160 protein-coding genes and 4 tRNA genes (1 of these 164 only partly in view) are annotated in these 195,024 nt (G+C 45.6%); 86 read left to right on the forward strand and 78 right to left on the reverse strand.

The genetic code is table 11. The features are described 5' to 3' along the window. Positions 1–34 carry the start of a hypothetical protein gene (locus ACYVE4_RS15880; RefSeq protein WP_461041143.1) on the reverse strand. The gene continues 806 nt to the left of window position 1, outside the view, so only the first 34 of its 840 coding nucleotides appear in the window; it begins with the start codon at positions 32–34; its stop codon lies beyond the left edge, outside the window. A gap of 499 nt (positions 35–533) precedes the next feature. Between ACYVE4_RS15880 and ACYVE4_RS15885 the strand changes: the two genes are divergently transcribed. Together ACYVE4_RS15885 and ACYVE4_RS15890 are read left to right on the forward strand one after the other, a co-directional pair. Further along, positions 534–2,459, forward strand: a complete 1,926-nt coding sequence (locus tag ACYVE4_RS15885; protein ID WP_461041144.1) for a sialate O-acetylesterase — start codon at positions 534–536, stop codon at positions 2,457–2,459. Between the two features lie 12 nt (positions 2,460–2,471). Further along, positions 2,472–4,022, forward strand: a complete 1,551-nt coding sequence (locus tag ACYVE4_RS15890) for a glucuronyl esterase domain-containing protein (protein WP_461041145.1) — start codon at positions 2,472–2,474, stop codon at positions 4,020–4,022. A gap of 192 nt (positions 4,023–4,214) precedes the next feature. Here the strand turns inward: ACYVE4_RS15890 and ACYVE4_RS15895 are convergent, their stop codons facing one another. Next, a complete protein-coding gene (locus ACYVE4_RS15895) occupies positions 4,215–5,231 on the reverse strand; it encodes a LacI family DNA-binding transcriptional regulator (RefSeq protein WP_461041146.1) in 1,017 nt (338 codons plus the stop codon). A gap of 235 nt (positions 5,232–5,466) precedes the next feature. On the opposite strand from ACYVE4_RS15895, the gene ACYVE4_RS15900 reads away from it, so the two are divergent. Next, positions 5,467–5,673, forward strand: coding sequence for a hypothetical protein (locus ACYVE4_RS15900; RefSeq protein ID WP_461041147.1), 207 nt, complete (start codon positions 5,467–5,469; stop codon positions 5,671–5,673). A gap of 213 nt (positions 5,674–5,886) precedes the next feature. Next, positions 5,887–7,545: a carboxylesterase/lipase family protein gene (locus tag ACYVE4_RS15905; protein ID WP_461041148.1), complete on the forward strand. Its 1,659-nt coding sequence runs from the start codon at positions 5,887–5,889 to the stop codon at positions 7,543–7,545. A gap of 128 nt (positions 7,546–7,673) precedes the next feature. Here ACYVE4_RS15905 and ACYVE4_RS15910 read toward each other — a convergent pair whose 3' ends face one another. The 3 genes from ACYVE4_RS15910 to ACYVE4_RS15920 form a co-directional block, all read right to left on the reverse strand. Continuing rightward, positions 7,674–8,513 (reverse strand): SDR family oxidoreductase, encoded by an 840-nt coding sequence (locus ACYVE4_RS15910; protein WP_461041149.1) that lies wholly within the window; start codon positions 8,511–8,513, stop codon positions 7,674–7,676. A 100-nt stretch (positions 8,514–8,613) separates the two neighbouring features. Next, positions 8,614–9,513 carry a helix-turn-helix domain-containing protein gene (locus ACYVE4_RS15915; protein ID WP_461041150.1) on the reverse strand — a complete coding sequence of 300 codons (900 nt, stop codon included), beginning with the start codon at positions 9,511–9,513 and terminating at the stop codon, positions 8,614–8,616. 28 nt (positions 9,514–9,541) lie between these two features. Further along, positions 9,542–10,096 (reverse strand): dihydrofolate reductase family protein, encoded by a 555-nt coding sequence (locus ACYVE4_RS15920; protein ID WP_461041151.1) that lies wholly within the window; start codon positions 10,094–10,096, stop codon positions 9,542–9,544. A 177-nt stretch (positions 10,097–10,273) separates the two neighbouring features. On the opposite strand from ACYVE4_RS15920, the gene ACYVE4_RS15925 reads away from it, so the two are divergent. Then, complete coding sequence (locus ACYVE4_RS15925) at positions 10,274–11,164, forward strand: cyanophycinase (protein ID WP_461041152.1); 891 nt, start codon at positions 10,274–10,276, stop codon at positions 11,162–11,164. Between the two features lie 170 nt (positions 11,165–11,334). On the opposite strand, the gene purQ is transcribed toward ACYVE4_RS15925, so the two are convergent. From purQ to ACYVE4_RS15955, 6 genes are all read right to left on the reverse strand, one after another. Continuing rightward, positions 11,335–12,021, reverse strand: coding sequence for a phosphoribosylformylglycinamidine synthase subunit PurQ (gene purQ, locus ACYVE4_RS15930; protein ID WP_461041153.1), 687 nt, complete (start codon positions 12,019–12,021; stop codon positions 11,335–11,337). A 109-nt stretch (positions 12,022–12,130) separates the two neighbouring features. Next, positions 12,131–13,072: a bifunctional metallophosphatase/5'-nucleotidase gene (locus ACYVE4_RS15935; protein ID WP_461041154.1), complete on the reverse strand. Its 942-nt coding sequence runs from the start codon at positions 13,070–13,072 to the stop codon at positions 12,131–12,133. Next, positions 13,050–13,790 (reverse strand): 5'-nucleotidase C-terminal domain-containing protein, encoded by a 741-nt coding sequence (locus tag ACYVE4_RS15940; protein ID WP_461041155.1) that lies wholly within the window; start codon positions 13,788–13,790, stop codon positions 13,050–13,052. The genes ACYVE4_RS15935 and ACYVE4_RS15940 overlap by 23 nt, the downstream gene beginning before the upstream one ends. Positions 13,791–13,870: 80 nt before the next feature. Next, positions 13,871–15,016, reverse strand: coding sequence for a hypothetical protein (locus ACYVE4_RS15945; RefSeq protein WP_461041156.1), 1,146 nt, complete (start codon positions 15,014–15,016; stop codon positions 13,871–13,873). A 342-nt stretch (positions 15,017–15,358) separates the two neighbouring features. Next, positions 15,359–16,669, reverse strand: coding sequence for an adenosylhomocysteinase (ahcY, locus tag ACYVE4_RS15950; RefSeq protein WP_461041157.1), 1,311 nt, complete (start codon positions 16,667–16,669; stop codon positions 15,359–15,361). A 130-nt stretch (positions 16,670–16,799) separates the two neighbouring features. Beyond that, a complete protein-coding gene (locus ACYVE4_RS15955; RefSeq protein WP_461041158.1) occupies positions 16,800–17,264 on the reverse strand; it encodes a RidA family protein in 465 nt (154 codons plus the stop codon). A 46-nt stretch (positions 17,265–17,310) separates the two neighbouring features. On the opposite strand from ACYVE4_RS15955, the gene ACYVE4_RS15960 reads away from it, so the two are divergent. Then, the gene (locus ACYVE4_RS15960) at positions 17,311–17,775 is read left to right on the forward strand and encodes a GNAT family N-acetyltransferase (RefSeq protein ID WP_461041159.1); all 465 of its coding nucleotides are present in this window, start codon (positions 17,311–17,313) and stop codon (positions 17,773–17,775) included. A gap of 9 nt (positions 17,776–17,784) precedes the next feature. On the opposite strand, the gene ACYVE4_RS15965 is transcribed toward ACYVE4_RS15960, so the two are convergent. The 6 genes from ACYVE4_RS15965 to ACYVE4_RS15990 all read right to left on the reverse strand — a co-directional run bounded on the left by ACYVE4_RS15965 (position 17,785) and on the right by ACYVE4_RS15990 (position 29,060). After that, the gene (locus ACYVE4_RS15965; RefSeq protein ID WP_461041160.1) at positions 17,785–19,647 is read right to left on the reverse strand and encodes an outer membrane protein assembly factor BamB family protein; all 1,863 of its coding nucleotides are present in this window, start codon (positions 19,645–19,647) and stop codon (positions 17,785–17,787) included. A 70-nt stretch (positions 19,648–19,717) separates the two neighbouring features. Next, a complete protein-coding gene (locus ACYVE4_RS15970) occupies positions 19,718–21,382 on the reverse strand; it encodes a beta-N-acetylhexosaminidase (RefSeq protein ID WP_461041161.1) in 1,665 nt (554 codons plus the stop codon). Between the two features lie 231 nt (positions 21,383–21,613). Then, entirely contained in the window at positions 21,614–22,249 is a 636-nt protein-coding gene (locus ACYVE4_RS15975; protein WP_461041162.1) for a GDSL-type esterase/lipase family protein, read from the reverse strand. 174 nt (positions 22,250–22,423) lie between these two features. Next, positions 22,424–24,919, reverse strand: a complete 2,496-nt coding sequence (locus ACYVE4_RS15980; protein ID WP_461041163.1) for a zinc-dependent metalloprotease — start codon at positions 24,917–24,919, stop codon at positions 22,424–22,426. Between the two features lie 150 nt (positions 24,920–25,069). Then, positions 25,070–28,363 (reverse strand): S41 family peptidase, encoded by a 3,294-nt coding sequence (locus tag ACYVE4_RS15985; RefSeq protein ID WP_461041164.1) that lies wholly within the window; start codon positions 28,361–28,363, stop codon positions 25,070–25,072. Between the two features lie 223 nt (positions 28,364–28,586). Further along, on the reverse strand, positions 28,587–29,060 hold the full coding sequence (locus ACYVE4_RS15990; RefSeq protein ID WP_461041165.1) for a DUF4293 domain-containing protein: 474 nt from the start codon (positions 29,058–29,060) through the stop codon (positions 28,587–28,589). 114 nt (positions 29,061–29,174) lie between these two features. Here ACYVE4_RS15990 and mnmC2 point away from each other — a divergent pair, with 114 nt between their 5' ends. The 17 genes from mnmC2 (at position 29,175) to rpoC (ending at position 47,134) form a co-directional block, all read left to right on the forward strand. Beyond that, entirely contained in the window at positions 29,175–29,849 is a 675-nt protein-coding gene (gene mnmC2, locus ACYVE4_RS15995) for a tRNA (5-methylaminomethyl-2-thiouridine)(34)-methyltransferase MnmC2 (protein WP_461041166.1), read from the forward strand. A 68-nt stretch (positions 29,850–29,917) separates the two neighbouring features. Continuing rightward, positions 29,918–30,529 (forward strand): thioredoxin family protein, encoded by a 612-nt coding sequence (locus ACYVE4_RS16000; RefSeq protein WP_461041167.1) that lies wholly within the window; start codon positions 29,918–29,920, stop codon positions 30,527–30,529. 125 nt (positions 30,530–30,654) lie between these two features. Continuing rightward, the gene (locus tag ACYVE4_RS16005) at positions 30,655–32,679 is read left to right on the forward strand and encodes a M13 family metallopeptidase (protein ID WP_461041168.1); all 2,025 of its coding nucleotides are present in this window, start codon (positions 30,655–30,657) and stop codon (positions 32,677–32,679) included. A gap of 106 nt (positions 32,680–32,785) precedes the next feature. Further along, positions 32,786–33,337 carry a hypothetical protein gene (locus ACYVE4_RS16010; protein WP_461041169.1) on the forward strand — a complete coding sequence of 184 codons (552 nt, stop codon included), beginning with the start codon at positions 32,786–32,788 and terminating at the stop codon, positions 33,335–33,337. A 118-nt stretch (positions 33,338–33,455) separates the two neighbouring features. Then, positions 33,456–33,538, forward strand: a tRNA-Tyr gene (locus ACYVE4_RS16015). A gap of 94 nt (positions 33,539–33,632) precedes the next feature. Continuing rightward, positions 33,633–33,705 (forward strand) — tRNA-Gly (locus ACYVE4_RS16020). A gap of 74 nt (positions 33,706–33,779) precedes the next feature. Beyond that, positions 33,780–33,851, forward strand: a tRNA-Thr gene (locus ACYVE4_RS16025). 148 nt (positions 33,852–33,999) lie between these two features. Further along, positions 34,000–35,187 carry an elongation factor Tu gene (tuf, locus tag ACYVE4_RS16030; RefSeq protein WP_461041170.1) on the forward strand — a complete coding sequence of 396 codons (1,188 nt, stop codon included), beginning with the start codon at positions 34,000–34,002 and terminating at the stop codon, positions 35,185–35,187. 136 nt (positions 35,188–35,323) lie between these two features. After that, positions 35,324–35,397: transfer RNA gene (locus ACYVE4_RS16035), tRNA-Trp, on the forward strand. A gap of 13 nt (positions 35,398–35,410) precedes the next feature. Further along, complete coding sequence (secE, locus tag ACYVE4_RS16040; RefSeq protein ID WP_461041172.1) at positions 35,411–35,602, forward strand: preprotein translocase subunit SecE; 192 nt, start codon at positions 35,411–35,413, stop codon at positions 35,600–35,602. A gap of 15 nt (positions 35,603–35,617) precedes the next feature. Then, the gene (gene nusG / locus ACYVE4_RS16045) at positions 35,618–36,181 is read left to right on the forward strand and encodes a transcription termination/antitermination protein NusG (RefSeq protein WP_461041173.1); all 564 of its coding nucleotides are present in this window, start codon (positions 35,618–35,620) and stop codon (positions 36,179–36,181) included. Between the two features lie 169 nt (positions 36,182–36,350). Further along, positions 36,351–36,794 carry a 50S ribosomal protein L11 gene (rplK, locus tag ACYVE4_RS16050; protein WP_461041174.1) on the forward strand — a complete coding sequence of 148 codons (444 nt, stop codon included), beginning with the start codon at positions 36,351–36,353 and terminating at the stop codon, positions 36,792–36,794. Between the two features lie 26 nt (positions 36,795–36,820). Further along, positions 36,821–37,519, forward strand: a complete 699-nt coding sequence (gene rplA, locus ACYVE4_RS16055) for a 50S ribosomal protein L1 (protein WP_461041175.1) — start codon at positions 36,821–36,823, stop codon at positions 37,517–37,519. Between the two features lie 3 nt (positions 37,520–37,522). Continuing rightward, positions 37,523–38,056, forward strand: coding sequence for a 50S ribosomal protein L10 (gene rplJ / locus ACYVE4_RS16060; protein WP_461041176.1), 534 nt, complete (start codon positions 37,523–37,525; stop codon positions 38,054–38,056). A 57-nt stretch (positions 38,057–38,113) separates the two neighbouring features. Continuing rightward, on the forward strand, positions 38,114–38,500 hold the full coding sequence (gene rplL / locus ACYVE4_RS16065) for a 50S ribosomal protein L7/L12 (RefSeq protein WP_461041177.1): 387 nt from the start codon (positions 38,114–38,116) through the stop codon (positions 38,498–38,500). A 326-nt stretch (positions 38,501–38,826) separates the two neighbouring features. Next, on the forward strand, positions 38,827–42,696 hold the full coding sequence (rpoB, locus tag ACYVE4_RS16070; protein ID WP_461041179.1) for a DNA-directed RNA polymerase subunit beta: 3,870 nt from the start codon (positions 38,827–38,829) through the stop codon (positions 42,694–42,696). A gap of 88 nt (positions 42,697–42,784) precedes the next feature. Beyond that, complete coding sequence (gene rpoC, locus ACYVE4_RS16075) at positions 42,785–47,134, forward strand: DNA-directed RNA polymerase subunit beta' (protein ID WP_461041180.1); 4,350 nt, start codon at positions 42,785–42,787, stop codon at positions 47,132–47,134. Positions 47,135–47,210: 76 nt separating this feature from the next. On the opposite strand, the gene ACYVE4_RS16080 is transcribed toward rpoC, so the two are convergent. The 3 genes from ACYVE4_RS16080 to ACYVE4_RS16090 form a co-directional block, all read right to left on the reverse strand. Continuing rightward, the gene (locus ACYVE4_RS16080; protein ID WP_461041181.1) at positions 47,211–50,069 is read right to left on the reverse strand and encodes a carboxypeptidase-like regulatory domain-containing protein; all 2,859 of its coding nucleotides are present in this window, start codon (positions 50,067–50,069) and stop codon (positions 47,211–47,213) included. A 384-nt stretch (positions 50,070–50,453) separates the two neighbouring features. After that, the gene (locus tag ACYVE4_RS16085) at positions 50,454–53,021 is read right to left on the reverse strand and encodes a TonB-dependent receptor (RefSeq protein WP_461041182.1); all 2,568 of its coding nucleotides are present in this window, start codon (positions 53,019–53,021) and stop codon (positions 50,454–50,456) included. A gap of 337 nt (positions 53,022–53,358) precedes the next feature. Continuing rightward, positions 53,359–54,039, reverse strand: coding sequence for a hypothetical protein (locus ACYVE4_RS16090; protein ID WP_461041183.1), 681 nt, complete (start codon positions 54,037–54,039; stop codon positions 53,359–53,361). 309 nt (positions 54,040–54,348) lie between these two features. On the opposite strand from ACYVE4_RS16090, the gene ACYVE4_RS16095 reads away from it, so the two are divergent. Then, a complete protein-coding gene (locus ACYVE4_RS16095) occupies positions 54,349–56,322 on the forward strand; it encodes a sensor histidine kinase (RefSeq protein WP_461041184.1) in 1,974 nt (657 codons plus the stop codon). A 13-nt stretch (positions 56,323–56,335) separates the two neighbouring features. Here the strand turns inward: ACYVE4_RS16095 and ACYVE4_RS16100 are convergent, their stop codons facing one another. The 4 genes from ACYVE4_RS16100 to ACYVE4_RS16115 form a co-directional block, all read right to left on the reverse strand. Continuing rightward, the gene (locus ACYVE4_RS16100; protein ID WP_461041186.1) at positions 56,336–57,427 is read right to left on the reverse strand and encodes a hypothetical protein; all 1,092 of its coding nucleotides are present in this window, start codon (positions 57,425–57,427) and stop codon (positions 56,336–56,338) included. Positions 57,428–57,429: 2 nt separating this feature from the next. Then, complete coding sequence (locus ACYVE4_RS16105; RefSeq protein ID WP_461041187.1) at positions 57,430–58,152, reverse strand: hypothetical protein; 723 nt, start codon at positions 58,150–58,152, stop codon at positions 57,430–57,432. Continuing rightward, positions 58,124–58,681, reverse strand: a complete 558-nt coding sequence (locus tag ACYVE4_RS16110; RefSeq protein WP_461041188.1) for an RNA polymerase sigma factor — start codon at positions 58,679–58,681, stop codon at positions 58,124–58,126. Before ACYVE4_RS16110 ends, ACYVE4_RS16105 begins: the two co-directional genes overlap by 29 nt. 116 nt (positions 58,682–58,797) lie before the next feature. Next, positions 58,798–59,202, reverse strand: coding sequence for a winged helix-turn-helix transcriptional regulator (locus tag ACYVE4_RS16115; RefSeq protein WP_461041189.1), 405 nt, complete (start codon positions 59,200–59,202; stop codon positions 58,798–58,800). A gap of 150 nt (positions 59,203–59,352) precedes the next feature. Here ACYVE4_RS16115 and ACYVE4_RS16120 point away from each other — a divergent pair, with 150 nt between their 5' ends. The 4 genes from ACYVE4_RS16120 (at position 59,353) to ACYVE4_RS16135 (ending at position 64,224) form a co-directional block, all read left to right on the forward strand. After that, positions 59,353–60,210 carry an SDR family oxidoreductase gene (locus ACYVE4_RS16120; RefSeq protein ID WP_461041190.1) on the forward strand — a complete coding sequence of 286 codons (858 nt, stop codon included), beginning with the start codon at positions 59,353–59,355 and terminating at the stop codon, positions 60,208–60,210. Between the two features lie 232 nt (positions 60,211–60,442). Beyond that, positions 60,443–62,659, forward strand: coding sequence for a penicillin acylase family protein (locus ACYVE4_RS16125; RefSeq protein ID WP_461041191.1), 2,217 nt, complete (start codon positions 60,443–60,445; stop codon positions 62,657–62,659). 48 nt (positions 62,660–62,707) lie between these two features. After that, positions 62,708–63,631, forward strand: a complete 924-nt coding sequence (locus ACYVE4_RS16130) for an SMP-30/gluconolactonase/LRE family protein (protein WP_461041192.1) — start codon at positions 62,708–62,710, stop codon at positions 63,629–63,631. Between the two features lie 32 nt (positions 63,632–63,663). After that, the gene (locus ACYVE4_RS16135) at positions 63,664–64,224 is read left to right on the forward strand and encodes a DUF3841 domain-containing protein (protein ID WP_461041193.1); all 561 of its coding nucleotides are present in this window, start codon (positions 63,664–63,666) and stop codon (positions 64,222–64,224) included. A 65-nt stretch (positions 64,225–64,289) separates the two neighbouring features. Here ACYVE4_RS16135 and ACYVE4_RS16140 read toward each other — a convergent pair whose 3' ends face one another. The 9 genes from ACYVE4_RS16140 to ACYVE4_RS16180 all read right to left on the reverse strand — a co-directional run bounded on the left by ACYVE4_RS16140 (position 64,290) and on the right by ACYVE4_RS16180 (position 76,862). Further along, entirely contained in the window at positions 64,290–65,051 is a 762-nt protein-coding gene (locus tag ACYVE4_RS16140; protein WP_461041194.1) for an SDR family NAD(P)-dependent oxidoreductase, read from the reverse strand. Between the two features lie 97 nt (positions 65,052–65,148). Continuing rightward, positions 65,149–66,057 carry a helix-turn-helix domain-containing protein gene (locus ACYVE4_RS16145; protein ID WP_461041195.1) on the reverse strand — a complete coding sequence of 303 codons (909 nt, stop codon included), beginning with the start codon at positions 66,055–66,057 and terminating at the stop codon, positions 65,149–65,151. A 112-nt stretch (positions 66,058–66,169) separates the two neighbouring features. Further along, a complete protein-coding gene (locus tag ACYVE4_RS16150; protein WP_461041196.1) occupies positions 66,170–68,827 on the reverse strand; it encodes an ABC transporter permease in 2,658 nt (885 codons plus the stop codon). A gap of 204 nt (positions 68,828–69,031) precedes the next feature. Continuing rightward, positions 69,032–69,985, reverse strand: coding sequence for a bestrophin family protein (locus tag ACYVE4_RS16155; protein WP_461041197.1), 954 nt, complete (start codon positions 69,983–69,985; stop codon positions 69,032–69,034). Positions 69,986–70,108: 123 nt separating this feature from the next. Further along, positions 70,109–70,435 carry a hypothetical protein gene (locus ACYVE4_RS16160; protein ID WP_461041198.1) on the reverse strand — a complete coding sequence of 109 codons (327 nt, stop codon included), beginning with the start codon at positions 70,433–70,435 and terminating at the stop codon, positions 70,109–70,111. A 167-nt stretch (positions 70,436–70,602) separates the two neighbouring features. Continuing rightward, positions 70,603–71,355: a GLPGLI family protein gene (locus tag ACYVE4_RS16165; RefSeq protein ID WP_461041199.1), complete on the reverse strand. Its 753-nt coding sequence runs from the start codon at positions 71,353–71,355 to the stop codon at positions 70,603–70,605. 54 nt (positions 71,356–71,409) lie between these two features. Next, positions 71,410–74,265: a TonB-dependent receptor domain-containing protein gene (locus ACYVE4_RS16170; protein ID WP_461041200.1), complete on the reverse strand. Its 2,856-nt coding sequence runs from the start codon at positions 74,263–74,265 to the stop codon at positions 71,410–71,412. A 257-nt stretch (positions 74,266–74,522) separates the two neighbouring features. Continuing rightward, positions 74,523–75,845, reverse strand: a complete 1,323-nt coding sequence (gene pabB / locus ACYVE4_RS16175) for an aminodeoxychorismate synthase component I (RefSeq protein WP_461041201.1) — start codon at positions 75,843–75,845, stop codon at positions 74,523–74,525. A 3-nt stretch (positions 75,846–75,848) separates the two neighbouring features. Further along, the gene (locus ACYVE4_RS16180) at positions 75,849–76,862 is read right to left on the reverse strand and encodes an NYN domain-containing protein (protein WP_461041202.1); all 1,014 of its coding nucleotides are present in this window, start codon (positions 76,860–76,862) and stop codon (positions 75,849–75,851) included. A 349-nt stretch (positions 76,863–77,211) separates the two neighbouring features. On the opposite strand from ACYVE4_RS16180, the gene hisB reads away from it, so the two are divergent. Then, positions 77,212–78,360, forward strand: coding sequence for a bifunctional histidinol-phosphatase/imidazoleglycerol-phosphate dehydratase HisB (hisB, locus tag ACYVE4_RS16185; RefSeq protein ID WP_461041203.1), 1,149 nt, complete (start codon positions 77,212–77,214; stop codon positions 78,358–78,360). Between the two features lie 260 nt (positions 78,361–78,620). Then, the gene (locus ACYVE4_RS16190) at positions 78,621–79,199 is read left to right on the forward strand and encodes a 1-acyl-sn-glycerol-3-phosphate acyltransferase (protein WP_461041204.1); all 579 of its coding nucleotides are present in this window, start codon (positions 78,621–78,623) and stop codon (positions 79,197–79,199) included. 134 nt (positions 79,200–79,333) lie between these two features. Here ACYVE4_RS16190 and nspC read toward each other — a convergent pair whose 3' ends face one another. The 5 genes from nspC to ACYVE4_RS16215 all read right to left on the reverse strand — a co-directional run bounded on the left by nspC (position 79,334) and on the right by ACYVE4_RS16215 (position 84,034). Further along, the gene (gene nspC, locus ACYVE4_RS16195; protein ID WP_461041205.1) at positions 79,334–80,485 is read right to left on the reverse strand and encodes a carboxynorspermidine decarboxylase; all 1,152 of its coding nucleotides are present in this window, start codon (positions 80,483–80,485) and stop codon (positions 79,334–79,336) included. 17 nt (positions 80,486–80,502) lie between these two features. After that, entirely contained in the window at positions 80,503–80,949 is a 447-nt protein-coding gene (locus ACYVE4_RS16200) for an energy transducer TonB (RefSeq protein ID WP_461041206.1), read from the reverse strand. 12 nt (positions 80,950–80,961) lie between these two features. After that, the gene (locus tag ACYVE4_RS16205; protein WP_461041207.1) at positions 80,962–81,792 is read right to left on the reverse strand and encodes an energy transducer TonB; all 831 of its coding nucleotides are present in this window, start codon (positions 81,790–81,792) and stop codon (positions 80,962–80,964) included. A 160-nt stretch (positions 81,793–81,952) separates the two neighbouring features. After that, the gene (locus ACYVE4_RS16210; protein WP_461041208.1) at positions 81,953–82,732 is read right to left on the reverse strand and encodes a hypothetical protein; all 780 of its coding nucleotides are present in this window, start codon (positions 82,730–82,732) and stop codon (positions 81,953–81,955) included. A gap of 87 nt (positions 82,733–82,819) precedes the next feature. After that, positions 82,820–84,034, reverse strand: a complete 1,215-nt coding sequence (locus ACYVE4_RS16215) for a saccharopine dehydrogenase family protein (RefSeq protein ID WP_461041209.1) — start codon at positions 84,032–84,034, stop codon at positions 82,820–82,822. 225 nt (positions 84,035–84,259) lie between these two features. Here ACYVE4_RS16215 and ACYVE4_RS16220 point away from each other — a divergent pair, with 225 nt between their 5' ends. Both ACYVE4_RS16220 and ACYVE4_RS16225 read left to right on the forward strand, forming a co-directional pair. Continuing rightward, positions 84,260–84,700 carry a WapI family immunity protein gene (locus tag ACYVE4_RS16220; RefSeq protein ID WP_461041210.1) on the forward strand — a complete coding sequence of 147 codons (441 nt, stop codon included), beginning with the start codon at positions 84,260–84,262 and terminating at the stop codon, positions 84,698–84,700. Positions 84,701–85,003: 303 nt separating this feature from the next. Next, positions 85,004–85,624, forward strand: coding sequence for a TetR/AcrR family transcriptional regulator (locus ACYVE4_RS16225; protein WP_461041310.1), 621 nt, complete (start codon positions 85,004–85,006; stop codon positions 85,622–85,624). A gap of 118 nt (positions 85,625–85,742) precedes the next feature. Here ACYVE4_RS16225 and ACYVE4_RS16230 read toward each other — a convergent pair whose 3' ends face one another. Next, positions 85,743–87,038 (reverse strand): aminopeptidase P family protein, encoded by a 1,296-nt coding sequence (locus ACYVE4_RS16230; RefSeq protein ID WP_461041211.1) that lies wholly within the window; start codon positions 87,036–87,038, stop codon positions 85,743–85,745. 137 nt (positions 87,039–87,175) lie between these two features. On the opposite strand from ACYVE4_RS16230, the gene ACYVE4_RS16235 reads away from it, so the two are divergent. The 5 genes from ACYVE4_RS16235 to ACYVE4_RS16255 all read left to right on the forward strand — a co-directional run bounded on the left by ACYVE4_RS16235 (position 87,176) and on the right by ACYVE4_RS16255 (position 92,086). Then, a complete protein-coding gene (locus tag ACYVE4_RS16235) occupies positions 87,176–88,723 on the forward strand; it encodes a S8 family serine peptidase (protein WP_461041212.1) in 1,548 nt (515 codons plus the stop codon). Positions 88,724–88,823: 100 nt separating this feature from the next. Then, a complete protein-coding gene (locus ACYVE4_RS16240; protein ID WP_461041213.1) occupies positions 88,824–89,615 on the forward strand; it encodes a hypothetical protein in 792 nt (263 codons plus the stop codon). A gap of 91 nt (positions 89,616–89,706) precedes the next feature. Next, positions 89,707–90,378, forward strand: a complete 672-nt coding sequence (locus ACYVE4_RS16245) for a response regulator transcription factor (protein WP_461041214.1) — start codon at positions 89,707–89,709, stop codon at positions 90,376–90,378. Next, a complete protein-coding gene (locus ACYVE4_RS16250) occupies positions 90,375–91,694 on the forward strand; it encodes a sensor histidine kinase (protein WP_461041215.1) in 1,320 nt (439 codons plus the stop codon). The genes ACYVE4_RS16245 and ACYVE4_RS16250 overlap by 4 nt, the downstream gene beginning before the upstream one ends. A gap of 20 nt (positions 91,695–91,714) precedes the next feature. Next, positions 91,715–92,086: a DMT family protein gene (locus ACYVE4_RS16255; RefSeq protein WP_461041216.1), complete on the forward strand. Its 372-nt coding sequence runs from the start codon at positions 91,715–91,717 to the stop codon at positions 92,084–92,086. A 2-nt stretch (positions 92,087–92,088) separates the two neighbouring features. On the opposite strand, the gene rfaD is transcribed toward ACYVE4_RS16255, so the two are convergent. After that, positions 92,089–93,054 carry an ADP-glyceromanno-heptose 6-epimerase gene (rfaD, locus tag ACYVE4_RS16260; protein WP_461041217.1) on the reverse strand — a complete coding sequence of 322 codons (966 nt, stop codon included), beginning with the start codon at positions 93,052–93,054 and terminating at the stop codon, positions 92,089–92,091. Between the two features lie 268 nt (positions 93,055–93,322). Between rfaD and ACYVE4_RS16265 the strand changes: the two genes are divergently transcribed. Together ACYVE4_RS16265 and lpxB are read left to right on the forward strand one after the other, a co-directional pair. Beyond that, positions 93,323–93,739: a 6-pyruvoyl trahydropterin synthase family protein gene (locus ACYVE4_RS16265; protein ID WP_461041218.1), complete on the forward strand. Its 417-nt coding sequence runs from the start codon at positions 93,323–93,325 to the stop codon at positions 93,737–93,739. A gap of 86 nt (positions 93,740–93,825) precedes the next feature. After that, positions 93,826–94,941, forward strand: coding sequence for a lipid-A-disaccharide synthase (gene lpxB, locus ACYVE4_RS16270; protein ID WP_461041220.1), 1,116 nt, complete (start codon positions 93,826–93,828; stop codon positions 94,939–94,941). 2 nt (positions 94,942–94,943) lie between these two features. Here the strand turns inward: lpxB and ACYVE4_RS16275 are convergent, their stop codons facing one another. From ACYVE4_RS16275 to ACYVE4_RS16310, 8 genes are all read right to left on the reverse strand, one after another. Continuing rightward, the gene (locus ACYVE4_RS16275; RefSeq protein WP_461041221.1) at positions 94,944–95,861 is read right to left on the reverse strand and encodes an SMP-30/gluconolactonase/LRE family protein; all 918 of its coding nucleotides are present in this window, start codon (positions 95,859–95,861) and stop codon (positions 94,944–94,946) included. 86 nt (positions 95,862–95,947) lie between these two features. Beyond that, positions 95,948–96,781, reverse strand: coding sequence for a ThuA domain-containing protein (locus tag ACYVE4_RS16280; RefSeq protein WP_461041222.1), 834 nt, complete (start codon positions 96,779–96,781; stop codon positions 95,948–95,950). A gap of 306 nt (positions 96,782–97,087) precedes the next feature. After that, on the reverse strand, positions 97,088–98,248 hold the full coding sequence (locus ACYVE4_RS16285) for a Gfo/Idh/MocA family protein (RefSeq protein ID WP_461041223.1): 1,161 nt from the start codon (positions 98,246–98,248) through the stop codon (positions 97,088–97,090). 119 nt (positions 98,249–98,367) lie between these two features. Beyond that, positions 98,368–99,747 (reverse strand): putative oxidoreductase C-terminal domain-containing protein, encoded by a 1,380-nt coding sequence (locus ACYVE4_RS16290; RefSeq protein WP_461041225.1) that lies wholly within the window; start codon positions 99,745–99,747, stop codon positions 98,368–98,370. A 118-nt stretch (positions 99,748–99,865) separates the two neighbouring features. Continuing rightward, positions 99,866–101,284, reverse strand: coding sequence for a Gfo/Idh/MocA family protein (locus ACYVE4_RS16295; RefSeq protein WP_461041226.1), 1,419 nt, complete (start codon positions 101,282–101,284; stop codon positions 99,866–99,868). Positions 101,285–101,411: 127 nt separating this feature from the next. After that, entirely contained in the window at positions 101,412–102,524 is a 1,113-nt protein-coding gene (locus tag ACYVE4_RS16300) for a DUF2911 domain-containing protein (protein WP_461041228.1), read from the reverse strand. A gap of 108 nt (positions 102,525–102,632) precedes the next feature. Further along, the gene (locus ACYVE4_RS16305) at positions 102,633–103,094 is read right to left on the reverse strand and encodes a putative toxin-antitoxin system toxin component, PIN family (protein ID WP_461041229.1); all 462 of its coding nucleotides are present in this window, start codon (positions 103,092–103,094) and stop codon (positions 102,633–102,635) included. A gap of 99 nt (positions 103,095–103,193) precedes the next feature. Next, positions 103,194–103,433: a hypothetical protein gene (locus ACYVE4_RS16310; protein WP_461041230.1), complete on the reverse strand. Its 240-nt coding sequence runs from the start codon at positions 103,431–103,433 to the stop codon at positions 103,194–103,196. Positions 103,434–103,634: 201 nt separating this feature from the next. Here ACYVE4_RS16310 and ileS point away from each other — a divergent pair, with 201 nt between their 5' ends. Next, on the forward strand, positions 103,635–107,021 hold the full coding sequence (gene ileS / locus ACYVE4_RS16315; RefSeq protein ID WP_461041231.1) for an isoleucine--tRNA ligase: 3,387 nt from the start codon (positions 103,635–103,637) through the stop codon (positions 107,019–107,021). 117 nt (positions 107,022–107,138) lie between these two features. On the opposite strand, the gene ACYVE4_RS16320 is transcribed toward ileS, so the two are convergent. Then, positions 107,139–107,849: a GNAT family N-acetyltransferase gene (locus ACYVE4_RS16320; RefSeq protein ID WP_461041232.1), complete on the reverse strand. Its 711-nt coding sequence runs from the start codon at positions 107,847–107,849 to the stop codon at positions 107,139–107,141. Positions 107,850–108,225: 376 nt separating this feature from the next. Here ACYVE4_RS16320 and ACYVE4_RS16325 point away from each other — a divergent pair, with 376 nt between their 5' ends. The 3 genes from ACYVE4_RS16325 to ACYVE4_RS16335 all read left to right on the forward strand — a co-directional run bounded on the left by ACYVE4_RS16325 (position 108,226) and on the right by ACYVE4_RS16335 (position 112,382). Further along, a complete protein-coding gene (locus ACYVE4_RS16325; RefSeq protein WP_461041233.1) occupies positions 108,226–109,557 on the forward strand; it encodes an MFS transporter in 1,332 nt (443 codons plus the stop codon). A 41-nt stretch (positions 109,558–109,598) separates the two neighbouring features. Continuing rightward, positions 109,599–110,405: an ion transporter gene (locus tag ACYVE4_RS16330; RefSeq protein ID WP_461041234.1), complete on the forward strand. Its 807-nt coding sequence runs from the start codon at positions 109,599–109,601 to the stop codon at positions 110,403–110,405. An 81-nt stretch (positions 110,406–110,486) separates the two neighbouring features. After that, positions 110,487–112,382 (forward strand): DNA polymerase III subunit gamma/tau, encoded by a 1,896-nt coding sequence (locus ACYVE4_RS16335; protein ID WP_461041235.1) that lies wholly within the window; start codon positions 110,487–110,489, stop codon positions 112,380–112,382. 93 nt (positions 112,383–112,475) lie between these two features. On the opposite strand, the gene ACYVE4_RS16340 is transcribed toward ACYVE4_RS16335, so the two are convergent. Both ACYVE4_RS16340 and ACYVE4_RS16345 read right to left on the reverse strand, forming a co-directional pair. Beyond that, positions 112,476–113,468, reverse strand: coding sequence for a phosphotriesterase family protein (locus tag ACYVE4_RS16340; protein ID WP_461041236.1), 993 nt, complete (start codon positions 113,466–113,468; stop codon positions 112,476–112,478). Between the two features lie 94 nt (positions 113,469–113,562). Beyond that, positions 113,563–114,678 carry a tetratricopeptide repeat protein gene (locus ACYVE4_RS16345; protein WP_461041237.1) on the reverse strand — a complete coding sequence of 372 codons (1,116 nt, stop codon included), beginning with the start codon at positions 114,676–114,678 and terminating at the stop codon, positions 113,563–113,565. Positions 114,679–114,779: 101 nt separating this feature from the next. Here ACYVE4_RS16345 and ACYVE4_RS16350 point away from each other — a divergent pair, with 101 nt between their 5' ends. The 8 genes from ACYVE4_RS16350 to ACYVE4_RS16385 all read left to right on the forward strand — a co-directional run bounded on the left by ACYVE4_RS16350 (position 114,780) and on the right by ACYVE4_RS16385 (position 122,739). Further along, positions 114,780–116,015 (forward strand): M16 family metallopeptidase, encoded by a 1,236-nt coding sequence (locus ACYVE4_RS16350; protein ID WP_461041238.1) that lies wholly within the window; start codon positions 114,780–114,782, stop codon positions 116,013–116,015. Then, a complete protein-coding gene (gene ispF / locus ACYVE4_RS16355; RefSeq protein WP_461041239.1) occupies positions 116,012–116,491 on the forward strand; it encodes a 2-C-methyl-D-erythritol 2,4-cyclodiphosphate synthase in 480 nt (159 codons plus the stop codon). Before ACYVE4_RS16350 ends, ispF begins: the two co-directional genes overlap by 4 nt. A 64-nt stretch (positions 116,492–116,555) precedes the next feature. Continuing rightward, positions 116,556–117,689 (forward strand): amidohydrolase family protein, encoded by a 1,134-nt coding sequence (locus ACYVE4_RS16360; RefSeq protein ID WP_461041240.1) that lies wholly within the window; start codon positions 116,556–116,558, stop codon positions 117,687–117,689. Between the two features lie 66 nt (positions 117,690–117,755). Beyond that, the gene (locus ACYVE4_RS16365; RefSeq protein WP_461041241.1) at positions 117,756–118,856 is read left to right on the forward strand and encodes a mandelate racemase/muconate lactonizing enzyme family protein; all 1,101 of its coding nucleotides are present in this window, start codon (positions 117,756–117,758) and stop codon (positions 118,854–118,856) included. 5 nt (positions 118,857–118,861) lie between these two features. After that, positions 118,862–119,422 carry a GNAT family N-acetyltransferase gene (locus ACYVE4_RS16370; RefSeq protein WP_461041242.1) on the forward strand — a complete coding sequence of 187 codons (561 nt, stop codon included), beginning with the start codon at positions 118,862–118,864 and terminating at the stop codon, positions 119,420–119,422. Between the two features lie 21 nt (positions 119,423–119,443). Further along, positions 119,444–120,730, forward strand: coding sequence for a serine hydrolase domain-containing protein (locus tag ACYVE4_RS16375; RefSeq protein WP_461041243.1), 1,287 nt, complete (start codon positions 119,444–119,446; stop codon positions 120,728–120,730). Positions 120,731–120,864: 134 nt separating this feature from the next. Further along, on the forward strand, positions 120,865–121,911 hold the full coding sequence (locus tag ACYVE4_RS16380; RefSeq protein ID WP_461041244.1) for an aminopeptidase: 1,047 nt from the start codon (positions 120,865–120,867) through the stop codon (positions 121,909–121,911). Between the two features lie 36 nt (positions 121,912–121,947). Further along, complete coding sequence (locus ACYVE4_RS16385) at positions 121,948–122,739, forward strand: DUF3108 domain-containing protein (protein ID WP_461041245.1); 792 nt, start codon at positions 121,948–121,950, stop codon at positions 122,737–122,739. On the opposite strand, the gene ACYVE4_RS16390 is transcribed toward ACYVE4_RS16385, so the two are convergent. After that, complete coding sequence (locus tag ACYVE4_RS16390) at positions 122,713–123,765, reverse strand: GNAT family N-acetyltransferase (protein WP_461041246.1); 1,053 nt, start codon at positions 123,763–123,765, stop codon at positions 122,713–122,715. The genes ACYVE4_RS16385 and ACYVE4_RS16390 overlap by 27 nt on opposite strands. A 199-nt stretch (positions 123,766–123,964) precedes the next feature. On the opposite strand from ACYVE4_RS16390, the gene ACYVE4_RS16395 reads away from it, so the two are divergent. Continuing rightward, positions 123,965–125,095 carry a hypothetical protein gene (locus ACYVE4_RS16395; protein ID WP_461041247.1) on the forward strand — a complete coding sequence of 377 codons (1,131 nt, stop codon included), beginning with the start codon at positions 123,965–123,967 and terminating at the stop codon, positions 125,093–125,095. 6 nt (positions 125,096–125,101) lie between these two features. Here the strand turns inward: ACYVE4_RS16395 and ACYVE4_RS16400 are convergent, their stop codons facing one another. The 3 genes from ACYVE4_RS16400 to ACYVE4_RS16410 form a co-directional block, all read right to left on the reverse strand. Continuing rightward, the gene (locus ACYVE4_RS16400) at positions 125,102–125,731 is read right to left on the reverse strand and encodes an outer membrane beta-barrel protein (protein ID WP_461041248.1); all 630 of its coding nucleotides are present in this window, start codon (positions 125,729–125,731) and stop codon (positions 125,102–125,104) included. Between the two features lie 151 nt (positions 125,732–125,882). Further along, positions 125,883–127,349, reverse strand: coding sequence for a sulfatase family protein (locus tag ACYVE4_RS16405; protein WP_461041249.1), 1,467 nt, complete (start codon positions 127,347–127,349; stop codon positions 125,883–125,885). A 181-nt stretch (positions 127,350–127,530) separates the two neighbouring features. Next, a complete protein-coding gene (locus ACYVE4_RS16410) occupies positions 127,531–129,381 on the reverse strand; it encodes an outer membrane protein assembly factor BamB family protein (protein WP_461041250.1) in 1,851 nt (616 codons plus the stop codon). A 193-nt stretch (positions 129,382–129,574) separates the two neighbouring features. Between ACYVE4_RS16410 and ACYVE4_RS16415 the strand changes: the two genes are divergently transcribed. The 5 genes from ACYVE4_RS16415 (at position 129,575) to argH (ending at position 134,011) form a co-directional block, all read left to right on the forward strand. After that, positions 129,575–130,018: a DMT family transporter gene (locus ACYVE4_RS16415; RefSeq protein WP_461041251.1), complete on the forward strand. Its 444-nt coding sequence runs from the start codon at positions 129,575–129,577 to the stop codon at positions 130,016–130,018. Positions 130,019–130,062: 44 nt separating this feature from the next. Further along, positions 130,063–130,686, forward strand: a complete 624-nt coding sequence (locus ACYVE4_RS16420; protein WP_461041252.1) for a hypothetical protein — start codon at positions 130,063–130,065, stop codon at positions 130,684–130,686. Between the two features lie 86 nt (positions 130,687–130,772). Next, complete coding sequence (locus ACYVE4_RS16425) at positions 130,773–132,047, forward strand: MFS transporter (protein WP_461041253.1); 1,275 nt, start codon at positions 130,773–130,775, stop codon at positions 132,045–132,047. Then, positions 132,040–132,546, forward strand: coding sequence for a hypothetical protein (locus ACYVE4_RS16430; protein WP_461041254.1), 507 nt, complete (start codon positions 132,040–132,042; stop codon positions 132,544–132,546). The genes ACYVE4_RS16425 and ACYVE4_RS16430 overlap by 8 nt, the downstream gene beginning before the upstream one ends. Positions 132,547–132,676: 130 nt before the next feature. Further along, positions 132,677–134,011 (forward strand): argininosuccinate lyase, encoded by a 1,335-nt coding sequence (gene argH, locus ACYVE4_RS16435; RefSeq protein WP_461041311.1) that lies wholly within the window; start codon positions 132,677–132,679, stop codon positions 134,009–134,011. 62 nt (positions 134,012–134,073) lie between these two features. On the opposite strand, the gene ACYVE4_RS16440 is transcribed toward argH, so the two are convergent. Beyond that, positions 134,074–134,940: an SMP-30/gluconolactonase/LRE family protein gene (locus ACYVE4_RS16440; RefSeq protein ID WP_461041255.1), complete on the reverse strand. Its 867-nt coding sequence runs from the start codon at positions 134,938–134,940 to the stop codon at positions 134,074–134,076. Positions 134,941–135,136: 196 nt separating this feature from the next. Between ACYVE4_RS16440 and ACYVE4_RS16445 the strand changes: the two genes are divergently transcribed. Beyond that, positions 135,137–135,346 (forward strand): hypothetical protein, encoded by a 210-nt coding sequence (locus ACYVE4_RS16445; RefSeq protein ID WP_461041256.1) that lies wholly within the window; start codon positions 135,137–135,139, stop codon positions 135,344–135,346. A gap of 56 nt (positions 135,347–135,402) precedes the next feature. On the opposite strand, the gene ACYVE4_RS16450 is transcribed toward ACYVE4_RS16445, so the two are convergent. After that, complete coding sequence (locus tag ACYVE4_RS16450; RefSeq protein WP_461041257.1) at positions 135,403–136,653, reverse strand: MFS transporter; 1,251 nt, start codon at positions 136,651–136,653, stop codon at positions 135,403–135,405. A 68-nt stretch (positions 136,654–136,721) separates the two neighbouring features. Between ACYVE4_RS16450 and ACYVE4_RS16455 the strand changes: the two genes are divergently transcribed. Further along, the gene (locus ACYVE4_RS16455; RefSeq protein WP_461041258.1) at positions 136,722–137,375 is read left to right on the forward strand and encodes a phosphoribosylanthranilate isomerase; all 654 of its coding nucleotides are present in this window, start codon (positions 136,722–136,724) and stop codon (positions 137,373–137,375) included. A gap of 149 nt (positions 137,376–137,524) precedes the next feature. Here the strand turns inward: ACYVE4_RS16455 and ACYVE4_RS16460 are convergent, their stop codons facing one another. Then, on the reverse strand, positions 137,525–137,947 hold the full coding sequence (locus ACYVE4_RS16460; RefSeq protein ID WP_461041259.1) for an Hsp20/alpha crystallin family protein: 423 nt from the start codon (positions 137,945–137,947) through the stop codon (positions 137,525–137,527). 343 nt (positions 137,948–138,290) lie between these two features. Between ACYVE4_RS16460 and ACYVE4_RS16465 the strand changes: the two genes are divergently transcribed. Further along, positions 138,291–139,634, forward strand: coding sequence for a tetratricopeptide repeat protein (locus ACYVE4_RS16465; protein ID WP_461041260.1), 1,344 nt, complete (start codon positions 138,291–138,293; stop codon positions 139,632–139,634). A gap of 89 nt (positions 139,635–139,723) precedes the next feature. On the opposite strand, the gene ACYVE4_RS16470 is transcribed toward ACYVE4_RS16465, so the two are convergent. After that, the gene (locus tag ACYVE4_RS16470; RefSeq protein WP_461041261.1) at positions 139,724–140,197 is read right to left on the reverse strand and encodes a hypothetical protein; all 474 of its coding nucleotides are present in this window, start codon (positions 140,195–140,197) and stop codon (positions 139,724–139,726) included. A gap of 106 nt (positions 140,198–140,303) precedes the next feature. Next, positions 140,304–141,074 (reverse strand): AMP nucleosidase, encoded by a 771-nt coding sequence (locus ACYVE4_RS16475; protein ID WP_461041262.1) that lies wholly within the window; start codon positions 141,072–141,074, stop codon positions 140,304–140,306. 101 nt (positions 141,075–141,175) lie between these two features. Between ACYVE4_RS16475 and ACYVE4_RS16480 the strand changes: the two genes are divergently transcribed. Beyond that, positions 141,176–141,619: a type I restriction enzyme HsdR N-terminal domain-containing protein gene (locus ACYVE4_RS16480; protein ID WP_461041263.1), complete on the forward strand. Its 444-nt coding sequence runs from the start codon at positions 141,176–141,178 to the stop codon at positions 141,617–141,619. Between the two features lie 91 nt (positions 141,620–141,710). Here ACYVE4_RS16480 and ACYVE4_RS16485 read toward each other — a convergent pair whose 3' ends face one another. The 4 genes from ACYVE4_RS16485 to ACYVE4_RS16500 all read right to left on the reverse strand — a co-directional run bounded on the left by ACYVE4_RS16485 (position 141,711) and on the right by ACYVE4_RS16500 (position 145,522). Next, positions 141,711–142,277, reverse strand: a complete 567-nt coding sequence (locus ACYVE4_RS16485) for a YceI family protein (protein ID WP_461041264.1) — start codon at positions 142,275–142,277, stop codon at positions 141,711–141,713. Positions 142,278–142,315: 38 nt separating this feature from the next. Further along, the gene (locus tag ACYVE4_RS16490; protein WP_461041265.1) at positions 142,316–142,771 is read right to left on the reverse strand and encodes a MarR family winged helix-turn-helix transcriptional regulator; all 456 of its coding nucleotides are present in this window, start codon (positions 142,769–142,771) and stop codon (positions 142,316–142,318) included. Between the two features lie 57 nt (positions 142,772–142,828). Then, positions 142,829–144,862, reverse strand: a complete 2,034-nt coding sequence (locus ACYVE4_RS16495; RefSeq protein WP_461041267.1) for a hypothetical protein — start codon at positions 144,860–144,862, stop codon at positions 142,829–142,831. A 141-nt stretch (positions 144,863–145,003) separates the two neighbouring features. Further along, positions 145,004–145,522, reverse strand: a complete 519-nt coding sequence (locus ACYVE4_RS16500) for a GNAT family N-acetyltransferase (protein ID WP_461041268.1) — start codon at positions 145,520–145,522, stop codon at positions 145,004–145,006. Positions 145,523–145,586: 64 nt separating this feature from the next. Between ACYVE4_RS16500 and ACYVE4_RS16505 the strand changes: the two genes are divergently transcribed. The 5 genes from ACYVE4_RS16505 (at position 145,587) to ACYVE4_RS16525 (ending at position 151,072) form a co-directional block, all read left to right on the forward strand. Next, positions 145,587–146,174 (forward strand): Maf family protein, encoded by a 588-nt coding sequence (locus ACYVE4_RS16505; protein WP_461041269.1) that lies wholly within the window; start codon positions 145,587–145,589, stop codon positions 146,172–146,174. Positions 146,175–146,202: 28 nt separating this feature from the next. Continuing rightward, positions 146,203–147,756, forward strand: coding sequence for an alpha-amylase family glycosyl hydrolase (locus ACYVE4_RS16510; RefSeq protein WP_461041270.1), 1,554 nt, complete (start codon positions 146,203–146,205; stop codon positions 147,754–147,756). A 219-nt stretch (positions 147,757–147,975) separates the two neighbouring features. Beyond that, positions 147,976–148,548: a hypothetical protein gene (locus tag ACYVE4_RS16515; protein WP_461041271.1), complete on the forward strand. Its 573-nt coding sequence runs from the start codon at positions 147,976–147,978 to the stop codon at positions 148,546–148,548. A gap of 136 nt (positions 148,549–148,684) precedes the next feature. Then, entirely contained in the window at positions 148,685–149,617 is a 933-nt protein-coding gene (locus ACYVE4_RS16520) for a M20/M25/M40 family metallo-hydrolase (RefSeq protein ID WP_461041272.1), read from the forward strand. Between the two features lie 30 nt (positions 149,618–149,647). Further along, entirely contained in the window at positions 149,648–151,072 is a 1,425-nt protein-coding gene (locus ACYVE4_RS16525) for an arylsulfatase (protein ID WP_461041273.1), read from the forward strand. A gap of 72 nt (positions 151,073–151,144) precedes the next feature. On the opposite strand, the gene ACYVE4_RS16530 is transcribed toward ACYVE4_RS16525, so the two are convergent. Continuing rightward, positions 151,145–152,083 carry a dienelactone hydrolase family protein gene (locus ACYVE4_RS16530; protein ID WP_461041274.1) on the reverse strand — a complete coding sequence of 313 codons (939 nt, stop codon included), beginning with the start codon at positions 152,081–152,083 and terminating at the stop codon, positions 151,145–151,147. Positions 152,084–152,333: 250 nt separating this feature from the next. Between ACYVE4_RS16530 and ACYVE4_RS16535 the strand changes: the two genes are divergently transcribed. The 4 genes from ACYVE4_RS16535 to ACYVE4_RS16550 all read left to right on the forward strand — a co-directional run bounded on the left by ACYVE4_RS16535 (position 152,334) and on the right by ACYVE4_RS16550 (position 157,180). Beyond that, positions 152,334–153,881, forward strand: coding sequence for a sensor histidine kinase (locus ACYVE4_RS16535; RefSeq protein WP_461041275.1), 1,548 nt, complete (start codon positions 152,334–152,336; stop codon positions 153,879–153,881). Positions 153,882–153,969: 88 nt separating this feature from the next. After that, a complete protein-coding gene (locus ACYVE4_RS16540; protein ID WP_461041276.1) occupies positions 153,970–155,424 on the forward strand; it encodes a serine hydrolase domain-containing protein in 1,455 nt (484 codons plus the stop codon). Then, the gene (locus ACYVE4_RS16545; RefSeq protein WP_461041277.1) at positions 155,421–156,113 is read left to right on the forward strand and encodes a LytR/AlgR family response regulator transcription factor; all 693 of its coding nucleotides are present in this window, start codon (positions 155,421–155,423) and stop codon (positions 156,111–156,113) included. The genes ACYVE4_RS16540 and ACYVE4_RS16545 overlap by 4 nt, the downstream gene beginning before the upstream one ends. 143 nt (positions 156,114–156,256) lie before the next feature. Beyond that, the gene (locus ACYVE4_RS16550; protein ID WP_461041278.1) at positions 156,257–157,180 is read left to right on the forward strand and encodes an aspartate carbamoyltransferase catalytic subunit; all 924 of its coding nucleotides are present in this window, start codon (positions 156,257–156,259) and stop codon (positions 157,178–157,180) included. A gap of 115 nt (positions 157,181–157,295) precedes the next feature. Here ACYVE4_RS16550 and ACYVE4_RS16555 read toward each other — a convergent pair whose 3' ends face one another. Further along, complete coding sequence (locus ACYVE4_RS16555; RefSeq protein WP_461041279.1) at positions 157,296–157,841, reverse strand: hypothetical protein; 546 nt, start codon at positions 157,839–157,841, stop codon at positions 157,296–157,298. Positions 157,842–158,040: 199 nt separating this feature from the next. On the opposite strand from ACYVE4_RS16555, the gene recQ reads away from it, so the two are divergent. The 4 genes from recQ (at position 158,041) to ACYVE4_RS16575 (ending at position 164,190) form a co-directional block, all read left to right on the forward strand. Further along, entirely contained in the window at positions 158,041–160,173 is a 2,133-nt protein-coding gene (gene recQ / locus ACYVE4_RS16560) for a DNA helicase RecQ (RefSeq protein ID WP_461041280.1), read from the forward strand. Between the two features lie 183 nt (positions 160,174–160,356). Further along, positions 160,357–161,448, forward strand: coding sequence for a lytic transglycosylase domain-containing protein (locus ACYVE4_RS16565; protein WP_461041312.1), 1,092 nt, complete (start codon positions 160,357–160,359; stop codon positions 161,446–161,448). Positions 161,449–161,638: 190 nt separating this feature from the next. Beyond that, positions 161,639–162,874: a lytic transglycosylase domain-containing protein gene (locus ACYVE4_RS16570; RefSeq protein ID WP_461041282.1), complete on the forward strand. Its 1,236-nt coding sequence runs from the start codon at positions 161,639–161,641 to the stop codon at positions 162,872–162,874. Positions 162,875–162,963: 89 nt separating this feature from the next. After that, entirely contained in the window at positions 162,964–164,190 is a 1,227-nt protein-coding gene (locus ACYVE4_RS16575) for a lytic transglycosylase domain-containing protein (protein WP_461041283.1), read from the forward strand. A 10-nt stretch (positions 164,191–164,200) separates the two neighbouring features. On the opposite strand, the gene ACYVE4_RS16580 is transcribed toward ACYVE4_RS16575, so the two are convergent. Then, complete coding sequence (locus tag ACYVE4_RS16580; protein WP_461041284.1) at positions 164,201–165,202, reverse strand: DUF4249 domain-containing protein; 1,002 nt, start codon at positions 165,200–165,202, stop codon at positions 164,201–164,203. 29 nt (positions 165,203–165,231) lie between these two features. Continuing rightward, positions 165,232–167,583: a TonB-dependent receptor gene (locus tag ACYVE4_RS16585; RefSeq protein WP_461041285.1), complete on the reverse strand. Its 2,352-nt coding sequence runs from the start codon at positions 167,581–167,583 to the stop codon at positions 165,232–165,234. Positions 167,584–168,041: 458 nt separating this feature from the next. On the opposite strand from ACYVE4_RS16585, the gene ACYVE4_RS16590 reads away from it, so the two are divergent. Together ACYVE4_RS16590 and ACYVE4_RS16595 are read left to right on the forward strand one after the other, a co-directional pair. Then, positions 168,042–168,386 carry a hypothetical protein gene (locus ACYVE4_RS16590; protein ID WP_461041286.1) on the forward strand — a complete coding sequence of 115 codons (345 nt, stop codon included), beginning with the start codon at positions 168,042–168,044 and terminating at the stop codon, positions 168,384–168,386. A gap of 81 nt (positions 168,387–168,467) precedes the next feature. Beyond that, positions 168,468–170,795, forward strand: a complete 2,328-nt coding sequence (locus ACYVE4_RS16595; RefSeq protein WP_461041287.1) for a metallophosphoesterase — start codon at positions 168,468–168,470, stop codon at positions 170,793–170,795. A 65-nt stretch (positions 170,796–170,860) separates the two neighbouring features. Here ACYVE4_RS16595 and ACYVE4_RS16600 read toward each other — a convergent pair whose 3' ends face one another. From ACYVE4_RS16600 to argS, 3 genes are all read right to left on the reverse strand, one after another. After that, positions 170,861–171,754, reverse strand: coding sequence for a 1,4-dihydroxy-2-naphthoate polyprenyltransferase (locus ACYVE4_RS16600; RefSeq protein WP_461041288.1), 894 nt, complete (start codon positions 171,752–171,754; stop codon positions 170,861–170,863). A 127-nt stretch (positions 171,755–171,881) separates the two neighbouring features. Then, positions 171,882–172,502 carry a glutathione peroxidase gene (locus ACYVE4_RS16605; protein WP_461041289.1) on the reverse strand — a complete coding sequence of 207 codons (621 nt, stop codon included), beginning with the start codon at positions 172,500–172,502 and terminating at the stop codon, positions 171,882–171,884. Between the two features lie 64 nt (positions 172,503–172,566). Then, on the reverse strand, positions 172,567–174,351 hold the full coding sequence (argS, locus tag ACYVE4_RS16610; protein WP_461041313.1) for an arginine--tRNA ligase: 1,785 nt from the start codon (positions 174,349–174,351) through the stop codon (positions 172,567–172,569). Positions 174,352–174,545: 194 nt separating this feature from the next. Between argS and ACYVE4_RS16615 the strand changes: the two genes are divergently transcribed. The 4 genes from ACYVE4_RS16615 (at position 174,546) to ACYVE4_RS16630 (ending at position 178,990) form a co-directional block, all read left to right on the forward strand. Beyond that, positions 174,546–175,058 (forward strand): hypothetical protein, encoded by a 513-nt coding sequence (locus ACYVE4_RS16615; protein WP_461041290.1) that lies wholly within the window; start codon positions 174,546–174,548, stop codon positions 175,056–175,058. A gap of 45 nt (positions 175,059–175,103) precedes the next feature. Continuing rightward, positions 175,104–176,996 (forward strand): CocE/NonD family hydrolase, encoded by a 1,893-nt coding sequence (locus tag ACYVE4_RS16620; protein ID WP_461041291.1) that lies wholly within the window; start codon positions 175,104–175,106, stop codon positions 176,994–176,996. Positions 176,997–177,090: 94 nt separating this feature from the next. Continuing rightward, positions 177,091–178,194 (forward strand): vWA domain-containing protein, encoded by a 1,104-nt coding sequence (locus ACYVE4_RS16625; protein ID WP_461041292.1) that lies wholly within the window; start codon positions 177,091–177,093, stop codon positions 178,192–178,194. A gap of 112 nt (positions 178,195–178,306) precedes the next feature. Next, positions 178,307–178,990, forward strand: a complete 684-nt coding sequence (locus ACYVE4_RS16630; protein ID WP_461041293.1) for a uracil-DNA glycosylase family protein — start codon at positions 178,307–178,309, stop codon at positions 178,988–178,990. A 45-nt stretch (positions 178,991–179,035) separates the two neighbouring features. Here ACYVE4_RS16630 and ACYVE4_RS16635 read toward each other — a convergent pair whose 3' ends face one another. Beyond that, positions 179,036–179,506, reverse strand: a complete 471-nt coding sequence (locus ACYVE4_RS16635; protein ID WP_461041294.1) for a lipocalin family protein — start codon at positions 179,504–179,506, stop codon at positions 179,036–179,038. Positions 179,507–179,768: 262 nt separating this feature from the next. Here ACYVE4_RS16635 and ACYVE4_RS16640 point away from each other — a divergent pair, with 262 nt between their 5' ends. Beyond that, positions 179,769–180,089, forward strand: a complete 321-nt coding sequence (locus ACYVE4_RS16640; RefSeq protein ID WP_461041295.1) for a heavy metal-binding domain-containing protein — start codon at positions 179,769–179,771, stop codon at positions 180,087–180,089. A gap of 9 nt (positions 180,090–180,098) precedes the next feature. On the opposite strand, the gene ACYVE4_RS16645 is transcribed toward ACYVE4_RS16640, so the two are convergent. Next, complete coding sequence (locus ACYVE4_RS16645) at positions 180,099–181,076, reverse strand: gluconolaconase (protein WP_461041296.1); 978 nt, start codon at positions 181,074–181,076, stop codon at positions 180,099–180,101. A gap of 233 nt (positions 181,077–181,309) precedes the next feature. Further along, entirely contained in the window at positions 181,310–182,839 is a 1,530-nt protein-coding gene (locus ACYVE4_RS16650) for a P-loop NTPase family protein (protein WP_461041314.1), read from the reverse strand. 180 nt (positions 182,840–183,019) lie between these two features. On the opposite strand from ACYVE4_RS16650, the gene ACYVE4_RS16655 reads away from it, so the two are divergent. Further along, the gene (locus ACYVE4_RS16655; protein WP_461041297.1) at positions 183,020–184,819 is read left to right on the forward strand and encodes an IPT/TIG domain-containing protein; all 1,800 of its coding nucleotides are present in this window, start codon (positions 183,020–183,022) and stop codon (positions 184,817–184,819) included. Between the two features lie 43 nt (positions 184,820–184,862). On the opposite strand, the gene ACYVE4_RS16660 is transcribed toward ACYVE4_RS16655, so the two are convergent. After that, positions 184,863–185,804 (reverse strand): 2-hydroxyacid dehydrogenase, encoded by a 942-nt coding sequence (locus tag ACYVE4_RS16660; protein WP_461041298.1) that lies wholly within the window; start codon positions 185,802–185,804, stop codon positions 184,863–184,865. Between the two features lie 117 nt (positions 185,805–185,921). On the opposite strand from ACYVE4_RS16660, the gene pdxA reads away from it, so the two are divergent. The 3 genes from pdxA to ACYVE4_RS16675 all read left to right on the forward strand — a co-directional run bounded on the left by pdxA (position 185,922) and on the right by ACYVE4_RS16675 (position 189,067). Beyond that, positions 185,922–187,430: a 4-hydroxythreonine-4-phosphate dehydrogenase PdxA gene (pdxA, locus tag ACYVE4_RS16665; RefSeq protein WP_461041299.1), complete on the forward strand. Its 1,509-nt coding sequence runs from the start codon at positions 185,922–185,924 to the stop codon at positions 187,428–187,430. A 111-nt stretch (positions 187,431–187,541) separates the two neighbouring features. Continuing rightward, positions 187,542–188,429, forward strand: a complete 888-nt coding sequence (locus ACYVE4_RS16670; protein WP_461041300.1) for a YicC/YloC family endoribonuclease — start codon at positions 187,542–187,544, stop codon at positions 188,427–188,429. Between the two features lie 2 nt (positions 188,430–188,431). Further along, positions 188,432–189,067: a DNA-3-methyladenine glycosylase gene (locus ACYVE4_RS16675; protein ID WP_461041301.1), complete on the forward strand. Its 636-nt coding sequence runs from the start codon at positions 188,432–188,434 to the stop codon at positions 189,065–189,067. Positions 189,068–189,103: 36 nt separating this feature from the next. On the opposite strand, the gene ACYVE4_RS16680 is transcribed toward ACYVE4_RS16675, so the two are convergent. Together ACYVE4_RS16680 and ggt are read right to left on the reverse strand one after the other, a co-directional pair. Beyond that, positions 189,104–189,589 (reverse strand): GNAT family N-acetyltransferase, encoded by a 486-nt coding sequence (locus ACYVE4_RS16680; protein ID WP_461041302.1) that lies wholly within the window; start codon positions 189,587–189,589, stop codon positions 189,104–189,106. 106 nt (positions 189,590–189,695) lie between these two features. After that, positions 189,696–191,501 (reverse strand): gamma-glutamyltransferase, encoded by a 1,806-nt coding sequence (ggt, locus tag ACYVE4_RS16685; RefSeq protein ID WP_461041303.1) that lies wholly within the window; start codon positions 191,499–191,501, stop codon positions 189,696–189,698. A 194-nt stretch (positions 191,502–191,695) separates the two neighbouring features. Here ggt and ACYVE4_RS16690 point away from each other — a divergent pair, with 194 nt between their 5' ends. Next, positions 191,696–192,937: an ABC transporter permease gene (locus ACYVE4_RS16690; protein WP_461041304.1), complete on the forward strand. Its 1,242-nt coding sequence runs from the start codon at positions 191,696–191,698 to the stop codon at positions 192,935–192,937. A gap of 62 nt (positions 192,938–192,999) precedes the next feature. On the opposite strand, the gene ACYVE4_RS16695 is transcribed toward ACYVE4_RS16690, so the two are convergent. Beyond that, positions 193,000–194,673 (reverse strand): NFACT RNA binding domain-containing protein, encoded by a 1,674-nt coding sequence (locus ACYVE4_RS16695; protein ID WP_461041305.1) that lies wholly within the window; start codon positions 194,671–194,673, stop codon positions 193,000–193,002. Positions 194,674–195,024: the final 351 nt, after the last annotated feature.

The raw sequence follows: 195,024 nt of genomic DNA on the forward strand, positions 1-195,024 counted from the left end.
AGAAAATACATTTATAAAGTAAGTCCTGATTCATACGAGATTACGTCTATTCGTCCTGGCATCTGCAAGTCAGGATAAAAATAGACCATTCAATGTCAAAGGAATTGGCTGATTGACAAGCGGAGGAAAGCAACCAAAAATCGGTGGCAATAGCTTGGTATGTGGTAGTGCTGGCGAACCCAAGTCAATTTGGATCAGGGGTATGGTTTTACTCTGAAATCAACCACAATCTGTTGATTTCAGAGTAAAAACCTCAAAAGGATTCAATCATTATAACCGCCAACTCGGGCACTGAACCTGCCAAGGTTGCTTCGAGCCGAATTCCAAGAGCGTATACACAAACCAGAAGTGGCATAACGACCCGTAGGTTTAGCTGTAGGCTGATAACTCTGTCAATCCCAGACAGTAAAAAACATATTCTCTATACTTTTCAGACCTGGATCAACTTTCAAAGATGAACCCTTTGGGTTTATTTTTTTGCGCCCTTTTGCAACCGATTGCATAGATCACAGCCCCTTTGTAATGCATTAATAATGAGAATTATAGCTTTCACTTTTCTGCTGTGTATGCTGAGTGTATTTGCTCAGGCACAACTCCGTTTACCCAAATTAATCAGCGATGGCATGGTCTTGCAGCGCGATGCTCCCTTAACGATCTGGGGTTGGGCTAAAGCGGGCGAGAAAATTACGGTTCGCTTTAATCGGAAAAGTTATAAAGCAGTAACCGGATCATCTGGCGAATGGAAAGTGAAGTTGTCGCCAACTCCTGCGGGAGGGCCTTATACGATGGAGATTGCAGGCAATACTCAATTGACTGTAAAGGACATTCTGATGGGCGATGTCTGGTTTTGCAGCGGACAGAGTAATATGGTCCATCAGTTGAATATCCACGATGTGACGTACGCCAACGAAATTGAAAAGGCTAATTATCCGCAAATACGGCAGTTCTGGATTCCCACTCTTACAAATCTTCAAAAACCCCAGCCTGACATCCCCAATGGCCAATGGAAAGCCGCTGTTGGTGCCGATGTCCGGCCATTTTCGGCAGTAGCCTATTTCTTTGCCAGGAAAATTCATGAGAAATATAAAATACCCGTTGGTATCATCAACGCCAGCGTAGGGGGTACACCAATTGAAGCCTGGACAAGTGAAGACGGTCTGGCCGATTTTTCAGATCTAAAAGTGACTATCGAAAAGAACAAAGACACGACCTACATCAATAGCCTCACCCGACGACCACCTGCTTCAGCACCACCTGCCGATTTAGGCATGACAGGATCGACAAAGTGGTATGATGTTTCGTATACGCCCAAAGGCTGGCGACCGATCAACATTCCTGGCTATTGGGAAGATCAGGGAATAAAAGATCTCAATGGTGTAGTATGGTACCGAAAAGAAATTAACGTACCGGCTTCTATGTCAGGCAAACCGGCTCGTGTTTTTCTGGGTAGAATTGTGGATGCAGATGAATTGTATATCAACGGCAAATCGGTTGGAAGAACAACCTATATGTATCCGCAACGTCGGTATAACGTGTCGGCGGACGTGCTGAAAGCAGGAAAGAATATCTTTGTCGTACGGGTCACGAACAATTCGGGTAAAGGTGGTTTCGTACCCGACAAGCCCTATTGCCTTTTTGCTGGTGCCGATACCGTTGACCTAAAAGGGACCTGGCAGTATAAGGTAGGCACAGTATACAAGCCAGTGCCAGCCGGAACAGGAAGCAGTGGAATCAATATTCAGTATCAGCCTACGGCGTTGTACAATGCGATGGTTGCTCCCGCCATCCAGTGTGCTATCAAAGGATTTTGTTGGTATCAGGGAGAGGCTAACGCTGGTCGCCCACAGGAATACACCAAGTTACAACGGGCTTTGATCGAAGATTGGCGACGCCGTTGGCAACAAGAGCAGCTTCCCTTTCTGTATGTACAGCTTCCGGGCTTTATGGATTATAACTACTTGCCTTCGGAAAGCAATTGGGCACTCATGCGGGAAGCGCAACTCAACGCTTTATCGGTGCCGAACACAGCCATGGCCGTAGCCATTGACCTGGGTGAATGGAACGATATTCACCCCGATAATAAAAAAGACGTTGGCGAACGATTGGCTCTCGCAGCTCTCAAATTAGCTTACCATGAAAATCTGGATCATTCTGGCCCTTTGTATCAATCGTCGGCCATTGATGGAAACAAGATTGTGATCAGTTTTTCAAATGTCGGTAGTGGATTGATTACAAACGATGGAGAAGAGGTGAGTGAGTTTGCCATTGCGGGTAATGATAAAAAATTCGTATGGGCCAAGGTGAAAATAGAGGGTAATAAAGTCGTAGTGTGGAGTGATGAAGTACCGTCACCCAAATACGTACGCTATGCCTGGGCTGATAATCCCGTCAATCCTAATCTGTATAATAAAGAAGGATTACCCGCATCTCCGTTTCGAACCGATAACGAATCGTTATAAACCTTTACTTCTATGCAAACAGGTATAATTGTGGGACTGTTGCTTGGTCTCTCTTACTGGTCGAGCGCTCAACAGGCCGTCATAGACAGCAGCAAATACCCTCCGCTCAAAACAATAACGGCCATTCAGGATCAGGCCAATATGATGCAACAGGTAGGGATTAAGAGATTACGGCCCGGCCCAAGTGGGAACGAAGCTGATCCAAATCATGCCAATTATGATGAAGCGACGGCTGATCCCTGCCCACAATTGCCAGATGCACTCACATCTAAAAACGGGAAAAAAGTAACGACTGCCGATCAATGGTGGAAAGTGCGACGGCCCGAACTTATTGACGATTTCGAACGAGAGATGTACGGTCGGATACCGGCCAATGTTCCTAAAGTTACCTGGACAACGAAAGTCACGGATAACGAAGTGGTGGGCCGTATTCCGGTACTGGCCCGGCACATGATTGGCCGGGTTGACAATAGCGACTATCCGCTGATTAGTGTGAATATCAATATGGTATTGGTATTGCCACAGAACGTAAAAGGGCCGGTTCCAGTCATGATTATGTTCGGTTTCCTGCCACCTGCGCTGCCTGCTCCTGCTCAGCCATCGCTGGCCGATATGGAAAAAATCAATACGGCTTTCAAGGAAATGATGATCAAGAATAACCCAGAGCTGAAAGCAATTTTCGACAAGTATCCGGCCTACTCACCCATCACTCGATTACCCGGACCGAATTTCTTTGCGCCAGCGCCCAACGGTGATTCCCCACCAACGGAACAATTGTTGGCGGCTGGCTGGGGATACTGTTCACTGGAAACCAGCAGTATACAGGCCGATAATGGTGCGGGTTTAACCCGAGGAATTATTGGTTTAGTGAACAAAGGTCAGCCGCGCAAACCCGACGATTGGGGAGCGTTACGTGCCTGGGGTTGGGGGGCTTCACGAGTGCTGGATTATTTAGAAACTGATCCGCTGGTTAACGCCAAACAGGTTGGGATTGAAGGTGTTTCCCGCTACGGCAAAGCAGCACTGGTAGCAATGGCCTTCGATCAACGATTTGCGGTGGGGCTCATTGGCTCATCGGGCAAAGGAGGTGTTACACTCCACCGCCGGGTTTTCGGAGAAGCTGTCGAAAGTCTGGCCAGCAGCGGAGAGTATCACTGGCTGGCAGGGAATTACTTAAAATATGCAGCTGCCGAGTCGACTATGGGCAATAAAACGGGTTGTGATCTTCCAATTGATTCACACGAATTGGTAGCCCTTTGTGCACCGAGGCCCGTTTTTATCAGCTATGGGATTCCGGAAAAAGGGGATGCCAAATGGCTAGATCAAACCGGCAGTTACAAAGCTACCGTAGCGGCTGGTGCTGTTTATCGGTTATTGGGAGCACGAGATTTAGGGATCAGCAACGATTATGTGAAAGAAGTAATGCCGCCTGTACTAACGGGTTTGATGGATGGCGATCTTGCCTGGCGGCAACACAACGGCGGTCATACGGACGCTCCTAATTTTCAGTATTTTATACCTTGGGCAAACAAAGAACTGAACTACGAAAAAGCGCCTAAATAAACGTCCAACATTAACAGAATCGATCCGTAAGAAACCTACCGTTGATCAACGGTAGGTTTCTTATTTAAATCATATAGGTCGCGAAATGGTCAATTGCGAAATTCACTATTTCGTTTCCAAATGGATGATCGAGTCTGTCTAAAAACTGAGTCATTTATGGCTGGATCAAGAGCGTTAAATTGCCCATGCCCGTCATCTGACAGACGACGAACGGATAACAAGTTCCGAACGAAGTATGATCTGGTTAGTAGCCTGCATATCCTGCCGTCCATTCAAATGATTGATTAAACTCTGTGTAGCAATCTCACCCATTTTTTCGCCCGCATAATGTATCGATGTGAGCGTTGGCTCAATAACCTGAGCCACAGGGTCGTCGTTAAAGCCTACCACGGCAATGTCGTCCGGAATCGAAATTCCTGCCTGTTTGAGAGCCGTCATGCAGCCAACGGCACAAAAGTCGTTAGCAACAAAAATACCATCTGGCCGGTCGGGCATTGCCAGGATTGCTTGCGCCGTTTGATACCCCGCTTCAAAACTTAAATCCGACTCAACAATCAGATTATCATCAGGAAGAATCCCATTTTCCAGCAAAGCCCGACGATAACCCGCTAGCCTGTCTGCGTAAACATTCCGACGCATAATTCCGGTAATGTGCGCAATTCGTCTGCATCCTTGTTCAATCAGGTGTTTAGTGGCCTCATAACCTGCCCACGCGTTATCGATCACGATGCTTACGCAGTGTGGATGCTGAATAACCCGATCAAAAAATAATACTGGAATCCCCTTACGAACAAATGCCTCAAAATGGTCAATCGACTGCGTATCATAGGCTACCGACACCAATAAACCATCTACCCGACTGTTAAAAAGGGTTTTTGCATTCGCAATCTCTTTTTGCTCAGACTCAAGGGATTGAGTAATAATCAGTGTATATGAAGAGTCATTGGCCACCTTCTCCATGCCCGACAACACCTTCGACATAAAGTTGCTATTGAGCCGGGGCACAATAACCCCCAGAATAGATGTTTTCTGACGGCGCAGGTTACTGGCAAACGTATTCGACCGATACCCCAATTGTCGGGCAGTGGCATTGATCAGTTCTTTGGTATCATTTCGAATGGCTGGATGGTCGTTTAAGGCACGGCTGACCGTTGCTGGTGAGCACTTTAATCGTTTGGCAATGTCATAGATAGTAACCTCTTTCTCCATAGACTGAGCTACTTACACCCATTTTGGGCAAAACAGAAAATACTTTTTGAAGTAAAATTTAATCAAATTATAATATTTTTCTGCAATCGGTTGCAATTCTGTATTTTCCCGTAAATATTTGTACAATAATAACATAAGATGTCTCTTGGCTATAACAAGCCATATCCATCAATAACAAGTTAATATTTGTATCATAGGTTTATAGCATACAGCCTCCTGCTATTTTGCGGGAGGAATGTATAAAACCTATTTCTGGGGCGCCAATCATCATTTCATCGTACAGGTAGGCTCAAAATGGTCTTTATTTTGCCACGATGTACAACTCTCGGGGAAAACTCATCTTCGAAACGGGAAACTAACCGAACTAACCTATAATCCAGATGGTCTTATTCAACTAATCGACGCTGATAAAGAGCGATTGAGTAAATTATATTCTTCCTGAGATCATCTACCCCCCAGATTTTATCAGTCAATAGTTAACTGATTATCAATAACAAATCTACTAGTCTCGAATAGTAAAAACGCCCTGTCCTGTCGCTTTTAAACAAGCTCAATTTTGAGTTACGGGTTCCTTTTGCCAATTGATACATATAAAAATGCTCCTACACAGTCGTGTGGTGCATTTACTTTTCATTAACCTTAACAAAAACGTTACATGAAACCGTCAAGACGTAATTTTCTCCAATCGCTAGGTGTTGGCGTGGCTAGTTTGGGAGTAGCAGAACAAACCGCCGTTGCCGGTTCACGTCCACCAAAGACCACGAAGCCTACCAGTGATGAACAGGTTCTATTTGTGGGCGATAATATCGCCATTGCGAGTACTCAGTACGGAAAAGTCAGGGGGTTTATTCTTCGCGGCATTCATCAGTTTTTGGGTATACCCTATGGAGCCGATACGTCTGGAAAAAATCGATTCATGCCCCCACAGAAACCAACGCCCTGGACTGATATTCGTCCAGCTCTGTGGTGGGGAAATTCCGCTCCCCAAATCATGGAAAAGCGGTATGCCAATATCTATGCTTCCTTTGTCGACCATTGGAATTACGACGATGTCTCCGAAGACTGTCTGAAAATAAATGTGTGGACGCCCGCCCTGGACAGCCAGAAACGTCCTGTCGTTGTGTGGTTACACGGGGGCGGATTCGTCAATGGCAATGGAATCGAGCAGGACGGCTACCATGGCGAAAATCTTTCCCGATTTGGTAATCTGGTTTTCTGTTCACTTAATCATCGACTTGGTGCTTTAGGCTACAGTAATCTAAAAGCTGCCGGTGGACATGCCGCGTCGGGTAACGTGGGGAATCTGGATATGGTAGCCGCTCTCGAATGGGTAAAAAATAACATTGCCAATTTTGGTGGCGATCCTAACAACGTGACCATCATCGGACAATCGGGTGGAGGAGCCAAAGTAACTACTCTAATGAATATGCCTTCTGCAAAAGGACTATTTCATAAGGCAGTTGCGTTGAGCGGTAGTTCTCTGTCAGGAGTGAATAAAGAGTATGCCGAAAAGTTAGGGTTAAAAATTATGGAAGAAGCTGGTTTGAAGTCTGGTGAAATTGACAAACTCCAGCAAATTCCATGGCGGCAATACATCGATATAGCCAATAAAGCCGTCGAAAAAATGGCTGACGAAGCGAAGCAAATGGGTATACAGCGAGGGGGCTACTCTCCCGTCGGTGATGGAACGTACATGAACGAAGGAGCTTTCTTCACAGATCCAAACCACTTCTCGGCTACTATTCCTCTGATACTTTGCACAACCTTCCATGAGCAAAACCCTGATCGGACGGATTCGTCTCTGGAAAGCATTACGCTAGACGGAGTGAAAGAAAAAATCAAACCGCGTTTTGGCGATAAATCCGGTCAGATTGTGGACGCCTACGCGAAGAATTTCCCAAAGGCTCGCCCAATTGAGCTTTGGGCGCTGATCGTTTCCAACCGAAAAAATGCGGTGGCAACCGCCGATGCAAAGACAACCGGACAAAAAGGGCCAGTTTATGTAGCCTGGTTTGGCTGGCAACCTCCCCTTTTTGACGGTCGGATGCGAGCTTTCCACTGCGACGATATTTGTTTCTGGTTTTACAATACCGATTTGATGTTGACGCATACGGGCGGAGGTAAGCGCCCCAAAGCATTATCGGAAAAGATGGCGGGTTCGTTTGTCAACTTTGTCAAAACCGGCAATCCAAACGGAGGAGGCTTACCCAACTGGAAACCCTACAGCGTTCAGAATGGCGAAACCATGATTCTGGATGATACCTGTACATTGGTAAATGATCCAGACCGGGAAGCCAGAAAATCGTTAGCGTAATTACTAGCTTTTATCCTAAACAAACCGCTACGTAGCTGGAATTTGCGAATAATTCACAGCTACATAACGGTTTGTTTAGGATAAAAGCCGGTGTCTGTGTCCTCACAGACACCGGTAACTCATTTGATTTAAAACGCCGTCGACGTTGCTAATTCCTGGTTGGCAATCAAGTCTTTTTGGATAATATCCAATTTTACGTTTGCCATATCGTACGCATCCTGGCCTAAAAACAAATGGACGGGCGGAGTAGATTGTTCGGCTACAGCAATGAGTACAGCTGCCGCTTTTTCGGGATCACCTGGCTGATTGTCTCTAATCTGGTTGACGTGCATTTCTTCCACAGCGCGTGCTTCCGTATAATCGGCAATTGGGTGTTGCGGCAGATTGAGTGAGCCTTGGGATAGGAAATTCGTACGGAAATAACCTGGATAAACAACCGTTGCCGTAATGCCAAAGGATTTCGCTTCTGCTGCCAGTGCCTCCGTAAAACCAGCTACGGCAAACTTGGTCGCGCAGTAGATTCCCCAGCCCGGAAAGTTGCCAATAAAACCGCCGATCGATGAGATATTAAAAATAGCGCCTGATTTCTTTTCCCGTAAATGGGGCATCACCTGACGGATAACGTTCAGTGAGCCAAATACATTAACGTCAAAATTTCGACGAGATTCTTCATCGCTCAATTCCTCAAGTGTACCCAATTGTCCGTAGCCCGCATTATTAACGACTACGTCTATTGTCCCGAATGTCTGGATTGTTTTGGCAATGGCCTCCGCAACGCTTTGCTCATTCACCAGATCCATTTGCAGCGGTAAGAAACCTGCTGTTTTTTCACCTACTTCCTGACTTAACTCACTGATAGTTCTAGACGTAGCGGCTACTTTATATCCTTCCTGTACTAATTTTCTGACGAGAGTTAGCCCTAATCCTTTCGAAGCGCCGGTTACCAGCCAAACTTTTTGCGTGCCCATGTTCATTTCGTTTTTAATCGTTTTTGATAGGGCAAAATTAGATAGGGGCGCTAGCTCAGCAGTTACACGAAGCAAACCGATAGCTGCAAAAATCAAACAACTACTGCACTACGCGAAAGGATTTTGGGGTGATCTGCGCGTGCTTCTTGAAAAAATTAATAAAATGAGGAGGCTCTTCAAATCCCAGACTAAAGCCGATTTCAGAAACGTTCCAGTCACTATGTTTCAACAGCGCTTTTGCTTCCTGCGTAATTCGCTCGCCAATCACCTGCGAAGTCGTTTTGCCCATCGTTTCTTTTAAAGCCCGATTTAGCGAGTTGACGTGAATAGCTAACTGGTCGGCAAAGTCAATAGGTGAACGAAGCTTCATCTGCTGAATGGGAGACTCAATCGGAAACTGTCGCTCGAGGAGCTCCATAAATGACGACGAAATGCGAATAGACGCATTCTGCGCTGAATACAGCACAGTAGCAGGCTGCATCTTTTGCGCTAAATGGATCAACTCAAAAACGAGCGCCCTGATCGAGTCGTATTTATAGGCGTAATTCGAATCGATCTCGGCAAATATTTTGAGATAAATAGCTTTAATCTGCTGTAATTCCGTGTCATTCAGAAAGAAAACAGGATTACCGCCCGGCTTGAACACCGGATATTCTTTAATATTTCCGAATTGATTAAAAAAGGTTTCGGTGAAAATGCAGAAGAAACCCGACTGCTCTTCTTCTAAATACTCCCAGTTGTATGGGATTTGCGGATTGGCAAAAAATAAGGCCTGCTTGTCGATCTCAATCGTTTTATCCGCGTAATGAACCTGATTTTTACCGATAATCAGGCTGATTTTAAAAAAGTCCTTGCGGTTGTAAGGCGTACAGTTTGCGTACTTGGCAACAAAATCTTCCAGCCTGAACACATTAAAATGCCCCATCTCTTTGCTCAGATTTTCGGGCATCCAGTTCAGCTTAAGCTTATAGAAATCTTCAATCGTTTCCGTCTTATTCATTACACAAAGTTATAAAAATCAAACGGTACTATTCTTTTCTTATGTCGTACCACAGCTCTACAGTTCCGGATTTATAAGCTGTTACTTCTTTTAAATGCAAGGCTTGTTGTTGAGCTAAATTGTCAAAAAAAGGTGTTCCGCCCCCCAAAAGAATAGGTAAAATGGATACTCTAAGTTCGTCCGCTAATTTTAATTGAATGAACTCTTTGGCAAGTATAGCACCACCTACAAGCCAACTATTCTTATACGTTGGTTTTAGGTGTTCATGAACAAGCTTGTTCAGATCGCCCGAATAAAGTTCAACGTTCGGTCTATCAACTGGCAGGTTTCGATGAGTGACTACTACAGTCGGCACGTCTCCATAAACCCATCCATACGATTTTGAAAGTTCTAAAGCATGCTCGTAAGTCCGTGATCCCATTACATAGCAATCGATTGTTTTAAGAAAGGCCTCCGTATCGACGGCATTCATGTCAATTCCTTTCTCATAACAATCAGGGGTCTCAAACCACGAGACGCTATTGTCTTTGCTGGCAATAAAGCCGTCAAGACTTGACACCATATGTATGGTTACCGTTGACATTTCTGTATTCGTTAAGGATAGTTCTTGTTGATTTTTTTGCTTTAACAATATAAGACTTACTAATCAGAGCAAATTATCAGCCTAAACAAATAGCCGTTGAGTAGCCAGCTTTTATTCGAGAACAGATTCGTCTAACTTTGGTCATGTACCTCTTTAGAATCCAAACGGCAATCTGACATGAAAAATCGCTTCATCTTGTTAGCCCTCTTATTAAGTAGTACGATTCACCTATGCTATGCACAGGCAACTTCACCCACGATTGGTCCTGAACAGGGAACACTGATGATCGTTGGAGGTGGTGCTATGGGAGCCGATCTCTGGACTCGCTTTGTAGAAGGAGCGGGTGGGCCAGCCAACGCTGATATTATTATTATCCCGACAGCAGGAGAAGATTCTTCAGCTAACAGCGCCCCACGCGAAAAAGAAAAGCTACTCAGTCTAGGCGTTAAAAACGTAACTATTCTTCACACGCGCGATCCGAAAGTAGCGAACCAGGAATCGTTTGTTACACCCATCCGGAAAGCAACGGGCATTTGGTTCGTTGGCGGCCGTCACTGGCGGCTGGCGGATTCCTATCTGAATACGCTGGCCCATAAAGAATTTAACGCACTGCTTAGTCGAGGTGGAATTATTGGCGGTACTTCGGCCGGAGCAACAATTCAGGGATCGTTTATGGTTCGGGGTGATACCAAAGGAAACTCAATCATGATTGGCGATCACACGCAGGGGCTGGATTTCATCCATAACGTTACGATCGATCAGCACGTTATGCGCCGAAATCGTCAGTTCGATCTGATTGATGTGATCAAAGCCAGACCAGAATTACTGGGTATTGGAATCGACGAAGGCACGGCGATTATCGTGCAGAAGAATACGTTTGAAGTGATGGGAGCCTCTTACGTAGGGATTTATGAAGCTGGTCAGATTACCAGCAGCGCTAAATTTCCATCGGGTCAGAACAGTTCGGGCGGACCATTCTACTACCTCAGCAAAGGACAAAAGTTTGATTTACAGAAGCGGAAAGTAATTTCTAATCAGCCGCAACGGACGAACGAACCTGCTAAGTAAATCCGGCCGCTTTTAAATAGCGTGAATATAGATTCGAGTTACCTTTTTTGTCATCCTGACAACAGGAAGGATATCAATTTGACTTTACCTGAGAGTTAGGGAGCAATGAGATTCTTCCTGTTGTCAGGATGACAAAAACTAAAGTGATGTTTTGATTATATCTGACGAGACTAAACCAGTACAGTTTTTAAAAGCTGCTCCAGGATCAATCGACCATCCGTATTGCCAAGAGCCGCATCGGCTGCTCGTTCGGGATGCGGCATCATGCCGAATACATTTTTCGACTTATTACTCACACCAGCAATATTTTCCAGACTGCCATTGGGGTTAGCGGCTTCAGTCACAGCGCCGGTTTCGTCGCAGTAGCGGAATAGGATCTGGTCGTTGTCATTCAGTTCTTTCAATGTATCGGCATCAGCAAAGTAACGACCGTCGCCGTGTGCAATGGGTATTTTATACGCTGCCAGATCCAGACCAGCGGTCAGCAGAGCATCCTTCGATTCAGGCTTTAGATAGATGTTTTTGCAAACATATTTCTGACTGCTATTCTGAAGCAAAACTCCTGGCACCAATCGCGCTTCGGCCAGAATCTGGAAACCGTTACAAATTCCCATCAGATAACCACCCCGATTCGCATGGGCAATCACTTCATTCATAATGGGTGAAAAACGCGCTACAGCGCCTGTACGCAGGTAATCACCGTATGAAAACCCACCGGGAAGGATAATAAAATCGCAGCCCTGGAGGTCGTGATCTTTATGCCAGAGTTTGACAACCTGCTGGTCCATCAATTCCAACACATCCACCGCATCCTGATCGCAGTTAGAGCCGGGAAAAACAACAACACCAAATTTCATAATGAGTGAGAGAGCGAAAGAGTGAATGAGCGAAAGAAAACTCGCGTCAGCTTTTCGCTCTTTCGCTCATTCACTCTTTCGCTCTTTAGGCTATGCAAAGTTAACAACTTTACTTTACTTCGACGGATGTTCCGGTATTGGAAACGGCTTTCCCGCGCTCGAATGACAGATCAATCCGGCCCAGATTAATACCAGCGAACCCAACCTGATTGATCCATACGGGCTGGCTGTCTAAGTTATTGACGGCTACCGGCGCATCCAGAAACGTGTGCGTATGACCGCCAATTATCAAATCAATATGTCGGCTTTTGGCAGCCAGCACATTGTCGGACACAGTCGGCTCATTGTATTTAAAGCCGAGGTGTGATAAACAGACAACATAATCACAGTTTTTATCATTACGAAGCTGTTTGGCTATATCATTGCCAATTTCAACTGGATCAAGGTATTTGGTTTCCTTGTAGGCTTCTTTCGGGATCAATCCAGCCGGTTGAATGCCTAATCCAAATACGCCGATTTTAATACCGTCTTTCTCGAAAATTTTGTACGGCATGGATTTACCATCCATCACTGTGTTTTTGAAATCATAATTCGCGATCAGAATGGGGAAACTAGCCTTGCCAAACTGCGTAACCATATTATCGATTCCCCCATCAAAATCGTGATTACCAATCGTTCCAGCGTCGTAACCCAACTTATTCATCGCCAGAATTTCGGGTTCGCCTTTGTAAAGATTAAAGTATGGCGTTCCCTGAAAAATATCACCGGCGTCAAACAGCAAAACATTCGACTGCTCTTGCCGGATTTTATGAATCAATGTAGCACGCCGGGCCACTCCACCTTTACCCGCATTTCGGCTCCCATCCATCGGAAATGGATCTAGCCGACTGTGTACATCGTTGGTATGCAGAATAGTAATCGATGTATTTTTTCGATGATTAAAGCTCGTCTGTACTGAATTGGCCAGTACGTTGGGCGCAACCGAGCCGAGTACAGCTGCCGAGCCGAGTAGTTTTAGAAACTGGCGTCTATTCGATGCTGACACGTCCATCAGAAGTTGGTGTTATAGGTTGACCTGTTTTACCCTGTTCCCGGAAAAAATCAATCAGGGCATCCCGGATGAGATAAGTTGTGTTTTCCCGCTTGACTGCCTTGGCCAGAAATGTAGCATTATCGCCCCCATTAGCAACATAATCACTCAAGGCAATGGTATAATTCTCGTTAGGCTGGAGCATTCGGCCATTGGCAAACGTGACCGATTGCACCTGTTTGTCATGGATTTTGACACGTATTCCGCCAACTACTAAACCATGACCACTTGCAAAATGGTTCAGGAACTGTTGAAGCATACTACCCGTAACCGTTAGAATAACCAGCTGATTATCAAAAGGCATCACTCCGAAAACACCCCCCATAGTGATTGCACCTTTCGGCAAATTATCCCGTATACCGCCATAATTCAGGTGGGAACAATCGATCGGTTTACCATATCGTTTCGATGCCTGCTGAAGCAGTGCATCCGAAAGTAGATCGTTGAGTGGCGCATCGGGCAATCCTTTTTCGATAGCTCCTGTTGATTGCGCCAGCACCTCATTCATCGTGCGATCAACACCTTGCCGATAGGGGGTCAGGAAGTTTGCTACACTGCTATCGGAGGTGGCTGCCAGCGAATCGACCCCAATCCGATTGGCCGTTCGATTCGTGAGATGATAACCCGACTTGCAGGCTGATAGACCAGCTATTGCTAGTACTAAAAGGTATTTTTTCATACGTATTGGCAAGTTCGGAAACTCTTCCTAATTCCGCGTTAATAAATAGTTAGAAAAATCCGGCAAGACGCGATGGACATTTAGATAATCTTACCCGGAATAGCAATTGTTGTATGTTCGGGATGGTAGCTCACTCTGCGCGTCCGGCCAAAGCCGCCCAGGCCGATTTGAAGATTAATCATACCGCCAGAAAAAGGAGTATCGTCCAGGATATGGCTATATGAAATTTTTGTCCGAATGAACCAAAAACTCGCTTCTGAGCGATCTGGTTTAGGTGTATTGTTGCCCAGCTTAATATCGAACATCAACCCTGCGGTAGGCGCATGAGAAATTAGTGATAGACCTTTATATCGTTCATCTTTCCGGTCGCGGGGCGATAAATCGAACAACAGGTAGCCTAAGTAAGGAATTAGTCGAGTGCGCGGGCTATCATGTATAATATGCCCTAGCCCTGCTTCAAACAACATCGGACTAATGGGCATATCTTTCTCCCAAGTCTGATTCTGATGCGAAAATCCATTTCGAAGCGTACCATTATACAGTGTCGGATGTAGCAAAAGCATCGTTCGCCGATAAGCAATATCGATCCCGAAGACAGCCCCAGCGACGGTATTGAGTGTTTGCGCCAATGTTCCTGTTGCTACAACGCCACCTCCACCAAAAAAAACACCATAGCCGATTTTCGATGAACGATAAACTGGTATCAAATCAGGCGTATCGTGTAGACGCTGCAAAACCTGATTTTCCCATCGCTGAAGTGCCTCCAGATCATCTCCCCCACCCGTTTCAGATCGAAATAAATTTACCTCAGCACCCAGTTCGGAGTTGGTCAGGTATTCAATTTGCCGGGCTTGTTGTTTGAAATGTCGATCCGCACCAATGGCGATCAATTTGGCTTTCATCTGCCGGGTGTGTACTTCTACCAGATCGAATAATACCTGATTATAGGCCAGTGTCCGCTCATTTCGAGCCGTTTCCGACACCCACGACAGATTGCGGAACATAAGACAAAAAGCCTCAATAGCCGGCTGCCCCCAAAGCGATGTTGGGCGGGCCTCGTAACCGATCTGATAATAAAATTCAGAACCACCCAATCCGGGCTGAGTAGGGGAATGAAAATCAGAGAGTTGTAATCGTCTAGTCGCGCTCCAGTGCAGCGTATCAATCGTCACCTGGCCCATCACGAGCAACGGAGACAACAGCAGCAACAGGAGTAAACGTATCATAGCAGCCAAAAGAAGTAACGTGTAAAATTAGAAATAAGTAACTTATAATAAAGCACTTAGTTTTAATTCAAATTCAAAAAGAGTTCATAAAACTCATCATTAGCCAGTAATCGATAAACTTAATGTTTGATTCCGTGACCATAAATGAATACACATCATCACCTTACGCCAATACTAACAAAAAGTATGCAAAAAAGCGCGGCTCCGTTACCAGAACCGCGCCCATCAGAACAGGGATTTATTGGATTTAACTGACCGACTATGATTTTATAGATAAATACCTCTTCGAAGCGAAAAACAAAAATCTGATTAATCCATAAATCTGTTAAATCCTGGTTCAGACTAGTATCGATACATTTCCGATTTGAACGGACCTTCAACCGATACGCCAATGTAATCGGCTTGCTCTTTCTCTAGCGGCTCCAGTTTAGCACCAACGTGTGCCAGGTGCAGAGCCGCTACTTTTTCGTCCAGAATTTTGGGGAGTACGTACACTTTGTTTTCGTACTTTTCTGAATTTGCCCACAGTTCAAGCTGAGCCAGCGTTTGGTTCGAGAAAGAACATGACATTACAAAGCTGGGGTGCCCCATGGCGCAACCAAGATTCACGAGACGACCTTCGGCCAGCACGATGATTTCTTTGCCATCGACTTCGTACATATCCACTTGTGGTTTGATCTGGCTCTTGGCATGACCGTAGTTTTCGTTCAACCAGGCCATATCAATTTCATTATCAAAGTGACCGATGTTACACACAACGGCTTTGTCTTTCATCACTTTGAAATGACGCCCTTTGATAATGTTGACGTTACCCGTAGCCGTTACGAAAATCTGAGCGCGGGTAGCCGCTTCATCCATCGGAACAACTTCGTAGCCATCCATAGCTGCCTGAAGCGCGCAGATTGGGTCGATTTCGGTAACCAGTACGCGGCAACCTGCACCCCGTAGAGACTCAGCCGAACCTTTACCTACATCACCATAACCTGCTACAACGGCTACTTTACCAGCCAGCATCAGGTCAGTTGCCCGACGAATCGCGTCGACAAGCGACTCACGACAGCCGTATTTATTATCGAATTTCGACTTAGTTACCGAGTCATTTACATTGATGGATGGCAGGTGGAGCGTACCGTTTTTCATCCGCTCATACAGCCGGTGAACACCCGTTGTGGTTTCTTCCGACAAACCTTTGATGCCTTGGATTAACTCTGGATATACGTCGAAAACCATATTTGTCAGGTCACCACCGTCGTCCAGAATCATGTTAAGTGGCTTCCGATCTTCGCCAAAGAACAGCGTTTGTTCGATACACCAGTTGAACTCTTCTTCGTTCATCCCTTTCCAGGCATAAACTGGAATACCCGCAGCAGCGATAGCAGCCGCAGCGTGATCCTGAGTCGAGAAAATATTGCAGGAAGACCAGGTTACTTCAGCACCTAATTCTACCAACGTTTCAATCAATACAGCGGTCTGGATCGTCATGTGCAGGCAGCCGGCCACACGAGCACCAGCAAGAGGCTTGGATGGGCCGTATTCAGCACGCAGGGCCATTAGTCCTGGCATTTCGGCTTCAGCTAGCCGGATTTCCTTGCGGCCCCACTCGGCCAATGCGATGTCCTTTACCTTATAGGGGACGTAAGTTGAGGTTTGCATAGATGTACAATTTTCGGTTTATAGCCATAGACAACCTTTCCAGATCGTCAATACCAACCAGGTTGACTTCTTAGTAAAATACAAAATTAGACGACATTCGGTAGAAAGACTAATAATAACTATGCCAATCTTATTTTAAGGCAACGATGGCCTCTATTTCAATTAATACATCTTTATCATATAAGCCCTGAACCCCGACATACGTACTGGCTGGCGGATTCGGACCTACAATGTATTGACGCCTTACTTCCCGAACGATACTAATTCGCTCAGGGTCGGTATTTACAACATAGGCAGTTAATTTTATAACATCCGCAAACGTAGCCCCAATAGCGGCTAGTGCTGTTTTAAGATTTTCATGCACAAGCTGGGTCTGTGCCTTAAAATCGCTTTTATGCAGGATTTCACCTTGTTCATTCGCCGAAACCTGACCTGAAATATAAGCAATCCGGTTCGCCTGTGTTACGACGACTTGCGTGTAGTTTTTAGACGTAGGTAAGCCCAGTGGATTAATATATTGCTGTTGCTGAGCTGATAAATCAGAAGCTAAAATCAACAAGAAAAATAGAATGAATACCTGAAGAAAATGGCGCATACGCTGTTGTGTTTATAACAAATCTATCAATTCAACCTCTAAAACAATGGATACGATTACCATCATTCCCTACTCACCAATTTATCAACCTGATTTCAAACGACTAAATCTAGAATGGATTTCGCGCTATTTCAAAGTAGAACCGCATGATATTGAGCAGCTCGATCATCCAGAAGAGCACGTATTGCCAAACGATGGCCAGATTTTTTTTGCCAAGATCAACGACGAAATAGTTGGCTGTGTAGCAATGGTTAATATGGGCGAATCCGGTTTTGAACTTGCCAAAATGGCGGTTTCACCTTGTGCGCAAGGGAAAGGTATTGGCAGGAAGCTTTGTCTGGCGGCTATTGATTATGCAAAACAACTTGGCATAAAGACGGTATGGCTCGAGTCGAATCGGATACTTACTCCTGCCCTAACAATGTATGCCAGTGTAGGTTTCCGCGAAGTCCCCAGTGTGCCAACGCCGTATAGTCGGGCTGATATTCGGATGGAAATGCAGTTACCATAAGCGCGGTCATTACGGCTCGCTGCTACGTATACGAGCTAATTTGCCGTCCATTGTAGTCATTAGCACTTCCTTATCACTGAGCGGAAATACCCGATTAACCATCGCATTGGAAAGTTTATGCGCCCAAACTAGTTGCTTCGTCTGGCGATCGATTGCGTACAATATACCATCGTCAGTAGGGACAAAAATGGTGCCTTTTCGTTCGACAATGGGTGATGGACTAATTTCTGAACCGTACTGCAAGTTCACAAACCACTCAGGTTGGGTGGTATTGGAGCGGGTTGATAGCGCCCAAACACTATCGGCCATACATTTGACATACATCAGTGAGCCATCTTCTGATAGCCCACTGGCTTCGAAACCTTTATGCAGATTCGATTTCCAGATTTCCTGACCCGTAGCGGCATCTAAGGCTGTAACGGTACGGTCGGGAGTTTGTAGAAAAAGGCGTCCATCAGTCAACAAAGGAATACAAGCTGCGGGTGAAAAATTGCGCAATTTGTTGTTTGTCCATGTCCAGGCAGGTTGGCCTGTTTTTTTATTTAACGCATAGAACATAGAGCCCCACGAACCAAAATAAACACGCTGCTTATCAGCCACCGGAACCGATTCGACAAAACCTTTTACATCATTGAATGTCCATTTTGTTGAGCCATCCTTAAGCGATAGTGCGCGGAATTTCCCTTCCGAACTACCGATGTAAACGGTGTTACCATCAATCAGTGGACAGGCGACAATAGGCTGATTAGTCTCCTGTTTCCAGATTAATGAACCATCGCGTTTATCGACGCAATAAATGGTTCCGTCGCTCGATGCAATAACGACTTTCTTTTTGTGTAAAGCAGGTGTTGCATAAACCTTTCCATTTGTTTTAAAACGCCATTTTTCCGACCCATCAGCCAGCGATAGCGCGACGAGTTGCCCTTCTGTATTTGGGTATAGACAAAGTTTTTTATCAGCAATAATTCCTCCCCCAATATCACTGTTATCCTGCTTTTCCCAGACCCGACTCACGGTTTTATACTGATCGTTCACTTGATACGATGGGCGAGGATATTGCTTTTTATCCTGATTAAAATGGTGATTGGTCAAGGCAATGGTTCGCCAGGGGGCAGCCGTCTGGCCAGATTGATCGCCAACAGTTGGTGTGCGTGTGGCAAACGACATCGTATCGTTTTGAATCGTCACGAGATTATAGCCGCCAACTGCGTCTTTTGCCCGAAGATTCGAGCGGCCCATTGTTCCGGGGATACCTTCAAAATCCAGCTTTTGATTGGCGTGTCCGTGTCCGCAGAGAGCGGCCTGTACGTTTGTTTTTTTGATTTCGTCAATAATCAGATACCAGTTCGACAGTGAATTATCGAGCGGATAATGATTCATAAAAATGACGGGCCGGTCTGTATTCTTAAGCTTATCAACTTCCGAACGTAGCCACAACACATCTTCACGACTTACCAAACCGGGCGACATCCGCATATTTGGCCCACTACCGCAACCGATGAACCGATACTTTCCAAAATCAAATGAAAAGTGTTCAGCACCAAATACTTTTCTAAAACTATTGCATCCATTCTCCGACCATTTGGTATCGTGGTTACCGGGAAAAATATACCACTTCTTCGTTAAGCCATCGAGAACGCGTTTGGCTTCGGCAAATTCCCTATCAGATCCATAATCTGTGACATCGCCCGTGAATACAACGAAGTCGACATTGGGAAGTGCGTTAATGTCACTTACCGTTCGTTGCAAATCCTCGATTGCTGTTTCAGGCGCGCCGATGTGGGTATCGGTCACAAAAGCAAACCGGATGGGTTGAGCCAATCCGGTTTGATAAACAAGTAGAATCAGAAAAGCCGAAATGAGTTTATGCATATTAGTAGAAAACCGTTAGCTACAAACGACATCACAACCCTAAAAGGCCTTGGAGACCTTTTAGGTTTCCTTACTGCTTTTTAGCCATCTCTTTAGGCCAGACGTAGTCAAATTTATTGTTGATCGGCGCGCCAAAGTAGTTGACATTCAGGTAATCTAGTCGCTTGTTATGGATAGCCAACCGTTTGTTGAAATCATCCAGATTTTTCCCCTCCAAAGGTGTCCAGGCCGTTTCAGCGACCGCGATTAAACGGGGATATGTCATATATTCAACGTAGTGCGTTGTGGGTAAGTATTCCGACCAGATGTTTGCTTGCACACCAAGTACATGTTTCGCCTGATCAGCGGTTAAGCTATCGGTTACCGAGGGATTGAAACTGTACACTTTTTCGAGTGGCAACAAACCGCCGATAGCTACGGGTTGCGTTTTGGGGTCAGCCTGATAATAATCGAGATAGCAATAGGTGGTTGGGCTCATCACCACATCGTGATTCTGTCGGGCAGCAGCAATGCCACCGTTTACACCCCGCCAACTCATGACCGTTGCATTTGGCGATAGGCCACCTTCCAGAATTTCATCCCAGCCAATAATCCGACGACCTTTTGCCGTCACAAATTTGTCGATGCGCTGAATGAAATAACTCTGGAGCTCGTGCTCATCTTTCAGACCTTTTTGTTTCATCAGTTCCTGACAAAACTTGCTTTGTTTCCATTCTTTCTTAGGGCATTCGTCACCACCGATGTGAATGTATTTGCTCGGAAAAATGTCCATCACTTCCGATAATACGTTCTCAAGAAACGTAAAGGTTTCTTCGCGCGGAAATAGTACATGGTCATGCACACCCCACGTATTCGAAACTGGGGCAACCTGATCGGGGTTGGCGCCCAATTCAGGATATACCGATAACACAGCAACAGAATGGCCCGGCATTTCAATTTCAGGAATCACCGTGATGAACCGATCTTTCGCGTATTTAACAATCTCACGGGCGTCATCCTGCGTATAAAAACCTCCATATGGTTTATCATCATATTTGCGATCGCGGTAATGCCCTACCATCGTCGACGGACGTATCGATGCGTATTTGGTCAGTTCAGGATACTTTTTGATTTCGATGCGCCAGCCCTGATCCTCGGTCAAATGCCAGTGAAACACATTCATTTTATGAAGCGCCAACAGATCGATGTATCTTTTTACAAACTCGACAGGATAAAAATAACGTCCGGCATCAAGCATTGAACCACGATAGCCGTAGCGAGGTTTATCGTCAATTGCACAGGCTGGTATCGTCCACGTAACGCCATCTACTTTTGTGGGGCTGAAAACCGCAACCGGCATCAATTGCAGCAACGATTGAACTCCGTAGAAGTAACCCTGTGGTTTCTCTGCCGAAATCACGATTTGCTTAGGCGATACCGTTAGCGTATAACCTTCTTCACCTAATTTCCCGCCACTGGCTGGCACAAATGAAATGCCTTTTCCGGATGTACCATTTTTAACCATCGGTGCCGAGCCCGTTGATTTTGTCAGTTGATCGGCCAATAGCTGAGCAATCCGGCGCACTTCCGGATCATTGACCGCTACGTTGATAATCGGTTTGGCCGGTAAGGTATAAGCTCCGCTACGTGTCTCTAAATGAGTGGGTTTCGGCAGTATAGCATAGGTGGCTGTTTGGGCGTGGAGAGCCTCCGTCGCAAGCCTTAGAAGTAATAAGCAAACAAGTAGTTTTTTCATGGAAAAGAGTTATGGCGTTTGTTCCACAAAACTACGTGCTGTTTGAATCGGGCGTAAAGGAAACCCAAGCCTACAGCCGCAAAAGCCTGTCTGTGTTACGTCAGTTGATTCTGGAAAGATGGCTAGAATTAGGGCAAAACAAGGCTCCACTAGCAGAATTGCCCTAAACAATAGCTTAGGAGAGCAATTGCGAAAACGTTTGCGCATTTTCAGCATTTTTTATTAGAAACATTATCGCAGATAAGGGGCTAAGACTTTGGCCCAGCGTTCGTACCCTGCAGGAAGCATATGCAGGCTATCTGATTTGTACAATTCTGGAATAGACTGACCGTTTTTCTGTACCATGACCGGACCTATATCCACAAATTGCGTTTTGCGTTGTTTGGCTAGAAAATCTTTAATCAGCCGATTGGCAATGTCCATTTCAGGAAAATATTTCCGGCGAGATGGACTGGGTTTCAAGGAAATAAAGGTGAATATCGCATCAGGCGATTTCTTACGAACATGCTCAAACAAAGCGACAAACCGCTCAAAGGTCTTTTGTCCCGATACTCCAGCAGCTACATCGTTCTCGCCAGCGTATAAAACAATCTGTTTGGGATTGTAAGGTGTGATAATTCGATCTGCATACTGCAATACGTCGGGTAACTGGGAACCGCCAAAACCACGTTGAAGGGTCGTTTTATTCGGGAAATAATTAGCCAGATTCTCCCACAACCGAATAGATGAACTTCCGGTAAAGACAATCGGACGTTGTGGTGGTTTTGAGACTTTATCAGCTTTTTCAAATGCCTGAATTTCGCCTTCAAAGCGATTGTCCTGCGCGAATAAGCAGAACGGGAGGAGAATTAGAAGTAGGTATCGCATTACAGAAATAGGGCTGTGATTTCATCTAAAAGGCATAAACTGTTTCAAACTCATCCCCTGAGTAGCTATTTATTACCAGATCAATCCGCCATCTGACGTCAAAAACCGATTTGAGTAAAAATGCAAAAACGGTAGCGAGGCCTCGCTACCGTTTTTGATACTATCAAAATCCTCTTACTTCCAATCGCAATCGGGCGAAAGCCACTCCTGACCTGAGTCGATAGGCATTCCATCGGGCGGTGTTTGCGAATTGGTTGGTTTCAAATCCGCTACATTTCCTTCGGCCCGCCGAATCTGATCAAGTGCAAACAAATGATGAGCAGCTACTTTAGGATTTGTAGCTGGCGCACTCAATTTCGATTTTATCTGACTGATTTTCAATAAAGCAATCGCCCGTACTTGTGCGGTTCCTTCCTGATTATTTGCCAGATCGATTAGCTTCTGCAAAAGCAATTTATCTGTCAGGCGTTTCACTTCAGCCTGATAGCCGTCAGCGGGATCAGCTTTATACCAGGTAGCGGCCAATAATTGATCGAGCATACCTTCTAAGCTAAGTTGCGCTGGATCCAGAGCAGATTGAGCAACCAGCCGACTTACACGTTCCGAATTCATTAGCATTTGAAGTGTCATACCAGCAGCCGCTTCTGGCGCAGCCATCGGGTCGAACGAGAGTCCCGTTCGACGTTTGAATACTTCCCGAGGATTTGGATCGTACCGGAATGGATGGGGAGGAATCAAGGCTTGAATTGATTTCGGAACGGCCAAAAATGTAGGGTCAATTGTAATCAGCAACGCATCCAGCGCCCGTTTCTGCTCCGCAACCGGAACTGTCGACACAACAGGTTGTCCGTCTCCACGAAGTGCATTTGTATAGATTTGTCCACCAACAACTTTTGACGCAGCTTCAACCTGATATCGGTGAAACATATACATCGGTACTAGAACTTCTTCAAGCGTCGCCATCGGCGTTCCAACCGGAATTTTTTTCTCGGTGAAATTGGCCAAGGCCACTCGCCGAACATCGGTTACGCGCTTCAATTCGTCAACGGCATTCATACCATTATCCCACAAGTGCGTGGCCGGATGTACTGAGCCTTCAGGGCGGGCATCTTTATCGGTCAAGAAAGTTAGGCCGGAATTATGCATATCATTGACGATTTTATCCAGCGCCTGTTTTTCGTCAGCTCCAGTGGGGAATTGTTCGTAGCCATACCGGATGCTCCATTTGTCGTAGGCACCAATTCCTTTCGCATAAGCGTCTGAGATATCAATGCTGGCCCCTTTTACTTTCGCAACCATCGTTGGATAGTCCATAACTGACGCCCGGCCAAACGTTCCTCCACCCTGTGCGCTGGCGATGTAATTATGTGGCAATCCAAGCGTATGGCCAACCTCATGCGCAGCCAGTTGCCGAAGCCGCTCAATAGACATCTGCATCATCAAATCAGTAGCTGGGGCCGTAGCACCCGCATAATCGCCAATCAATCCCTGAGCAATCAGATAATCCTGCCGAACCCGTAGTGATCCCAGAGTCACTTTTCCTTTAATGATTTCACCTGTACGTGGATCGCTGACGCTCGTGCCATAGCTCCAGCCCCGTGTCGAACGGTGCACCCATTGCACCAGATTATAGCGGATATCCATCGGATCGGCATCGGCAGGAAGCAGCTTCACTTGAAACGCATCCTTGTAGCCAGCCGCTTCAAATGCCTGATTCCACCAGGCCGTCCCTTCCATCAGCGCCGACCGGATTGGCTCGGGCGTACCAGGATCAATGTAATAAACGATAGGTTTAACCGCTTCACTGACAGCTGCCGAGGGATCTTTTTTCTCTAGACGATGTCGGGAAATATACCGCTTCATAATCGGCTGACTTACTGGCGTTGCGTAATCGAAATATTCGATACCGCCATAGCCGATCCGTGGATCAAAAACACGGGGTTTGTAATTATTATCAGGTAATTGGACGAACGAAACATGCTGATGAATAGTCACTGCTGTAGGAGTCGGCACAACATCTCGCAAATAAGCCCCCGGATTTTCACCCGTCAGCGTAAGAATGGTTTCGAACTCCGTATTTTGGGGAAATGCTTTTGTGCGGGGTAAATACATGGCGCAGCGCGACGGATCGATTCGGAAAGCTCCTTGGCGAGTCCGGGTGATTGCTTGAACGGCACCAACGGCATCCTGCATTAGGAAGGGCGTTAAATCAACTAAAACCTTCCCTCCTTCTTCGGCGGCAACATCGAATCCGACATGTACTGACTTGGCAAACGACTCTTCAACAGCCCGTCGCTCCAGTGGGTCATTACTAAGGGCACGGTACGAATAATTGGGTTCGATCATCAGCACTTTTGGGCCGCTTCGCTGGAATTTAACAATATGCTCCTGCCCCAATCGACCTCTGTCCAATCCAATATCGTTAGAGCCAACACCTTGCGCCAGCGATGGATAATAGAGAATCTCCGTATCGAATTTGTCGATTTCGAGCCAAATTTTGCCTTTTTTCGCATCCCAGTAATACGTCATGTAACCAGGATTCCGCTCCATGCCATTCGTAAACGTAGCAATGGTTGCAGTCCCGCCCCCGCCACCCGTAGGTGCCTGCGCAGCAAGTTGATAAATTGGGATAAGTACAAGTGAGAGAAGTGTAAATACGGCTTTTTTCATATAATTCAGGTTTGTTCTTTATGAGGTAGCTTTTTGTCATCCTGACAAAGGAAGGATTTCATTGATTCCTAACACACAAGCAAGGATAGGTTAAGATCCTTCCTTCGTCAGGATGACAAAATGGTAATGTTATGGATAATCGATTATTCTTTATTTACCGCTACTGACTTTACTCGATTTTCCCTCATCCAGTTGCTTGATCAGTTCTTTTACAGCTACGTCCAGTTGTGTATTCTGATCTGTGTAGCTTTCTCCGATTGGCCGCGATACAGCTATATCAACAGGACGTGGAGCCAACTCCATATTTTTACCGGCATTATCAGTAATTCGAATGAATGGCAGACGTATTGAGGAACCATCGATCAGTTGAGCGGCTGAGGTATAGATAATCCACCCGCCAGTCGGCTCACCTACTACTTTACCTAGTTTTAGCGACCGATAGCCTTCTGTGAAATCTTCGGCATCAGAAAGCGAGTGCTGATTGGTAACTAGAATTGTGGGTTTTTCCAGCGCCCGTTGCCCAAGCTGTGTACGGGCAGGTGATGCTGGTAAGCCGCGAGGAGTCATGGTCATGTACCCTTTGCGGGCAAATACATCAATGGCGTAAGCATTTACAAATCCGCCATTATTATTACGAACATCGACGACAACGCCATCTTTGGCATGATTGTCAGCATCCAGATCAATATATAATTGATTCAGCGATTCAGCCGACATATCGAACATATGCACGTAACCCAATCGACCACCGCTAGCTTTCGCTACATAATCGCGCTGTTGCTGAACCCACTGTTTGTAAAGAAGCCCTTTTTCGGTTGCTAAATTGACAGGCAATACGTTTACCTCTTTGGGAGTTGCAGTAGGTGCGGAAGCTATTGATAGCGAAACCCGGTGATTGATTTTATTACTCAGTAAGTCATCCAGATTGGTATTGGCATCAATCGTTTTTCCATCGACTGCTACTAGATAATCGCCTGGTTTAATTGATCCAGCAAGCGCCGTTGGCCCCAGTTCCACGACTTCAGTGATGAGCAATTTGCCAGTCGTTTCATAGGTAATGCGGTCAAATCGCAAACCAAGTCGACCGGTTGTAATATCAATTGACCCCTGTGGCCCCGAAACGCCCGAGTGCGACGCGTTTAATTCACCAACCATCAGGCTCAGCAACCGACGTAGCTCATCCGGCGTACGGGCTCCAGCCGCGAATGGTTCGTAAGCATTCCGAACACCCGACCAGTCAGCACCGTGAAACTCCGAATCGTAGAACCCTTTGTTTTGCACATCCCAGGCTTGACGGAATACCTGAATTTTTTCCGTCGAAAAATCAACGTCCATTTCTGCCGTTACGCTCAACGGACGAGGTTCGCGCCGTTCCAGCGAAATCGACTGAATACGTCCCTGTTCCAGATAATACACCTCTTTCCCATCCGCCGTAAACTGGGCATTGCTTTTCTGGCCGGGCGTGGTGGTGAGTTGACGAGCAACACTTCGCTCGGCACTTCCCTCATCAAGCGAGTAGGTATATAAATTCTGCCGCCCGGCTACACTGGCCACTATCAGAAGCGTTTTCCCATCCTTGCTAATCGACTGCGCATCTACTTCGATTCCAATTGGCAATAAGCTTAGTCGCTGACGGATTCCCTCAAAAACAATACTCGTGGCTTCTTTCCCGGCGGCTTTTGGTTTTGCCGATGCGCCTGTATCACGCGGAGTTGCTTTTTCGGTTGTAGCAGGAGGAGTTGAAGGCGTTGCCGGACGCATTGTGCGGGGCACCTCTTCGTTGAACAAATCCCGGAATTGATCTTCCTTGAACTTAGGTAATCGCGGAACCAGATCTACACGGGCGATCTGCGCAGTTTCAGTACGCTGATTCGTTCCAAAAAGAATGTATTTCCCGTCTGGACTCCAGTTTACGTTGCCGCCAAAGGTATTAGCCAGAAAACTAATGGGCTGGCTTTCTCCTCCGGCTGATGGTACTACCCATACATTGCGGAATGTTTTGGTACCATAAGCGGCAAACGCCAACCATTTCCCATCCGGTGACCAGGTTACAGTGCCTGAACCTGTAAACGGTGGTCGACCCAAATAGCCTTTATATACCGTCCGATCTTTTTTCGTACTCAACTCCAGTATTTTTAACTCCAGCCCATTCCGCAGAAAAGCTACTGACTGACCATCCGGCGAAACTACTGGAGATGCATCATCCTGCTGCCCATTTGTTAACTGTGTTTCGGTCTGGCTTGAAAAATCATACTGATACAGATTAGCCGTTCCGTTACGCGTGCTGATATATAATAAGGTACGACTGTTGGGCGTCCAGGCTAGCTGCGATTCTAACGCCGGACTGTTGCTTACCCGAACCGCATCACCCCCATCTTTTGACGAAGCAGCAAATACTTCTCCATGCGCTGTAAACGCTACTTTTTTCCCATCGGGCGAAACGACCAAATCCCGAAATTGACTCGTTAGTTTTACATGATCGACAGATGAACCAGCCGCTGCGCCCCGCAATTTAATAGCAACCGGAGCCGCCTGTTTGCTGGCTATATCGTACTTCCAGAGTTGGAAATCACGCTCAAAAACAATCGCTTTACCATCATGAGAAATTGACGGCCAAAGCACCCGCCCGTCTTTAAACGAAGTCAGCATTGAGGCTTGGCCTTTTACTGGCTTTGACCAAAGATTCTGGCTGCCGCTCTTATCCGACATGAAATAAATCGCTTGTCCATCTGGACTCCAAAGCGGCCATAATTCTTTCGCTCCACCTTCTGTCAGACGCTCATACGCAGGTTTATCACCTTTTTTCGTCCCAATTTTACAGGTCCATATCTCGGATTGATCGAGATGGCTGCTGCCTTTACGCCACCATTGAGCCGCAGCAATCCCCCGGGCGGAGAAAGCCAGCGTCGTTCCATCAGGCGAAGGCGTACCGAAAAATTCACTGGCGTACCGATCTGCCGTAACAGGCATAGGCGTTCCTCCTGTAATAGCCACCCGGTAGATATCGTTCATCCCCGCAATGTCCCGACTGGTCGATTGGAAATACACCATCTTGCTATCATTCGACCAGGCTGTAAGACTTTCCGCACCATCGTCGTAGGTCAATCGCCGAAGAGAACCGGTTTCCAGCGTCAGCAAATAGATATCGCCATTTCCGGATCGTGTTGAGCCAAAGGCCAGATATTTACCATCGGGCGAATAGAGTGGACGGGTTTCGTTGTCCGCGTGTGCAACAAGCAAACGTGCTTCCCCACCAGTAGCGGGTACTGTCCATATGTCTCCTCCCGATATAAAAGCAATTTCTCGTCCATCCGGTGATAGTGCAGGCTCGGCAAAGGCGAATTTGGGTGTCGGTGAGTTCGATTGGGCCGAACTAATCCGGCTGATAGTAAGCCCGACAATCAATAGTCGAGCAAAAAGCTTTACGCGTCTGGTCGTATACATACGGCGATAAACAGGAAAGTTTGTTGAAAAAAGCAGGGTAGGTAACCAAAATAGAAAAACAAAAATAAGATTTAAGTTTTTCTGTGCAGAAGGAAACATAATTTTGTTTTACCTCAGAAATGAGAATAAAACAAAAAGCCTGTTATTTAGAAGTAGGCTTACAGTCCCACATCTGAATAACAGGCTTTTTACATTAGGTTCTGAAGGTTAACCTATGCCACCGTTAACGCAAGCGATTTGAATCGCGTACCAGTTTTTCATCCCGACGAATAAATCGATTAGCCAATGCATTGAAAACAAGCGAAGCAATAATTGCGTAAAAACCGATTAAAAACTCACCCTGAGAACTAGGATCGCCATAAGCTTTACCAACGTAAAGCGTCCGATACAGTATAATCCCCATAATCGCTGTTAGCATTAATGCATTAGCTGCACACAAAGCGGTCTGAGTCAATCGATTACGGTATTGAAAGATGGCATACAGCGACGTCAAGGCTACCAAACTAATTAATAAAGCTAAGTACCAGATTGTGTTTGCATAGGTCGTAACTCCCTCCTGCTGACTATATTGCAGGGCTGTTAAATGTGCCATTTCTGGCGATTTTGGTCCGGCTTTTTCCCAAATAGGCGTTGATAAGGCGACACCCATAGCTACGGCAATAAGAAACAAAAATATTGTCTGAACGCGTTGAATCATTGTTTTTAATGGATAATGAAAACTGCTACCAGATTAGGAAGTCGTATATATTTTATTCGCCTGTTCCCTCATCCAGTAAACTCAGGGCAAAAATAGCCCAAAAACTCATAGTTTATGAATGCAGATGTTCGTCTCATAGTTACAGCCGACGGTTCGCATACCGCTATCAACCAAATTCTGGATAAAACCTACCACTCAATACATGGCGCGTATCAGGAATCCCAACGAGTATATATCGAATTGGGCCTACTGGCCGCTTTCGAGAAATTCAAGGATGCTGAACTACACGTTTTTGAGATGGGCTTCGGCACGGGGTTAAACGCATTATTGACTGCTCATGAAGCTATTAAACACCAGCGTCGGGTGTTCTACACAGCAATTGAAGCCTATCCGATGTATCTTGACGATGCGCACCAACTCAATTATGATGAACAACTCGGGACTAATTATCTGAAAAGCTTACATGAATCGCCCTGGAATCAGCCTGTCGTTATTAACCCATATTTTACGATTACTAAGCTAAACGGTCATTTGCAGGATTATACGCCTACCGAGCCATTTCACCTGATCTATTATGATGCTTTTGCGCCCACCGCGCAACCGGAACTCTGGACGGCTGAAATCTTCGAGAAAATAGCGCGTTTATTGCTCCCAAATGGCATATTGACTACGTATTGTTCAAAGAGTTATGTGCAAAAAAATCTGCGCTCGGCTGGCCTGATTGTTGAAAAACATCCCGGCCCTCCGCACAAGCGCGATATTCTACGAGCCCTAAAACCTGCCATTTAATCAACAAATGCGATTTTATCGCTAATTTTATTGTCTGCCGTACGTTACTATCTAAAACAACAACTTGTATGAACCGTCTGATTCTGTTTTTCGCTGCTTTTGTTTTGCTGACAATCAGCGCGTTCCGAACGACGCTCCCAGTAGGGCCATCAGCCGTCGCAACCGGTACACCGGAACGCACTAAACCTGCCGAGGGAAAACATATTAAATGGCTGACCATTCAGGAAGCCTATGTTCTTACCCAAAAGAAGCCTAAGAAATTTGTTGTCGACGTCTATACTGACTGGTGTGGCTGGTGTAAAGTAATGGATCGGGAGACATTTTCAAAGCCCGCCATTGTCGATTATGTCAATGAGAATTACTATGCCGTTCGATTCAATGCCGAACAAACAGCCGATGTAACGCTGGGAAAGCAGACGTTTAAATACATCAGCGGAGGTAGCCGAGGAGTACATGAATTGGCAGCTGCCTTGCTCAAAAATCAAATGAGCTATCCAACGACGGTGTTTCTGGATGAGAAATTCAATCTGATCCAACCGATTGCGGGTTATCTGGAGCCACGGACATTCCACCAGATTATTACGTATTTCGGAAATGATTACCATCAGAAAGAGCCTTTCGATAAATATAAAGCTGGCACATATACCCGGGATTATCAAGCCTCGCTGGCCGGGAAGTAAGCATTAATTCTAACCATAACGCGGGTAGAAATCTACGCTCAGTAGTTCTAATAATATAGCTACTGACTGACGTAGGTTTCTACCCGCGTTTGTATTTTTGCAACCTTAACTCAGTTTTTCTTACCATGAATAAGCACTTAGCTTATAGCTTCATCGCAGTACTTATCATTAGTCTGGCGGCAGCCATCGCTCCGCGGAAATTCATCGACCCGCAAAATATGGATATGTCCGTAAAGCCGGGCGACAATTTTTATCAATATGCTAATGGCAACTGGCTTCGTCAGAATACAATCCCAGCGTCAAAAACCTCGTGGGGTAGCTTTAACGAGTTACAGCAAAAATCCATTGATGCCATAAAGTTGCTGCTCGAAGATGCGGCAAAAACCACAACCAAAGGGCGTTTATACCAAATGGTTGGTGATTTTTATACTAGTGGCATGGATAGCCTGACGATTGAAAAACGTGGCTTTGATCCGATCAAACCCGATCTGGCACGAATCGACAAGGTAAATACGAAGATGGCCTTTCTGGATGAACTGGCTTATCAACGAACGCAGGGCAACGGGATGCTCTTCGGTTTTGGCATTACCCAAGATCGTAAAAATGTTACGAATTATTTGCCGCAATTCAGCCAGGGTGGTACAACGCTTCCCGACCGAGATTACTACCTAAAAACTGATGCCCGAAGCGTTAAAATTCGGGATGCCTATCGCGATCATCTGACCAAAATGATGGCCTTGATTGGTGAAGAACCAACCCAGGCTTCGCAGGACGCCGACATTATTATACGTGTCGAAACAGCGTTGGCAAAAGCGCAAATGGCTCGTGTTGAAATGCGTGACCCTTACAAAACGTATAATAAACTGACCGTTGCCAAATTCAGTCAATTAACACCGGGTATTAATTGGGCGGATCAACTGACGAAATATGGCGTCAAAGCACAGGATACGGTATTAGTCCAAAGTCCCGCTTTTTTCCGGTCGCTCGATAGTTTGGTAGCAGCCACACCTATTGAAGAATGGCGCACTTATATCCGCTGGAACATTTTGAAAGGTTCAGCTCCTTATTTAAGCGATGCATTTGTCAAGCAGAATTTTGCCTTCTCAAAAGTCCTGACGGGACAAAAAGAACAAACTCCTCGTTGGCAACGTGTCGGTAGACTAATTGATGGTTCGCTCGGTGATTTGCTTGGACAGCTCTACGTTCAGAAGTACTTCAAGGCGGAAGCTAAACAACGCATGCTTACGTTGATAGATAACCTGGAGGCTTCCTATAAAGAGCACATCAAAAATCTTGACTGGATGAGTGAGGAGACCAAAAAGAAAGCATTGGTAAAGCTATTGGCCTTCAAACGTAAAATCGCGTATCCTGATAAATGGAAGAGCTATGATGGCGTTGTGGTTGCTCAAAACGATTTCTATAGTAACGTAAAATCGGTGGAGAAGTGGCAATACAACTACATGATTAACCGCTTAGGGAAACCAGTTGACAAAACCGAGTGGGGAATGACGCCACCGACTGTAAATGCATACTACAGCCCGGTCAATAACGAAATTGCTTTCCCAGCCGCTATCCTACAATTCCCATTTTTCGATTTTGAGGCTGATGATGCGGTTAATTACGGGGGCATTGGCGCCGTAATTGGTCACGAAATGACGCACGGATTCGATGATTCAGGACGCCAATATGATTCAGACGGAACGCTTCGGGATTGGTGGACAAAAACGGATGCCGAAAATTTCAAAAAGCGTGCTGATCAAGTAAAAGAGCAGTTTTTCGGCTTCAAAGTTCTCGACTCGATTAAAGTAAACGGACAATTAACCCTGGGCGAAAACCTGGCTGATTTAGGTGGTCTAGCGATCGCTTACGATGCGTTCAAAAAGACAACGCAGGGCCAATCGAAAGGTAAGAAAAGTTTGATTGACGGCTTTACGCCTGACCAACGGTTTTTCCTGTCGTGGGCACAAGTTTGGCGGATTAATGTCCTCCCGGAAACGCAGGCTCAGCTGATTATGACTGATCCACACGCACCCGGCCTTTATCGATGTAATGGTCCGCTCTCGAATATTAATGCATGGTATCAGGCATTTAACGTTCAACCCGGCGATAAAATGTACAAAAAGCCTGAAGACCGCATTAAGGTTTGGTAAGTTGATTGGCCTTCAAGTTCCTATTTGTCAATATACTTCATACTTCCAGAACAGGTAGGAACTTGAAGGCTAAAACTTTACTCGCTGAACCCTTAACCTTTCTACTATGACTCGTTTACACTGGTGCATTAGTTGCCTAGTGCTTCTAGCGGTAGCCTGCCAGACAAAACCGAAGCAGGAAGCTGAAACACCTACGACTTCAGGTACACAAGTTCATGAAGATAGTCTCCTGGCTCTGGCAACTCGTCCTGGCCCCGATGCCCCTCGTTCAGCGGCTGATCGGTTAGTTCGCGCACTCTATTTTGAACACAACAAAACCGAAAATCCGCTACGCGAAACGAAGGATCGAACACTCGTCGATCAATTTTTTGCGAAGCCAACTGCCGATATTATCTGGTCAGATGCGCAGAAATCCTCTCCTAAAGTCAATCGGTCTAAAGTGAATCTGCTCTATAATTCGGCAGATGCTGCGATCAAAAAAACCTGGGTGGAAGCCGCAGCTATTGGCGGGTCGAAATCAGTCGTTTATGTTACGTTTTTGAATAACAACAAACCCGAAGATGTTCGGGTTGAACTGGATCAGATAACAGGAAATCGCTGGCGAATCACGGATATAATTTATCCAGATAAGAAGCGACTGACCGAATTGTTAAAATGATCTCTCCTGATCGTATAAATTATTTTTAGAGCATTTGTTGACAACACGGCAAAAACGTGTAATTTTGCAACTCCAAACCGGAAACGGGGCGGAAAATGTTCTTTAACAGAGATTTTTTGGGGAGTTTCCAGAGTGGCCAAATGGATCAGACTGTAAATCTGCTGGCGTACGCCTTCGGAGGTTCGAATCCTCCACTCCCCACAAAAAAAGTCGCAAGTTGACAGTCAGTAGTCAATAGTATTTTGCTCAACAGCTTACTATCGTCTTAAGACTAACGACTATTGACTTCTTTTTTGCGGAAGTAGCTCAATTGGTAGAGCGATAGCCTTCCAAGCTATAGGTTGCGGGTTCGAGACCCGTCTTCCGCTCAATGAAGTTTGCAGTTTACTATTTTGGTCAAATGCTTTCGGGCAACTACAAACAGTAAACTGAAAACTTTTTTGCCGTTATAGCTCAGCGGTAGAGCACTTCCTTGGTAAGGAAGAGGTCCGGGGTTCAAGTCCCCGTAACGGCTCAAGGCTTCCATCGTGAAGTCTTTTTGAGTTTTTGAGTTTAAGCCCAAATGGCGTCAGACCTCAAACGGAATGATTTCGCTGGGTTTAAGGTTAGTTCAGCGAGTTCATTCAATAACAAACAACAGTTCACAATAGCGTTTTAAAAACATGGCAAAAGAGAATTTTGACCGCTCGAAACCGCACGTAAACATCGGTACGATTGGTCACGTTGACCACGGTAAAACGACGCTGACGGCTGCCATTACGAAAGTGCTGGCCGAAAAGGGTCTGGCCGCAGTACGGGATTTCTCATCGATCGACAACGCTCCAGAAGAAAAAGAGCGCGGTATCACAATCAATACATCGCACGTTGAATATGCAACGGCGAATCGTCACTATGCACACGTTGACTGCCCAGGTCACGCCGACTATGTGAAAAACATGGTAACAGGTGCTGCGCAGATGGACGGCGCTATCCTTGTGGTAGCAGCAACTGACGGACCAATGCCACAGACTCGTGAGCACATCCTGCTTGCTCGTCAGGTAGGTGTACCTCAGCTTGTTGTGTTCATGAACAAAGTGGACATGGTTGACGATCCTGAGCTGCTCGAACTCGTTGAGATGGAAATCCGCGAACTGTTGAGCTTCTACAATTTCGACGGTGATAATATCCCAGTTATTCAAGGTTCGGCTCTTGGTGGTCTGAACGGCGATGCTAAATGGGTAGCTACCATCGAAGATTTGATGCAGAATGTAGATGATTTCATCCCACTGCCTCCACGTCAAACGGATCTTCCGTTCCTGATGCCAGTAGAGGACGTATTCTCGATCACAGGTCGTGGTACGGTTGCTACTGGTCGTATCGAACGGGGTGTTATCAACTCGGGTGATCCAGTTGAAATCCTGGGTATGGGTGCTGAAAACCTGAAATCAGTTGTAACGGGTGTTGAAATGTTCCGGAAAATTCTGGACCGTGGTGAAGCCGGTGACAACGTAGGTCTGCTGCTCCGCGGTATTGAAAAAACCGATATCCGTCGTGGTATGGTTATTTGCAAACCAGGTTCGGTTAAGCCTCACTCGAAATTCAAAGCTGAGGTTTATGTACTGTCGAAAGAAGAAGGTGGTCGTCATACCCCATTCTTCAATAAGTACCGTCCTCAGTTCTATTTCCGCACCACCGACGTAACGGGCGAAATCATGCTGCCTGCTAATGTTGAGATGGTAATGCCAGGCGATAACATCACGATTGATGTAACGCTGATCAACAAGATCGCTATGGAAAAAGGTCTTCGTTTCGCTATCCGCGAAGGTGGCCGTACCGTAGGAGCTGGTCAGGTAACGGAAATCCTCGACTAAGAGTAAGCAATTATAAACAAGTGCATTTCTTAACGGGAATGCACTTGTTTTTTAAGATTTTTTCGTACTTTTGCAGTCCGAAAAACAAATCAACAGTCGTAAGTCATTAGCCAATAGTGATTTTTGACTAACATACACGGGTGTAGTTCAAGGGTAGAATAGCGGTCTCCAAAACCGTTGATGGGAGTTCGAATCTCTCCACCCGTGCCAATCCTTACAAAGCATGGATAAGTTTATTTCGTTTCTGAAAGCCTCTTGGGAGGAAGTTCAGCACAACGTAACCTGGCCTAAATTCAGTGATCTGCAAGCTAGTTCAACACTGGTACTCGTAGCGTCGCTGATTTTTGCGCTACTGGTAGGGTTAATTGATTTAGTATTTGAGAACGGACTGAATGCATTTTATCAGTCGTTTTAAACTGACTTACAATACATGAGCGGCATACAATGGTACGTCATTCGGGCGGTGTCGGGTCAGGAGAAGAAAATCAAATCCTACCTTGACAATGAAATTATCCGGCAAAAACTGGATGAAATAATTCCGCAGGTACTTATTCCAGCGGAAAAGGTGTATGAAATGCGTAACGGTAAGAAACGCGTTCGGGAAAAGTCTTTTTTTCCAGGCTACATCCTTATTTCGGCCGATTTGGGTAATAACCGCGCGCTTGATATGATCCTGAACATGCCGGGTGTATTAGGATTTTTAGGCAATTCGCAGGTTGGTACAACATCGAAGGTTCCTGTACCCCTACGCCAAGCCGAGGTTAACCGCATCTTGGGCAAAGTAAGCGAGGAAGAAACGCAGGAAGTTTCTGCTCCAACTGCATCCTACCTTAAAGGTGAAAATGTAAAAGTAGTCGATGGCCCATTTGGTGGATTTATCGGCACAGTAGAAGAAGTATTCGACGACCGGAAGAAATTGAACGTCGTTGTTAAAATATTTGGCCGGAATACTCCGGTAGAACTCAGTTACGCACAAGTAGAAAAGGAAAGCTAGTTAGTAAAATTAGTCTTCCGTGATACGGCATTCTATGCTTCCCTCAGAGGATGACCTATCAAAACCAGTTGATTTGCTGCGAACGGTGTGCGGATTGGTTATGTGACTAACCGATTAAGAACCTAAGTAGTAGCGAGGCCGCACGAGCGGTCGTAACTCAATTACCACAATGGCAAAAGAAGTAGGTGGCTACGTTAAGCTGCAAGTCAAAGGCGGGCAGGCCAACCCCTCACCTCCGATCGGTCCAGCGCTGGGTTCCAAGGGTTTGAATATCATGGAATTCTGCAAGCAGTTCAATGGACGGACGCAGGATAAAATGGGTATGGTATTGCCAGTTTTGATTACGTATTACAAGGATAAGTCCTTTGATTTTGTGATCAAAACGCCACCCGCACCGATTCTGCTGATGGAAGCGGCTAAGCTGAAAGGCGGATCTGCTCAACCAAACCGCAAAAAAGTCGGCTCGGTAACCTGGGATCAAGTTCGGACCATCGCGGAAACAAAGATGCCCGATTTGAACGCCTTTACGGTTGAGTCGGCAATGAAGCAGGTGGCCGGTACGGCCCGCAGCATGGGTATCACGGTGACAGGCGCATCGCCTTTTGAGAATTAATTAGACTTGCCGAAGCAAAAAAAGACATGGCTAAGTTAACGAAAAAACAAAAAGAAGCTCAATCGAAATACGATGCTTCTAAAGAATACTCGCTCCAACAGGCAGCTGAGATTCTGAAGGAGATTTCGTATACGAAATTTGACGCTTCTGTGGATATTGACGTTCGGTTAGGCGTTGATCCGCGTAAAGCCGACCAGATGGTTCGTGGTGTTGCTACGCTTCCTCATGGTACAGGTAAGACGGTTCGCGTTCTGGTGCTTTGCACCCCGGACAAGGAGAACGAAGCGAAAGAAGCTGGTGCTGATTTCGTGGGTCTGGACGATTATATCCAGAAGATCGAACAAGGCTGGACGGACGTTGACGTGATTATCACGATGCCGAACGTTATGGCTAAAGTTGGTCGTTTGGGTAAAGTGCTGGGACCACGCGGTTTGATGCCGAACCCAAAATCGGGTACGGTAACGCCGGAAGTTGGCAAAGCTGTTCGTGAGGTGAAAGCTGGTAAAATCGACTTTAAAGTTGATAAGCAGGGAGCGATTCACACGAGCATTGGTAAAGTATCGTTTACGCCAGAAAAACTGGCCGAAAACGCACAGGAAATCATTAGCACCTTATTGAAACTGAAGCCTTCGTCGGCTAAAGGAACCTACGTAAAGGCGATCAATATTTCGAGCACGATGAGTCCTGGAGTAACGATTGATAAAGGCACAGTAGCTGGAGTTTAAGCCATGAAACGCGAAGAAAAAGGAGCAATTATTGAGGAATTGGCTGAAAAGTTTCAGACCATTCCCTTCTTCTACATCACGGAAGCTAATGGCATGACGGTTGCTGAAGTCAATACATTACGTCGGATGTGTTTTGAACGGGGCATTGAGTACAAAGTGGTGAAGAACAGCTTCATCAAAAAAGCACTCGAACCCCTTGAAACGGATTATACACCGTTCAACGAAACGGTGCTACATGGTCAATCGGCGGTGATGTTTCACCCCGAAAATGGCAAAGCACCTGCACAGCTTATCAAAGAGTTCCGTAAAACGAACAAGAAGCTGGAATTGAAGGCTGCTTCAATCGATTACAGCCTGTTTATTGGTGCAGATCAACTTGAAACGCTCATCGCACTGAAGAGCAAGGAAGAGTTAATCGGCGAAATTATTGGCCTGCTGCAATCACCTGCGAAAAACGTCATCTCGGCGTTGCAAAGTGGTGGCAACAAACTGGCCGGTATCCTCAAAACGCTGTCGGAGCGCGAGGAAGCAGCTTAATTTTTCCGGCATCTATTTTTCAATATTGTATCACAATCAAATTAAGAAAATACTACAATGGCAGATTTGAAAGCGTTCGCTGAGCAGCTTGTAGGCCTAACGGTTAAAGAAGTTAACGAACTGGCTGCTATCCTGAAGGATGAATACGGAATTGAGCCAGCTGCTGCTGCTCCCGTAATGGTAGCTGGTGGTGCTGCAGGTGGTGGCGATGCTGCTCCAGCGGTTGCAGAGAAAACATCGTTTGATGTTATCCTGAAGTCGGCTGGTGCTGCTAAACTAGCTGTAGTGAAACTGGTTAAAGACCTGACCGGTCTTGGCCTGAAAGAAGCTAAAGAACTAGTTGACACGGCTCCGAAACCAGTGAAAGAAGGCGTTGCAAAAGACGAAGCTGAAGCACTGCGGAAACAACTTGAAGAAGCTGGTGCTGAAGTAGAAGTTAAGTAAGCAACTGCTCATTCGCATAGAACTCCAGACAGGGGAGGCCAGGTCAACATCTGGTCTTTTCCTGTTTGGAGCTATTTTTGTCTAAAGCTATTGCAAAAGACAAACTTATTTTTAGCCCTTTATGTTACCAATTAACGCCCCAAGGGTTGGGTGACACCCGGGGAGTACTGACTTACGAGGTATGATTTACGAATTATGATTAATAATAAGGTATTAGCAACAAATCGTAATTCGCAAATCAAAAATCGTAAATCAATTTACGTGCCGTAGCAAATCTCCGCAACGCACTTAGTAAGAATCGGTTACGCACTAAACGAATCACAATCTTGGCGACAAACGCGAAAATCAGTACACGCAAAAATTTTGCGACGATTCAGCCAGTGATCGGATATCCAGATTTTCTGGACATCCAAGTAAAATCCTTCAAAGATTTTTTCCAGCTTGACACTCCTTCTAACCAACGGTCGGAAGAAGGGTTGTTCAAGGTATTCCAGGAAAATTTCCCGATTTCTGACTCCCGCGAGAATTTCAAGCTGGAGTTTATCGATTACTCAGTTGATCCACCGAAATACTCAGTTGATGAGTCGATCGATCGGGGACTAACGTATTCGGTACCCTTGAAGGCCAAACTGCGCTTATCAAACAACGATCCTGACAACGAGGATTTTGAAACGATTGAGCAGGAGGTATTTCTAGGAAATATTCCATACATGACCGAAAAAGGCTCGTTCGTCATTAACGGAGCTGAACGGGTAATTGTTTCTCAGTTACACCGCTCACCGGGCGTGTTCTTCTCAATGAGCAAGCACACGAACGGAACCAAGCTTTATTCGGCTCGAATTATCCCGTTCAAAGGCTCATGGATTGAGTTCTCGACGGACGTTAACAATGTCATGTATGCATACATCGACCGGAAAAAGAAATTCCCGGTAACGACGCTGCTACGTGCCATTGGATTTGGTTCGGATAAAGACATTCTGGATTTATTCGGTCTGTCGGAAGAAATGCCGGCAACTCCTGCCAATCTGAAAAAGGCTATCGGCCGTCGGTTAGCGGCTCGGGTACTTCGCACCTGGACGGAAGATTTCGTGGATGAAGATACAGGTGAAGTTGTATCGATCAGCCGGAACGAGGTTCTCCTTGAGCGAGATTCGGCCATCACGGCGGACGATATTGATGTAATTACGGAATCGGGTCAGACCTCGGTTATCCTGCATAAGGAGGACATGAACATGGCCGATTACAACATTATTTATAATACGCTGCAAAAAGATAGCTCGAACTCTGAAAAAGAGGCTGTTGAGCAAATCTACCGCCAGCTTCGGAATGCCGATGCGCCTGATGAACAAACCGCTCGCGAAATTATTCAGAGCCTGTTCTTCTCAGACAAACGGTATGACTTAGGTGATGTAGGACGTTACCGGATCAACAAAAAACTGCAACTCGACATTTCGTCCGAAATGCGGGTACTGACCACGGAAGATATTGTATCGATCGTGAAGTATCTGATCGGGCTGATCAACTCGAAAGCTGTTGTCGATGATATTGACCACCTGAGCAACCGACGTGTTCGGACAGTTGGTGAGCAATTGTACGCTCAGTTTGGTGTTGGTTTGGCGCGGATGGCGCGGACGATTAAAGAACGGATGAACGTACGGGACAACGAGGATTTCAAACCCGTTGACCTGATCAACGCTCGTACGCTATCGTCGGTGATCAACTCGTTCTTCGGTACGAACCAGCTATCGCAGTTCATGGACCAAACCAACCCGCTGGCCGAGGTGACGCATAAGCGTCGGATGTCGGCACTGGGACCTGGTGGTCTGTCGCGGGAGCGGGCAGGTTTTGAGGTTCGTGACGTACACTATACGCACTACGGTCGTTTGTGTACCATCGAAACGCCTGAAGGTCCGAACATTGGTCTTATTTCGTCGCTTTGTGTCTATGCTAAAATCAATAGCATGGGCTTCATTGAAACGCCATACCGGATTATTGAAAACGGTAAGGTGGCGATGGATAAGCCTGTTCAGTATCTGACAGCTGAAGAAGAAGATACCCATTACATTGCTCAGGCAAATGCGGGTGTTGATGCCAAAGGAAATTTCCACGTTGATCGACTGAAAGCTCGTTTCGAAGGTGACTTCCCAATGGCTGAGCCAAGCAACGTAACGTTCATGGATATTGCTCCGAACCAGATTGTATCGGTGGCCGCTTCCATGATTCCGTTCTTGGAACATGACGATGCTAACCGTGCCCTGATGGGTTCGAACATGCAACGTCAGGCAGTACCACTTCTTCGTCCTGAAGCCCCAATTGTAGGCACAGGTCTGGAAGGACGAGTTGCTGTTGACTCTCGTACGCTGGTTATTGCTGAAGCAGACGGTGTTATCGAATTCGTTGATTCGACCAAAATCGTTGTTAAATACGATCTGGCCGATGAAGAATTGGCCGTTTCGTTCGACGATGATCGGAAGACGTATAACCTGATCAAGTTCCGTCGTACGAACCAGGATACCTGTATCAACTTGAAGCCTACTGTACTGAAAGGTCAGAAGGTGAAAAAGGGTGATGTGCTTTGCGAAGGTTATGCAACACAGGCAGGAGAGCTGGCGCTCGGACGTAACATGAAAGTGGCGTTCATGCCATGGCAGGGTTACAACTTCGAGGATGCTATCGTAATTTCAGAGCGGGTGGTTCGGGAAGATATTTTCACCTCGATTCACATCGAAGAGTTCGAATTGGAAGTTCGTGATACGAAACGTGGGGAAGAAGAATTAACGTCTGAAATCCCGAACGTATCAGAAGAAACCGTTCGTAATCTGGATGAAAATGGTATTGTTCGCGTCGGTACGGAAGTTAAAGAAGGTGATATTCTGATTGGTAAGATTACGCCAAAAGGCGAAAGCGATCCGACTCCGGAAGAAAAACTTCTCCGCGCTATCTTCGGTGATAAAGCCGGTGACGTGAAAGATGCGTCGAAGAAAGCACCACCATCCCTGAAAGGTGTGGTTATCGACACCAAACTGTTTGCTCGCCCAGCGAAAGAAGAGCGTGGTAAGCATAAGGATGAAGTAAAAGCACTGATGAAAAAATACAGCCGCGAGTTAACTGACTTCCGCGCTCGTATGATTGAAAAAACAGTGACGTTACTGGAAGGCAAAACCAGCGCTGGTGCTAAACACAAATTCGGTGACGAGATTGTTAGCAAAGGCGTGAAGTTCAACCGGAAAAACATCACCGATAACCTGTTCCCCGATAAGAACGCGTATCGTGATGAAAGCGGTTATGCCGTACCGGAAGAAGCTAACCTTCTGGCCGACATGAACTTAAACGATTGGACAGACGATCCGAAACTAAACGAGATGGTTGTTGCACTAGTGAAAAACTACAACAATCGTCGGAGTGAGATCACAGGTCGGTTCAAGCGCGAACGGTTTACGCTCGAAGTTGGTGACGAATTGCCTGCAGGTATCGTGAAATTGGCGAAAGTATATATCGCGAAGAAGCGTAAGCTGAAAGTGGGTGATAAAATGGCTGGTCGTCACGGTAACAAAGGGGTTGTTGCCCGGATTGTTCGTGATGAAGACATGCCATTCCTTGAGGACGGAACGAAAGTAGATATCGTTCTGAACCCGCTGGGCGTACCTTCCCGGATGAACCTTGGTCAGATTTACGAAACCGTATTGGCCTGGGCTGGTCAGAAGTTGGATCGCAAATACGCAACGCCAATTTTCGACGGAGCAACCGAACAGCAGGTAGCTGACGAATTGAATGCAGCAGGTCTGCCTTCATTCGGTCGGACGTATCTCTACAATGGTCTGACTGGTGAGCGTTTCGATCAACCTGTTACGGTCGGTATCATTTACATGCTCAAACTGGGGCACTTAGTAGACGATAAAATGCACGCCCGTTCGATTGGACCCTACTCGCTCATTACGCAGCAGCCGCTGGGTGGTAAAGCCCAGTTCGGTGGTCAGCGATTCGGTGAGATGGAAGTGTGGGCGTTGGAAGCTTTCGGAGCGTCGAACATCCTGCAGGAAATCCTGACCGTTAAATCGGATGACGTCGTTGGCCGTGCGAAGGCATACGAGGCTATTGTGAAAGGTGAAAACCTGCCGAAGCCGAATATTCCAGAGTCGTTCAACGTACTTGTCCACGAATTGCGTGGTCTTGCCCTTGAAATTACATTAGAGTAACTAGTCAATAGTCGTCAGTCGATAGTGGCAGCGAAAGCTACAATTGACTGATGACTGACGACAGATTTTAACCTATAATCTCCAACCAATGTCGTTCAAAAAGAACAAAAAACTCAACAGCGACTTTGCCAGTGTGACGATCAGCCTGGCATCGCCGGAGTCTATTTTGGAGAGTTCCTACGGCGAAGTGACACAGCCGGAAACGATCAATTACCGGACCTACAAACCCGAAATGGGCGGCTTGTTCTGCGAGCGCATTTTCGGACCTGTGAAGGACTGGGAGTGTCATTGCGGTAAATATAAGCGGATTCGTTACAAAGGCATTATCTGCGACCGTTGCGGTGTGGAAGTGACTGAGAAAAAGGTTCGCCGGGAGCGTATGGGCCACATCGAACTGGTGGTGCCTGTTGCGCATATCTGGTATTTCCGCAGTTTGCCAAACAAAATCGGATACCTTCTTGGCCTTTCGACCAAGAAATTGGATCAGGTGATTTACTACGAACGCTACGTAGTTGTTCAGCCTGGTGTAAAGGCCGAAGACGGTATCAATCAACTCGATTTCCTAACGGAAGACGAGTACTTAGACATCATCGACAAACTGCCAAGCAGCAACCAGCACCTCGACGATAAAGACCCAAACAAATTCATCGCTAAGATGGGGGCTGAAGCGTTAGAGATGTTATTGTCGCGTCTGGCTTTAGATGAATTGTCTTACTCGCTTCGTCACTCAGCCGCTACCGATACGTCGCAACAGCGGAAGGCGGAAGCTCTGAAACGTCTGAAAGTAGTAGAAGCATTCCGGGAAGCTAATGGCCACATTGAAAACCGTCCTGAGTGGATGGTGATCAAAATGGTACCAGTTATTCCACCAGAATTGCGTCCGCTTGTCCCTCTGGATGGTGGCCGATTTGCTACGTCTGATTTGAATGACCTGTATCGTCGGGTAATCATTCGGAACAACCGTCTGAAGCGGCTTATCGAAATCAAGGCTCCAGAAGTAATTCTCCGGAACGAAAAGCGGATGTTGCAGGAAGCCGTCGATTCGCTGTTTGATAACTCACGGAAAGTAAATGCCGTTCGTTCGGAAGGTAACCGTGCCCTGAAGTCGTTGTCTGACATGCTGAAGGGTAAACAAGGTCGTTTCCGTCAGAACCTGCTCGGTAAACGTGTTGACTATTCAGGTCGTTCGGTTATCGTCGTAGGTCCCGAATTGAAACTGCACGAATGCGGTCTGCCGAAAGATATGGCGGCTGAATTGTTCAAGCCGTTCGTTATTCGGAAGCTCATCGAGCGGGGTATCGTGAAAACGGTGAAATCGGCGAAGAAAATCGTTGACCGGAAAGATCCAGTGATCTGGGACATTCTGGAAAACGTATTGAAAGGTCACCCTGTTCTGCTGAACCGGGCTCCGACGCTGCATCGTCTTGGTATTCAGGCATTCCAGCCAAAACTGATCGAAGGAAAAGCGATCCAGCTGCACCCACTCGTTTGTACGGCGTTCAACGCTGACTTTGATGGTGACCAAATGGCCGTTCACGTGCCACTGGGCCAGGAAGCTATTTTGGAAGCATCGCTATTGATGCTGGCTTCGCATAACATTCTGAACCCAGCTAACGGTGCGCCAATTACAGTACCATCGCAAGACATGGTATTGGGCCTGTATTACGTGACCAAAGGTCGCAAGAGCACACCTGAATATCCGATCGCAGGTGAAGGTATGACGTTCTATGGTACTGAGGAAGTTGTTATCGCGATTAACGAAGGCAAAGTTTCTAAGCACGCCAACATTAAGTGCCGGGTAAAAGTCCGGGATGAAAGTGGTGAGCTAGTTTGGAAAGTTATTGATACAGTAGCTGGTCGATTGTTGTTCAACCAGGCTGTACCTGAGGAAGTTGGTTATATCAACGAACTGCTGACGAAGAAAAAACTGCAACAAATCATTGCGTTGATCTTCAAAATCTCAGGTGGTGCACGGACAGCTCAATTCCTCGACGAAATCAAAGAACTTGGATTCCAGATGGCGTTTAGGGGCGGTCTTTCCATCGGCTTGAGCGACGTTATGATTCCAGAAGCCAAACAAGGTCTGGTTGAAGAAGCGAAAGCGGAAGTACAAGGCGTTTGGGATAACTACCTGATGGGTCTGATTACGGAGAACGAACGTTACAACCAGGTTATCGATATCTGGACGCGCGTAAACTCTCGTCTGACCGAAACGCTGATGAAGCAACTCGAAGCGGATCAGGGCGGTTTCAACTCGATCTACATGATGATGCACTCGGGAGCTCGTGGATCGCGTGAGCAGATTCGTCAGTTGGGCGGTATGCGGGGTCTGATGGCTAAGCCACAGAAAAATCTACAAGGCTCTGTTGGTGAGATCATTGAAAACCCAATTCTGTCAAACTTCAAAGAAGGTCTCGACGTATTGGAGTACTTCATCTCGACGCACGGTGCTCGGAAAGGTCTGGCTGATACGGCTCTGAAAACGGCCGATGCTGGTTACCTAACCCGCCGTCTGCACGACGTTGCGCAGGACGTAATCATCAGCGAAGATGATTGTGGTACCCTCCGTGGTCTGCAAGTATCGGCGCTGAAAGATAATGAAGACATCGTTGAGCCACTTTCGGAACGGATTCTTGGCCGTACAACGGTTCACGACATCTACGATCCGCTCTCGAAAGAACTGATTATTGGTTCGGGTGATCTGATCACGGAAGAAGTGGCTGCTCAAATCGACGAAACCAGCATTGAAACGGTTGAAATCCGTTCGGTACTGACCTGCGAATCGCGTCAGGGTGTTTGCGCCAAATGTTATGGCCGTAACCTGGCATCAGGTCGCATGGTCGATATCGGTGAGGCTGTGGGCGTAATTGCTTCGCAATCAATCGGTGAACCAGGTACACAGCTTACACTTCGTACGTTCCACGTCGGTGGTACAGCTTCGAACATCGCTGTTGATGCCTCGATCAAAGCGAAATTCGACGGATTGATCGAACTGGAAGAGATGCGGACGGTTGAATCGGAAGATGCCGAAGGCAATCCTCAAACGGTTGTTATGGGTCGTTCGGGCGAAGTTCGGATTGTTAATCCGGACGATCGTAATCAGGTTCTGATCAGCAATAACGTACCTTACGGTGCATTCCTGCGGGTGAAAGAAGGTGATATTGTAAAGAAGGGCGATGACATTTGCGCATGGGATCCTTACAACGCCGTTATCCTTTCTGAGCTGACTGGTACGCTGACCTTCGACGCGATTGAAGATGGTATTACTTATCGTGAAGAGTTCGACGAACAGACGGGCTTCCAGGAAATGGTAATCATCGAAAGCCGCGATAAAGCGAAAAACCCAGCGATTGTCGTTCAGGGTACAACAACTCTGACACTGCACTTACCTGATAATGATGGAGGTCCGCTACAGAAGAGCTACAACTTACCAGTTGGTTCTCGTCTGGTTGTGAAAGCTGGTCAGAAAATCAAGGCTGGTCAACCGCTGGCGAAAATTCCTCGTAACGTTGGTAAAACCCGCGACATCACGGGTGGTCTGCCACGGGTAACGGAATTGTTCGAAGCGCGTAACCCATCCAACCCGGCTGTTGTGAGTGAAATCGACGGTGTTGTTACGTATGGTACTATCAAACGTGGTAACCGCGAAATCTTCATCGAGTCGAAAGATGGTACGAAGAAGAAGTATTTAGTACCGCTGTCGAAGTTCATCCTTGTACAGGATAACGACTTCGTACGGGCTGGTGCTCCTCTTTCTGACGGTGCCATTACGCCAAGCGACATTTTGGCCATCAAAGGTCCGACTGCCGTTCAGGAGTATCTGGTAAATGAAATTCAGGAAGTTTACCGTCTGCAAGGGGTGAAAATCAATGATAAGCACATCGAAGCCATCGTGCGCCAGATGATGCAGAAAGTTGAAATCATCGACTCAGGCGACACCAACTTCCTTGAAGGTCAGGTCGTTGACAAGTGGTCGTTCCGTGAAGAAAACGACAAAGTACTTGATGCGAAAGTTGTCACAGATGCTGGCGATTCGACCAATTTCAAGCCAGGTATGATTGTTACGAGCCGTCAGCTACGTGACGAGAACTCAAGCCTAAAACGTCGTGATATGGCTCTTGTAGTTGTTCGCGATGCAATGGCAGCGGTTTCTCAACCAACACTGATGGGTATCACACAATCATCCCTCGGTACAGATAGCTTCATTTCGGCGGCTTCCTTCCAGGAAACCACGAAAGTGTTAAGCGAAGCGTCGATTCGTGGTAAGCGTGATACACTCGAAGGCTTGAAAGAGAACGTGATCGTGGGTCACCTGATTCCTGCCGGTACTGGTATTCGTCGTTACCAAAACGCGATTGTCGGTTCGAAAGAGGAGTTGGAAACCATCACCGAGTCACGCGACCAGTTCGCTCGCAGCAAAAAACGGGCAACGGTTTAAACCTCGCTATAGAGTTAAAAATAAAAATGCCCTGGTCATTGCTGACCAGGGCATTTTTATGCATCAATAATTAAAACTACCGCATTAACTCATCAAACGTAATGCTCACATAGTACATCCCGCCAATACGAGCCAGGCCGTATCCTTGGGTGTAATATTGATTGAGTAGATTAGTCCCTCCTATTTTTACCAGTGCTTTATAAGTCGGAACTCGGTAGGACACCTGGCCATCTAAACTCATCCAGGACGGTAACCAGGTATCACCTGCCGTAACACCTTGCTCCCACCAAACTTTGTCTGTCCAGCGATAGGTAAGTGTAGCGCCAATACGATCTGTTAGATGCAAGTTACTTAGGCTAACATTGAAGCGATTTTCGGGGCTATTAAAGTAATTGCGCCCTTTTTGCGCGACTTCAGGATTACTCATTTTGCGCTTCACAATTGGATCGCCCGCATTATCAGCCACAATATTCCCTTCTGCATCTCGAAGGGTTACAGTACCAACCTGATGGGTGAAATTACCGTTCAATGTAAAATTATGCCCTAAGCTATACTCTGCTCCTACTCCCCAGCCATTAACAAAAATTTCATTAAGGCTATTGGAGTTGATTTGTAGTATCCGGTAAGCACCGTTCGTCAAATTGCTAAGCTGTCCGTTTGTAGGTTGGTAGAAATTCTGGGCAGTGATGAAGTTGGTGTATTGGCTATGAAAATAAAAGGCATCAATCGTTATGCGATTCTGTAACAATGTTTTATAACCAACTTCCCACGTTTGCAACTTCTCTGGATTAAAGGTCGTTGGCTTGAAAGCGCGACTTTGCAATTGCGTTTCTGTAATACGTCCGGCAACAAAATCCGCGACATCCGTATCCAGATAAGCCGAATTCGAAAGAAGTCCAGCTGATTCAATGGTCGAGGATAATCCACCTACTGACCCCGACCTACCAGCGATTGGAACAGCAAATAATTGCTCTGGTGTAGGATTATGAAAGGCCGTTTGCCAGGAAACCCGAAAGTTATGAGGACCAATACTAGCTACTGCGGATACGCGAGGAGTTAATTCACCCTTCAGGTATTGATTCTTGTCATACCGAAGCGCGACAGCTGGTTTTATAACAAGGTTCGAGCCTACTTCCAATTCTTTTGACCCTTGGATATAAGCGCCATACTCATTCATCGCATACTCTGATCCATCAGGCTTTAAGGCAAAGACCGTTCCACCTGTATTTAGCCCATAGTGACGAACGCTTCCGCCAACAGTCACTTCGGCCACTCCGACTAAATCCGTCAGGTTGTACATTCCTTCGTAATGCCATAAGGCTGAATTATCGCGAAATCTTGTTCCCATTGCCCCTCTATAGCCGGGCACTGAATCCGTATTATAGGTACTCGAAAATGCGTCACGTACCGCGTCAAATTGCGTAGATCCAGGCAAATAACGTCCTCTGTCGGCGGTAAGGCGAGATAACCCAACACTTACTTTATTCTCTACATAGGCCTGACCAAATTCGGCAGCCCACTGTGCTAGCGATTTCCAGCTATTGTTTATCGCAGTAGCAGTTTGGCCAATGTTCCATGCCTCAGCAATTTGTTGGGTTGTGTAGGCTCGCAGAAAGAAGTTTTCGCCACGTATTTCAGCCTTAATTTGGTGGCGTTGATAAGTAGGAAAATACTCTCGAAAATTCGCTGTACGAATAAAATTGCCGCTCCCATAATACCAGCCTATGGAAGCTTCAATGCCATCAGAGAGTTTGTAATGCAGCGCTATATCAGCCCGATTATTAACGACTTTCCCATTATTCCCGATTAGATCTAACTCGGTATAGCCATTCCGCGTTATTAACTTATTCTGTAATAATAGATTAGCGTAATTATTGGGGAACACATACGAGCTCCCATTGCTACTAATCTCATCGCCATATGTGTTCAGACCATCAAACTCAAAATTGGTATCAGGATTACTATTTCTCACATAGCCGATACGAGTAGCGATATCTCCCCGACTTCTATCGGTATAAAATAGGTTAGAACGGTCACGTGTGAGTCGGTCCCCGTAATCATCGGCAATAAAATCGGTTCCCATGAAACGCTGGAAATTTACCTTCACAGCCAACCGATCGCCAAGTTGTTTGGCATAACGAATCGCTACATCACCGAACGCTTTGGGACCGAAATTCGATTTCCCTACGTTATTAACACCCGCTTTTAATTGTACACTTAACCCCTGATACGTAAATGGATTTTTGCTGTTTGTGTAAAGAAGGCCTTGCACAGCATCAGGACCGTAGAGTGCCGATGAAGCACCCGAAACTAACTCCATACTGGCTACATCCAAATCTGGTATCCCCGCAATATTCCCAAAACCAGCTCCCAAGCCTGGCGAACGATTGTCCATACCGTCATTCAATTGCAGAAATCGGACGTTATTAGGCGCCCCAAAGCCACGTACATTAATCGACTTAGACGTCAAACTCTGCGTAACCAAATCAACACCTTTGACATTCTGAAGCGCATCAAACGGGCTGAAAGCAGGCGATTGCTTAAACTGTCGCCCATCGATTCGCTCGACGGTTATTGATGTCTTTTGAATATCTTCAGGCAAGCGACTAGCTGCTGTCACCACCTCTTCAGTCAGGAGGGCTTCATCAACCATCTTTATATCGATATTCCGAAAGTTATTTCCCCGAACGATTATGTCTCTACGTTGATAGCCAATTGACGAAGCAGTTACAGTGATGGGTAAGTTATTGGTCTGTAAGGTGAATTTCCCATCTGCCTGTGTAGTTGTACCACTAGTTGTTCCTAAAATAATGATGGATACGCCAGCTAATGGTTTGTTCTTTTCGTCCGTAACCGTACCAGCAAGATTGAATTGGGCATAGACTGTAGTACAACCAATCAGCGTAAAAACCGACAAAAGAAAGAATTGTCTCATAAAGTACAGTTGAGAAAGTTATCAGTCAGTTGACTGTATACGAAAAAAATAGCCAGGATCGATATAGTCACTCATCAGTTCTTCACTGAATAAACCGCGGTTCTGCTAAAATTCTGTGCGCTTGCCGTTCGATTAAGGCATATAAATGGGTAAGTAATCAAACTGTTAACTTACCATAAACGTCAACGAATAAACGTCGACTTAGTGGCCGAGGAACACAAAATACGGCCAAAAAGCAAAAGGCTGCTCCCGTCAATATGCTATAACGGAAACAGCCCTTATAAAGTTATAAATCCTATACTCTGGTACTCTATCTACCTTATTCCATCACTTATAGTGACCACAGAAGAAAAACAATCAACTTATAAACTAGAAGTCACAGACTTAGAACGTGTATCGTAGCGTAACTCCATTCGTGCGAGGGTCACCCACAATACCGGCATAATGTCCTGCACTTCCGGGAGCAGCCAGTAACTGTTCGTAATAGTTTGTATTAAACAGGTTTCGGGCCCAGATAAATATTGAAACACCAGTAGAAGCTCTAAAACCTATTCGACCGTTCACCAATGAATAACCATCAATATTTAGATATTGAGAAGGAGATGGACTCGATGAAAACGACGAGCGATAGAAGGCATCCAGACCAAAAAAGTAGTTCCCTTTCCAACTGATAAGCTTTCCTCTAGCCGTTGCTTCGCCCCCTACTGAACCCGACCATTTTGAAATACCAGGTAATACACCACCGGAAATATCCTTAAATGCTTGCTCTCCACCCGTTTCTTCGAGCGGCACTGGAGCATTCTTAAAGGACACGTACTTTCCATCTGTGTAAGCTACCGCTCCGTTCAAGGTTAGATGATTGCCTACTCGTATGTTTCCGTCGACTTCAACACCCACTACACGAACCTTCTCAGCATTAGCCAGATAGCCTCTGTTTACACCTGGCTCTGGAGTTTGCACCTGCGTTTGAAAATCCTTGATGTCTGTATTATAAAAGATTATGTTCAGGACAGAGCTGGGAGATGGTTTGGTTTTCAGACCAATTTCGAAATGTTTTACAAATTCAGGCTTCACTCGGGCCAGATCAAGTAACACTTGCCCATTGGCTGTGGGTAATCCACCAATGTTAATTCCAACGGGTTTGTAGCTTATCGCGAATGTTCCGAAGGCATTTATGGCGCTGCCAGCTCTATATTGCAGGGTAATTTGTCCAGAGAAATTATCTTCTGATACATCCGTGTCAAACGCCTGAGCCGTATAAACACCATTCTTTAAAGCCAGAAGAGCCGGATCTGTCGTTTGTAAGCCACCGTAGGTTTCGCGTTTATAATTAGCTATCTTCTTATCATAGTTGTATCGAATACCGGGTAGAATGTGAAATTTATCCGCCACGGCCCAGTCAACCTGACCGAACACGGCTAACCCAGTACTCTTAATTCTATTGGTGGTCCGAATCCCAAAGTTATCAAACAAGCCAGCTGTTCTCCAGAGCGGACTCGTTGAGCTTTGTGCAAAGCGCCATTGTGCAGAACCTGCTTCTTCGGTCTGTACGGGGTCCGATTGCAAATCCTGCCAAAGGCCAAAGAAACCAACAACGCCACTTAGCCGGGGTGAAATTTTGCCGGCATATCTGATTTCCTGTGACCATTGTTCATGAACTGAATTACCCGACGAAATGGTAAAAACGGGTAAACCAATATAGTCACGATCATTTAGTGGCGTCCATCTCCAATGTCGCCATGCTGTCGTCGAGGTTAACGTGCCGTTTCCGATTTTAATATCTGCATTCAGCGAAACTCCGCCCAGGTTATTGTCTGCTTTTGAAGGCGTATCCAGGTCAACGATCCGATCAAAAGCACTTGAATATGGAAGCTTATAATTTAAATCGGCAATGATCGCATTGAACTGCCGGTAAGCAGCTCGTTTGGTAGGTACAACACCCGCTACAGGCCAACCATAACCGGTCGGTTTTTGCTCAGAGACATCCCCGATAAACGTGATTTTTACGTTATCGGATGGCGTATATAAAAGTTGTGCCCGCACGCCAATGTTGTTGATATCGTTGATTGGGAGCTGGGTATGAACGTTATAAAATGTCCCGTTCCGTTGTGTTCCCGTAAACGAAACTCGCGCAGCCAAGTTCTTGCTTAAAGGCCCCGTAAGCGATCCTTTCGCCTGGATGAATCCATAGTTGCCATAGCTCAATTCAAAACTTCCACTTGGCGTAAAACCGGCAGCACGTGTTGTAATGTTGAAAGCTCCGGCCGTCGTATTTTTTCCGTATAACGTTCCCTGAGGCCCTCGTAACACTTCAACTTGTTCAATATCTATAAAATCAAGGGCAGTAGCTGCCGGACGGGCATAATAAACACCATCGACATAGAACCCAACCCCTGGGTCAATACCATCATTCGTCAACCCGTACGTAGAGCCCAGGCCGCGAATATTAAGCGTTGTATTCCGGGCATTCGATGCATATAACTGAACCGTCGGTACCAACTCTTTCAATCGGTTTACGTTAAATGCACCAGCATCTTCAGCCCGAGTGCCACTTACGATTGAGATTGGAATCGGGACATCCTGCGCTGATTCCTGACGACGTCGGGAGGTGATGACAATATCGGCCAATTGGTTAGCGCCTTCGTCAAGCTTAATTTCTGTATTGTCATCACTGACAATGACTTCTTTGGTTTGATAGCCCAAAAAGGATACTACAACGGTAAACGGAAGTTTTTGGCCGGTTAATAGCTTAAATTGCCCATCCTGGTCTGTAGTACTACCATTAGTTGTTCCTTTAATTAAAACAGTGGCCCCGATCAATATTTCATTCGTACGGGCGTCAACCACTTTTCCTGTTACTGTCGAATTGATAATCGGAGCATTTTGTGCAGATAAAAACAATGGAATTAGTAGTGTCCCTAGTGAAAAAACGGACGTTAAAAATCGCTTCATTCTGAATTGTATTTGGTAGTAATTGTGATTCATGCCTGGTATTCTCCCTATTCTCCCGGTTGTAGATAGACTATTAGTACTTATAGTCTATTGATTTAATAGGTTTTACAAAACAGGCTTTTCTTTTAATTACTTCCAAATGACAGCGTAAAAAACCAGCAGATTAAATTGATTTTCTTAGTCGATAAATACTAAATCCAGCTATAAGTCAAAAATTGTCAGATCGCATTAGTCTTCACAATGTTCGAAATATGAGATGCAACCGAACCGTTTAGACATAAAAAAGCCGGGTAAGAGGCCTAATCCCATTACCCGGCGTCAAAAAATAACCTTCCTACTAGGCGGCCCGGCTACTCTGTGGTCGACGCATAATACTCGAACGTATAGATTGCGCGTTCGCTTCTTCAATGACCTGCTCCGATACCATACCCAAATGATTTGCCCGTTTCAGCACATAATCGAATGGAAGGTTGAAATAATTCGCAACTTCACTACGAAAACTGTCCGGGAATCGTGTCAGGCGCAAACCGAAGAACTTACGTACTTCGGCTTCGGGTAGCATAGCGGCTAATCCTACACGCTCCGCTTCGACCAGTAGCTCTTTACGAACCGGATATAAGTGTTCCAATCCGACAGAAGCGGCCAGAATATTCAGAAACAAATTTTTATACATTGCCGATAATTCGGCAGGCAAAATAACCCAGCCTTGCTCACGAAATTTACCCGAAAATCCTGTTAAACCCTGTTCACCTCGAATTTCACCTGCAATAAATTCGTCTGGAAACTGGAGCCGATCATCGGTTTTGCGTAACCGAAAAACGACCGCTTCAACAGGACTTTTCTGAAATAGTAGATTCTTCGGAATAGCCCGGGTAGCCTCCCATTGATCAGTCATCTGCAGAAACAAACTTTCGTTAACGGGCAGGTTGTCAGGATTGCCAAGGCTAACGAGTATCCGGCGGAAAGCCGCCAGAAAATCAATCTGGAGTTGAGATGGATTTGAGCGTCCTTTTTTCATTCGGATTGAGTTGCTAGGCCTGTTTTTACAATCAATAACTGGCCCATTAGTAAAGTTGTTCGTTGAAAATTGGGGAAGTAAATATACGCAATAACCAGCTGAAAACAAAGGGATAAATTCTATTAAATAACCGTTGTGCAGGGGCTTATGATCAGGCAGAAAGCAGGCAAAAACTAACGGATAAATCTGGTATGACGGGACATGGGGTGCTCCGCTGTATATCACATTATTCATTCAGGCGCAGAGTTTGTATCTTGCTTTTGTCTGACAAACGATGAGCCTTTATATCGGTGATCTGACTATACTTGAATGAACGCTTTTTACCCAACTTCTACTGACACAAACCCAATAGATCAAACCGGCGACCGCCTGTTAGGAGCTATTTTTGAGTCAGCGCCTGTTTGTATTGTTTCGTATCGGGCAATCCGCAATCAAGCTAACCAGATCATCGATTTCAAACCATTACGGCTGAATGAACGAGCTGTTATCACATGTGGCAGAAGTCGCCAGGAAATTATGAACGCCACCTTGCTGGAACTGTTTCCTCAGTTCCTGGGTAGCGATCTGTTTGCCACCTATATGGCTGTTATTCAATCGGGTGAAGCCCACCGCTCTGATTACTATCTTCCCCCGTTTGGCGGCTGGTTCGATATATCCATAACGCGTATAGCACCTGATGAACTGGCAGCCATTTTCATCAATATCAATGATCGCAAACAGACTGAATTGCAGATGCGCCAACAGGCCGAACTCCTGACGAAGATTAGTCAGTCGATGCAAATGGCGGTTTCCAGCCATCAACCTGTTCGGAATCAGCAGGGGCAGATTGTTGATTTTGTCTATACATATTTCAATGAGAAAGCGAGGGAATGGCTACCTGTCGACTGGCAAAAAGTAGTTGGAAAAACGGTCCGACAGATGCAGTTTGCCGAAAATGTAGATCAAACCGTTGCCCGGCTGGCCACGGTTGTAGAAACAGGCAATCCCGATCATTTTGATGCGATAACTACTGACGGGCGTATTTTCTACAACATTATCGCCCGCTCTAACGACGGTACCGTTGCCACGTTTATCGACGTAACAGAACAACGCCGATCTGAACAACGGCTGTTGGAATTAAAGGCGATTTCGGATCAGCAAACCAATTTATTACAAAGCATTCTGGATGCTTCCCTAACAACCATTGCCTGCTACGAAGTTGTTCGGGATGAGACGAATACGATCGTTGATTTTCGTATTACGCTGGCCAACCAGGCCGCCCTGGAGGTACTGGATATGACTGCCGATGAGTTGTATGGCAAAACGCTTTGTGAACTGAATCCGAAACTAAAAGATAGCGATGTTCTTACCCAGTATGTACAGGTCTACGAAACGGGTAAACCTATAATAATCGAACGTGAGTCTAAAGATCGGCACTATTATGTGTCTATCGTCAAATTTGGCGACGGTGTGTTGGCCTCTGCTATCGATATCACCGAAAACCGGCATTCACGTGCACAACTCGAAGCGGCTAACGTTGCCCTGAAGCAAAGCAATGAAAATCTGCAAAGTTTCGCTTATGTGGCCAGCCATGATTTGCAGGAACCTCTCCGAAAAATTAAGGCATTTGGCGATCTTTTAATCAATGATTATAGCCATGAATTGCCCGAACGTGGTCAGGACATTGTCCATCGAATGCACGCTGCCGCTGAGCGAATGAGTCGACTGATTCAGGACTTATTAGCCCTCTCGCGACTAACAACGCAAAAACGATCATTTACCATTATCTCTTTAAATGAAGTAGTTACCAATGTTTTAAGCGATTTAGAGAGAGTTATTATAGAAAGTGGAGCCATCATTGAACTAGGCAATCTGCCAACCATTTCCGGCGACCCATTACAGCTCAGTCAACTGTTTCAGAATCTGCTGTCGAATGCGTTAAAATTCCGGAAAGCCGATCAATCTCCTCATATACAGATCAACTCCAGGCAAATCGATATGCGCGATATACCGGCTCCCCTTTTATCCTCTTTTAGCATTGACAAATCAACGGATGGTAGGTCGGAACTGTCTTACCATCAACTGACCATTCGCGATAATGGTATTGGGTTTAATGCGAACCAGTACGGAGAAATGATTTTTGGTGCTTTCCAGCGATTACACGGTCGAGGTAGCCATTTTGCTGGTACCGGCATCGGCCTAACAATTGCCAAAAAGGTCATTGAAAATCACACTGGAGCCATTGTAGCTCAAAGTCAGGAAGGTGAAGGTGCGACGTTTGTGGTGTATTTGCCTGCCCGCTGAGTTTGTAGCCACGTTAAAAACCAACGACCAGTTTTAAACTCGGATTTACTTTCTTAAAAAACCCATTCATATACACCTCCGTCTGTACTTTGAACAGCCAGTTCTGATAAACAGTCGATCCCAGTTTGATGGTGTTTGCGTCAAAATAAGAGCCTGATCGATATACCGGAAGACCAACATAAAAAGAAGCTATATGCTTGTTGAAATTAGCCGTTCGACTGCTTTTATCTTTCCGGTAGAACGATACCCCCGCATGAACAAAATCGTTTCTAAATGTCTGAAATGAATTGTCGGCAGTTGGCTGAAAAAAGAAGTTTGATGTATAACCGACGAAATAACCAATCTGCTGAAACCGATTCGGAACAATCTCCAAGTCGAAATTGAATGAGGGAACCCACTGATTACGAATCAATCCAACGCCAATGCCCGGATGAAAACTAAGAAACGGCTCCCGAGCCAGGCCAGGGTTTCGAAACGTCGGTTTATTATCAAGGCTCTGCATCAAATTAAGCGCATAGCGCGGACTAGTCAGATCGTAGTGTTTGTACTGACGTATTGATTCAAGTGCCTGTTCTACTTTCGCGTTTACCCCTCCTGCGCTAAGCAAACGGTCAATATCATGCAGGCTATTTACCAGAACATATACGCCAAAATCCGTTGGAATTTCTGTTGCTGTTGCTGATACCCAGGCGATCTGAAGCGTATCCTGCTGTGTTTTCACCTCAACCGGATTTTCACCATCGCGGAAACGGAAAGACGTAGCAGGCTGTGGTGTATAACGTAACGCCAAGTCGCGATTTTCTTCACCAAGTTTTAGCAGGGCATGAATAGCCCGCGTAGCACTTTGGGTACTGTCTTCCACCTTCCGATAATCGGCCACAAATAACCGTAGAACGGAGTCGATATTCTGATGCGCTTTAACCTGGTTGTATTGATCGAACCCGATGAGGAGCGTATTCCTTTGCCCGAGGTCAATTTCGATATGACTAATACCTATGAACTTTTTCCTGGCTCCAGGTTCGGTCAAGTGGTTTCCGGTTGATTGAGACATAGCAATCCCGACCATGCTCAGTAAGAGCACAGTAATCAGACAAAATAGACGCATGACTAGTGGTTTGGTTTGTGTGTTAATGGCATTGTAAGTGTAGGCATGCGGCTGTCGACGGATGCTTCCTCGCGTTGCCCGCTGCCCAATCGAACAAAGTTTTGGGTTGGATATAGTTTAGGGCGCGCTTCTTCTTCCGCCCGTAACTCATTTTCGTGAACTACTTTAAATCGCTGTTTTGGGGTAGTAGACGCGATCTTTCCCTTACGCGGTTCTGGCTGTTTTTCAACCAGGGGAATTAGTTCTGCAATAGACATAGATTCAGGCACTTGAGCAACGACTTCTGTTTGCTCTACAGCAGTGGCTTCCTGTAATAACTCTGATTTTTCCGTCGGAATAACAGGGTTATGCAACTGCGATTTCCGTCGGATTTTCACTGAACTGATCGCAGTCGAGGTAATGGATTTAGCAGCCAACTCATTTTTTGGCTGGTTAGTAATTGGCTTGGCTGACTCTTGACTACGTTGATACGTGGCAACCGATTTTTGCTCAATTGTGGTCGAATTTAGTCCAAACCAGCTTATGACAAATCCAGCAAAACCAGCCGCAACTACCCACCAGGCCCAACCAACCCGGCGACGAATTGGCGTTTGCTGCAATTCAGGACGTAACTGCGTCCATAAACGCTCCGAATCGAACGCAGAACCGGGCGGTGGTGTATCGGGCAGGCTACGGAGCATTTGCCGAACCCATTCGTCAGGCATTTCGTCGGTTTTCTGTTTCATAGCCGTTTTGGAGTAACCAGGTTTGCAATAAGGCCCGCGCCTTGCTTAACTGTGATTTTGAGGTATTTTCGGAAATACGTAGCTGCTCAGCAATTTCACGATGCGTGTATCCTTCAATAGCGTAGAGGTTAAACACCGTTCGATAACCAGGCGGCAATTCGCGAATTAGTGCGTAAATCCGTTCGGCATCTAACCCATCATCGGGCAATGGAACCAGACTAGGCTGTTCTTCAGCATCGTCGTCAACCTGAAAAAGTGGCAGGTGACGATTGGCCCGCAGGTGCTGCAATGCTTCATTGATCACAATCCGCCGGAGCCATGCTTCCAGACCATTATCATCGCGATAGTTAAAATCGCCTATCCCACGAAACGCTTTTAGAAAGGCATTCATCAGCACTTCTTCAGCCTCTGATTCATTCCGGACGTAGCGCAAACTGACCCGAAAGAGTCGATTCGCATACTGATCGAACAGTCGTTTCTGCGCAAAGGCATTTCCTCGCTGACACTGTTCAACCAATTGTTTCGACATAATATAAATTGCTTTCGATAACAGAAATGCCGGTTTTCAGAAAAGGGTTGCCCAGGTCATAAAAAAAGCCACTGTCGGGAAAAACAGCGGCATGAAGTAGAAAATAATTCCCTTCGCTAATTAACGGATAATGAATCAATTGTTCTGTGTTCCCGTGCATCATAGCCTGCCCGCGCTTTCATAATTTGCTCACTATGATCGCTGGCCCATTCGCCTAGTTCGATCACTTTCAACAATAAACTATGACCCAAAGCCGTCAGTTCATATTCTACTCGCGGTGGAATTTCCGGATACACCCGCCGTGAAATCAGCCCATCACGCTCAAGGTTACGAAGCGTTACGGTTAGCATCCGTTGCGAAACACCGTTGATCCGTTTCTTTAGTTCATTGAACCGAAGGGTGCCTGCATCGCCCAAATGAAAAATGGACAACATCGACCATTTATCACTGAAACGATCCAAAATGTTCCGCGTTGGGCAACTACCAGTCATACTATCGGTATCGCCCAAAATTTTTCGCAACTTTTCTTGCAGTCTATCTTGCTGATTATCAACAATAGTTCTGTCCATGTTCCTGACGCACTAAAAAATGCCTTCTTGTGGTGGTTTGAGATAGTCAATACTTTTGAGTTCTTAAAAGTAACTGAGTATATTTTAAAAACCAAGATACAAATGATCGCAATAACCGGAGCAACTGGCCATTTAGGAAAAGCCACGCTCAAATCTTTAACAACAAAAACAAATCCAGGCTCTTTAGTTGCCCTCGTTAGAGACCCAGCTAAAGCATCGGACTTAGCAACTAATGGCATTCAAGTTCGCCAGGCCGACTATAATGACCCCGAGTCGCTGGTAAAAAGTCTGGCTGGCGTCGATACAGTAGTCTTGATTTCAAGTACTGAACTTGGTGACGAACGTGTTCGTCAGCACGCTAATGTTATCAACGCGGCAAAAGAAGCCGGAGTAAAACACATTTTCTATACGAGTGCTCCTAATCCGTCGCCAAACGCATTATTCACGCCTGCCATTGATCATTTCCACACAGAAAATCTGATCAAAGAGTCAGGATTGACGTATACGTTTTTCCGAAACAATCTCTATCTGGATGTGCTACCGATGATGCTTGGTGATGCTGCCCAAACAGGCAAACTCTATTTTCCAGCCGGTGATGGAACAGTAAGTTTTGCATTACGAACCGATATTGCTGAAGGACTAGCAAGCGCGTTAACCAGCAATGGTCATGAAAACAAAACATACGAAATCGGTGCGCCAACGGCCTGGTCGTTCAGCGACATCGCTGCTGCCTTGAGCGAATCGGGCAATCCGGTTGAGTATATCGATATTCCGAATAGTGCTTATGCTGCTGAATTAGCCAAACATTTGCCTGCCGCTGCGGCCACAATGTATGCTGGATTAGCCGCAGGTATTAAACAGAATGATTTTAACGTGCCCGATCCCACTTTGGAAAAACTGCTTGGTCGGGAGCCGGTCAGCCTGGTCAATTATCTAAAAAGCCTGGTGGTAGGCGTATAGTCGCTGAGAATCCGTATTTACGACTTAATCTATTCAACTTCCCGAAGGCTTAGTTGCTTTCGGGAAGTTTTGTTTTATTCCTATCCCGAACCGATATAGTACCATCTTATTTTGTTTTACAGAGATTGATCTCCAGAACGCCTTAATTCTGCTCGTTCCTGCTTATTTTCACGAAATTGTCAGCTAATAAGTAGTCAGACATTTCCGGTTTTGCACGTTACACTCATCTTCAATGAATCGACTTAACCTTCTACTAATCAAATCATTTCTTATTCTTTCGATTGTTTTGTTTGGGGCTGCTGCCAAAGCCCAATCATTCAATCAGGCGGAAATTGCTCGTTGGCAACAACAAGCCAGGCAGATCACCATCACACGCGATACATGGGGTGTTCCGCACATCTCCGGAAAAACGGATGCTGACGTCATATTTGGCGTATTGTTCACCCAATGCGAAGATGATTTCGCTCGCGTCGAAACGAATTATATTGACGCAATTGGAAGAATGGCTGAAGTAGAAGGCGAGTCGGCACTGTATCATGATCTTCGAGCGCGGTTGTTTCTGGATTCAGCGCAGGCTGTTGCGATCTATAAGAAGAGTCCGGCCTGGATGAAAAAACTGCTAAATGCCTTTGCCGATGGCACCAACTATTATCTCTACACGCATCCAGATATAAAACCCCGATTACTGAAGCGTTTCCAGCCGTGGATGCCCCTGATGTTTAGCGAAGGCAGCATTGGCGGTAACATCAGCGTCGTATCGACTGAGCGATTGAAAGCATTTTACGAGCACAATAAATTCACCTCGTCCATCAACGATTTCGACAGGTACGAAAACGATCCTGTTGGCTCAAACGGTTTTGCTATTGCTCCATCGAAAAGCGCGACGAAGAATGCTCTGCTGCTCATCAACCCACATACATCATTTTATTTCCGGTCGGAAGTACACTTGACCAGTCAGGAAGGACTGAATGCGTATGGAGCTGTTACATGGGGACAATTCTTTATTTATCAGGGTTTTAACGAATACTGCGGCTGGATGCACACGTCAAGCGGAGCCGACTCGATGGATGAATACCTGGAAACGATTGAGAAGAAGGGGAACGCCTATTTTTATACGTATGGCCAAACACAAAAACCACTCCGTACGCAAAAAGTGCGATTACCTTACAAATCCGGAAATGGTATTCAGTACAAAGAGTTCACGATGTATTGGACCGAACATGGGCCTATCGTAGGCGAAAAAGACGGCAAATGGATTGCTGTCGACATGATGAATACGCCGTTGAACGCGCTTGAACAGTCGTACTTACGCACGAAAGCCAAAGGCTATGCGAGTTACAAGGAGGTTATGAAACTGAACGGCAATGCCTCTAACAACACCGTTTTTGCGGATCGCGATGGAAACATTGCTTACTGGCACGGCAATTTCATGCCCAAACGCAACCCCAAATTCGATTGGAGCCAACCCGTCGATGGCCGTAACCCAGAAACGACCTGGAAAGGATTACATTCCGTTGATGAAATTGTTCAGGTACGCAATCCGGCAACGGGCTGGATTCAAAACTGCAATTCCACACCCTATACCGTTTCAGGCAGTGCCAGCCCCGCTAAAGCGAATTATCCAGCTTACATGGCCCCGGATGCCGAAAACTACCGGGGTATTAATGCTGTACGCGTACTTAGCCAGAAAAAAATCTTTACACTCGATACCCTAATCGCAGCTGCTAATGATCCGTATCTGTCTGGTTTTGATGATTTAATTCCTGCTTTACTTTCGGCCTATCAACAGGTTGCGGGCGATTCTGAAGCAAATACAAAAGATGTTGGCGAAGCTATACAGGTTCTAAAAGACTGGAATAAGTGTTACGGAACAGCATCTGTTGGGACAACGCTGGGCATTTTCTGGGGCGAAAAGATACAGCGTCTGGCGCGCAGCCGCGTTCCAGCTACTCAACGCCTTGACTTCCTCAGCTTTACAACTTTTGTTATTGAAAAAACGACTCCGCAGGAGAAAATGGCCACGCTAAAAGAAACACTGGCCGAATTAACCCGCGACTTCGGCACCTGGAAAACCCCATGGGGCGATATCAACCGCTACCAACGCCTGACCGGCAACATTCAGGAATCGTACGACGACCAAAAACCCAGCATTCCAGTCGGTTTTACCCCTTCGACATGGGGTTCACTAGCGGCTTATGGCGCACGAACGGCTCCCAATACCAAAAAGCGATATGGTTATGTCGGAAACAGTTTCGTGGCAGTAGTTGAATTTGGCAAAAAAGTGAAAGCCAGGTCTGTCGTAACGGGTGGCCAAAGTAGTCGACCCGGCGAAACCCATTTTGCAGACCAGGCTCCTTTATACTGCGAGGGGAAATTTAAAGACGTGTGGTTCTACCCAGAAGACATCAAACAGCACATTGAGAAAACGTATTATCCAGGGCAGAAATAGGTTATCTATATAAGTACCCAATAATTGGACAAGAATCTAACAGCACAAATGACACAGGAATTAATTCTATTAGTACTGATTATTTGGGGACTAACGAGCTGTAGTAATTCAGTATCTGAAACAGTTATTTCAGGCATTGAAAAAGACTTAATCCCGGAGGGGATAGCTGTTGATTCAGCATCAGGAAAGATATTTTTAAGCAGCCTTAAAAAGAATAAAATTATATCAACTAATATTGATGGAAGCAATGCCGCTAATTTTATTGAAAGTAACCAACACGGTTATTTAGCTGGTTTTGGCATGACAATAAAAGGTGATACGGTATATGCGCTTAGTAATGGATTGAAAAAGGAGAATAATACATCTGTTTTACTATTACTAAATACTAGAACAAAGAGCTTGATTGAAAAATATGAAATCAATATTCCTCCTTATGCTTATTTAAATGATTTAGCAATTAGCGCGAGTAATGAGATTTTTATTACCGATTCAGAAAGCAACAAGATTTATAGAATAAAGAGACCCAATAAAAATCTGGAGGTTTATCTGGACACAGCCGAAATACCCCACTCTAACGGAATCGCTATTTCTGATGATAATTCTAAACTCTACTTAGCCTCTAAAAAAGGGATCAGAATTGTTGATATTCAGACAAAAAAGATACTCAATCAGCCTAATATCGAATCTTCAGGAATAGATGGTATGAAGTTTTATAAAAATAGTTTGATTGGTATAGTCGAAAAGGGAGTTTATAGATTTTACTTGACCAACAATGGAGCCGAAATTGAAAGCAAGAAGGAAATTATCCCATTTGATAATACCTTCAAATCACCGACAACCTTTACTATTTTAGGCAACTCGATTTACTTTATTAAGAATAAGCAACTTGACAATTTTAATGACAGTACCAACGAAGTGATTGATAAAAGTAAATTAGAATCGCTTATTTTATTGACTAAAAAATTAGAGTAATTCTTAGCTAGTAGTATAACTATAATAGACAGTTGGCAATAGAAAAAACATATAGGCTTTGGACGTTTCAATCTGGCACATCAATACTTGAACTGAAAAATCAAGGTATAATCCAGCCGAGTTGGGATAGTTATTTACAAACAGGTTATTTCATAAAATCCTACCGATGGATCGCTAATCAAATGACAGGCAGGGGTATTCATTGTATTACTCATGCACCCGTATGGGCGTGGCACTCATGTACGAATTATAAACAAGCCCCAAAACTAGTTGATGCGCGATGTTTATTGAGTGATTTAGACATCGAAGGAGGAATACAAACAATAGAATTTGAGTGCCCGGCGGAGTTGGCTTTATTATCTCGTTATGGGGTATGGAATATGATGCTTTCCGATATCTTCTGGGCTAATGAGGAGTCGAAAATTGATAAGGAACTAGTTGATAAATTATTTGCTACCAAGAGGAAACAATTTAGGAAATACGACTCTATTCAGGCAACATTGCCCTACCTTAAGTTAGACTGGGTGAAAGAGATAAGAGACCTGAACCTGCGCCCTAATGACTTTACTTATAATGCAGACGAAGACGTATGAAAGTGGTGTAGTCAGTCTGCCCAAAGCTTGCTAACTGACTACATCACTTTTTTCATATTAATAACTTAAAGTGCCTGACCACCTGATACTTCAATACGTTGCGCGTTAATCCAGCGCGCTTCTTCGGTACACAGGAAAGCGACGACTCCACCAATATCATCAGGTAGGCCAACGCGACCGAGGGCTGTGAGGCTGGCGATGTGATCGTTTATCTCTTTGTTGTCCCGCACACGCCCACCGCCAAAATCGGTTTCGATGGCGCCGGGCGCTACTACGTTTACAGCAATGCGTCGCGGTCCTAATTCCAGTGCCATGTAGCGAGTCAATGTCTCTATAGCAGCCTTCATGGAGCCATAGGTCGATGATCCCAGATACGTCATTCGAGCCAATCCCGACGATATATTGATAATACGTCCACCATCATTCAGTAATGGCAATGCTTTTTGGGTGAAGAAAAATACACCCTTAAAGTGAATATTGACGATTGCATCTAACTGTTTTTCAGTCGTTTCAGCAAACAGTGCATATAGGGCCGTTCCTGCATTGTTGATCAGGAAATCGAAATGATTAGCAGAAAATGTCTGTTGCAGAACCGTCTTTACTTGATCAAAAAAAGCATTGAAGCTCTTTACGTCGCTGGTATTGAGTTGTAAGGTTGCCGCTTTTTGACCTAACTGTTCAATTTCAGCAACCACAGCATTGGCTTCGTCTTGTTTGCTATTATAGGTCAGAATAACGTCGATTCCTTTTTTGGCGAGACTAAGCGCCATGTTTTTACCTAATCCACGGCTTCCGCCGGTTACTAATGCGATTTTACTATTGCTCATCTTTTTTGGTTGTTTTTGATGAGACAAAGGTAGATCAACCCTAAAGGTCGGTGTTTGCGCGAATCAATCCGAAGTTTGCAAAATTCAAATCATAGCTTTAGGCGCGGAAAGCAAGCGGTGCTAAAGCGGTTTGCTTTTTGAAAAAATTGGAAAAGTGGGCAACCTCTTCAAACCCCAGGCTATACGCTATTTCGGAAATGTTCCAGTCGGTTTGTTTTAGTAGAATTTTGGCTTCCTGAAGAATCCGACTGCCAATTAGTTCGGTTGTCGTTTTACCCGTATTCTCTTTCAGAACTTTATTTAGGTGATTGACATGTACAGCAAGCCGATCAGCAAAATCTTTAGCCGTACGCAAACTGAGTTTCTGCTGGGGCGACTCGATTGGAAACTGCCGCTCCAGCAATTCGATGAATAAGGAAGAAACGCGTGCCGATGCTGTATGAGTTGGATAAAGAGCTGATGCGGGTTGCAATTTCTGCCCGTAATGAATTAATTCGAGAACGTAATTACGGAGTAAATCATACTTATATACGTAATCAGAAGCAATCTCCTTGTACATCTTTCGAAAGATATACAGCAAGTCTTCTATGTTCTCGTCAGACAATTGAAAGATTGGGTATCCGCCGGGTTTAAAGATCGGTAGATCGTCCAGTACAATTCCACTTTTATTCTGAATGAGAAAATCGGCCGTAAAAATGCAGAAGTAGCCAGCTAGTCCCTCCTGCTGCGGAATCCAGTGATACGGAATTTTTGGGGTAGCAAATAGCAGCGCACTTTTTTCAATATCGATCACCTTATCGGCGTATTCGGCTTTGCTACGTCCACGGATCAGACTGATTTTATAATAAGCCCGCCGATTATACGGCATAGCACGAGGATTCTTCTTGATTCGCGCATGAACTTCTTCAATGTTAAACACATTGAAATGCCCAATCTCTTTGTTAAGATCTTCGGGAATAAGCGTAGCGATTTCCTTATAAAATCCTTCCAGCGTGGTTGTTTCCATTGCCCTATTCAATTTGCAAAAATCAAATATAGGCGTTTTTTGGCAGAGGGCATAGGACGCAGGGCATAGCGCAGTTTGAAAATACGCCCCGCGCCCTACGTCCTATGCCAAGCTACTCCGCTCGTAGTGACTTTACTGGATTCACTAGTGCGGCTTTGATGCTATGGAAACTGACAGTGGCCATCGCAATCAAAACGGCACCAAAGCCGACCAACGCGAACACCCATACGCTCAAGTCGATTTTATAGGCATAACTCGCTAACCACTGCGTCATTAAAAACCAGGTCAATGGAGTGGCGATTGCCAGGGCGATCAGAACCAGTTTGACAAAGTCGCGGCTGAGAAGCAGGATAATTCCGGGGATGCTGGCACCCAGCACTTTTCGAACCCCTATTTCTTTGGTACGCTGCTCAATAGTCATTAGAGCTATGGCAAACAGACCCATGCAGGAAAGTAAGATGGCAATCCCGGCGGCAAAACTAAATACCTGAGACATAGCTTCTTCGTTTCGATACAATGCGTCAATGTTAGCATCCAGAAACGTTCCGATAAATTCAGCACCGGGCGCTATTTCAGCCCAAATAGTCTTTAGCTTATCCATCGAAGTCAGCAGGCTTTGTGGGGTTACCCGAATAAAAATATAACCGATCTCTTCGGAGCTTGACAGGTGCATGGTAATTGGCTTTTTCTCCTGCTGCAACGAATACAGATGGTAGTCTGGAATCAAACCAATGATCTGAATTTTTGTCCCTGCCGTATCGGTCTGGAAGAAACGGCCAACCGGGTCTTTTTCGCCGAGTTGTTTCGCCATACTTTCCGTAATAATCACCCGATCCAATGAATCGGACGGGTACGCAGGGCTAAACTCCCGCCCGGATAACAACTTGATATTTAACGTTTTTAGATAATCGTAATCGACTAGTAACCAATCGGTATGGATTTCTTTATCCTTATACGTAAACCCAAGCATAGACCTTGACACGCTACCATCTTTCCCCCTACCCAGATTGACGCCACTTCCTGTAATAGATACCACCGAAGGGTCGTTCGCGAGCTTATTTCGCATTCGCTGAAGTAGCTGCCGACCACTATATTTATTCCCTACCGGAATACTAATTACCTGTTCTTTCTCAAAACCCAATGGTCGCGTCCGTAAATACCCTACTTGCTGAATGGCAAAAATGGTGCAACAGGTTAGCAGACAGGATATCGTAAATTGGGTAACAATTAATGAGTTACGTAAGAAACCGGGTCGTTTCATGGCAATCTTACCTTTCAAAACTTCAACCGCATTGAAACGAGCCATTTGCCAGGAAGGATAGCCCCCCGCTATTAGCGTAACCAGAGCAAACATCAGCAGAATACCGACAATAACACCCGGCTGCAGTATAGTAGAAAGGGCTATGTTAGCTCTGAACTGCGCGTTAAAAGCAGGTACCAGCCAGTAAGCCATGACTGATCCCAATACAAATCCAATCAGGCAAATTATGGCCGATTCGCTCCAGATTTGCACAAATAATTGCTTTTTCAACGCTCCTAGCGACTTGCGAACGCCTACTTCACGAGCGCGGGTAAATGACCGGGCTATACTCAGGTTAATAAAATTGATGCAGGCAATGAGTAGTATAAAAAAAGCGATAGCCAGCAACGCATAAACGACTGCAACCGGCGTACTCGATCCACCTGAAATAGCGGTATCAAAATGCACTTTTGCGAATTTCTGTAGACGGATAGCCATCAAATCACCGCGTTCATCAGGCTTAGCGCCATCTTTTTTCAGTTTCTCCAGATCAGCCGAAAAATACTTTTCCGAAAATCCTTTCAATCGATTTTCGAGCGTTGCCTGCTCTACATTAGGCGCTACTTTAATAAAAACATTATGGGAATAGGCATCCCACTGGGACTTACTGTCGCGGTACGTAGGTGTATTTTCGACCCGAGCCAGAGCATCGTAGTGTACAGTCGAGTTGTCTGGCGCATCGGCCAAAACGCCCGTAACAATGTATTGTTTCTGATTACCCAGATTACCCAGCTGCAAGGGTTTTCCAATCGGGTCTTCCGTTCCGAATATCGCTTTGGCTGTACTTTCGCTCAGGATAATATTACTCAAATCGCCCAATGCGCTGGTCCGATTGCCTTGCAGCATAGGGAACGAAAAGACTTTCAGAAAATCAGCGTCTACAAAGCGGACCGATTTTTCGACAAATTTACCTTTATACTCCATTAAACTGCCCCCAGACAGCAACCGCGTTGCCGCTTCTACTTCTGGATAGTCAGCTTTCAGAGCGGGCGTCAATGGCATCGGCATTCCGCCACTCTTTTCGACTTTATCGGGATGATTTACGAAGCGATAGACCTGATAAATTCGGTCAATATCTTCATGAAACGAATCGTAGGAGAGTTGGCGGTAGACCATCAGGAACAGAAACGTACAGACACAAAAGGCTACCGAAAGTCCCAGTACGTTGATGGCGGTATAACCTTTACTGCGCCAAAGCGTGCGAAAAGCAATTTTTAGATAATTCGACAACATAGCCGGTTGGAGTGATGAGGGTTGTGGGTATTCCACTGATTGACGCCGACGCCGAATCACGAACGGCGGGAGTACCGAAATCACATTCAGAAGGTAACGGGCACTAGCCTGCGGTTCGCCCACTCGATCATACCAATACGCATATAATTCGTCCAGATCGCCCTGCACTTCTTCCAGTGTTTCAGGGGGATGCAGCCAAATTAATAAGCGTTTTGCCCACGAGGGTGATGATCGCATAATGACGAATGAAAAGTGTACCTTAAACGTGTTGTCGGCGAATTACATCAATCAGATATTACTCTCTATTTTATCGTACAAATGAACGGCCAAAAACAAAAAAGGCCCAATTTGGGCCATTGATGCATTTTTTATTCTAAAATCTTGACATAATTTGTCCGTAAATGGACAGTGATCGTCCCCAACCGGACAGGGGGATTTCAGTTAATTCACTTTAATATAATCTGCTTCTGGCTTCGGAGTTACCGTCGTCGAAGGCGTTACATCCAGAATTTCGTGCACATTCCGGCGTATGGTTTGGGCAATCTGGTTGAGGGGCAGATCATTGCAATCCAGCCCAAATGGTTCTTCAATTTCATCGCCAATCATCTCAATCCCAATCAGCGCATAGGCAGCTAATGTGGTAGCAATGATTGCAAAATATTCATACGTCTCGACCAGAACGAGGGGAATCAGCAACACATATACAGTGATAAACAGCTTAATAAAGAAGCTATACGAAAATGGAATCGGCGTTTTTTTGATTCGTTCGCAGGAACCCGTTATGTCGAGTAGAGCCTGATGGTATTGCCGAATCGTAATTAAATCCATATCGCTAACGAGGTTATCCTGGTGTAAAACCTGAATGCGTCGCAGCAATAAAGCTGCAATTCGGCTGGGAATGTGCGCGTATTGCGACAGTGGTTTTTGTCCTTCATCGCCCGTATTTTCTATCTCTGAAAAATCGACGCCGGTACGCAAATGACCTTTGAGAGCCAGCGCAAAATTGGATAATGTACGAGCAAAATACGTTCGGTTTTCTGCTGCCTCATCAGGCAAGAGCGAGTCCAGCAAAACGGCCAGATTCCGACTGTAGTTAACCAGGCTGCCCCACTGTCGTCGCCCTTCCCAGAATCGATCGTAAGCCGTGTTGGTGCGAAAAACCAGTAGGAGACTTAATGTAATTCCTAACAATGAAAATAGCGTTCCGTCGAATGGAAGATCGATCTTAAAAACATGTTTATCAATGATAGTCAGCGCGATACCGTAAGCACTTACGTAACCCACGCGTCGCAAAAGTACTTGAATGCTATAGCTGGTATGGAAATTTCGAAGGGCGCCTGCCCAATCTTTTGCTTCGTAAATAATCATCAGATTGCCGAGGAAGATGGTATTCAATTCCGATTAATTAAATCAATTATACACATTCATCCCTAAACTCCTGTTTGCTAGACGCAAAAAAGAACATCCCGAAAGCGATATGCTTCCGGGATGTTAGGTTCAAGTACAAGCGATATGGGTTTACAATAGGTCGACTGTAATCATCAGGATATGTAGCAATATGCTCGTTGTTATAGCCGGAAAAATATATTTGACAGGCATTGCGGCCAACACAGGTACTAGCACTGACAAGAAACAAAGCATGCTTGCTAGGAATTGCCAATCACCGCCATTAAAATTAGCCATGATCAGTAAAAGTGTTGGCGACAGAATACATCCCTGAATTGCCAATGCGCCAATTGCCCAGCCAAATCGATAGAACTCAGCTTCAGAAACGAATTTTTTATAAGCGCTAAACCAATTGGTTGTGGTTGTATAATTGGTGGTTGTATGTGCGAGCGTTGCCATGATTTTGTGCGTTTGAATTATGACACAAAACAACATCTGCGACAGGGCAACCTACATGACTTGAGTCAAGCCAATAACTGACTTTTGTTAGCCAGCATTTCAAACACAAAGGCCGCTAACAGGAATCTGTTAGCGGCCTTTGTGCGAAGATAATTCAACATACCCGATCAATAGCGAACACCCGCCCAACCGTACGGACTCCGACGCGCATTGATACTTTCTTCGATTCGCTGTTTAAGGAGCTTATCGTAATCAGCATCGCTGATTTTTTTACCCTTCGTTTTGGGAAGCTTTAAATCATTGGGCGTCAGTGGTCTAAATTCAATACTAGTTGCTACAATTTCCACATCGCCATCATTCAGATCTAGTTCCAGAATCAGGCCGGGCAATCCGTTCAATCGCTCTGGACCAGCCGAGACCGGAATATCCTGAGCAAACCAAGCTGTAATTTTTTGCTTTTTAACCGGATCTTCGGTTTCTGCTTTCATACAGACGTACCCGGCTACTTCTTTGATCTGGTTACCAATTTTCCAGACGGGGGTATGCAGGGAATCATCTATTACATACGTCTTACCAAGCGTTTCGATAATATCGACCTTTTTGTCCTTCGCAAAATTGCGGTAGAAAAACAATTCGGATTTCCGCCAGGAGTAGCCCCCTTCTTCCGGTTCATCACTAAAGTATGTATAAGCACTCTCATCAGCACTGAAAGCCAGCTTCATTTTCATGCCTTTGTTATTTTCTTCCCAGTTTTTCCAGGTTTGAGCCTCCCGATCTTTCTGCTCCTGCGTTAGGAATGTCAGGCGATTCGTGATCTTTAGCCAATGTTCTTTCCGAACGTACGTAACCACGCCATCCGTTTTCTGTGCGATCGCCATCGAACTGGTCAGTAGACACAGAAATACAATTAGTTTTTTCATGATAAGTGCTTAATCGAACTGCTTAATGAAACGAGTGTAGAAGATCGGTTACGATTAATAATACCCATCGCGCCGTACTTTGCCCTGAACTCCGCGCATATTATAGGTAAAGCTCAGCATGAAATACCGCGCCAGCGTCTGAATACGCTCGGTATTCGTAAAGTTCTGCCCGGCATATTGCGATACCACAACGTTTCGGTTCAGTAAATCAAAGGCCGACAATCGAATTTCTGCTTTTTTAGCTTTGCCCAAAATATGGTACAAGGTAGAATTCAGAATTGGAATCTGCTGATCGAAGCCCAGTCGTTCGTTTTTGTAGGAACTATAGACCATTGACGTATTCAGGAAAATACTTCCTGGCAGTTTCAAATTCAACTCACCTCGTAAAACTCGATTGTTAATAGTCTGATTCTGTGAGGTGTTAATCGAATATCGCGTATTGGTAATATTGAAATTGGCACCACCATAAAACGCAATCCAATCTTTGGGCGTCAGTTCGAGTCGTGCGCCAAATGAGTAATTCTGATTATCGGTTTCGTTCAGTACTCGGTTAATTGGCGTCAAATTATGTCCGAAGCGAAGTTGCGAGTTCAGATTAAGCGTGGCTTTGGTTTTCTTCAGTGGGAAACCAAAGTTCAGATATGAACCAATATCACGTCCGCCTGTAATGTTCTCCGGTCTGGTCGTCGTAATTAACGTTTGTGGATCAACTGTCTGTCCATACACAATCTGGTTGACGTAGTAATTGGTATAGACATTCGCCCAGAAATTGATAAAACTGCCCGGATTAAAGTAATTGAAATTACCGCTGATGTTGTGATTCAACTGAGGCAGCAAGTCAGGGTTCCCCTGCGTTATATAGAGCGGGTTATTATTGCTGGCAACCGGCTGTAGATCACGCGATGACGGAATCTGCACACCTACATTGTAATTGGCGTAGATCGATTTATTATTTTTCAGCGAATAGCTCAACGATACATTCGGAATAACGGTCGTAAATGTTCGTTTAATTGATTGAAGCGGTTGAGATTGATCGCGGGCGTATTTTCCATCGAGTGTAAATTGCTGCCCGGCCACACCTACAGACAAATTCATACCTTTATACGAATACCGTACGCTGGTTCCCAAACGATTATACAGGTAGTTATTTTTATAATAAAGGCTCAGCGAATCAATCCGTCGACGGCTGTCGTCAAGATTAGACACATCCCGGTCTACTTCATCATAACGCAGACTAAAATTGTAGAATGTTTCCCAGGAATATTTCTTGGCAAATGGCTCAACAAACAACAGATTTCCTTTGTACTGATTACTCAATGAGCCGGTTGCCTGATCCTGATTCAGAATGCGTAACATATCGTTGACGCTCGTTGCCTGATAGAATTCATTGCGAGCTTTCAGCAGCAAGTCGCCATCATTTTTACTGATCTGGTACGTTGCACTAGCCCCAAAACTGCGCCCTTTCTTTTTAAACTTCGACCGATACAGCAATGTATTCGCCATCGCAAACTGATTGCTCGACGTATTATTCAGTGATTGGCTATTGGTCGTTGCTGTTTCGCTACCATTGCCTACGCTCTGAAATACACGCTGTAAGCTATTCAGATTATTATCTCCCATCCCAATTCGACTATTGCTAATAACGATCAGTGTTTGCATCGAATCAAGCTGCTTTTCGTAACGCAAACTAATCCGGTGATTGGAATTGAAGTTGGCCTGACTGCTGGTGTCCGTTTTCCGCAAATTTGTTGAATTGGGGAAATAGCTTTTATTTTCCCGAAGGGCATCTAGCTGTAAGCGTGTCTGATTGAAGTAATAGCTGGTGCTGAGTTTGGTTTTCTTGGTATCGTAATTGTAGTTGATGCCACCCGCCATATTTTTCGAAAACCCTCGTCCATCACCTCCACTGATCGGAATTGTCAGGCTCGAATTATCATCGCCAAACGAAATAAACTGCGCATTTCCTCCGAAACCAAAGTCAGCATTGTCGTTCCAGTTGAAGGAATTACTCCCCCTAAAGTCTTGATAATCATTAAAGGATAGCCCTTGCTGGTTGGTGTTATTACCGAGTAAAATAGCTGAGAACTGCCGTTTGCTGTCGAATTTATTATACATTCCTTTTCCGTCGTAACGGGCTGAAATGTTGTTGGAAGCCGGTCCACCACCAGCCGTTACTTTCCCAAATCCGCCTTTCTTGAATTCTTCTTTCAGCTCCAGATTGACCGTTTTTTCCTTCTTCCCATCATCCACGCCCGTCAGTTTTGCCTGTTCGGTCTTATCGTTGAACACCTGCACTTTGGTAATGGCTTCGGCCTGTAGATTCTTGGTCGCCAGTTTGGGGTCGTTCCCAAAGAAACTCTTTCCATCAACGGTTACTTTCTTTACTTCTTCGCCCTGTGCCCGAATATTCCCATCCTGATCAATCTGTACACCAGGTAGTTTGCGAAGTAAATCCTCAACGGTTGAGCCGGGTGGCACTTTAAATGAACTGGCATTATACTCAATCGTATCACCTTTGATGGTTAAGGGTGCCTTGGCCGTTCTGACAACTATTTCCATCAACTCTCGGGTGATGGGTTTCATCTTTAACGCTCCAAGATCAATAACGGGCTCACCTGTTGGTGTAATTACCTGATTATAAGGAATATATCCAACAAAAGAAATTTTCAGGACGTAAGTACCGGCCTTAATATTTTTGAATGTAAACGCACCATTTTCGCCTGTTCGGGTGAAATTGACCATCGACGAATCTTTGCCACTTAGCAACATAACCGTTGACGATGGCAAAGGAGCCGATGTGGTATCAACAGCACGGCCCTGAAGGGTGAAACGGGCGGAGCCAGCCGGACTCTGCGCATACAGACCAGCCGAGAGCAGACACAATAAGGTCAGCAAGAAAAGGTTTTTCATGTAAGTTAAGGTGTAAAGCGGATGATCGACTGGTGGCAAATATAAAGGGATGAACGTAGGTTGGTTGCAAGATTAAGGATTTTTAACTAAATATCTAGTGAAACAACTAAAGTATTAGTAAAAAAGTATTTGTTCCTCATTTGTCTAAGGAGTAGAAACTACCTGAAAAGGTTGCCTGCTCTAAAATTTGACGAGTAGAATCCAGAGGAGATTCCATAAAACAAACTTCTTAATTGATTTAACGGTAGTAAAATTGGCTAATTATCATTTTCAATGACTTCTCGAATTGCCTTTGCTTTGAGCAGGCATTCTTCCCACTCCTGTTCAGGATCGGCGTCGTAAGTGATGGCGCTGCCTACTGAAAAAGAAGCATATCTATTTTGGGTATTATACAATAAGGTTCGGATCACGACGCTAAAATCAAAATCGCCTTCCGGTGTAATGAAACCGATAGTGCCAGAATATACTCCTCGCCTACTCACTTCCAGTTCATCAATCAATTCCATGGCCCGGATTTTGGGTGCTCCGGTCATACTACCCATGGGAAACGCATTGCGAATCGCATCAGCCCAAGAATTATCCTGACGCAGTGTGGCCGACACGGTCGAAATCATCTGGTAAACCTGTTGAAAACCATAAATACCGAATAATTCGTCAACCTGAACAGAGCCTGTTTCAGCACTCCGGGCAAGATCGTTACGGACCAAATCAACAATCATCAGATTTTCAGCCCGTTCTTTTTCAGAACTCAGGAGTTGATTTCGCAATCGCTCATCTTCATCCGCCGTTTTCCCCCTCCGAACAGTTCCTTTGATGGGTTGTGAAAGAATTTTGCGTCCTTCTTTCTTCAAAAATCGCTCTGGCGATGCGCCTATGATGTATCGTTCGCCGATTTTTAGAAAGTTGGAAAACGGCATTGGCGAACGCGTCGTTAGTGCACGATACGAAGCTAGCGGGTCTAACTCTAATGACTCCGCAAAAAACTCGATGCAATAATTCAGTTCGTATACATCCCCTGCTACAATATGCCTTTGAATTTTACGAACATTGGTCAAATACTCCTCAGGCGTAACACGACATTGGATTTGGCCCCTGCTCACCTCACCCCCAGCCCCTCTCCTAAAACAGGAGAGGGGGGAAAGTATTTGCTCCCACAATTCCTCTGGATCACCATTTCCCTGAATCAATACACTATCGCCCGCATCGGTAGATCGCTCAAAATCAATGATCCAGGTGGGTTCTACGAAATAGGCATCGGGAAAACCTAGTCGATTTGGATTTCGGCTTTGTAAATCTTCAAGTTGATTTTTTAGATCGTAAGCGAAATAACCGACCAGAAAAGAAGGGCGTTCCTTGTGTGCATCAGCCAACGTCTGGATTGCATCATCGGCTGAAAACGAAATGATCCGTTCCGCACCGACAAACAGTCGATTTGGAAACGGATCATTTGGATAAGCGATATCGTTGTTATTCAGAAACGCAACGAACCCATTCTGATCGGTCTGTTGAGCAATTGCCCATTCCAGCACACGCCATTTCAACGCTGGGATGTCATCAACAGCCACACGCAAAACGGGCATATCTTAATGGTTTATCAATCGAACATCAACGGCAATATCTTTCCCTTCAGCATTCTGCCCGATTGAAAATTCAACTTCGTCGTCAACCTGCAATTCGTTGAAATCTGTATCAACTAAACTGGTATAATGGAAAAACAGGTTATTAGGTGGGTAATTCACAAAACCATAACCAGTTTTCAGACTGCGAATAGTACTGATTTTCCGTCCTTCCGGATCTTCGTCGGCGACATTATAGTTTGGTTCCATCGACAGTGAATAATCATCATATCCGCCATCAAGTGCCAATCCAGAACTAAAACTAGTGCCGTTCACATAGTTACTTCCATTATTCGTAATTGCTGTAAAGGTTGGCTTGGCCGTTTGTTGCTTAACGAACAAATTCTGAATGACCATATCGTTCCGGCGGCTCCGATCATCGATAATGCCATGCATGGCAACGGGGTAAGAAACCTCTTCCAGCAAATCCTGAGATGTACGCGTCACCTGCTTTTCACCTTGTTCATTCAGGAATTCAAAGTCCCAACTAAGTACCATAATCCGCGACCCCAATGTATTCAGTTTACGAATCAGGGGTACGTAATCGCCATCCGAAGTAATCAAAACAACTACGTCGAATTTTTTATACTGCGCTAATTCAAAGGCTTCGAGGGCTAGCCATACATCGATGCCTTTTTCCTGACGATAACCCTGATACGTTTTTACAGGCAGATAATGCGTTACGACGCCTTCCGACATCAGAATATCATCAAACAGACGGTCGTAAAATAGCTGATTACCGCGTTGATTGGCTTCATGCGCATTGAGTCGTCCACGGAAGTAATGGGCATCGACAATTTGGCACAAGCGTTCATTAACGCCTTCTTCTTCGGCTACCTGCCGACGAATAAATGCATGTAAACCTGAGATACTTATACGGCTGCGACGTTCGTGAGAATAATTATAGTAATTACTTACATGTAGAAAATAGTTACCGTCATAAAAAACCCCAATACGGGTTAGACTGGATGCTGTGGGCATACTGTACTTAAGCGTTTATAATTGTATGAATATGTAAGATAAATGCACTAAAATTTCCTTTTTCTAGAGTTGGTTGGGTGTATGGTATTATACTATAGATGTGGATTTGTACGAAGAAAATTGATTTACTATATGTCTATTTTATTCGTATTGACTGTAAAAACGAGTTACTCAATTAACTAAGATCAATGAACTATGCAGATAGTGTAAATTAGACGTGAATAAGCCGATAAAGTAACAATAAATAAGGTGAACTAGTGTAGAATACTTTTCTGCAAACATAATAACTTTTTCGTTTGCATTACACGAGCCCTATATCTTTATCTTTGTCGGCTTATTCCCATGCATTATGCAAAAAATACTGTTCATCGATCGGGATGGTACGCTCATAGTCGAGCCCCAGCCTGATCAGCAAGTGGATTCCTTAGCTAAACTCGATTACATTCCTAAAGCGATTTCTGCCCTTCGCCACATTGCCGAAGAAACCGACTATCAACTGGTAATGGTTACTAATCAGGACGGTCTGGGCACTGATTCTTTCCCTGAAGATACATTCTGGCCAGCTCATAATAAAATGATGAGCACGTTTGCCGGTGAGAATATTCCGTTCACTGCGGTTCATATTGATCGTCATTTCCCGCGTGATAACTCGCTTACACGCAAACCAGGAACGGGTATGTTGACGGAGTATTTTTCTGATCAATATGATCTGGCCAACAGTTATGTGATTGGCGACCGATTAACAGATGTTCAGTTGGCGGTCAATTTGGGTGCTAAAGCGATTCTTTTTTTACCACCCAACGGCTTGGCAACCGTGCAATCTGCCGATGTAGCGGGTATGACAGCGGAGATGCAAAAAGTGATTGCCCTGACTACCGACGACTGGGATCAGATTTATGAATTCCTCAGACTTCCTCCCCGAACGGCTACGGTTGAACGCAACACCAAAGAAACCCAGATTCGGGTAGAGCTTAACCTTGACGGACGTGGGCAGGCAGATATTCATACCGGCTTAGGCTTTTTCGACCACATGCTCGATCAAGTGGCTAAACATTCGGGAGCTGATCTAAAAATCCAGGTGAATGGCGATCTGCATATTGACGAACATCACACGATTGAAGATACAGCGCTGGCTTTAGGCGAAGCTTATCGACAAGCTCTTGGCAACAAACGGGGGATTAGTCGATATGGGTTTCTACTACCGATGGATGAAGCGCTGGCTCAGGTAGGTATCGATTTTTCAGGCCGTCCCTGGCTCGTCTGGGATGCTGAGTTTCGACGGGAAAAGATTGGCGATATGCCAACGGAAATGTTCTTTCATTTCTTCAAATCCTTTTCGGATACAGCTCTTTGCAACCTGAATATCAAAGTAGAAGGTGATAATGAACATCACAAAATCGAAGCGATTTTCAAGGCGTTTGCTAAAGCAATAAAAATGGCCGTCCGACGGGATATCAAAGAACTTGACAATCTGCCAAGTACGAAAGGAGTTTTGTAGTTAGTTTAAAGTTTAAACCTGAGCCATCAGACTTCAAACTTATTAATTACTTTTGCATCTGAATTCAACCGAATATCGACATGGATTTATCAACACCTTTGACAATACTCTTCTACGTTGTACTACTGGTCGCTTCATTCATTACAGGCCGCTGGTTAGAGCGCAACGACCGGAAGTATTAATGTTAGTCAATAGTCTTTAGTCGATAGTGGCTGACGCTACTACTGCTATCGGCTCTCGGCTAAAGACTATTGACTCTTATGTTTAGTGCCCTTGCCCGTTGGCTGTTTAAACTTGCTGGATGGCGACTAATTGGCGATGTTCCCAATATTCCCAAAGCCATTTGGGTAGTGGCTCCCCATACCACCAATTGGGATTTTTTTGTAGGGCTCGGCACCCGAGCTGCAATTGGCGTCTGGATTCAATACCTCGCTAAAAGTTCATTATTTACCTGGTACTCAGGCTGGTTATTCCGCGCCTTGGGGGGTAAGCCTGTCTATCGAGATAAATCCCATAATCTGGTCGATGCGATTGTAGCCGTTTTCAATGAAAACAGTCGGCTTCATATTTGTATTGCGCCGGAAGGTACGCGCAGTAATGTGTCGAAACTAAAAACGGGGTTCTATTACATTGCCTTAAAAGCAAATGTCCCTTTAATTCTGGTCGGTTTCGATTGGCCCCGAAAGAGCGCAATTCTCAGTAAGCCACTTTACGTAACAGGTGATTATCAACGCGATATGATCCCTTTTTACGAATTCTTCTCGACCATTCAGGGTCAGAAGAAAGACTGGCTAAAACAGTGGGAAGAAACGGGAGTTATTGAAAGTCGAACGGTTTAATCTTTTTTGTTTCAGGTTTCATTTTTGCCATGCTGACGAAGGAAGCATCTTAAATTTTCCTCACCTGTACATCAGGATATAGGAAGATGCTTCCTTCATCAGCATGACAAAATCACTCATAGTCAGAGACTTAATCAACTTAGTCTGTCTTTAAAACTCTCGTAACCGTACGTTTTGATTAACTGAAACGTCTCGTTTTCTTTCCAGACACCAATAGCCGGTAAATTAACCCCATTGAATGTTGTTGTTTTGACCATTGTGTAATGAATCATATCATCGAAAACAATTTTATCATCGATTTTCAGTGGGGCATCAAATGAGTAATCGCCCATAAAATCGCCAGCAAGGCACGTCATTCCACCGAGTCGATACGTTGGTTTTCCAGCAACTGGCTCGTGATATGACTGAATAATCCTTGGCTTGTAAGGCATTTCGAGCGTATCGGGCATGTGTGCCGCAAACGACGTATCCAGAATAGCTACCTCAATCCCCTGACTATTCACCAAATCAAGTACGGACGATACCAATACCCCCGTTTGCCAGGCGATAGCGGAGCCTGGTTCCAGAATGACATCAACGTCATATTTCTGCCGGAACTTTGTCAGTAAGTTTATCAGATGGATGGTATCATAGCCTTCACGAGTCATCAAATGCCCTCCGCCAAAATTGACCCATTTCGCTTGATGAAGTAAGTCACCAAATCGAGCTTCGAGTGCTTCCAGGGTCCGCTCCAGCGTGAATGAATCGTTTTCACAAAGGGTATGAAAATGAATGCCTTCCAGTCCATTTGGTAATTGGTCGGGCAATTGGTCGCGGGTCGCTCCGAGTCGAGAACCCGGTACACAGGGATTATACATATCTGTTGCAACTTCCGAATATTGCGGATTTACCCGAATGCCACACGAAACTCGCCCCACTGCTCGATCATGAAAACGCTCCCACTGGCTCCATGAGTTGAACGTTAGATGGCTACTTCGTTCTACTACTTCGTCAAATTCATCGTCGCGATAGGCTGGAATATAAGCGTGAGCTTTTACGCCCATGTAATCATTTACCAATTTGATCTCGTTGAGCGAACTGGCCGTTGCACCACTTAAATACTCGCGGACCAGCGGAAACGCGCTGTACATCGAGAAACCTTTTAATGCCAGAATAATGGTAACGCCAGCGGCTTTCTGCACCGAATCAATCAAGGTAAGATTTCGGCGAAGTTTAGCTTCTTCCAGAATAAAGCAGGGGGATGGAATAGCCGGATCGTTGATGTGTTGAAGCAAGTTTGTGTTCATGCCGCAAAGGTATGAAACTAATCTCCTTTGCCTTTGCCATACTCCAGCCCAAACGCAACTGGTAAATTATATTTAACACGTATCAGGATACCCGATTGGCTTCCAGGCTGCCATTTCGGCATCATATTAACCACTCGAATGGCTTCCTCATCACACCCATATCCGAGTCCTTTCAACACTTGAATCTGCGTAAGGCGCCCATCTCGTTCCACAACGAACGATACAAAGGCTCTTCCTTTAATCTTCGCCCTCTGCGCTTCTAGTGGATAGTTAACACGCTGCTTAAGGTAATCGACCAAAGCAACAATACCCCCCGGAAACTCAGGCTGACATTCAACGATTGTAAAAACAGTTGTATCAGAGGCTAAACTTACTTGCCCAAAAACCCTTGGAGATGAAAGCAGAAATAGAAAAGTAAATAGGCAGCTGAAAATCAATCGATGGATAACCGAATAAATAAGCATACGGCTCTGTGATTATTCCAGTGTAAATGAGATCGGTAAATTAAACTTTACCCGAACTGCCCGGCCTGATTGTTTACCGGGTTTCCAGTGCGGCATTTTGTTGACAACCCGAACAGCTTCTTCATCACACCCAAAGCCAATGCCTTTTAATACATTCACGTCCGTCAGGCTACCATCCGAATTGACCACAAAACTGACGTAAACTCGACCTGCTACACCTGCCGACATGGCCGATTTTGGATAGGTCAAATTCTTTTCCAGAAATCGTCTTAATGCATCGGTTCCTCCCGGATATTCGGGCTGTTGCTCAACCAAAATAAATGTTTCTTCTGGTTTAGCCTCTACCTCAAGCGCTTTTTTCTTTACCGTAGACGCTGTTGTTTCTGGTGGCGTAATGGCTTCTACATCGCCTGTTCCTTCAACGGTTTCGGTGCCAGACGTAGCATCCTGAAGTTGTTCGATAGTCGGCGGTAGGGTTTCCTCCACTACCTCATCTTCGGGCATTACAACCAGCGGTAAATTTCGGACCGTATTTACAGCAGGGGCCGTTTCTGTTGGTGGTAACTTTATAGGCGGTTCAACGGGCGGTTCTTTAACGTTTGTCAGCGTTACCTCCGTCATTACCTGATTGTTGATGAAAGCATCTTTAGGCCAGAATTGGTCATAAAGTCTGGGGCCCACTAACCCTAGCAAAAATAGCCCGACACCCAGTCCTAAAGCGCGGCTGAGCGTTGGTCGGTATTGTTGGCGAAGCTCGAAGGCGCCATAAGCCTGGTTACGAGTCTGAAAAATAATGTCGTCGTACGTTAGCGCGACAGGCAAGGAAGTATCTGAGCGGAACATAGCAGTAAGCGTTTTTATCGCTTAGATGCTAGCCGAATCTAAATTCCATACAATCCATTTCCCTCACCCCCAACCCCTCTCCCAAAACGGGAGAGGGGAGATTCAGGACAAAAAAATTCCCCTCTCCCGTTTTAGGAGAGGGGCTAGGGATGAGGTGAATTTAAAAACTGTCGTATTTCTGAACGAGTTGAATCGCATCGTTCTCTGTTTTGACAGACAAATTTGATTCTTTGGCAAACGCTTTCAGTTCATCTTTATGATCGGCTAGTGCTTCGATAATGGACTTATCAGATAGCTTCACTTTTTCCAGTGTTTGATCTGGCTTAAGCACGTAGTAGGAAACGACATTGCGAAATTCATCATATCGTTCACCATTCGCGTAAGGATTTTTGAAGTCAGCCTGTTTAAAAACTTTAGCAATACGTTTGAGTAGAGCCGTTTTACCCTGATAGAGTACTAAAAAATAGCCCTCTTTCAGGAATTCCTCTGATGTTTTCGCCGTCGGTATGTGTCGGAATACGTAAAACTGTCCGTCCTGGTTTTTAAGCTGAAATGATTTGACCTGATCAGCATTAATAATGATCGAATCGCCACCTACCCAGGTCCGCAACAGAATCAGGTGCTGTCGATATGCATCGAACTTGATCGGAACATCTTTATAATGCTGCCCTGCTACCATTTCAATGACTCCCTTATTCCATTCAGGCAGAAAATAGGGGGTTCCCCGCAAGCCTTCATACCGATGGTCGATTGTATTTACCATCGTATATGGGCCAGCTCCTACAATCTGACTCGTTGACTGATACGTTTCGTAACCATTTCGCTGAGCATTCGGGTTATAGGCTGGTTGAGCTCGTTTCGCTTTGGTTGAATCGGGTTTCTGTGCGTAGACATGGGCACACAGGCCAATGGATAGGATAAGTAGCAGTAAACGTTTCATCAGTAGAGTGGTTTAGCGTTGGCTAGCTAAGTAACGAAAAATCCCGCTTTTGTGTATAGCGGGATTTTTCGTTTTTAGAAATTTTAATCAGGCCGGATATTCGTGAGGTAGTGGAATATTCACTCGTTCGTTAACCGGCAGACCCTGTTTATTCATCTGCTCAATAAACGGATCGGGGTCCATTTCCTCACAATTCCATACGCCCGGTTTCATCCAGACACCCGTCAGCATCAGCATGGCTCCAATCATGGCCGGAACGCCCGTTGTGTAGCTAACTGCCTGACCTCGTACTTCTTTATAGGTTTCGGCATGATCGCAGTTGTTCCAGATGAAATAAGTGCGCTCTTCACCATCTTTTACCCCTTTAATCTGACAACCAATGCTGGTTTGGCCCGTATAATTTTCGCCGAGTGTATCAGGAGCGGGCAACACCGCTTTCAAAAACTCCAGCGGAACGATATCCATGCCATTAAATTTAACCGGATCGATCCGAGTCATGCCTACGTTCTGCAGTACTTCCAGGTGCGTAAGATAAGCCTGTCCGAACGTCATCCAGAAGCGAGCCCGTTTTAGGGTCGGGAAGTTTTTAACCAGCGATTCGAGTTCTTCATGATAGAGAACATAGGATTCACGCGGTCCAATGCCTGGGTATTCGATCGGCTTATGAATGCTCATCGCCGGAATCTCGACCCACTCGCCATTTTCCCAGTATCGACCAGGTTGAGTGATTTCCCGAATATTGATTTCCGGGTTAAAATTAGTCGCGAAGGCCTTTCCGTGATTTCCCGCATTACAATCGACAATATCCAGATAATCCATCCGGTCGAAATAATGCTTGGCGGCATAGGCGGTAAATACCTGTGTAGCACCCGGATCAAAACCACAGCCCAGCAGTGCCATCAGGCCCGCCTGTTCGAACCGTTCTTTATAGGCCCATTGCCAGCTATACTCAAATTTGGCAACGTCTTTAGGTTCATAGTTAGCCGTGTCCATATAATGCACACCCGCTTCCAAACAGGCATCCATAATGGGCAAATCCTGATACGGCAATGCTACATTGATTACCAGAACCGGGTTAAACGATTTAATCAATGCAACCATTTCAGCCACGACATCGGCATCGACCTGCGCTGTCTCGATTGCCACGCCGTGCATTTCCTGAATTTCGGCGGCAATACGATCGCATTTTGCTTTGGTTCGGCTGGCCAACATAATGCTGGTAAACACATCGCTGTTCATCGCGCATTTATGCGCCACCACACTACCAACCCCACCAGCCCCAATAATGAGCACTTTCGCCATTTATCTGAATCTAAGAGTTTGTTAATTTCCTTTCGGGCGCAAAGATAGGCAAAGTCCCTAAGTCAGGAAGAAGCCCGAATGTTAAGTAAATGTATTCCTGTCATTTTCCGGTTAATCACGACAAGTCAAAGCCCTCTGGAAAAATCATGAAAAAAGTATAATATTTCCCTAACAATTAATTAGTATATTTGTTAAGTAGACAATCACTCCCTAAATATACCTAGTATGAAATTTGTCTCTTCTTCAAACTCCACCGATTCGTTTGAACTCGCCATTTTAGGCTATGGCGCAGTGACAACAACGTGGCGGGATCGCAACCGATTGCAATGCCGATTTTCAACGCTCTGGCGGCAGAAGGCGGATACGCAACTTGCGCTGTTACAAACCTGGGAAGTGAAGCGCATGCTGGTTGGTTTACGCTCGCTCTGGACGAAAGCGGCTAATCGTATTACGTTAAATTTTTCGGAACCGGGGCTAAGTATGGAGGGACAAGCCTTATCCGACGATCAATATCGACTACAAATTCAGCTAGATGGTTCGCTCACCCCTTCCTGGCACGATTATCCTGATTTCCCTCTTGAAGTAGATATCCTCCTAAATCGGAATCAATTACAGGAAGCAATCCAGGATTTATCTGGGCAGATGGACAGCTATCCAGAACGGTAGAGATTCTATACATACTACGTGAACGTGTCTTCGACCCGAAGGCACGTTTTCTGTTTTATGGCTACTAATGAATATGGAAATGCTCATTCATAGTCACTTATAGAGTGACTAAATCCGCAACAATTTTTATTTTCTTGAAGTGATTTTTTGGCAACATCGACGCTAATAACCATATTTGCAACTACAGTAGATTTGCAGTCAGTTTAGTATATGTAGCTGTTTAAAAAGAATATAATCATATCCTCTTAATTAACAAAAAGACCCAACCATAATATGAAAGTCGTTAAGCGAAGAAATCGCCAGATGACCATGGAACGTATCCTGCGTGCCATGGGTGAAGTAATGGCGGAACGCGGCACAGAAAAAGCGGGAATAAATGCTGTTGCCGAGCGCGCTGGAGTCAATAAAGTCCTGATTTACCGCTACTTCGGCGGCTGGAATGGACTGCTGGAAGCCTACGTGCACCGTGGATTCTTCCTTTCTATGTTCAACGAGAAATTCCTGGATTCAGTACCCGACAATCTGGCTCCTGAAGCCCGAAGTAAAGCCTGGTCGGAATATACGATCCAATTCATGCGCGAGTTCCGCACCCGGAAATCATCTCAGGAATTGATTCGTTGGGAAATGTCGAACGGCGAAACCGAACTCGCCCGCAGACTGGCTGATTTCCGCGATCAATCGTACAAAACGATGGTTAGCAAACTGGCTCCTTACTCGGCTTTCGATCCTATTGCTATTACAAGTCTGATGGTAGCAGCCGTTACACATTTGGTACTTACCAGCAATCAACGCGACCATATTGGTGATATTGATCTTCGTTCAGAAGCTGGCTGGGAGCGTCTGGAAACCGCCATTCGTCGAATTTACTCTAGTCTAAACATTGCGCTGGAGCGTGAAAACTCCAAAGCAGCAGAAGCGAAATAAATCAAGATTTACGAATTACGAGCCGGGCCGCTGGAGCGGTACAAATTACGTTTTAGCTGACGCATCAGAAATCGTAATTTGTACCGCTCCAGCGGCCCGGCTCGTAATTCGTAAATCCCTACCCGTTCATCAATTCCTCAATTGCTTCGGCTTCAATGGGTATATTCTCCATTAGGTCGATATTTCCGGATTCGGTTAGTAAAACATTGTTTTCAAGACGAATTCCGAGTTTCTCATTACGTATATAGATACCCGGTTCAACAGTGAAGACCATACCGGGCTCCATCTTCCGATATTTGTTCCCAACGTCATGCACATCGAGTCCTAAAAAATGCGACGTTCCGTGCATAAAATATTTTTTATACAGCGGCATATCAGGGTCTTGCTTCTCAACTTCAGCACGATCCAGTAAGCCTAAACCAATCAATTCTGATTCCATTACTTTACCCACTTCCCGGTGATAATCGTCCCACAGATTACCCGGCCTCAGCATTTGTTTTGCTTCCTTCATCACTCGTAACACAGCATCATAAACCGCTCGCTGGCGTTCTGTAAATCGGCCATTTACCGGAACCGAGCGAGTCATATCGGCACTATAATTGGCATATTCGGCGCCAATGTCGAGCAGAATTACTTCACCATCCTGACACTGCTGACTATTATCGATGTAATGCAGCACACAAGCATTTGCTCCTGACGCAATAATTGGGCTATAAGCCGATCCACGCGAACGATTACGCAGATATTCGTGCATCATTTCAGCCTCAATTTCATACTCCCATACGCCCGGTTTAATGAACCTAAGTAACCGACGGAACATCTTGTCGGTAATATCGATAGCGGTTTGAATAAGCGGGACTTCCTGTGGTTGTTTAATGGCCCGTAAATAATGCATCAAAGGAGCCAGTCGTTCCAGATGATGCAGGGGATATTTCTGCCGAAACTCCTCGATATACCGCGCATCGCGAGATTGTACTTCAATGCCTGCGCGGGTATGTTCATTTGTATTCAGATAAACGTGCTCGGCTTCGAAGACCATCTGTACAAAAATCTGCTCAAACTGATGCGTCCAGTAAATTTGTTTTTGCGGTAATCCTGTTACTTGCTCCGCTTCAGCTTTTGTCAATTTATGGCCTTCCCAGATTTCGATCAGTTCGCTGGTTTCACGCAGAAACAGAACCTGCCGGAATTTTGGATCTGGGTGGTCGGGAAATAAAACGAGTCGGGTTTCTTCCTGATCGACGCCGGTAAGATAGAAGAGATCACTGTTTTGTCGAAAACCCATCGTGCCATCAGCATTGGTCGGCATGATGTCGTTGGCGTTAACAACAACCAGTGATCTGGGCTTTAGTAGATTAATTAGTCGTTGACGATTCTGAACAAAAAGCTGATTATCAATCGGGGAATAACGCATACAGTACGTCGTTGAGGCTTAATTTTTGATTAATATTGCAAAGAAACTCAAAACCCCGAACAGTTCCCCCGTATTTTGGAGTTTAGAGTTTTACAGACTTTAACAAGAGCCTGTCGTTGCTTTCTACCTAAACGAACATGACATTTCGCTTCATCATAATTTTTTGCCTGGTGGCCCGGTTGGTACAGGCTCAGTCTGACGAGTCTCAGCTCAATGCGCCAAAGTACTGGGTTTTATTGAGCGATAAAGAGCAAACATCCGTTCCAGCCTTGTCGCAACAATCTATCATCCAGCGACAACGGCAGAACTTACCTTTGGATGACACCGATTTGCCTGTTTCGGCAACGTACCTGAATCAACTAAAAGAAGCGGGGGTTCGTCCGGTTTGTCAGTCGCGTTGGCTCAACGCGGTATCGGCTCGGTTAACAGCCAGCCAGTATGCGCAAGTCGCGTCAATGCCATTTGTTAAAGGGATTCAGGCAATTGATCCCGCTATTGTGATTACGTCACTCGATTTGCCGATAAAGCCGCAAATGGCCCCGGTAATGACGCAAATTCAGGCTTCGGATTTTGCTCAGGCAGGATTAACGGGCCGATTTGTGAACGTTGGCGTTATTGATGCGGGATTTTTTGGAGCCGATTCAGCTAATGCGCTAAAACATGTATTTGAACGTCAGGGCGTAAAGCGCGTGCGGGATTACGTAAATGAAAAAAAGACGCACGATAATTTGTTCCGTACACTCGAAACCATGTCGGATTTTCACGGGACTGAAGTATTGGCTGCCATTGCGGGAAACGATCCTGGCGAAAACATTCAGTTTGGCTTAGCTACCGACGCAACTTTCTACCTAGCCAGAACCGATCAAGGAAATCGCGAATATCGGGGTGAAGAAGATAATTGGGTGGCTGCTATGGAATGGATGGACAGTCTAGGCGTTCGATTGATTAATACGTCGCTGGGATACGCCAAAGGAATGAGCAATCCGAAGGAAAATTACGAACCCAGTCAGATGGATGGGCATACGAGCCTAATCAGTCGGGCAGCGCAGATTGCCGCCGACAAAAAGGGAATCCTCATCATCGTATCAGCTGGAAATGAGGGAGATGATCGCTCTTGGCGCATTATTAGTACGCCCGCTGATGCGCAGGGTGTACTAGCCATTGGCGCTACCAATTCCCGACTCTGGAACCGGATTGGCTATAGCAGCATCGGTCCAGAAAATCTGCCGTATCTCAAGCCCAACGTTTCTTGTTTTTCACTCTACGGCACTTCCCTATCTGCGCCGGTCATCACAGGTTTTGCCGCTTGTATAATGCAGGCAAATCCGAAATTGACCAATAAGCAGGTGATGGAGATTATCGAAAAATCATCGCATCTCTATCCTTATGGCAATAACTATGTAGGCTACGGAGTTCCGCAAGCATCACGGGCATTAGCATTGCTTCGTAATCAGGATATGCCGGCAACCGCCCGAACGGTGAAAGCGACGGGTAAAAACTTTGCCCTGCCTGTTGAAACCAATGAATCAATGATTTCGGTCTTTCATAAGAAAGATGCTACGCATGTAATACAACAGGAGACGGCTAAAGTAAGTCAGGGAAAAGTAAGTCTACACCGGTCTTCAGGTGAAAAGCAAACAACCATCGACCTCAAGAAAGAGGTTGTGGAAGTGATTTGGGAATAACGGTTTTCCGTATGAAGAAAAATTAATTTCCGTTTCAGATAGAGCTTAAGTCAGGATGATAAGTTTGCTTCCGTAATCAAACAGTAAAGAACAACTGACTATGGAAACGAATGCCAAACTAATCGCTCTGGCTGTGTTGGCAGCCTCCTTAACTGCACCATTTGCCCAGGCACAACAAGTAGCTGCACCCGACGGAACACCTCCCCCAATTGCGCTGAATAATCCAGATGACAGACATCAACCAGATGGCCCTGGCTTACGTAGACACGGTCGCGGGCCGGGTGGCCCTCATGGACCACATGCCTTAAGTCAGGGCCACCGTATGAGTGGGCTTACATCGTTAACGACCGTATCGGGTACCGTTGGCCAGTGGATTAGCAACGACGATGCTATTTTAGATGGCTTTACCATGACCGGGGCCAGCAATACAACCATCAAATTCCCTTCACATTTAGGTAAACAGATTCAGACGGCCATTAAACCGGGGAGTACTGTCAGCGTGACGGGCTATTCGGATACCAATCCAAAAGGAGAAACTGTTTTTTTGATGCACAGCCTCACTGCGGGTAAAACGACCATTAATCATACCCCTCCTACCCGACCAACGATACAGCCCGAACCGCCAGCGCTTACGACAACAACCGGAAAAATTACTGACTATCGACTGGATCGGTCAGGGCGCGTGAATGGGCTTTTATTAGAAGACAAAACCGTGATAACCATTCCACCACATGTGGCTTATCAACTGACCAATCTGGCTAAGAAAGGGAGTACCGTAACGGTTCAAGGGTACCCCAAAATGTTACACGAAGGTCAGGTGCAGTTAGAAAAACAAACCATTCTTCGTGCGTCGGTCTTAACTATTAACGAACAGCAATATTTAGTGCGCTAAATTTAATGAGCGAAAGAGTGAATGAGTAAACGAGCGATTAATCTAAACTGCTCACAATTAATCACTCGTTCACTCTTTCGCTCTTTGGACAATGAAAATCCTGATTATCGAAGATGAGCGTAAACTAGCCCGGTTTATCAAACAGGGCCTGGAGCAGCATGGCCATGTTGCCGACCTAACTCATTCGGGATCGGAAGGACTGGATTACCTCGCAGGTGGACTATACGATCTAGTTTTGCTCGACCTGATGTTACCTGGTCAAACGGGATTCGAGGTTTTGTATAACCTTCGCGCGTTTGGTCTGACGGTGCCAGTGATGATTTTATCGGCCTTAAGTGATCCAGAAAAAGTCGTACAAGGGCTGGATTTGGGCGCGGTTGATTATTTACGTAAGCCTTTCGATTTCAATGAATTACTAGCTCGAATCCGTGTATTGCAACGCCGAACCGCTACTAGCGATAACGTAGTATTGCGCGTTGCCGATCTTGAGATGCGTCTTGTATCGCATGACGTATTGAAGAACGGGACACTGCTTGAACTAACGAATCGCGAATTTGCGCTACTTGAATTGCTCATGCGTCGGGCGGGGCAATTGGTTACCAAAAATGAAATTGCCGAAAAAGTTTGGGCTGTGGATTTCGATATGGGTAGCAACGTCATTGAGGTTCATATTTATCAGCTGCGAAAAAAGCTTGATGCTATCGGACAAACGGGTTTGATTGAAACACTTATTGGCCGGGGTTATCGGCTCAAAACGGCATGAGTCTACGGAGTCGGATCGTACTGGCCGTGTCGGTTGTGTTTGCTAGTGTCAGTCTACTGGCTGGTTGGTTGATGCTGAATCGTGCGGAGAAGAGCCTGCAAACCGCCTTTGATCGTGCTATTCAAACGAGGGCGGATTGGTTACTTTCTCTGGTCAGTGTAGATCCGGTTGTGGTGCCCTTACCAACGGATCGGGAACGGATGCTCGTCGTCTACCAAACATACAATCACTCTCGCGAACTGTTTCGAAGTCCTGGTTTTCCGAATGCTATTACTGCTGAACATCAGGCAAAGCCTATTTATTATTCTTACCGAATCGTAACGGCTCAAACTACACTGAGTCAGTTTCCAGATGGACAAATTCAGTTGACCTTGGCCATGCCCGATGCCAGTTTACAACAGGATATTCATCAACTTCAGTGGCGATTTGGGTTGGGCTGGCTCGTCAGTCTGATCCTGGCTTTCGGGGCTGGCTATGGCGTCGCTGGCTGGCTACTTCGCCCTATCCAAACCATTGTCGATCAGGCAAATGAAATAAGTCATACAACTGTTCATAGCCGAATAACCTTGCCCAGAAGTCACGATGAATTGTATCAACTGACTGATACGATCAATCGTATGTTGGCCCGTATACAGGAAAATGTTGACCTGCAACGTAATTTCTTTGGCGCAGCCGCACACGAACTCCGTACGCCAATGACGGTCATGAAAACGGGGCTTGAGGTAACTTTGAATAATCCAAAAATCGATGAAAAAATCAGATCATTTCTGACCGGTCAATTAGACGAAGTAAGTCGATTATCCCGTTTGCTCGACGAATTTTTAACTCTCAGCCGACCCGATGAATCTGCTCAACCGTTGACATTATCGGAAATCAATATACCTGTTCTACTCAATTCCTGCATTGCCCAACTGGCTACCGTAGCGGCTGATTATAACGTAACGATCCAATTTGAATCAGACGATACAATCGAAAAAAAGCTAGTAACGGATGCAGTCAAACTGGAACACATTCTGCTGAATTTGCTCGAAAATGGGCTTAAATATGCCGTCGATAGCAGCGCGATTACCGTTCAGCTATACTATGCAACTGGCCGTTGGGTTGTACAGATAGAGAACCAAACGACACGCGAAAGTGGTCCTACGCTTGACCTGATGCAGGCTTACTTCCGAGCAGATCCGCTCAAAGATGGGCATGGGCTGGGGCTTTGGATCAGTCATCGACTCACAACTTTACTCGGAGGCTTATTAAATATCAACTGGCAGAATTTCACATTCACCAGTCGATTATTTTTGCCTATTGAATTAACCCAATAAGCAATTCGTTACACGCACTTATGAAAGGAATTTATTGCATTCTGCTGCTCACGTTATCCAACATATTCATGACCTTAGCCTGGTACGGGCATCTTCAGGTAAAGCAATTTCCAATGCTGGCTAAACTATCTCTGTTCGGAGTGATTATGCTTAGTTGGGGAATGGCTTTTTTCGAATACATTTTTCAGGTACCTGCCAATCGGATTGGCTCCAACGAAACAGGTGGCCCTTTCTCGCTTTTTGAGCTTAAAACCATTCAGGAAGCAGTTTCACTAACCGTATTTACGCTAATCACCGTATTTATTTTTAAAACCGACAAATTGGCCTGGAATCACCTTGTCGGTTTTGTTTTTATGGTAATTGCCGTATTTTTTATCTTCAAGAAATGGTAGGTTTATAAATACAACCCTTTGCTCAAATAGTTTTTCACATAATCGGAAATCCCTTCTTCCAGCGAAGAGAAGGGTCGATCATAACCGATCGATCGGAGTTTGGCCATATTGGCCTGAGTGAAATATTGATATTTATCCCGGATATCTTCGGGCGTGTCAACGAAGCTAATTTCTGGTTCAAGGCCAAGTGCGTAAAAGGTATTTTTGGCCAGATCTAAGAAGGTACGGGCTTTCCCACTCCCCAGATTATAGATACCGGAGTTCCGCCGATGATGCATCAAAAACGAGCAAACGTCAATCACATCTTTCACATACACAAAATCGCGCATTTGCTCACCGTCAGCATAATTCGGATTGTGTGAGCGGAATAATTTCATCTGCCCCGACTTCTTGATCTGGTGGTAGGTATGAAAAATAACCGACGCCATTCGATCTTTATGGTATTCGTTTGGGCCATACACATTAAAGAATTTCAACCCTGCCCAGAAGAACGGCTTGCGCTCCTGCTCTAGCGCCCAGATATCAAATTCGTTTTTCGAATCGCCGTAGGGATTCAAAGGCTTTAATTGGGGAATCAGAGATTCATTATCGTCGTACCCTAACTCACCCATGCCATAGGTCGCTGCCGATGAGGCATATACGAGCGGAATCTGATACTCAATACATCGATTCCAGATTTGTTTGGAATATTCGATATTCAGATGCTCAAAAATTTGTCGATCAAATTCCGTCGTATCTGTACGCGCACCGATGTGAAAAATAAACTCAACTTCCTGATAATTCTGGTCGAGCCAGTCAAAAAAAGCTTCCCGATCTACACGTTCCTGAATGCGTTTTCCAACCAAATTAGCCTCTTTTTCGGGGTAAGAAAAATCATCGACAGCAATAATAAAATTGAAGTTTTCCTGATTTAGCTTGCTAATTAAGCAACTCCCGATAAAACCAGCGGCTCCCGTAACAATAATCATAAAGTGGTAGCTGTAAACGTATTTATATTGATAATTAGGTTAGTATCAGCCTGTATAAAGTGAAATTGGCTGTAAAGATACATGTTTTCCGCCGTAGAATAGAATAGCGTATTCAGTGATTAAATTGCATTTTTTCAATATAAACCTTTTGAGTAGTTTCTGGTCAACTAGGTAAATTTTACAGTTTTATAAGGCGAAATACATTCGTAATTTTGCATTTTATTTATCCAAGGGCGTTTCTGGCAACCGCCCCATAAAAACCAGAACAATGGTCTATATTAATCGAATTGAACATTTTAATGCAGCTCACCGGCTTTACAATCCAGCCTGGTCGGAAGAGCGGAATAAAGAAGTTTTTGGACCGTGTGCCAATCACAACTGGCACGGGCATAATTTTGAATTGATCGTTACGCTAAAAGGTGAACCTGATCCTGACACTGGGTTTGTGATCGATTTAAAAGTACTGGGCGATATCGTCAAACGGGAGGTTATTGAGAAAGTAGATCACAAAAACTTAAACCTGGATGTCGATTTTATGCAGGGCAAAATGGCCAGTTGCGAAATCTTCATCATGGAAATCTGGAAGATTCTCGAGCGGGCGCTGGAACCCGTTACGGATGCTCACCTGCACCAGCTCCGACTCTATGAAACTTCTAAAAATTTTGTCGATTATTTTGGCGAATAAGAATTTTAAAAGTGATGAACGATGAGTGATGAATGTTAACAGGTAGTGCTATATTCATCACTTATCGTTCATTACTCATCACTCCCATGACCTACTACTTAATTGCTGGTGAACGCTCTGGTGATTTGCATGGCGCTAATCTAATTCGGGCGATTCGACAGTATGACTCTGAGGTAACGTTTCGGGCGTATGGTGGTGAACAGATGGAAGAGGCCGGGGCTCTGCTGGTGCGTCATTATCGGGAGATGGCTTTTATGGGGTTTCTGGAAGTTGTCAAAAATCTCGGAACGATTCGCCGGATCATGCGCGAATGTCAGGCTGATTTGCTGGCTCACCGGCCCGACGTCTTGATTCTGATCGATTATGCAGGGTTTAATCTTCGAATGGCTCGTTTTGCCAAACAGCATGGGATTCGGGTATTCTACTATATTTCGCCAAAAGTCTGGGCCTGGAATCAACGGCGAGCACTCAAGATCAAAGCTAACGTCGATCAACTCTTTACCATTTTACCCTTCGAGACGGAATTTTTCGCCAAATATGACTACAAGGTTAATTATGTAGGTAATCCGCTCCTTGATGCCCTGGCGGATTTTCAGCCCGATCCAGATTTCCGCAAAAATGCCGATTTAGACGAACGCCCAATTATTGCGCTTCTACCCGGAAGTCGCCGTCAGGAAATTACGTCGATCCTGCCTACGATGCTTCAGGCAACTCGCCAGTTTCCTGACTATCAATTCATTGTTGGCACAGTCAGTAATTTACCAACTTCGTTGTATGACGAATTACTTGCTGATTTTCCTACAATCAAGCGTGTCAATGATGCGGCTTACGATCTATTGTATATATCAACAGCGGCACTTGTTACCTCGGGGACGGCTACGCTCGAAACGGCTTTGTTGACTATTCCACAAGTTGTTTGCTATAAAACAACGGGGATTACGTATGCCATCGCTAAACGACTTGTTGCTGTGCCGTTTATCTCGCTGGTAAATCTTATTGCCAATCGTGAAGTCGTGAAAGAACTTATTCAAAATGAGCTAACGCCCGAGCGCCTTACAACAGAGTTGAAACAAATTTTACCGGGTAGTCCACAACGAGAGGAGCAATTGGCCGGTTATGCTGATGTACAACAGAAAATGGGACGACCCGGCGCTTCGGAGCGCGCGGGTCGCTTGATGGTTGAATTCTTACGAAATAGCTAAAATCATTCTACACCTTTCACTCGCATCGGCAAGGTATAAATGGATTCACTAGCCGTGATAAACAAGACATTACGGTCTTTTCCACCAAAACAAACATTCCCTACCCAGCGCGACGGAACTGGAATATTCCCCAGTTTAACGCCACTCGGATCGTAAACGGTAACACCCTTCCCAGATATGTATAGATTCCCCTGATTATCGAGCGTCATACCATCGGAGCCTTGTGAGATGTGTAGCTGACGGTTCGATAATGTACCGTCTGGATTGATCTGATATTTATAGGTTTTACTATCCCTGATATCGGCAACAAACAACGTCTTCCCGTCGGGTGTACCAACGATGCCATTCGGTTGCTTCAGATCACCATCAACCAGAATCGCTTCTGATTTTCCTTTGGGCAGATAATACACTTTCTGCCCGTCCATATCGGGCTTTTTCCGCTCCCAATAATCGCGCTGGTAGTAGGGATCGGTAAAATAAATGCCCCCTTTTGGATCAAGCCACAGGTCGTTTGGGCCGTTCATGTTCTTACCTTGAATGTTGGTCAGCAACACGGTCACTTTCTTGTCCGGACTGATTGACCAGAGTTCATATTTTTCGTCGGCACAGGAAATCAGATTGCCTTTTTTATCAAAAAACAGCCCATTTGAACGACCCGTTTTATCCATGAACACCGACAATTTTCCGTCGGTGTCGTATTTCCATATTTTGTCGTTTGGCTGATCGGTAAAGAAAATATTGCCCTGCTTATCGACCGCAGGTCCCTCGGTAAACGCAAATTGACTCGAAATCTGCTTAAGAGTAGCGCCAGGAGCAACCACTTTGATGGAATCAAGCCCCTTTTCCGACTGTGCTGATATGTGTCCGGATACTGCCATAAAAATTGTCAGTACAAATCCTGCTTTACTGGTAAATGTCATGAGTTACGCCGATAAATCGTTAATAAATCTGTAAGGTCTATTCGTAAAAAAACTAACTGTATACTGGTTAATTTCCTCAAACAGCTTTACCGAATAGGTGTATCTCTGGAATCGGCGTACGCTCTGCTAAAATCAATTGTTTTCACTTGCCCAGCCACGTATTGAATTCCCTGAAAAATGTGTTTGATGAATGTCGTATCACTCACATAATCGGTTTTCGCATGGCCGAGAGTCGTACACCAGGTATAACCTCCGTCGAAATTATAATACCAGGCCGAAGGATATAACTCGGTGTAAGAACCACCAAACATTTTTACTTTTTCAGGTTCATCCTGATTCAGTGATGTCAGGTCGTTTGCCATAATAACCGTTGGCCCCGGCGACATGTTTTTGGTAAAATAAAATTCGTCTTCTTTTTCCCATACCTTCGGCAATCCCTGCATCGACGGATGTTTCGTGTCAAGAATGTCAATTTTGAACTTCTGAAATTTTGGATGCCATGCAAACGTACCGCCCAGCATTCGTTTGAACCAGGTCCAGTTTCGCTCTGTCCCCATCACGGAATGAATTCCTACGAAACCACCGCCCGCTTCGATATACCGTCGAAACGCCAGTCGTTGCTGATCGGTATCGAATACATCGTTATTAGTACTGGGAAAAATCAGAAGGGTGTATTGCTTGAGGTTGTTTTCCGTAAATACAGCCGGGTCTTCTGATGCATCGACCCCAAAACCGTTCTCTTTCCCTAACTTCTGGATACACTGAATAGCGTTCGGAATATTATCGTGGACGTAGCCTTTCCCGTTTTTGGAATAAACCAGCACTTTCACTTTTTTCCAGTTTACATTCTGGCCCTGAGCAGCACTAACCAGAAGCAACCACAGGCTTAAACCAGCCCATATCGAAGTAAATCGAGACATTTTCAAGAAATGATTATATACCTCTATAAGCAAAATGACTCAGGTATCTACGCTTGCTGGCCTTGTCAGAGAATAATCTCAATACACTGCACTAATCCACTTTTGGGAATTTCTTTTCATAGCGTCCTAAAACGGATGGCTATTAACTAATCTACCCAACAAGAATTAGCCGTTATGGATACCAGAAATAGGTTCGGTATCCATAACGGCTAGTTTACGCGCCAGGTCGATGACTTACTAGTGCGATTGAGCGACCACTACTTCCGGATCTGTAACGTCGATAATCAGCATAGTAGCCAACAATTGTTATTTTTTCAGGTGAATGATTTGCGCATTTTTCTGCGCTTTGAGCGCCAGCTCGGTAGCCAGAAAACAATGCTCCTGCGACATAGCTGTTTCAGTACGATTCAGGATATCGTTAACCAACTGCTCGCCATACGGTAAGTTCTCTTTACTGCAATCGATATACCGCGTCTCTTTCTTATCGGTGATGAACAGGTGATTTCCGCCCTCGCGTCCGCCCGGATCGATGTTTTTCCGAAGCTCAATAAATCCTTCGGTTCCCAGAATGGTCAACCGTCCATCTCCCCAGCTTTTTAGACCATCGGGCGTAAACCAGTCGACGCGAATATACCCCATACCACCATCACCCCGCAACATCACATCGCCGAAGTCTTCAAAATTGGGGTATTGTGGAAAATGCAGATTGCCTACCTGCGAGGCTACTATATCAGCTTTCGTAGAGCCGGTAAAAAACAGAAACTGATCAAACTGGTGCGACGCAATATCGCAGATGATGCCTCCGAATTGTTTCTTTTCAAAAAACCAGGCTGGTCGCGATGCGGGTGTCATACGGTGTGGACCTAAACCAACGGTCTGAATAACATTGCCAATAGCGCCCGCTTTTACCAACTCCCCAGCTTTAACGGTTGCTTTATTTTCCAGCCGTTCGCTGTACATAATCGAATAGATCCGCTTCGTTTCTTTCTGAACTTTGCGGACTTCGGCCAATTGCTCGAGGGTTGTAATACCGGGTTTATCCGACATAAAATCCTTGCCCGACTTCATAACGCGAATACCGAGGGGAGCCCGTTCGTTCGCAATACCTGACGTAAGCACAAGCTGAATACTCTTATCATTCAGGATTTCGTCTTCGCTTTTTGCCTGTTTTGCCTGAGGAAAACGTTTGGCAAATTCTGCGGCCAACTCAGGTTCTTTCGCAAAAAAGGAAACCAGTTCTCCTCCACCCCGAGTAACTGCTCCGACCTGCCCATAAATATGCCCGTGATTCATTCCAATAACGGAAAATCGAATTCGAGCGGCACCCGTTGGCACCGAATCGCTCCCAAGTGATGTAGACCTGACGAGAGCCGGTGCGCCGATAGTTTCGGTAGGTAAAGTTGGCAATACAACCAAGCCAGCTGCCGTAGCCAGCGTTTCTTTGATAAAATTACGACGTGGGTTCATTTTCGAAGAGCATAAGAGTGAGTGAGAAACTGCTTACTAAAGAGTAAATAATCAGTGCATTTTTTATCCAAAAAGCATTCTATTGAATAGGCAAACAGCCCCCCAATCACCCATTTAAATTATTTTTTCTTTGCCAACTCTAACGCCTGAGTGGTTGTGTAATATTTCGCGATCATATTCGGGACTTCCCAGGCAGGTAAATTACCAGCTTTCAAATAATCCAGGTATTTCTGAGCGACTCGACCAAAATGTGCTTCGTGTCCTTCTTTGTATTTTTCGGGAATAATTACTGCCCATCCTTTCGCTGATTTCTTCACCTCTACACCCGGAAACTCCTGCTGAATTTTGGGCAAAATGGCTTTTACAGACGCTTCTAAATTTTTGTTTCCAGCTACGGGTTCGATGTAGAGCGTTGGCTTGTATTGCTGGGCAGGGCCTTGTTGGATAATCAAATTTGCCTTAGTGCCGCGCATGATCGAGTAGTGCGTGTCGCCCGCTCCCTCCGGCGCTTTGTAGGCCCAGGTAACAGAAACTTTGGCGTGTACACCTTTCAGTTGGTAGTTGATTTCGCCGTTGCTATAAACTTTCAGAATGCTATCTTTCACGACATCTTTTTTGAGATAATCCGGAAAGGCCTCCTGTTTGGTAATGGCTTTAAATTGGCTCAGTGTCATATCCGTCGTCCATCGACGAGCAGATGTCAGACTAATATCTTTTTGATAGTCAATCGTTTGCTCAGGAAAACATTCCCACTGGACCAGATCGACCAAGTGCGTTGTTACGTCCACAATACCTTCGCCCTGCTGCGATACGTCCATAAACCAGGCCGGACGAGTCAGGATACTTCCCGACACGTTTTTATAAAAATGGTGAACGCTTTCTTTAGTAACCGCGGGGTTTTCGGGCGTACCTTTTTCCAGCGTACCGAACACGTCAGGTTGCTGCGAGAAGGCCCGTTGCAACATCGTCGTAATCTCGTACCGCTCGGTCATGATGTCGTAAAGCAACACCTTATTTTTTTCGGCGGTCGCGAATGATTCTTTTAATTTATCAAAATTGGCCGCATTGATGACCATTGGTTTATCGGCCAATACGTTAAATCCAGCCGAAACTGTTTTCTGGATGTAATCCGTCTTCAACTTGTTATTTCCCGCCATTACCACGACGTTTCCGGCTTTGTCGGCAATCATCTTATCGAAAAAATCAGTGCCTTTATACACCTCTTCTTTCCAGTGAGTCGGATTGTCTGAGCGAGTATTAAAGCCGTTGATTTTATCCAGATGCAGTTGCAAATCAGTCCCTTCAGGAGCGTACACATGCACGACTGAATCGACGCCCTCCAGCATATTTTTTTGCACGAGAGCCGCATGAAAATGACCGGGATCTAAGGTAATCAGGTGAATTTCGCCTTTATCAGCCGCTTCTTTTTTCTCCGACGACTGGCAGGCCGTAATAATCGTAGCCATAAGCAGACTACCGAGAATGGGGTAAAATTTCATTCGAAAGAATTATGTCAAATTTACAGGTTGTCCAAAGGAAGTTAAACGACATTTTCAAACCAATTTTATACGGTTTCGTAACATTCTGTGATAACTGAAACCTGAAACAAAGTAAGACTTATCTTGCCGACGCCAATGCTTTGATCGCGTAAGGCGCGCGTTGTGGGCGCGAAAGAAGTTTATTCGCTTCGGGATCGTTTTTGAATTGTTCCTTTTTCGGGTCCCAGTACAATTTGCGATTAAGCTTCATGGCCGCATGGTGCAATAAGCAAGCTGAACAGGAACGGTGACCCACTTCGGCAGGCGCAATCGGTTGCTTACGGCTGGCAATACTTTCGAGCCAGTTACCATGATGCTCTTTGCTAACGGGCAGGTGAATTTCGTTGGGTCCGATTACTGAGGTAAGCAATTTGGGATCGCTGGCATCCAGTTTTTTCGCAGCATTTTGCTTGGCAATTGGGTCGCTGGCTGTAACTGACGCATCACCCCGCGAAACGAAAATCCAGCCTTTTGTCCCTTCAAACTTAATCCCGTTAGGAATTTCGTTGCTCACAATCATGTGTACGCCATTTGCATACATGGCTTCGGTGCGGAAAATACCGTGTACATCCCACAAACCGCTCTTCGGAAAATCGGCTTTGCCCCAGATTTCAACAGGTCCGGTGTATTCCGTATCCATTGCCCAGTGGGCCGAGTCGATGTGGTGCGCTCCCCAACCCGTAATCATACCAGCGCCGAATTGCTCGCAACGTAACCAGCCTGGTCGGTCGTAGCCCACCTGCGGATGCACGCGTTTTTCGGTATAATAAACCTCCGGCGTTGTGCCGAGCCACATGTCGTAATTCAGGTTTTTCGGGATCGGCATCTGCGGCTCTTCGTCGCCCGATGGATCGCCGGGGAGGCCGACGTAGACTGTCTTCAGCTCGCCAATCCGACCGTTACGAACCAGCTCAGCCGCATACCGAAACTGCTCCGACGAACGCTGCTGACTACCTACCTGCATAATCTGCCCGGATTGTTTAACAGCATCGGCCATCATACGCCCTTCGGCAATGGTCAGCGATGCTGGCTTTTGCATGTAAACGTCCTTTTTGGCACGTACGGCATCAACCACGATTGGCGCATGCCAGTGATCGGGCGTACTGACAATAACCGCATCAATATCTTTATTCAGGAGCAATTCGCGATAATCGGTATACGCGCGTACACCATCGTAGCTATCCTTACCTGTTTTCTTGGCATACACTCCATTCACGAGTTGCTTGGCTTCTTCAGCCCGTTTGCTATCCAGATCGCAAACGGCCATAATCAGCGCATTATCGTATTGCCAAACGCCCGGCATATCATGACCACGGGAAATACGCCCCGTGCCAATAGCCGCTACATTAATCCGATTACTTGGCGCGTTTTTACCAAAAACCGAAGCGGGTACAATCGTTGGGAAACCATTGATGAGAGCAGACGACACAAGTGTGCCTTTGGCTGCCAAATCCAGAAAGCTTCGCCGGGTGATAGGAGTTTGTTTATCGGATGCCATATTCCTTATGGTTCAGAGACGATTCGTAGAATTCCATAAGCGACAACTGGGCATTCTTTACTCTAAAAGCATAGTGCTCGGGGCAGGAGGTAAAATTACTTATCCCCTGCCCCGAGCCCTATGCAACTCAGTTCACATCTTTTCCCTGACCTAACAAGCCTAGCAGCCGTTCAACATTAGCTTTATTATTAGCATCAGGTACTATAGCTAAAGCTTTTTGTCCCCAATCGGTAGCGGTTTTATAATCACCAACTGCGGAGTAAGCGCGCATTAGCCCCATATTTGTCAGGAAAACATTAGGATATTTTTTCGCGTAATCCTGAAAAAATGCCAACGCTTCTTTTGCTTTTTTCTGAGTGATCAACTGACGACCGTATTGATAGCCCTGTTGCTGATTAGCCATCGGAATAGCATCCTTCATCAACGCATCAGCCTCTGCATTCCGATTCAACAGGGTGAGAATACGGGCTTTTGTTTGTAACGTATTGAAATTCTTTTCGCCCACAAATTGGCCATTAATGGCATAATCGGCCCAACGCAACCCTTCTTCCAGATTCGTTTTATGGTCGGCGGTATAGGCAGCGGCTTGCTGGTAGGCATCCCAACGAAACCCTTTTTCTCCGCGTAGTTCATTACGTAGAGAAGCCAGTTGCGTTTGTATTAGATTCACAGATACTGTAAACGGAATAGCCCATTTTTCCCATTGCAAGGCAATTACAGCTGAGCTATCTGTCTCATTTATGAACTCATACTTCAGCCGTTCGACGGATGGTCGGTCCTTCAATGGTTTTACCGTCACACGTAAAACATCTTCTTTAGGATCATAGAAATAACTTCCCCAGGAGGTTGTGCTTTTAGAGAAAATAACCGACACCTCGTTCTCTTGCACAGCCATCAGCAAGCCATACGTACCAGCAGCCAACGGCTTACCTTCAATAGCCACATCCGTGCTAAATGAAATGGTCGTGTTTTCATTCGCACCCGCTCGCCAGGGCGATTCTTTGCTGGTTCCGAATCCCAAATCTTTAAATCCATAGTGGACTAATTGCCCCCATATTTTTCCTTCGCGACCTTTTACGGCTGGTCGGTCGTAGTGAATTGTTACATCGGTAACACCAATCTGTTCGGATACAGATGCTTTTTTATTCCCGCCATCAGCCGGAAATTTAAGTTGTGCATTGGCGGTAAAGGAGATGAAGCACAGATAAAGTGCGCCAAGTAGTAGTGTTGTTTTTTTCATGATTAGTTTGTCCAATGGAGTTAGTAAATGATTGACTACCAAAGTAGTGTTTCACAAACCCGGTTGGCAAGACAAACTATATGAACGGTTATAAGTATTCTCCGAAATCTAAGAATTGCCAGACGAAAGAATCGTCAGAAATTCATCAGCTGAAACAATAGCCACTTTAGGGAAAGGTAATTCCTTAAGTACATCAAAATGCCCATCGTTTGTAATAATGTAATCAGCATTGCACGCCAATGCAAAATCCACAAACTTATTGTCATCAAGATCAGCTTTGATAAGATTCCAGCGATAATAACGCGTAGCACAAATTACATTCGGTGCATTGTCTATAGTCTCTAACACATACTGAGCTTTATCAGCGCCCAGATGCTGAGAGTACCCCAGAATTTCTTCATACTCATCCAACATATCGGTCGTCACACAAACTGTGTACAATTCATCCAGAAACGAGCGATAGATGGGATGATAACGGGAACGGCTTGAAATAGCGACTAATAAAACGTTAGTATCAATGACAACCTTAAGATGATTGGTTGTCGAGGGATAATTTGATGGGGAGGCCATGAATAACACGCAAACTTATCCGTTGCGTCAGCCTCTTTGACTACTTCGGTGTTTGTGAAGCAAATTTAGTACTTAGCGCTATAGATGACAAGTGCTGGATTAATTCCTGGCAGCCTGATAAGGCGTTCGCAAATGCGTATTAAGAAGTTCCGTTGTTTTTTGATCATCCCAGCCTTGTTCATCCCACACTTGATCAGCACCTTCAATAGCTTTCTGGGCGAAATAATTTACGATCATACGTTTTATAGCAACCCAATCCGCATCATCAACCTGATGAGTAAACATTTTCAGCAAATCAAGCTGAGGTTCGGTAAGCGGGGTATTCAGCTTATTTTCCATGCTAATAAAAGTAGCGGCTTTGGCTATGAACGTTCTGCCTGATGCACTTTGTTCAGTACGTATACAAAGATAATGAGAAATGTGAACCCGAGTAAGACCTATCCGGTGCGTCAAAATTCCGTATCTTTGCGCTTATTTTTTTACAGGACAGGTGGTTTCTGAATCAATCAGGGCTGTTTGCGCCGTTTGATCCTCACAGTCGTGAAGTACCAACAATATGAATCCCTCGATTACGCGAAGATCGCGGCCGAGGTATTGACCTACTGGAATCAGAATCAGGTTTTTGAGCAGTCCGTCGCTATCCGCGAGGGAAAGCCGACGTTCACGTTCTACGAAGGCCCGCCGTCGGCCAACGGAACGCCGGGTATTCACCACGTAATGGCCCGGACGATAAAAGATATTTTCTGCCGCTATAAAACCCTACAAGGCTTTCAGGTCGAGCGAAAAGGTGGCTGGGATACGCACGGCCTGCCGATTGAATTACAGGTCGAAAAAGAGCTTGGCATTACGAAAGATCATATTGGTAAACCTGAATCGGAAGGCGGTATCAGCGTTGAGGAATACAATCGCAAATGCCGCGAAACGGTCATGCGGTTTACCGATCAGTGGAATGAGCTGACCGAGAAAATGGGCTACTGGGTTGATCTCGACAATCCATACATCACCTATAAAAACGAATATATCGAGTCGATCTGGTGGTTGCTTAAGCAACTTTATGAGAAAGACTTACTGTATAAAGGCTACACCATTCAGCCGTATTCGCCCAAGGCGGGAACGGGTTTGAGTTCGCACGAACTGAACATGCCCGGCACGTACAAAGATGTGCGGGATACGACCATTGTAGCGCAATTTAAAGTAAAACCGACTGGTAAATCGGGCTTTCTTTTCTTTGATTCTGCCGATGCCGACGTCTACATCCTGGCCTGGACAACTACGCCCTGGACATTACCAGCTAACTCAGCGCTAACCGTTGGAGCCAATATCGATTATGTGCTGGTTAAAACGTTCAACGCCTATACCTTCGAGCCGATCCATGTTGTGTTGGCGAAAGCGTTGGTGAGTCGTTGGTTCAGTGAAAAAGGTCATCAGGAAGACAAGAATAGTCCGGCATTCGATGCCTATCTGCCGAATGACAAAGTGATCCCCTGGGCAATTGTTTCGGAGTTTAAAGGGCAACATCTAGAGGGCGTTGAGTACGAGCAATTGATGCCGTATGTACAGCCTGATAAACCCGCTTTCCGGGTTATCCTTGGCGATTTCGTAACGACGGAAGATGGTACGGGCGTGGTGCATACCTCCCCTACTTTTGGTGCGGATGATTTCCGCGTAGCGCAGGCTGCCGGAATTCCGCCTATTATGGTGAAGGATGAAACTGGTAAAGATGTCCCGATTGTGGATAAACACGGCTTGTTTGTGGATGAAATCACAGACTTTGCTGGGCGGTATGTAAAAGAAGAATACTATTCTGACGAAGAACGGGCCGATCCGGAATTCAAGCCTACAGATGTACTTATTTCCATCAAACTGAAGACAGAGAACAAAGCGTTCCGTGTTGAAAAGTATGAGCACCCTTACCCGCACTGCTGGCGTACGGACAAACCGATTCTGTATTATCCACTCGACAGTTGGTTCATCCGCACAACGGCAAAAAAAGATCGGTTGGTTGAACTGAACAAAACCATCAACTGGCAACCAGAAAGCACAGGAACGGGTCGTTTCGGGAACTGGCTCGAAAACCTCGTCGACTGGAATCTAAGCCGCAGCCGTTTCTGGGGAACACCCCTGCCAATCTGGCGAAGCGAAACGGGTGAAGAAGTTTGTATTGGTTCGGTTGAAGAGCTAAAGGAACACGTTCAGAAAGCGCAATGGAGCGAAGCATTAACGGATGAGCAACGGACGAAAAACGGCGCTTTTCTGCATCAGCTTTCGGTAGGCGATTATGATCTGCATCGGCCTTATGTTGATGACGTTTACTTCGTTTCTGAATCAGGACGAGTCATGCAGCGCGAGTCGGACCTGATCGACGTTTGGTTCGATTCTGGAGCGATGCCATATGCACAATGGCACTACCCATTTGAGAATCAGGATATTTTCAAGAAAGCATACCCGGCTGATTTTATCTCGGAAGGTGTTGACCAGACACGTGGTTGGTTCTTTACGCTTCATGCGATTGCTGGTATGCTATTCGATTCGGTAGCGTTTAAAAACGTGGTTTCGACAGGGCTCGTACTCGACAAAAACGGCAACAAAATGTCGAAGCGGCTGGGTAATGCTGTCAATCCATTTGAAACTCTGGAACGATTTGGGGCTGACGCTACGCGTTGGTATATGATTACCAATGCCGAGCCTTGGGATAATCTCAAATTCAATGTGGATGGCATTGGTGAAGTACAACGTAGATTATTCGGTACGCTATCGAATACCTATAATTTCTTCGCGCTCTACGCCAATCTCGATAAGTTCTCCTTTACAGGACGAACTGTTCCGGTAGCTGAGCGGCCTGAATTAGATCGTTGGATTTTGTCGAAACTACAATCGCTGATTCTGGAAGTTGAGCAGCAATTTGATGGCTATAATCCGACTAAAGCCGGACGAGCTGTTCAGGATTTTGTCAATGATCAACTTTCGAACTGGTACGTTCGATTATCGCGTCGGCGTTTCTGGCAAGGAGAGATGACTACCGATAAGCGGGCTGCATATGAAACGCTGCACGAGTGTTTGACCACAGTAGCGCAACTTATGTCACCGATTGCGCCGTTCTATGCAGATTGGCTATACCGAAATTTAACCGAAGGCGCTACGTCGGTTCATTTAACGGATTTTCCAGTTGCCGATCAAACGCTGATCAATATCGAGTTGGAACAATCAATGGATGGTGCGCAACGCGTGTCGTCGCTGGTACATTCGCTTCGGAAAGGACATAAACTGAAAGTTCGTCAGCCGCTGAGTCGGGTATTGATTCCGGTGTTGAATTTGGATACACGTCGGCAGATTGAGCACGTTGCGCCGATCATTATGTCGGAGGTAAACGTGAAAGCGGTTGAGTTTGTCGATGATGCCAGTGGTATTCTGAAAAAGAAAGTCAAGCCAAATTTCAAAGCGCTTGGTCCGAAATTTGGCAAACAGATGAAAGACGTTGCGGCTGCGATTACGGCGATGAGCGACGAACAACTTCGCGAACTGGAAGCGAATGATTATTTGAAAACTGGTGAGTATGAGTTACGATTGGCTGATGTCGAAATTCTGACGGAAGATATTCCAGGGTGGCTTGTTGCCAGCGAAGGGGGGTTAACTGTTGCGCTTGACGTACACGTCTCAGATGAACTCCGTGGTGAAGGCATTGCCCGTGATTTTGTAAACCGAATCCAGAATTTACGCAAAGACCGCGATTTCTCAGTAACGGACAAGATTCGGATTAAGCTGGAACGAAACGACGAAACGCTGGCTACGGCCATCGAAACGAATCGCGAGTACATTAGCCAGGAAGTTCAGGCCGTTTCGCTCGATTTAGTGAATGATCTGAACGGATCGGCTGCCGAAATCGAAATGGATGAGTTCCAACTGAGATTGACTGTAGAGAAGGCTTAATAGCGTTTACGTTTTTTGTCATTCTTCACTTCGTTCAGACTGACAAAAAGAGTCTTAGTTCCAGAAACAAAAATCCCGGAAGCAACTTCCGGGATTTTTTTATGATATAAATATGTTTCAAGCAGCTTCCAATTCACGCTCTCTCTTCCGGGCTCGTAACCGTTCTGTTGGGCTGATTCGCATCAAAATTCGATTCTTAATTCGCATCCAACGCTCATACAGTTTCGATTCTTTCAGGAAATTCCACTTCTCGTTTTTCTCCTCTTTTTTATGTTCTTCAGGATCGTAGAGCATACCTGTACACAAACAATGTTTCCGATTCGTCCGCGTCAGAATATCGAAATTTGCACAGGTTTGACAACCTTTCCAGAACGACTCATCACCCGGCAACTCACTGAGTGTTACAGGTTGATAACCCAAATCCGAATTGATTTTCATCACGGCCAGACTCGTTGTAATACCGATAATCTTGGCCGTTGGAAACATCGTCCGCGACAATTCAAAAGCCTTGGCTTTGATGTGTGTGGCAATACCGCTCTTGCGGTAGTCAGGATGTACGATCAGGCCTGAATTGGCCACGAACTTGCCGTGGTCCCAGGTTTCAATGTAACAAAACCCAACCCAAACGCCCGCTTGTGTAGTCGCGATTATCGCCTTCCCTTCGAGCATTTTTTCCATGATATAGATTGGCGAGCGTTTGGCTATACCGGTTCCCCGAGCCTTGGCACTCTCTTCCATTTCACGGCAAATTGTTTCGGCCAGCCGCAGATGATCCTCATTGGCGACCTGAATAATATATTGATCGTTAACTACTTCAGGTTTGATCATTGTCGTTTATTGGGCGGTTGTGAAGCCGCAAAAACGGAGACAGCGTAATCCGTGCTGATTTGTGTTTGTTGTGAGAAATAAAACGAGAAAAAAAGCGGAAACGTCTACCACATAGGCAAACAAAATGATATAGTCCTTTCGGACCTAAACCGAAATGGCGTAGTATGGAAGAAAGTCGGTAAATAGACGAGCTTTGCCATTGGTTCTTTTTGCGAAAACGCGGACAATGTTAGATAGATTATCCGGGTCTTGCAATTAAAATAACGGATTTTTTACAGGATAGTTCGTGAATGGTCAAAACATATTTATTAATCGTTAAGTCCTATACGTCCAGAGAATCCTTCTATTCTATTCTCTGGCTGACCCCGCTCGGCGTATGGATTTTTCCTCTATTTCCGCTTATCCACTGACACTCAGTCGAAACCAGCGTTTACGATACTTCGTTTTTTTCTATTTATACGTCATGCAGGGGTTACCAGCTGGCTTTTCGCTGACAGCCCTGACAAATTATTTTACGGCCGAAGGAGTAAAACCCGCGACCATTGGCTCATTTTCGGCGGTTGTCGGATTACCCTGGGCATTTCAATTTATCTGGGGCCCACTAATCGACCGATATCAACGTTCGGTGATGGGCCGCCGGAAACCTTGGGTCATTAGTTCGCAGTTCCTGGCATTTCTGGCTTCGCTGGGTATTCTGTTTGTCCACAATCCTACGGCACAAATCGCTACGCTAGGCTGGTTTTTTTTTGTGCATAGTGTTTTCGCTTCGGTTCAGGATGCCAGCGTCGATGCAATGGCCATTAGTATTATTCCCGAAAATGAGCGAGGGCGCGTTAATGCATTTATGCGGGGTGGTTTCCTGATCGGCACGGGTGTTGGAGCAGCTTTATTTTCGCAAATTTTACGTACGTCTGGATTTACGGCTGCCGCTTTGACTCAATCAGGTTGCCTACTAGCCCTAACTTTACTAACCTGTTTTATCCGTGAACGACCGGAGAATCGTCTGCTGCCATCGTTTAACCGGGTAATCGAGCTCGATCCAACTGAGCCTGTAGTCCACAAAAGAGATCGCACAACCCAACTTGAGCCTTCTTTCCAATGGTTATTTACAGAGCTGGCAAAAGGTCTGTTTTCGACTCGGAGTCTGCTTATATTTGGCTCAACAGTAGCTGCTTATGTTAGTATCAGTTTGTTTCTCCGTGCCTATAATTATCACCTGATTCAGAAGCTGGGCTGGGCCGATACATCCGTTTCTATTTTGACCGGTACTTACGGTATGCTCGTCGCTACGGTGGTTGCGTTGGCAGGCGGTTTTATAGCGGATCGGATTGGCCCTCGCCGGTTGCTGGTGATTGTCTTAAGTTTGGTAGCTATTTATCTGATAGGGTTTAACAGTTTATCCGACTACTGGATTCGGCGGGAAATCGCACAGACGGGATTGGTCGCGCTGTATTTCATGGACCCCAGTATTAGTGTGGCCGCTATGCCCGTACTGATGATGCTATGCCGAAAAGGGGTTGAAGGATCGCAGTTTACAACTTACATGGCTTTTGTTAACCTGTCCGATATTGCGGGATCGTTTCTGGCAGGTCACGCACTGGCTTATTTTCAGGCACCTACAATTGGTCTGTTTGCGGGTGGCCTGGCGTGTTTAGCGACACTTCTAATTGGATTCAGCTTACGATACTATCGACTAATGCATCCGTAATTTCAGGTAGTTACGTAGCTTGCAGTACCGACCGTACCGCTATGCTACACTTACGAAAATCGCTTTACCGCATCCTCGAAACATCGGCTGGTAAACGCCGGGGCCTTAGCCTAGTCTTCAACTTATTTTTGATCACAATAATCACGCTAAACGCCATCGCGATCGTCCTGCATACTGTTCCTGAATACGACCGTCGTTTTTCGCGATTATTTTATGATTTTGAATTGTTTTCCGTCAGCTTTTTCACTGTCGAATATGTACTGCGTGTGTGGGTCTGCGTAGAAAATGACAAATACCATCACTGGTTTTGGGGACGATTGCGGTATATTTTCTCGACAGCCGCGCTCATCGATTTTCTGGCCATTTTTCCTTTTTATTTTTCCCTGTTCGCCACCGATCTCGCCATTGTCCGGATTTTACGCTTATTCCGAATCTTTCGATTGTTTCGCATATCGCGGTATTCGCATGCGTTTCGAATGATTCAACAGGTAGTTACGGATAAAAAAGAAGACCTGGTACTCAGCACAACGCTCGTCATTTTTATGTTGATTATCGTATCAAGTGTCATGTATTACGTAGAACATCCAGTCCAGCCAGATCAGTTTTCGAGTATTCCGGCTGCGATGTGGTGGGGAGTTACTGCCATGACTACCGTTGGCTATGGCGACATTCATCCCATTACGCCCTTAGGGAAATTGCTGGGTGGCATTTCCGCGATTGCCGGTATTGGGCTATTTGCGTTGCCGACGGGTATTCTGGTGTCTGGATTCAATGAACACATTCGTACACAGAAAAAACCGAAAACAACCTACTGTCCCCATTGTGGCAAAGAGATTCCCGGTAATTAGTAGCTTAATGCACCCTTCGCCATTTTTATTGATGCCTTAAATGCAGTTTGCCATTCCGCCCCAACGGTGCTAACTTGCAGTATGGAAAATTTCGTGGTCTCGGCCCGCAAGTATCGCCCCGCAACCTTCGATACGGTTGTTGGGCAGGAGCACATTACTACTACGCTAAAGAATGCTATCAAGACCAATCACTTAGCGTCGGCGTTCCTGTTTTGTGGCCCTCGCGGTGTAGGTAAAACAACCTGCGCCCGGATTCTGGCCAAGACCATTAATTGCCAAAACCTGACTCCCGAAGGCGAAGCCTGCGACGGCTGCGAATCCTGTGTTAGCTTCAATCAAAGTGCTTCGTTCAACATTCACGAACTAGATGCGGCCTCGAATAACTCGGTTGAAGATATTCGTAACCTCATCGACCAGGTTCGCTACCCACCTCAATCAGGTAAATACAAAATTTATATCATTGACGAAGTACATATGCTTTCGTCGGCGGCTTTCAACGCGTTTCTGAAAACGCTGGAAGAACCTCCCTCCTACGCCATTTTTATACTGGCGACGACCGAAAAGCATAAAATCTTACCGACTATTCTATCACGTTGTCAGATTTTCGATTTCAACCGGATTCAGCCTGGTCACATTGCGAATCACTTGGCAAAGATTGCTGGTAAGGAAGGCATTACAGCCGAATCGGAAGCACTCGATCTAATCGCTCAGAAAGCCGATGGTGGGCTGCGCGATGCGTTATCGATGTTCGACTTGAATGTGACGTTTGCGGCCGACCGGGTTATCCGGTATAAAGAAGTACTCGATAATCTGCATATTCTGGATTACGATTATTACTTCAAGCTGACCGATTTACTGATAGCTGGAAATCTCCCACAAAGTCTGTTGACGGTTGACGAAATTCTTCGAAAGGGTTTCGATGGGCACCAGTTTGTGGTTGGCCTATGCCGCCATTTCAGGGATTTGCTGGTTTGCAAAGATGCCGCTACCGTTCAACTCTTGCAGGTAACCGAAAACGTTCGTCGGCAGTACCTCGAGCAGTCAGCCAAAGCACCAATGTCCTTTTTACTATCGGCGCTTAGTTTGGGTGGGCAGTGCGATATGAATTATAAACAGGCTAAAGATCAGCGACTTCATATTGAACTCTGGCTGATGAAATTGGCCAATCTGCGGAATGCGCTCAACTGGGAAACGTTACCTGAACTACCGATCAACGGCGCACATACCGGGGAGAATGGTACGACAACGGTCGCTGAAAAAAAAAACGGTCAACCTCTCCCGCCTAAGCCAGCCAATCCTCAATTAACGGAAAATCATCCCGTCACGAGCGAACCCGTAAATGGTTATCAGGCCACCAAGCCTGTTGCAAAAACTGAACCCAACGAACCTATAGCACCCGTTGAAACAGTTCCGGCCACCAACGAAAGTCCGGCTACAACTGCTGCGAACGTAGCTACTAAAACAACGCTTCCACCGAGGCCGCAACCCGTTCCGGCAACTCGTCCGGCCAGTAGCCGCTTACGATCGACTGTGTCTCTATCGGCTGGGCCTGTTCAACCTACAACCAATGCTGATACGCCTGCAGAAGCGACTACGCCAACGCGCCCTGACAAGCCGTTTAGTTTCGAAGAGTTGCAGGATTTATGGATTACGTTTGCGCGACTACGCCGACAGCAGAATGATATCACCTCCGAACAGGTCGTGCTAAATCGAGAGTTGGTCCTGGACGGAACAACAATTCACCTGACGCTTGACAATACGCTTCAGGTAGGTTTTCTGAACGAGTTAAAGCCTGATTTACTAGGCTATCTCCGAAACGAACTCCAAAATAGCCAGATTCAGATTGAGTACACGGTAACGGTGCAGGAAGTGAAGAAGATGATTTACAGTTCGCAGGATAAATACAACTACCTCGCCGAGAAAAACCCGATGCTCCACGAATTGAGGAAGGTGTTGAATCTGGAAGTCGATTACTGACCGGGATTGTTGAGATTTAACTGACCGACTATGATTTTGTAGACAAGTGAATCGTTGAAGCGAAAAGCAAACTCTGTTTAATCCCTAAATCAGCTAAATCCCGGTTCCAAAGGCTTCTGCCGGATTCTCAATTAAAACCTGTTTCCAGTCTTTTTTGGTGAAGCCGCGTTTTGAAAGTTCGGGTATTAGTCGCTTGAATAGAACCGTGTAATCCCGACCAATTGATCCGCCGTTCGGTTTATCAGGATCATACCATCCAGCATCGTGCGATAGTAAGGTTCGATGCAGAAACCGGTTTTCTTTCATGAGTAGCAAGGTTTCGACATACTTGTCAACATTGTTATTGTCCAAACCGTCCAGGCTTACCCAAGCCCCTTCCCGAACCGCACGAGCGTAGTGTACTATATTATTCCCCTGTGCATGAACCCATACAAACGCTTTTGCCGGAACACCTTCCTGCTTTAAAATATCCAGTTGCTCAAAGGCGGGTGTGTAAGGCCCGGTATGCGAGCAAATCGTTAGACCTGTACGCTTGTGCGTGCGAGCCGCTGCGGTGATCAGTTTGCGATGCAATTCAGATAATGGTCCAGGATTCACACCTATTTTGATAAATCCAGGTCGAATGCCTGTACCATCGATGCCGTTTTGAAACTCAGCCACCCAGCGATCAGCTAGTTGATCAGCGGTTTCTGCATGGGCAAACGCGGGTAGAAATTTATTATCGGATGCGCCGTAGAAACCGGTATTTGTTACAATGCGGATACCTGAACGTTGTGATAATTCTTTCAACAACAGTGGATCTCGACCCAAATAAGCCGGAGTACAGTCAAATAGTGTTTGGCAACCCGCCTGTTTCAATTCCTGTAAACGGGGCAACATTTTCGCTACAACCTCATCACGTTTCCAGCGCTCAGCATTGATTTTATCAGCACCAATGAAATCTACTAATACGTGTTCGTGAATGAGCGTCAGGCCTATGTTCGATGCTGATAATGGGCCTGTAACGGTGTGAACTATGCGTTTTGGCTTCCGCATAATCCATAAACCAGCCAGCGAACTCCGCAAAAACGAACGACGGGAAAACACGGTGATAAGTGATAAGTGATAAGTGATAAGTGATAAGTGATAAGTGATAAGTGATTATACAAAAAATAACTCATCACTCATAGTTTATTACTCATCACTTATAGCTCTTCGCTTCCTGGATCAGGGATTTGTATTCGCCTACGGCTAGGGCTTTTTTATAGTATAATTTAGCTTGCGCTCTATTATTAGAACGAGCGGAAATTCGGGCTAGACCGGCATAGGCAAACGCCTGATACTCTTTTGTATAGCCTTTATCAAAGGGTTGTTTCAGGGCCAATTGATAGTGTTCAGCAGCTTCTTTATCATCTTTATCAGCCTGTTCGGTAATCATACCCGAAAATGTGTAAAAAGCCAGTGGCACCAGTTTATGTGGCATGGTTTTAAGCCGTTGCACATAAGGACGAGCTTCTGAATAACGACCAGCCAGTAGCAACGACTCTACATAACTCATAGCAAAAAGTGCATTGTTAGGATACCTGTCCACCAGATATTTCATGTATCCTACGGCCTTAGCTGGGTTCGTCTCATGTTTGAGCAATATGTGCGACAGATAGTAATTCGCGACAGGCCGCATGAACAAAGCTTTGCGCGTTGCGATATCCATTTGCTTCAGTCCCAGAGCAATATCGCCATCGGCGAAGAAAAACATGAATGGTTTTACAATTGGGTGGTCGATTGGATAACGCTCTACATAATAATTGTAAAGACCTGTTGTAAAGTAAAAATCTGCGATTTTATCCATCAGTTTGGCACCATCGCGCAGATAACTATACGCCTTCTTCGACTCGCCCACGGCTTTCAGTGATTCGCCCTCATTGTGATAAAGTGCGGCCAGATAACTATGCCCAGTAAGCATAAAAAATATCGCTTCCGGATCTTCTTCATTTTTATCGAGCATTCGTTTGGTTAGGGTCATGCTCTGATTAACGATCTGCATAAACTGCGCCGTAGCCGCCTTGTTCTCTGCCAAAGGAAGGTATTGAATATCGAGTTGCGTGGCCCGCAGAATTGGCGCAATCGGATGTTGCGGATAACGTGCCTGAAGCTGCCGAATGAGTGCATCGGACTCTGTAAACTCCAGATTATAAATGTGGTCGAGGGTTTTTATAACAATCTGCTGTGTCGCAGGATCATTCAGAATCTGCGCTGGTGCGAGCAATGGGAAACAGAACCAGATTAACCCAAGAAATGTATTTTTCAGTATGGACAACGTTATTGGTAGAATTACTCCGTTTGATTCTATACAGCGAGAACCGTACTTTTGTTCAATGCCCCTGATCGTAAACTCTGGTCAGGCCCAATCGTTCCTCTATGATTCATTACGAGCAGTTTGTTTTGGATAATGGCCTTCGGGTTTTCGTTCATGAAGACGAATCGACACCGATGGCCGTTGTCAATATTTTGTACAATGTCGGTTCCCGGGATGAGAATCCAGCCAAAACTGGTTTTGCTCACTTGTTTGAGCATCTGATGTTTGGGGGCTCGCAGCATATTCCCACCTACGATGAGCCCTTACAAAAAGTAGGCGGAGAAAATAACGCCTTCACCAGCCCCGACATTACCAACTATTATATTACGCTTCCGGCTGCCAATTTAGAAACAGCTTTCTGGCTGGAGTCGGATCGAATGATGAGCCTCTCCTTCGACCCACAAGTCCTTGATGTACAGCAGAAAGTGGTTATTGAAGAATTTAAGCAACGCTATTTAAACCAGCCTTACGGCGACGTTTGGCTGAAGCTTCGCCCGTTAGCGTATCAGACGCACCCGTATCGCTGGGCAACGATTGGCAAGGACATTAGCCACATCGAAGAAGCTACGATGGACGATGTGAAGTCGTTCTTTTTCAAATATTACCTTCCTAACAATGCGATTCTGGTCGTTGCCGGAAACGTAACAGTTGATCAGGTGAAGCAGTTGTGCGCCAAATGGTTTTCGCCGATTCCGGCTGGCAAACCGTATGTTCGGCAGTTACCCAACGAACCGGTTCAGACAGAAGCCCGCAAGCTGGAAACATCGGCGAAAGTACCGTTGAATGGTTTGTATAAGGCCTATCACATGCCGGGACGTTTTGACCCCGAATTCTACTCGGCCGATCTGCTGAGCGATATGCTTGGCCGAGGGAAATCATCCCGTTTGTACCAGAAACTGCTGCGTAACAACCCGATGTTCAGTAGTATCAATGCGTATATCACCGCATCGATTGATCCGGGTTTGATGGTCATACAGGGCAATCTGAACAAAGGCGTTTCGCTTGAAGAAGCCGATGCCGCTGTAGAAGCAGTCGTTCAGGAGTTCATCGACCAGACAGTATCGCAAGAGGAATTAGCCAAAGTAAAAAATCAGGCCGAAGCGACGCTTGCCTTTTCGGAAGTCGAACTCCTGAATCGGGCTATGAACCTGGCCTACGCAGCCAACGCAGGCAATCCGGATTTTGTCAATCAGGAAGCCGCTTTAATTCAGGCTATAAACGCAGATGATATACAGAACATGGCCCGGAAAATACTGCGCAAAGACAATTGCTCAACCTTATATTATCGGGTTGCATGAAAATTCGCGTAGGACAAGGATACGACGTGCACCGTCTGGAAGAAGGCAGGGCGTTTTGGTTGGGCGGAATTCAGATTCCCAGTTCGTTTGGGCCAGTTGGTCATTCGGATGCTGATGTGGTTTGCCATGTACTGTGCGATGCGCTGCTGGGAGCAGCCAACATGCGGAATATTGGCTATCATTTTTCGGACAAAGATCCACGCTGGAAAGGTGTTGATAGTAAATTACTATTGGCTGAAGTCCTCAAAATGGTACGCGAGGCAGGTTACGAAATTTCGAATGTCGACGTGACAGTAGTACTACAGGAACCCAAACTGAATCCGCATATTCCAGCCATGAAAACGTGCCTGGCGGATGTCATGGCGATTCCAGAAGAAGACATTTCCATCAAAGCGACGACTTCCGAACACATCGGATTTGTGGGCCGGGGCGAAGGTATTGCTGCTCATTGCGTTGCCCTGATTTATAAAGACTAATCAAATAACCTAATAGTTATACCTTGATAATCATGCCATCTAACTACCCCAATACAGCCTCTTTATGAAAAATCTGCTTTACTTACCAGCTTTCCTGCTAGCAGGATTAGCGGCATGCGGACAACCTGCCAAAACGAACCAACCTGATGCTCCACTGGGCTTTGAAGAATACGATCCGGTTTCGACGCTAAAAGTACCTGAACACAAACTCACGCGTTCAAAATATCCATTCATCGACGTGCATAACCATCAATTTCAGATGGATAGAGAGGACCTCAGCAAGTTGCTGGCGCAAATGGACGAGCTGAACATGGGGTTGATGATCAATTTGAGCGGACGCGGCTTTGCGGATAACGAAACGGCCAGCACGAAGTTTTTTGATGATGCGCTGGCTAACGTCAAGAAGACCAATCCGAAACGAATTGCCTTATTTACAAACATCAATTTTGCCAACGTCAACAGCAAAGGCTGGACGGAACAAGCCGTCAAAACGCTTGAAGATGACATAAAAAAAGGCGCCAAAGGATTGAAAATCTACAAAAGTCTGGGTTTCAGTGTCAAAGACGATAAAGGCAACCGTGTTCCGGTCGATGATCCGCGGCTCGATGCAATCTGGGCCAAATGCGGTGAGTTAGGCGTACCCGTCCTGATTCATACGGCCGATCCAAAATCCTTCTGGGATCCGATGGATCGCTACAACGAACGTTGGCTCGAACTTAAACTTCATGGAGGTCGGAAACGTGGTCCGAATGATCCTGTCCCCTGGGAAAAACTCATTGTCGAACAGCACAACGTATTTCGGAAGCATCCGAAAACGACATTCATTGCTGCCCATATGGGCTGGTATCCAAATGATTTGAAAAAACTGGATAGCCTGATGACCGTTTTCCCAAACATGAACGTCGAGATTGGGGCTGTCATTGCCGAATTAGGTCGCCAGCCACGAGCGAGTCGGAAGTTTTTTGAGAAATACCAGGATCGTATTCTTTTTGGGAAAGATAGTTGGGTACCGAGTGAATACGCTACCTATTTCCGTGTTCTTGAAACCGATGATGAATACTTCCCGTATCACAAAAAATACCATGCTTTCTGGCGGATGTATGGCATGGGGCTACCCGACGAAATTCTGAAGAAAGTCTATTACAAAAACGCTCTGCGGATCATTCCAGGTCTGGATAAAAGCCAGTTCCCGAATTAAGCGGTACGTTTAGAAATAGGGTGCAGGTTCTCCTTAATACGCCCATGTCGCTCTGCCTTTTGAGAAATGAAAATCACTTCCATTACGCTATACCGTTTCGACATTCCCCTAAAAGCGCCTATTGCCATTTCGCTGGGCACCATTGAAGATGCCCGAAACATACTAGTTGAAATCCAAACCGATGAAGGTATTACAGGCTGGGGCGAAGGCTCTCCTTTTTGGATGATTGTGGGCGAAACGCAGGCATCTGGTTTGGCAGCAGCAGACGATATGGCGCGCTTGCTGGTTGGCAAAAATCCGCTCGATATCGAAGGTTGCCTGACGACATTGATTCGCTATCTACCCGGCCATCCGACCACGCGCTCAGCCTTCGATATGGCCCTCTATGATATTGCGGCCAAAACGGCCCAGATGCCTCTCTATCAATTCTTAGGTGGCACCAAAAAGCAACTCGTAACTGACGAAACAATCTACATCAATACGCCCGAGCGGATGGTTGAGGATGCATTGCGTATTCAGGCCAAAAAGGCTGAAGCCATCAAAGTAAAACTCGGTACAAATCTGCGCGATGATATTAAACGAGTAGAAGCCATTCGAGCTGCCATTGGCGATAAAACCCCTATTCGAACAGACGCCAATCAAGGATGGGATGTTGTGACGGCTTCGGGCGTATTGCGGGCTATTGGTACCCTGAACGTACAATATTGTGAACAACCCATCAAACGGCACGACATTGCCGGATTGCGTCAAATTCGGCAGAGTTCGACCGTACCGATTATGGCCGACGAAAGTTTGTTCGATGCAGTAGATGCCATTCGGCTTGTGCGTGAAGAAGCGGTTGACTATTTCAATATTAAACTGTCCAAAAGCGGAGGTATTTGGGAAGCCCTCAAAATCAACGCAATTGGCGAAGCAGCCGGAATTCCGTGTATGATCGGCTGCATGTCTGAATCAAGATTGGCGCTAACCGCAAATGCTCATTTTGCAACCGCTCGGCAAAATGTTCGTTTTTATGATCTGGATGCCTGTTTTGAACATGCCGACGATCCAGTACAGGGCGGCATTATTTATAACGATTATCTGATCGACTTACCGGAGACACCCGGAATCGGGGCCGAAATTGATCCAGTCTTTTTGAAACAATTGCCCGCGAAGACCATTTCCTGATTTTCATGCTCACGATTACTACGGTCCAATCCGAAGCCGATGTGCAGGGGATTCTGACATTGCAACAAAAGAATCTTCGCAAAAACGTACCGGTCGACGTTCAACTGGATCAGGGCTTTGTCACAGTTGAACATGATCCGGCTGTGCTAACGCGGATGAACCAGGCGGCACCTAGTGTTATTGCTAAAGATGGCGATACTGTTGTAGGCTATGCCTTGACCATGCTTCCTGCATTCGGGGCCGATGTGCCAGAGTTGCTTCCCCTTTTCAGCCTGATTAATACGTTGACCTACAACGAAAAATCACTGCTTGATTATGATTGGTATGTTATGGGGCAAGTTTGTGTGGGCGAAGGGTACCGAGGACAACGAGTTTTCGATCGACTGTTTCATCACCACCGCGAGGTTTACGGAGATCGCTATCAATTAGTAATCACCGATATTTCAGCGAACAACACGCGCTCACTTCGCGCTCATGCACGCGTTGGCTTTGAGACACTTCACGAGTTCTATGACCCTGCCATCGGCGAAACCTGGGTTGTCGTAGTCTGGGATTTTAAAAAGTAGAGTTCTGTAAACCGTATACCAATGCTCCGTCTGCTTTTACCGCTCCTGTTTCTAGCGTCTGCGCTTCTAGCCCAACCCGCACCACAAACCTTTACTCCCGCTAAATCGCCAGTCGATGCGGGTTTTTCAGCCGACCGGCTCAACCGATTAGATACCTGGCTGCAGGGATTGATCGATCAGAATCTGGCACCCAATGCCGTCACGTTTGTAGCGCATCGCGGCAAAGTGGTCCATTACAAAGCATTTGGTTATAGCAATCTGGAGAAGAAAACACCCCTTAAGCGCGACGATATGTACCGGATCGCGTCGCAGTCAAAAGCGATAACGACCACAACGCTGATGACGCTTTTCGAAGAAGAGAAGTTTCTGCTCGACGAGCCTATCTCGAAATACATTCCAGCATTCAAGAATCCGAAGGTTCTGGTTAAATACGACAAATCGAACCCAGTGGGCGGCACGTACGAAACCCGTCCGGCAAAAAGTGAAATTACGATTAGGCAGCTTCTTAGCCATAATGCAGGAATCCCCTACGAACACCCGCTTGATGGTCGACCCGAATTTAAAGTACCTTTTTTCAATTCCACAGAACCCGATAAATTAGAGGATGTCATTAACAAACTAGCGAAACGGCCGCTGCTACGCGACCCAGGTACGGACTCGACTGGGGCAGGATTTACCTATGGCCTCAATTCCGACATCATTGGTCGACTCGTTGAAATTCTATCCGGCAAACCGCTCGATGTAGCTATGCGCGAACGCGTTCTGGAGCCGCTCGGCATGACCAACACGTATTTTTATCTACCTGATAATAAAGCGAATAGGTTGGTTGAACTGTACAGCAAAGCGAGTCTGGACAAGCCGCTAACCGTACACGCAAACGAAGCGTATCGACACTCGGCTACTTCGGGGGCGAAAACGTATTTCTCGGGTGGAGCCGGTTTGATCAGTACAGTAGAAGATTACGCCAAATTCTGTCAGATGATTTTGAACGGCGGAACGTTCAATAACAAACGGATTCTGGGCCGGAAAACAGTTGACATGATGCTTCGAAATCAGATTGGGGTTGCCGAAGTCTGGGATCGGAAAGACAAATTTGGACTTGGTTTTCAACTAATTACTGAGAATTCACACTATGGTGATCAGGCTTCGCCGGGTTCCGCAACCTGGGGTGGTATGTACTGTTCTGAATTCACGATTGACCCAAAAGAAGATTTGATTCTACTCATCTTTACCAACGTGCACCCCTATGCTTATTACGGCGATTTCGTCAAGAAATTCCGAATAGCCGTTTATCAGGCTTTGGAGTAAATCACCCAAACCACTTATCAATCATTTTATCCGGTTGATAACTACGAACTGCTTCTTGAGCCCAATACACCTTCATTCACGCAGGTTGGTTACGTACTTTTGCATCAAACATTACTGACAAGCATTTCCAACCGATGCTAAAAAAAATAGGTCTTATTCTCGTAGGGGTTCTGGCGATTCTGATTGTCTGGCAATGGGAACTGGTCAGCTATGGCTGGATGCAGGCGAAGGGGCAGGTACGAATTTTGTGGAATACGAAACCCGTAACAGAGGTATTGGCTGATCCAGCTTACCCTGATTCGTTAAAGCAAAAAATAGAACTTATCCGCGAAATCAAGCGTTTCGCCATAGACTCGCTTGGTTTAGATAAGTCGGGCAGTTACGAATCGTTTTATGATCAGCAGGGGAAGCCTATTTTGTGGGTTGTTACGGGCGCAGAGCCCTATCAACTCGTTGCTAAACAATGGCATTTCCCAATACTGGGTACATTTTCGTATAAAGGTTTTTTTGAAAAAGACCGCGCTGATTCAACGGTAGCGGAATTGAAACGTGCGAAGTTCGATACCCGAATCGGGGAAGTATCGGCCTGGTCGACATTAGGATTTTTAGATGACCCAATTTTATCCAGCTTTCTGGATAGGCCGGTTGGAAGCCTGGCGGAGTTGATCATTCACGAACTAACCCACGGGACATTATTCGTGAAAAATAGTTTAGAATACAACGAAAACCTGGCCGACTTCGTAGGTGAGTATGGAGCGCTTCGTTTTTTAGCCCAGAAGTACGGAAAGGCATCAGAAGCTTATCAGAACTATCTGGCAACGAAAGCGTTTTATGAACGATATGACGATCATATTCTGCGGGGTACTCAAACGCTCGACAGCTTATATCGGACGTTTAAACCTACTACGGCGATAGTCGTCAAAGATTCGTTGAAGTGGAAAGCGATTCGGGAAATTGTTGTCTCGTCTGACACGATTACTGACCAGCGAAGTGCGTTAAGTGTACGTTCAGTAAAAAAACGGAGTCTTAGCAAACTAAACTTACCTAATAATGCGTACTTTATTGGGTATTTAACGTATCGAAAACAGCAGAATCGATTCCGAGAGGAATTCGAGACTAAATTCAACGGAGACTTTAAACGGTACTTAACTTATTTAAAACAAACCTATCCATCGCTGTAAATGGAGCCTGGTCAACAGGCAATTGGTAGTATAAGTATGAAGAAGGTATTATTTAGCATCGCTATTCTCTGCGTTCTGAGCACTGGCTTCATGGTGGCGCATACGTATCGGCGAGTTGTCAATAATAGTTTTGGACCCGGTGAACATCTGGAATATCGAGTTCACTATGGCTTTATAAATGCAGCCGAAGCTATCGTTGATGTTAGCCCTACACTGTATAAAGTAAACGATCGTCCCTGTTACCGTGTCAATGTCGATGGCCGGACAGTGGGTGCTTTTGATCTGGTTACTCGCGTCCGCGATACCTGGCGGTCATATATCGATACGTCAGCAATTCTGCCTCAGAAATTTTACTCGAGCCTCCAGGAGAATAAATACCGAAAAGAAGAGAACATCACGTTCAATCACGAGGCTAATACAGTAAAGGCGGAGGAGCGTACTGAAAAAGATGTGTTTAAAGTACCCGATAATGTACACGACTTTATCAGTGGGTATTATTTTCTGCGAACAATTGATTTCAACCGGATTAATAATGGCCAGGTCATCGAGGTACCGGCTTTCTATGATGACACGGTTTATAATATGCGGGTGCGATACCGGGGTAAAGATGTGGTCAAAACTAAGTTTGGAAAGATCAATGTGATTAAACTGAACCCTGTTTTGCCGCCGGGAAATTCAATGTTTAAGGAAGAGGAATCAATCCGGATTTTTGTTTCCGACGATGCTAATAAGGTTCCCGTCAAAGTAGAAGTCGATTTGTGGATTGGATCAATGGTGATGGATTTACGGCAAAATAGCGGACTAAAACAAGGTCTGAAATTTTATTAAAATTGACCTCACCCCTAGCCCCTCTCCTGTTTTAGAAGAGGGCCGGGGTGAGGTCAATCCCTCAATCCGCCTTTTCAAAACCAAACCGCCCCTCTCAATCAAGTTCAATTGATTCCAGCGCATGGCTTGAAAAGTCTCTTCACTAGCTCCATAACTTCGGTAAAAGTCCCGAATAGATGGTTTTTGAGGGCTTTCAAAGTCAAAAATCTGCGGATTTCCTGCGTTTTCCCGAATCTGTTGATCGATTAGTAAGGTACGGGCATTTCCTTTCCGACCAACTTCTGACGCTGCATTGAAAAGATAAATAATCCGATCTTTATCACGGACAAACAAGGCCCCCGCTTCTATATTTCCTTGGCGGGTAGCATAATGTATCGCTCCTAAACTTCGTTTGATGAATTCTTGTGCTAACTTTCTGAGTACCTTATAAGCCCAGTCCGCTACACCACCATCAATCGTATTGGCATGATTCTCCCGAAATAACCTCAACATCGGCTCAATATCGGAAGAGTCAGTTAGGGTCCAATTCGCCTTTATAGCGCGTCGTAAATTCTGTTTACGGTCAGTCGTATAGTTCTGATAAATCGCTTTGTATCCGAATGCCAGATTCAGCGTTTGGGTTGATAGCAGTTGAACAGCATCAAAATGGCTCAACAATTCTGGTTTCTGGCGGGTGCAAAAGATCGATCCATATCGGAATGTCTGAGTCAGTAATTGGAAAAACAGGCTTGTATCTACAGCGTCGTTTTGACTAAATACATCCAAAAATTGACAGAAAAAAGGCTGTTGCACTACCCACTCGTATGGAATCCCAACCACATATTTACGACGTAACGGAATAGGCATAACGGCCTGATAAATACCGTGTTCGTCAGTCAACACAACTCCTTCCCATTTCCATGTAGGCGCAGGTAATACAGTGTCCAGATACCATGAATACCCATATACAATTCGTTGAGTCGAATTAGCGACACAGGTATCCCAAGCCGTAGTATCTAGCTGATCGCGCGGAATGATTTTCAGCATATGCAAAAAACTTTACGCTCTTAGACGGAAGTAGCAAACAAGTAGGGTAAAGATTATAACCATCTGTGTTCTATATTGACGCCTACTCATAGTTTACTGACATGATTTCCGATTCTTCCCTATGCTTGGTCGCTGTTTTTATTTCCTGTTCTTGTTGGTAGCTTTTTCCGTTTCAGCGCAAAAACCAATTCCACCGCCTATGCATCCGGATCCAGCGGGTGCTTTACAGACGTATCGGGAGAATCTGGCAAAACTTCGGCAGGAACACACGACTCATCGCGAATTACCCGATCTGAAGTTTTTCATGTTCGGAATGGGCGATCGATTGAAATTAATTTATCGCAAAGGTCGATTGCTAAATGCGCTGACGGGCAATATTGAAGAGCAATGGAAAGTGAAGGAAGAGTTCATTGTCCCATCCGAATACTTGGTCCATCTAACGCTAACCGACGGACAGGTTATTCAGATTCGTGAAGACGAAACGGGCGTTTGGTTGCTCCAATCGTCTGCGAAACGGCCAAAACTGATTCCGGGCACTCGCAGTCGGGTCGAATTACCCCGTTTTTTGAATAAAGCATTTGGTCCTGTTTTACGAGTGTTGCATCAGGAGGTTCTGATGAATGTGATCAATGGACGACCTGTGCCTAATTTTCTAGTGTATTACAAGCCCTGGTACCGCGATGCCGCCGTTATGGCAATGGTTCTACGGGAAACGAATAATCTGCACTTGATTCAGGACTGGATTATGGCCATCCGCGATCCATTCGACCGCAACAACCAACGAGTTACGGAAGCCGACAATCCAGGCGAGGTTCTGTTTTTGCTATCGCTGGTATCCGAAAAAAATCATCCGGCAGTAACGATGGTGCTGGACTCGGTGAAGCGTTTCCAAAAGGATAATTATATAGTAGGGAAAACCGATAATGCAGAACATCCGGTTTTCCAGACAAAATGGACCAAATACGGACTAAAATCGCTTGGGCTACCTGATCCCTATACTATTCCCAAACAGTACGATTCGTATTCATCGCTCTTTTGGTGGGCGTACACGGATGAGCATATTGCCGGAAAAAAATTGGACAGTGGATTAAGCACGAACCATCCGTATTTCATCTGGGCAGAAGATCATTTTTTCGACCAATCACCAGAAGGTCTGACGAAACGGGGAATGGTGGCGAATCTCGATTATCCGCTTAGTTGGGAACAACAGGCCAGGGATGCACACTACCCCGGCCTGATTGTATTGGATAAAGATATTATAAAGCAAAAACTGACTTTCCCGCACGCATGGCAATCGGCTGAAATGTTTCTTTTACTAAAGAACCGATAAGTTCGACTACCGATTACCACCAATCGTCAACCCTGCTTTGATACTGAAGTAGGAGTTGTTGCCCGTCAGTGTAAGGCCAGTAGACGTATTTTTTACGCTGGTATCGCCAATAAAGTTATAAGCCAATTCTACATTGCCTACGCCAAATTTTAGCCCTATTCGGCCAACCCCTCCAATATTTGTCGTCGTTGGCAACGGGTAGGTAGCAATGGTATTCCCAATCCGATAAACAGGATCGCTGGAAGGTACATAATACAATCCGACACCTGCACCCAGATAAGGTCGCAGCTTGTTAGCCGCCAGAAGTACGTAATTAGCTGTCAACGCCCCCGATAACATGAACTTAGCTGCTCCCTGATTGTAGTAGTTATTGTCGATAAATTCAGGTCGCTGGATAAAGGCATGTTCAATTCGAAAACCAAGATCTAGGTTTTTAATAAGCTCATATTGAGGCTCAATGCTGTAGACGAAACCGGCTTTGCTGAGTGATTTATTTCCAGATCGTTCTACGGGTGAAGCGTACCCAACCGCTGCAGCCACTTTAAAAGGTTTGGCCATTTTTTTCGATTTCGCCGTTTGCGCATTGACTGTAAAGGCAATCTGAACAAAAAAACAAAGTATGAATAACTTACGCATAGAGAATGAATTAATTAGTGTAGGAAGTACCCTTTAGTGTACTGCCAGCAAGTATAAATCTATTGTTTCAACGGGTTTATCGTCTAAATCTATACAACCAAATGCCAATTTACGTTGCACCATACTGGCAAAAAAGTAGTGTATATAGTTGTCATTTGTCCCAAAAAATAATTCCCGTTCGGGTTATCCAGGCATGGGTAGTGGATTCGTACCGATCAATCTGATCACCACCGCCCCCCTGACGAGGGTCATTCTCGGCTTTCATCCAGTTGGTCAGACGTGCCTGTAAGTCTTTCTTAACCTCACTTAGCTTTACATCATTTGCCCGGTTTGTCAGATTATACGGGTCGTCTTTCAGCACATATAATTCTTCGGAAGGCCGTTTGGCGAATCCTATTGCAAAAAGGGACTTCACAGCCGCATCGTTTCGGTGATCCATCATATACACTTTAGTCGGTCCCCCATCCACGTCGCCAAATATAGATGGCGTGTTCGGAATCGTTTCGTCGCCCGCAGGCATTCGATTCGGCCGGAAATTGCGGATGTATAGGTAATCGGCGGTTCGAATGGCTCGCATGGGGTACCCCGCTCCCGAGTCCATCTCCGCCCGGCACAGACAATGCCGTTCCCGCTCCAGAAATACCTCCGAGCGATGAACAGTCTTTTGCCCGGCTAGTACAGGGACCAGACTAATTCCATCAACTTTTGGTTGCTCTTTTACACCTCCCCAGTCCAGAAACGTAGGCATCAAATCAATTAGATTGACAAATGAATCATTCCGTTTTGGCTTGTCTGAATCTTCGGTAAATCGACTGATTAGTAAAGGAACGCGCGTACCATAGTCATACAGATTTGCTTTGGCGTGCGGAAATGGCATGCCATTGTCCGATGCCACCACAATTATCGTATTAGCCAGCTGACCCGTGTTTTCTAATGTTTTAAGCAAATCGCCAATCTCACGGTCAAGTCGTTCTACTTCCGACAGGTAATCGGCCACGTCTCCTCTGATTTCCGGTACATCGGGCAAGAATTTCGGAAGATGGATTTTCTGGGGATCAATACCTGCTTTTTTACCGTCTCCCAGATCAAACGGGCGGTGCGGATCGTTGGTACCAAACCAAAAAAAGAAGGGCTGATCTTTCTGTAACGTTTTAAGAAACGGCGCGAATCCTAACTTAGCCGAATCACCCGCTGGATTTTGGGTGTATCCCATTTTTAGAAAATCACCCGGTGCCCAGCCTTTCCGATCAAACGCGACTGCATATCCTTCTTTTCGCAGTAATTGCACATAGGTTGGAACGCTGTAATCAAGTCGTCCACAGAGATTTACCCCCTCACCTAGTTTATGAGGATAGCGTCCTGTCAGCATAGCCGCTCGCGAAGGGGTGCAGGATGGCGACGCACAATAGGCGTTGGTGAAAACAGTGCCATGCTGCGCCAGTTTGTCCAGATTCGGCGTTTTGATGGTCTGATCGCCGTAGATACCGGCATAAGGATAACTCCAGTCATCGGCCAGTATGAACAGAATATTTGGTTTCGCCCCTTTTTTTTCTGTACAACCTACCAAACTCAGTGCGACTAAACCGAAGCAACCAATCAGGAAGAAAACACCTTTCATGCGGAATAAAATTTTCCGAAAAATAGCCGAAAAGGAGATTACTCCCTATTAAAATCCGTTTTCATCTCGAAAGGCAGCTGAACTACTTCCCGTGTCTGTGTCCTCACAGACACCTGTGCGTCAGCAGAGATTGACCTACCGGGAAGGTCTCTGTGAGTACACAGACACGGGGAGATGAATATTACTTACCGATTTCAAAAGCCAGCAATACATTTCCGGGCATCTCACCGAATTGCCCATAGCCGGAATTCACAAAGAGCATTCCGTCTGAAATAACGGGGGCAGAGCCATCGATTGAGCCGCCTTTCCCGGCAATTCCATTCACGGTCTGGTATTCTTTTGCCGTATCATAATCCCACAAAATGTTGCCGTCAGTCGTCGAATATGCCCGAATGTGGCCATCCAGGGCTCCAGCAAATACAACGCCCGGTATAACCGTTGGCGCGGCCGAATTAGCTTCCAGACAACCTTTCTTTTCACAGGGTGGCACAGCAGACTTCCACACAACGTTTCCCGTTTTTACATTCAGCGCAAACAGACCTGGCGCTGGTTTAAATAGCGAATCAACTTTTGGATTAATTCCGTATTTATTATCGGCGTTAGCGGCATAAACCAGGTTCCCATCGGTGGCCATTCCCCAGTGAATTCCTCCGAGAGCCCCACCTCGTCCGATGCGGGTTTGCCAGATCACGTTGCCATTCTCGGGCGATAAACCATAAACAATGCCCGCCTTCTGACCGACGACTAATAAATCGCTTCCCGAAGGTTGTTTAACTAAAATCGGCGCCATACCGAAATCAAAATCAGGGCCTATTTTTTCAGGGCAGTTGGGATTACCGGGGCAAGCCAGATTCCATGTATCGCCCTGCGTCGCCTGGAAGGTCCAGACCAATTTGCCGGTTTTCAAGTTCAATGCCTGAATAGCGTCGCTGTTTGGGGTTGATGGCGCTGTATAGTTTTCGCCTGTTCCGAAATAAAGCAAACCACGTTTGGCATCTACAGTTGGGCTACACCAGACAATGGCTCCTGATGGACCATAGAAAGGGGCTCCGTTTTTCTTCTTGCCCGCTTCTTTCGCTTCTTCGGTGATGACACGGTGCCGCCAGATTTCCTTACCCGAACGAGCCTCCAATGCCACAATCTCCCCCGACGACGAACAACACGGATAGGCAGGGTCCAGCACCGAAGCGACTTCAATGGATGTTAGCGGTACGTAAATCATGTTATCATACACCGCTACCGAACCGGTATTACCCGATTGAGGGTGTCTACCTGTTTTGGTTTCCCAGAGGAGTTTTCCCGTTTTTACATCGACAGCATACACGTTCGTGTTATTATCACAAAAGAAAGCGACCAGCCCTTTATTATTCTGAACGACTGAGATAGCTCCGCGTATCGCACTTTTAGCCAGGAAACGCCAGCCAATTTTACCCGTTTGCTTATGCAGACAATACACCTCGCCAAATTGGCTACCCACAATTAGCCAGTCGCCAACGATAGCGGGTTTACTACGAACCTGATTCGCTTCCGGAAACGCAAACGCCCATTTAAGTTTCAGTTTCTCAACATTGGTAGCCGATATACCCGCCTGCGCTGCCGACCGATACCCCGTACCTTCCAGATCACCACCCCAACCGGAATGCTGTATCAGCCCAGCCTTTCCTGAAGGCGGTGCAAAGGTTGTATAAGCTTCTTGCGGAATGGGTGTATCCTTGATCACTTTACCAGTTAGCCATTGCGCAACCGCCCTACGTTGATCTGAAGTTAAGTCCTTAGCCTGTACCCGCATTTTACCCGTTTCCAAAGCAGCCAGAATAGCTCGCGGTGGCATTTGGGCCAATACCAGATAACCCGGTGCGCCTACTCCAGCATCGGCTTTGTGGCAGTTATTACAAGTGGCCATGTAAATTTTCTGACCTTCAACTTTTATAGCAGCATCAGTATTCTGAGCGAAGCTGGCAGCTGGTTGCAGGGAAGCCAAAATGAGTGCAAGCCGATAAAAGGACTGCCTGATTTGATAAGCCAATTTCATGAATTGAGGCTTTAGTTAAGGAATAAGTCACTGAAAGATAAATGGCAAGAAACCTAGTCTGCATTCCTTTTCGGATAAACAACTTCTCTTTGCAGATGAAGTATGGATTATGCTGGATGAATACAAGACTCATTTTGTAAAATAACCCGGATGAATCCCAAAGTTGCGATTGGCCTTTGCCTACCTTTGCTCTATGAATTACATCTATTTACTCCTTGCGTTTCTGGTAGGTCTGGCCATTACGGTGCAGGCGGGTGTCAATGCGAACTTACGGCAGGCAATGGCTAATCCGATTCTGGCGGCTGTTATCTCGTTTGGTTCGGGTCTTATTGCGCTGATCATTATGTTTCTGGCCTCGGGTGGCGTCGTTCCTTCTTTCGAAACCATTCGTCAGGTGAGTTGGTGGAAGTGGACCGGGGGCGTTATGGGTGCTATTTATATGATTACGGTGATTGTCAGCGTCCAAAAAATAGGAGCGGCTAATCTGGTAAGTTTGAGTGTGGCCGGACAATTAGTGGCGGCTATTATTCTGGATCACTATGGTTTTATGGGCTTTTCGCTTCACCCCGCCAACGGCTGGCGACTACTCGGCGTTATGTTGATTGTTGCCGGTGTATTGCTGGTAGTGAAGAACTAAGTTCAGGATTTAGGGTTTTACAGTTTACAGTAAACTGAATCCCGATGAATACCATCAGCTATCGTTTCTACCCTTCCCTGCTCAACGTTTTCTCGCATTATATACACGGCGGACATCTCTCGGCGCAGGAATTGATCGACTCCATTAATCGGGTTCCTACGCCAACAACAGCCGCTCAGGAACGGGGAATTTCGTTTGAAGAGGCCGTTGTAAAAGGCACCGCCGAAGAACGATTCGATCCGGAGCTTATCAGAAAAGTACGTAAACTCCTACCCCGCCCGATTGTCGATACACAGGTTTATTGCCAATGGCAAATTGATGATGTGCTATTCTACGGTTATGTTGATCTGATCGGCAAGTTTAAAGCAGTGGATTTAAAAACAACGGCTTCCTACCAGGCAGGACGTTACGTACACAATCACCAGAATTTGTATCTCCATGCGCTAAAAAATAAAGGCATTAAGCTTATGGAGTATGTGATTGCAGTTTTTGGCTCAGCCGGTCAGGCAGAAGTTCACGTAGAAAGCTATGCCTTAACGCATCCGATTGAGAAGCAACTGGAGGAAATTCGGTTATTCAAGCAATTTCTGGAAGAGCATCGTCCACTTATTACTGACAAGAAAATCTTTGTTACCCCCGGTGAAGACGCAGATGCCCGTCGACGGTAGCTTCCTGGCGCACTTGTTTTGTAAACTTATCTTCGTTCACTCAATTACCAATCCTGGCTGGCCCGGATTAGTCGTAACTTGCGGCCATGCTTCAGCGGACTCTTCATCTATACCAACAAGCCTATCGAGGTCTGTCGCCATCCGTATGGTTATTGGCGGGCGTCATGCTCATCAATCGCTGTGGTACTATGGTGTTGCCGTTCATGACGCTCTATCTAACTCAACATCTGCACTATTCTGTTCCACAAGCGGGGGTTGTCATGGCCGTTTACGGAGCTGGGGCTTTTATTGGTACGTTTCTGGGTGGTAAACTCACGGACCGATTCGGCTTCTACTATGTTCAGTTAATCAGCTTGGCTTTTGGTGGTCTTGCCTTGGTAGGTCTTCAATTTGTTACCAATTTTTACTGGCTCTGCGGAAGCGTATTTACGTTCACACTACTCGGCGATGCCTTCCGACCGGCCAATCAGGCTGCCATTGCCAATTACTCCGATGTGGATACCCGAACCCGGGCGTTTTCGCTCAACCGACTGGCTATTAACCTGGGCTGGGCTGTTGGGGGCGGATTGGGCGGCTGGTTGGCCAGCGTAAATTATAACCTTCTATTTTGGGTCGATGGACTTACCTGTTTAGTCGCCAGTATTGTGTTGTGGATCAATTTACCAGTACCGATTCAGACTGAAAATAAGCTAACTCAACCAGTTGATTCAGGCAAAAAATCCTCTGTGGCATTACCGTCTGCAAGTCCCTATCGAGATACATTGTTCATTCATTTTGTGGTATGTGCTACGCTGTATTTCATCGTATTCATGCAGCTGTTTACGATTGTACCGCTTTTTTTCAAAGAAATCTTCGCCATGAGTGAACGCCAGATTGGCTCCTTGATGGCACTGAATGGAATCATCATTGTCATTGTCGAAATGGCGTTAGTTTATAGCCTCGAACAGCAAAAACGCGCCAAACTTCGGCTAATTATTACCGGCGTTATTCTGGTCGCTATCGCTTACCTATTCCTGACAATACCTACCGGAGCTTTTGTAAACGGCCTATCAATTGCCCTGCTTTACATCATCTGTAGCACGGTCAGCGAAATGCTGGCTATGCCCTTTTTTCAGTCATTTGCCGTTGAACGCGCCAACCCAGCGACCCGAGGACAATACCTCGCTCTTTACTCAATGGGTGGATCATTGTCGCAAACGACGGCCCCGCTATTTGGCTCTTTTATGGTATCTCAGGTTGGTTTTTCGACACACTGGCTGGCGCTGGCTGGAATCAGTTTATTATCAGCCAGTGGATTTTGGTGGTTATCAAAGCGATTGAGAAGCCAGGAGCAACAATTAATTCTAATTGATAATGAATGAGTTTACCGCTATCCGCCCAGTGGCCGACGTATCTAGTTTTATGAATGTTCAGCTTGACTACCGAATTACACAATCGCTTGGTGATGAGGAATACAGTCATCTGCATGGCAAGCTAACCTTTACCATTGGTGATCGGATCGTTCCCTATATGAGCTATTTTGGTGATGAGGATGTCTGCTACAATGAATGGCTTCGGGAGTTAGCTACAGTCTTGATAATGGCCGAGGAAGGTGAAAAAGCATATCTATACGATGAAGGAGAGCAAGGCCAGCCAGCTTATTTATTCGAGTTTGATGGTGAAACTGCTTTTCTTTCCATCGTCGATTCACCTATTTCTGAGCAGGAGGGAGATCCTGACTGGCAGAAAGTTCCATTTGCTATAGCTTCGTTGAAAGCTGCTTATCAAGCACTTCGAAGCGTCTATTTACGTGAAATAAAAACAAGAGAATCCGACGCGCATACGTATTGGGCTGAATTGATGGCCTTACCCGGCGATTAGCCTCCTCACCCGAAAACATCCTACCTTTGCCAATAATTTAATGAGCGAAAGAGTGAAAGAGCGAAAGAGTGAAATCTGCCGCCAGCTTAGTCATCCTTTTGCTCTTTCACTCTTTCGCTCTTTCACCAATTTGAAACTCTGGCAAAAAGAAGGCGTAACAACAGCCGAACAAATTGAACGATTCACCGTCGGGCGCGACCGCGAGATGGATCTTTACCTCGCTCCTTTCGACGTGTTAGGCAATCTTGCCCATGCCCAAATGCTCGAAACAATTAACCTGCTTTCGGCAGATGAATTAGCATCGTTGCAGGGAAAATTGAAGAACATTTACCAGCAGATCGAAGCAGGGCAATTCCAGATTGAAGATGGAATTGAAGATGTGCACTCGCAGGTGGAACTAATCCTGACGCGTTCTCTCGGTGATGTTGGAAAGAAAATTCATTCTGGCCGATCCCGAAACGATCAGGTATTGGTCGATCTAAAGCTATTCACCCGTGATCGGCTCTGGCAGGTGGCTGAAGCGGTTCAACGTGTGTTTAATCGACTGATTGCTCGCTCGGAACAGCACAAAGATGACCTTTTGCCGGGGTACACACACTTGCAAATTGCCATGCCTTCCTCGTTCGGACTTTGGTTTGGCGCGTATGCCGAAGCTCTCTCTGATGATATGCTGACGCTTCAAACTGCCTATCGCTTGGCTAACCGGAATCCATTAGGTTCAGGGGCAGGCTATGGCTCGTCGTTTCCATTGAACCGGACGCTTACAACTGAATTGTTGGGCTTTGAAGGCATGCATGTGAATGTAGTTTATGCGCAGATGAGCCGAGGTAAAACCGAACAGACAGCGCTTACGGCGTTAGCAGCTATTGCAGCTACGATTTCACGTATGGCGATGGATATCTGCCTGTATAATAGTCAGAATTTCGGATTTCTGATTCTTCCTGATGCGCTGACGACAGGTTCCAGCATCATGCCCCACAAGAAAAATCCCGACGTAGCTGAATTACTGCGTGCTAAAACCAATCGCATGAAAGCGTTACCGATGGAAGTAACATTGGTTATGAGCAATTTACCCTCTGGCTACCATCGCGATATGCAACTACTGAAAGAAATCCTGATGCCTGCTTTCGACGAAATTCTGGATTGTCTCGACATTACCGACTTCATGCTCGAACACCTACAGGTAAAACCAAATCTGCTGGATGATCCGAAATATGACTTGCTATTTAGCGTCGAACGTGTAAACGAGCTCGTTTTGCAAGGCGTTCCGTTCCGCGAGGCTTATCGAACCGTCGGAAAAGAAATTGCGGAGCATACCTACGTACCTCCTCGCGAGCTACATCACACGCATGAAGGCAGTATCGGCAACTTAGGCAATGATCTGATTGTACAGCAAATGAAGCAGGCCATGGATGGCTTTGGAAATGAACGCGTTCAACAGGCTGTATCAAAGTTACTTTCCTAGATTAACAAAAACGCCTGACTTTGATAGTCAGGCGTTTTTGTTAAAAACAAGATTCATTGCTACTATTCAACTCGATAAGCAGCGAGGCTATTTTTATAGAACGTTGGCACAACGATTAGCTTTTTCTTAGGAACATAATCGATATCAGCAGAATTGATCTTTGCGCCACGCGTATCCAACAGTTGCTCTTTGGTACCATCGGCAGCTACATGGAAAATCTGTCCGTTCCAGTCTGAAACGAAGTAAGCATTCTTCCCTTCAGGTACAATACCATCAGTTGCAGATAAGCCATCCGCGATTTTCGTAATTGTTTTCGTCTCTACATCAACTGTTTGTAATGCGCCGATTTTCGTACTGCCAATCAGCAGCTTATCCTTGCCAACAGCCAGTAGCCCATTCGGTTTATTTAGTTGTTCGCCTTCCATCCAGACCTCCCATTTATCATCTTTCAGTCGGTAAATTTTATCATTACGATTGTCTGAAACATAGACTGTTCCATCGCTGGCTATGGACACGTCATTCAAATACGCTTCTTTCCCTACCGCGTCCCAGGTTTTTTCGGCCTGTCCATTTGACGTATTGATACAAACCAGGCGATACATATCCGTTACATAAAGCCGTTTTTTATAAAGCCCCATTCCTTTGGGCGCATTCAGTCCGGACGTCCAGCGTAAGTTTTCAATTTTCCCATCAAGGGTCACTTTTGAGATAAATCCACTACCATCGAGTCCATCGGGCTTCCCATCAATATTACTGACGTATAGGGTCTTTTTTCCATCGTATAATACCGATTCGGGAGTCCGTAATGTCGAGTCCGTTTCCCAGACTTTCACCAATTTTATCGCTTTCGGGGCAACAGATGGGGGCGTTAACGCCAACAGCGTAACTATCCCAGAAAAGGCAATGGTAAGTAAAAATGCTTGTTTCATAGTCAAATGGATGACCAACAGATTAAAAAAATGTAAAAAATTTTAGTTGCACCCTACCGGGCTGGCATTCGCTTTGTAAAGCATACTAAAAAGGTAGAATATAATTATTCTAACCGCCATTAGAGAGCAGCGATATAATGTAGAAACAATCTAAAAACCAAGGTGTTTACCATCACGCACACTAAAACACAGGTTCATGGAAAACAACCAACCCCTTGCTTCACAGGTGCAGCCACCAGTCGGGCAACTCAAGGACAGTATCCGCGACATGATTCGGCTGCAACGTGATTACCAACTTCCAGATGAGTTGTTCTGGGAGATTTTCAATGCCCGCGTCCTGCTCAACAAGCCAGTTGACGTAACTTCCTTCATTCGCGACTTCAACTCATCTGTCGCACAAAACTAATCCCGAGATTACTTCCCGGAAGATCACTTGTTCTTTCGGGAAGTTCATTTTTCTACTCAGCTCAGCCGCACGGCAAACAATTCTTTTGATCTGGCGTACACATAAGTGACCACCACCAGGGTTACTACGCCACCAAGAGCTACCGACGGTATAGTACCTAAAAGCTTCGCCAGAAGCCCAGATTCAAAGGCGCCAATTTCATTCGACGAACTGACAAATATGCCATTAACAGCCGCCACACGGCCACGCATGTGATCGGGCGGGAAAATCTGGAGAATGGTTTGACGGATAATTACGCTCACACTATCAAATGCGCCCGTCAGAGCCAGCATAATTAACGATAGGTAAAAGTTCGTTGAAAATGCGAATATGATTGTCGCCACGCCAAACCCTAATACGGCGATTAACATATTGCGCCAGGCATTGTGCGTTGGTGGATATTTAGTCATGAATGCCATAGTCGTGAGCGCGCCCACTGACGGGGCTGCTCGTAAAAAGCCTAGTCCTTCAGCTCCCACCCGAAGAATATCTTCGGCAAAGACCGGCAAAATAGCAACCACCCCTCCGAACAAAACCGAAAAGAGGTCAAGCGAGATGGCGTACAGTACAATCTGCGTTTTAAAGACAAATCGAAAGCCTTCTTTCAGGCTTTCCCGGAAGCCTTGTTCAGGTTCATTATTCACCGGAACAGGCTTGCGCCCAATGAGTGAAATAAATAGGAAACAGACAGCAAACAAGGCAATTATGATAATCAACGTATTATCAAAACCGAACCAGCTATAGAAAAAACCGGCCAATCCCGGCCCTACAATTGCCCCTGCCTGCCAGAAAGAACTAGACCAGGTGGCCGAGTTGGCGTATAATTCGCGGGGTACTAAGAAAGGTTTCAGCGACGAACTAGCGGGTGAATAAAAACCTTTCGCCGTACCAATCAGCATGAGAACGCCATAGATCGTTGCAAGTCGGGCTACAGATGATAAGCGGGCTACGATCGAAGGTTGAAAAACCAGATACAAAATAACCGAGCCCAGAATAATTACCAATAAACTCCATTGCAGAATACTTTTTTTGTCGCGCCGGTCGGCTAGGTGCCCACCAAAGAGCGATAAAATAATAAAGGGAATCGCTTCGGCTAGTCCAACAAGTCCCAGCATTAGTGGGTCATGCGTAATTTTGTAGAGTTCATAGCCTAGAATAACTTCCTGAATCAGCAGGGTAACGGTAATCAGAAAACTATTGGCGATGAAGTAGCGAAATTCAGGGATTCTGAGAGAAGCAAATGTATCAATAGAGGATTGCTGCGCCATACTGGTAATGGGCGAATCGTATGTTTTTCGCCTGATTGTTAGTTAATCAACCCCAAATTATAGAATCTATGTTCCGAACGAGATTAAAAATTTGTTGCATCAGTAGTATAGCCGAAGCGCAGCTTGCTATTCGATTCGGAGCCGACGCTCTTGGCCTTGTCGGTCGAATGCCAAGTGGGCCCGGCGTTGTAGCCGACGAACTGGCAGCCCAGATTGTTCGCTCCACACCACCACCGATAGCGACATTCATGCTCACCAGCGAAACACAACCCGTTGATATTCTGAGCCATCAACAGCGCGTCGGAGCCAATACAATTCAACTGGTTGACGCGGTGCCCCTCGGAACATACACACAACTTCGCAGCGCTTTACCTGCCGTAAAAATTGTGCAGGTGATTCATGTTATTGATGAACGAAATCTAGATGAGGCTCTTCAAGCGGTTCAAAACGGAGTCGATGCATTATTGCTGGACTCTGGTAATCCCAATCTCGCGGTCAAAGAGTTAGGTGGCACAGGTCGAGTACATAACTGGCAGGTAAGTCGTCAGATTGTTGAGCAATCGAGCGTACCTGTTTTTTTAGCGGGTGGCCTAAAACTGGAGAATGTTCGGCAGGCCTTAGACACGGTTAATCCGTTTGGCCTTGATATTTGTAGTGGCGTTCGAACTAATGGCCAACTCGACGAACGTAAACTCGAAGCGTTTGTGAAGGCGTTGGCATAGGGCATTGGGGTAAGGGCAAAGGTGAATTAGTTTTACCTTTTGCCCTTACCCCAATGCCTTATGCTATCCACCAAAAAAGCTCGCACGAATCCGTACGAGCTTTTATTACTACACAGCAGCAATTCCTGCCCTGTGGTTCCTCTGCCTGCTTAGGCAACAGCAATCTGTTTTACTAACTTCTCTTCTTTCACGTCAATTTTAGGTAATTCAACGGTCAGGATACCATCGGTATAAGCCGCTTTAATAGCGTCAGCATTTACCGTTTTGGGGAGTTTGAAGCTCCGTTCGAACGAGGTAAAACCGAACTCCTGACGGGTGAACTTTTCCGTAGTTTCTTCAGACTTAACTTCTGATTGATAGCCAATCGTCAGTTTGTTAGCCTCTACATTAATTTTTAAATCCTCTTTTTTCAGACCAGGAGCGGCCAATTCAAGGATAAATTCAGTTTCAGTTTCTTTTACATTCACAGCCGGTACGTTCGGTGTTGTGTTATGATACCGATTGATTACCGGACGAGTATAGAAAGGGTTAAAGAAACCAGGGAAGTTGTTATATCGAACTAAGGTTGCCATTTGCTTATTGAGTTTACTAGGTTATTTATTTTCAAACACATCTACCCTATTTCAAATGACGTACCAAGTCAATAATTAAGACATTTTGACAGTAAAATATATAAACAGACCAAATATATACGACATATTGTCAGTAAAAGAATGTAAAATTGGCAACTATTTTGCAACATAACGACTAAGTAAGTACCACATACTAATGAGTAAGTTTTGAAAACAGTTACTTATCGAAAAAGAAGATCCAGCCTGATTCTTAAACTTGTAGTAATTTGAAGAATCAGTAACAACGACTAATTTTATACTATCAATTGATACATACTCACCAATAATTTCTGTATTTAAATCTATGAAGCGACATTTCCTGCCGCTGGTTACCTTCTCGCTTTGCGCCAGCTTAAGCCTTTCTGCAATAGCTCAGCAGACAGCCGTTGATTACTTTGAAAATGGAATCGTTAAAAGCAAAGCAAACGATTTTATGGGCGCTCTTCAGGCCTTTAGCATGGCCATTACCATGAATCCTGAGAATGCTGCGAGCTATTACAATCGAGGCTTAGCTAAAGCTAATTTAAAAGACCATCGGGGAGCCATTCTCGATTACGACCGAGCTATTGAACTCAATGGCAAAGATGCTATGGCTTATTTAAGCCGGGGTGTCAGCAAAAGCAAACAGGACGATCACCGAGGGGCCCTGCTGGACTTTAGCCGCTCCATCGAACTAAATCCCGATGACGCTATGGCTTACTACAACCGGGGAGTAAGCCGGAGCCGTATCGAACAATACCGGGGAGCGCTCACGGATTTCAATAAAGTTATCGAACTCGAACCAGGGAATGCCCAGGCCTATTATGTTCGGGGCGTTACGAAACAGAAACTAGAAGACTTTGCTGGCAGTTTACCCGATTTTTCAAAAGTTATCGAATTAATGCCCAAACGGGCGCAGGCCTTTGCTGGTCGAGGTATTTCGAAAGCCGAATTGAACGATTTCACTGGTGCTGTTACCGACCTTAACAAAGCAATTGAACTTAGCCCTGAAGAAAGTGAATCTCATTTTTATCGGGGATATGCAAAAGGAAAGCTGGAAGATTACAAAGGCGCTTTAGTTGACTATGATCGTGCTATAGCGCTCAAAAGCGACGATTATCGAGCTTACTACGGACGCGGATTTGCGCGCAGCAAACTGGGCGACCAAAAAAACGCCGTACAGGATTTCAATACCGCTATTGAAATGAACAACGCCAACGCTGCCGATACAAAAGTTGTTTACAGTGGTCGTATCAACCGTGCTACATTGGATAACTTACGAAATGTAATCCAGGAGCGTAATAAAATCAATGAGTTAGGACCTGAGCGGGCCGAAGCCTATTTCAGCCGGGCAGTTAGCAAAACCAAACAAGGTGATCAACGTTCCGCCATTCTTGACTTAAATAAAGCTATTGAATTAAGCCCTACCTATGCCGAAGCTTATTTCAGCCGTGGCCTCATCAAATCAGCCCAAGGCGACCAACGAGGAGCTATCATGGATTGCAATAGTGCCATTAAGCTGAATCCTCGCTACGCTGAAGTTTACTACATTCGGGGTATCATCAAACACAGCCTTGGCGACGAAAACGGAGGTTGCCTCGATCTTTCTAAAGCCGGTGAGTTAGGCTACAATCCGGCCTACAAGGTTATCAGCGACTATTGTAATTAAGCTATATAGTATAACGGCAAAAGCGCGAGATAAAACGGGCTACCTTACCCCGTTTTATCTCGCGCTTTTGCCGTTATACTGGATTTAACTTATTTTAGACGATCCTGAATAAGCGTTACCAATTGATCGAATCGGCTATTCATCTCCTGTCGAAGACTACCTATTTCATTGTCAATCTTTTGGTTGACTTGGTCGAATTTTTGATTTACCTGATCAAATTTCAGATTTACCTCTTCAAATTTCAGATTGACTTCATCAAATTTTTGATTGACTTCTTCAAATTTCAGATTGATTTGCGTAAACTCCTGTTGCACTTCCTCACGGAAAATAGTCTGTCCATCCGCAATCCGATCAACCTTGCCATCAATCCGATCAACTTTCTCGTCAATCTGATTTACTTTAATAGTGAGATTGGCTAGCCCCTTCGCCGTAATATCTGCTTTCTGATCAGCACGAGTGGCTATTTCTAAAATTTGCCCTTGGCCTTCAATAAGTCGGTCTATCTTTTGAAGTGAGTCAGCCATGAGCGGCTCTAATTGGTCAAGTCTGCGGTTAGGTGTCATGAAGCAAATATATAGGTCACAAGATCATCAAAAGCGAATTTGTCAATTTATTATCAAAATAAGTAGAGTTATTGCCATTAACTGATCTATCCAACTACACCAACGTCTATTCAAACCGCAAATGTTTTACGGAATCACCAGACGATTCGAGTTCAACAAGGGCGTCGATACCAATGTCTAAATGCACATTGACGAACTGGCTCGTTACTCGTTTATCACTTTCTTCTGTTTTAACTCCTTCCGGAACCAACGGATTGTCTGAGACTAATAAAAGCGCTCCATGCGGTATAGAATTCACAAAACCTACCGTAAAAATGGTGGCCGTTTCCATGTCGATAGCCATCGTTCGTATTTCGCGTAGATACTCTTTGAACGGCTCATCGTGTTCCCAGATACGCCGGTTTGTTGTATACACTGTTCCTGTCCAGTAATCCAGTTCGTATTTTTTGATCGTCGACGACACGGCTCGTTGTAATCGAAATGAGGGTAGAGCCGGGATTTCGGGCCGCATATAATCATTGCTGGTTCCTTCGCCCCGGATAGCCGCAATTGGCAGCACTAGGTCGCCAATCTGCGTTTTTTTCAGTCCACCGCATTTTCCCAAAAATAGAACTGCCTTGGGGTCTACTGCCGAAAGCAGATCCATGACGGTGGCGGCCATAGCACTACCCATCCCGAAATTGATAATCGTAATGTTATTAGCTGTAGCCGTCTGCATAGCTCGACCAATACCGAAAATTTCAACATCGAACTTCTTAGCGAATAATTCAACGTAATTGATAAAGTTGGTCAACAGTATGTATTCGCCAAATTGCTCGATTGGCGTACCTGTATACCGTGGTAGCCAGTTCTGGACAATCTCTTCTTTTGTTTTCATTTCTAAAGCGTGAATGAGTTGATACGTAAACGAGTGAAAAGCTGGGGAGAGTTTTTACACTCTTTCGCTCATTCACGCTTTTACTCTTTTATCTTTGACGTATGGTTCCGTTAAACCTCCCCACATTTGATTGCAAAACTAAGCAAGTAGACGGTAAACCGTATATTTTCGATTTAATCCGCCGGAAGTATGTTCGTCTATCGCCTGAAGAGTGGGTTCGTCAGCATATGATTAACCTACTTTTAACCCACTATGCCTACCCCAAAGCCCTTATCCGAAATGAAGGTGCGCTGACACTAAATCAAACATTGAAACGGACCGATGTTGTTGTATTTGACCGACAAGGACAGCCTTTTCTAATTGTCGAGTGTAAAGCCCCTCACATTACCTTAACTCGATCAGTTTTCGATCAGATTTCGCGTTACAATCACGTCCACCGGGCACCTTATCTGGTCGTTTCCAACGGTTTAGTTCACTATTGCTGTTGTGTCAATCACGAAACCGCTGAAGTACAATTCATGGATGATTTCCCAATGTTCGATTAATGATATACAGCTAGTTTTCACGGTCTGGCCATAAAAAATCCCCAGCCCTATGAAGCGCTGGGGAAGGAAATCAATTCAGGTTTTAAACTTATTATTGCTTGGCCAATTCACCGGAAGCTTTGATTGTGATTTCGTCACTAACAGTAGCCGTTTGTGAAGAACCTACGCCAAAATCTAACCGCTTGATTTCGCCAGTTACCTTAAAACCAGCTTTAACTTGTTTGTTCTGGGGATTTGTAACCGGTCCGTTGATAACAGCATCAAGCGTTACAGGTTTGGTTACACCATGCATGGTCAGATCGCCCACCAGTTTGTATTTATTGCCCGACACTTTGCTGATCGACTTGCTTTTAAAGGTCAACGTTGGGTATTTGGCAGCATCAAAAAAATCGGGACTTTTCAGATGCGTATCACGGCGTTCCTGATTGGTATTTACACTGTTGATATCAGCGGTTAGTTCAATCTGAGCATCTGAAAAATCATCTTTCGCCGATGTCATCTTTACATCGAAATTCTGGAATTTCCCATCTACTTCGGACAGCATTAAGTGCGTTACAGTAAAATTCAGGCTTGAGTGAGCCTTATCAAGACCCCAGGTTTGAGCAAAAGCGCCTACAGACGAAAATAACAAAGCAGCAATTAAGGTTGCTTTTTTCATTGGTTGTATATAGTTAATAAAATTGATAATTCGTGTCGTTAACCCCGAAGCTTGTCCAGCAGTTGACTCAGTTGGATAGCTTCCTCTTCGCTCAGTTTACATTTCTGCTCATCAGACCATCGGTTCTGATCAACATCAACTTCCTTGAGCAATTCCAGTCCGGCTTCCGTAATCACAACATCAACCGCCCGGCGATCTCGGGGACACTCTGTCCGTAAGACAAGTTTTTTGGCAAGTAGTTTATCAACTAATCGGGATGCATTCGACATTTTGTCGAGCATGCGCTCTGTGATGTCGCTTACTTTCACTGGATTAGGATATTGTCCCCGTAAAATCCGCAGTACATTGTATTGCTGCAACGTCAGTCCCGAAGGCTTTAATAAATGCATCTGAGAAGCTGCTGTCCAGTTACTTGTATAAATCAAATTCACCATAACCCGGTGATAGGGTGATTTAAATGGCGTTGTTTGTTTGATGTCGGTTTCGATAGACATGGCGCAAAGATAAAACAATTGTATTTAATGTAACAACATCAATTAAAAAGAAATTCACTATTGATAAGGAATAATCTGAGGAGCCGATTGATCAAAATCCCGGAATCGTAACGTGGGTATGCCTGCAAACTCTTGCCGGAAGGGTATAGTATTATTCGGAATATTCGGGTAATAAGCGAGTCGAATCTGAAAACTATTAAACGTCAGGTTTTCATTTCGCAGGCGAAAGCCAATGCCATAGCCCTGATACAATGGCCCTCTCAGCAAGGGACGATCCGGAAAACTGATAAAACCGAGGTTAACGAACGTTACAAAAGCTACGCGAAAACCTATCAGATTGAGTTTTGAAAACAGAATATTCTCGTAGTTAACAAACAACCGTTTTGTTCCTCGCAACGCATCACTATATACCCCAATACCATCAGTATTAATTCCTGATCCACTGCTACTTAAGGAGATATATTCGTTATCAAACCGCTCGAAACCGGTTGTATAACGTGTGTTCAGGAAATGACGCATATTTCCCCATCGACTTTTGACGAGGGGACTGAAATAGTTAGACTCCAGCGAGAAAACACCTTGTTCAATCGTACGGGATCGAACAAATGTTCCTAAACTAACCAGACTATACAAATACCCCATCTGCCGAATATAATTCCCTTGCGAGAAATTGACCCCCATATAGGTTCTACGCCCTAACTCGGCGGCATCAATCCCGCCGATTAACGAGATTGATTCTCCAGTCGGCACGTCTTCCGTACGCCCAAATCCATAAATCAAGACGTCCCGAACGTATTTACGACGAGAATAACCAACGCTGAATAACGTTGTCCGACTATCCTGATAAAGCTGGTTCGTATCGGCAGTTACGGTTGGGCGCCTGGAATAACTATAGTCGGTATTTCGAAGCGCAACAATGAGTCGTGCGCGGCCTTTTTTCTCCAGATCGGTTTCGCTTTCCCGATAAAATAGCCGGAAGGAACGACCAATCCAGATGTCTGTGTAATTGTAGGATAGAGGAACAAACAATACGCTGTCTTCACGGGTAATCAGTCGATTGTTAATCTCGGTATGATTCAGTTCAATAGAGCCTGCGTATTTTGTATCGGGCGTCAAAAACGGTCGAAATACTTTAGCCGATATTTGCTTCAGATCACGTAAATACAATAAATCCGCCTGAGCCGTTAGGAAGGTTTTCGCAATAAACGGCACTTTATAATGCATCTGGTACTCCATTCTCTGGCGCGGATCTGACCCCAGATAAGAAACCTGTGTCCAAAGCTGATGACCTAACCCTCTGAAATTCACCTGATTAAAACCGACACTGAAATTATTAAATCCACTAAACCCGCCGATAGGAAGTAATGACCAGACGTCTTGTGTAATGACATAAACATCGACAAACTGCTTACTTCCAGCGCGCGGAACGACCAGAATCCGGGCGTCATGAAAAATTGATGTAGTCCGTAAAAGTCGTTCATTATCGCGCAACGTAACGGGATTAATGACATCGCCTGTTTGAAAAAGTAAATAGGATCGTCGAATAATGTGTTCGCGTGTATTCGTATGCAGCTTTCCTCCCGTTCGTTCAATCCAGTTTCCGGGCTTACGTAAGGTATCGTAAACCGTCTGTCCGAATACGTTTAGTCGTCGGATGTAAATTGTGCCAATAATACGTCCTTCAAAAGGTTTAAAGGGATTGACCTCGATCTGGTTTACTTCGCCCGTTCTCACGCGGCTATTATAAACATCCTGAAAAACAGCATCATAGAGTTGACGAGTTAAACGATGTTTATACATCTTAGCTTTCAGGCGACTGTAAAAAACGCTATCGCGATAAATCAGAATACTGTCGGTGATGGCCGATAGCCGCACTCCCGTTAATGAATCGGTTGGACCGCTATTCATTGGTTTGGGTTTTAGCGTATCGACCTTGACCCGGTTCGGATTAAGGATAAAACGTCCGTCTTTTGCAGGTTGAGTAGTATCCTGCTGCGCTACTGCGTAAGTCGAATAACCGAAAAAGAGGAACAGCCACACCAGAAACGGGTGCAACACTGACCGGAGCTCGTTCGGATATAACTGACGCATGTTGCGATGTAGACTGCTGCTTAGAGTCTGATGAGACTGAATGGTTTAAGTTTGAAGCGGTAACAGAACTTGTTAACGACCTGCCTTAACTTCTTTACTTATAATTTGATTAAAACAGAAAACAACCAACTTAAAAACAACTCAAGTCGTTAACTGTTTTTGGAGCCAAAAATCCCGCTGACGTTCAGAGCCGAACTGAAAATAATGGAAACCGAATCGTTCGAAGCCCATTCGTATGTAAAAACCTATCGCACGTTCATTCCGCTCCCATACACCCAGCCACACTGCCGTATAACCCTGATTACGAGCCCAATCGAGGCAGAACTCCATTAATATACGGCCCTGCCCCTGCCCTAGTTTCGTTTTTACCAGATAAATACGCTGAATTTCAATCGCGTTCCGATCTGTCATTCGGCGCGGAGGTCTGCCTCGTCGAAGTTTTACATAGCCAATCGGTGTACCTTCCGATTCGAGCAAAAAGAAAAACGACTGTTTATCAGCCAGTTCAGCTTCAAGTAAGGGTAGTGTAATAGCCGATTCAATGTACTCCTCAACTAAATGTGCAGGATTGTGAGGTGGCCCAAAAGAGTCTCGCATTGTTATGGCTGCGAGGTCCGTTAGCAAAGGGGCATCGGCAAGTGTAGCGGGTCGGATAGTCAAGGGATTGCGATTTACGGCTTACGATTTACGATTTTTGTCGGTATAAATTATTAATAGACACTCAATGAACTTGCGTTATCCACTCGTGCTGGCATCCGGATCACCCCGTCGGAAACAACTTATGACCGATGCAGGCTTTTCGTTCACTATCGAAATCCGCCCTACGGATGAGATATTTCCTCCAACAATGCCTGTCAACGAGGTAGCCGAATACCTTGCCCGCCAGAAAGCCGAACAATTTCAAGCCGATTTAGGGAACCGGATCGTTTTATGTGCTGACACTGTCGTGATTGTCGATAATCAGATTCTGAACAAACCACAGAACGAAGCGGATGCCTATCGAATGCTGCGAATGTTATCAGGACGTACGCACCGTGTTCGAACGGGGGTGGCTATACTAGCGCCAGATTCAGCTAATGAACCGCACATTTATTCCCTGACCGACGAAACAATTGTGCAGTTTAGCGATTTAACCGACGAGGAAATTTCCTATTATATCCGCGTTTGCAAACCTTTTGACAAAGCGGGCGCTTATGGCGCACAGGATTTTATTGGGCTAGTTGGTATTCAACGACTGGAAGGCTCGTTTTACACGGTTATGGGTTTGCCCACCCACCGGGTTTATGAGGTCCTCAAACCTTATTTTGAGTAATACAACCGAAAAGATAGCCGTGTTCAGCATGACTTCTCAAAACACTACACAATCCGACTCTACACATTCAAAAACACACCCTATTCCGCTACCCATCGGTCATACAGGGGTTCATTATGAAATTTTCGTTCGCTCTTTTGCCGACTCCAACGGCGATGGTATCGGCGATCTGAATGGCGTAATGAATAATCTTGATTATCTGAACGATCTTGGCGTATCGGCCATTTGGCTGATGCCCATTAGTCCATCGCCCAGCTACCATAAATACGACGTAACGGACTATTACGGCATCGATCCAGAGTATGGTACGATGGAGGATTTCAAACGACTTTTATCAGAAGCCCACAAACGCAACATAGCTGTTCTGATCGACCTGGTACTGCATCATACGAGCCTGCAGCACGCCTGGTTTCAGGAAGCTAGTAAAGGTCCTGAGAATCCGTATTGGCCGTTTTTCAAATGGCTCCATCCTAACGAGATTAAGGCCCGAAATCTAGCCACGCGCGACATCACTGCCGATTCGGACGAAAAAAATCCGTGGCATTCGGTGCCGGGCGCCACCTATCCGGAGAAATATTACGGCATGTTCTGGCAGGGAATGCCGGATTTGAATTTCGACCATCGGCCAGTACGTGATGAATTGTTCAAGGTAATCCGTTACTGGCTCAATGATATAGGGGTGGATGGCTTTCGGCTGGACGCAGCTCGCCATCTTTATCGGGATTACGAAGAAACCAAGAATCACGATTTCTGGGAAGAATTCGGTCGGGAAGTTGAAGCGGCTAAACCGGGAGCTTATACAGTGGGCGAAGTCTGGACACGGCCCGAACGCATTGCGCCTTATTTCCGGGGACTGAAAGCGAACTTCAATTTCGACCTGCGGCTCATGATCGAATCCATCGTTCGTAAGGAAGACGATACAGAAAATCTGATTGAGTTTTTAGCATACGTTCATGGAGCCTTTGGCAATGTGAATCCGCAATTTATCGACGCGCTAATCCTGTCGAATCACGATCAGAATCGAATCGGTAGTTTGCTTAAAGGAAACCCTAATCACCTGAAAGTAGCGGCCAATTTACTGTTAACCTTGCCGGGTTTACCGTATGTGTATTATGGGGAAGAAATCGGCATGCGCGGTGTGAAACCCGACGAAAATCTGCGCGAACCGTTTCTCTGGGATTTTCGCGACCGGGATCGCCAACGTACATCCTGGCGACGGGGCCGATACAGTAATAGTAAAACCATTCGTCCGCTGGCTCAGCAAAAGATTGACCCCGATTCGTTGTATAGTCATTATAAAACGCTGATTCATTACCGCAACAGCCATCCTGTTTTGAACGACAACCTAAGTCGATTGCAGCAAGTTGGTATTCGGCAAAAGGGGATTCTGGCGTTTATTCGCCAATCCTCAACGGGGCAGCGTGTATTGATTATTCATAACCTGACAAGCGATACGATTGATGTAGCATTTTCAGCCGACGAGGAAATCTTTTGCCAAATCGTATTCGAAACGGTATCCGGCAGTATGTGTCATGGGCAATATGTGCAAGTACCGGCTTACAGTTGTGTGCTGTTAACCTAAAATTGGAAGCTATTCAACTATAAAAAAACCTGATCTGTCTAGATAAACAGGCTTTCTGTCGATTGCCAATTTACAATCAACACGCAGTCATGTCTTACTGATGTTTTAACAGTACACAGAATTGATGGGAAAGGCGTTTAGCCGACATTCTCTGCAACGCGCTGACTTCAGTTTGTGTACGGGTCTAGTAGTCAATACAACCTTAAATCAACGTAAGCCATGAAAAATTTCCTGCTTGTTTTCAGCCTTTTTATTGCCAGTGTTGCTTATCAGCCAGCAAAGGCGCAAGTCAATGTAAACATCAACATCGGTAGTCAACCATTGTGGGGCCCTACCGGCTACGATTACGTGGATTATTATTATTTCCCGGATCTGGATATTTACTATTATGTGCCGCTACAGCAATGGATTTATTTCAACGGTGGCCGCTGGATTACGACAACGGTGCTGCCTCCGCGTTACAATAGCTATGATCTGTATCGTTTACACAAAGTAGTGATCAACGAAAAACAGCCTTATCTGCGAAACAACGTGTATCGAACAAGATATTCTTCGTTTAGAGGCAAATACGATCAGCAGCCCATTCGCGACAGCCGCGATTCTAGATATTACGTGATTAATAATCACCCGATGCACGGCAAAGCACCTGTAACGAACAGACAACCTATGAGGAATCAGCCCAGCAACAATAATCGACCCGGCGGTCGTGATGAGCATCAGGCAAAAGGCCGACCCCAAGGTAACTCACGCGACAATGGCCGCCCACACAGTGAAGAACGTGGTCCCCGTTAATTAATACATAAGTAGTTTAGTTTTTGTCATGCTAACGAAGGAAGCATCTTCACCATTAAAATGCTTCCTTCGTTAGCATGACAAAAAAACCCAACGATGCGCCTATATTGACCCACTTTTTGCGTCAATAGATTTCATGAAACGTTATCTCTCCATTTTCCTCGGCTTGCTAACCCTACCCCTTTTCGGACAGGAACCCTCTGCCAAACAAATAAAGAAACACATTCGCTACCTAGCTTCCGACAACATGAAAGGACGTGGAACCGGAAGCCCGGAAAATGCAAAAGCCGCTCGCTACATTGCCAACTACTTCAGGAAGTATCGTTTAGCACCGTTAGGAACCAACGGTTATTATCAACCCTTTACCGCTAAAGTTCGGCGCATTGTTGTGCCTGATAGTCTGCGAGAGGCAAAAAATGTAATTGGCTTTCTGGATAACGATGCTCCTTACACGATTGTCATTGGTGCTCATTACGACCATCTTGGCGTAGGTCGGCAAGGCAGTTCACTAGATTCTCTACCTCAGGGAAAAATTCATAATGGAGCCGATGATAATGCATCAGGAGTAGCCGGTCTGCTGGAATTGGCACAGTATTTCAGTAAAAACAACGTAAAGGAGCCTTATAATTTTCTGTTCATGGCCTTCGGGGCGGAGGAATTAGGCTTGCAGGGATCGCGTCATTTTCTGAACAATCCTACACTTCCACTTGACAAGATAACCTTTATGACGTGTATGGATATGATTGGTCGCTACAATCCCGACCGGGGTGTTGGTATTGGTGGTTACGGCACCAGCGATGCGTGGCCTGCCGTTTTTAAAGGCGTGGAAAGCTCCATTAAATTCTTCACCGATCGGGCTGGAAACGGCGGTTCAGACAATGCGTCTTTTTATGCGAAACAGATTCCGGTTTTGTTTTTTCATACGGGCGGGCATCCCGATTACCATAAACCTACAGATGATACGGAGAAAATTGACGCTATCGCAGAAGAAGCCATTCTTCGTCTGGAAATAAAGCTAATCGAGAACGCGCTCAAGCTCCCCAAAATGACTTTTACCGCCGTGAAGTAATGGATTCCCTAGCTCCTATAACTCATAGTCATGTATAAATTTTCAGCCTTGCTCATTTGCTTAGTTATCTATTTTCAAACACAAGCCCAGAAACCGAATCGTCCCAACATAATTTTTATTCTGGCTGATGATCTGGGGTATGGCGATGTAGGTATAAACGGGCAAAAACTGATCAGAACGCCCAATATTGACCGACTGGCGCGAGAGGGCATGCGTTTTCCGCAATTCTACGCCGGAACATCGGTATGTGCTCCCTCACGGGCGTCGCTCATGACCGGCAAACATACTGGACATACGTATATCCGAGGCAACAAAGAGGTCAAACCCGAAGGGCAACAACCCATTGCCGATTCAGTAACGACGGTAGCCGAGCTGTTGCATAAAGCAGGATACATAACAGCTGCTTTTGGCAAATGGGGATTAGGGCCAGTCGGTTCGGAAGGAGACCCGAATAAGCAAGGTTTCGACCGTTTTTACGGCTATAATTGCCAGGGGCTGGCACACCGCTATTATCCTGATCATCTGTGGGATAACAGTCAGAAAGTAGTGCTGACTGCGAATGAGAATCTACAACATACGAAAGAGTACGCGCCCGATCTGATCCAGAAACAGGCACTGAATTTTTTAGAGGCCCACGATGGTAAACAGCCCTTCTTTTTATTCCTGCCCTACATTCTTCCTCACGCCGAACTGCTGGCTCCCGACGATAGCATTCTTGCGTACTACAAACGCAAATTTCCCCAGGAAAAACCATTCAAAGGTGCGGATTACGGCCTCGACGCCAAAACGGGCGGCTATACATCGCAAGCCTTTCCTCACGCTACATTTGCGGCAATGGTTACCCGACTTGATTTATACGTTGGCGAAGTCATGGCAAAACTTCGCCAAAAAGGACTCGATAAAAATACGCTTGTCATTTTTACGAGCGATAATGGGCCACACATCGAAGGGGGAGCCGATCCGACGTTTTTTAACAGCAGTGGCGGTTTTCGGGGTGTGAAACGAGATCTGTACGAGGGTGGCATTCGCGAACCATTTTTTGCTCATTGGCCAGGCCATATTAAAGCCGGTTCTACCAGCGATTTCATCGGCGCATTCTGGGATATACTGCCCACTTTTACAGAGCTGGCTGGCGCAAATGCACCGGGTCGGATAGACGGGATTTCATTCGTACCAACCTTGACAGGCAAAGGAGTCCAAAAAAAACACGATTACTTATACTGGGAATTTCATGAAAACGGTGGTCGTCAGGCAGTTCGTCAAGGAAACTGGAAAGCCGTGCGTTTACAGGCCATAGCTCATCCCGACGGACCCGTTGAATTATATGATCTTTCGAAAGATCCCGCCGAAGCACATAATATCGCTAATGAGCATCCCGATAAAGCAAAACAACTCGGCCAATTGATGACGCAATCGCACGTTGAATCGCCCATTTTCCCGTTTACGAATCAGTGATCCTTCACGAGTAAGTATACTTTTCTGTCATCCTTCCTGGGGTCAGGATGACAGAAACTCACAACAAATCAATTACAGCCACTTCTTAAAAAAGGCCATAATATCAGTTCGCATGTCGGCGGTTTCCAGATGGCCGACGTCGTAGATTTTCAATTGCCAGGCATCCGGCGCACCATCCCGCTGGTAAATTACTTTTAGCTGTTGATCAATTTTCGCCAGACCATCCAAAGGCGTCAGCGGATCAAGTCGACCCGCCAGACCAAAGTGTGGTCGTGGGGAAATAAGTCCGTTGATATCGGAGGTGGTGAAATGCGTTAGCAAGTCGGGGACGTAATAATAGATGCCGTGTAAGCCGAGTCCTTTGGCTTTAATGAGCGCCTGATAATCCGTCAGGCAGCATAGATCAACGCACACGTTAATACGCTCATCGAGCGCAGCCAGCCACCAGGCCATCGTGCTCCCCATCGACATACCCATCGTTGCAATTCGTTTCGTATCAACTTCGGGACGGGTTTCTAGGTAATCCAATGCCCGTAGGTTATCGTAAACCATCATGCCCCACAACACCTGTCCATGCCAGAGCATTTCTTTGAACGTATCCTGCTCACCCTGCGCCCGGCGTTCGCCAAAACACCAACTGTCAATACATAGTCCAGCGTAGCCCGCACGAGCCAACGCCAGCGCGTAAGGTGGTTTCTGCATTTCAGGTCGACCTCGCATAAATTCCTCTTTCCCAACTTCATATTGTCCAAAATGGGAATGATTGAACAGAACGACTGGCACTTTACCAGTTTGATTTTTAGGGCGGGTAAAGTAGGCCGGAACCTGTTCCTGACCATTTAGATCGAGCAGGAGTTTCTCAATAATTAGTTCGTCGGTTTGCTGCGTCTCAATCAGTTTCGCGCTGATTGGTCGATGTCGATCCGGTAATTTGCCCAGCAGTTTATATAGCTCAGCCCGCTGTTTCTTTTTACCAGATGCTGTCATTTCTGACTTATTGTTCTGCCTCATTACCAAGGGGTTTAGATCAACTGTATAGGCTGAAAAGAGCATGTTACTGAGGAGCATCAAACTAGTCGAAAATACCTTCCATCCTATTCGGGTCATATCGATTATCGTTCAGAAATATGCGGTGAAAACGTTGGTTGGCCAGAAAATTACTCGTTAGCCTTTTTTGAAATCATCCCATTTTTTGACCTGTTCATCCCATTCCCAACACGCTTCTATTCCTACTGCCTAGTTTTGACCAAAAATCAATCCTATGGCGGCTAATTCTCTTCTTCGACGTTTCGAGTACCTATTCATTGGTAGCGTTGCGATTATTTACGTCATCCGCCGATTAGTACAGGAAGTGAATCGACTCGATCGTATGGTCGTTGAGATTCAGAGAATTCCAGGCGCTGCTTCGGATACATGGCGTGAACTGAATACGTACAATTATATCCTGAACAATAATCTTCCTCTCGTTTTTGGCGTCGTTTTTTTCCTACTGAGTTGGTATGCTTTTCATCAGTTTGCTTATCCTCAACTGAATCAGAATATTGACAGTAAAAATGCCTGGCTCTATCTTGGATTAGCTGTTTTATTGCTGTTAATCAGTGCGTTTAGTTATCATTATTTGAAATTATACGTCCGTTTCCGGCATGATTCGATGAATCAAGTTATTGGTCTGAAAGTGTACTCGTTATATCGAAAACGGACCGTATTGGCCGATACTATTGGATTAGGGATCATTCTCCTCACGTATGAGTTAATCTTCCAGTTCTATTTGTTCCTGAACCAAAAAATTGCGCAGGAATCAGAACGTAATTTCCGACCGATTAGCTACTCATTCCTGGGCGGGGTTGGCCTGTTTATGATCAGCTTCGCATTTAGTGGCAATCTCCCGCAAACCTTGTGGCAACTCCCCTTTCGGGAAGCACTTGCTTTGCTGGCCCTGGCTATCCAGATTTATTTGCTTCAGGCTTACTGTTTTACCAACATTCTTCCCCATCTCCGCGACCGGACGCCAGTGGGCCCTAATCATAGTATTGCCTATCTATTGTTTGGGCTGATAGGAACGTTACTTGTGTGGGGCGCGGGCAGTTCCTTCAATTTCTACGACGCCCCTAGTGCAATTATATTCTTGTCAACCAGTTTTGTAGTCTCCTTTTCCATCGCTTATCTGCGACTGAGCTTAACGAAAGAAAAAACGGTTTTACAAACGCAGGTTTCCAGTAAATCGGCCGAGCTGGCGAGCCTTCGCGCGCAAATCAATCCGCATTTTCTATTCAATGCACTCAATAGTCTGTATGCAACGGCGCTAAAAGAGAACAGCGAAAAAACAGCTGATGGCATTCAGAAACTAGGTGATATGATGCGGTTTATGCTACAGGAAAATAACCGAGACCGAATTCCACTCAGCAAAGAAATTACCTATCTGCAAAACTACATTGATCTTCAGCGTATGCGCCTGGACGAATCGCATGGTATGGAGATTCGCGTTACGATCCAAGACCCGGATCGCGACATTTATCTGGCCCCGATGATGCTAATTCCGTTTGTCGAAAACGCCTTTAAGCATGGCATCAGCCTCCGAAATCCATCCTGGATTTACATTACGCTGACGCTGGACAAGACCCATCTATATTTCAAAGTTCATAATTCCCTTCACGCCCAGCAGGCCAGCGATCCTGAAGACGGACGGTCGGGGGTAGGACTCGAGAATGTTCGTAAGCGGCTGGAGTTGATTTACCCAGGTCGCCATCAACTGACTATTCAACAATCCGATCAGGATTATTTCATCTCGTTAACGCTCGGCATCTGGTAAATCAGCGCAAATAACAATCTATTAATCACGTCTTTAGTCCTCATTTTTCAACTATAACGTCAACTGACGCAGCTATCTTTTTGCCCTTATGAAACAGTTCGCACTTTTTCTGTTCATGCTTCTAGTCGCCAAATTGGTGATCGGTCAAACGCCTAAACAAATCGTCGAAGATCAGGTTCGTATGGTCGAAACGAGTCTAATGCCTCCGCTTCAATTGGCCGATGAGCCGCCGGTCCGGTTTAAGTTGGAAGACAGGATGAGACATTATCACGTTCCAGGGCTAAGTATCGCCCTCATTAATGAGGGTCGAATTGAATGGGCTAAATCGTATGGCTACCTGAGTAGTGATAGCACACAAAAAGCTGATATACAAACGATATTCCAGGCAGCTTCCATCAGCAAACCGATTACAGCATTAGCCGTTTTGTACTTGGTACAAGAAGGAAAATTGCGGCTCGACGAGGATGTGAATACGTATTTAAAAACCTGGAAATTGAAAAGTAATCGATTTACGACAGAAAAACCCATCACCCTTCGAGCGCTCCTTTCGCATACGGCTGGATTAACCGTTCATGGGTTCCGGGGCTATGCCGCTGGCGAAACTATTCCGTCGACAATACAAATCCTAAACGGTGAAAAACCAGCGAATTCTCCTCCAGTCGTTTCCGATACAATTCCGGGCAGTCGCTGGAGCTATTCGGGAGGAGGTTATGTGTTGATGCAGCAATTGCTGGAAGATGTTACCGGAATACCCTTCCCTGATTTTCTACAACAAACCGTTCTGAAACCAATCGGGATGAATCACAGCACGTATCAGCAACCTCTACCCGAAACATGGGAGAAAAATGCCAGTATTGGCCACTTTGGTGATGGCAAAAAAGTACCCGGCAACTGGCATACATATCCAGAAATGGCTCCGGCTGGCTTATGGACAACGCCATCCGATCTGGCACGCTATATCATAGAAATGCAGCAATCATTAAAAGGAAAAGCGAACCACGTACTCGATGCAGAGTTGACGAGGAACATGCTGACCAAACAACTTGGCGAACATGGTTTAGGCCCGGAAATAAGTCGCACAGGGGATTCACTGGTCTTTAGTCACGGGGGTGGTAATGTAGGCTATAAATGCTATTTCTATAGCTATGCCAATACCGGCCAGGGCGTTGTTGTCATGACAAACGCGGATAGAGGTTTAGAGGTAATTTTTGAGTTAATGCGCAGCATATCACACGTTTATAAATGGCCGGACTTTAAGTCGATCATCAAAAAAACAGTTCGACTATCCATACAAAAACTGGCTGCTATGGCCGGAGATTATACGCTTAAAAATCGAACAGATCGATTGCTTCGGCTTACAATGAAAGGCAATTCGCTCTTAGTAAAACAGTTGTGGAACGACATGGAGTATACGTTGTGTCCGCAGTCTGATCGTGAGTTTTTTGTCAAAGAATATGGCGATCTATTTACCTTTGAATCATCAGTTGACGGTAATATTACAAGCGTCAATCACTTCGACTCTAAATGGATAAAAATTAAATGACGCTAACCGCTATCGCCATCGACGACGAACCTCAGGCGCTGGAAGTGATTCGACTTCATGCCGCCAAAGTATCGTTTCTCGATCTGAAAGCTACGTTTACCGACGCGTTCGAAGCTATGGCGTGGCTGCAAACCAATAAGGTCGATCTACTTTTTCTGGATATCAAAATGCCTGATATTTCCGGCATTGAAGTTGTCAGAACGTTACCCCGAGTACCAATGGTTGTTTTCACAACGGCCTATTCCGATTTCGCGGTGGATGGATTTAATCTGGATGCCATTGATTATTTATTGAAACCATTTCCGTTATCCCGATTCGCAAAATCCTGCAATAAAGCGCTGGAACAGAAATTATTACGTTCGACAGAAGAACCGGCTTTTCTCTTTATCAAAACAGGCTACGACGAAGAGAAAGTTATGCTGGATGACATTCTCTACATCGAAGCTGATGGGAATTACCTCACGTTTGTGCTGAAAACTCGCAAATTGCTTAACCGCCAAACAATGGCCGAACTTCAACAACTCCTGCCTGCTCAGCAATTTGTCCGCGTTCATCGGTCGTATCTAATTGCAGTGGGGAAAGTAGATAAAATTGGCCGTCAGGAACTGACCATTGCAGGCAAACAAATTCCGATCGGGGCTACTTATGAAGAAGCTCTGGTATCGCTTCGGGAAAAGCTTATCCAATAGCGATTATTTGTTGGTCAGGAAAGACCATTGAGAATCAGACAACTTGCCAATTTATTCACCCTATGATGAGGTCAATCCTAATTTAGGGCTTCGGTTTCCCGCGCTGAGAATTATCTTTGCCCAATTTTAGCCGCATCGCTCTCATGGCCCAATCTCTCAGCGTCCGCCATTTGGTGGGCATCAAAGACCTGACCGAGTCTGATATTCAGCTCATTCTGGAAACGGCCAGTCAGTTCAAGGAAGTTATTAATCGGCCTATCAAAAAAGTACCTTCGTTGCGCGACGTAACCATCGCCAACGTTTTTTTTGAAAATTCAACCCGTACCCGTTTATCATTCGAACTGGCCGAGAAGCGGCTCTCAGCTGATGTCGTTAATTTTTCTGCATCAGGAAGCTCGGTCAAAAAAGGCGAAACGCTACTCGATACGGTCAACAACATTCTGGCTATGAAAGTCGATATGGTGGTGATGCGACACAGTAGCCCCGGCGCTCCGCATTATCTGACGAAACATATCAAAGCCAACGTTGTCAACGCGGGAGATGGCACGCACGAACACCCTACACAAGCTCTACTCGATTCCTTCTCGATTCGGGAAAAACTCGGCGATGTAGCCGGAAAACGTATCGCCATCATTGGTGATATCACGCACTCACGGGTGGCCCTATCGAATATTTTTTGTTTACAAAAGCAGGGTGCAGAAGTTATGGTTTGCGGCCCTAAAACCTTAATACCCAAACACATTGAAGCATTAGGTGTAACAGTCGGCCACGATGTGCGGGCTGCCCTGGCCTGGTGTGATGTTGCCAATGTACTCCGCATTCAGTTGGAGCGGCAACAAATCAAATATTTCCCCTCCTTGCGTGAGTACTCACTCTTTTTCGGCATTTCCAAACAAATGCTCGATGAGCTCGACCGACCCATTATTCTAATGCACCCAGGCCCAATTAATCGGGGAGTAGAATTAACGTCCGATGCCGCTGATTCACCGCACAGCATTATTCTCGATCAAGTCGAAAATGGCGTCGCCGTTCGAATGGCGGTGCTGTATCTGCTGGCGCAGTTATAGATTACCTCATCCCCTCTTTTAGGAGAGGGGATGAGAATCGTCTTTTTTCAGCCATCTCTTACTGCAGGATAGGCACGGGATAATGCTTAGGCTGGGGTAGGTAGTTCAACAATACCTACTTTGCACTACTTAGATACGTCTTGTTTCCGTTCTTATTGATGTAGTATTTTCCGCCACGTGGCCCAGTCATTACTTTTTCTCCGTTGGGGCCTTTCATGGATGGATCAACTGGCGCTTTGTAGTCAGCAGGAGTGGCTTTTTCCTCTTTCATGGCGGACTTCGACGCTTTTGCCATTTTATCATCTTTTAAACCTTCAGCCTTTACGTCTTTTTTGTCAGCTTTTGCCGCCATCTTCTCCGCCTTTTTATCGGCCTTATCCGCCATTTTATCATCCTTGGCAGCTTCTTTTTTCTCTGCTTTTGCATCTTTCTTTGCTTCCTTGGCAGCATCCTTTTCCGCTTTCGCTACGGCTTTATCCGTGCTAGTTGTCGCATCTTTTACGGCCTCTTTAGCCTGCTTTTTCTCAGCTTTGGCAGCAGCTTTCGCGCTTTTATCGGCCGCTTTCTGTTCTTTTTTCGCCGTCTTATCATCCTGAGACCAGCCGTTGAAGGCAACCAGCAGACCAAGGCTTAGACACAATACTGAAAGGATCTTTTTCATAATAATTGGATTTGGGTTTATGAGAACTACTTGATTCTTACACCGGAAAGTTGGGCATAAAATCAACAATCCGCTAATGAAAATTAAGTAAATTTTACTTAAATTTGATAGATAGAAGTAGCTCAAGGTTACCAATTACGGTTCAATTCGTCTACTTCCTGCGTCCCGATCTGACGTACGTTTATTTACGCCATACGCAATGATTAGTACAACCCCGCTCCGTACGCAAAACCCCGCTGATTATCTTAAACGCTATTATGGCTATGATCGCTTCCGACCAATGCAGGAAGCTATTATTCAGTCGATTCTGAGTGGACGGGATACGGTAGTGCTTATGCCAACGGGCGGTGGCAAATCGGTTTGTTTTCAGATTCCGGCCCTCATGCTGCCCGGTGTTACCATTGTTGTCTCACCCCTGATTGCGCTCATGAAAGATCAGGTGGGGGCGTTGCATATGAATGGTATTCAGGCGGCTTATTATAATAGTACGCAAACTTCCCGCGAGCAGCGCGATATTGAAGATGATTGCCGCAGTGGAAAACTCAAACTCCTTTACGTTTCGCCCGAAAAACTATTAACGGAATCATTCTTTAACTTCCTCCGGCAGATGAACGTGTCATTATTTGCCATTGATGAAGCGCATTGTATTTCGTCTTGGGGGCACGATTTTCGACCAGAATACACGCAATTGCACGTTTTGAAAGAGCAGTTTCCAGACGTACCGACAATTGCGCTGACGGCTACCGCTGATAAGCTCACCCGGCAGGATATTGCGACACGACTCGGCATGAACAACCCGGCGGTCTTTGTCTCTTCGTTTAATCGAACGAATCTGAGTTTACAGGTTTTGCCAGGGCAAAATCGTCTGCAACAAATTATCCGGCTGCTTCAGCAAAAACCGGATACGTCAGGAATTATTTATTGCCTGAGTCGAAAATCGACGGAATCACTGGCAGCTAAGTTGCAGGAAAAAGGGTTCAGCGCGGCATTTTATCATGCCAAGATGGATGCCGACGATCGGAATAAAACTCAGGAAGCATTCCTTCGCGACGACGTTCGGATTATGTGCGCAACGATTGCGTTTGGGATGGGAATCGACAAGTCGAATGTGCGCTGGGTGATTCATTACAATATGCCCAAAAACATCGAGAGCTTTTATCAGGAGATTGGTCGGGCAGGGCGAGATGGTGCTTCGGCTCAAACCGTTCTGTTCTACAGCTTTGCCGATGTGGCGACATACAAGGAAATGCTGGCCGAAAACAATCCGGCCAATCTGGGCTTACAACTGGCAAAACTGGAACGGATGCAGCAGTACGCCGATGCGCACACCTGCCGTCGCCAGATTTTACTTTCCTATTTCTCCGAAGAACTCCCCGAACCCTGTGGTAACTGCGACGTTTGCCGTGACCCGCGCGTTACCTTCGACGGTACGATTCTGGCTCAGAAAGCTTTATCGGCGATTATTCGAACGGGCGAGCGCGTGCCTATGAATTTGCTGATCGATATTCTGCGCGGTTCACGCAGTCAGCAGGTGTTACAAGGAGGCTACGATCAAATAAAAACCTACGGTGCTGGACGCGACATTCGGTTTGAAGACTGGCGAAATTACATTCACCAGTTAATTAATATTGGGGTTATTGAAATCGGTTACGACCAGCATTATGCCTTACGTCGAGGCATTTTGGCCGATCAGGTGCTGTATGGCGGTCGGAAAATTGATCTGGTACGTCCCGACGATGCGCCCAAACCCGTTGTCGAGAAAACGCGCACTAAAACCGAAACCCAGCGCGACGAACTCTTCGAACGACTACGGGTCTTACGCAAGCAACTTGCCGACGAGCAGAATGTACCGGCCTACGTTATTTTTACCGATACTACGCTCGAAGACATGGCTCGCCAACGTCCAACCACACCCGATGCGTTACGTAACGTAAGTGGTGTTGGTGAGCGAAAACTTCAGCTTTTTGGCAAGCCGTTTCTGGACGAAATTGTCGGCTATGTACGAGGTAAAGTACAGGCGGGAGAAAAGCCTAAAGGTTCTACGCAATTGATCACGCTCGAACTCTATAATAATGGACGTTCTATTGAGCAGATTGCTGCCGAACGACAACTCACAACGGGGTCTGTAGCCAGTCATTTAGTACAACTTTCTAAAGCTGGCTACGATATCGATTTAACCTCACTAATTAACCCTGCCGAACGCCAGGAAATTGAACTTGCGATTGCTGCTGTCGGGCTGAGTGAAGGCCGTTTAAAGCCTGTATTTGACCATCTGGGAGGTAAGTACGATTACGGAAAGTTAACGCTTGTAGCAGGACTTTTATATGAATAAATCTAGTTTTCAGCCAGGACCGTTGGATAATTCTTAGAAAAACATTTGGCTCTTACGAGTAAAAACGCTAAATTCGTATCCTTTTGGATGATCAACCCGCTACGCATGTACGGGTTTTTTCGTCTTTTTTGTACCACAACAACTAATGTAATTTTGATTAAAGAAGTAAGTTTTTCACTGCTCATGGCCGCCGTAAAACCGGGAGTTGGTGTCGCAACTTTGCCACACACATCTTCTCTTTTCGGAACCGATACGAGCCGGGTACTTCCGTCATCAAACGGTCTGAACAACCCCCAACTATTAGTCGTCGATTCGACAAAGCGTTTATTTCCTATTTACTTTTGCGGAGAAGAAGTTCCAGTTAATGAGCCTCGTGTAGCGGGCCGATGGGCACAAACGCTACGTACGTATGGCGCTCAGGATGAATTTCTGATCGATCTTCGAACCAAAGCATCGGAGTTTTTTACCATTATTGACCCGATCCTGCGCAAATACAAAATTCCCCGTGATTTTCGGTTTATGCCTCTGGCAGAAAGTGCATTGAATAATCACAGCGTATCGCGTAAAGGAGCAGCTGGTTACTGGCAAATTATGCCAGGTACAGCCCGCGAGTTAGGGCTAAAAGTAAATGGTAAAGTCGATGAGCGACGTGATCTGGAAAAAGCGACAGTAGCAGTTTGCCGGCACTTACACCAATTGTACCGAGTGCTTGGTTCCTGGACGTTGGTAGCAGCGGCTTATAATGGTGGCATTACGCACGTAATGAATAAAATGGAGCAACAGGGTCAAAAGAATTACTACCGACTCCGACTTCATCGCGAAACCAGCCATTACTTGTTTCAGATTCTGGCATTCAAAGAGTTACTTACTAACCCGCGTCAGTATGCCCTGTTATTGGATGGCGCAACGATTGCCGAATTAACAAAACCTCTACCAAGCTGGAACAAGCCTTTGGCTCAACCTAAAAAAATTAAGGATGCGCCAACAGTCGAATTAGTTGATGATGATTTTATGTCTCCTACCTGGGGACCACGTCCTAATATGGCCTTAACTAAAGCTCCATCGGATACCGATCAACTCATTGCCTCGGCAGCTCTGGTTAAACATACTCCAAATGCTCCCGAAGCAGAGCTGGAAAAGCAGGGCGCTCATCTGCCGATCAAAAAGCTTATGATGGGCTTAATGGTTCTCCGGTTCCGTCGTCCACGCATTCTTCAATGGAACAAAGGAGACGGCGAAGGGATCCGTCCGCTCCACTTCTGGGATTGGTTATAATATTATTTGAATCTTTTTTTCGTACAAAGGCCGCATTGCAGAAGCGGCCTTTGTTATTTATTTTACAGTTAATACAACTTACTCATCAAATAATAGTACCAAATTCGAAAATCAATCACAAATCCGTTACTTCTTAGTCGCTCGTAAAGTCTAAATAGCAATAACCCATACTCACGTACTTGCTGTTTTAATGAATTTATTAGCCTCACTTTCGTTGGCGACCAGCCTGGTAGTAACAAACATCCCAACGCCTACCAGCTTTTCTAAATCGACAGGTGATTTGTTGATTACGTCACTATCCATACCTTCCGGATTTGATCCGGGATTAACTCGATCGCTTCCCGCTGTTTATTTCTGCGGTGAATCCGTTCCGTTACATGAGGAAGCCGTTGCTCGACGACTAGTGTCGGCGTTAGCGCGTAATACGTCCCAAAATCAAGCTGTCTACCAGCTGCGTCAACGGGCGGCTGTCTTTTTCCCGGTCATTGAACCGATTCTCGACCGCTACAACATTCCACTGGATTTCAAGTATTTACCTTTGGTTGAAAGTGCCCTGAGAGGTTTTGCCGTATCCCACAAGGGCGCTGTAGGGTATTGGCAGTTTATGCCTGCAACAGCCCGCGAATTAGGTTTACTTGTAGAACCTGGTTACGACGAACGGCAAGATCTGGTTAAATCAACCAATGCAGCCTGTCGGTATTTGCGCTATTTATATAATCGCTTAGGTTCGTGGACGTTGGCGGCAGCCGCTTACAATAATGGCATTGGTGCTCTGTTAAGCAATATCCGTCGACAGCAACAACGCGACTATTATTACCTGCGCCTAAATGCGGAAACAGGAAAATATCTATATAGAATTCTGGCCTTTAAAGAGCTTTTCTCGAATTATCGATCCTATCGGCAACTGATTCCAGAACAAATGATGGCGTACCTGAGCGAACCACTCACCCCTGGGCATGAAGTGAATCAGACGGAGGAAATACTATCTGAATCGGTCTTGAATGAAGCGACTCAAAAAGCTATAGAAGTTCCAGAGGAAGAGATTGCACAACCTGTCGCAAATCGGGTGAAAGATATTCCGCTTCCCAACGCAGCCGATGTTTTCCGGGGCGGTATCAAAGCCAAGCTGATTGAAGCATCGGGCGCACAACGCGGGTTGATGTGGGTATTTCATCTTACCCGTACGGGTATGGCTGATGGTAAAACCGTTGAGGAAGGCGATGTCTTGTACGCGGTGGTAGAAGATGTTGACCCCAAGACGGATAAACTTTATTTACGGGCAGACAAGATTTATTCAGCCAGCGAAAAGCGAATGTATAACATGGCGCTAACGGCTATTGATGCCTCAACGGGTCGTATCGGGATTAAGTTATCGGAAATCGACCAGGTGAAAGCGGGTTGGATTCTTACCTGGAAAGCCCTATAAATCGGTTCGACTTCGGCAGATAGTTGTTCATCCGAACTAAACTTCCCGTTTGATTCGTTGTCTTTTGGTTCAACCAACTGTTGTTTGTTTTGAAAATAGCGCCTATCTGGATTATTCTACTGGTATTGAGTGCTGGAACGATTTTTCATCCCGTTACAGCACAGAAAAAGCCAGTAAAGAGTAAACCATATCGCAAACCAATCGCTCAGGCGCGGCCACTTGTCGGGCCGCAACGATTGCATTTTTGTGGTGAAATTGTCCCTACTGAGCAGGGAGACGTATCCGCTAAACTCGCTCTCACGCTTGCGGGGAGTTCAGGCTATATCCGGCATCTGGATGGTCTAAAAACTCGGTCGGCGCCCTTTTTCGCGATTATTGAGCCTATTTTGGCTAAACATAATATTCCGAACGATTTTAAGTACCTCCCATTGATCGAAAGTGCCTGGCAATCGAACGCAGTTTCGTCGGCGGGTGCTATTGGTTACTGGCAATTTATGGACGATACCGCTCAGGACATGGGCCTCTCCATCACGCCGGACAACGATGAGCGTACTGATCTCCACAAATCGACCGAAGCAGCTTGTAAGTACCTGAAGTTTCTGTATCAGAAATTAGGTTCGTGGACGCTCGTAGCGGCTGCTTATAATGGGGGGGTTGGCATGGTTCAGCGAAAAATCACCAAATCAGGCCATCGTGATTATTACGCTATGACCATGAATCCCGAAACGAGCTATTATCTCTATCGGATTCTGGCTATGAAAGAACTGTTTACCAATCCATCTTACGGCGTTGGGTCGGTCGGTGTGTTGTTAGCTGCCTCGGGCGCAGCCTACGAACGAGAGCGGGAACAAGCCCGGCGCATGGGTTGGCTCCAGGATAACGACCCTGAACCCGTTGGCACGCCAATTGAATTGGAAGCTAGCAACCCCACGAAAAATGAAGCGATGGTAATGGACAGTCTGTTGGTCGAATTACTCAAAGTTCAGCCATCCAAACCAGCTGTCTTTGCTGGGGATGTGTCAGCAAAACTAATTAAGGCAGGGCCAGCAAAAGTTGGTCAAAGCTGGTCTTTTGAATTAGTTGACGACATTCAGATTGGGGAGGACGAGCTAAAAGCAGGTGATATTCTATACGCCATTGTTGACGATGTTGATCTGCAGGGAAATTTGTTTCTAAGAGCAACGAAGGCTGCACTTTCTCAAACCAAAAGCACGGTTCCCATTACGCTCACAGCCATGAATCCTGCCACGGGCCTAGCTGGCATTACTCGCCCCAAAGTCATCAAACCCGGCTGGATTGTTCAGTGGAAGCTGTAACCGGTTCAGACTACCAACCTTCCGGCTCGGTAACAGGAACCTGTCCATACGTATCCCGACAATCGCCGGGGGGGAGAATCAAACTAGACAGGTAGCTGGTTAGGGCTGGATAAAAGGGAGCGTTGTAGTTCTGCAGGCGCAAGCGTTTACGCGTGATTGAGGTGACGGCGAAGTAGCCTCGTGCGGCATCCGTTGGATTGCTAGCATTCACGACATTACCCGTAACGGGCGCAGGAAGCGGATCGAAAATACTGCCTGTTCGCGCGTTTTGCTGCTCATACAATTTCCAGAACTGGTAATTCGATTGGGTTATTCCGTATTGCAGCAATTCAACTAATTGCGGTCCAATAGCATAAACCGGAAGTTGCAGCACGAGTCGGTTGCGGATCGAGTTTCCGTTGATCGCTTCATCACTATAAACGTTTACCGCATTTGTCGATTCAGTGGTCCAGCAGCGATAATTACACAAACTAGGACTGGATAGGCTACAGCGAACTCCTATCGACAAACGAGTGGTAATGCCATACCCTGTCCAACGATAGTAATTTTTTTGATTGGCTGGATCGCGCGTATTGATTCCATAGGCTACCGCATAGGGCGTAGCGAGATTACCCGTTTTAATCAATTGCCCGGAAATACTATCAATCACAGGTACAGCAGGCATCTGTTCTGGTTTTGTCACATAACGTTTTCCGTCGCTCAAGACAATGGATAAACTATACGACCGGCCAACTTGCCCTCGAAATGTCGTATCAGTTGTTCTATAATTCCCCTGCCCTATTGATGTAAATCGTGTTGAACGTCCCTGATCGTCAGCCAGCGTAACCTGCGCTTCCCGTACGTATTGATCGGCAGGATTTTGCCCGCTACTGGTATAATTACCCGTATAAGTCAGCCGGACGGAATACGGAGGAGCCTCGTTCGTAATCTGCCCTTCTACAACTAAACGAGGAGCTTCGGTGCGAATAGGCAACTCTACCTGATCGATGCAGGAAACGAGAGCAGTCAGCATGAAAAAATAGGCTAAATACGGACGCATACCTAGAAATAAAAATTATACGCAATTGACGGAATCACCGTGCCAAATACCGACAGTCGATACGATTCCGTACGTTGGTTATAGCGTGTGAAATAAATGGAGTAGGGATTTTTGTGGGCATATAGATTATATATGCCCAATGTCCATATTCCATACCGACGTTGTGCTTTGTTAAATCGAGTATCCTTTGAGAAAGCGATATCCAGTCGATGATAATCCGGAATCCGGTCCGCATTTCGTCGCGAGTAGTCCTGTACAGGCTCGCCATTGTAGGTAAACTGTCCGTCAGGATAGGTAGCTGGTACGCCGGTGTAATACACAAAATTGGTGGAGAACGTCCAGTTGTGTGAGAGTGCCAACCGAGTCTGGAAATTTAACGTATGCGGACGGTCGATATAGGACGGATAGTAAGTTCCTCCATTGATTCGCAATTCATCGAACGGCGTTTGAACGGCAATTAACGAACGAGCATAGGTATAATTGAACTGCCCGGTAAATTGGCCTTTGTTTTTACTAAGCCCAAACTCCACGCCATATGCCCGACCAGCCGCTGGAACTATGGCCGTTTCGAGCGTTGGATTCAAAATTAAATTAGCGCCGTACCGGTATTCAATCTGATTTTGCAATCGTTTATAATAGCCTTCGATACTTAGTTCGTAGGTATTATCCTGAAGATTTTGAAATAGACCGAGCGAAACCTGATCAGCAATTTGAGGTGGAATGTAATGGTCACTGAGTTTCCAGAAATCGAGTGGCGTAATGGCTGTTGTATTCGAGATCAGGGCCAGATACTGCCGGGTTCGACCTAGGCTGGCTTTGATCGCTCTATCTTTAGCTAACTCAATTCGTAAAGCCAATCGGGGCTCTAGCCCGCCGTAAGTTTGAATCGTTTGCTTGCCATAGCGAACGGAATCCGTAATCGTTTCGGGCGAACGGGGCAGATTCTCGGCATACTCATAAACCGTCTGAGGCCCCAGAAACGCAAAGGCCGAATAACGCAATCCAGCCTGTAAAGTAATCTTAGGCGTTAATTCCCATTCCGTATTCAGATAAGCCCCCAGTTCCCGCCCACGTTCGGGATTAATCCGCCGGGGATTAATGCTTGAGTTTTCACCCGTTGGTTCAACATCACCCGTACTCGCGTCGTAGCGGATGGCATTCGCCCCCACTTGAATTTTATGTTTCTTATTCAGCGTATAAAACAAATCAGCTTTGCCTTCTCGCTGCTCGATATAAGACGAAAATCGAAAGGTCAGGCTGGGCGCAATACCATCCACATTTAGATGGTAGCCACTATATAACGCCCTTACATTCAGTTGCAAATTAGGTTTGATGAGATAACTCCAGTGCCCCGTCAGCACATCCGATGTCCAGCTATAGATCGTATCGCCGGGAAATTGAAACTTGTCCTGACTTCGATAACTCGACAACGAAATCGTATTCCGATCATCGGGCGTATAGGTCAACTTCAGGCTACCATCGTAGAAAAAAGCACGGCTGTTTTTAACGCTTTCCGTCGGAAACAACCGCAGTAAATAATTCGGAAACGCTATTCGACCAGCCGCTAGCAGTGTCAGTTTCTTCGTAATAGGCCCTTCCACAACAGCTCGGGCACTAACCGGACTGATCCCACCCGATACGCGCCAACCATCTTTATTCCCGTTGCGACTGTTCATCAGCAGCAAGGACGACACCCGACCACCGTATTGCGCCGAAAAAGCTCCTTTACTCAGGCTTACGTCCTGAACCAGATCCGGATTTATATTCGTATAAAAACCAAGTAGATGAGACGTACTGAACAACGGAGCGCCATCGAACAACACTAAATTCTGATCGGCGCGACCTCCCCGAACATTGAATCCGCCCGCACCTTCACCGGCTGTTGTCACCCCTGCCTGGAGGGTAAGTGCTTTCAGAATATCGGGTTCGCCTAAGACAACGGGCATGCGTTTCAGTTCAGGCATACTGATCTGAATCTGCCCCATCTGTACGGTTTTGATGTTTTTGTCCTCACGTGTAGCTCTTACATCGACCTCATCAAGATCCGTAGAACGGGGTTGAAGGTAATATTCAACACGTTTGTTGAAATCCAGGACAACCGTTTCACGTCCGCGCATATACCCTACCGCCGAAACATATAGGGTAAGTACTCCTGGCACATGATTGATTGATACAACCCCAACGCTGTCAGCTTTTGCCCCCGATTTCGTTTCGGCGATCAATAAACTCGCTCCAGGTATTGGCTTTTTAGTAACGCCATCCCGCACAACAAGGGTTAGTCGAAGTTTTTGTTGTGCGAAAATCGATGACCAGAAAATACAGAAAAAGAAAAGTAGTTTGAGCCGAAGCATCATAACGTAGAGTACCGATAAAAGCTAAGAACAGGTATTATAGTACAAAGTGTTCGAAATCATAGTACATACTCTAATGCTACCTTAAGGATTGATTAATCTGTACATAGTTATTTTTTAACTTTTTTATCTGACCTGATCAACCAGCCACTTCAAGCTGATAATACCTACTGACTTGACCACTGGATCAGCTTTTTCCGATTTACTTATCCCTGTTAATTTTCTATCGTAAACAAAATGTACAACGGCACGAATGTTGTTTGTAAACATTTGAATAAGTAATGGATAAGCCGTTTAATATCTTTTCTGCGGGCATATTAAACGAATCCTATACACACACGCCCGACCCATAAGATGAAATCAGCTCGCAATTCTTAGCTGTTCTCACTTAAATTCTTACAACTTTGATTGATTATTTACGCTCAACATTACACTCATTCGTTAATAACTACCAGGCCGTTATGTGGCGGCTACGCGAGTGCTCGCTCAACGATGAGCAATTAGGAATTGCTGTAGGACTAAGTGGTAATGCCATTCGAAATCGACGTAGCAAACCCGATTTATGGAAATTGTCGGACGTTGAACGGCTGGCTGCCCATTTTACGTTACCAGCTACGGCCTGTTTTCAGTTGACTAAATTGCTTAACGAACTACCGGGTACGCTCAGGCAATTACCAGCCGATGAGCGTCGTCGGTTTGAACGTCAGATGCTGGTCAAAATGGCTCAGTTGGAGTCTTATAATCAAAGTGACTGGCCGGTGCGCAATCTGTTAAAAATGCACCAGGCATTGCACAAAGGCCGCTAGACAACCTATTGGCCGTTACGAAATTACAGAAGGAATTTAGGCATAACGAATGTACTTTTACGGTAACTTCTGGTTCACCGTATGAAAGTCAATCTTTATATAGCTGTACTTCTCCTTATTTGTTTCGTCTCTAAAGATCTTCTGGCACAGGCGCCTATTCTTGTAAGAGGGCCTTATCTGCAGGTTGTTACACCAACATCAGTAGTCGTGCGTTGGCGGACCGATCTGCCAACAATCGGACGGGTTTGGTTTGGGGCATCGGCGAATCAGCTGACAGGAAACATAAGCGAATCGGGACCAACACAGGAACATGTCATCACGTTGACCGGATTACAACCGGCAACCCGATACGCCTATGCAATTGGGTACGATGACAAACAGCTTGCAGCGGGCCCCGATTATACCCTTAAGACAGCCCTCCCAGCCGGTGACAAACGACCGGTTCGGATGTGGGTGTTGGGCGATTTCGGGAGTGGTAACGATAATCAAACCGCTGTTTATCAGGCCTATCGTAACGCTACTTCCAATCGCCCTGCCGATTTATGGCTATGGCTGGGCGACAATGCTTATTCATTCGGTTTTGAGGAAGAATACCAGCGGTTAGTATTTCCGGTTTATGCGCCTACGCTCCGGAATACACCCATTTTTATAACCCCTGGCAACCACGACTATGCTGACAGCCAGACAAATTTCAATATTCCCTATTACAACCTGTTTTCATTCCCTCAACAAGGGGAAGCGGGTGGAGTAGCGTCGGGCTCAAAGTCTTACCATGCTGCCAATTATGGCAATGTTCACCTGATTACGCTTGACTCACAAGGCCGCGAAGATGGCCAGTATCGGCTATATGATACGACTTCGGCACAAGTACAGTGGCTCAAACGCGATTTAGCCGCCAATAAACTTCCATGGACAATTGTGATTTTTCACCATCCTCCTTACAGTAAAGGTGGTCATGATTCTGATACGGAGGAATGGATGCGGTTGATACGCGAGAATTTAACCCCTATTCTAGAGCGCTACGGCGTTGATTTAGTGCTGAATGGCCATAGCCACGGGTACGAACGCACTTATCGAATCAAGGGTCTTCAGGGATTGGCAAAGACGTACGATAAAGGTAAACACGTTGTTGAGAATACGAATGGTCGTTACGATGGCTCACCAAGCTCCTGCCCTATTCTATCGAAAGGCCAGGGGACTATTTATATAGTGAATGGTTCAGGCGGACAGCTTGGTGGCCAGTCAGCCGATTTTCCGCATCCGGCCACGGTCTACAATAATGTTACGCAGGGTGGATCGATGCTTTTAGACGTGAACGACAACCGACTCGATGCACAATTCTTACTGACCGATGGTTCGATAGGTGATCGATTCACGATTATGAAAGATGTCGGTAAAACGGCATCGTTAGCGAGTGAATTTGGGGATACTCTTCAACTTTCGGCCTCCTGGATTGGCGATTATCGCTGGCCAACTGGTCAAACTAATCGCACGATCCGATACGTAGCTGATAAAGCGGGGACATACCCTGTGAATGTTACTGACCCGCAAAATTGTCTCACCGATCAGTTTACCTTAAACGTCCAGCAGCCACCTAGAATAACCGCTAAGATTTCCGCTGGAATGGTCGTATGCATGGGCAGCTCCTTTGCTGTAACGGCCACGCCGGAGAATACGACAAAAGCGGCTGGCTGGCAATATGATGTGTTACTCTCGGATGCATCTGGCAATTTTACAACTGCGCAAACTGTAGGTTCAGGAACTTTATCTACCTTAAAAGCTACGCTTCCGGCAAACCTATTAGTTGGATCAGGCTATCGATTATTAGTAAGACCACGGGGCATACCGTATGCACAACTCAGCCCAAGCGAAACGTTTGCTGTAAAACCAGCACCAACCGCTACGATATCGGGTTCAACAACAGTGTTACAGGGACAATCCGTTTCGCTTTCAATTGCCTTCACAGGTGATGCCCCCTGGAAAGGAAGTTTATCAGATGGCACAGCATTTTCGAGTAACGTAACGCCAACCATTCTGACGCTACAACCTGCTAAATCAATTGTGTACACAATTACCAATGTTGAAAATAGCTGTGGAAAAGGCACGGGTTCGGGCCAGGCTAACATAACAGTAATGCTCCCGACTGCAACAGAAGAATTAACAGACGACCAATTAAAGGTCTTCCCAAATCCCACGCATGACGTAGTTCGTATTGAACTTCACATCTCTCAGAAAAAAGATATTAATCTTACTCTCCTGGATCTGAATGGCCGGTCGGTTATGCATAAGCAATTCGGCCCGGTATCATCACTTTCCGAATCGCTACCCATGCCCCAGGCACACGGAACCTATTTACTAAAGGTTCAGGTTGGCCAACAGACGTTAACCCGAAAAGTGGTTCGTAACTAGTAAAAAAGGGTAGAAAAAGACGATATGATTTTGTCTTTTTCTACCCTTTTTTGATACCAGACAGTTTATAAAATCTGTCCGACGCCGAATAAAATGACAAACAATAACGTAGTTAGCGCTAATTGTCCTAACCGGGGATTAAGTTCGACTGCCCGTTGATGAGTAGCAATAGCTCGGCCATTCAGGATGAAAAGCGGAAAAGCCAATACATACAGATAGCTAAACCAGGCCGCTCCGGTCAGAAACGAATACGCGATGGCACAAGCCATTCCGGCAATGAGTAGACCCCAATGGTAACGAATCGCCAGTGCCCGGCCTATTCGCGCGGGAATCGACTTTTTCCCAGTCATCGTATCGGTTTCAATGTCACGTATATTATTGACATTCAGCACACCAGTCGCAAAAAGTCCGACGCTGGTAGCGGGCAAAAGCAGCATTGGATCGAATGATAACGTATGCAGAAAATAGGTGCCTAGTACGCCAACCCAGCCGAAAAATAGCAAAACAGCAATATCGCCAAAACCTGCATAGCCATACGGTCGTTTGCCATTGGTGTACCCAATAGCGGCCGCAATACTTAATAAACCTAATACCAGAAAGAACCAGAAAAGCTTCGGGCCAGCGCCATAAAAAGCAACAATCAGCAGTCCGATACCGCTGATAAAGGATAGAACCGACATGATGATAATTCCCCGCAACATGGCTTCCTTGCTGATATCACCAGTAGCCACTGCCCGACGGGGACCTACCCGTAGCTCGGTATCTTTACCGGAAACGGCATCGCCATAATCATTGGCGAAGTTGGATAAAATTTGGAGGAATATGGTCGTCAAAGCGGCCAGTAGTGCAATCGACCAGCTAAACTGATGAGCTGCCGACGCCAGAAAACTACCCAGAATAATACTCGCCAAGGATAGCGGTAACGTACGCGGTCGGGCAGCCGCAATCCAAGATTTCATCACTCAGTTATGAATGATGAGTGATACGTGATAAGCGATAAGTGACGAATAGTATCCCTAAATAGTCCTTTGAAGCTATACCCAGGAAATTATTCATCACTCATCACTTATCACGTATCACTCATAATTAAATACCTACTGCTTTCTTAAATTCATCATCTTCAGGCTTTACTTTCGAGCCAAAGAAGTTGGTCAACTCACCTTTTTCGTTGACGACATATTTGCAGAAATTCCAGGTCGGAGCCTGCTCGTTCCAGCCGTTCATGTCTTTCGTTGTCAACCACTTATATAACGGAGCCTGATCTTCGCCGAGTACTGATACTTTCTCAAACATCGGGAAGGTTACGCCGTAATTCTTTTTGCAGAATTCAGCAATTTCCTGGTTAGAACCGGATTCCTGATTTTTGAAGTTATTAGCGGGGAAACCCAATACAACAATTTTGTCACCGTGCTCTTTGTAGAACTTCTCCCAATCGGCATACTGAGGAGTAAAGCCGCACTTCGACGCTACGTTCAGAATAACCACTTTTTTTCCTTTGTAAGCTTTCAACGCTACTGGTTTGCCGTCGAGTGAATTTACTGTAAAATCGTAAAGACTTTTTGTTGGAGCGGCAGCATCAGCCGGAGCGGAAATGGCAGCCCGTTTATTGCTAAAAATTGCGGTAACCAGCGTCGAGAGAGACATAAAACTACTTAAAGTGAAAACGATTGCCAGAGCGGCCAGAGTAAAAATGAGATTCTTTTTCATGGTTGGTTTAAACGTTTTGGCTAAAGTTTACTGATTAAATTTTGGAACAGCGTCAACAAAGTAACTACATTTTCTGAGGAACTTCTATGCCTAATAAGCTCATTGCCTTCTGAATAGTTTCACCAACGATCTTTGTCAGGACCAGGCGAGTTTGCAACTTAATCGGATCAGCCTCTTTCAGGATGGGAAGCTTATCATAAAACTGATTAAACGTTTTTGCCAGTTCATAGGCATACTGTGCAATATAGGAGGGCGCATAGTCGTCACCAGCTTCTTTTATCCGTTGTGGGTACTGACTTAACAGAAAGGCTAGCTGTTGCTCGATCTCATCAAGTGGCGAAACAGAAACCGGCCCATTTAACGCAATATTAATGTCAGTTGCCTTCCGTAGGATCGACTGAACCCGGGCATGAACATACTGAATGTATGGCCCTGTATTCCCGTGTAAATCAACGGATTCAGCCGGATTGAACTGCATCCGCTTCTGCGGATCAACTTTCAGCAGATAATATTTCAACGCACCCAGCCCCAGCATCTGAAACAACGCAGCTTTTTCGGTTTCACTGAATTCATCGAGCTTGCCTTTGGCGACTTCATCAGCAGCGGTAGACGCGGCTTCGGTTGTTTCGCGAATCAGATCATCTGCATCCACAACAGTCCCTTCCCGCGATTTCATCTTACCCGTTGGCAAATCCACCATGCCATACGACAGGTGATACAGGTTGTTGGCATAAGGTCGACCTAAGCGACGCAGAATGGCGAACAAAACGTTAAAATGATAATCCTGCTCGTTGCCTACAACCCAGATTTGACGGTCGTTATGAAAATCCTGGAATTTCAGATCGGTCGTCCCCAAATCCTGTGTCATGTAAACCGACGTGCCATCGGAACGCAGCACCAGTTTCTGATCCAATCCTTCGTCGGTCAGGTCAATCCAAACGGAACCGTCATCTTTTCGATAGAAAACGCCTTTCTGCAACCCTTCTTCAACAATTTCTTTTCCAAGCAGATACGTATTCGACTCGTAGTAGGTTTTGTCGAAACTAACGCCAATTGTTTTGTACGTAGCATCGAAACCGGCATAAACCCAGTCGTTCAGTTTACGCCAGAGCGCCACCGTTTCAGGATCGCCCTGCTCCCAAAGGCGTAGCATCTGCTGGACTTCGAGCATTAACGGTGCTTTTTTCTCGGCTTCTTCCCGCGATATACCCTGCCCGACCATCTCCTCAACTTCCAGCTTATACGCTTTGTCGAACTTCACATAATATTTACCAATCAGGTGATCGCCTTTCAGCTCTGCTTCTTCGGGCGTTTCGCCATCGCCATATAATTTATAGGCTAGCATCGACTTACAGATGTGAACACCGCGATCATTAACGATACAGGTTTTTACCACATCATACCCATTTACCGCCAAAATTCGGCTTACGGAATCCCCTAGGAAATTATTTCGTAAATGGCCTAGGTGCAGCGGTTTATTCGTGTTCGGCGACGAAAACTCCACCATGACTGACTGGCCTTTATCAGCTAAAGTGCCGAACGACGGGTTTGTAGCAATGTCATTCAGGAGCTCAACCCAGGCAGCATCGGCAATGCTGATGTTGAGAAATCCCTGTACAACATTGAAGCTGCTCACTAGTGGGCTGTTGGCAACCAGCCAGTTACCAATAGCCTGCCCGATTTGAACGGGAGGCTGACGAAGCGCTTTCGTCAGTGAAAATGTGACGAAGGTGTAAAGTCCTTCGAATTCCTTCTTGGTAGGTTGTAAGGCTATATCGCCGATTTCCTGCTGATACAATTCTGAAACCGCTCGCTGAATAGCAACTTTTAATTCTTCCTGAATATCCATTCGATTGTGCAACCGCACAAACAGGCGGTTTTCTGGCTGCAAAACTACGAAATTAATAGGTAGCGTATCTGAACTGATCATATCGGCAAGCTGAATCAGTAAACCGATTCTCGGTTTGCCTTATTTTCAATAGATTGACAAGAATAGCCATTAAACTGGATTGTTATTCTTGTCAACAACAATCCCTCATCCTTATGAAAACGATAATTTCCAGACTTCTTCTTCTTGGCCTGGTCGCCAACTTGGCAAGTTGTTATACGGCCAGAATTGTGTCAAATGTAAAAGCAGACGCCAGGCCGGAGTTTCGGCGCATCCTGATTGTCTCGAAACTTCCGAACGTACGACCTGACTATTTACCAATCTTCCAGACCGCCTTTCCTCCTGGATATCAGGTATGTGTTGTATCAAACAGTCCGCTTTCGTTTGATGATCCGGAACAGGCAATTGAAAAACAGCGCCAAACGTGTCAGAGTGAAATCCAGTTGACTATTGATATCAATCGCAATTACACATCCGGTACTGGCCGCTATATTTCGGCCAATAATGAGCTTTATCTGGAGATGAAAAACCTGGCAACGGGGCAACCATTTTGGAAAGCTCTGGCTACTACATCCGGCACTAGCGAAGTAGCTCCGCGCGAAGTAGTTAATCAACTTATTAAAGATGGCATTATTGAAAGTTCACCGACTATCAGCAAGGCTTACTAAATGAGCTAATTCACGATTCTACCGCTTATCTTAACTAACGTTTTAATGAACAACCGATCCTCTTTATCCAAACTAATCATTATACTAACACTGGGTATTTTTCAACACGTTTATGCTCAGGAAGATGTCCTCAAAAAACTTCAGGAAATTGCTATTATCGAACAGAAAGTCATGATGCCCATGCGCGATGGCGTCCGACTGGCAACCGATATTTATCGCCCGAAAACGGATAAGACTGTTCCAATTATTTTCTCCAAAACGCCGTATAACTTTAATAACTGGGGAGATGGCGAACAAAAACTGAACAATTACCAAACAGCACTGGATGCCGTAAAAAGAGGCTATGCGTATGTCGTTCAGAACGAGCGAGGTAAGTTTTTCTCCGAAGGCGAATGGGATATTCTTGGACCACCCACTACGGATGGCTACGATGCATTTGCCTGGATGTCGAAACAGCCATGGTCGAACGGGAAGATTGGCACATACGGATGCTCGTCTACGGCGGAGTGGCAAATGGCTGTTGCGGCCTTAGATCACCCATCGCATGCGGCTATGGTGCCTATGGGTTTCGGTGCGGGAGTTGGTCGCGTCGGACAATTTTATGAACAGGGAAACTGGTATCGGGGTGGCGCTCAGCAAATGCTATTTACAACCTGGCTCTACGGTACGCAAACGGATGCCTTCGCCCGACCACTTTTCCCCAAAACGGCTACCAGCGAAGACTTAACCCGCGTATCACGTTTTTACGATCTGGCACCCGAAATGCCCCGCGTCGACTGGGCGCAGGGATTACGTCATTTACCCGTGCAGGACATTATCAAAAATGTGAATGGGGCAAAGGGGGTTTATGAGAGAATGATTGTTCGTAAACCCAACGATCCGGCCTGGTATAAAGGTGGTCTTTACCATGATAATATGCCATTTGGCGTGCCGAGTTATTGGTTTGTTTCCTGGTATGATGTCTCCAACGGTCCAAACCTCGCGCTGTTTAATCATGTCCGTAAAAATGCAACCGATCCGCAAGTTCGTGACAATCAATATTTAGTGATCGCTCCCACGTTACACTGTGCCTATAAACGCGCAACGGCTAATACAATCGTAGGCGAACGAAGTGTTGGAGACGCCCGACTGGATTATGATGCTATGATTTACGGCTGGTTTGATTATTGGCTCAAAGGCGAAAACAACGATGTTCTGAAAAATACACCTCGTGTCAAGTATTATACGATGGGATCAAATAAATGGCAGACAGCCGATTCCTGGCCACCAGCTACATCGGAAATGACAACCTATTATCTCTCTAGCGGTGGTAAAGCAAATAGCCTTTATGGCGATGGCAAATTGACAACAAAAGCGTTAGGTAAAGACGAAAAGCCCGACGCATTTGCTTACGATCCCATGTATCCGGTACCTTCGTATGGTGGAAATGTGTGCTGCACAGGCACGGCCGTTCAGGGTGGTTCATTCGATCAGCACCAGATGGAAACACGTCAGGATATTCTCGTTTACACAACCGAACCGTTTGCCGATGGCGTGGAATTAACGGGGGCCATTGAACCGACTTTATACGTATCATCCGATGCAAAAGACACCGATTTCACCGTTAAATTAATTGATGTTTATCCCGATGGGAAAGCGTACAATCTGGATGAAACCATTTTACGGGCTCGCTACCGCGACGGTTTCGATAAAGAGGTTTGGATGAACAATGGAAAAGTGTACAAACTGACACTCAGTCCAATGGCAACCAGTAATTATTTTGCACCCGGCCACCGGATACGAATTGAAGTATCGAGCAGCAATTTCCCCCGCTTCGACCGAAATATGAACACAGGTGGTGATAATTACAGCGAAACAAAAGGCGTAGTGGCTCACAATCAGGTATTTCATTCGGCTCAATATCCGTCGCAAATTCGCTTACCGATTGTGAAGAAGTAAGGCGAACAAATCCGCAAACCAGACTGTTCTCCACTTGTGAACCCTCGCCAGGCCAAGCTTACGGCTATTGACTGGCGACTAACGACTTTTACGAATGAAAGGCTTTCAATTTTCCGATTATATACCGCCCGAGCAGAAAGAAGGCAGCAACTTCGATAAACTGCTGAACATCTTCCAGCAACTATTGCTAATGACTTCTGGCGATGTCGAACAGGCAATGGCCTGGATGAACCAACTCGATCGGCAATATGGCCTGACCGACGATAAATACGGCATCGGTAATTTCTTCGACGACCTGAAAGAAAAAGGCTACCTGACCGAAGAAAATCAGGAAGGAAAAATTGTGATGACGCCCAAAAGCGAGCAAACCATCCGGCGAAGTGCGCTGGAAGAAATTTTTGGTAAGCTTAAACGCTCAAAATCAGGCGGCAATCACAACACACCGTATACAGGTACTGGCGACGAATTAAGCAGCGATCTCCGTAGCTACCAGTTTGGGGACACGCTGGAACAGATTTCCATGACGGAGTCGATCCGAAATGCACAGATCAACAGCGGTGTTGAAGAATTCCACCTGATGGAGCGCGATCTGGAGGTTACGGAGAAGGAGCAAAAAACGCAGACCTCAACCGTATTGATGATCGATATTAGTCATTCGATGATTCTGTATGGTGAAGATCGCATTACGCCAGCTAAAAAAGTAGCCCTTGCACTGGTCGAACTGGTCAAACTTAAGTATCCGAAAGATACCCTTGATATTGTTGTGTTTGGCAACGACGCCTGGCAGATTCAGGCGAAAGAGCTGCCCTATCTGGAAGTAGGGCCTTACCATACCAATACCGTTGCCGGACTTGAATTATCAATGGATTTGCTGCGTCGTCGGAAAAATAAGAACAAGCAGATTTTCATGATTACGGATGGTAAACCCACTTGTTTGAAAGAAGGGATCAAGTACTACAAAAATTCGTTTGGGCTGGACCGTAAAGTGGTGAGCAAAACGCTTACTCTGGCCGCTCAATGCCGTAGACTGGATATTCCAATCACCACGTTTATGATTGCCTCTGATCCATACTTGAAGCAATTTGTACAGGAGTTTACCAAAGTCAATAATGGACGCGCGTATTACAGTGGTTTACAAGGCCTTGGAAATATGATGTTCGAGGATTTCCAGCGCAATCGCCGAAAGAATATTAAGTAGGAAAGCTATCTTTTTTTGTCATTCTTCACTTCGGTCAGAATGGCAAAAAATAAAAATGTATGTGCAAAGTCGGGGCAATGATCCCGACTTTGTTTTTTACCCAATACACCACATGATAACCTTTGCCGATAAAGCTATTGCGTATTACAATAACCTCTCTGCACCCACAAATTTACCGACTGGCGTTGACGTCATGAACCCCTATCAAACGCCGGACGTAAGGCGGATTGTTGAGGAATTTTACAGTAAGTTTTTCAATGATACTAATCCAAGGGTGTTTGTACTCGGGATCAATCCGGGACGCTTTGGAGCGGGTGTAACAGGAATTTCGTTTACAACTCCCCAGAATTTACGCCGATATTGTGGTATCGAGAATACCCTACGCGATACGCCCGAACTATCAAGTCGATTTATTTATCAGGTTGTCGACGCATTCGGTGGAGCGCAGGCATTTTACGGGCAATTTTTTCTAAGTTCATTGTTTCCGCTGGCCCTGACCAAAGGCGGAAAGAACTATAATTTCTACGACGATCGAGACACAACAAATGCCCTCTGGCCTGCTATGACCAAAACAGTTCGGCAGCAATTAGCCTTTGGTGGGGCTCGAAACGTAGCCGTATGTTTAGGCCAGAAAAACGAAACCTATTTACGCCGTTTAAATGATCAGCAGGGATTTTTTAATCGCATCGTTACACTCGACCATCCACGATATATTCTGCAATATAAATCGAAAGATGCCCCACTTTACCTGGAGAAATACATCTCGACGTTACATAGTTGTCTGGAAAAGGCATAAAAAAAGCGGGACTTAATCAAAAGTCCCGCTTTTTTTATAATCAGGTTATTGCCTCGTTAAATCCATCGTAAACGTATAATCAACCTTCGTTCCAGTTCCCAGGAAGTCTTCTCTCGACTGCCATTGCAACTGAGCAACTGAGCCCGTTTTCAGCACATTGTACGTTGTTGTCGTATTATCGGCACGGGTTATGGTTAATGTACTTCCATTAAGTGTCCACTTGCTCGATCCGTCGATGCCGGTAATGGTACTCGGTGGAATCGCGCTTTTCTGACAGGTCGTTGGATTATCGGTTGTTACATTTCCGCCCGTTGCAAAGGTTATTTTTATATCGCTCATGCAGGTTGTCGTTAGGATTAACGGTGCTGCTGCGAGCAAATCCTCATAAACTCCGCCAACCTTTGGGTTCGACTTCAGCGCTGTAATTTTATACGTTCCTTCAAGCCCTGTAGTTGTGCCTGGATTATCCGTATCATCTTTCTTGCAACTATCTAACCAAATGGTTAGAGAAATCATCAATATATAAGTTAATGATCGGGAGAAATAAGGGAATTTCATTCGCTTCTATTAATAAGAGGTTGTAAATGATATTTTGTGCAATGGTTAACGAATAAACGTAAAATCGTACAAATATTAGCTATAAGTTGTACAGAAACTAGCTTAAAAAAGTAAAAACAAGCTAAATGTTTACTTTTAAAGTTGCCGCCAATACCAATATATGATATACAATCCAACAACTTTATAACTTTACGACCTTGCAACCTTATAACTCCCTACAATGCTCATCACAACTACGCCGAACATAGAAAATAAACAGATTAAAAAATACATTGGCCTTGTGAATGGCGAAGCTATTATTGGGGCAAATCTCGTCAAAGATTTCTTCACCACGATCCGTGACGTTGTGGGTGGTCATAACGGAGCCTATGTCCAGGCGTTGCGAGAAGCCAAAAGTATTGCCATCAAAGAAATGATCGATCAGGCTTCCCGACTTGGTGCCAATGCAATTATTGGCGTAGATTTAGATTACCAAACTATCGGTACCAATGGCGCTATGCTGATGGTCAGTGCCAATGGTACCGCTGTCATTATGGAATAGAGCTATAGTCTAGCGAAATCGCTGGATGCTGTAGTCGTTGGATTGAAGTTTAGACCGATCGCCCATGGCTGCACTGATTTCGCCGATACGGGCATTTATCGTAAAAATTTGATTGTTAACTGCGACATTGGTAGTTGCCTGATTATATCCGTTGGGATCAATTTGGGCTACTACCGCCGATTGCCAATTGTCGTTGCTAATTAATCGCGCAACACGACTGCCACTGCCGGTTACCACATATAGGTTGTTGTTCAGCAAAGTCAATCCATCGCCCGGCAAAGGTCCCGTTCCCACTATTTCCGTGACAGCATTTCCGCTCTGCAAATCCACTTTGTAAAGTTTACCCTGCCCCGTATTGGCAACAATCAGATAGCCATCAGGATGATATACAATACCGTTTAACCCAAACGTGGGACTGCTGAACCGGATATTATCCCGGACGAGAACGCTAGCGACACCACTGCTGGTCACTTTGTAAATAACCGGCGAGAAAGAGTCCGTAACATATACGGTCCCGTCGGGTGCAAGGGTTAAATCATTGGCAAAATTAGGTTCAGCAGCAGGCAACAGATCGTCCAGGTCAATCTTACGCTCTAACTGACGAGTACTAATGCTAAATACAAATAGCTCGGCCGTCTGGCGAATCGTCTGCGGTGTACTTTTATCCGAAGCGCCCTGGTCATTATTAGTGACCAGCAGCCGGTCGCCCGCTACTTTCAGGCCATTCACACTGATCAAACCTGGGTCAGATAGTAATTCAGCATAAACGCCATCAGCACCCACCGTACCTACTTTGCCCTGCGTAACCGACGAAATCACAAACTTCTCCAATTGACCAGAATAAGCGATTCCTTCAGGGTATTGGCGCTGGGCCACAAAATTGATGCGTTCTGGAAAACCAGCATTTGGACTAAGGCGGTGATCTTCGCAGGCAGTCAGGCATACCGTGGCGGTACACCAACCGAGTAACTGGTAAAAGCTTTTCATAATAGATCAGTTGAGTAAGAAATTGGGGGTAATAAGACCTTTCAACAGCTTATTAATGATTTTTTAACATCGCTACAGTTAACCGGCCGATTAACCGTTATGTTTACCATTGGCCATGTAAGCTTTTATTCCATCACTTCTCTAAAACAACTTACACGAGCCACAAAAAAGCGTTAACCAAAGTCAAACCTTTAGCTAACGCTCCATAAAATGAGGCTATTTAGTGATTCGGTTTAGTACCGATCATCGTCGTCTTCATCATCTTCCCCAAAATCGTTACCAGGGTTGAACATCGAACCGAGTAAGTCTTTGAACGATAAGCCTGTATCCATCGCTTTTTTACCGACTAACGAGTGTTCGGCTAAGCCATGTAGGGCAAACTCCATCATAAACAGTTTTTCGGATTTGCTCAAACGCGAATGAAACTGGTCGACTACGTCATCAAGGCCATCAATCGTCCGTAGCCGGGCTTCGTAATCCCGATTTGTCAAGTCATTCAGAATATCCATCGTATTGCCGTCGCCAAACCAATCCGTAATTTTTTTGTATGGATTGCCGCGTTTGTCTTTTTTGGCTTTCTCTGGATTCGGGAAATACTGCAGAAACTGATTACGAATAGCTTTCCCAATCAAGTTCTGCGCGACAATAACCGGCCCTTCCACTTCGCCTTCGTAAACAAGCTCTACTTTACCACAAATAGCAGGAATCACCCCATATAAGTCGGCAATGCGAACGTAGGTTTCTTTTTCGCCATTAAGCAGCGAGCGTCGTTCGGCCGAAGAGAGCAGATTTTCGTAAGCCGAAATCGTCATACGGGCCGAAACGCCACTTTTCGAATCAACGTATTCACTTTCACGCGCTTCCAGGGCTATCTGTTCAATCAGGTCAGCAATCAGGTCATTGGTTTTCACCATTCCTTTTTGCTCTGTTTTAACAATAGCCTCCTGCATGGTAATCTTCTTCCCAATCTCAATTGATTTCGGATAGTGGGTCACAATCTGCGAGTCGATCCGGTCTTTTAATGGCGTCACAATGCTACCTCGGTTTGTGTAATCTTCAGGGTTGGCCGTGAAAACGAACTGAATATCAAGTGGTAAACGAAGTTTAAAACCACGAATCTGAATGTCGCCTTCCTGCAAAATATTGAACAACGAAACCTGAATACGAGCCTGTAGATCAGGCAATTCGTTGATCACAAATATGCAGCGGTGCGATCTGGGAATTAGCCCAAAGTGAATGGTTCGCTCGTCAGAATAAGGCAATTTCAGTGTAGCCGCTTTAATAGGGTCTACATCGCCAATTAAGTCAGCAACCGATACATCGGGCGTTGCCAATTTCTCAGTATAGCGATCGTTGCGATGCATCCATGTGATTGGCGTCTGATCACCTTTTTCAGCGATCAAATCAAGGGCAAACCGCGAGAGTGGACTCAGAGGATCATCATTCAGTTCTGACCCAGCCACAACGGGAATGTATTCATCCAGCAAATTGACCATCAGACGGGCAATCCGGGTTTTGGCCTGCCCCCGCAATCCTAGCAAGTTAATATGGTGCATCGACAGAATTGCCCGTTCAACGTCGGGAATAACGGTGTCTTCGTAGCCCCATATACCAGGGAAAACAACTTCTTTCTCTTTGATGCGGTCAATTAAATTCTCCCGCAACTCTTGTTTGATTGAACGGGATTGGTATCCGGCGGCTTTCAGTTCGCCGAGTGTGGTAATAGATAATAATTTTGATGCTTTCAGGCTGCGGTAGTTCATTTTCTCTTTAGTGATAAGTGATGGAGGATGAGTGATGAGTGGTGGGTCGATGTATCGGCTCATCACTTATCACTTTTCACTCATCACTTAACTAACAGGCTTTCGAAAGAAATGGTTTTTTGACACTCAAAATGACTAATTTTACCACTTATGCCTCGGGATAAGTGCCCGTTGTCGTTTATGAAGTCGACTATATTACTTTTCTTTTTCTTTATTGTATTTATTGGTCTGCCGAGTTGTCGCGTTCAGAACCACCCACCAGAACTAATCCGTGTATCGCCTGATACAGCCGGAGTCAGCGATAACATTAGGCTGACTGGCTACCAGTTTGGGACTGATCCGATTGTGACGTTCACTTCATCGGTGTCCGTTGTAACTGCTCCGCTGAAAAGCCACGATGAAACCAGCATTAATCTCACCGTACCCGCTACTACTCCGGGCGCCAATCAAATCCGGGTTCAAACGAATCAAGGCATTTCCGACCCACTGCCGTTTGTTGTTAAACAGCCCGGCCCCCAGATCGCCAGTGTTGATCCTACCAACGGACTTCAAGGTACAACGGTAGTCATTAAGGGTAACTTCCTTAATCAGCTTCAACGAGTCCGATTCAACGATGTTAATGCAGCAATAAAAGATAGCACAATCAGTCAGATCACAGTTATTGTTCCGGCCGAAGCTAAACGTGGATCTCAGCCACTTGTTATTGAGACGATTGGGGGTACTGTATCTACTCCAATTCCGTTTATAGTTGCTGGCACTCCTCAGATCACCAGTATTAGCCCACTGCGGGCAAAACCAGGTACAGAATTGGTTATACAGGGAAAGAATTTAACCGATGCGATTCTGAGTATCAATGGACTAACTACAGACAGGAGCTTGACCACAGTAAAGGATACCGAAATTCGCACGATCATTCCAGCTACAGCCACTTCGGGGCTCGTCAGAGTGCAGGTTTTTGAGAGGTTAGTTGCTTTCAGTACGGATACACTGAAAATTATTCAACCGCCTTTTATTACCAATCTGGCAGCGCGGGATGGTATTGCAGGAGACAAGCTGATCATACAGGGGCTTAATCTGCGCGACATAACGAGCCTATCATTTGGCAATGTGGCTGCTACCTTCCGGGTTTTGAGCGATACACAGATCGAAGCCGTTGTGCCCGCTCTGGCGGCATCAGGTGCCGTAGCAGTTTCGGCCAATAGTATTGGAGGAAATGCTACAGCAACAGATCAGTTCTTCTTTTACCTCGCCCCGTCAAATCTAGTTGCAACCCCCGCCCGACAACTTAGTGGACGACCGATCACTATTTCAGGCAAAAATCTTTATCGAATCACCGATGTTAAGATCAATGGCATTACGGTACCGATTACTAGCCGCAATGAAGGATTTGACCTGTTGATTGGAGTACCCGATAACGCAACTAGCGGCCCCGTTACTGTTTCAAGCCGGGCCGGAACAGCCTCCGTACCGTTGGTTGTCGTCCAGAAACCCACTATTTCGACTGTTCTGCCTGCTAAAGCTCGAATTGGTGAACGGATTGTATTACAAGGCGATTTTCTGCAGGATGCCTCAATTTATTTTACAGGTTCGACCACTCCGGCTGCTGATGGAGGTAAAAACACGGATACAGAGCGATGGCTTCTGGTACCAGCTGATGCGCAAACAGGTCCGCTACGAGTCGTTAATGTAGCAGGGGAAACGACAACAACTACTTCGTTTACCCCGATCCGACTCCCTACCATCACTGATTTCACACCCAAAAGTGGAGCGATTGGCACAGACATTACGATAACCGGTCAGAATTTATCCACTGTCACCGCAGTACGATTTAGCGGAGGTACATCGTCCACAGCTACGTTTCATATAGCTGGCAATTCGCTCATTGCGACTGTACCGGCTAACGCGCTTACAGGTCAAGTTTGTCTGACGAATGAAGCGGGTACCATCTGCACCAGCGCTAATTTTACAGTAACAAAATAAAACTAGTTGATAGTCATTAGTCGCCGGTTTCTGACATTGGTGACTATTGACCATCGACTAGTTGCTTCACCAAAACCTCGTTGATTCGAACGTAGCTTTCGTGAGTCCAGCCAGCGACGTGAGGGGTTAGTACAACTCGATCGGATTGACGAAGATAATCGAAGGCCGTTTGCTGGTCAGGCGTGAGTTTCGCTAATTTTTCATTTTCCAGAACATCTAAACAGGCCCCGCGAAGTTTCCCACTTTCCAACCCATTCATAACAGCGGCCAAGGATACAATTTCTCCCCTGGCAATGTTAATCAGATAGAACGGTTTTGTAAACTGCTCGATAAACTGATCATTAATCAACTTACGCGTATCGTCGGTCAGGGGAATGTGTAAACTTAGTACATCAGCTTCAGCCATAATTTGCTCCTGGGAGGCTTCCTGGGCAAACTCATCACCGTAATTTGTCAGGAATTTATCGTGGGCTAACACCCGACAACCAAAACCGCTGAGCCGTTGTGCCGTTGCCCGCCCATTATTGCCGTAACCAATCAGGCCAACGGTCATACTATCCAGTTCATACCCGCGATTACCTTCCCGATCCCAAATTCCCTGTCGCACTTCACGGTCAGCTTTCAGAATATTTGCCAGTAGAGCTAGTAGCATACCTACTGTATGTTCTGCTACGGCATCGCGGTTGCCTTTGCCTGCATGAAAAACGGCAATTCCGCGCTGTTCAATCAAATCGAGATCAATCAAATCCAGCCCAGCACCGGCCCGACCAATAAATTGCAGGTTCGGTGCCTGGCTCAACAATTCTTCATCGACCGTGGTTTTACTTCGGATAATAAGGCCTTCAAAAGGTGTGAGAGCGGTTATTAAGTCAGTCCGACTAATCTTTGGTTGGTAACTGTAATGAAAGCCAGCTTCATCAAGCATGGCAAAAAGCGACGGGTGCATCTCGTCGGCTATCAGAATAGAGCGTTGATTCTGGAACATCCGGGGGTTTTTGTAACTTGCAGCAATATCAATGTAGAATGACGTGTAAAAACTGAAAAATCGGTTTTCATTCTACACATTTCACTATTAAAATCTTGGCGAAACTACGAAAAGTACATGGAACAACGCCAACCTAACGAACCGAATCAATCCCGAACCAACCCATCAGGTGGCCCTAAGCCTGACGGACGGCCAACAAATAATCAACCCCAGCCATCCGCTGAACAACGGCCTACGAATCAGCCAACCAATAATCGTCAGGGTGTTCCCTTTCGGGATAACCGGAATGGAGGTACTAACGGTTCAGACCCGGCCAATCGACCTGAAAGATCGTTCAAACCAGCTCAAAATCAGCGCGATAATCGACAGTTAAACGGCCGAAATGACGAGCAACGCCAGAAAAATCAGCGTGATAACCGGCCACCCAACAATGGGCAACAACCGAATGAGGCTCGTCAGCGAGATAATGGGAATCGACCTGATAAAGACCGTAATCCGGGTATGCCTCGTCCTTCTGGTGCCGAACCCATGATGGGCGAAGCTAGTATTCAGGACTTAAGCGGCCATAATCATCCATTGGCAGAATATGCAGGTCGTGAAGACCGATTAGTAATTGGTATTTCGCTTGGCGATTATAATGGAGTTGGCCCGGAAGTCATTCTGAAAGCCTTACAATATAATCGGTTGCAGAAAATCTGTACGCCCGTTATTTATGGCTCCATGCGGATTCTGAATCGCTATCGTAACCTGCTCAATTTCAAAGACTGGAATCTGAATGGGGCTCAAACAATCGGTCAGATCAGTCACAAGCTCACGAATGTCATTACCTGCTGGCCTGATCAGAATCAGGAAATTCAGCCAGGTCAGGTAACGCCTGAAGCAGGCCAGGCTGCGTTTGTCTGCCTACAACGCGCAGTAGATGACCTAAAGGCTGGAAAACTCGATGCACTGGTAACCGCTCCGATCAATAAATACAATATTCAGTCTGAAGAATTTAAATTTCCGGGGCATACCGAATATCTGGCTCAGGAATTTGGTGTTCAGGATAATCTGATGTTTATGGTGGGGGGGCCATTACGCGTTGGTGTCGTAACAGGGCATATCCCACTTGGCCGGGTTCGGCAAAACGTAACGCGCGAACGCATTGCTCAGAAATTAAAACTAATGATGCATTCGCTAAAGCAGGATTTCGGTATTGAAAAACCACGAATCGCTGTGCTAGGCTTAAACCCGCACGCAGGTGAAGAAGGTTTGCTGGGCAACGAAGAACAGGAAATTATTAAACCGCTTTTAACTGATTTACTGAACAAGGGTGAATTGGTTTTTGGGCCATACCCCGCAGATGGTTTCTTTGCTACCCGAGCTTACAAGAAATTTGATGCTGTGCTGGCGATGTATCACGATCAGGGTCTGATTCCATTCAAATCTATTGCGTTTGAGGAAGGCGTCAATTTTACAGCCGGAATGCCTGCCGTCCGTACATCGCCCGATCATGGCACGGCTTATGACATTGCCGGAAAAAATATTGCCGATGAAACCTCAATGCTCCAGGCTATTTACACCGCTATCGACGTAGCTCGGCATCGGAAAGAATACTTAGAACTGGAAGCCGGAGCCTTAAAATGAGTTATAAAGTTATAGGGTTGTAAAGTTGTAGAGTTGGCTAATGCCGGAAAAACCCTACAACTTTACAACCCTATAACTCTATAACTTTACAACCTTATAACTCTTCAATAGATGCTTAAATCAATGACTGGCTTCGGCAATGCAACAGTGGAAGCTGGAGGATTGTCTGTAACAGCTGAAATTAAAACCCTGAACTCTAAGTTTTTAGATATTTATTGCCGAATTCCACGGCAATTTTCAGATAAAGAAATTGAATTACGTGCTTTGTTAACCCAACAATTGGAGCGTGGCAAAGTAGAACTTTCACTGAACCTCGCTCGTACCAACGTCATTCGCCCAGGCGTAACGATCAATCGGCCCTTAGTGTTAGCGTATGTTAGCGATTTGAAAGAAACCGCCAACACCATGCTTATGAGCATTCCCGACAGCGATGTTCTTCAATTAGCGCTTCAACAACCTAATGCCTACCTCAGCGAATCGCCCGATCCGGCCGCCGATGCATCAGACTGGTTAACAATACAAGCCGCCGTGCTGGAAGCCTTACGCCGTTGTGATGCCTTTCGTAAACAGGATGGAGCTGTTCTGGAAGGAAAATTTCAGGAGTATATTCAGATTATTACCGACCGCTTGGCGGACGTTGAGGAGCAGGACGTTCGGCGAATTCCAGCCGTTCGGGAACGCATGCGCAACTCGGTTAAAGAGTTATTGGATAGCGAAACGTTCGATCAAAATCGGTTTGAACAGGAGCTGGTATATTACGTCGAGAAATTTGACATTTCGGAAGAGAAAGTGCGGCTTAAAAGTCACCTGAACTACTTTCTGGAAGTGCTGGCGAGTGAAGAAGCGAATGGAAAAAAATTGAATTTCATTTCTCAGGAAATAGGCCGAGAGATCAATACGATTGGTTCTAAAGCCAACGATGCAGCCATTCAGCGGCTCGTTGTGCAGATGAAAGATGAACTGGAAAAGATCAAAGAGCAAACCATGAATGTCATTTAGCCATGTCCAGGCTTACGCTTGATTTTTTCCAGTCACACGACACGCTGACGCTTGCCCAGCTTCTACTGGGTTGTGAACTGGTTCATGAGTCGGAGGAAGGTACAACAGCAGGCATTATTGTTGAAACGGAAGGCTATCTAACTGACGATCCGGCTTGCCACGCTTACCGCCGACAGACGCCCAGAAATGCGGCTATGTTCGGCCCAGCCGGGACACTTTACGTATACCAGATTTACAACCACTACAACTGCATCAACGTTGTAACCAGCCCGGAAAACGTTGGCGAAGCGGTGCTGATTCGGGCGCTGGAACCTACAGAGGGTATTGATTTAATGGGTCTTCGCCGAAACGAGGCATTTACCATCGGCTTTGCTCGCTATCGAAACAACACAATTGACGCGACAACCACCGAAGGACAGCGTAATTTGGCGAATGGACCTGGCAAGCTCACGATTGCGATGGGAATCAGTCGGGAGCGCGATAATTTCGCTTCCCTTATAACGGGGGCTATTTACATTCGAGGGCCCGTCCTTCACGATTTCGACATGGTAACAACTACCCGAATTGGATTGACACAGGGTGTTGATTTGCCTTATCGATATTACATAAAAGGTAATCGGTTTGTCAGCAAAAAGTGATTGAGGCAACTTTCTTTTGGTAAAATTCCGTCGCAATTATAGCTTCCGATACATGATATAGGCATTTGTATAGCCATTCTGTAGGTGATTAAAGGCTTCCGGAATCTCGCCAATGATGGCAAATCCAAGTTTTTGCCAAAGCTTAACGGCTCGTTCATTGCTTTTTACAACGATATTAAACTGCATAGCCCGATAGCCCAATTTTTTTGCCTCCTGAATCGAAAAGTCGCCCATTAAGCGTCCAATGCGTTGTCCCTCATAAGCAGAAGAAACCATATAGCCAGCATTCGCGATATGCGAACCAAGACCTGGCTGGTTATCTTTTAAAAAGAACGTTGCGGCTACTTTTCCATCTACTGTGGCCACGTACGTGTGCTTATCATTGCCACACCAAAATTTCAGCATCGTTTCTTTCGACGAATCCGGGGCAAAGCAATACGTATCGCCGGTTGAAATTACCTTTTGAATAATATGCCATATAGCGTCCTGATCGTCTGGTATTGCCTTACGAATAGCTATCATTTTACTCTTGAGTCTGTTATGGCGTTTTGTCCTTTCGATGCAGGAAAAATCTCAACGTTGCTTGGTAGTCAAGCTTGACTTTTCTCCCGCATCGAAAGGACAAAGATCAATAACCCCGCGCCGTATTATCCGCCCTGGGGTCCGACGCGCCTTCGTAAGAACCGTCTGGGCGAATCAGCACGCAATCCATACGACCTAATGTGTTCGTCAGTTTTTCTAAAATATATCCCCGACCTTGTAATGCCTGAATTGTTGGCTCCGAGAAAGCGCCATTCTCAAATGTAGTTTTATCTGGTAGCCACTGGTGATGGAATTTAAGCGCATTGACGGCCTGTTGCATTGTCATGCCATGCTCAATTACGTTCAGGATAGTTTGGTAAACGGAAGTCATAATGGTCGAGCCGCCGGGTGTACCGACTACCATAAACAGTTTACCATCTTTTTCCAGAATAGTTGGTGTCATAGACGATAGCATCCGTTTGTTCGGAGCAATGGCGTTGGCTTGATTACCAACCAAACCGTACATATTTGGCGTACCGGGTTTGATACTGAAATCGTCCATTTCGTTATTCATAAAAAACCCCGCTCCGCCAATTACGACCCGACTGCCATAGCCGCCATTTAGGGTCGTGGTAATACTGACCGCATTGCCATCTTTATCGACAATTGAAAAATGAGTTGTTTCTAAACTCTCATAGCCTGGAATTGATCCGCCTTTCACATTTCGGCTATCAGTAGCTTTGGCCCACGAAAAATCCGTCCAGCGTGTTTTGAGATAGTCAGGGTTAATAAGCTGTGATACAGGAACTTTCACAAAATCAGGATCCCCGAGAAATTTGGCCCGATCGGCATAAACGCGTCGTTCGGCTTCAATCATAACCTGCACAGTACTATCTCGATTCCAGCCCCATTTGCGCAGGGGATACTGTTCTGTCAGCCGCATCATTTGCAGTAAGGCCACTCCACCACTAGAGGTTGGGGGCATCGTAATGACGTTGTATTCTTTATATTTTGCCTGAATCGGCTCCCGCCAGGCTGAGTGGTAATTTTTCAGATCTTCTTCCGTAATCAGCCCTTTTCCACGCACCATTTCTTCGGTGAGCAAACGAGCCGTTTCGCCTTCATAAAAACCCGCCCGTCCCTGCGATTGAATCCGTTGGAGCGTTTTCGCTAAATCGGTTTGTACCAGCAATTCACCTTTATGCCAGGTAGTTGTATCTGTCGAAACGGTACTTTTCAGGAAGTATGGTTTTCCGGGATTGATTGTATTCAGATCTTTTTTGATCCGATTCAATCCCAGCGCATCGCGTTCTGTAAGGGCAAAGCCTTTCTCCGCCAGATCGATAGCGGGCTGTAATACTTGCGCCCAGGTCAACTTCCCGAATCGTTTATGCGCTTCGGCCATCCCATCAACCGATCCTGGAACGCCACTCGCCAGATGTCCACTAATACTTAATCCCTGTCTGACATTACCCAGTGAGTCGAGATACATATTCTGTGTAGCTTGTCCGGGTGCTTTTTCTCGAAAATCAAGCGTATAGGCTTTACCAGCATTATCCCGGTATACCATGAAACCTCCTCCTCCAATATTACCAGCTCCCGGATAAACGACCGCCAGGGCAAACTGAACAGCCACAGCCGCATCGACCGCATTTCCACCCGCTTTCAGGATATTCAGTCCAACTTGCGAGGCTTCAGGGTGAGCCGAAGCGACCATTCCATTTCGTCCGATTACGCCAACGCGATCCGAGAAAAAGGGTTTTACGGTTGGGTCTTCATCACGGTATTGGTAAACGCCCTGACTTTGGTTTACGCTCGTACTGGCTGTTGTTGATGACGACTGCGTTTTACAGGCTGCCAATCCAACAGCAAAGAATATCGGAAGAGAATAGTAAGTAAGCCGGTGGTTCATAGGTGTCTTCAGGTTTGTCAGAAATCAATCGGTAAACTACAAAAATAACTCCATACGACCGATACGTCAATCAACCACTTATCCTCCAGAAGTTTATGCTTGTCCGAAATGATTTGGAGAAAAATACCTGACAGCCTACCTTCATTCGTTGAAGAGTGTAACCAGCAAGCTTCACATTACACTTTACGAACTAGATGCGATTTCTACGTCAGACTTTTGAAAGTTTCCGGTTCTCGTGGCAGGCTTTACGCTCTAATCTATTGCGTACTACACTTTCGTTGTTAGGGGTAACGGTTGGTATTTTCGCCATTATAGCCGTATTCACCCTGGTCGATTCGCTGGAACGAAATATCAAAGACAGCTTATCATTCATTGGGGATAAAGTCGTGTATGTAGAGAAATGGCCCTGGTCTTTTGGCGGAGATTATCAATGGTGGAAATATTTTCAACGCCCTGTCCCAACCTATAATGAGTATCGTTTTCTGAGTGAGCGACTTGAAACAGCTCAAGCCGTTGTGGCAATGGCTTTCAAGGGTCGGGTGACCATTAAAAACGGCAATAATAGCATGACGTCCCTGATTCAGGGAACAACTCTGGATTACAATAAGATCTCAGAAGTGCCAATTGAACAAGGTCGTTATTTCACTCGTCAGGAAGTCGATGTTGCCCGAAACGTTGTCATTATTGGCTCCGATATAGCCGAAAACCTATTCCCCGGACAATATCCGGTTGGTAAGTCCTTTAAAATAAAGGGGTTAAATTTCACGGTAATTGGCGTACAGCGTAGAAAAGGGGAAAGCATTATGAATGTTGGTGGTAATCCTGACATCAAATGTCTGATTCCGTACGGAGCTTTCGCCAAGATGTTTCACTCGATCAATCCGAATATTACGTTGGCCATTAAAGGATATGAGTCTGATCAGGGCCTACTTGAACTGGAAAGTGAAATTCGAGGCTTATTACGTACCCGACGGGGATTGCGTCCCGCGCAGGAAGACAATTTTGCCATAAATCGCCCAGAAGCAGCAGCTAAAGCAATTAGCGGAGTCTTCTCGGTACTGACCCTGGCGGGTTGGATAATTGGCGGTTTTTCTATTCTAATTGGTGGCTTTGGTATTGCCAACATCATGTTTGTCAGTGTGAAAGAGCGGATAAATATCATTGGCATCCAGAAATCGCTCGGTGCTAAAAATTATTTTATCCTATTTCAATTTCTGTTCGAGGCCGTATTGCTAAGTCTGGTCGGTGGACTCGCCGGTATTTTTCTGGTTTACTTACTTTCGTTCGTGAATTTAGGCAGCCTCGATCTTCAGTTAACGCCCGGTAATATCGCATTAGGCTTAGGCGTTTCAAGTGTCATTGGCATTTTATCAGGGATTATTCCGGCCTTCTCAGCCTCCCGCCTTGATCCCGTCATCGCAATCCGAGCGAAGTAAGCCGGGACATGTATGATATAGGATGTATGGTATATATTGATTATATAGCTTATATCATACACTTACTCTCCTCTTGGAACAACCATCACTACGTCTTCTTTTTCAACGATCACTTGCCCTTCAGCAAGACCTTTTGGTTTACGAACAAACTTTTTTTGCGTTACTGTTACTGGACACAGGCTATCAGACTTCCGTTTTGAATACCAGGCGGCTAACTCAGCAGCTCGCTCAATAACATGTTTTGGAAAAGTTTTTCCTGCCTGGTATTTCACAATCACATGCGACCCGGCAACATCACGGGCATGCAGCCACAGGTCATCTTTGTACGCGTATTTTTGGGTCAGTAAATCATTATTCTTAGCATTTCGACCAATCAGGATGCGAAAGGTATCTAAGATGACTTGCTTGAAGAGCGTATCCAGTTCCTGCCCAACGCCCGCTTTTTCTGGCTGATTACCATACAAATTATGTTGTTTGACATAACGTCTCAAGTCTTTTAAGGTCTCAATACCAGCCAAATCATTTTTTTGCTGATTGATCTTACGTAAATCCGATTCACGAGCAGTTGCCAGATCAGCAAAGTGCTGTTCTTCCAGTTTTCTATTCTTTGCCTTACGGTAGAAATTTTCAGCGTTTTTCTGCGGAGTTAAATCAGGCTTAAGTTTAAGCGTAACAGGTTGGTCGCGATAAAAATCGTATAGAGTTAACCGTTCAGGCGATTTGGCACCAGGTATTGAAGGAATATCATGCAGGTTTGCCATCAGGATATGGCCCATTTGCTCATGACTAATGCCTTCCTCCTGTGCAATCATTCGTTGCAGTGTTGCATCCAATTGAGCTTCGGCATGTTTTTGTCGTTTTTCAAGAAGTCGAATGAGATTAGCTTTCTCATTTTCGAACATGGTTAGCCCATTATAGGCCAGATAGAAACGATTCGCAGCTTCAATAGGATCGTCAAATTCACGCTTGATTTCCCCATATGGCAATAAACTCAATGCTGGCTTATGATTAAATCGGGTTAAGTAGAAATGCGGTTTTTCCAGTTGTATAAGTACCTCTTGAGTAATAGCCCAAATGTGTTCATGAATGTCTCCTAGCTCTACTTCACTCTTTACCACTTGCTCATCAATCCAGCTATTTACCAATTTCCCAAAGGTTGGGAACAGCTTTCGATAATCATAATTTGCCTTTTCAAACGCTTCATACGATTGATCGATTGGACGATCAAGTAATGAGAAAATCAAGTCATTGTCACTAACCAACTGGCGATTAAATAAGTCAATTACCTGGTCATTCTGAAAAGCGAGCAGATTAGGCCGGTTACCAAAAAACTTGAATACCAAAGCTGAATTTTCCTCTAACACAATAGCCAGACAACGCTCATTTAAAAACGACCGGACATTAACAACCGCCTTTTCCTGGCCAATTTCTCCTACTACCGTTTCAAATAAATCAATGCTGTTTGCTCGAGCACGCTGCACACGGTCTGGAAACAATAAACCTGAGAAATCAGGGCGAAGCGTTGCTTTGATATAGAAGGGCTTATAGTAATTACTCTTGCCTCTTGCTTGGGCAAAAACCAGTACGACTTCATCCCGGTCCTGACTAAAACATTCCATCAACCGAAGAGGGGTCGCAGAAGGATTGCTCTCTTGAGAAAATGGGGTAAAAACACCTAGTAAATAAGATTTAAGAACGGGGGCAAGTTGCCTCAGAAAGTAATAATTCGTATGCATATCGTTACAAAAGTAACAGCAGAAATACCTAATCTAAATTACACTCTATTTATCATATCAAACATAACGATGTTAAAAATATATATAAATAAACCAATAACAACTTAAACTAAATTAAAATCAATGATTTGACAATCAGAACTATACATATATATAATATTATATTTTTCACATAATATAACATTTCACAGATACGTAAACATCTTATTTTTATTACGATTTCTTTTTGAAATATAATTTAACTAACCTAATATTGATGCGTTTACTTATTTTTTCAAACCAACCTAATCTTCATGAAAGCATCGCTCTACAGGTTTCTGCAGACCGCTTTGTTGGGCTCCTGCCTGTGGC

This window comes from Spirosoma harenae (assembly GCF_054776975.1).

Bases quoted from the DNA above. Each gene is read 5' to 3' on its own strand.
- ACYVE4_RS15885 (WP_461041144.1), top strand. From the start codon at position 534: ATGAGAATTATAGCTTTCACTTTTCTGCTGTGTATGCTGAGTGTATTT.
- ACYVE4_RS15890 (WP_461041145.1), top strand. From the start codon at position 2,472: ATGCAAACAGGTATAATTGTGGGACTGTTGCTTGGTCTCTCTTACTGG.
- ACYVE4_RS15895 (WP_461041146.1), bottom strand. From the start codon at position 5,231: ATGGAGAAAGAGGTTACTATCTATGACATTGCCAAACGATTAAAGTGC.
- ACYVE4_RS15900 (WP_461041147.1), top strand. From the start codon at position 5,467: ATGTATAAAACCTATTTCTGGGGCGCCAATCATCATTTCATCGTACAG.
- ACYVE4_RS15905 (WP_461041148.1), top strand. From the start codon at position 5,887: ATGAAACCGTCAAGACGTAATTTTCTCCAATCGCTAGGTGTTGGCGTG.
- ACYVE4_RS15910 (WP_461041149.1), bottom strand. From the start codon at position 8,513: ATGGGCACGCAAAAAGTTTGGCTGGTAACCGGCGCTTCGAAAGGATTA.
- ACYVE4_RS15915 (WP_461041150.1), bottom strand. From the start codon at position 9,513: ATGAATAAGACGGAAACGATTGAAGATTTCTATAAGCTTAAGCTGAAC.
- ACYVE4_RS15920 (WP_461041151.1), bottom strand. From the start codon at position 10,096: ATGTCAACGGTAACCATACATATGGTGTCAAGTCTTGACGGCTTTATT.
- ACYVE4_RS15925 (WP_461041152.1), top strand. From the start codon at position 10,274: ATGAAAAATCGCTTCATCTTGTTAGCCCTCTTATTAAGTAGTACGATT.
- purQ (WP_461041153.1), bottom strand. From the start codon at position 12,021: ATGAAATTTGGTGTTGTTGTTTTTCCCGGCTCTAACTGCGATCAGGAT.
- ACYVE4_RS15935 (WP_461041154.1), bottom strand. From the start codon at position 13,072: ATGGACGTGTCAGCATCGAATAGACGCCAGTTTCTAAAACTACTCGGC.
- ACYVE4_RS15940 (WP_461041155.1), bottom strand. From the start codon at position 13,790: ATGAAAAAATACCTTTTAGTACTAGCAATAGCTGGTCTATCAGCCTGC.
- ACYVE4_RS15945 (WP_461041156.1), bottom strand. From the start codon at position 15,016: ATGATACGTTTACTCCTGTTGCTGCTGTTGTCTCCGTTGCTCGTGATG.
- ahcY (WP_461041157.1), bottom strand. From the start codon at position 16,669: ATGCAAACCTCAACTTACGTCCCCTATAAGGTAAAGGACATCGCATTG.
- ACYVE4_RS15955 (WP_461041158.1), bottom strand. From the start codon at position 17,264: ATGCGCCATTTTCTTCAGGTATTCATTCTATTTTTCTTGTTGATTTTA.
- ACYVE4_RS15960 (WP_461041159.1), top strand. From the start codon at position 17,311: ATGGATACGATTACCATCATTCCCTACTCACCAATTTATCAACCTGAT.
- ACYVE4_RS15965 (WP_461041160.1), bottom strand. From the start codon at position 19,647: ATGCATAAACTCATTTCGGCTTTTCTGATTCTACTTGTTTATCAAACC.
- ACYVE4_RS15970 (WP_461041161.1), bottom strand. From the start codon at position 21,382: ATGAAAAAACTACTTGTTTGCTTATTACTTCTAAGGCTTGCGACGGAG.
- ACYVE4_RS15975 (WP_461041162.1), bottom strand. From the start codon at position 22,249: ATGCGATACCTACTTCTAATTCTCCTCCCGTTCTGCTTATTCGCGCAG.
- ACYVE4_RS15980 (WP_461041163.1), bottom strand. From the start codon at position 24,919: ATGAAAAAAGCCGTATTTACACTTCTCTCACTTGTACTTATCCCAATT.
- ACYVE4_RS15985 (WP_461041164.1), bottom strand. From the start codon at position 28,363: ATGTATACGACCAGACGCGTAAAGCTTTTTGCTCGACTATTGATTGTC.
- ACYVE4_RS15990 (WP_461041165.1), bottom strand. From the start codon at position 29,060: ATGATTCAACGCGTTCAGACAATATTTTTGTTTCTTATTGCCGTAGCT.
- mnmC2 (WP_461041166.1), top strand. From the start codon at position 29,175: ATGAATGCAGATGTTCGTCTCATAGTTACAGCCGACGGTTCGCATACC.
- ACYVE4_RS16000 (WP_461041167.1), top strand. From the start codon at position 29,918: ATGAACCGTCTGATTCTGTTTTTCGCTGCTTTTGTTTTGCTGACAATC.
- ACYVE4_RS16005 (WP_461041168.1), top strand. From the start codon at position 30,655: ATGAATAAGCACTTAGCTTATAGCTTCATCGCAGTACTTATCATTAGT.
- ACYVE4_RS16010 (WP_461041169.1), top strand. From the start codon at position 32,786: ATGACTCGTTTACACTGGTGCATTAGTTGCCTAGTGCTTCTAGCGGTA.
- tuf (WP_461041170.1), top strand. From the start codon at position 34,000: ATGGCAAAAGAGAATTTTGACCGCTCGAAACCGCACGTAAACATCGGT.
- secE (WP_461041172.1), top strand. From the start codon at position 35,411: ATGGATAAGTTTATTTCGTTTCTGAAAGCCTCTTGGGAGGAAGTTCAG.
- nusG (WP_461041173.1), top strand. From the start codon at position 35,618: ATGAGCGGCATACAATGGTACGTCATTCGGGCGGTGTCGGGTCAGGAG.
- rplK (WP_461041174.1), top strand. From the start codon at position 36,351: ATGGCAAAAGAAGTAGGTGGCTACGTTAAGCTGCAAGTCAAAGGCGGG.
- rplA (WP_461041175.1), top strand. From the start codon at position 36,821: ATGGCTAAGTTAACGAAAAAACAAAAAGAAGCTCAATCGAAATACGAT.
- rplJ (WP_461041176.1), top strand. From the start codon at position 37,523: ATGAAACGCGAAGAAAAAGGAGCAATTATTGAGGAATTGGCTGAAAAG.
- rplL (WP_461041177.1), top strand. From the start codon at position 38,114: ATGGCAGATTTGAAAGCGTTCGCTGAGCAGCTTGTAGGCCTAACGGTT.
- rpoC (WP_461041180.1), top strand. From the start codon at position 42,785: ATGTCGTTCAAAAAGAACAAAAAACTCAACAGCGACTTTGCCAGTGTG.
- ACYVE4_RS16080 (WP_461041181.1), bottom strand. From the start codon at position 50,069: ATGAGACAATTCTTTCTTTTGTCGGTTTTTACGCTGATTGGTTGTACT.
- ACYVE4_RS16085 (WP_461041182.1), bottom strand. From the start codon at position 53,021: ATGAAGCGATTTTTAACGTCCGTTTTTTCACTAGGGACACTACTAATT.
- ACYVE4_RS16090 (WP_461041183.1), bottom strand. From the start codon at position 54,039: ATGAAAAAAGGACGCTCAAATCCATCTCAACTCCAGATTGATTTTCTG.
- ACYVE4_RS16095 (WP_461041184.1), top strand. From the start codon at position 54,349: ATGAACGCTTTTTACCCAACTTCTACTGACACAAACCCAATAGATCAA.
- ACYVE4_RS16100 (WP_461041186.1), bottom strand. From the start codon at position 57,427: ATGCGTCTATTTTGTCTGATTACTGTGCTCTTACTGAGCATGGTCGGG.
- ACYVE4_RS16105 (WP_461041187.1), bottom strand. From the start codon at position 58,152: ATGAAACAGAAAACCGACGAAATGCCTGACGAATGGGTTCGGCAAATG.
- ACYVE4_RS16110 (WP_461041188.1), bottom strand. From the start codon at position 58,681: ATGTCGAAACAATTGGTTGAACAGTGTCAGCGAGGAAATGCCTTTGCG.
- ACYVE4_RS16120 (WP_461041190.1), top strand. From the start codon at position 59,353: ATGATCGCAATAACCGGAGCAACTGGCCATTTAGGAAAAGCCACGCTC.
- ACYVE4_RS16125 (WP_461041191.1), top strand. From the start codon at position 60,443: ATGAATCGACTTAACCTTCTACTAATCAAATCATTTCTTATTCTTTCG.
- ACYVE4_RS16130 (WP_461041192.1), top strand. From the start codon at position 62,708: ATGACACAGGAATTAATTCTATTAGTACTGATTATTTGGGGACTAACG.
- ACYVE4_RS16140 (WP_461041194.1), bottom strand. From the start codon at position 65,051: ATGAGCAATAGTAAAATCGCATTAGTAACCGGCGGAAGCCGTGGATTA.
- ACYVE4_RS16145 (WP_461041195.1), bottom strand. From the start codon at position 66,057: ATGGAAACAACCACGCTGGAAGGATTTTATAAGGAAATCGCTACGCTT.
- ACYVE4_RS16150 (WP_461041196.1), bottom strand. From the start codon at position 68,827: ATGCGATCATCACCCTCGTGGGCAAAACGCTTATTAATTTGGCTGCAT.
- ACYVE4_RS16160 (WP_461041198.1), bottom strand. From the start codon at position 70,435: ATGGCAACGCTCGCACATACAACCACCAATTATACAACCACAACCAAT.
- ACYVE4_RS16165 (WP_461041199.1), bottom strand. From the start codon at position 71,355: ATGAAAAAACTAATTGTATTTCTGTGTCTACTGACCAGTTCGATGGCG.
- ACYVE4_RS16170 (WP_461041200.1), bottom strand. From the start codon at position 74,265: ATGAAAAACCTTTTCTTGCTGACCTTATTGTGTCTGCTCTCGGCTGGT.
- pabB (WP_461041201.1), bottom strand. From the start codon at position 75,845: ATGCCCGTTTTGCGTGTGGCTGTTGATGACATCCCAGCGTTGAAATGG.
- ACYVE4_RS16180 (WP_461041202.1), bottom strand. From the start codon at position 76,862: ATGCCCACAGCATCCAGTCTAACCCGTATTGGGGTTTTTTATGACGGT.
- hisB (WP_461041203.1), top strand. From the start codon at position 77,212: ATGCAAAAAATACTGTTCATCGATCGGGATGGTACGCTCATAGTCGAG.
- ACYVE4_RS16190 (WP_461041204.1), top strand. From the start codon at position 78,621: ATGTTTAGTGCCCTTGCCCGTTGGCTGTTTAAACTTGCTGGATGGCGA.
- nspC (WP_461041205.1), bottom strand. From the start codon at position 80,485: ATGAACACAAACTTGCTTCAACACATCAACGATCCGGCTATTCCATCC.
- ACYVE4_RS16200 (WP_461041206.1), bottom strand. From the start codon at position 80,949: ATGCTTATTTATTCGGTTATCCATCGATTGATTTTCAGCTGCCTATTT.
- ACYVE4_RS16205 (WP_461041207.1), bottom strand. From the start codon at position 81,792: ATGTTCCGCTCAGATACTTCCTTGCCTGTCGCGCTAACGTACGACGAC.
- ACYVE4_RS16210 (WP_461041208.1), bottom strand. From the start codon at position 82,732: ATGAAACGTTTACTGCTACTTATCCTATCCATTGGCCTGTGTGCCCAT.
- ACYVE4_RS16215 (WP_461041209.1), bottom strand. From the start codon at position 84,034: ATGGCGAAAGTGCTCATTATTGGGGCTGGTGGGGTTGGTAGTGTGGTG.
- ACYVE4_RS16220 (WP_461041210.1), top strand. From the start codon at position 84,260: ATGAAATTTGTCTCTTCTTCAAACTCCACCGATTCGTTTGAACTCGCC.
- ACYVE4_RS16225 (WP_461041310.1), top strand. From the start codon at position 85,004: ATGACCATGGAACGTATCCTGCGTGCCATGGGTGAAGTAATGGCGGAA.
- ACYVE4_RS16230 (WP_461041211.1), bottom strand. From the start codon at position 87,038: ATGCGTTATTCCCCGATTGATAATCAGCTTTTTGTTCAGAATCGTCAA.
- ACYVE4_RS16235 (WP_461041212.1), top strand. From the start codon at position 87,176: ATGACATTTCGCTTCATCATAATTTTTTGCCTGGTGGCCCGGTTGGTA.
- ACYVE4_RS16240 (WP_461041213.1), top strand. From the start codon at position 88,824: ATGGAAACGAATGCCAAACTAATCGCTCTGGCTGTGTTGGCAGCCTCC.
- ACYVE4_RS16245 (WP_461041214.1), top strand. From the start codon at position 89,707: ATGAAAATCCTGATTATCGAAGATGAGCGTAAACTAGCCCGGTTTATC.
- ACYVE4_RS16250 (WP_461041215.1), top strand. From the start codon at position 90,375: ATGAGTCTACGGAGTCGGATCGTACTGGCCGTGTCGGTTGTGTTTGCT.
- ACYVE4_RS16255 (WP_461041216.1), top strand. From the start codon at position 91,715: ATGAAAGGAATTTATTGCATTCTGCTGCTCACGTTATCCAACATATTC.
- rfaD (WP_461041217.1), bottom strand. From the start codon at position 93,054: ATGATTATTGTTACGGGAGCCGCTGGTTTTATCGGGAGTTGCTTAATT.
- ACYVE4_RS16265 (WP_461041218.1), top strand. From the start codon at position 93,323: ATGGTCTATATTAATCGAATTGAACATTTTAATGCAGCTCACCGGCTT.
- lpxB (WP_461041220.1), top strand. From the start codon at position 93,826: ATGACCTACTACTTAATTGCTGGTGAACGCTCTGGTGATTTGCATGGC.
- ACYVE4_RS16275 (WP_461041221.1), bottom strand. From the start codon at position 95,861: ATGACATTTACCAGTAAAGCAGGATTTGTACTGACAATTTTTATGGCA.
- ACYVE4_RS16280 (WP_461041222.1), bottom strand. From the start codon at position 96,781: ATGTCTCGATTTACTTCGATATGGGCTGGTTTAAGCCTGTGGTTGCTT.
- ACYVE4_RS16285 (WP_461041223.1), bottom strand. From the start codon at position 98,248: ATGAACCCACGTCGTAATTTTATCAAAGAAACGCTGGCTACGGCAGCT.
- ACYVE4_RS16290 (WP_461041225.1), bottom strand. From the start codon at position 99,747: ATGAAATTTTACCCCATTCTCGGTAGTCTGCTTATGGCTACGATTATT.
- ACYVE4_RS16295 (WP_461041226.1), bottom strand. From the start codon at position 101,284: ATGGCATCCGATAAACAAACTCCTATCACCCGGCGAAGCTTTCTGGAT.
- ACYVE4_RS16300 (WP_461041228.1), bottom strand. From the start codon at position 102,524: ATGAAAAAAACAACACTACTACTTGGCGCACTTTATCTGTGCTTCATC.
- ACYVE4_RS16305 (WP_461041229.1), bottom strand. From the start codon at position 103,094: ATGGCCTCCCCATCAAATTATCCCTCGACAACCAATCATCTTAAGGTT.
- ACYVE4_RS16310 (WP_461041230.1), bottom strand. From the start codon at position 103,433: ATGGAAAATAAGCTGAATACCCCGCTTACCGAACCTCAGCTTGATTTG.
- ACYVE4_RS16320 (WP_461041232.1), bottom strand. From the start codon at position 107,849: ATGATCAAACCTGAAGTAGTTAACGATCAATATATTATTCAGGTCGCC.
- ACYVE4_RS16325 (WP_461041233.1), top strand. From the start codon at position 108,226: ATGGATTTTTCCTCTATTTCCGCTTATCCACTGACACTCAGTCGAAAC.
- ACYVE4_RS16330 (WP_461041234.1), top strand. From the start codon at position 109,599: ATGCTACACTTACGAAAATCGCTTTACCGCATCCTCGAAACATCGGCT.
- ACYVE4_RS16335 (WP_461041235.1), top strand. From the start codon at position 110,487: ATGGAAAATTTCGTGGTCTCGGCCCGCAAGTATCGCCCCGCAACCTTC.
- ACYVE4_RS16350 (WP_461041238.1), top strand. From the start codon at position 114,780: ATGATTCATTACGAGCAGTTTGTTTTGGATAATGGCCTTCGGGTTTTC.
- ispF (WP_461041239.1), top strand. From the start codon at position 116,012: ATGAAAATTCGCGTAGGACAAGGATACGACGTGCACCGTCTGGAAGAA.
- ACYVE4_RS16360 (WP_461041240.1), top strand. From the start codon at position 116,556: ATGAAAAATCTGCTTTACTTACCAGCTTTCCTGCTAGCAGGATTAGCG.
- ACYVE4_RS16365 (WP_461041241.1), top strand. From the start codon at position 117,756: ATGAAAATCACTTCCATTACGCTATACCGTTTCGACATTCCCCTAAAA.
- ACYVE4_RS16370 (WP_461041242.1), top strand. From the start codon at position 118,862: ATGCTCACGATTACTACGGTCCAATCCGAAGCCGATGTGCAGGGGATT.
- ACYVE4_RS16375 (WP_461041243.1), top strand. From the start codon at position 119,444: ATGCTCCGTCTGCTTTTACCGCTCCTGTTTCTAGCGTCTGCGCTTCTA.
- ACYVE4_RS16380 (WP_461041244.1), top strand. From the start codon at position 120,865: ATGCTAAAAAAAATAGGTCTTATTCTCGTAGGGGTTCTGGCGATTCTG.
- ACYVE4_RS16385 (WP_461041245.1), top strand. From the start codon at position 121,948: ATGAAGAAGGTATTATTTAGCATCGCTATTCTCTGCGTTCTGAGCACT.
- ACYVE4_RS16390 (WP_461041246.1), bottom strand. From the start codon at position 123,765: ATGCTGAAAATCATTCCGCGCGATCAGCTAGATACTACGGCTTGGGAT.
- ACYVE4_RS16395 (WP_461041247.1), top strand. From the start codon at position 123,965: ATGCATCCGGATCCAGCGGGTGCTTTACAGACGTATCGGGAGAATCTG.
- ACYVE4_RS16400 (WP_461041248.1), bottom strand. From the start codon at position 125,731: ATGCGTAAGTTATTCATACTTTGTTTTTTTGTTCAGATTGCCTTTACA.
- ACYVE4_RS16405 (WP_461041249.1), bottom strand. From the start codon at position 127,349: ATGAAAGGTGTTTTCTTCCTGATTGGTTGCTTCGGTTTAGTCGCACTG.
- ACYVE4_RS16410 (WP_461041250.1), bottom strand. From the start codon at position 129,381: ATGAAATTGGCTTATCAAATCAGGCAGTCCTTTTATCGGCTTGCACTC.
- ACYVE4_RS16415 (WP_461041251.1), top strand. From the start codon at position 129,575: ATGAATTACATCTATTTACTCCTTGCGTTTCTGGTAGGTCTGGCCATT.
- ACYVE4_RS16420 (WP_461041252.1), top strand. From the start codon at position 130,063: ATGAATACCATCAGCTATCGTTTCTACCCTTCCCTGCTCAACGTTTTC.
- ACYVE4_RS16425 (WP_461041253.1), top strand. From the start codon at position 130,773: ATGCTTCAGCGGACTCTTCATCTATACCAACAAGCCTATCGAGGTCTG.
- ACYVE4_RS16430 (WP_461041254.1), top strand. From the start codon at position 132,040: ATGAATGAGTTTACCGCTATCCGCCCAGTGGCCGACGTATCTAGTTTT.
- ACYVE4_RS16440 (WP_461041255.1), bottom strand. From the start codon at position 134,940: ATGAAACAAGCATTTTTACTTACCATTGCCTTTTCTGGGATAGTTACG.
- ACYVE4_RS16445 (WP_461041256.1), top strand. From the start codon at position 135,137: ATGGAAAACAACCAACCCCTTGCTTCACAGGTGCAGCCACCAGTCGGG.
- ACYVE4_RS16450 (WP_461041257.1), bottom strand. From the start codon at position 136,653: ATGGCGCAGCAATCCTCTATTGATACATTTGCTTCTCTCAGAATCCCT.
- ACYVE4_RS16455 (WP_461041258.1), top strand. From the start codon at position 136,722: ATGTTCCGAACGAGATTAAAAATTTGTTGCATCAGTAGTATAGCCGAA.
- ACYVE4_RS16460 (WP_461041259.1), bottom strand. From the start codon at position 137,947: ATGGCAACCTTAGTTCGATATAACAACTTCCCTGGTTTCTTTAACCCT.
- ACYVE4_RS16465 (WP_461041260.1), top strand. From the start codon at position 138,291: ATGAAGCGACATTTCCTGCCGCTGGTTACCTTCTCGCTTTGCGCCAGC.
- ACYVE4_RS16470 (WP_461041261.1), bottom strand. From the start codon at position 140,197: ATGACACCTAACCGCAGACTTGACCAATTAGAGCCGCTCATGGCTGAC.
- ACYVE4_RS16475 (WP_461041262.1), bottom strand. From the start codon at position 141,074: ATGAAAACAAAAGAAGAGATTGTCCAGAACTGGCTACCACGGTATACA.
- ACYVE4_RS16480 (WP_461041263.1), top strand. From the start codon at position 141,176: ATGGTTCCGTTAAACCTCCCCACATTTGATTGCAAAACTAAGCAAGTA.
- ACYVE4_RS16485 (WP_461041264.1), bottom strand. From the start codon at position 142,277: ATGAAAAAAGCAACCTTAATTGCTGCTTTGTTATTTTCGTCTGTAGGC.
- ACYVE4_RS16490 (WP_461041265.1), bottom strand. From the start codon at position 142,771: ATGTCTATCGAAACCGACATCAAACAAACAACGCCATTTAAATCACCC.
- ACYVE4_RS16495 (WP_461041267.1), bottom strand. From the start codon at position 144,862: ATGCGTCAGTTATATCCGAACGAGCTCCGGTCAGTGTTGCACCCGTTT.
- ACYVE4_RS16505 (WP_461041269.1), top strand. From the start codon at position 145,587: ATGAACTTGCGTTATCCACTCGTGCTGGCATCCGGATCACCCCGTCGG.
- ACYVE4_RS16510 (WP_461041270.1), top strand. From the start codon at position 146,203: ATGACTTCTCAAAACACTACACAATCCGACTCTACACATTCAAAAACA.
- ACYVE4_RS16515 (WP_461041271.1), top strand. From the start codon at position 147,976: ATGAAAAATTTCCTGCTTGTTTTCAGCCTTTTTATTGCCAGTGTTGCT.
- ACYVE4_RS16520 (WP_461041272.1), top strand. From the start codon at position 148,685: ATGAAACGTTATCTCTCCATTTTCCTCGGCTTGCTAACCCTACCCCTT.
- ACYVE4_RS16525 (WP_461041273.1), top strand. From the start codon at position 149,648: ATGTATAAATTTTCAGCCTTGCTCATTTGCTTAGTTATCTATTTTCAA.
- ACYVE4_RS16530 (WP_461041274.1), bottom strand. From the start codon at position 152,083: ATGAGGCAGAACAATAAGTCAGAAATGACAGCATCTGGTAAAAAGAAA.
- ACYVE4_RS16535 (WP_461041275.1), top strand. From the start codon at position 152,334: ATGGCGGCTAATTCTCTTCTTCGACGTTTCGAGTACCTATTCATTGGT.
- ACYVE4_RS16540 (WP_461041276.1), top strand. From the start codon at position 153,970: ATGAAACAGTTCGCACTTTTTCTGTTCATGCTTCTAGTCGCCAAATTG.
- ACYVE4_RS16545 (WP_461041277.1), top strand. From the start codon at position 155,421: ATGACGCTAACCGCTATCGCCATCGACGACGAACCTCAGGCGCTGGAA.
- ACYVE4_RS16550 (WP_461041278.1), top strand. From the start codon at position 156,257: ATGGCCCAATCTCTCAGCGTCCGCCATTTGGTGGGCATCAAAGACCTG.
- ACYVE4_RS16555 (WP_461041279.1), bottom strand. From the start codon at position 157,841: ATGAAAAAGATCCTTTCAGTATTGTGTCTAAGCCTTGGTCTGCTGGTT.
- recQ (WP_461041280.1), top strand. From the start codon at position 158,041: ATGATTAGTACAACCCCGCTCCGTACGCAAAACCCCGCTGATTATCTT.
- ACYVE4_RS16565 (WP_461041312.1), top strand. From the start codon at position 160,357: ATGGCCGCCGTAAAACCGGGAGTTGGTGTCGCAACTTTGCCACACACA.
- ACYVE4_RS16570 (WP_461041282.1), top strand. From the start codon at position 161,639: ATGAATTTATTAGCCTCACTTTCGTTGGCGACCAGCCTGGTAGTAACA.
- ACYVE4_RS16580 (WP_461041284.1), bottom strand. From the start codon at position 165,202: ATGCTGACTGCTCTCGTTTCCTGCATCGATCAGGTAGAGTTGCCTATT.
- ACYVE4_RS16585 (WP_461041285.1), bottom strand. From the start codon at position 167,583: ATGATGCTTCGGCTCAAACTACTTTTCTTTTTCTGTATTTTCTGGTCA.
- ACYVE4_RS16590 (WP_461041286.1), top strand. From the start codon at position 168,042: ATGTGGCGGCTACGCGAGTGCTCGCTCAACGATGAGCAATTAGGAATT.
- ACYVE4_RS16595 (WP_461041287.1), top strand. From the start codon at position 168,468: ATGAAAGTCAATCTTTATATAGCTGTACTTCTCCTTATTTGTTTCGTC.
- ACYVE4_RS16600 (WP_461041288.1), bottom strand. From the start codon at position 171,754: ATGAAATCTTGGATTGCGGCTGCCCGACCGCGTACGTTACCGCTATCC.
- ACYVE4_RS16605 (WP_461041289.1), bottom strand. From the start codon at position 172,502: ATGAAAAAGAATCTCATTTTTACTCTGGCCGCTCTGGCAATCGTTTTC.
- argS (WP_461041313.1), bottom strand. From the start codon at position 174,351: ATGGATATTCAGGAAGAATTAAAAGTTGCTATTCAGCGAGCGGTTTCA.
- ACYVE4_RS16615 (WP_461041290.1), top strand. From the start codon at position 174,546: ATGAAAACGATAATTTCCAGACTTCTTCTTCTTGGCCTGGTCGCCAAC.
- ACYVE4_RS16620 (WP_461041291.1), top strand. From the start codon at position 175,104: ATGAACAACCGATCCTCTTTATCCAAACTAATCATTATACTAACACTG.
- ACYVE4_RS16625 (WP_461041292.1), top strand. From the start codon at position 177,091: ATGAAAGGCTTTCAATTTTCCGATTATATACCGCCCGAGCAGAAAGAA.
- ACYVE4_RS16630 (WP_461041293.1), top strand. From the start codon at position 178,307: ATGATAACCTTTGCCGATAAAGCTATTGCGTATTACAATAACCTCTCT.
- ACYVE4_RS16635 (WP_461041294.1), bottom strand. From the start codon at position 179,506: ATGATTTCTCTAACCATTTGGTTAGATAGTTGCAAGAAAGATGATACG.
- ACYVE4_RS16640 (WP_461041295.1), top strand. From the start codon at position 179,769: ATGCTCATCACAACTACGCCGAACATAGAAAATAAACAGATTAAAAAA.
- ACYVE4_RS16645 (WP_461041296.1), bottom strand. From the start codon at position 181,076: ATGAAAAGCTTTTACCAGTTACTCGGTTGGTGTACCGCCACGGTATGC.
- ACYVE4_RS16650 (WP_461041314.1), bottom strand. From the start codon at position 182,839: ATGAACTACCGCAGCCTGAAAGCATCAAAATTATTATCTATTACCACA.
- ACYVE4_RS16655 (WP_461041297.1), top strand. From the start codon at position 183,020: ATGAAGTCGACTATATTACTTTTCTTTTTCTTTATTGTATTTATTGGT.
- ACYVE4_RS16660 (WP_461041298.1), bottom strand. From the start codon at position 185,804: ATGTTCCAGAATCAACGCTCTATTCTGATAGCCGACGAGATGCACCCG.
- pdxA (WP_461041299.1), top strand. From the start codon at position 185,922: ATGGAACAACGCCAACCTAACGAACCGAATCAATCCCGAACCAACCCA.
- ACYVE4_RS16670 (WP_461041300.1), top strand. From the start codon at position 187,542: ATGCTTAAATCAATGACTGGCTTCGGCAATGCAACAGTGGAAGCTGGA.
- ACYVE4_RS16675 (WP_461041301.1), top strand. From the start codon at position 188,432: ATGTCCAGGCTTACGCTTGATTTTTTCCAGTCACACGACACGCTGACG.
- ACYVE4_RS16680 (WP_461041302.1), bottom strand. From the start codon at position 189,589: ATGATAGCTATTCGTAAGGCAATACCAGACGATCAGGACGCTATATGG.
- ggt (WP_461041303.1), bottom strand. From the start codon at position 191,501: ATGAACCACCGGCTTACTTACTATTCTCTTCCGATATTCTTTGCTGTT.
- ACYVE4_RS16690 (WP_461041304.1), top strand. From the start codon at position 191,696: ATGCGATTTCTACGTCAGACTTTTGAAAGTTTCCGGTTCTCGTGGCAG.
- ACYVE4_RS16695 (WP_461041305.1), bottom strand. From the start codon at position 194,673: ATGCATACGAATTATTACTTTCTGAGGCAACTTGCCCCCGTTCTTAAA.